Raw genomic sequence first — 230,686 nt, forward strand, 5'->3', positions numbered from 1 at the left:
AACTCTACCTCGGACGGGTGATCAGAAAACACAACCTGCTCCAGGCGCTGACCCGCGTTAACCGTACGTACAACCACTTCCGCTATGGCTACGTGGTGGACTTCGCCGACATCCGCAAGGAATTTGACGCCACCAACAAAGCCTACTTTGAAGAGCTACAGGCCGAACTGGGCGACGAAATGGAGCACTACTCCCGCCTGTTCAAATCGGCGGAAGAAATCCGCGAAGAAATCGAACACATCAAAGACGTTCTGTTTACCTTCGACACGGAAAACGCGGAAATCTTCACTGACCAGATAAACCAGATCCAGGACAGGGAAACCGCGCTGGCGCTGAAAAACGCGCTCGCCGACGCCCGCAGCCTGTACAACCTCATCCGCCTCCAGGGCAACACTGAATTTCTTCAGGCGCTGGACTTCAACAAACTCAACATTCTTTACCGCGAAGCCAGCCGCCGCCTCGACTTACTCAACCTGAAAGCGGATCTGGAACAGGGCGTTGACCTCTCCGGCCTGCTGCACCGGGCGCTGGAAGAGGTGATCTTTGAATTCCATAAAGTGGGTGAAGAAGAGCTGGTACTGGCCGACGAACTGAAAGAAACGCTGCGACGTACCCGCGAGGCGCTGGCCGCAAATTTCGACCAACAGGATCCGCAGTTTGTCAGCCTGAAAGACGAACTGGAGCGCCTGTTCAAGAAAAAGAAGCTCAGCGAAGTCACGCAGGAAGAAATGGTTGCGAATATCGGCACACTCAATAAAATTCATGACCGCATCAAAGAGCTGAACCGCCAGAACAACCTGCTGCGCCAGAAATACCGGGGCGACGTGAAATACGCGCGTACCCACAAACGCCTGCGCGAGCGCGGCGGCCTGAGCGAACCAGAGCGTAAAATCTTCGAAGCACTGCTTGGCGTTAAGCTGGATGCGGATGAAAAAGTGCTGAACAACAGCCAGATACTGAACAATGAAAGCTACTTTGAGCGCCAGATTGTGTCATGTGTACTTGACCATTTTGAACAACAGCAGCACATCACCCTCAGTGCGAAAGCGGCTGGCGACATTAACCGCCTGATTGTGGCGGAATACCTGAACGAATTTAATACCGGAGCACGTACGTGGTAGAACTGGAATTTAGAGACAAAACCAAAACCCTGATCGACAGCCTGAAAAGCATCTGTGCGAACTACGGTCTGGGCAACGACGGTAACGAATTCAAAATCATCACGCAGGCATTCCTGTACAAATTCCTGAACGACAAATTCGCCTTTGAAGCCAAAAAGGTGGATAAAAGCATCGCCAGCGCCGAAAAATGGGAAGTCGTGCTTAATCAGATGGGGGAGGAACAGCGTGACAAGCTGCAGCTGAAGATGAGCGCCGACACCGCCCGTCTGAAACCGCATCACTTCATTCAGTATTTATACAACCGTCAAAATGAGGCTAATTTCTCCACCACCTTTGACGACACCCTGATGGACATCGCCGCCACCAACAACGACGTCTTCGCGGTCAAAACCGACGGCGGCGCGAAAGTGGTGCTGTTTGAACGCCTGAGCCAGTACATCGCCGACGAATCAAAGCGCGACGACTTCTGCCGCGCCATTATCAACAAACTGGCCGATTTCAGCTTTGAACGCATCTTCACGCAGAAATTCGACTTCTACGCCACCATCTTTGAATACCTGATCAAAGACTACAACAGCAACTCCGGCGGCAAATACGCGGAATACTACACTCCCCACGCCGTGGCGCGCATCATGGCGGAAATCCTGGTGCCGAAAGCGCAGCAGGGCGTGGTGCGTAACGTAAGCTGTTACGATCCGTCCGCCGGTTCCGGCACGCTGCTGATGAACGTGGCGCATGCCATCGGAGAAGATCGTTGCAGCATCTTTGCGCAGGATATCTCGCAGAAATCCTCCAGCCTGCTGCGCCTGAACCTGATCCTCAACAATCTGGTGCATTCGATCCCCAACGTTATCCAGGGCAACACCATTCTGCATCCGTTCCACAAGGACGGCAGCGCGCTGAAACGCTTTGACTACATCGTCTCCAACCCGCCGTTCAAGATGGATTTCAGCGATTTCCGCGACGATCTCGACAGCAAAGAAAACCAGCAACGTTTCTTTGCCGGGATACCGAAAATCAAAGCCAAAGCCAGGGACAAAATGGAAATTTATCAGTTGTTCCTGCAACACATCATTTTCTCGCTGAAACCGGGTGGTAAGGCGGCGGTGGTGGTGCCGACCGGGTTTATCACCGCGCAGTCGGGCATTGATAAAGGGATTCGCGAACACCTGGTGAAAAACAGGATGCTGGCGGGCGTGGTTTCCATGCCGTCGAATATCTTCGCCACCACCGGCACCAACGTGTCGATCCTGTTTATTGACGCCAGCAACAAAGAGAAAGTGGTGCTGATCGACGCCTCGAATTTAGGTGAAAAGGTCAAAGACGGTAAAAACCAGAAAACGGTACTGACCGAAGAAGAAGAGAAGCGCATCTGCGAAGTGTTCAACAATAAGTGGAGCGAAGAGGATTTCTCGGTAGTGGTCAGCTATGACGAGATCGCCGGGAAAAATTACTCTTTTAGCGCCGGACAGTATTTTGATGTAAAAATTGAATACACCGATATGACGCCGGAACAGTTTGCCGCAAAGATGAAAGGGTTTACGGAGAATCTGGAGGGTTTGTTTAGCCAGTCGCGCGAGCTGGAAGCGGAGATTAAGAAGCAGATGGCGGGGCTGAAGTATGAAGTATAATCAGTGGCCGAGGGTTAAAATAGCTGAATTATGTGAGCTTATTGTTGATTGTGTTAACAAAACCGCACCTAGTGTTGATTACGAAACTCCTTACAAGATGATTCGCACGCCAAATATTAAAGGTGGCCGAATTAATTTGACGGGATGTCGTTATGTTGAGAAAGAAACGTTTAAAAAATGGACTCGGCGTGCAACTGTTGACAAGGGCGATGTATTGTTAACTCGCGAAGCCCCGATGGGAGAAGTCGGCTATGTTGATTTTACGGACACTGTATTTCTTGGTCAAAGAATAATGCAGTATAGAGCTGATCCCCAAAAATTGGACTCAGCTTTTTTATTGTATTCATTTTTATCTCCGGATTTGCAATACCAATTTCGCAGACATGATAGCACTGGTTCAATTGTCAGTCATATTCGAGTACCTGATTGTTCTGAGTTTGAAATAAGCCTTCCGTCGTTGGATGAACAAAGAAAAATAGCCAGCACTCTCAGGAATATTGACGAAAAAATCGCCCTCAACAGTCACATCAACACCGAACTGGAGGCAATGGCGAAAACGCTGTACGACTACTGGTTTGTACAGTTTAATTTCCCTGATGCCAACGGAAAACCGTATAAAACTTCCGGCGGAAAGATGGAGTATAACACCACGCTGAAAAGGGAAATTCCGGCGGGTTGGAGTGTAACAAATATTGGTTCTATTACCAAAACTGTATTAGGTGGTACACCATCGACAGAAAATGATGATTATTGGAAAAATGCGAATATTCCCTGGCTTAGTTCCGCTGAAACAGCATCTTTTCCTGTTGTATCATCTGAACAGATGATAACTTCATCAGGAATTGAAAACTCTTCTGCAACTTTGTTATCTAAAGGGACAGTAGTTATTTCCATTGTTCGTTATATTCGCCCCTCAATATTAGGTATAGATGCCGCTACCAACCAGTCGGTTGTCGGAATAAGAGAAAGCGACATCTATAAGAGTTCTTTTATTTACCCTTACTTTTGCAGTGAAGTTCCTCGATTAATGAGTTTAAGAACAGGGGCGCAGCAACCTCATATTAATAAAGGTGTTATTGACGAAAGTCCAATAGCTTTACCTCCATCATCTACGCTTGTAGAATACTATAAGTTGGCTAATCCTGTTTTTGATAAAATTATGGCTGTCGCATTTCAAAACCATGAATTAGTTAGACTCCGTGACTGGCTCCTTCCCTTGCTTATGAACGGACAGGTCACAGTTAAATAATTCCCGGTGAGTTTTGCGAGGCACAATGCGGATCTGGATTGCGCCTCGCCCACCTTAACCAAAACCTTACCATCCATTACGGGTAGTGATATCCCTCACATTTACCAGTATTAATTATTACTACACCCAACTACCTATAACCATCATCAAAGATCTTACTTTTCACTATGATTAGACAGTCAATTCGGTTCAGTAAATCGTCAGAATATACATCATTATGAATATTCTGGCGATTTAGAGTATGTTTGTTGCCCTTTGGGGCTGAGTCTTTTTTAACTGAATATTGATGAAGTGGTTCGTTCCAACTTATCTCAATGGATTGTTAATTTTAGCATAGTCAAAGGGAGAGATAACTTCTTGCATATTGGCATCCAGATAATCCGCCCACCACTGCAGCATCAACCTCCTCTCCCCCAGATGCTCCGCCTTATGGATATAAGCCGCACGCACAGAACTACGCTCCTGATGGCTCATCTGCCGCTCCACTCCATCTCTCGACCACAATCCTGATTCAATAAGTGAACTACAGGCCATCGTCCTGAAACCATGCCCACAGACTTCCTTTTTGGTGTCATAGCCCATAACTCGCAAAGCCTTGTTCACCGTATTCTCACTCATCGGCTTATGCGGATCGTGATCGCCCACAAAAATCAGCTCTCGATTTCCATTCATGTTTTTGATCTTTTCCAAAATAGCTAAAGCTTGTCGCGACAAGGGAACAAGATGAGGCGTCCGCATCTTCGAACCACGTTGAGAGTGTTTAACACCTTCCAGAGGTTCACGTTCGCCTGGTATCGTCCACATAGCTTTTTCAAAATCCACTTCTGTCCAGCGTGCAAAACGAAGCTCGCTTGAACGAATGAAAACCAACAAGGTGAGTTCAACCGCCAGTCGAGTTAACGGCCTGCCAGAATAGTGATCGATGCGGTGAAGTAATTCAGGGATACGATTGAGTTCCAGAGCAGCGCGATGCTGTCTTTTCGCTGTAGCAACGGCACCGGCTATCTCTTGTGCGGGGTTGTAGTCGATTAAGCCGCTCTGCACAGCAAAGCGCATAATCGCGGTAGTACGCTGCTGTAAACGAGCAGCGACTTCAAGACGCCCGGAGGACTCGACGGCTTTGATGGGTACAAGCAGATCCCGAGTCTTCAGTTCCGCAATGTTCCGCGTACCAATGGCAGCAAAGAGATTATCTTCGAGACTTTTTAATACACGAGCGCTATGCGATGTCGACCACTTTTGATTGCTGGCATGCCAGTCTCTGGCGACCACTTCAAACGTTATCGCCTCTTGCTCCTGCTCTACCTTAACGGCTTTCTTGTTTTCACTGGGATCGACGCCATTAGCTAACAGCTTACGGGCTTCATCCCGGCGCGCCCTGGCATCTGCCAGCGAAACCTCAGGGTATTTCCCAAGCGCCAGCATCTTCTCTTTACCACCGAAGCGATAACGTAGCCGCCAGTATTTGGAGCCATTAGGGTGAACCAGCAAAACCATACCTTCGCTGTCAGTAAGTTTATAGGCTTTTGCTTCCGGCTTAGCCGAACGAACCTTCACATCACTCAGAGCCATGATGAGTATCCTTTCAAGGGTTCTGTGTGGGTACAAACATTATCGAACCGGGATATACCCGCAGTTGTACCCGCATCAGTAAGTTGATGTAGATTGAATCAGGTTGACTTAGGTTGAGTGAAAAAGCGAGGGAAGCCTTGCGGATACTGGATTTCAGGCACAAAAAAAGACGTCCGTTGACGTCTATTGATGTTCCGATGGTGCCGAAGGCCGGACTCGAACCGGCACGTATTTCTACGGTTGATTTTGAATCAACTGCGTCTACCGATTTCGCCACTCCGGCACAGAAGGGATACGGAAACGTTGTGGATTATACCTGTCGTTGGCTGCCATGCAAGCAACAGCGTATGCCGGCTACGCTAAGTGTCGAAAAAAACAGCGCAACCTGCCTTTTGCCGCGCTAACCCGCGCGCTCCCCTGCTCTCTCAGGCATTTATCTCCGAACCCGCTCGCAAAAACCTGCAAACGCTTCAGGGCGGTTTACATTTCCAGCCATTTGTTATCAGATCCTGTTATTGGTTCGCGTAATAACGCCGATACTTTCCCAATAACAGGGTGCCCGCTATGCGTTTCTATCAGATCGAACCCACGCTGGAGAACTACTGGCGCGGCATTATTCTGTTTGGCAAGAACGTCGCCTCCTATAAGTTCGCGCTGGCCCACGCCCTGTACGACGTCCGCCGCGACGGCAGCGATCTGATCCTGCTCGAAGACCTGGCGCTGCCCTTCAGCCAGCATCTGTGCCGCCATCTGCAGCAGGCGCCGAAACAGATCACCTCCGCCAGAAGCCAGTTCCTTAATACCTGCGACAGCTTTAACCGCCGGGAGATAAGCCAGGATCGGCTCACCGCCGCCACGGTGAAGCTCGGCTTTAGCGTGGTGCTGGATAAGTTTCATAACGTCAATCAGGGCGAAATCGATAAGCGCTTTTTTATCGACGAGCGCAAGACGCACAAGGGCATCCGCCTGACCGACAGCTTTTACCGGCTGACCGAGCGCCAGCAGTACCCGAACCTGCTCCATGAAACCGAGGCCCGCTGGCGGCTGGTCGAGCAGGCGTGGGCGATGAACGTCTCCCGCAGCCTGATCGCCATCGAGTACGATGCGGCCGAACAGCAGCTGTTCAGCGCCAGCAGCGCCCGTCGGGTAGCCATCTCCAGCTGTCGCGACAGCCTCAACGGCTACCAAAAAGGACGATGCTTCTACTGCTACACGCCGGTTAGCCTCGATAGCGGCGACGAGAACCTGGCCGACGTCGACCACTTTATCCCGTGGAGCGCTCGTCATGAGGTGGGCAATATCAACGGCGTCTGGAATCTGGTCCTCGCCTGCCGGAGCTGCAACCGCGGCGAACGGGGCAAGTTTATGCGGGTGCCGTCGCAAAAATTACTCTACCGGTTGCGCGACAGGAACGAATATTTTATTACCAGCCACCTGCCGCTGCGCGAAACGCTCATCCGTCAGACCGGTAGCACGCCGGCGCGCAGGCATGATTTTTTAAACAACGCCTGGAATACCGCGCGTATTACCCTGCTTCATGAATGGGAGCCCCAGGCCGCCGGGCCGGATATCTTCTGATGACCATCAACTATTACCAACACAACGCCGACAGCTTTTTTACCGCCACCGTCGCTGTCGATATGTCCTCCCTGTACGCCCCCTTCGTTGAGGCGCTAACTCCGCCGGAGCTGATCCTCGATGCCGGCTGCGGTTCCGGGCGCGATGCGAAAGCTTTCGCCGAGATGGGCTATCGGGTCGAAGCCTTTGACGCCTCCTCGGAGATGGTGGCGCGGGCGGCGCGCTACAGCGGGCTGCCGGTCCGCCAGCGCAGCTTTACCGACATCAGCGAAACCGCACGCTACGATGGGATCTGGTGCTGCGCATCGCTGCTGCACGTTCCTGAAGATGAGCTTCCCGGCGTGATGCAGCGGCTGGCGACGGCGCTCAAACCCGGCGGCGTCTGGTACGTCTCGTTTAAATACGGTGCCGGCGAGCGCGAAAAGGAGGGACGACGCTTTACCGACCTCGATGAAGCGGGCCTCAAGACGCTGGTCGCCGCTCTGGCGGATATCGACATCACGCGGATGTGGCAAACCCTGGATAAGCGCCCGGACCGCAGCGAAACCTGGCTGAATGCGCTGCTGTTGAAGGCCTGAATCTGGGCTCCGTTCCCCTCGCCGCCGGGGGAACCTTAGCCGCTCTTCGTTTCTCGCCCCTCCCCACACCTCCTTCTGCCAGGCGTCGCCACCCCCAATGCTCTACACTTCCTTCTTATCTATGCCAAAACCAAGGAAACCGTCATGAGCATAATTAAAAGCTACGCCGCCAAAGAAGCGGGCGCCGATCTGTCGCTATGGGAATACGACGCCGGCGAACTCCGGCCGGAAGATGTTGAGGTCCAGGTGGAGTACTGCGGCATCTGCCACTCGGACCTGTCGATGATCGACAACGAATGGGGCATGTCGAGCTACCCGCTGGTTGCCGGCCATGAAATCATTGGTCGCGTAGCGGCGCTGGGCAGCGCGGCGCAGGAGAAAGGGCTGAAGGTTGGTCAGAAGGTCGGCATCGGCTGGACGGCGCGCAGCTGCGGGCACTGCGACGCCTGTATCAGCGGCAACCAGATCAACTGTCTGGAAGGCTCGGTGCCGACCATCATCAACCGCGGCGGCTTTGCCGATAAGCTGCACGCCGACTGGCAGTGGGTGATCCCCCTGCCGGAAAGCATCGATATCGCATCCGCCGGCCCGATGCTCTGCGGCGGCATCACCGTCTTTAAACCGCTGCTGATGCATCGCGTCACCGCCACCAGCCGCGTCGGCGTCATCGGCATCGGCGGCCTCGGCCACATCGCCATCAAGCTGCTGCGCGCGATGGGCGCGGAAGTCACCGCCTTCAGCTCCAACCCGGCGAAAGAGCAGGAAGTGCTGGCGATGGGCGCCGATCGCGTGGTCAACAGCCGCGATCCTGAAGCCTTAAAAGCGCTGGCCGGCCAGTTCGACCTGATCATCAACACCGTGGCGGTGGATCTCGAATGGCAGCCGTACTTCGAAGCTCTCTCCTGGGGCGGCAACTTCCACACCGTCGGCGCGGTGATGAAGCCGTTCCCGGTTCCCGCCTTCACCCTGATTGGCGGCGACCGCAGCATCTCCGGTTCGGCGACCGGCAACCCGTCCGAGCTGCGCAAGCTGATGAAGTTCGCCGGGCGCAGCAAAGTGGCGCCGACCACCGAGCTGTTCCCGATGTCGCAAATCAACGAGGCGCTCAAGCACGTGCGCGAAGGCAAGGCGCGCTATCGGGTGGTGCTGAAAGCCGACTTCTGACGATCTCCGCCGCGCTCAGGCCGCATGCGCGCGGCCTGAGCGCCAATGATTCAATATATCCGCCGGGCGGCCCGTCCGCCCGGCAGCTGCGCCTCCGGTCATTAAATAGTCATCTTCCCGCCATACTTTTGCAGTCAAAGCTTCTCACAATCCGTGCTTCGACAATGCCTGATTGAGACGTCGCCGTTATGAGAAAAAGCTGGCTCCCCTGGCTGATACTGTCACCTTCGCTGCTGTTTTTGCTGCTGTTTACCTGGTTCCCGCTGGGGCGCTCGGTCTACGACAGCCTGTTCGATACCCGGATGGTCAGCGACGGCGCGCAGTTCGTCGGCCTCGATAACTTCACCCGCCTGTTCGCCGACGGCGTCTTCTGGCAATCGCTGGTCAATAACCTGCTCTATATCCTGCTGACGGTGGTGCCGGGCGTGACCCTCGCCCTGCTGCTGGCCGTCGCGCTGAGCGAAAACCATCGCGTCAACCGCTGGCTGCGCACCGCCTTCTTCTTCCCGATGATTATCCCGATGGTCAGCGCCGCCGCGCTGTGGCTGTTTATCTTTATGCCCGGCCTCGGCCTGCTCGACCACTATCTGGCGAAGATCGTCGGCCCGATGAACAACAACTGGCTGGGGCGCAGCAACACCGCCCTGCTGGCGCTGGCGCTGATTGGGGTGTGGAAGTTTGCCGGCTACTACATGCTGTTTTTCCTCGCCGGCCTGCAGAGTATCCCGGCCTCGACCCGCGAAGCGGCGATTATGGAAGGCGCCACCCGCAGCCAGGTGTTCTTTAAGGTCACCCTGCCGCTGCTGCGCCCGACCCTGAGCTTCGTCATCACCACGGCGCTGATCTACTCCATCACTCAAATTGACCACGTGGCGGTGATGACCCGCGGCGGGCCGGACAACGCCACCACCGTGCTGCTCTACTACATCCAGAACCTGGCGTGGGATACCCACGACCTCGGCAAAGCCTCCGCCGCCACCTTCCTGACGCTGGCCGGGCTGTTCGCCTTCTCGCTGCTTAACCTCAAACTGCTGGAAAAAGGAGCCCACCATGAGCGCTGAAATTTCGCCGCTGGCCGTGCGCTCGTCGGGCGCCTCGCGTCCGCTGTGGCTGCGCCTGCGTCGTTCGCAGCCCTTTACCCTCAGCGTGCTGATGTGCTGCCTGGCGCTGCTGTGGGTGAGCCCGTTTATCTGGATGCTGGCGACCTCGTTCAGCGCCACCACCTTCGGCGAAGATATGGCCTCGCTGCTGCCCAGGCTGCCGCTGACCCTCGATAACTTCCGCGACGCCTGGGCCAGCGCCGACTGGCCGAGCCTCTACGCCAACACCATTATCTTCACCTTCGGCACCTTCTGCGTGCAGCTGCTGACCATCACCACCGCCGGCTACGTCTTCGCCTGCCACGAGTTCCGCGGCAAGCAGACCCTGTTCCTGCTGTTCCTGGTGCAGCTGATGATCATGCCGGTGGTGATGATGGTGCCGAACATGCTGACCCTCAAAACTTTCGGCCTGCTCAATACCCTGACCGGGGTGATGATGCCCTACTTCACCTCGGCCTTCGGCGTGTTCCTGATGCGCCAGGCGTTCCTCGCCATCCCCAAAGAGCTGGAGGAAGCCGCTCTGATGGAGGGCTGCCGCTGGTGGCAGGTGCTGTTCCGCGTGCTGCTGCCGATGTCCTGGCCGTCGGTGCTGGCCTTCGCCACCGTCAGCATTACCTACCACTGGAACGAATACCTGTGGCCGCTGATGATGCTCAACGATCCCGATAAGCAGGTGCTGACCGTGGGGCTGGTCTCCTTCGCCATGGGCGCCGAATCCGGCGGCCAGTGGGGCACCATCGGCGCCGGGACGCTGATGGTCTGCCTGCCGCTGATGCTGGCGTTCATTCTTTTCCAGAAACAGTTCCTGCGAAGCTTCGGCTTCTCCGGGATCAAATAAGGAGTTATTGATGCTGTTAGCGCAAATTTCCGATACGCACTTCCGCAGCCACGGCCAGAAGCTGTACGGCTTTATCGACGTTAATGCCGCCAACGCCGACGTGGTCTCCCAGCTCAACGCCCTGCAGGAGCGTCCGGACGCGGTGGTGGTCAGCGGCGATATCGTCAACTGCGGCCGCCCGGAGGAGTACGAGGCGGCCCGCCAGATCCTCGGCGGCCTGAACTACCCGCTGTATCTGATCCCCGGCAACCACGACGATAAAGAGCTGTTTCTGGAATACCTGCATCCGCTGTGCCCGCAGCTCGGCAGCGATCCGCAGAACATGCACTACGCGGTGGACGATTTTGCCACCCGCCTGCTGTTTATCGACTCCAGCCGCGCCGGCACCTCCAGCGGCTGGCTGACGGACGAGACCATTAAATGGCTGGAAGCGCAGCTGTTCGACGGCGGCGATAAGCCCGCCACGGTATTTATGCATCACCCGCCGCTGCCGCTGGGCAACGCCCAGATGGACCCCATCGCCTGTGAAAACGGCTATCGCCTGCTGGCGCTGGTGGAGCGCTTCCCGTCGCTGACGCGCATTTTCTGCGGCCACAACCACAGCCTGACCCTGACCCAGCACCGCCAGGCGATTATCTCCACCGTGCCGGGAACCGTGCATCAGGTGCCCTATTTCCACGAAGATACCCGCCCGTACTACGACATGTCGCCGGCCTCCTGCCTGATGCATCGCCAGGTAGGCGAGCAGTGGGTGAGCTACCAGCACTCGCTGGCACACTATGCCGGGCCGTGGCTGTATGACGAAAACATCAGCTGTCCGACGCAAGAGCGCTAATCGCCATGCTTAGTTTGCAAAATATCAGTAAACGCTTCGACGGCAAGCCGGCCCTCAGCGCCCTGTCGCTGGATATTCACGAAGGCGAGTTCGTGGTGCTGGTCGGCCCCTCCGGCTGCGGTAAAAGCACCCTGCTGCGCCTGCTGGCCGGGCTCGATCGGGTCAGCGACGGTGAAATCTGGCTGCATGAGCAGAACATCACCGATATGTCGCCGCGCGAGCGTAATTTCGCGATGATCTTCCAGAACTACGCCCTGTTCCCCCACCTGTCGGTGCGCGACAACATCACCTTCGGCATGAAGGTGCGCAAAGAGGAGAAGGCCAGCTGGCAGCCGCGGGTGGATAAAGTCGCGCAGATGCTGCAGCTGGACGCCCTGCTGGATCGCAAACCGGCGAAGCTCTCCGGCGGCCAGCGCCAGCGGGTGGCGATGGCCCGCGCCATCGTACGTAATCCGCGGCTGTTCCTGATGGATGAGCCGCTCTCCAACCTCGACGCGCGCCTGCGCAGCGAGGTGCGCGACAGCATTATGGATCTCCACCAGCAGCTGAAAACCAGCACCATCTACGTCACCCACGACCAGACCGAGGCGATGTCGATGGCCGACCGCATCGTGGTGATGAACGCCGGCCACGTGCAGCAGGTCGGGCGCCCGGAGCACCTCTACGCCCACCCGGCCAACCTGTTCGTCGCCGGGTTTATCGGTTCCCCGGCGATGAACCTGCTGTCGCTGCCCTGCGCCGACGGCGAGGTAAGGCTCGGCGAGCTGCGTCATCCGCTGCCGCCGCGCTATCGCGATGAGTCCCGCGTCTGGCTGGGCATCCGCCCGGAACATATCAGCGATCGCGTGGAAGAGGGCCATCTGCGCCTCTGTGCCACCGTGCTGCAACGAGAACTGATGGGGGCCGACTACCTGCTCCACGTCAGCACCCCCATCGGCACCCTGCGCTTTAGCCGCCGCCATCGCGGCGCGGTGCCGGAGAAAGGCGATTCGCTGATCCTCGGCTTTTCGCCCGGGGATATTCATCTTTTTCATGCTGAGAAACAGCATAATTTAGCGCCCGCTCATCAGGCGTAATTGTTGCAGTCAGTTTGGACACGGACAGCGCGCAAGAATCGGAGCGTACACGGAGTACGTGAGGATTCTGAGCACTGCCCAGGGTCAAACTGGCAAATAAAATAGCCTGAGGACCAGGCGCTTACTCCAGGAGATTGACCATGCTTAAGCCCTTAGCGGCCATCACCGTCAGCCTTAGCCTTGCCCTCTGCGGCACGGCGCTGGCGAAAGAGAAGATCGATTTCATGTTCCCGGCGCCGGTAGACGGCAAGCTGACCATGGAGATGACCCGCGTCATCAAAGCCTTTAACGACTCGCAGCAGGACGTGGAAGTGCGCGGGATCTTTACCGGCAACTACGACACCACCAAGATCAAAGCCGAATCGGCGCAGAAGGCCGGGCAGCCGCCGGCGCTGGTGATTATGTCCGCCAACTTCACCACCGACCTGGCGCTCAAGGATGAGATCCTGCCGATGGACGAGCTGTTTAAATATGGCGACCAGAAGGCCGGAGATTTCCTGGTCAACGAGTTCTGGCCGGCGATGCACAAGAACGCCCAGGTCATGGGCACCACCTACGCCATTCCGTTCCATAACTCGACGCCGATCCTCTACTACAACAAAACCCTGTTCGAGCAGGCCGGGATCAAACAGCCGCCGCAGACCTGGGCCGAGCTGCTGGCGGATGCCAAAAAGCTGACCGATGAGAGCAAAGGCCAGTGGGGCATTATGCTACCGTCCACCAACGACGACTACGGCGGCTGGATCTTCTCGGCGCTGGTGCGCGCCAACGGCGGGAAATACTTTAACGAAGACTATCCTGGCGAAGTCTATTACAACGCCCCGACCACCATCGGCGCCCTGCGCTTCTGGCAGAACCTGGTGTATCAGGACAAGGTGATGCCCTCCGGCGTGCTGAACTCGAAGCAGATCAGCGCGTCGTTCTTCTCCGGCAAGGTCGGGATGGCGATGCTGAGCACCGGCGCGCTGGGCTTTATGCGCGAAAACAGCAAAGATTTCGAACTCGGCGTGGCGATGCTGCCGGCCAAAGAGCAGCGCGCGGTGCCGATCGGCGGCGCCAGCCTGGTGAGCTTTAAAGGCATTTCCGACGAGCAGAAAAAGGCGGCCTATCAGTTCCTGACCTGGCTCGTCAGCCCGCAGGTCAACGGCGAGTGGAGCCGCTTTACCGGCTACTTCTCCCCGCGCAAAGCCGCCTACGATACGCCGGAAATGAAGGCCTATCTGCAGCAGGACCCGCGCGCGGCCATCGCCCTGGAGCAGCTGAAATACGCCCATCCGTGGTACTCCACCTGGGAAACCGTCGCCGTACGTAAGGCGATGGAAAACCAGCTGGCGGCGGTAGTCAACGATGCGAAGGTCACCCCGGAAGCGGCGGCCCAGGCCGCGCAGAAAGAGGCCGATGCCCTGATGAAGCCGTACGTAGATAAAACCGCTCTCGCGGAGATAAAGTAAGCCCCCACCTCGTCGCCCCGACGGCCGCACCGCGCTGAGCGGGGCGACGAGGAGTTTTCACCCCAGCCGTTTGATTTTTCAGCCTAAAAAGGGTACTTTTTCACCCTCTCCCCGCGTGAATGGTCGTATATTATGCCTATTATTCAGTCTGTTGAACGTGCTTTGACGATCCTCGATCTGTTTAACGACCAGGCGAAGGAGCTCAAAATCACCGACATCAGCAAGCAAATGGGCCTGAGCAAAAGCACGCTCCATTCGCTGCTCAAAACTCTGCAGCTGCACGGCTATATCGATCAGAACCCGGAAAACGGCAAATACCGCCTCGGCATGAAGCTGGTGGAGCGCGGCCACTTTGTGGTGGGCTCAATGGATATCCGCCAGAAGGCGAAAAGCTGGCTGACGGAGCTATCCCGAAATACCGGGCAAACCACTCATCTCGGTATTCTCGACGGCCACGAAGGCGTCTATATAGAGAAGATCGAAGGCCGGCTTGCCGCCATCGCCTACTCGCGTATTGGCCGCCGCCTGCCGGTGCACGCCACCGCCATCGGCAAGGTGCTGATTGCCTGGCTGGGCGACGCGGAGCTGAATACCCTGCTCGAAGGCTATCAGTACACGCCCTTCACGCCCACGACTATCACCTCCCGCGAGGCGCTGCTGGAGATATTGGCGCAAACCCGCGCCCAGGGCTACGCCCTGGACAGCGAAGAGAACGAACAGGGCGTACGCTGCGTGGCGGTGCCGGTGTGGAATCATGAATCGCGGGTGATTGCCGCCCTGAGCCTCTCCACGCTCACCTCACGGGTGGACGATGACGAGCTCGCCCACTACCGGCTGCAGCTGGAAGAGGCCGGGCGCCAGCTGTCAAAAGCGCTGGGCTACCCGGCCTGATGGCCTACGCCTCTACCGGCAGGTAGCGGAAGTAGTCAAAATCAGCGTAGCAGCCGTCGCCGCTGATATCCTCGCAGTGCAGGCCGACGAACGCCCCGGTAAAGAACCCGCGGCCGCCGATATAGTCGTCCGACAGTTTCCACGCCGCGTAGTCGATTGGCACCCGGTGCCAGTTCTCGCCGTCAAACGAATAGCTATAGCGGTACACCAGATGGTCAACGTCCACCCGCAGCCACACGCTCTGCGCCTCATCCGGCACCGGGATCGGCTGGTCGTGCAGCGGCCAGGACGGGACGTTGTGGTCGAGCTGCAGCACCTTCAGCGTCCTGCCCCGCCCCTCCTCGAAATCGACAAAACAGTAGCTCCAGTTTTTGGTGTTGTAATAGCAGGTTAACCCCGCGCTCTGCTGGAAGTTCTCCGGCGCAAACTCCATCCGCGTTTCGGCACGGAAGGCAAAGTGCTGCCAGCGCCGCGCCACGGTGGACTGGGTAAAGGTGGAGTTAAGCGAATCGTTGCCGTACAGGCGCAGATAGCCCGGCCGGGCGCTGAGGGAGCCGAGCGTCTGGTCAAAGGGAATACGCAGGGTTTGCAGCTCCGGGTCGAGAGTCGCGCCGTCGAACTCATCGCACCACGCCGACTCTGCCGGCGCCTGGCTTTCCGTCATCTGCGGCCCCGGCACCGTCAGCGCCGCGTGTTTACCGCCTTCGATGACCGGCCAGCCGTCGCGCCAGGCGATGGGCGTAATGCCGGTTTCACGCCCCAGCGAGCAGTAGCCGCGCCCGCCGGATGCCAGCAGCGGTACGCCGGGCAGGCGCTGCGGGCGGCCGGTGAGATACGCCATATACCATTCGCCGGTATGCGTCTCCAGCAGCGAACCGTGGCCGCTTTTCTGCAGCGGGTTCTCCGGCAGATGCCAGCTGCTCATCAGCGTCACCTCAGGAGACAGCTCGTAGGGCCCGTCGATATTTTTCGCCCGCAGCACCACTACCGCGTGCTCGTAGCCGGTGCCGCCCTCCGCCACCAGCAGGTAGTACCAGCCCTCTTTGCGGTACAGGTGCGCCCCTTCGGTATAGCGCAGGTCGGTGCCGGTAAACAGGGTTTTACGCTGCGGCGACAGGGTCCGGGTCTGCGGGAAATACTCCTGCAGGACGATGGTACAGTGCGGATCGCTGTGGTGGCGCGGCCCCCACGGGCGGTAGATGTAGTATTTTCGGCCGTCGCTATCGTGAAACAGCGACGGGTCAAACCCGCCGTTGCCCATCGCAATCGGCTCGCTCCACGGGCCTTCGACGGAGGGGGCGGTCACCAGATAGTTGCGGCCGTTTTTCCACGGCGAGTCGACGATTTTCACATCGGTATACAGCAGCCAGAACAGGCCGTCGGCGTAGCTCAGACACGGCGCCCAGATGCCGCCAGAGTCAGGATTGCCTTTCATATCCAGCATCGACACGCGATCCAGCGGCGTACTGACCAGCGACCAGTTTTTCAAATCCCGCGAGTGGTAAATACGCACGCCCGGAAACCACTCAAAGGTGGAGGTCGCGATGTAGTAATCCTCGCCCTGCCGGCATAGCGACGGGTCGGGGTTGAAACCGGTCAAAATCGGGTTAGTAATCGTGTACATATTGCCTCCCTCTTAATTGGATGCTGCGGCCGCTGCGGCGGGAACGTCTTCATTCTGCGCCGCGCGATGCTTACGTAACTGCTGGCTGATGGCCTCAACGCGCTCATCGCTCAGCTTGTAGAGTGAGAGCATGATGAACATGCCGACGTAGAGCATCACCGGCACCACGCAGAACAGGATTTTAATGGTGGTGAGCACCTCAGCCGGCTGCACGCTGCTGCTGGCGGAGTAGTTCACAAAGGCGAGAACCCAGCCCACCACCGCGCCGCCGATCGCCAGGCCGATCTTCAGGCTGAACAGATAGGTGGAGAACACCAGGCCGTCGAGGCGGCGGCCGCTGCGGCTCTCTTCGTAATCCACCACGTCGGAGGCCATCAGCCACTGCAGCGGCGTGGTGGTGTTAAAGATGAACAGGAAAACGATGTTGAGCGCGAAAATTAGCCCAATCTGTTCGGCAGGGATAAAGAACAGCAGCAGGCTTAACAGCGAATAGATGACGATAATTCCTTTGAAGGCCTTCACCCGATCGAAGCGCCCCAGCAGGCGCGACGAGGCCAGCGAGCCGAACATGGTGGCGATGCTGCCGTACAGCAGAAACTGCATCGCCATCTCCGGGTGATCCATCACGTATTTGACGAAGTAGAGCGTCGCCCCGCCGCGCACCACGTTGGAACAGGTCGCCATCATTTTGAAGGCGCACATGATCCGCCACTGGCTATTGCCGAACAGCAGCCGAAGATCTTTCATCACCGAGGCGCCCGGCTGCACCTCGAAGGTGTAGCGCTCTTTGGTGGTAAAAAAGCAGACGTACAGCAGCGCCACGCCGGTCAGCCCCAGCACGCACATCGCGCCAAAGTAGCCCACCTGCTCGTTGCCCTTGCCGATGATCCCCACCAGCGGCAGCGCGATACCGCTGATCGCCAGCGATCCGGCGGCGGCGAGGAAAAAGCGCCACGACTGCAGCGTGTGGCGCTCTTTCGGATCGGCGGTGATCACCCCCGGCATCGCGCAGTAGGGCACGTTGACGAAGGTATACACCAGCGTCAGCAGGATATAGGTGATGCTGGCATAGATGATTTTACCCTGCGCGGAGAAGTCCGGCGTGTAGAAGGTCAGCATGCAGACAAGGCCAAACGGGATCGCTCCCCACAGCAGGAACGGGCGGAACTGACCGTGGCGGGTGCGGGTGCGATCCACCAGCAGCCCCATCAGCGGATCGGTAACGGCATCCAGCACGCGTGAAACTAAAAACAGCGTTCCCATTACGCCGGCGGAGAGCCCAAAGACGTCGGTATAGAAATAGGCCAACAGGAACATCGTCGCCTGCCAGACAAAGCCGCAGGCGGTGTCGCCCAGCCCGTAGCCAATTTTATCTTTCATGGTCAATTGCATATTTATCCCCAACCCCAGAGAGTGGAATGATGCAAACGTCAGGGGCCTGAAGAGGGCAAAAAAATACCCGCTGCGTCGTCAGGAAAACACCCGTGATGCGTGTGCCTAATTCACGTTTTCGTGTTAACAGAGTGTAATTAGGCGAGCGTTTTTACAACAATGACCATTTTTAATTTATGAATTATGTTTTTTTGTTTTTGTGATTACGGTCGGTATAAAGATGAAACTGAAAAAATATTTTTAGCTTTTATTTTTAATAGCTTATTGAATAATAAAATTCTCAAAAAATAGTCTTTTTAAGGAAACGAAAATTCGCCCGCGGAATATTTTCCGCAGGCTAAAATTAACGCTTATTTATTTATAAACCGAGGGCTTTTTTACCGGCGTTAATAACCTCAATAATTTTATCGGTATCATAAATACAGCCTTTCCAGGTGCCGCCGCTCACCGACTGCAGCGCGGCCCAGAGGCGCGTATCGTCCGGTAAAAAATCATGGGCGTGCAAATCCGGATGCGGCGCTCTCGCCGCCAGCTCCGCGGCGCCCTCCTCCACCGTCAGGCGCGCCTCCGCCGTGCCGATAAAGTTCACGCTGCCGGTCAGGGCAAGACGGTCGACCACGATCTCGATAATGTCGTTATCGCGCAGCCTGCCGATGGGCCCGCCCGCCAGCGCCTCGGGCGCCACGTGGCCAAAACAGGCGCCGGTCGAGACGCCGGAGAAGCGGGCATCGGTGATCAGCGAAACCGTTTTTCCCCACGAAACGTGCTTCAGCGCCGAGGTGAGCTGGTAGGTCTCCTCCATGCCGGTACCGGACGGCCCGCCGCCGATCACCACCATAATATCGCCCCGCTCAATCTCGCCGTTTTTAATGGCCCCGATCGCCCGCGCCTCCGAGACAAATACCCGCGCCCGGCCGGTGTGGCGGTACACGCCGTCGTCGTCCACCACCGACGGGTCAATGGCGGTGGCTTTGATCACCGACCCTTCCGGCGCGATGTTGCCCACCGGGAAGGCCACCGTCGAGGTGAGCCCTTTCGCCCTGGCGCGCTCCGGCGGCAGGATCACGTCATCCGGATCGACGCCGTCCTGCTCCAGCAGGCACTGGCGGAATTTCTGCCGACGCTCCGAGGCCTGCCACCAGTCGAGGTTTTCCCCGACCGTCTGGCCCGTGACCGTCATGGCGTCGAGGTGCAACAGGCCGAGATCGCGCAGATGCAGCATCACCTCCGGCACGCCGCCGGCGAGGAACGCGCGCACCGTCGGATGATAGTCCGGGCCGTTGGGCAGCACGCTGACCAGCCGCGGGACCTTACGGTTGATGCGCGTCCAGTGCTCGACGTCGGGAATGGTGCAGCCCGCCGCGTGGGCAACGGCCGGGATATGCAGCAGCAGATTGGTTGAGCCGCCAAACGCGGCGTGGAGCACCATCGCATTTTCGATGGCCTTATCGGTCAGGATCTCGCGGGTGGTAATGCCGCGATTATCCAGCTCGCTCACCGCCCGCGCCGACTGGCGGGAGATCTCCAGCCATACGTCCTGCCCGGACGGGGCCAGCGCCGAGTGTGGCAACGCCATTCCCAGCGCCTCCGCCACCACCTGCGAGGTGCCGGCGGTGCCTAAAAACTGGCAGCCGCCGCCCGGCGACGCGCAGGCCCGGCAGCCTAATTCCGCCGCTTCCTGCAGCGACAGCTCGTGGTTGGCGTAGCGTGCGCCGATGGTCTGTACTTTTCCGGCATCTTCGCCAAAGGTTGGCGGCAGCGTCGCTCCGCCGGGCACGAGGATCGTCGGCAGATTATGCATCGCCGCCAGCGCGATCATGGTCGCGGGCAGCCCCTTGTCGCAGGTGGCGACGCCGATCACCGCGCGTCGGGTAGGCAGAGAGCGGATCAGGCGGCGAAACACGATCGCCGCGTCGTTGCGATACGGCAGGGAGTCGAACATCCCGTGGGTGCCCTGGGAGCGTCCGTCGCACGGATCGCTGACGAAGGCGGCGAAGGGAATGCCGCCGCTGCGGGTGATCTCTTTTGCCGCCGCCTGCATCTGCAGGCCAATCTCCCAGTGCCCGGTATGGTAGCCCAGCGCGATCGGTCGGCCGTCGCCCGCGCGAATCCCGCCCTGGGTGCCGACGATCAGTACCTCTTTTCCCGTCAGCTTATTGGCGTCCCAGCCCATACCGGCGTTTTGCGTCATGCCGAACAGGTTGCCGCTCGGCGACTCCATCAGCATCTGCGGCGTCAGCGGCAGCGCGCCCTGAGGGCCTGCGGCATGGGTGGTGACCGCATAGAATGCATCGTCCTGCGGGGTGAAAATCTTGTCGATGGTCATCGTTTTTTTCCGTTTCAGCAGAGCTTGAGCCGTTGCAGCAGCGCTTTGAGCTGCGCCTTACCCGCGTCATCCAGCGGCGAGGCCGGCGGCAGCACATGCGTGGACAGCGGCCGGCCGCACAGGACCGTCGCCTCTTTAATCACGTTCACGAACGGCGTATCGAGCTGGTAGATCTGCGGAATTTGCAGCAGCGTCTGATGATAGTGCGCCGCCTGCGCCAGGTCGCCGTCGCGGAAGGCCTGCAGCAGCTTCACCGACAGCTGCGGCGCAAAATTAACGCTGGCCGAGATCGCCCCGTCGCCGCCCAGCAGCAGCGTATTGAACAGGTGATCGTCGTAGCCGCAGAGCACCGAGAAGTTCGGGTGCGCCGATTTTACGGTCAGGATCATGCTGCGCAGGTGGGCAACGGAATCGATGGTGTCCTTGATGCCGACGATATTGCTGCGTGAATCCACCAGCGTTTTGACCAGCGCTGGCGTCAGGTCCTGGCCGCTGAGCGCCGGGAAGTTATACAGGATCACCGGCAGCGTGACGCAGTCCGCCACCTGCTGGTAGTAACGAATCAGGTTCTGTTCCGACACTTTCCAGTAGTAAGGGTTAATCACCACAATGCCGTCAGCTCCCGCCGCCTGCGCATGCTGGCTGAGCTCAATGGTCTCACGCGCATTGGTGCCGCCGGTGCCAATCAGAACCGGTACCCGCCGATCGACGTGGCCGATAGCGAATGCCGCGATCGCCTTACGCTCTTCGGCGTTGAGCTGCGAGAACTCCCCGCCGCTGCCGAGAAAGAACAGGCCGTCAACGCCCGCGGCGATCGTATCGTCGATAAGCGCCGCGAAGCCCTGCTTATCAAGCTGGCCGTCGGCGGTAAAGATGGTGGAAACAGGCGGAATAATTCCTGAGAACTGCACGATCTGCTGCATGAGATCCCCTTGTTGATGCATTTGTTCTACATTATAGAACAGTGTTCGTTTATTTAACGATCATACTATGCTGCGAGGAAAGGCAAGGTAAATGGGGTTGCGGGCGCAGGTGCCCGTTTTTCAGGCTGGATCACATAATGCTGCAACGACGCTGATTCATAGCCCCGGTAAGCGCAGCGGAAGCGGGGAGAATACCAGGACGGTGCCGGCCCGGATTCCCGCCGGGCGCAGCGCCAGCAGGGGAAATCCCCGGAAGCGTTGCACAGCGCCAGTCCAGGCAGCAGGGAGGCGGGCCCACATCCCCGCCAGGCGGCGCGGCGCCTGCGGGGATTTTCCGGGGTAACGCTGACTTAGGCCTTATCCGCCTGGGATTCGGCCCACACCTTACGAGCGGCCTTGCGCTCTTCGCTGGTATCAAGCCGGTCCTGCAGATAGTGCTCAATCTGCTCGAGGCTGCGGTTGCGGGTTTCCGGCACGCATTTAATGACGAACAGCGCGCCAAATACGCCAATTCCGGCGAAGATAAAGAACGTCCCGGAGAGGCCAATCCACGACAGGAGGATCGGGAAGAAGAGCGAAATCAGGAAGTTGGCGATCCACATTGAGAACACCGCCCCGCCCATAAAGATCCCGCGCAGGCGGGTGGGGAAAATCTCCGACAGCAGCAGCCAGGTCACCGGCGACAGAGCGCCCTGTTGGAAGCTCAGGAACAGCAGCATTCCCGCCAGCACCATATAGGCACGCAGCGCGTCCGGCTGGCCGTTGACGGTTTCCGGCAGCAAATAGCTCACCGCGCCGATAAACACCAGGCAGGCGGTACAGCCAAACTGGCCGATCATGGTCATCGTCCGGCGGCCAATTTTACCCAGCATCCAGATGCCGACAAAGGTCATCAATACCGACACCACCCCGTTGGCAATGGTGGCAAACAGCGCGGCGTTATCGCTCATCCCCACCGACGTCAGCACCGTTGGCGCGTAGTACATAATGGTGTTTACGCCGGTAAGCTGCTGAATAACGGCAATACCGATGCCAATCATAAACAGCTTAAACAGCCACGGAGTCATAATTTCGCGGAACCGCGGCTTGCCGAGATTGCGCTGCTCGTCGAGGGTTTCGCTAATCTCCATCAGCTCCCATTCGACGTCCTCTTTGCGGCGGGTGCGCTCCAGAACCCGGCGCGCTTCCGCCAGGCGCCCTTTCATCGCGTACCAGCGCGGTGAATCGGGCATAAACATCATGCCAAACCACAGCAGCACGGCGGGCAGCGTGGCGACCGCCAGCATCCAGCGCCAGGTACTCTCCCCGCCCCACACGGCGTGGAACCCGGCGTTCGAGATATAGGCCAGCAGCTGGCCCGAGACAATCATCAGCTCCTGCAGCGTGACCAGCTGTCCGCGTTTATTCGCCGGCGCCATTTCGGCGATATAGACCGGAACGGTTGCCGCCGCGCCGCCTACCGCCACGCCGAGCACCAGGCGAAAGAAAATCATCCAGTTAACGTCGGGCGCCAGAGCGGTACCGATGGCGCCGACGGCGAAGATAACCGCCAGCCAGAGGATGATTTTCTTTCTACCCGCCGCGCTGGCCATATAGCCGGAAAGCAGCGCGCCGAACGCGGCGCCAAACAGCAATGAGCTGGTCACCAGGCCGGTGGTGAACGGGGTGAGATGCAGCTCATTGCCCATAAACAGCAATGCGCCGGAAATAACGCCGGTATCGTAACCGAACAGCAAACCGCCGAGCGTTGCTATCAGCGCGACGATTTTCACAAACGGCGTGGTCGGGGCATCGCTATTCGGCCCCGAGGCCCTGTTGAGGGTGAGATATTGTTCCTTTGACATAAAAGACTCCAGTAACCTGCCTTGTAGGGGGAGATCCGCTCTGGTCTGAATGCAGAGGCGATGGCCTCACTGACGTGTGTGTATCTGATTAGCGCGTAGCGCCTGGAAAAAGCAGGCCACGCTGCCGCATGGCCTGAAAGGGAAACAACGATTAGATTCCTGCCGTTTCGCGAATATATTTCCGCGCTTTCAGCGCATATTCAAAGGGGTTAGCCAGCGCCGGATCCTGCTCGGCTTCCACCACCATCCAGCCCTTGTAGCCAAAATCATCCAGCAGCTTAAATACCGGACGGAAATCGATCGCGCCGTCGCCAGGGACGGTAAAGGTGCCCTTTTTCACGCCGTCGAGGAATGAAAGCCCGTCGCGACGCACCTGCTCAATCACCGCCGGGCGCACGTCCTTCAGGTGCACATGGTTGATCCGCGGCAGATATTTTTTGAGGATCGCCAGCATCGGCTCTTCGCCGCCTTCGGAGTACCAGGCATGGCCGGTGTCGTACAGCAGGAAGACGCCGTCATCCACCAGCGACATAAATTTATCGATCTCTTCCGTCGTTTGAACGCCGGTGCCCATGTGGTGGTGCAGGCAAACCTGCATCCCTTTTTCAGCGGCCAGACGGCCCAAGGTGTTGTAGCCCTCGGCAACCCGCTGCCACTGCTCTTCGCTAAAGCACGGCTTAGCGTCGGCCAGAATCGGCTTGTCCAGCCCCTGAATGCTGCCGCTCTGCTCGGAGCAGCCGATCACCTTCGCCCCCATCGCATGGAGGAAATTCATATGGTTAACGAATTCATCAATGGTTTTTTCGCGCTGCCCGTCGGCAAAAAAGGTGCTAAACCAGGCGTTACAGATCTGGATGCCGCGGATCGCCAGCATCGGCTGCAGCACCGCCGGATCGCGGGGGTATTTACTGCCGACTTCGCTGCCGCTGAAGCCCGCCAGCGCCATTTCGCTGACGATCTGCTGGAAGGTATTTTCGCCGCCCAGCTCCGGCATATCGTCGTTAGTCCAGCCGATCGGAGCGATGGCCAGTTTGATATTATCTTTGTTCATTAGGTTGCTCCTGCCGCCGCGTCTTAACGACGCAGCAATTCACGTTCGATGAGTTCACGGGTTTCCACTGCCTGGTACTTCATCTTTTCCGGGTAGCCGAACAGGGAGGCGGCCACAATCGGCTCGCCGCCGACTTTGAACGTCCGTTCGGCAAATTTCATCTCGCGCAGCGTGCGGAACAGCGCGTTGAAATCAACGTCCCCTTCGCCGACGCCCACGTGCTGGTGCACGGCGGCATCAACGCCCGGCGGGTTGACGATGTAACGGCAGTGCCTGGTATGGTTGCGGGTATCGGCAATCAGTACGTGGGAGAGATCGCCGCCGGCGTAGCGCAGCATCTTCTCCACGTCGCCTTTCCCTTTGTCATAGAAGAAGGTGTGCGGCACGCTGTACACGTACTTCACGTTTTCGCTGCGGAACGACTTCACGATATCGACGGTTTCATTGTTCTCTTCGCAGAAGTCCCACGGATGCGCCTGGATCTCGACGCGAATGCCTTCGCGTTCAAAGATCGGCAGCAGCTCTTCCATCGAGCGATAGAACATCTCTTCGCAGATTTCCGGCTGGTTGGGATCGCCGGAGAACTCGGTGTTGATCACCTGGACGCCCATCTCCACCGCGACTTCGATCAGCCGCTTCCAGTTTTTTACCGCCGCCTGACGACGCGCTTCATCCGGCCCCGACCAGCGATAAACGCAGATGAATGAAGAGAGCTCAACGCCGGTGTCGCGCAGCGCCTGCTTGTACTCGGCAATCACTTCGCGACCGGCGCGCGGGTGCTTATAAAACGGGTTAATCTGCGGGTGCGGCGACTGCTCAATATAGCGGTAGCCCCACTCCGCCACCTGATGCACCATCGCGCTAATCCCGAGGTCTTTAATCACATCCACATCAAAGGCAATTTTCATCGTCGAGTCCTGTTTGCAGAGGTTCCGGAGACGAGGTCCCGCTTAGCGCTGGTAGAACGCCGGGCATTCCGGCAGCGCGACCGCTACCGGCTCAGCGCTTTCCTGCGCCTGCAGGCAGGCGTCGGCCGCGACGGACGCCGCATAGCCATCCCACGCCGACGGGCCCTGCAGCCTGCCGGCCTGAACGTCGTTGATAAAGGCCTGCAGCTCGACGTCGTAGGCTTTGATAAAGCGATCTTTCCAGTCGGTCAGGATCGGGGTCGACAGATTGGCCGCTTTGCGCATCTGCACCGCCGACGGCTCCGGCAGGCGCGCAATCCCGGTTTCACCCACGACTTCACACTGGATGTCGTAGCCGTACTGGCAGTTGACGAAAACCTCGACGTCGATCAGGGTGCCTTTTTTGGTTTCAAACGAGACGATCTGCGGGTCTTTTAGCCGGGCGTGGGTGTGGGAAGTCGCGCGCGGGAAGCGAACCTGCACCGAGCGATAGTCGTCGTTAAGCAGCCAGCGCAGCACGTCCAGCTCGTGGATCAGGGTGTTGGTGATCGCCATATCGGTGGTGTAGTTCTCGCCGACGCTCTGGTTACGGTGCGCGCACTTCAGCATCAGCGGCGCGCCGATGTCGCCGTCATCAATCACTTTTTTCAGCGCCAGATAGCCTTCATCGTACGGGCGCATAAAGCCGACCTGCACCAGCCGACGGCCGGCTTTTATTTCGGCATCGACAATGCGGCGGCAGCCTTCCGCGCTCATCGCCAGCGGCTTTTCGCAGAATACCGGCTTGCCGGCGGCGATCGCCGCGAGGGTATATTCTTCGTGGGTCGGGTCCCAAGACGTCACCAGGATAGCGTCAACGTCGCTGGCGTTAATCACGTCGTGACCGTCGGTGTAGACTTCGGCGTGAACGCCAGGCAACGCAACCGCCGCCCGCGCGTTGTCGGCATTGATGTCCGAAACGGCCACCACCGTGGCCCCCTGTAATACCTGCGTGCAGCGACGAATATGCTCTTTACCAATGGCACCTGCGCCGATAACGCCTAATCTGAGTGACATAATTGTGTTCTCCCGCGGTTCTGTAGGGTTCAGGGTGGGTGTTCTGTTTTAGTAATCCCGCGCCTCGGCGCGTTTTTCATTTATCTGTTCTGCGACTTTGCGGATCCGTTCGGAGAGCGCCGTCTGGGCCACGCCGACGTTCCACCAGCTGCCGTACTTATGCACCATGGTTTTTGGCAGCACTTTAATATCAATCAGCGTACTGACCGTTTCGCGACGCGCGGCGTCCAGCGCCTGGCGCAGTTCATCAAGGGTGGTGACGCGCCAGGTTTTGCAGCCGTAGCCCGCGGCGATGGTCGCGAAATCGACCGGCACCAGGCCGCCCTGCAGCCGCCCGCTCTCCGCCGAGCGGTAGCGGAACTCGGTGCCGAAGCTGTCCATACCGTGCTCGATCTGCAGGTTGTTAATACAGCCGTTGGCCATGTTGTCGAGCAGCACGATGTTGATCTTGGCGCGCTCCTGTAAAGAGGTGACCAGCTCGGAGTGCAGCATCATGAATGAGCCATCGCCCACCAGCGAATAGACCTCGCTCTGCGGCTGCGCCAGCTTCACCCCCAGCGCGGCATTCACCTCGTAGCCCATGCAGGAGTAGCCGTACTCAACGTGGTAGGTGTTGATCGCCCGGTTGCGCCAGACGCGCTGCAGATCGCCGGGCAGGCTGCCCGCCGCCGCCACGATCACCGCGTCGGAGGCCAGCGTTTCATTCAGCACGCCCAGCACGCTGCACTGCGTTAAGGTTGAATCCGTGATCTGGCGGAATTCGCGGTACACCGCATCGCGATCCAGACGATCGTCAATTTCCGGGACGAAAGACTCCTCCTGCCATACCGCCTGATAGACGCGCTGGGTCTCTTTCAGCTGACGGCTCTGAACGCTGTCGATCTGCGCTCCCCATGCCGCCTGCCAGGACTCGCCTGCCAGCGCGCCGTCCAGCGCGGTAAGCGCTTCGCGGGCATCGGCCAGCAGCGGGATCCCGTCGAGCTTCCAGGCGTCAAAGTTGCTAACGTTGACGTTGAGGAAGCGCACGCCGGGGTGCTGGAAAAGCCATTTTGAGGCGGTGGTGAAATCGCTGAAGCGGGTACCGACGCCAATCACTAAATCAGCTTCTTTCGCCAGCAGGTTGGCCGCGAGGCAGCCGGTTTCGCCCACCCCGCCAACGTTCAGCGGATGGGAAGAGACCACCGAGCCTTTCCCGGCCTGCGTTTCCGCAAAGGGGATGCCGTAGCGTTCGGCAAAGCGGGAGAGCGCCTCGCCAGCGCCGGCGTATTTCACCCCGCCGCCGCAGATAATCAGCGGCTTGCGGCTGGCCTTAATCGCCGCCAGCGCATCCGCCAGCTGCGCGGCGCTGGCCGGGCGACGGTCGAGCCGATGCACGCGTCGGGCAAAGAAAGCGGGCGGATAATCCCAGGCTTCGCCCTGAACATCCTGCGGCAGACAGAGGGTGACGGCGCCGGTCTCTGCCGGGTCGGTCAGGACGCGCATCGCGTTAATGCAGGCGCTCATCAGCTGCTCCGGACGCGTAATACGGTCCCAGTATTTACTCACCGCGCGAAACGCGTCGTTGGTGCTGATGCTCAGGTCATAGCTCTGTTCAACCTGCTGCAGAACGGGGTCAGGCTGGCGGGTAGCAAACACGTCGCCGGGCAGCAGCAGGAGAGGAATACGGTTGGCGGTCGCGGTAGCCGCGGCGGTAATCATGTTGGCGGCGCCGGGCCCTACGGAAGAGGTGCAGGCGATGATCTGCCGGCGCAGAGACTGCCTGGCAAAGCCGGTCGCCGCGTGCGCCATCCCCTGCTCGTTACGCCCCTGGAATACCCGCATTTCGCCACTGTCCTGCTCCAGCGCCTGACCCAGCCCCAGCACGTTGCCGTGGCCGAAGATGGCAAAAATACCTTTAACGAATTTATGCTCTTCGCCATCGACTTCCAGATACTGGTTATCAAGGAACTTCACCAGCGCCTGCGCCATTGTCAGTCTCAGTTTGCCCATGTTGCACAATCCTTATTGTTCAGTATTTGTGTGTGGGTTAGCGCTTTAGCCCCTGCGGCAATACCGGAAAAGGTAGAGGGAAATCGTTAACGGCCACTGGAATACTGTTGGATTATAGGCAAACATTTTTTTCATTAAACATAAATACAGAAAAAATATTTCATTTTGCGAGAAGGATCAAACTCTCAGCGCATTTCATCCGTTTCATCGACATCGGCGCGCAATCCGCCTCCCATCTTACGCCATGCAAAATGCAAATATCCTTTTAAAAATCAGGTATAAAGATGTTTATCATTCGCTATTTTTCACGCGGGAGCAGCCAGCGCTGGCGATCCTTTGTATAATGGGGCCCGGCGCCGCAGAGTGGTAGATCCCTCACACTTTTGGTTTTTTAATTTCGATCCAATTTGCAAATGAAATATTTATTTCTCAAACTAAGGGGAATCGTTCACCCTCAGGCTGTTTGTGGAGACCTCGTCGATATCGACCCTTCCGTACAGCAGACATGCAAAAGGAAACCCTAGCTATGAATGCAGCAGTAAAGCGGCTCGACGTCATCTGTATTGGCCGGGTGGCTGTCGACCTCTATGCCCAGCAGATTGGCGCAAGGCTGGAAGACGTCGCCAGTTTCTCTAAATATCTGGGCGGCTCCTCCGGCAACGTGGCCTTTGGCACCGCCATTCAGGGCTTAAAATCGGCGATGCTTGCCCGCGTGGGTGATGAGCACAATGGCCGCTTTTTACGTGAAACGTTAAGCCGTGCCGGGGTCGATACCGAATATCTGATCACCGACCAGCAGCGTCTCACCGCGCTGGTGATGCTGGGGATTAAAGATCAGGAAACCTTTCCGCTGATTTTTTACCGCGACAACTGCGCCGACATGGCGCTGACGCCGGAAGATATTAAGGAAGAGTACATCGCCTCCTCCCGGGCGCTGGCGATCACCGGTACGCACCTTTCACATGCCAATACCCGCGCAGCGGTGCTGAAAGCGCTGGAGTACGCCCGTCGCCACGGCCTGCGGACGGCGTTGGATATCGACTATCGCCCGGTGCTGTGGGGATTAACCTCGCCCGGCGATGGTGAAACGCGTTTCATTGCTTCCGGTTCAGTCACCCGTCAGCTGCAGGAAGTGCTACATCTGTTCGATTTAGTGGTCGGTACAGAAGAAGAGTTTCATATTGCCGGCGGCAGCACCGATACGCTGACGGCGCTGAAAAACGTCCGCCACGCCACCAAAGCCACCCTGGTGTGCAAGCGCGGTCCGATGGGCTGCGTGGTGCTGGAAGGCGAGATCCCCGACGGCTGGGACAGCGTGCCGCTGCAGCAGGGCGTGCGGGTGGAGGTGCTCAACGTGCTGGGCGCCGGCGATGCCTTTATGTCCGGCCTGTTGCGCGGCTGGCTGAACGACGAGGGCTGGGAGCAGGCCTGCCGCTACGCTAACGCCTGCGGGGCGCTGGTTGTCTCACGCCACGGCTGCGCGCCGGCGATGCCGACCAAGGTTGAGCTGGATGACTATCTGCTGCGCGCGGAATCGGTCCCGCGTCCGGATCTCGACGCGCGGCTGAACCATCTGCATCGGGTGACCAGCCGCCGCCAGCAGTGGCCCGAGCTGTGCATTTTCGCCTTTGACCACCGCAAGCAGCTGGCGGAGCTGGTGCAGGAAACCGGCCGCGATGCGGCCTGCATCCCTCAGCTCAAACTGCTGCTGCTGGCCGCCGCCAAAGCCGCGGCGCAGGAGGCGGGGCTCGATCGGCGCAGCGGTATCCTCGCCGATGGCACCTACGGCCAGCGCGCGCTGAACGCCATTACCGGCAAAGGCTGGTGGATCGGGCGGCCAATCGAGCTGCCGGGTTCGCGCCCGCTGCGTCTTGAGCACGGGAATATCGGCTCTCAGCTGATCGACTGGCCGCTGGAACAGGTGGTTAAGTGCCTGGTCTTCTATCATCCGGCCGACCCGGCGGCGCTGCGCGCCGAGCAGGATGCGCTGCTGCTGGAGGTCTGGCAGGCCTGCAATAAGTCCGGGCACGAGCTGCTGCTGGAAGTGATCCTGCCGGAGAGCGGGCCGGATAAGGACGAGCGCCACTATTACGCCATGCTGGAACATTTTTACCAGCTCGGTATCCAGCCCGACTGGTGGAAGCTGCCGCCGCTCTCCAGCGCGAACTGGGAGAAGATCGCCGCGCTGATCGCACGCGAAGATAGCCTGTGCCGCGGGATCCTGATCCTTGGCCTCGACGCATCCCCCGATCGCCTGCGCGCCGGATTCGCCGAAGCCGCGAATCACCCTATCATCAAAGGCTTTGCCGTCGGCCGCACCATCTTTGGTCAGCCTTCGCGCCGCTGGATGCAGGGTGAGCTTAGCGATGAGGCGTTGATCGATGAGGTGAAACGCAACTACCTGGCGCTTATCGGCTACTGGCGCGAAGCCCGCCGCTAATCCTCTTCAGCCCGCACCTTCCCCCTCCGGAGCGGGCTTTTTCGATTTCTTCGTGAAATGAATCGCGTATTTCATCGCAAAAAATGAAAAATTCGCTTCATTTGGTACACTGGAAGTTATATTTCTTTCATTTCATCAGAGCGCAACTTATGGCCAATAATCCAACCCAACTTACCATCCTGCAGGATGAGATCAGGCGTCGCTACGATACGTTAAGCAAACGCTTAAAACAGGTGGCGCGCTATATTCTGGATAACAGCAATAGCGTGGCTTTCGATACCGTCGCGTCTATCGCCCAGCAGGCCGACGTTCCGCCATCAACCCTGATTCGTTTCGCTAATGCTTTTGGCTTCAGCGGCTTTAACGAAATGAAGCAGATGTTCAGACAGCATCTGATGGAAGAGACCGCCAACTATACCGAGCGCGCGCGCCTGTTCCGCCAGACCACCAACGATGAGAGCTCGCCGCCGGAAACGCCGACCGAAATTCTCAATATGTTTACCATGGTCAATACCCAGGCACTGCAGCAGCTTGCCATGCAGACCTCGGGCGACGATCTTGAGCGCGCGGTGGCCCTGCTGGCGGAAGCGGAGAATATCTACGTTATCGGCCTGCGCCGCTCGTTTAGCGTCGCCTCCTATCTGACCTACGCCCTGCGCCATCTCGATCGTAAGGCCTTCCTGATTGACGGGCTCGGCGGCATGTTTACCGAGCAGCTGAGCCTGGTCGGCCCAAAAGATGTGGTGGTGGCGGTCAGCTTCTCGCCTTACGCCCGCGAAGTGGTTGAGCTGGTTGAGCTGGGCGCTCAGCGCAAGGCGCGGCAAATCGCCATCACCGACAGCCAGGTCAGCCCGCTCGCGGCATTTAGCGACGTCTGCTTCGTAGTGCGCGAAGCCCAGGTTGACGGGTTCCGCTCGCAGGTTGCTTCGCTGTGTCTCGCCCAAACGCTGGCGGTTTCGCTGGCCCTCAACAGCAGCAAAGAGCCGCAGGCCCAGCAGGCCTGATGCCCCGCCTCCCCGGAGGCGGCGCCCGCGCCCGTCCGGGCAACAACGACCGATCCTTCTTCCCTCCCCCGGATTGCGGCGTCAGCGCCTTCTCCGGGCTACTGCCGCACGCCTCGTCGCCCCGCTCAGGCAGCGCGACCGGGAAGGCTTCGGCAAGAAAAAAGGCCGGTTAGAAAATCTAACCGGCCCTGCATAGCGTTCATAGCGTATCAGTCGTGGCGAGGATAGTCGGGACTATTGATCCACGCGTGATCCTCTTCCCAGCTAAACAGCCACCGGCGATCCGGCCCGGCCATCACGTTCAGATAATAGCTGTCATAGCCGGCGATCGCCGCCACCGGATGATAGCCGCGCGGCACCATCACCACGTCGTGGTTGTAAGGCGCCATGCAGGCATCCAGGCTGCGATCATCGGTATAGACGCGCTGGAAGGCAAACCCCTGCGGCGGGTCGAAGCGGTGATAGTAGGTCTCTTCCAGCTGGGTCTCCCGACCCGGCAGCGCGGTATCGTGCTTATGCGACGGCCACGAGCTGGTGGCCCCCTCATCGGTGTAGACCTCGACCACCAGCAGGCAGTCAGCCTGCGCGCTATCCGGCAGAATATTATGCACCCGGCGCTGGTTGCGCCCTTTCCCGCGATGCTCAACGCCAACCTCCTGCGGGCGAATCACCCGCGCCGGGAAGCTCCCCTTACCCGGCGCGCTGCATACCGCCAGCTCCAGATCGGAATCGGCGGTGACCTCGACTTTATCCTGCGGCGGTACGTAGACCGACCACGGCGGCGTGCGCTCAAACGGCGACATCCGCTGGCCGAGGTCCGGGAAATCGGCCTTCGTCGTTTTGACCGATGCCAGCCCGGCGACCAGCACCAGGCACAGCTCGCGCTCGCCGCTTTCCAGCGTCACGCTTTGTCCTTTCTTCAGCATCCAGACGTCAAAGCCGATATAGCGCCAGCCGGCGCTTTGCGGCGTAATATGCTGGATCTGCCCCTCTTTTTGCGATTTAGCCAGTAACGACATGGCGCTCTCCTTCGCCGATTAGCCTAAAGTCGGCATGCTGAATTCAGATACGGTTTGCTGCCCTTCCGGCCAGCGGACGGTGGCGGTTTTCATGCGCGTGTAGAAACGAACGCCGTCCGGCCCGTGTACGTTCAGGGCGCCAAAGACGGAGCGCTTCCAGCCGCCAAAGCTGTGGAACGCCATCGGTACCGGCACCGGCACGTTGACCCCGACCATCCCGGCCTGCACGTCGTGCACGAATTCACGCGCGGTGTGACCGCTGCTGGTAAAGACGGCGCTACCGTTGCCAAACTCGTGGCTGTTCACCAGCTCCAGCGCGCTGTGATAGTCGGCGACGCGCACAATTCCCAGCACCGGCCCGAAAATCTCTTCCCGCCAGATGGTCATCTCCGGCGTCACGTTATCAAACAGCGTCCCGCCGACGTAGTAGCCTTCATCATAACCCGCCACCCGCGGCTTACGGCCGTCGACGACCAGCTTCGCGCCTTCGCTGACGCCCTTATCAATATAGCCCAGCACTTTTTTCTGATGGCTGTCGGAAACCACCGGGCCCATTTCGTTCTCTTCTTTACCGCGCATGCAGCCAGGGCCGACCTTCAGCGCCTGCACCAGCGGCTGCAGGCGCGCAATCAGCTTATCCGCCGTTGCATCGCCAACGGCGACCACCACCGGCAGCGCCATGCAGCGTTCACCCGCCGACCCAAACGCGCCGCCCATAATCGCGTTCACCGTGGCATCCAGGTCCGCATCCGGCATCACGATCGCATGGTTTTTCGCCGCGCCGAACGCCTGCACCCGCTTGCCGTGAGCGCTGGCGGTTTTGTAGATGTGCTCCGCCACGCCGGAAGAGCCCACGAAGCTGACCGCCGCAATCCGCGGATCGGTGTAGAGCTGCCCGGCGTCTTCGTTGCTGCAGTGAATCACGTTAAAGACGCCATCCGGCAGGCCCGCTTCTTTTAGCAGTTCAGCAAGGCGCACCGCAGCGGTAGGCGCCAGCGCGGGAGGCTTGAGGATAAAGCTGTTGCCGCAGGCCAGCGCGAGCGGGAACATCCACATCGGCACCATTGCCGGGAAGTTAAACGGCGTAATCCCCGCCACCACGCCCAGCGGCTGCATCAGGGAATAGCTATCCACGCCGGTACCGACGTCGGAGGAATACTCGCCTTTAATCAGGTGCGGGATCCCGCAGGCAAACTCGACCACTTCCAGGCCGCGGGTCAGCTCGCCCAGCGCATCCGACCACACCTTACCGTGCTCGCTAACGATGATCCCCGCCAGCTCATCGGCATGTTGTTCCAGCAGCATTTTAAAGTTGAACAGCACCCGGGCGCGGCGCAGCGGCGTGGTACGCGACCAGCTTTCAAACGCGTCGCGCGCGACCTGAATGGCGTCAGAGACCTCCTGGGCGGTGGAGAGCGTGACTTCGCGCACCACTTTTCCCGTCGCCGGGTCAAACACCGGCATCGTTTCATTGCTGCTGCTGGTAACGGTCTGCCCGCCAATAAAGTTTCCTGTGATCGTCATGTTCTCGCCTCATGGTGTGGAAGGCCAACGCTGCGGCCCATCTCCGATTTTGCTGTGCTATAACCGTAGTAAAATGAAATGTATATTTCAACATGGATATAAAATGAAATTCTAATTTGGTGATGATGGTCGCAATTTTCAGCAATAACGCTTCTGTTCCGGCAACAAAGCGCGATCGCCCGGCAACAGACGCTGCGGCCTTTTGACCGGACGCGCATCGGCTCTTTAGCGCACGCTATTTTGCGAGGCAGCTCAAATAATCACCATTTCACTCATTGCCAATTTTGAAATAAACGTTTTGACTAGTAGGTAATCGAACGAACCTACTTCATCCTGTTCCCGGAGAGTAAAATGGCTATTGCCCAGCACCGCTTCTGTATTAATCGCAAGATCGCCCCTTCGCTGAATATCGAGTCCTTCTTTCGCCTGGTGCATAGCCTCGGGCTGAACAAAGTCGAGCTGCGCAATGATTTACCCGGCGGAAAGGTGACGGACGACCTCAGCGCCCGCCAGGTGCGCGAACTGGCAGAGCGCTACCACATTGAGATTCTGACCATCAATGCGGTTTATCCCTTCAACTGCCGTACGCCGGAGGTGCGCAGCCTGACCGAATCCCTGCTGAAGGAGGCGCAGGCCGTTGGCGCGAAATCGCTGGTACTCTGCCCGCTCAACGACGGCAGCGCGGTGTCCACCGACGAGACGCTGAGCGCGCTTCGCGAGCTGGCGCCGCTGTTCTCTTTTTACGGCATCCAGGGGCTGGTTGAGCCGCTGGGCTTTCCGCAAAGCTCGCTGCGTTCGGCGGCGCAGGCGCAAACGCTTATTCACGATGCCCGCGTGCCGTTTAAGCTGCTGATCGATACGTTCCACCACCATCTCTACCCGCAGGCGGATGAGGAGTTTAGCCAGCTGGAGATCGACGCCATCGGCCTGGTCCATCTCTCCGGCGTCGAGGATAGCCGCCCGCGCGACCAGCTGACCGACGATGAGCGCATCATGCTGACGCCTGGCGACAGGCTGGAAACCTGCGAGCAGGTCAAAAATCTGGAAGCGCGCGGCTATCGGGGGGTTTACGCCTTCGAGCCGTTTGCGCCGGAGCTGGCGAACTGGCGCGAAGACGACATCCGTCGTGAGGTGGAGCAGAGCATCGCGCTGCTTCAGCAGCGCTGCGCCTGAAGAAAACCGACGCCCGCGCCGGGGTAAAGTGTCGATTCCTCTCACCTCTTTGCGACGAGTCTGCCTATAATCGACGCAGGATAAATGGAGGAATCGACCATGAGCTCACCCCTGCTGATTGCGCGTACGCTGGAAAAACAGCTGCATCTACTTCCCGGAATGGCCAACCGTCACGGCCTGATCACCGGGGCCACCGGTACCGGTAAAACCGTCACCCTGCAAAAGCTGGCGGAGTCATTTTCCGAAATCGGCGTACCGGTATTTATGGCCGACGTGAAAGGCGACCTCACCGGTATTGCCGAGGAGGGCCAGAGCAGCGAAAAGCTGCAGGCGCGGCTGGACAAAATCGGCGTCACCGACTGGCAGCCGCACGCTAACCCGGTGGTGGTGTGGGATATTTTCGGCGAGAAGGGCCACCCGCTTCGCGCCACGGTCTCCGACCTCGGGCCGCTGCTGCTGGCGCGCCTGCTGAACCTCAACGAGGTCCAGTCCGGGGTGCTGAATATCATTTTCCGCATTGCCGACGATCGCGGCCTGCTGCTGCTCGACTTTAAAGATCTGCGCGCCATTACCCAGTACATCGGCGATAACGCGAAAACCTTCCAGAACCAGTACGGCAACATCAGCAGCGCCTCGGTGGGAGCGATCCAGCGCGGCCTGCTGACGCTTGAGCAGCAGGGGGCCGAGCACTTCTTCGGCGAGCCGATGCTGGATATCGCGGACTGGATGCGCGTTGATGCCAACGGCAAAGGGGTGATTAATATCCTCAGCGCCGAAAAGCTGTATCAGATGCCGAAGCTGTACGCGGCCAGCCTGCTGTGGATGCTCTCGGAACTCTACGAGCGCCTGCCGGAAGCCGGCGATCTGGACAAACCGAAGCTGGTCTTTTTCTTCGACGAAGCGCACCTGCTGTTTAACGATGCGCCGCAGGTTTTACTCGATAAAATCGAACAGGTTATCCGCCTGATCCGCTCCAAGGCGGTGGGGGTTTACTTCGTTTCGCAAAACCCGGCGGATATCCCCGACGCGGTGCTCGGCCAGCTGGGTAACCGCGTGCAGCACGCCCTGCGCGCCTTCACGCCGAAGGATCAGAAGGCGGTAAAAACGGCGGCGCAAACCATGCGCGCCAATCCGGCGTTCAGTACCGAACAGGCCATTCAGGAGCTGGGCACCGGCGAGGCGCTGGTTTCGTTCCTCGACGAAAAGGGCAGCCCTTCGGTGGTAGAGCGCGCGATGGTTATCGCCCCCTGCTCGCGGATGGGGCCGGTCACGGACGATGAGCGTAACGGGCTGATTAACCACTCCGCGCTGTACGGAAAATATGAGGAGGAGGTCGATCGCGAGTCGGCGTTTGAAATGCTGCAAAAAGGGGTGCAGGCCACCACCGAGCAGCAGGACGCGCCGCCGGCCAAAGGCCAGCAGAGCAGCGACGACGACGGACTGCTCGGCGGCCTGAAGGATATTCTGTTTGGTACCACCGGCCCACGCGGCGGCAAGCGCGACGGTATTGTGCAAACGGCGGCCAAAAGCGCGGTGCGTCAGGTGACGAATCAGATAGTGAGAGGGATGCTGGGAAGCTTACTCGGCGGGCGAAAACGTTAGGTTAATGTCCCCCTCTCCGCACCGGAGAGGGGGAGGCGCGCTAGCTTTTTCTCATCATCAGCCAGAGGCTTATCAGGAAGAAGCTGGCGCTCGGCAGCAGCGCGCCGATGATCGGCGGAATGCCGTAGACCAGGGTCAGCGGGCCAAAAATCTGGTCCAGCACGTAGAAGATAAAGCCGAAGCTGATCCCGGTGACCACCCTCACGCCCATCGCCACGCTACGCAGCGGACCAAAGATAAACGACAGCGCCATCAGCATCATTACCGCCACCGACAGCGGCTGGAAGATCTTGCTCCACATATTGAGCTGGTAGCGGCCAGGGTCCTGACCGCTGGACTTCAGATAGGTGACGTAGTTATGCAGGCCGCTAATCGACAGCGCGTCGGGATCCAGCGCCACCACGCCCAGCTTATCCGGCGTCAGTTTGGTATTCCAGGTGCCGCTGACCATCTGCGAACCGGTGATCTGTTTCGGGTCGGTCAGGTTGGACTCATCGACCTGCGACAGGCGCCAGACCTTATTCTCGCTATCGAATTTCGCCGACGCGGCGTAGCGGACCGACTGCAGGCGCCGCGCATCGTTGAAGGCGTAGATGCTCACGCCGCCCAGCTCATCGTTGCCCTTCACCCGTTCGATATAGACAAAATTGTGGCCGTCTTTCGCCCACAGGCCCTGCTGAGTTGAAAGCAGCGAGCCGCCGTACATCTGCTGAGCGCGGTAGTTACGCGCCATCTGCTCGCCCTGCGGCGCAACCCATTCCCCCATCGCCATCGTCAGCAGAACCAGCGGGATAGCGGTTTTCATCACCGCCAGCGCCACCTGCAAACGAGTGAAGCCGGAGGCCTGCATCACCACCAGCTCGCTGCGCTGCGCCAGCGCGCCGAGGCCAAGCAGCGCCCCGAGCAGCGCCGCCATCGGGAAGAATATCTGCACATCTTTCGGCACGCTGAGAAGGGTATATAGCCCGGCGCCCAGCGCATCGTAGCTGCCCTGCCCGGCTTTTTTCAGCTGATCGACAAACTTGATAATGCCCGACAGCGAAACCAGCATGAACAGCGTCATCATGATGGTGTTGAAAATCGTCTTACCGATGTAACGGTCAAGTACGCCAAACGCCTGCATCACGCCGCTCCTTTGTTAAAACGGGCACGGAAGCGACGCATTGGCACCGTATCCCACAGGTTCAACAGCACCGCCAGCGCGAAATAGAGCAGGTTGATGCCCCACATCCAGATCATCGGGTCCATTTTACCTTTGCCGCCGTTCGACTTAATCGAGGTTTGCAGCAGGAAGAAGACCAGGTAAAGCAGCATTGCCGGCAGCATCGACAGCACGCGGCCCTGGCGCGGGTTGACGACGCTCAGCGGAACCACCATCAGCGCCATGATAAAGACGGTCGCCACCAGCGTGAAGCGCCAGTGCAGCTCGGCGCGAGCGCGATCGGTCTGGGTATGCCACAGCGTGCGCATATCCATCTGTTCGGTGTCATCGGGATCCGACGTCACCGCCTGGTGGCCGACAATCGCCTGATAGTTTTTGAAATCGGTGATGCGGAAATCGCGCAGCATCGCGGTGCCCTCAAAGCGGGTACCCTGATTCATGGTCACCACCTGCGAGCCGTCTTTCTGCTGCGAGAGTTCGCCTGAATCGGCGACCACCACCGACGGACGGGCGTTGCCTTTCGGCCGCAGCTGCGCAAGGAATACGTCCTGGAAACGCTTGCCGTTAACGCTTTCAATAAACAGCACCGCGCTACCGTCGCTGGCCTGCTGGAACTGGCCCTGGGCCAGCGCGGCCATGCCGGGGTTAGCTTTAGCTTCCGACAGCACTTCATCCTGATGACGGGACGACCACGGCCCCGCCCACATCACGTTTACCGCCGCGACTGCGCCGGTGAACAGCGCGAGGATCATCGCCGCCTTCACCAGTACCGCTTTGCTCAGGCCGCAGGCGTGCATCACCGTGATTTCGCTTTCAGTATAGAGTTTGCCCAGCGTCATCAGCAGCCCGAGGAACAGGCTCAGGGGCAGGATCAGCTGCGCCATCTCCGGAATGCCCAGCCCTAACAGCGAGAGCACCAGATTTGTCGGGATTTCGCCATCTACCGCAGCGCCGAGGATCCTGACCAGTTTCTGACAAAAGAAAATGAGTAACAGGATGAATAGGATCGCCAACTGGCTTTTCAGCGTCTCACGAACCAGATATCTTATGATTATCACTATAAATACGCCCGTAAAAACCCGTCTTATTGCAGGAAAATTGCTTGTTTCATGGCTTAAACGTCATTTATTCTCTTTGGTCGTCGAAAACATCGCTAAGATTAAATGACTCATCGGTTCTGCGTATCAGGTTTTTTTCTGACGAACCAAGGCCGTAATAACGTTAAGATTAACACGAAGTCACCACAACAGCGGACATGAGTTACGAAAGCTTTCAATTCTATCCGTAGCCACCGTCGTTGTCTTTAAGATTCAGGAGCGTAGTGCATGGAGTTCAGTGTAAAAAGCGGTAGCCCGGAGAAGCAGCGGAGTGCCTGTATCGTGGTCGGCGTCTTCGAACCGCGTCGCCTCTCCCCCATTGCCGAACAACTCGATAAAATCAGTGACGGCTATATCAGCGCCCTGCTGCGTCGCGGTGAACTGGAAGGTAAGCCAGGCCAGACGCTGCTGCTCCACCATGTGCCAAATATTCTGTCAGAGCGCATTCTGCTGATTGGATGTGGCAAAGAGCGCGAGCTGGATGAGCGCCAGTACAAGCAGGTGATCCAAAAAACCATTAATACCCTGAATGATACCGGGTCGATGGAAGCGGTTTGTTTTCTGACCGAGCTGCATGTCAAAGGACGTAACAACTACTGGAAAGTTCGCCAGGCCGTTGAGACCGCCAAAGAGACGCTGTACAGCTTCGATCAGCTGAAGACCAACAAGAGCGAGCCGCGTCGTCCGCTGCGTAAAATGGTCTTCAACGTGCCAACCCGCCGCGAGCTGACCAGCGGCGAGCGCGCAATCCAGCACGGCCTGGCCATCGCCTCAGGGATCAAAGCGGCAAAAGATCTCGGCAACATGCCGCCGAACATCTGCAACGCGGCCTATCTGGCCTCGCAGGCGCGCCAGCTGGCGGATACTTACAGCAAAAACGTCATCACCCGCGTGATCGGCGAACAGCAGATGCGCGAGCTGGGGATGAACTCTTACCTTGCGGTCGGCAACGGTTCGCAGAACGAATCGCTGATGTCGGTGATTGAGTACAAAGGCAACCCGTCGGAAGACGCGCGACCGATCGTGCTGGTCGGTAAAGGCCTGACGTTCGACTCCGGCGGTATCTCCATCAAGCCTGCCGAAGGCATGGACGAGATGAAGTACGACATGTGCGGCGCGGCGGCGGTGTACGGCGTCATGCGCATGGTGGCCGAGCTGCAGCTGCCGCTGAACGTCATCGGCGTACTGGCGGGCTGTGAAAACATGCCCGGCGGCCGCGCCTATCGCCCAGGCGACGTTCTGACCACGATGTCCGGCCAGACGGTTGAGGTGCTGAATACCGATGCCGAAGGCCGCCTGGTGCTCTGCGACGTCCTGACCTACGTAGAGCGCTTCGAACCGGAAGCGGTCATTGACGTGGCGACGCTGACCGGCGCCTGCGTGATTGCCCTGGGGCACCATATCACCGGCCTGATGTCGAACCACAATCCGCTGGCCCATGAGCTGATTGGCGCATCTGAACTGGCGGGCGACCGCGCGTGGCGTCTGCCGCTGGGCGACGAGTTCCAGGATCAACTGGAGTCTAACTTTGCGGATATGGCCAACATCGGCGGCCGTCCTGGCGGGGCTATTACCGCCGGCTGCTTCCTGTCGCGCTTCACCCGCAAGTACAACTGGGCGCACCTCGATATCGCCGGCACCGCATGGCGTTCGGGTAAAGCCAAAGGCGCGACCGGTCGTCCGGTGGCGCTGCTGTCGCAGTTCCTGCTCAACCGCGCCGGGTTCACTGGCGAAGAGTAATCTTGCGGGCCGGATAGCGCGACGCTTATCCGGCCCGTGAGTTCGAGCAATTAGAATTCTGTACCCTATGGATTTCGAGTTGCATCGCGGCGGCAGAGCGGAGCACACTCCCGCCAGCATAGTTTACTCTGCGGCTGGAGTGCCCAAAGGCAGCCAACCAAGAGGCAACGGGAAAGACAACGGGTAGAGATATGAAGAACGCAACCTTTTATCTTCTGGACAATGACGCGCAGCAGGACGGTTTAAGCGCCGTCGAACAGCTGGTGTGTGAGATTGCCGCAGAACGCTGGCGCAGCGGCAAACGCGTGCTGATCGCCTGTGAAGATGAGCAGCAGGCCATTCGCCTCGACGAAGCGCTGTGGACGCGGCCACCGGAGAGTTTTGTCCCGCACAATCTGGCGGGAGAAGGCCCCAGAGGCGGCGCGCCGGTGGAGGTCGCCTGGCCGCAGAAGCGCAACAGCAGCCCGCGGGACATCCTGATCAGTCTGCGGGTAAACTTTGCAGATTTTGCCACCGCTTTCACAGAAGTGATAGACTTTGTCCCTTACGAAGACTCTCTGAAACAACTGGCGCGCGAACGCTACAAAGCGTACCGCATGGCTGGTTTCAACCTGAACACGGCAACCTGGAAATAATGGAAAAGACATACAACCCACAAGATATCGAACAGCCGCTTTACGAGCACTGGGAAAAGCAGGGCTATTTCAAACCGAATGGTGATGAAAGCCAGGAGAGCTTCTGCATCATGATCCCACCGCCGAACGTCACCGGCAGTTTGCATATGGGTCATGCCTTCCAGCAAACCATCATGGATACCATGATTCGCTACCAGCGTATGCAGGGTAAAAATACTCTGTGGCAGGCCGGTACCGACCACGCGGGTATCGCAACCCAGATGGTGGTTGAACGTAAGATTGCCGCCGAAGAAGGTAAAACCCGCCACGATTACGGTCGCGACGCCTTTATCGATAAAATCTGGCAGTGGAAAGCGGAATCCGGCGGCACCATTACCCGTCAGATGCGCCGCCTGGGCAACTCCGTGGACTGGGAGCGCGAGCGCTTCACCATGGATGAAGGCCTCTCCAACGCCGTGAAGGAAGTCTTTGTCCGCCTGTACAAAGAAGATCTGATCTACCGCGGCAAGCGCCTGGTCAACTGGGACCCGAAGCTGCGCACCGCGATTTCCGACCTCGAAGTGGAAAACCGCGAGTCTAAAGGCTCCATGTGGCACATCCGCTACCCGCTGGCCGACGGCGCGAAAACCGCCGACGGCAAAGATTACCTGGTGGTCGCCACCACTCGTCCGGAAACCGTGCTCGGCGATACCGGCGTGGCGGTTAACCCGGAAGATCCGCGCTATAAAGACCTGATCGGCAAATTCGTTATTCTGCCGCTGGTTGACCGCCGCATTCCAGTCGTGGGCGATGAACACGCCGATATGGAAAAGGGCACCGGTTGCGTGAAGATCACCCCGGCGCACGACTTTAACGACTATGAAGTCGGTAAACGTCACGGCCTGCCGATGATCAATATCCTGACCTTTGACGGCGATATCCGTGAAAGCGCGGAAGTGTACGACAGCAAAGGCAACGAGTCTGACGCCTACCCCAACGAGATCCCGGCTCAGTTCCAGAATCTGGAACGTTTTGCCGCGCGTAAAGCGGTGGTTGCCGCCGTTGACGCGCTGGGCCTGTTAGAAGAGATTAAACCGCACGACCTGACCGTCCCGTACGGCGATCGCGGCGGCGTGGTTATCGAGCCGATGCTGACCGATCAGTGGTACGTTCGTGCCGACGTGCTGGCAAAACCGGCGGTTGAAGCGGTTGAGAACGGCGACATTCAGTTCGTGCCGAAGCAGTACGAAAACATGTATTTCTCCTGGATGCGCGATATTCAGGACTGGTGTATCTCCCGTCAGCTGTGGTGGGGCCACCGCATCCCGGCATGGTACGACAACGAAGGCAACGTCTACGTTGGCCGTAACGAAGACGAAGTGCGCCAGGAAAACAACCTCTCCGCCGACGTGGCGCTGCGCCAGGACGACGACGTTCTCGATACCTGGTTCTCCTCCGCGCTGTGGACGTTCTCCACCCTCGGCTGGCCGGAAAACACCGACGCGCTGCGTCAGTTCCACCCAACCAGCGTGATGGTATCCGGCTTCGACATCATCTTCTTCTGGATTGCCCGCATGATCATGATGACCATGCACTTCATCAAAGATGAAAACGGCAAGCCGCAGGTACCGTTTAAGACCGTCTACATGACCGGCCTGATTCGCGATGACGAAGGCCAGAAGATGTCCAAATCCAAGGGTAACGTCATTGACCCGCTGGATATGGTCGACGGTATTTCCCTGGCTGACCTGCTGGAGAAACGCACCGGCAACATGATGCAGCCGCAGCTGGCGGAAAAAATCGCTAAGCGTACCGAAAAACAGTTCCCGGACGGCATCGAGCCGCACGGTACCGACGCCCTGCGCTTCACCCTGGCGGCGCTGGCCTCTACCGGCCGCGACATCAACTGGGATATGAAGCGCCTGGAAGGTTACCGTAACTTCTGTAACAAGCTGTGGAACGCCAGCCGTTTCGTGCTGATGAATACCGAAGATCAGGATTGCGGCTTCAACGGCGGCGCAATGGAGCTCTCTCTGGCCGACCGCTGGATCCTTGCGGAATTCAACCAGACCATCAAAGCGTACCGCGAAGCGCTGGATAACTTCCGCTTCGATATCGCCGCGGGCATTCTGTACGAGTTCACCTGGAACCAGTTCTGCGACTGGTATCTGGAGCTGACCAAGCCGGTGATGAACGGCGGCACCGAGGCCGAGCTGCGCGGTACCCGCAATACGCTGGTAACCGTGCTGGAAGGCCTGCTGCGCCTGGCGCACCCGATCATTCCGTTTATCACTGAAACCATCTGGCAGCGCGTGAAGGTCATCTGCGGCGTGACGGCCGATACCATCATGCTGCAGCCGTTCCCGCAGTACGATGCATCGCAGGTTGATGAAGCCGCGGCTTCCGATACCGAGTGGCTGAAGCAGGCAATCATCGCCGTGCGTAACATTCGCGCGGAAATGAACATTGCCCCAGGCAAACCGCTGGAGCTTCTGCTGCGCGGCTGTAGCAACGATGCGATTCGTCGCGTAAACGACAACCGCAGCTTCCTGCTGAACCTGGCGCGACTGGAAAGCATCACCGTGCTGGCTGCCGATGATAAAGGCCCGGTTTCGGTCGCCAAGATCATCGACGGCGCCGAGCTGCTGATCCCGATGGCCGGCCTTATCGACAAAGACGCCGAGCTGGCGCGTCTGGCGAAAGAAGTGGCGAAAGTCGAAGCGGAAATCGGCCGTATCGAAAGCAAGCTCTCCAACGAAGGCTTTGTCGCCCGCGCGCCGGAAGCGGTCATTGCTAAAGAGCGTGAAAAGCTGGAAGGTTATGCGGAAGCGAAAACCAAGCTGGTTGAACAGCAGGCCGTGATCGCCGCGCTGTAATCCTCTGCCCCTTGTCCGACCGGGCAAGGGGCACAATCACCGCGGATACCACGCGCTGAAGACCTCAGGTTGCAGCACAAACGCCCGTCGCGTTGAACAGCGCTTGCGCTGCCCCCTTTTCCGATGTTATTAACAACAACATCATCCGCCATTTTTGCTATGAGTAATCGTATGAATACGATCGCGACCATCACGGTGTCGCTGCGCCGGATCACCGCGCAAGACAATGCGGCTATCGCCGGCGTTATTCGCCAGGTTTCAGCCGAATACGGGCTGACCGCCGATAAAGGCTATACGGTAGCCGACCCTAATCTGGATGAGCTTTTCCAGCTCTACAGCCAGCCGGGTTCCGCATACTGGGTGGTGGAGCAGAATGGTCAGGTGGTCGGCGGCGGCGGCGTGGCGCCATTAGCCCACAGCGAGCCCGATATCTGCGAGCTGCAGAAAATGTACTTTATGACTTCGGCCCGCGGACAGGGGCTGGCGAAAAAGCTGGCGCTGCTCGCGCTGGATCATGCCCGCGAGCAGGGTTTCAGGCGCTGCTACCTGGAAACGACCGCCTTCCTGAAGGAAGCGGTGGGTTTATATGAGCACCTTGGCTTCGAGCATATCGACGGGCCGCTAGGCCATACCGGCCACGTTGATTGCGAAGTGCGGATGCTTAAAACGCTGTAATTTACGCCTCCCCGGCCGCGCTGCGCCTACCGGGGACCCGCCCTCATCCCGTTGCTCCGGGAACCCCGCTTCAGGCCGCCACCGGCACTCCGCTATGAAAGCGAATCTCGGCCTCCGGCGCGTTAATCAACGCGGCTTCCGCGGCGCCCAGCTGGCGCACGCGCTCGCTGATATCGTCTCCGGCAATCTGCTGCGCCAGGCGCAGATAATCCTCGAAGTGGCGCGCTTCCGAGCGCAGCAGCGACAGATAGAACTTCTGCAGGTCGTCGTCCAGCCACGGCGCCAGGGCGGCAAAGCGCTCGCAGGAGCGCGCTTCGATATAGGCCCCGCAAATCAGCTTATCGATCAGCATCGCCGGCTCATGGGATCGCACCTCCCGGCGTAATCCGCGGGCGTAGCTGCTGGCGGTGATTTTGACGTAAGGAATGTCGTGCGCCAGCATTATCTCGCGCACCTGCCAAAAGTGATGCAGCTCTTCTTTAATCAGCAGCACCATACTGTCAATCAGCTGGCGCCCCCACGGGTCGTCCGTATGCGGCATCGTGCTTTTATTTATCTGCTTATGCAGCGCGACGAAATCCGGCTCCGGGCCCCAGCGGTAGGTAAAGTCCTCGTACGGCTTCAGGCAGGCCAGCAGCTCATCGGCGCCCTCTTTATCCGCCACATATTTACGCACCAGCAGCATGGCGTTTTGCGCCGCTTTCAGCTCGCAAACCATATGATCGGTGAGCAGCAGCGGCAGGTGTTCCGGCTTACGAGCTTCATCAATCCACGCTTGCGGAGTTGTACAGTGCAGGAAGTTGAGTATGGGGGAGAGTATTTGCGGGTAATCCATCGAGATTCCTTGCTATACGGCGGCAGATACCGCCGTATCCATCAGCGGCTTAGTGACGTACGCCGTCGTCATCTTCATCGACGAAATCTTCGTCATCGTCTTCGTCGCCATCTTCACCGTTAGGGTCTTCGAAGTAGGTGCCCCAACCGTCATACTCCACGCCAAACTTTTCTGCCAGCGTCAGCAGCTGTTCAACCTGGGCGTCAATCAGCTCAACCTTCAGCGCGCTCTCGCTCAGGATGTCGCAGCAAATAACGGTTTCGCCTTCTTCGACTTCCAGCTCTTCCGGCTCGGTCACTTCATAACCCAGCTTGAAGGCTTCTACCGCAACTTTTTCCAGCGTTTCGAAGTCGTCGGCGGAGAGATGATGCTCGATGGTGTACAGCGCGTCCGGATCGCTGCCGTCTTCGAGCAGCTCTTCAATAATCAGACGCGTTTCTTCACGCTGTTCTTCCAGTAGTTCCGGGTTTGCCATGGCTCGTTCCTCTTAATGTGCGGCAGTTACTTCTATTGTCACATACCGCCGTGATTGCCTCCACCTTTGTGCGAAAGATTTGTGTCGCGGGGTTGCAAATGAATATTCATACATATAAAGTGAATTTTAATTCAATAAGTGGTTTAAACCATGCGAGGGAAACATGTCCACGTTTTATCAGAAGCATTTTTTGAAGTTGCTTGATTTTACACCTGCAGAAATCACGGCCCTGCTCAAGCTGGCGACCAGACTCAAAACCGATAAAAAAAACAGTATTGAAATCCAGCATCTCGCCGGCAAAAACATCGCGCTCATCTTCGAAAAAGACTCTACCCGCACACGATGCTCTTTCGAAGTTGCCGCATTCGATCAGGGCGCGCGCGTAACCTACCTCGGGCCAAGCGGCAGCCAGATCGGCCATAAAGAGTCAATTAAAGATACCGCCCGCGTGCTGGGCCGGATGTATGACGGTATTCAGTATCGCGGCCACGGCCAGGAAGTGGTTGAAACCCTCGCCCAATACGCCGGCGTGCCGGTGTGGAACGGCCTGACCAACGAATTTCACCCTACCCAGCTGCTGGCGGATCTGCTGACCATGCAGGAACATCTGCCGGGGAAAGCGTTCAACGAAATGACCCTTGCGTATGCCGGCGACGCGCGTAATAACATGGGCAATTCGATGCTCGAAGCGGCGGCACTTACCGGACTGGATCTGCGTCTCGTCGCGCCGTCGGCCTGCTGGCCGGAAGAGAGCCTGGTGGCCGAGTGCAAAGCGCTGGCGCAAAAGAACGGCGGCAACATCACCCTGACCGAAGATATCGCCGCCGGCGTGAAGGGCGCGGACTTTATCTACACCGACGTTTGGGTATCGATGGGCGAAGCCAAAGAGAAGTGGGCCGAGCGTATCGCCCAGCTGCGTGACTATCAGGTGAACAGCAGCATGATGGCGCTGACCGGCAATCCGCAGGTGAAGTTCCTCCACTGCCTGCCGGCGTTCCACGACGATCAAACCGCGCTTGGCAAGCAGATGGCCGCCGAGTTCGGCCTGCACGGCGGCATGGAGGTCACCGACGAGGTGTTTGAATCTGCGGCGAGCATCGTCTTCGATCAGGCCGAAAACCGCATGCATACCATCAAGGCGGTGATGGTCGCGACCTTGAGTAAATAACCCGGCGGGGATTTCCCGGAGGCGGCGCGCAGCGCCTTATCCGGGCTACCGCACCGGCCCGTCGCCCCGGTAAGTGCAGCACGACCGGGGATTGACGGCGCTTAGCCCATCAGCATCTTCACCACCGCTTTGCGCACTTTGGCGGGCGAGCCCACCGCACACAGCGGCTTATGCACCTCCCCCGGATAAAACACCACAAAATCTCCCGCGCTGAGAATCATGGTTTTCTCCTGCTCGCCGGCGGCGAGGAACGCAATGTCTTTATCCGCCAGCCAGTCGATATCCGGCGTCCCGGCGGGCCGGGTACTGAAGGTCATCCCCTCCTCGCCCTGCAGCACAATCTGGATATCCAGGTAGCGCGCGTGATACTCGGCGCGGCGCTCGCTGAGCGCTTCGGTAGTGTCCTGCGAAATCAGATAAAACAGATTGTTGCCGTCAATATCATGCTTACCGAGCGGCGTCTCCTCGCTGACGTGAGCCTTAACATATTCGATAGCCTGGCGCAGCGGTTCCGGTAGCCAGGCCTGCAGATGATAAATGTTCCCGACGATCATAATAACCCTCAAATATAAAACAGCTTTTCATTTCTGAATTTTATACGCCCCTTGCGACTGCCATACCACCACTTTTTAACGCTTTTTTGCGCTGACGCGGCGTTATCGAAGCAAACGTTTACCTGTTTGTGGACTAATCGCTTGATCCGAAATTTGAGCTGCGTATAATGCCGGTCGATTTGCCGGGAGGAAGCATGGTCTATTGCGTACGACATTCTGTCTTACCGCGTCTGAAAACAGGCGCTGGCGTAGCGTTTTTCTTTCCGTTGCTCAATGAATTCTCGAAGCCCCTTATTTAAGGGGCTTTTTTTTTGCCCAGGCGTCAGGAGATAAACATGGCTAACCCGCTATATCAAAAACATATCATTTCCATAAACGATCTCAGCCGCGAAGACCTTGAACTGGTCCTGGCGACCGCTGCAAAGCTGAAAGCGCGCCCGCAGCCGGAACTGCTGAAGCACAAGGTTATCGCCAGCTGTTTCTTTGAAGCCTCCACCCGCACCCGACTGTCGTTCGAAACCTCAATGCATCGCCTCGGCGCCAGCGTGGTAGGCTTCTCCGACAGCAGCAACACCTCGTTGGGCAAAAAAGGCGAAACCCTCGCCGACACCATTTCGGTCATCAGCACCTACGTTGACGCCATCGTGATGCGTCATCCGCAGGAAGGCGCGTCGCGGCTGGCAACCGAATTCTCCGGCGGAATTCCGGTGCTCAACGCCGGCGACGGCGCCAATCAGCACCCGACGCAAACCCTGCTGGATCTGTTCACCATCCAGGAAACCCAGGGCCGCCTGGAAAACCTTAACGTGGCGATGGTCGGCGACCTTAAATACGGCCGCACAGTGCACTCCCTGACCCAGGCGCTGGCGAAATTTAACGGCAACCGCTTCTACTTTATCGCCCCTGACGCGCTGGCCATGCCGCAGTACATCCTCGATATGCTTGATGAGAAAGGGATTGCCTGGAGCGTACATAGCGCCATTGATGAGGTCATGGAGGAGGTCGATATTCTGTATATGACCCGCGTACAGAAAGAGCGCCTCGACCCATCGGAATATGCCAACGTGAAGGCGCAGTTTGTGCTGCGCGCCGCCGATCTGGAAGGCGCCCGCGACAATATGAAAGTGCTGCACCCGCTGCCGCGCATTGACGAAATCACCACCGATGTTGATAAAACGCCGCACGCCTGGTACTTCCAGCAGGCCGGCAACGGCATCTTCGCACGCCAGGCGTTACTGGCACTGGTACTGACTAGCGAGCTGGCTCTGTAAGGGGAAACGACCATGACACATGATAATAAACTGCAGGTAGAAGCCATTAAGCGTGGCACCGTCATCGACCACATCCCCGCGCAGGTGGGCTTTAAGCTGCTGACGCTGTTCAAGCTGACCGAAACCGACCAGCGCATCACCATTGGCCTGAACCTGCCATCGGGCGAAATGGGCCGCAAGGATCTGATTAAAATCGAGAATACCTTCCTCACCGACGAGCAGGTCAACCAGCTGTCGCTGTACGCCCCGCTTGCGACGGTCAACCGTATCGACGATTACGAAGTGGTCGGCAAGTCGCGGCCTAACCTGCCGGATCGGATTAACAGCGTGCTGGTGTGCCCGAACAGCAACTGTATCAGCCACGCCGAGCCCGTTTCATCCAGTTTTGCGGTGAAAAAACGCGAAAACGACATCGCTCTGAAGTGCAAATATTGTGAAAAAGAGTTTTCACATTATGTGGTTCTGGCCGACTAATTGAGGTTGGTATTGACAACCCGGCTCCCTATAATGGCCGGGTCCTTACGCGCTATCCTTCAAGCTGCTTCCTTGACGGCGACTCGCCCCCTGCCGCGTCGATGCAACCCGAAGGATTTCGCGTCACTTCTTAATTAAGCTGTTATTCAGGAGAACTCATGTCTAAAACTATCGCGACGGAAAATGCACCCGCAGCTATCGGCCCGTACGTTCAGGGTGTTGATCTGGGTAGCATGATCATCACTTCCGGCCAGATCCCGGTTGATCCTAAAACGGGTAGCGTACCGGAAGATGTTGCCGCTCAGGCGCGCCAGTCTCTGGACAACGTAAAGGCTATCGTTGAAGCGGCAGGCCTGAAAGTGGGCGATATCGTTAAAACCACCGTCTTCGTCAAAGACCTGAACGACTTCGCCACCGTGAACGCCGCTTATGAAGCGTTTTTCACCGAACATGATGCGACCTTCCCGGCACGCTCCTGCGTCGAAGTTGCGCGTCTGCCGAAAGACGTGAAGATTGAGATCGAAGCGATCGCGATTCGTCGCTGATTGTTCGGCCCTCTCCGCTGCGGAGAGGGCTATCTTCGGCGATTCATCTCATGACGACGCATTCATCTCGCGCACAAAATCAATAAACGCCTGCAGGGGCACGGGGATCAGGCGACGATCGTTGTAGTAAAGATAGGGCCCGGAGAACGACAGCCACCACGGCTGTAGTATTGCCTCGAGCTGGCCGCTGGCGATAGCGGGCCGCAGCCACTCTTCGAACAGATAGATAACGCCAATACCGGCAATCGCGGACTCGACCGCCAGGTCGACTGCGCTACCGACGCTCACCACCAGCGGGCCATTCACCTGTACGCTGTAGCTCTCTCCCTCACGCTCAAATTCCCACGCCGGCATGACGCCCGTGGCGTAACGGCCGCGTATACATTGATGACGCATCAAATCGCGCGGATGCGTTGGTCTGCCATGCTGGCTTAAATACGCCGGGGCAGCGGCCGTGGCAAAGCGCTGGCGGCGCGGGCCGATAGGAAGGGCAATCACATCCTGTTCGAGCCGCTCGTCATAGCGAATGCCGGCATCGCAGCCGTCACGAAACACATCCTGGACGTTACTTTCGGCGACGATCTCCAGCTGAATATTGGGATAACGGCGGATAAACTCCGGCACCAGAGAGGGCAATACCAGCCGCGCGGCGCTGACCGGCACGTTCAGCCGCAGCGTGCCGCCGGGAGTATTACGATAGCGATTGAGCGAATCCAGCGCGGCGTCCACTTCATTCATGGCCGGAAGCAGGCGCTCAATCAGCGCCCTGCCGGCCTCGGTCAACACCACGGTGCGCGTGGTGCGATGAAACAGCCTGATACCAAGCTGCTCTTCCGCACGACGCACCGCGTCGCTTAGCCGCGACGCGCTGCTACCGGTGATCCTTGCGGCCTCGCGAAATCCCCCGGCCTTCGCCACTTCTACCACCGCATGCAGCAAACCAATATCCATCGACACTGTGCGCCACCTCGTACAGGTTGTTCTTATTTAGCTGGATAGTTGCACAGCGCATTCACCGATACAATCGAAACACACTCATACAGGAGAGCACCATGTCAAAACCCACAATGACTTACCGCCTCGGCGACCGCGAAGTTAACCGTTTAGGCTATGGCGCAATGCAGCTGGCAGGCCCGGGCGTTTTTGGCCCGGTGAAGGATGAAGCGCGGGCAATTCAGGTTCTTCGTGACGCCGTCGCCTCCGGCGTTAACCACATTGATACCAGCGATTTTTACGGCCCGCATGAGACCAACCGGCTGATTAAAAAAGCGCTACATCCCTATTCCGACGACCTGAGCATCGCCACTAAAGTTGGCGCACGGCGGGATGACAAAGGCGGGTGGCTCCCGGCCTTCAGTCCGCAAGAGCTGACCCGCGCGGTAGAAGATAACTTACAGAATCTGGGGCTGGACGCCATGCAGGTGGTGAATCTGCGCAGCATGCATGACGTCCACACGCCGAAGGAAGGCTCGCTGGAAAAAGAGCTGGAAACGCTGATTCAGCTGAAAGAGCGCGGATTAATCCGTCATATTGGCCTGAGTAATGTGACCGCCAAACAGATCGTCGATGCGCAAAAGATGACGCCGATTGTCTGCGTTCAGAATATGTATAACCTTGCCAACCGGCAGGACGACGAGCTGGTCGATAGCCTGTCCGCGCAGGGGATCGCCTACGTGCCGTTCTTCCCGCTCGGTGGTTTCTCGCCGCTACAGTCCGCGCTGCTCGATGACGTCGCCAGCGAATTACAGGCAACGCCCATGCAGGTCGCCCTCGCCTGGCTGCTCAAGCGCTCGCCCAATATTCTGCTGATCCCCGGCACGTCATCGCCGCAGCATTTGCAGGAGAACCTGGCCAGCGCGCAAATTGCACTGTCCGATGAGGTGATGGAAAAGCTGAACGGGATCGTTGGCTAAGCTGCCGGGCTCTACGGAAAGCGTACTCTGCTACCCTGCCGGCCCCGGGGCCGGCATGGTCATATATCACCTACTCGACCTTCGTCGCCCGCAGCAGTTTCTCCAGCGGATAGACCGCCGCAATCACCAGCTCATCCTGCGTTTTCGCCGCCTCATCCAGCTGCGCCTGCACCGACGCATACTCCTTATCATCCAGCGTTCCCTGGCGAGCCACCAGGTCCGTCAGGCGCATCCCCAGCGTCGCCAGCTTATCAACCTGCTGCACCACCGGGCCGATCGCCGCCAGCTGATAGCTGCTTTCAGTTAGCGCCAGCGCATCGGCGGTATTATTTTGCCAGCGGGTAAAGACGTGACGCAGCGCGTCCGCGCTTTCGTTATCTTCCGCATCGCTAATCAGCCTTTCGGCCCAGCGGTTAAGGCTGCGCACGGTGTCGCTCTCCGCCGGCAGCGCGTCGGCCAGGCGGTTCAGCGGCTCGAACTGATGATAGTTGTTGGCCTGGAATTTCAGATGCTGGCGGGTGTAATAGTGCGCCGGCTCGATGGCCTGGGCGAGGATCTGCAGCGCCAGGGTGCTGCCGCCGTTTGCCAGCCGGGTGAACTGCACCAGCTGCTGGCCGTGCTGCTGCAGGCCGACCGAGACCGTTGACCAGCCGTCCATCGCCTGCAGACGCTGGTACATATTGTCGCTGTCTTTGACATCCTGCGCCGACCACAGGCGCTCGGCAACCGCGAAGGTTCGCGGCCACAGCTTAATATCCAGCACCGGCGCCGCCACGTTTTCCGCCCACAGCGCCGCTTCGCCGCCGAGCAGGTTCTTCTGCTGTTCGCCATCGGGAACCACCGGCGGGATCCCCTCCGGCACCTCGTCCAGCCGCTGCCCGCTCACCGGATAGCGGACGTTGCCCAGCAGGAAGTAGCCGCCAAGCTTATCGTCGTTGACGGTCAGCACCGGCCGGGTTTCCCCCATCCAGGTATCGACGCTAAAGGTTATCTGGTTATCATTCAGCCATGCGATATCCTGCACCGCCCGTCGAGATTTTCCTTTAAAATCAATAAACCCGCGCCAGCCGCTCTCCCCTTTTACCAGCGTGAAGCTGCCTTCCACCGCGCTCCCCTTGAGCCGCGGCATCACGAAGCTCCAGCTTTGGGCGCTGTCGTTATCGGTAATGGTATCGACGCCGTTCAGCCCCTGCGGCACGATTTCATTGCGGTAGTGATAGGCGGTGTACTGCGGCTGATCGAGATAAAATCCGGTAGAGAGGATCCCGCGATAGCCGTGCTTCGCCACCTCCCCCAGCGCATCCTGCCCCTGCCACGACTGGATCAAAATGCTTTTCGGCAGATCGGGGTGATAGATTTCGTCCCAGCCCACCATCTGGCGACGATGTTTTTCGAGGATCGCCTCCAGCCTGCGGTTGAAGTACGCCTGCAGCGCGTGGCTGTCCGCCAGCCCCTTATCGCGCATAAATTTCTGGATCGCCGGGTTCGCCTGCCACTGGCTGTCGTCCACCTCATCCCCGCCAATATGCAGATAAGGGTCGGGGAAGATCGCCGCCAGCTCGCCGATCATCGCCTCGGCAAAGGCGTAAGTGGCCTCTTTGGTCGGGTCGAGCACCGGCTTAAGCACGCCCCAGTGGCGCTCCATTTGATAGGGGCCCGGCGCGCTCATCAGCTCCGGATAGGCCACCGCAATGGCCGAGGCGTGTCCCGGCATATCGATTTCCGGCACCACGCGGATGCCGCGATCCGTCGCGTAGCGCACGATCTCTTTCATCTGCGCCTGAGTGTAGAACAGCCCGTCGCTGGCCTGCTGCTGCAGTTTCGGGTAGCGCGTGGAGGCAAAGCGCCAGCCCTGATCGTCGGTCAGGTGCCAGTGGAAGACGTTGAGCTTGGCGGCCGCCATGCCGTCGATCTGCCGCTTAATGGCCTCCAGCGGCATAAAGTGGCGCGCGGAGTCCAGCAGCAGCCCGCGCCACGGGAAGCGCGGCGCATCGTCGATCGTGACGTAAGGAATGGCGGTATTCTCCGCGCCGTTCTGTATCAGCTGGAGCAGGGTTTCCATCCCGCGCAGGGCGCCGAAGCGGGTGTTCGCCTTGAGGGTCACGCCCTCGGCGGTCACCTTCAGTTGGTAGCTTTCATCGCTGTCGGGGCGCGGAATGGCCGGGACCTTTTTGGCAATCACCACCGCAATAGTCGGCGTTTTCGCGGCGGTCATTTGCGGCTGCAGAGTCCAGCCGGTCTGGCGGGCGATGCGCTCGCGCCAGCGGCCGGCGGCATCCCCCAAATCGTCGCCGCTGACGTTTAGCGTCAGCTGATTATTCAGCACCAGCGCGCCCTGCGCCTGCGGGCGCTCGACGTGAGCCGGCCAGGGCATAAGCGGCAGGTCGCCCGCCGGTGCGGCGCAGGCCAGGCCGCTGAGAATTAATCCGCTGGTAAGCAGGCCATAGCGCACGGTGTTAAGCATGAGTTTTCCTTTTGATGACGGGCCAAAAAAAGCAAAACATTTGGTTAACACGCGCGAAAAATAGCGTCAAGGAAATGTAATGACGCGCTTCACAACTTGATGAAGTTTAAGATAAATGCCCTCTCCCTGAGCGGGAGAGGGGCGGAGGAAGTCAGGGTTACTGCCAGCCGTAGCGACGGCTGTAGAAACCTTTGACCATCTGGGTCAGCGTCATGTAGCCCGCCAGAATCGCAATCAGCCACGGGAAGTAGCTCAGCGGCAGCGCCTGCAGCTGCAAATAGCCCGCCAGCGGCGAGAACGGCAGCGCGATGCCGACCACCATCACCACCAGGGTCATCGCAAACAGCGGCCACGCGGCGCGGCTCTGAACAAACGGAATACGGCGGGTACGGATCATATGCACAATCAGCGTTTGCGACAGCAGCCCTTCAATAAACCAGCCAGACTGGAACAGCGTCTGCGCTTCCGGCACGTTGGCGTGGAACACCCACCACATCAGGCAGAAGGTGAGGATATCGAAGATTGAGCTTATCGGGCCGAAGAAGACCATAAAGCGTCCCAGCTCGGCCGGATTCCAGCGCTGCGGTTTACGGATCTGCTCGTCGTCAACGTTATCAAACGGGATCGCCACCTGGGATACATCGTACAGCAGGTTCTGGATCAGCAGATGCAGCGGCAGCATCGGCAGGAACGGCAGAAATGCGCTCGCCACCAGCACGCTGAAGACGTTACCGAAGTTCGAGCTGGCGGTCATCTTGATGTACTTGAGCATGTTGGCAAAAGTACGACGCCCTTCGATCACCCCCTCTTCCAGCACCATCAGGCTCTTTTCAAGCAGGATGATATCCGCCGCCTCGCGGGCGATATCCACCGCTCCGTCAACGGAAATACCGATGTCCGCCGCGCGCAGCGCCGGGGCGTCGTTAATCCCGTCGCCCATAAAGCCCACCACGTGCCCCTCGCGTTTGAGCAGCGTCACGATGCGCTCTTTATGCAGGGGCGCCAGGCGCGCAAAAAGAGTGGTTCGTTTAGCCAGCGCCGCCAGCTCATCATCGCTGAGCGCTTCAATCTGGCTGCCAATAACCACCTCTCCCGCGTCGAGGCCCACCTCATGGCACACCTTCGCCGCCACCAGCTCGCTATCGCCGGTGAGGATTTTGACGGTAATGCCGCTGGCCTTCAGCGCTTTCAGCGCCGGGGCGGTAGTCTCTTTCGGCGGATCGAGAAACGCGATATAGCCTTCGAGGATCAGATCCGACTCATCGGCCCGCTGATAGTCCCCTTCCCGCGCCGGCAGATAGCGGGTAGCCACCGCCACCACGCGCAGCCCCTGGCGATTGAGGGTGTCGGTGACGCGCCGGATACGGCGCAGCATGGTCTCGTCCAGCGGCACGATTTCACCGTTGTAGCGAACCTGGGTCGAGACGTTGAGGATCTCCTGCAGCGCGCCTTTACAGATAAGCTGATGGACGCCTTCCTGCTCGCTCACCACCACCGACATCCGGCGGCGCTCAAAGTCGAACGGGATCTCGTCCACTTTCTGCCAGCGCTCGGCAAGCTGGCGAGCGGCATCCAGCTCCACGCCTTCCAGCACCGCCGTATCCAGCAGATTTTTCAGCCCGGTCTGGTAGTGGCTGTTAAGCCAGGCGGAGTTCAGCACCAGCTCGCTCACCTTACCGGACACGTCGGTATGGTTTTCCAGCACGATTTTATCCTGGGTCAGGGTGCCGGTTTTATCGGTACACAGGATATCCATCGCGCCAAAGTTCTGGATTGCGTCGAGGTGTTTGACGATAACTTTCTGTTTCGACAGCTTCACCGCCCCGCGCGCCAGAGTCGAGGTGACGATCATCGGCAGCATTTCCGGCGTCAGGCCAACCGCCACCGACAGGGCGAACAGCGCCGCTTCCCACCAGTCGCCTTTGGTAAAGCCGTTAATCAGCAGCACCACCGGCGCCATCACCAGCATAAAGCGAATCAGCAGCATGCTGACGCGGCTGATGCCTTTCTGGAAGGCGTTGGGTTCGCTCTCCTGCTCGCTCACCCGCCCGGCCAGCTGGCCGAACCAGGTGCCGCCGCCGGTAGCGAACACGATCGCCTGCGCCGTTCCGCTCACCACGTTGGTCCCCATAAAGCACAGAGTGTCGCACTCCAGCGGGTTGGCCTGCAGCGCATCGCGGGTGCGGGCCACTTTTTCCACCGGCAGCGATTCGCCGGTCAGCGACGCCTGGGCGACAAAAAGATCGCGCGCCTGGAGGATGCGCAGGTCTGCCGGGATCATATCTCCCGCCGAGAGCTTAACGATATCCCCCGGCACCAGCCGATCGATAGGCAGCTCGCACCAGCGGCTTTCGCCCTGCTCGTTGACCACCCGCAGCACCGTGGCGGTGTTGCTGACCATCGCTTTCAGCGCATCCGCCGCTTTGGTGGAGCGGGCTTCCTGAATAAAGTTGAGCAGCGTGGAGATCCCGACCATCAGCGCAATCACGCCCGCGGCGAACAGATCCTCCGTGGAATAGGAGACGACGCCCAGCACGGTCAGCAGCAGGTTGAAGGGGTTGCGATAGCAGGTCCACAGATGTACCCACCACGGCGAAGGCTGCTGGGCGGGGATTTGGTTGTCGCCGTGCGCCGCAATTTTCTGCGCCACCTCGGCGGCGTTGAGCCCTTCCGGGTGGCTGTCGAAGGCGCGCCAGATTTCGTTTTCATCCATTGCCGCCACGTTCAGACAGCGCTTGCCCAACGAGTCCGGGATCGGCGCGCTGGCCAGATTGCGGGCATCGGGCAGCGGATCGCGCTGCACCAGGCGGCGTGGCAAATGGCGGCTAAGCTGCGTAAACAGCTGCCGGGTAAAATTTTTCAGCATAAACAGTCCCTCCGCGCTCGCACAGCGAACGCAGCAAATCGACGGGCACGGTAAAACCATACCTGTCAGGCATTATTTTTTTATGGCAGGGACATCAAGGACGTCACTGCTTTACGCTTCCGGTAAAGCAGTGCTAAGCAGGCTTACCGGAAAGGGGTATAACTCCATCGAGGATGAGGAGTGGGATCGGGGTCCATAAAATCTCCGGTAAGTGAGTAAAAACGGCGCGGATTATACCGCGGCCAGCGATCTATTTGTGGCAATTATGGCTATGGTAACCCCGCGTAACTAAACCAAACGTATACGCGCAGCCGTTCAGGCCTTTTTATCACGCGTTCAGCATCGCGAACGCATTAGCGCCGCAAGCGCATCGCCCAGCGCCTCCGCCATTTCGCCTAAGGCCTGTTTTGTCTCTTCATAATCTCCCGGCAGCTGATCGAACCACGGGCAGGTAATCACCGCATGGGCGTAGCTATCAGGCCCGAAAACGGGCCACGAGGCCGACGTCAGCCCAATAATGCGATCGTGCGGGATTTCAGCAAACCCCTGGGATTTTATGCGCGAGAGCTGCTCGACCATCTCCCCGCGTAACGCCGTATCCAGCGCGTAATGACGGATCAAACGCCAGCTATCCTGGTCGCTGGCGAAGGCCAGAAGCACCAGCGATGAGCTTGAGCGGATGGTATGCAGTAGCGCCCCTTCTCTGGCGCTAATCGCCGGGGTGAAGTCCGGATGACGATGGGCGATAACCACCACCCGATCGTCCCGCAGCCCGGCGAGGTGGCAGGGCTGATTGGTGCGCCAGGTGAAGTCTTTCATCAGCTGCTGGCAGCGTTCCGACTGCGCCAGCTGCTCGATATAGCGATACTGGCCGGTGAGGCTGAGTTTATCGGTCAGATGGTAATAGCGCCGGGCATCCTGTTTGAGGTACCCCTCCTCTTCCAGGCACTGAATAATCCGGAACAGATGGTTAAAGGAGAGGCTGAGCGCCAGGCTAATCTCCCCCATCGTCATAGGGACGCCCGACGCCGACAAATATTCCAGTACGCGTAAACCCCGGCTTAACGCCGGGGCACGATAATCGGTCATAACGCTCCTTTCTGTGGCGCATCGGTAGGGGACAGGGGATCGCGATCGTCGCTGCGCCGGTGCAGATAGCGAATCGTCAATAGCGTCACCACGCAGCCGATGGCCATACATCCGCCTAAATAGTACATCGGAGCGCTGACGCTCCCCGTCAGATCGCGTACCGCCGGAACGGTATTTTGCGCAAAGAAACCGCCGAGGTTAGCCAGCGAGTTTATCGCCGCTAATCCGGCCGCTGCCGCCGAGCCGCCTAAAAATCGCGTCAGAGTCCAGAAGCAGGGCTGAATTGAAAATATAGCCATAATCACCAAGGTTATGCATAAAAAACTCAGCCAGGGCGTGGCGATAAACAATGCGCTGCCGGCAAGGAAAATAGCGGCCACCAGCATCGGCAAGGCAATATTTTTCACCGGATCGGAGGTCCGCTCCGGATTGCGCGTCATCCACCAGAGCAGCAGCATCGCCATCAGCCAGGGGATCATGTTGATCAGCCCGTTGGTCATATCGGATACGCCAAACCCTTTGACAATGGTTGGCATCCAGTAGCTCAGACCATAGGCGCCGAAGGAAATAAAGCCCAGCACCAGCGCCAGCAGCAGCACCCGCGCATCTTTCAACGTTTTCAACACGCCGCTCACCTGGCGATCCCGATCCCGGCTCTGTTCCTGCTGCAGCATCGCCCCAAGCCAGGCTTTTTCCTCCGCGGTCATAAAGCGGGCCTTTTCCGGCGTATCGGGCAGCCAAAAAAGGACCGGAATAATAAACAGCAGCGCCGGCAGCCCGGTGCCAATGAAAATCCACTGCCAGCCTTCAAGATTCAATATGCCGTGAATGCTTAATAGCGCGCCATTAATCGGAGCCCCGATCAGATTCGCCGCCAGGCTGGCCATAATCAGATAGCCCACCACCCGGGGACGGTACGCCAAAGGAAACCAGCGGGTCATGTAATAAAGCAGGCCGGGATACAGCCCCGCCTCGGCGGCGCCGAGGCAAAAGCGTAAAACGTAAAACATGCTGGCGCTGGTGGTAAAAGCCATTAAAACCGTAATCGCGCCCCACGTCAGCATAATCCTGGCAAACCATAAGCGGGCGCCAACTTTATGCAGCATGATATTGCCTGGAACTTCAAATAATAAGTAGCCGATAAAGAATAACGATGCGCCAAGACCATAGGCGGTTTCGCTCAACGACAGGCTTTCCGCCATATGAAGTTTTGCGAAGCCTATATTCTGCCGATCGATATAGGCAATAACGTAGAGCATCACCATGATCGGTATTATTTTCAGTGAAATTTTATTTATCGTCGTTCTTTCAATACGACGGTCTGCAGAACACATAATTGCATCCTTAATTAGTTCATCAAATAATGATGTCGATACATAAGCGTGATGGCAGAATAAAAACCCGGAGAGCAATAGAATAACGCTTACATAATACCGAACTTATCAAAAGCCTCGACGGTACTCATGCCTGTTCTCAGCGCGTGCAGCACTTCATTTTCGCCTTTGGCCTTTTCAAAGGCCCCGTGGAAGGCTTCGTCCACGGCCTCCGCCGGGATCACCAGCACGCCGTCGCGGTCGCCAAAAATCACATCGCCAGGCGCAACGCGCACGCCGTCCAGTTCAACAGGCACGCGCCAGTCGACCACCTTGCCGCGCGGCCCCTGATCCTGCGCGTAGCTGCCAAAGGAGGCCACCGGGAAACCGAGGTCCAAAATTTCATGGCTGTCCCGATGGTAGCCATGAATAACGGCTCCAGCCGCCCCGCACTGCATGGCGCGGGTCGACATTAGCCCGCCCCATTGCGCATAGCGTAGCGAGCCGCCCGCACAAATATAAACTTCATTCTTTTGCAGATCGTCCAGCGCGTGAAACATTAAGCCGAACGGCTTTTCACTGAGCGTATTATGGCCCGAGGCGCTTTGCTGGAAATAATCCGCCTCAAGTACCGGCATCGCCCGGCCAATAATAACCATATTGGCATCAATCGGTTTTAACTGCGGGGATAAAAACTGATGGAGTAATCCCATTGAATCCAGAATATCCCCCACTAATGCAACAAAGAGTTTTTCTTTTGCTAATGCAAATAACGTTTCATCATCGGACCAGGAGTGGCGCATAAAATTTCCTTTGTTCATTATTCAGGATGGGGTTCACGTTTAATTTCGCTACCTGATTTACCCGGTAAAAAGTTCAGATCGGCGCCGGTATGCGCCTGCTGTACCGTCTGGATATAAAGGCTGGCGTAACCGCGGGGATAATCCGGATATGCCTGCGGTCTGTTTTCTTTACGCCTGCTCAGTTCGCTCTCGCTGACGTGCAGCGTCAGCCGGCGCTCGCGGCAGTTCAGCTCAATCATGTCGCCGTTCTCCACCACCGCCAGGGTCCCGCCGATGGTCGATTCCGGGCTGACGTGCAGGACAATCGTGCCAAATGCGGTGCCCGACATGCGCCCGTCCGAGATGCGCACCATATCGCGCACGCCCTGCTGCAGGATCTTCAGCGGCAGGCCAAAGTTGCCGACTTCCGGCATGCCCGGATAGCCCTTTGGCCCCACGCCCTTCAGCACCAGAATATCGTCGGGCCGTACGTCCAGATCCGGGTCATTAATGCGCTGGTTATAATCTTCAATGTTCTCAAAAACGACCGCCCGCGCGGTATGGTTGAGCAGCGCCGGCGTTGCGGCCGAAGGCTTTATCACCGCGCCGTCGGCGCAAAGGTTGCCCTTCAGCACAATCGTTCCGGCGTCATCCAGCAGCGCGTTTTGCCGCGATGCGATAACCCGCTGGTTCAAAATCGCCGCCTCGCGGTAGTTCTCCTCCAGCGTTTTGCCGTTGCACTGCAGCACCTGCGTATGCAGCTTGTCGGTAAGCTGGCCGATAACCGCCGGAACGCCGCCCGCGTAGTAGAAATCCTCCATCAGAAACTCTCCCGATGGTTTCAGATTCGCCAGCAGCGGAACGTTCTGGCTAAACCGATCAAAATCCTCCAGCGTCAGCGGAACTTCGATGCGCCCGGCAAGCGCCAGAAGGTGCAGGATAAAGTTGGTTGAGCCGCCGATTGCCGCATTGACGACGATGGCGTTCTGGAAAGCCTCGCGGGTCAGGATCTGCGACATGCGCAGATCCTCTTTCACCATCTCGACAATACGGCGACCGGACAGACGGGAGACCCGCCTACGCGCGGCATCAACGGCGGGAATGGCGGCAGAACCCGGCAGCGACATGCCCAGCGCCTCAACCATGCAGGAGAGGGTGGACGCGGTGCCCATCGTATTGCAGGCGCCGGGGCTACGCGACATCGCGTTTTCCACCTCGTCAAACTCGGCCTGGCTCATGAGGCCCGCACGCAGGTCCTCGCTAAACTGCCACAAATCGGTGCCGGAACCGATATCCGCCCCGCGATATTTACCATTGAGCATCGGTCCGCCGCTCACCACCAGCGTCGGTAAATCAACGCTGGCCGCTCCCATCAGGCAGGATGGCGTCGTTTTGTCGCAGTTGGTGAGCAGCACCACGCCGTCAATGGGATTCCCACGAATCGACTCTTCAACATCCATGCTGGCAAGGTTGCGGAACAGCATGGTCGTCGGCTTCATTAGCGCTTCGCCGAGCGACATCACCGGGAATTCAAAAGCCACGCCGCCCGCCTCGAGAACGCCCATTTTGACCTGCTCGGCAAGATCGCGCAGATGCGCGTTGCAGGGGGTTAATTCAGACCAGGTATTACAAATCCCGATAACCGGGCGACCATCAAAAATATCATTGGGCAGCCCCTGATTTTTTAACCAGCTTCTGGCAATAAACCCTGATTTATCCTTGCGTCCAAACCACGTCTGGCTACGATATTTTTTCATTACGTTGCGCTCATTTTCCAGAAAAGGTGAGAGTTAGCGGCAGTGTAATTGATGTGGCGATCCCGTCAATTCGCGGCAGGATACGGGCGAAAGCCGCCGTTTGTGAGTGAGTAAATAAAATCTTCGCCCCCGCTCGCCCCACGCTTTTACGGGTAAAAGTCAAAAATCATCCACCGCTATTGATGGCTAAAATATTATTTAATATCAGTGCTATATAGTTAGGTTGCTTTTTCCGGGTTTCATATATAAAAGTTAAATTCCCGCGAATAAATCGCGAAAATGTGATCTGTATCGGAATAGCCGCGGCGGCCTGGCGCCACGCCTGCCGCGATAAGCCGCGCAAACGGTCAGCGGATCGGCCGCCGGACGTAAACCAGACTTTGCTCATTGCGGTTTGGTTGAGTAGCATTAGGCTCAATTTAATCGGACCACCGCGAGAATCCTGCATGCAAAACCGGCTGACCATCAAAGATATCGCGCGCTTAAGCGGCGTCGGGAAATCGACGGTATCGCGCGTGCTCAACAACGAAAGCGGCGTTAACGAGCGCACCCGCGAGCGGGTGGAAGCGGTAATGCAGCAGTACGGTTTCTCCCCCTCCCGCTCCGCGCGCGCGATGCGCGGCCAGAGCGACAAGGTGGTGGCGATTATCGTCACCCGTCTGGACTCGCTTTCAGAAAACCTCGCCGTGCAGACGATGCTGCCCGCTTTTTACGAGCAGGGTTACGATCCGATTATGATGGAAAGCCAGTTCTCCCCGGCGCTGGTTAGCGAGCACCTCAGGATCCTCGCCCGCCGCCACATCGACGGCGTGGTGCTGTTTGGCTTTACCGGCATTACCGAAGAGATGCTCACGCCGTGGCGCGAAACGCTGGTGCTGCTGGCCCGCGACGCGCCGGGCTTTGCCTCGGTCTGCTACGACGACGACGGGGCGGTGAGGATGCTGATGCAGCGTCTCTACGATCGCGGCCATCGTCATATCAGCTTCCTCGGGGTGCCGCACAGCGACGTCACCACCGGCCAGCGCCGTCATCAGGCCTATCTCGATTTCTGCCAGCAGCACCGGCTCTCCCCCACCGCCGCGCTGCCGGGCCTGGCCATGAAGCAGGGTTATGAAAACGTCGCCAGCGTCCTCAACCCCGACAGCAGCGCCCTGCTTTGCGCCACCGATACCCTCGCCCTAGGCGCCAGCAAGTATTTGCAGGAACAGCGCATTGAAGGTCTGCAGATCGCCAGCGTCGGCAGCACGCCGCTGCTGAAGTTCCTGCACCCGGAAATTATCACCGTCGATCCGGGCTACGCCGAGGCCGGACGCCAGGCGGCGCGGCAGCTGATCGAGCAGATCGCCGGCAACGCCAACCCCCGTCAAATCGTCATTCCCGCGGCGCTGATTTAGTCCCGCCGACAGGATTTATGTGATCGTGGCTGCGTTTCGGGAACGTTCCCATTTTGCAAACGAAGCGGAGCGGTTAGGATTCGTCTCAGGTCATTACGCAATCTCTTCCCTCTGTTTTGAGGCCTCACAATGAGTAAAGTAAATCAGCAGGACATCGATAAATTAATCGAACTGGTGGGCGGGCGCGACAACATCGCCACCGTCAGCCACTGTATTACCCGTCTGCGCTTTGTGCTGAATAATCCGGCCATCGCCAAACCGAAAGAAATTGAGCAGCTGCGCATGGTGAAGGGCTGCTTTACCAACGCCGGGCAGTTCCAGGTGGTGATTGGCACGGACGTGGACGATTACTACAAGGCGCTGCTGGCTACCACCGGCCAGGCATCTGCTGATAAAGAGCAGGCCAAACAGGCCGCGCGGCAGAACATGAAGTGGCACGAGCAGCTGATTTCGCACTTTGCCGAGATCTTCTTCCCGCTGCTGCCGGCGCTGATCAGCGGCGGCCTGATCCTCGGCTTCCGTAACGTGATCGGCGATCTGCCGATGAGCAACGGTCAGACGCTGGCGCAAATGCACCCGTCGCTGAAAACGATTTATGACTTTCTGTGGCTGATTGGCGAAGCCATCTTCTTCTATCTGCCGGTCGGCATCTGCTGGTCAGCGGTGAAGAAAATGGGCGGCACGCCGATCCTCGGCATCGTGCTGGGCGTCACGCTGGTTTCTCCCCAGCTGATGAACGCCTATATGCTCGGCCAGCAGGTACCGGAAGTGTGGAACTTCGGCCTGTTTACCATCGCTAAAGTGGGCTATCAGGCGCAGGTGATCCCGGCGCTGCTGGCGGGCCTGGCGCTGGGCTTTATCGAAACGCGCATGAAGCGCATCGTGCCTGACTACCTCTACCTGGTAATAGTGCCGGTGTGCTCCCTGATCCTGGCGGTGTTCCTTGCTCACGCCTTTATCGGCCCGTTCGGCCGCATGATCGGCGATGGCGTGGCCTTTGCGGTGCGCCACCTGATGACCGGTAGCTTCGCGCCGATTGGCGCCGCGCTGTTCGGCTTCCTGTATGCGCCGCTGGTGATCACCGGCGTCCATCAGACCACGCTGGCTATCGATATGCAGATGATTCAGAGCATGGGCGGTACGCCGGTGTGGCCGCTAATTGCGCTCTCCAACATTGCCCAGGCCTCGGCAGTGGTCGGCATCATTATCGCCAGCCGCAAGCAGAATGAGCGTGAAATCTCCGTCCCTGCGGCCATCTCCGCCTATCTTGGCGTCACCGAGCCGGCGATGTACGGGATCAACCTCAAGTACCGCTTCCCGATGCTCTGCGCCATGATCGGCTCCGGCCTCGCCGGGCTGCTGTGCGGCCTGAACGGCGTGATGGCGAACGGGATCGGCGTCGGCGGCCTGCCGGGCATCCTCTCCATCCAGCCGACCTACTGGCAGGTTTACGGCCTGGCAATGGCTATCGCCGTCGTCGTGCCGATTGTTCTCACGACCTTCGTGTACCAGCGCAAATTCCGCCAGGGCACCTTGCAGATTGTCTGACTTTATCTTCCTTCCGGGGCGCGAAAGCGCCCCCTCGTTGTAGCAGGAAAGCACTATGAATACCCTTCCCCTCTGGTGGCAAAACGGCGTTATTTATCAAATCTATCCGAAGAGTTTCCAGGATACGACCGGCAGCGGTACCGGCGATCTGCGTGGGGTCACCGCGCGGCTCGACTACCTGCGCAAGCTCGGCGTGGACGCCATCTGGCTGACCCCGTTCTACGTCTCGCCGCAGGTGGATAACGGTTACGATGTGGCGAACTATACCGCCATCGATCCGGCCTACGGCACGCTGGATGATTTTGACGAACTGGTGGCGCAGGCTAAAGCGCGCGGCATCCGTATCGTGCTGGATATGGTCTTCAACCATACCTCGACCGCCCACGCCTGGTTCCGCGAGTCGTTAAACAGAGAGAGCCCGTACCGCCAGTTTTATATCTGGCGCGACGGCGAGCCCACCACCCCGCCGAACAACTGGCGCTCGAAGTTCGGCGGCAACGCCTGGCAGTGGCACGCCGAAAGCGGCCAGTACTATCTGCACCTGTTCGCCGCCGAGCAGGCGGACCTCAACTGGGAAAACCCGGCCGTGCGCGCGGAGTTAAAAAAGGTCTGCGAATTCTGGGCCGACCGCGGCGTTGACGGCCTGCGCCTCGACGTGGTCAACCTGATCTCCAAAGACCAGACGTTCCCGTCTGACGCCGAGGGCGATGGCCGCCGTTTTTATACCGACGGCCCGCGCGTGCACGAATTCCTGCAGGAGATGAGCCGCGACGTCTTCACGCCGCGCAACCTGATGACGGTCGGGGAAATGTCCTCCACCACCCTGGAACACTGCCAGCAGTACGCGGCGCAGGACGGCCGCGAGCTGTCAATGACCTTTAACTTCCATCACCTGAAGGTTGATTATCCCGGGGGCGAAAAATGGAGCCTCGCGCGTCCTGACTACGTGGCGCTGAAGGCGCTGTTCAGCCACTGGCAGCAGGGGATGCACAATCGGGCGTGGAACGCCCTGTTCTGGTGTAACCACGATCAGCCGCGCATCGTTTCGCGCTTCGGCGACGAGGGCGAATACCGGGTTCCGGCGGCCAAAATGCTGGCGATGGTGCTGCACGGTATGCAGGGCACCCCCTATATCTACCAGGGGGAAGAGATTGGCATGACCAATCCGCACTTCTCGCGTATCAGCGACTATCGCGACGTGGAAAGCCACAACATGTTTATTGAGCGTTCGGCACAGGGGCAGGCGCCCGACGAGCTGCTGGCGATTCTGGCCAGTAAATCCCGCGACAACAGCCGGACGCCGATGCAGTGGAACGGCCGCGAGAACGGTGGCTTCAGCGAGGGCGAACCGTGGATTGCGCTGTGCGATAACTACCGCGACATCAACGCCGAGGCGGCGCTGGCCGATCCTGATTCGGTGTTTTATGCCTATCAGCAGCTGATCGCGTTGCGCAAAACCACGCCGGTGCTGACCTGGGGCGACTATCTCGATCTTTGCGCGGAGCATCCGTCTCTGTGGTGCTATCGCCGGCAGTGGCAGGGGCAAACGCTGGTGGTGGTGGCCAACCTGAGTCGTGAATTCCAGAACTGGCAGCCGGATGAGATGGAGGGCGACTGGCAGGTATTGATGAGCAACTATGCGGAAGCGGCTAATCGCCCGGCGGCCATGACCCTGCGTCCGTTTGAAGCCGTGTGGTGGCTGCAGGCGTAAGAGCGACGCCCGGTCTCGCGCTGCGCTTAGCCGGGCTACGTTACGGTAGCCCGGGCTGGCGCAGCGCGCCGCCTTTGTCGTCAGGCTCTGTCGGCCGTTGACAGCGCGCCGCCGGCCTCCTGGCGCGTCGAGGCGTGCTCCTCTTTCGCCTTCAGGCGATCCCACGCCCGGAAGAACGGATAGTAAACCACCAGCGAAATCGTCAGGTTCACCACCTGCAGAATGGTCCCGGAAATATGCCCGCCCGTTGCCAGATAGCCGCTAATAAAAATCGGCGTGGTAAACGGCAGCGCAATCCCCGCCGGCGGAGCGACCAGCCCGGTCGCCATCGCGGTATAGGAGACAATCACCAGCAGAACCGGCGTCAGAATAAACGGCAGGAAAAAATAAGGGTTCATCACCAGCGGAATACCGAACACCATCGGCTCGCTGATATTAAACAGCGCGCCGGGCGCGGCGATTTTCCCCAGTTGCTTCATCTGCTGGCTACGGCTTCTGAACAACATAAAGAGCACCAGCCCCAGCAGCGCCCCGGTGCCGCCGGGAGCAATCCACAGATCGTAAAACTGCTGCGTAATGATATGCGGGATCGGCTGGCCGTTCTGGAACGCGGTGAGGTTTTCCGACATATTCGACAGCCACACCGGCTGAATAAACACCAGCACGATGGCATCCCCGTGCAGGCCCAGCGTCCACAGAATGCCGATCAGGATAACCGAGAAGATCATCCCCGGCAGCGTACCACCGACGTGGTGCATCGGAATGCCGATAATGGTGGCGATCATGCTGTTAATGTCGCCGAATGGCGAAGCTTCGACGATCAGGCGCAGCGCCAGCACCACCGCCAGCACGCAGAATCCGGGGATCAGCGCGAGGAACGATTTCGCCACCGCCGGCGGTACCCCGTCCGGCATGCGGATCACCAGGTTGCGGCCGGCGACAAAGCGATAAATCTCGGTAGATAACAGCGAAATAACGATGGCGACAAACAGCCCCTGGCTGCCCACCAGCCCGACCGGGATCACCCCTTTGACCACTTCCGCCGCGCCGTGCACCGGCGTAAACAGCGTACTTTGCGGGATCGTCATCACGAACGCGACCAGCGACATGGCCCCGGCGGTCAGCGGATCAAGCGTGCGGTACTTCTCCGCCAGCCGGTAGGCGATGCCGAAGCTCGATATCAGCGCCATAATGTCGTAGGTCGCTTTAACCGGATAAAGCATTTTATCGCGCCAGACGTCGCCGAACAGACCGCTCATCATATCGGCATAGCCGGGAATGGGCAGATAGGCGAAAATCAGGAAAAATGAACCAATCAGCATAAACGGCATGTTCAAAATAATGCCGTCGCGCACCGACAGGACGTGCTTTTGCCCGGCGATTTTCAGCGCCGCGGGCATGACGTAACGTTCAATCCACGTAGTGTTCGACATGAGACGATCCCCAAAGGAAATAACGGTCAGTTAAATTGCGTCAGCCATTGACGGTTGATGGTTAAGACTTCGTCCAGCAGCGCCTGCGCGTCGGTGACGTTGCCCACCAGCGGGTTGGTCACCAGCGCCAGCAGCGCGCTATCGCGACAGCCGTGTACCGCGGCTTCAATGGTCAGCCGCTCAAAGGCCTTCACCTGCTGCGTCAGGCCGTTCATCGCCGGAGGCAGCGCGCCAAAGGTCAGCGGGCGGGCGCCCTGGGCATCAATAATGCTGTTGGTTTCCACCACCGCATCATCGTCCAGGCCGTGAATCGCCCCGTTGTTGCGGGTATTCACCACCATCTCTTTGCCGAGATTGTTATGAATCGCGTTGATTAACTCCACGGCCACTTCCGAGTAGTAAGCGCCGCCGCGGAAGCTGAGCTGCTCCGGCTTCTCATCGAGGGCCGGATTGGCGTACAGCTCGAACAGCTCCTGCTCGACCTTCATCACCTGCTCGGCGCGGGTGCCTTTGGTTTTTGCCGCCGCGATCTCCTCCGCCAGCATCGCCGGCGTCAGCCAGAAGTAGCGGTGATAGGGGCAAGGAATGGCGTTCAGCGCGCGCAGGAACGGCGCCGGCCACGGCAGCTCTTTAATATTGTTCATCGATAGCGCTTTGCCATCGCACAGCATGTCGATCACCTTGCGGGTCACGTCTTCGCGCCCCTGCATCACTTTATGCACCCATACCATATGGTTGAGCCCGGCAAAGCGCAGGTTAACCTCTTCTTCTTTCGCGCCCAGCATGCCGGTAATCATGTGCTGCATATTAATCGGCACGTTGCACAGGCCGATAATCTTCGCCTTGCTGTAGCGGCTCACCGCCTCGGTGACAATCCCGGCCGGGTTGGTGAAGTTGAGGATAAACGCCTGCGGCGCCAGCTGCTCAACCTTGCGCGCCACCTCAAGGATCACCGGGATCGTGCGCAGCGCTTTGGCGAATCCGCCCACGCCGGTGGTTTCCTGGCCCAGCAGGTTATACTTCAGCCCGAGACGCTCGTCGCCGGCCCGCGCCGCCAGCTGCCCGACGCGCAGCTGGGTCAGCACGAAGCTGGCCCCGCGGATCGCCTCGTCCAGCGCAAAATGGACGCTGACTATGACGTGCTCCAGCCCCTTGCGGGTGAGCATCCGGCGCGTCAGCGCGGCGATAATTTCCACCTTCTCCCTGCCTGATTCAACGTCAACCAGCGCCAGCTCCGTTACCGGAAGCTGTTCATAACGAACGATAATTCCTTCAATAAGCTCCGGCGTATAGCTACTGCCGCCGCCAATAACGGCAATTTTTAGTGCTTGCATAGAGACCTCTTTCGGCATGCAGAAAGCCGCGCGCGGTCGACGTGAGCGCGCGTGATGGTTCCGGGATATAAGAGAAAAAATCAGGGATTAAGCAGCGCGAGCGCCTTATCAAGCACCGCCGCGCCGCGCATCATGCCGTAGTCGGCCATATCGATCACCGCGACCGCTTTTCCGTGCGGAGCGGCCAGCGCGCTCAGGCGTCCGGCCTCATATTTCACCTGCGGTCCCAGCAGGATCACGTCGGCGTTGGCCAGCTCGCGCTCAAATTCCGCCACCGCCACCGCGTAGATATCCAGCGAAAGCGCGCGCTGCTGCGCCTCAGCTTTCATCTTCGTCACCAGCATGCTGGTCGACATACCTGCTGCACAGCACAGAACGATTCGTTGCATGACCTCTCCCCCAGATGGATTTATGACCTCGCCCGTTAGGGCCTCAGCGAATATATTGTTAAGATTGTGTGAAAGTGAAGGCTATATGAAAATAATTTTCACCGATGTGATCGAAACGTAATTTTTGATCATTATTGCTCACGCCGTTTGTCCGATTAACGGCGAAACCATAGGAAATACCTTGGGCTGATGCTATAAATAGGCACAGGCGGTAAGTGAAAAATATTTTCAACGTAATATTCTGGAGAAAGGGACGGTCAGGATGGATATCGTAGGTCAGTTGCAGCAAGGGCTGGTGCGTTTTAGCACCCAGGAGTCGCGGGTTGCGGCGTTTATTCTGGAAAATTTGAGCTTTACCGCCAGCGCGTCCATCGATGAACTGGCCGCCAGCGCCGGCGTCAGTCCGGCCACCATCACCCGCTTCGCCCGCTCCGTTGGCTGCGAGGATATTCGCGATCTGCGCAAGCAGCTGGCGCAGGCCAGCGAGCGCCGGACCAGCTGGGTGAGCCCAAACAGCCACGCCCTGCCCGCCGCCTGGCGCGACAGGCTGAGCTATCTTGGCGATACGCTTACCCGACAGCTGGCGCAGACCTCGGAGGCGGCGGTCGAAAAGCTCAAATCTCGCCTGCTGACCGCGCGCGCCGTGCACTGCTTCGCGCTCGGCGCCCAGGATGTCGCGCTGGCCACGCTGCTGCAGCACCAGCTGCTGCCCTCCGGTATCGCCATCAACCTGTGCCAGGACAGCGCCCTGATGCGCATGACGGCCTCGACGCTGAGCGACGATCACCTGCTGCTGGTGCTGGTCACCGCCGGCGCGGACAATATTTTGCAAAGCGCGACGCTACAGGCGCGAACCCAGGGGGTAACCATCATCGCCCTGGCGCCGGAAAACCACGCGCTGGCCAACATGGCCGCCGGGATTATCCCGCTCCCCGATAGCCCGCAGCTGGCCCGCTACGCCCTGCTGCTGCTGGTCGATCTCCTTAACGATACGCTGATTGCCTGAGCCGCGATGCCCGCCGCCTGCGCGGGCGGCATCCGGGCATTTTTATGCTTGTTTTTTAAGCATATAAATTTACATTTAGCGCAAGCGCCCACCATCCGTACTCTCACCTTTTTACTTTGTCCTGCGTCAATAAAATCGCAAACATCTTTGATGCAAATCACTACATGTAGAACTTAAAATGCGTCCCGGCCCTACATATTGTATTAATCGTCTATTATGTCGGCACAGCCCATCGTATTTAGGCGGTGGTGGGATGTGGATAAAAAGGGCCGGAGCCGAAGGAAAACGGCGGCAGCTATAGCGCCTCGCGACCTCGGTATACCTTCCGCCTCTGTGGATAACCTGTTCTATAAAGTATGGAGTGATCATGACACCGCATGTGATGAAACGAGATGGCTGCAAAGTGCCGTTCAAGTCAGAGCGCATTAAAGAAGCAATTCTGCGTGCAGCTAAAGCAGCGGGAGTCGATGACGCAGACTATTGCGCCACCGTCGCAGAAGTCGTTAGCCAGCAAATGCAGAATCGGGCTCAGGTCGATATTAACGAAATCCAGACCGCCGTTGAGAATCAGCTGATGTCAGGCCCGTGGAAGCAGCTGGCTCGCGCCTATATTGAATATCGCCACGATCGCGATATCGAGCGTGAAAAACGCGGCCGCCTGAACCAGGAGATCCGCGGCCTGGTAGAGCAAACCAACTCTTCCCTGCTTAACGAAAACGCAAACAAAGACAGTAAGGTGATCCCCACCCAGCGCGACCTGCTGGCCGGGATTGTGGCCAAACACTACGCTCGCCAGCACCTGCTGCCGCGCGACGTGGTTCAGGCGCACGAACGCGGCGAGATCCACTATCACGATCTCGACTACTCGCCGTTCTTCCCGATGTTTAACTGCATGCTGATTGACCTCAAGGGCATGCTGACCCACGGCTTTAAAATGGGCAACGCCGAGATCGAGCCGCCGAAATCTATCTCTACCGCCACGGCGGTAACGGCGCAGATTATCGCCCAGGTCGCCAGCCATATTTACGGCGGGACCACCATCAACCGGATTGACGAAGTGCTGGCGCCGTTCGTGGCCGAGAGCTGCAAGAAGCATCGTAAAATCGCCGAAGAGTGGCAGATCCCCAACGCCGAAGAGTACGCCCGCTCGCGTACCGAGAAAGAGTGCTACGACGCCTTCCAGTCGCTGGAATACGAAGTGAATACCCTGCACACCGCCAACGGCCAGACGCCGTTCGTCACCTTTGGCTTTGGCCTCGGCACCAGCTGGGAATCGCGTCTGATTCAGCAATCGATTCTGCGCAACCGCATTGCCGGTCTGGGTAAAAACCGCAAAACCGCGGTGTTCCCGAAGCTGGTCTTCGCCATTCGCGACGGCCTGAACCACCGGTTCGGCGACGCCAACTACGACATCAAGCAGCTGGCGCTGGAGTGCGCGAGCAAGCGCATGTATCCGGATATCCTCAACTACGATCAGGTGGTGAAGGTCACCGGCTCGTTTAAAACGCCGATGGGCTGCCGCAGCTTCCTCGGGGTGTGGGAAAACGAGAACGGCGAGCAGGTTCACGATGGCCGCAACAACCTCGGCGTCATCAGCCTTAACCTACCGCGGATCGCGCTGGAAGCCAAAGGCGACGAAGCCGCTTTCTGGACCCTGCTCGATAGCCGCCTGGAGCTGGCGCGTAAGGCCCTGATGACGCGTATTGCGCGCCTCGAAGGGGTGAAGGCCCGCGTCGCGCCGATTCTGTATATGGAAGGCGCCTGCGGCGTACGCCTGAAGGCGGACGACGACGTGGCGGATATCTTTAAAAACGGCCGCGCGTCGATTTCGCTGGGCTATATCGGCATTCACGAAACCATCAACGCGCTCTCCGGCAACCAGCATATGTACGATAGCGACGCGCTGCGTGAGAAAGGCATCGCCATCGTCAAACGCATGCGCGACGCCGTGGAGCAGTGGAAGGAAGAGACCGGCTACGGCTTCAGCCTCTACAGCACGCCGAGTGAAAACCTGTGCGATCGCTTCTGTCGTCTCGATACCGCCGAGTTTGGCGTCATCAACGGCGTGACCGATAAGGGCTACTACACCAACAGTTTCCACCTCGACGTCGAGAAGAAGGTCAACCCTTACGACAAGATCGATTTTGAAGCGCCTTACCCGCCGCTGGCGAACGGCGGCTTCATCTGCTACGGCGAATACCCGAACATTCAGCACAACCTGAAGGCGCTGGAAGACGTCTGGGATTACAGCTACCAGCACGTGCCCTACTACGGAACCAACACGCCAATCGACGAGTGCTACGAGTGCGGCTTTACCGGCGAGTTCGAGTGCACCAGCAAAGGGTTTACCTGCCCGAAATGCGGCAACCACGACGCGGCCCGCGTCTCGGTGACCCGCCGCGTGTGCGGCTATCTCGGCAGCCCGGACGCCCGGCCGTTCAACGCCGGCAAGCAGGAAGAAGTTAAACGCCGCGTTAAGCATTTGGGTAACGGGCAGATCGGTTAATTTCGACAGTATTATTGCCCGGCAATGCGACGCTTTTCGCAAAGCAATTGGCGCCAGGACAAGGCGGCAAGCAAGCGAATCCCGGGGAGCTTACATAAGTAAGTGACCCGGGTAAGCGAGCGCAGCCAACGCAGTAATGGCGTCAATTGAGAAACGAAAATGAATTACCATCAGTACTACCCGGTCGACATCGTCAACGGTCCCGGCACCCGCTGCACCCTGTTCGTCTCAGGCTGCGTCCACGAATGCCCCGGCTGCTATAACAAGAGCACATGGCGGCTCAACTCCGGCCTGCCGTTCACCACCGAGATGGCCGACCGCATCATCGCCGACCTCAACGACGCGCGCATTAAGCGCCAGGGAATCACCCTTTCCGGCGGCGATCCGCTGCACCCGCAGAACGTGTCGGAGATCCTCGCGCTGGTGCAGCGCATTCGCGCCGAGTGTCCCGGGAAGGATATCTGGATGTGGACGGGCTACAGGCTTGAGGAGCTCAACGACGCGCAGATGGCGGTGGTCGACCTGATTAACGTGCTGGTCGACGGCAAGTTCGTGCAGGATTTAAAAGACCCAATGCTTATCTGGCGCGGCAGCAGCAACCAGGTGGTGCATCATCTGCGCTAGCCGCGCTTAAAAGCGGCTGACGCACTCCATTGCCACGGTTTTAAATTCGTCAAAGCTGCCGGTGGCGGCAAGGCGGGTCATCGCGCGTTCGCGCAGGAAAGTCACGAAAATATCGTAGATCGCCATCGCCTCTTCATACTCGCTTTTGCTGATGGCCAGCAGGAAGATGATGTGGGCGGTCTCATCGCCCCAGACTATGCCGTTCGGGGCAATCACGGTGTAGACCACCGTTTTTTTCGCCAGCAGACCAAGGGCGTGCGGCAGCGCAATGCCGTCGCCAAGCATGGTGCTGACGATAGCCTCACGCTCGACAACGGAGTCATAGAACCCGGCGTCGACAAAACCCTCCTCCTGCAGCTGCCGGCACAGTTCGGCAAACAGCGTCTGGCGATCGACGGGGGTATCAATCACCCGGAAATGGGCCTCATCGAAATACTTATCCAGCATCCACGGACGGGTTCTGTCCACCAGCACCAGCTTGCCGATTTGATCCAGCTGATAATCCGTCGGGAACGGCGCGATGGTCACCACCGGCTTATCCTTTTCACCGATGCGCACGGTGGAAATAACAAAATCCTCGGCAACGGCCTCAAGCTGCTCGTACTCGCGCTGCGAAAGGGTGGCGGCAATTTCCAGCTGCGGATATTTACGCTGCAGGGTCGCTTCGATCATCCGCACCATCGCGTTGCTGGTATCGCACACCAGCAGCACGCGCGGCTGGCGCTGGTAGCCGATATTGTAATGACGCTCAAGGCCGACGCCGATGTGCAGCACCAGGAAACCGATCTCGTTTTCACTGATCGCATAGGGGGTGTATTTCCCCCAGCTGGAGACGGCCGCCAGGGTCATATCCCATGCCATCGGGTAGTGCTGCTTGATGTTATCCAGCAGCGGATTGGGGATCATGATCTGATAGCGCACCCGGGTGATCATGGTCTTAATATGGGTCAGCAGATCGGCGTGCAGCTGGGCGTCATCGAGCAGGTTGTAGTTATACTGGGTATTGATATAGCGCAGGATGTAGTTCACCAGCGCTTCGTCGTCATCGGCGCTGATGGTGCCCGGATCAACGTCCTGCACCTGGCGGGCGGCAAGGTGCACGCACAGCCACTCCTCTTCCGCCGCGGAGAGCGCCTTTCCCGCCAGCTGCTGCAGCATCCCGACCAGCTCCCGGGCGGCATCGCGCACGTTCTGGGCCACATCTTCAGCGCTAAATTCTGCCAGCGGGTAGCCCTCGCTGGCGCGGCGCACCACCACCGTGCTGTAGAGGCGGATAAAGCGCTCGCCTTCATCCGTCAGACGGACGTGGTGGCGGGTGAGGATCTCCTGCAGCTCGCGCGCCAGCCGTTCCGACACCTCCGCGCTCAGCCCGCCTTTATCGACCGGCAGAGGCAATCCCCCCTGCTGCGACTGCTCCCACAGGAGATCGGTCAGGCAGGCGCGAATCGACACTTCGCTGCCGAACAGCTTCATGCCGTGACGCGGGCGCGTCTCGAGGGTCAGCTGGTAACGCTGGAAACGTTCGCGCACGTCCACCATATCGCTCTGCAACGTGGCGCGGCTGACGAACCACTCGTCCGCAAGGTCTTCGAGCTTTAGCGAGAAGGCGGAGGTCAAAAAGCGCACCAGCAGAAAGTTAATGCGATCCTGCGCTGTACGCGGAATATGCTGCGCTTTCGGCGCCGTTTCCGCCAGCGTCCGGTAAAGCGCTGGGTCGTCAACGTTGAGCCGATATCCGTTGCCGCGGATAAGCAGAAACTGCGCCCCGTAGGGCAACAGCAGCGCGTTAAGCGCCGTAATATCGGCGCGTACGGTACGGGTAGAAACTGACAGCCGCTGCGCCAGTTCATCCTGCGGCAGCGTTTCGTTTTGCAGCAGGCTAAACAGCTGTGCTAAACGTTGGTTGGGAAATCGCATGTCAGTTCCTTCATCTTTACGGCTCAAGGTTGAGCGGATATCACCATCTGTGACGGGCTGCCTACCGGAGTATAGTCCGGGGCAAACGTCAGCCTGCCGCTCTGAGGCGCCACGCTGAAACGGGTAATATTATCGCTACGCTGGTTCATGACGTACAGCCACTGCCCCTGATTATCCAGCGTGAGCGTTCGTGGGTAGTCCCCGCGCGTCCAGATATCTTCCTGATGGCTCAGGCTACCGTCCGCCATCACGCTAAAGTGCGCGATGCTGTTATGCAGGCGGTTCGCCACGTACAGCTGCCTGCCGTCGGCGCTCAGCGCCAGGCCGGCAGCAAAGCTGGTGCCTTTATACCCCTTCGGCAGCGCGGAAATCGTTTTGCCCTCGCGCAGCAGGCCGCTGGCCTTATCAAGATGATAGAAGGTTAGCGTCGAGGACTCTTCGTTAATCAGCCACAGCCCGTCGCCCTTCGGCGTGAAGACAAAGTGACGCGGCCCGGCACCCGGCGAAGATGCGGAGATAAACGGCGGATCGTTTGGCGTCAGCTTGCCGCTGGCGCTGTCCATCCGGTACTGATAGATCCGATCCAGCCCCAGATCGGTGGAGTAAACGTATTTCCCGCTGGGATCGGCCGAGATCATATGGGCGTGGGGGCCGTTATGGTCGCTAATGGCGAAGCTGCCCTCAACGGCCGCCGCCGGGCGCGCCGCGCCGGCCGGTCCCTGATCCTGATGAACGTCCACCGCCTCGCCCAGGCGACCGTCTTCCTGCACCGGCAGCACGGCAGTCGTGCCGCTAACGTAGTTTGCCACCAGCAGATGGCGACCGTCCGGCGTCAGGGAGAGATAAACCGGCCCGGCCCCGCCGGAAGAGACCTGGTTTAGCTCGGTCAGCTCGCCGTTCGCTGCAACGCGCCACGCCTGCACCACGCCCTTTTCCACTTCGCTGGCGGCGTACAGGGTTTTACCGTCGCGCGAAGCGGTAAGCTGCGCGACGTTGGGCAACGAGCTCACCAGCGTTCTGTTGCTCAACGCGCCGGTTTTCGCCTCGACGGTAAAGCGGTACAGGCCTTCGCCGTTGGGGTTGTAGGTGCCGACCCAGGCGTACTGCGCCTGGGCGCAGGCGCTGGCGGCGAGCAGGGAAAGTGAAGCAACAAGCAGGTGACGAGTGCCGGGCATGGTGACTCCTTGATGGTTCGGTGGGGGACGTTTGTCCCCTTATCCTCCCTTGCGGCGAGGTTCAGGGGACGGCAGAGCAATGACTATTTAACCAGCGCCCTGGTCATCTCCAGCAGCTGGCGCACATCCGCCGGGCGGGTGTTGCCGCTCTCCTTATCAATAATAGAGCTGTAGATGTGAGGGATGATTTTGCTGACGCCGGCATCCAGCGCGATCTGCAGGATCTCGCTGTAGTTTTCCAGATCGATCCCGCCGGTCGGCTCCAGCCAGAAATCGTGACGGGCGCAGGCCTGGGCGACGGCGAGGAACTCATCGCGATGCTTCAGGCCGCCCATCGGGAAGTATTTGATTGAGCTGCCGCCCATATCTTTTAGTAAGGCAATGGCGGTTTCCAGCGGAACGATCCCGTCCGCCGCGCCGCTGCTCAGCGGGCCGGTGGAGATCTTCACCATGCCCGGCGTGCCGGTCGGGGAAACCAGGCCGTTGACGACGGTATCGTTCTGCCCCAGCAGCGCGCGGCTGGCGCCTACGCCGGTAAAGACCTGGTTGACGTGCTGCGGCTGCACCTGACGGGAGATCTCGCTGACCATCGCCGACTGGTTTGGATCGCCCGCGCCGAGGCCCACCGACAGCGCGTTATCGATAAGCCGGGCGTATTCACGCATATCGGCCACCGCGCTCGCCACGTCCGGGTAATTTTTAGAGAGCACGCCGACCAGAACATGACCTTCCGCCGCTTCGTAGATTTCGCGGGCGTTGTCTTTGCTGCCCGCCAGTACGTTCAGGCACACGCGATCGCGGTAAAAATTCGGGGTCAGTTTCATGCTTTCTTCTCCTGGTTCAGAACTTCGCCGATGCGGCGGGAGACGATCTCCAGCTGCTGTGCGTTTACGCTGCGCACATCGGCCTCAATAATGCCTTCGTTGGCCTTATAGCCGCGGAAGTAGATGGCGTATTCGCCCTGCTTCAGCGCCTCAACCAGCTCGCCGGTGGCGATGCCGGTCACGGCTTCAGTAAATTTAATTTCCGCGCGCGCGATATCGCGACCGGCGCTATCCCATACCACCCGGGCGCTCACCCCGGAGAGGGCGTTGAGCTGGTCAATGAACGGCGTCATCTTCGCCACCATCTCATCGCCGCTCTCCTTGCGGGCGGTCAGATAGTGTTCAATCGCGCAGGTCAGGCCAAGAATGCCCTCTTTACCGACCTTCATCGCCCGGCCAATGCCGGCGGACTGGCGTTTAACCCACTCCACGTACTGCGCTTTACCGACCACCAGGCCGCTGGTTGGGCCCTCAATCGCTTTGGCGCCGCTGTAAATCACCAGGTCGGCGCCGGCGCTGTAGTAACACTGCAGATCTTCTTCCGCCGCCGCATCGACGATCAGCGGCAGGTTGTGCTTACGCGCCACCACCACCGCCTGCTCAACGCTGAGCATGCTTTTCTGCACGCAGTGGTGAGATTTGATGTACAGGATCGCCGCGGTGCGCGGAGTGATCGCCGCCGCCAGCTGATCGGCGGAACATTCGTTGGCGTAGCCGGCTTCCACCAGCCTGCCGCCGCCCAGCGCGACCATCGTTCCCACCGGCGCGCCGAAGTTAACGTTATGGCCTTTCGGCAGGACGATTTCGTTGTTTTCGATCGGGGTGACGTGGAGGTTTTCCAGCAGCCAGCTGCTGTCTTTCACCAGCACCGCCGCCACCGACTGGGCGATCCCCGCGGAAGCGCAGGAGACAACCGTAGCCCCTTCCACCTCCAGCAGGTTCGCGATGTACTCACCGGTCTTATTGACCAGGTCTTTCATTTCGAAGTAGTGATTCATGCCGCTCATTACGGCTTCAACCACCTCAGGACGCGGCGTGGATACGCCCAGCGCCGTCATGCGGCCTGATGTATTAATAACTTGTTTTAAATTGTATTTTTCAAAAATCGAAGGCATTTTCCGCGCTCCCTTGTTCGGTCAGATAGCCCTTGCCCGCGCGAATCGCAGCAAGCGGCACCAGAATATTGTCAGCCTGCAGGCTCTCTTTTTCGGCGTCGACCAGTAGCGTCGGCGCATGCTGCAGGGTAAAGAGGGTTAAATCAGCGTCGTAGCCCACGGCCAGACGCCCTTTTTGCGTCAGGCGCAGCCCGTCAGCGGCGCTGGCGGTAACGCACTCCACCACCTGCGGTAGCGACATGCCGATGGCGAGAAACTTCGACATCACCAGCGCCAGCGAACGTACCGGGCCGTCAATACGGTTGCGGCAGTAGATGTCGGAGCTAATGGTCTGCGGCAGAATGCCCATCGCTATCGCCCGGCGCGCCACCTCAAAGCTGAAGCTGGCGGTACCGTGGCCGACGTCAAGGCGCACGCCGCGCTTCAGGGCGCGGGTCACGGAGGCGCGCAGCTCACCGGAAGCGGTCAGAATGCGGTTCGGCTTGCCGTTATAGCAGTGGGTGATGATGTCTCCCGCGCCCAGCAGGTCGGCAATTTCGTCGAGGTTCGGCGGATTATTGCCGATGTGCACCATCAGCGGCAGGTCGCCATTTTCGCGCTGCATCGCCTTCGCCCGTTCCAGGGGGGTAATTCCGTTGTCGCCGACCACGCTGCTGCTCATTCGCGCCTTCAGGCCGACGATAAAATCAGGGTGGCGCTTCACCGCCTGGGTCACCGCTTCGGCATCAACGTTGGCCATATTGGCCAGCTCGTTCTGGGCAATCAGCCCGACGCGGGAGATGTTGAGCAGCGCCAGGACCTCGGTGGCCGCGCTGCGGGTCAGCTGATAAAAATCGTCGATATCGTCCGCCCCGGTGCTGCCCGCATCAATCACCGTGGTGACGCCGGTGGCGATGCCCACTCTGTCCGGCTGGTCGTGATAAATCGGCGAGTTCGGGTAGCAGTGAACGTGGGAATCAATCCAGCCGGCGCTGGCGTAATAGCTGCCGTCCAGCTCAATGGTTTTGCGCGCAGGCGCGCTAATCTCGCCCAGCGCCGCAATTTTCCCGTCCTGAATGGCGATATCGATCAGGGTATCGTCGACGAGGCGCGCACGGCGCAGGAGTAAATCAAACATGGGTCTCTCCTGTTAAAGCGGGCGCTCACGCGCCCGCAGGACTTAACCAATAGCAATCGGGAAAAGGGAACCGAGGATCATCGCGCCAAGGATGGCGCCGCCGGTGATCGGCTTCTGCCAGATGTAAAACAGCAGGGCGCCAACCAGAGAACCAATACCGATAGGAATCGATGCGGTCATCGCGCTGAGGATAATCAGCGGCCCGAGGAAGCGGCCCGAGGCGTTACCTGCTCCCATCATGACGTCGGCACCGTAGGTGGAGTCGCTCTGATTGATGGTGAACTTACGCGCCAGGATAATGATGTAGCCAACGGCCAGGCCCAGCGCCAGGCCGGTAGCCAGCGAGGCGGCAAAGTTGGCCACCGGGAAGACGAAGCCCGCCCCCAGCAGCAGCGCCGGCACGCCGAGGCCGATACCGGTTTGAATCGCGCCGCCGATATCGAGGATCCCCACCAGCGAGCCTTCAATGATGCGCGCAAACAGGAAGCTGGCGCCAAACGCCGCGACCGCCCCGTAGGCACCGGTATCAATGCCCGCTTTCAGCATGGCCACGAAGGCCACTTCGTTAAACGCGCCGATGCCGTAGAGGTAGTACATGTGTGTCCCGGCGAAGACGCCGGAGGAGAGCAGGCCAACAAAGATCGGGAACGACCAGTCGGCATACCAAAAACCTTTATTCTGTTCCATTTAGAGGCTCCTGTTATTTGCCGCTGAGCGAGTTGTGAATCAGATCCAGCCAGTTCGGTACGCCCAGGTGGAAGGATTCCAGGGTCTTAATGTCAAAGCCGCGGAAGAAGGCGCTCAGCACGAACAGTGCAACAATGGCGGACATCATCACTTTAGTGACGCGGTGCCAGCCGCTCTCTTCAACGCCCTTACCGATCAGGATGCCCAGTACCAGACCCGGAACGGCGTTGCCCATAATCAGCTGCGCCGCGCCGCCGAAAATGGTGGCCCAGAAGCCCGATTTTTTCCCGGCATCGATGGCCGCCAGCCAGAAGATAACCGGCATCACCGTGTTAACCAGCAGGTTAGCCGCCGGGACCAGCACCTTAACGGCAGTGACCTGCAGCGCTTCCGGTACGGAAGAGGCGGTCAGGTTAAGGAAGGAGACCACGAACATGCCGATAACGCCGCAGGCAATCGCCATCTTCTTCGGATCGTGCAGCGTCTCGCCGACGTTGCGGTTTTTCAGCATCAGCGCGGCGGCGCCCCAGTTAGGGATAATGCGGTGATCGACGTCCTGGGTGAAGGAGCCTGCTGCGACAGAAGAAGCCCAGGCGTTAAAGAAGAAGCCGAGACCAAAGGAGAAGTGGGACGCCGGATCGCCTTCGCAGGAGTTCAGCTCGCCCAACGTACGAAATGCGCCCATCCCTTGCGTGGTGGGCGCATGAAACATACGTGCCGCTCCGGCGCCCACGCCGACGCCGACCAGGCCGCCGATAATGAGCGATTTTATTAAAATTATCAGGAACATAGTTTAACCCTATGGTGAAGATCAGGTTTGCGTGACGAAATCCACTTTATCGAGATTAATGGCGGTCACGTTGACGGTGACGTTCAGCTCCACGCTGTAGGTCCGTCGTTCACGGCGCAAAAAGAAGAATAAAAACGCTTCTTTGCGCACCGCTTCACGCGCATGAACAACCTCCACATCCTGTGGCTCAATACGCAGTAAAATGTGCGGCGACGTTTTCATCACCGCTGCCTGTACGTGGTTCAGGGCATCGGCGAACGCCCGCGTCTTGCTCTCGCCTTTGCCCGTAACGCTCACCGTGGTGGTGAATTGCTCTTTCATACTCAGGCGCCGTATTTCTTTTTCCAGGCTTCTACCAGGCGCTCGCCCAGCTCTTCTTTATCCATAAAGCCGAAGCCCAGAACGTTGTAGCCTTCGTTGATAGCGGTGACGCCTTCATCAACGGAACGCATGCCGTATTTCGCTTTGTAGCCATGTTTGTTTTGCGCGGTGATGGCGCCTGCGCCGCCGCTGCCGCAGAAGGAGATACCAAAGGTGGCATTCTCTGCTTTCATCACGTCGCCCAGCTTCATATCAGCGGCAACGCCCGGAACCACGACTGCACGAGCTCCGGCTTTTTCCGCGCCAGCGGCAACTTTTTGCCCTTTACCCAGGCGATCGCCAATTACTACGGTGATTTGTTCCATTTTTAGCTCCTTACAGGTTTTCTTTAGCGACTTCGAAGTGGACCGACAGCAGCCAGGACTCTTCCTCTGGCAGGTTGCCGAATTGCGCGACCACTTCGCGAGCCAGCATCATTGAATCTTCTGAAATCTCTTCAAACAGGCTGGCATCCACTTCCGGCAGCGGCTCGCCGCTAATTGACCGGTGGGCCATAGCCCGCACGTGGGAGGTCAGCATCTGCTCCTGGACGGCGTTGGGGATGATGTTACGGCGACCTAGCAGGGTATAAACCTGCTGCAGCATCTTCTCAGCCAGCTGCTCGGTTTGCGTTGCCTGCTCCCCTACGTCGTGTGTTACCGCTCCGTTATTCACTTGTCTTACCCCGTTGATGTCTCTGGGGACAAAACTAACGCCGGGGGGGAGGAGTTTGTAGCGAGTTGTTTTCCACTTCGAAGTGGAAAGGCGGACGGACGATGCGATCCATTGCACAGAATTGGCGTAAATTTGCTATTTTCGGCAAAACGGCGTGATGAGAATCACAAGATTGCGATTTAACTGGCGACCGGAAGCGGCCGAACCGGCGGCGGAGAAGAGAAGTAAACTGTGACAGGGGTTGGGTTTTATGCGCAGACGAAATGCAGGAGGTACCGGCTGATACCTCCTGGAAAAGAACTTAACGGTACTTCTGGTGGTAGGTATTACGGGTGGCTTTGAACTCTTCCGCAGCGGCCTGCGCTTCTTTGACCTTGCCTTCATTGGCCAGCTTCAGAGCGCCGTCAATCTGGCCAATCAGAATATCGAGGCCGTGGCGGTAATCCTTCATCTCCGCGCTGTCCGCTGCTTTGCCTTCCAGCTTCGGCGGGGTCTCTTTCTGCGCATTGACGGCGGCGTCGCGCATCTTCGTCAGCGCCGCTTTTTGCTCACCGGCATCAGAGGTCTTCTGTACCACCTGCAGATTTTGCGCAATGGTGTCCATATCCTCACCGAGATCGGCGGCAAACGCCGACGCTGAACCCATCGCCAGGGCTGAGACAGCCAGCACTGCTAACAGTTTTTTACGCATTGCTCACTTCCTTTTTTATTATTTAAGCATAAGGAAAAGGCGCCACCTGGGCGCCCTTCTATACCCGTTATCCTTCAAGCCGCAGCCTGAACAATCCGGTATAACACGCCGTTATTGCCCGGCGATTTTCATCTCTGGCAGCAGCACGGAACCACACTGGATATTGCTGCGCATTTCGATATCGTCGGCAACGGTCACGATATTACGCCACATATCTTTCAGATTTCCGGCAATGGTGATTTCGCTAACCGGATACTGAATTTCGCCATTCTCAACCCAGAAGCCGGATGCGCCGCGCGAGTAATCGCCGGTAACGCCACTGACACCCTGCCCCATCAGTTCGGTGACGACAAGTCCGGTGCCCATCTCTTTAAGCAACTTTTCAAAACTCAGGCCGCGGCCGTTGATTCGCCAGTTATGAATGCCGCCCGCGTGGCCGGTGCTCTTCATGCCCAGCTTGCGCGCCGAGTAGTTGGTCAGCAGCCACTGCGTCAGAATGCCGTCCTTAATGATATCGCGACGCTCCGTACGCACGCCTTCGCTGTCGAACGGCGTTGACGCCAGCCCTTTCAGCAGATGCGGATGCTCCTCGATGGTCAGCCAGTCCGGCAGGATCCGGGTGCCGAGCGCGTCAAGCAGGAAGGTCGATTTACGGTACACCGCGCCGCCGGCAATCGCCCCGACCAGGTGACCAAACAGCCCGGTCGCCACTTCATTGGCAAAAATCACCGGCGCCTTCATCGTCGAGAGCTTGCGCGGCGCCAGGCGCGAGAGGGTGCGGCGGGCGCACTCGTCGCCCACCCACTCCGGCGACTGCAAATCTTCAATCGCGCGGCCGATGGTATAAGCGTAATCACGCTCCATATCGCCGTTTTCTTCCGCGATAACGCAGCTGGACAGCGAATGGCGGGTTGAGCAGTAGCCCTGCAGCATGCCGTGGCTGTTGCCGAATACCTTGATGCCGTAGTGGCTGTTGAAGCTGCCGCCTTCGGTGTTGGTGATGCGCTTATCGGCCTGCAGCGCCACCTGTTCGGCGCGGGCGGCCAGCTCGATCGCCCGATCCGGGCTCACTTCCGCCGGGTGGAACAGGTCAAGATCCGGGGCGTCAAAGGCCAGCAGCTCTTTATCGGCAACGCCGGCGAACGGGTCCGGCGAGGTATAGCGGGCAATGTCCAGCGCCGCCTGCACCGTGCGGGCAATCGCCTGCGGGCTAAGATCGGTTGAGGAAGCGCTGCCCTTGCGATGCTGATGATAAACGGTGATGCCTAAGGCGCCATCGCTGTTGAATTCTACGTTCTCCACCTCGCCGTAGCGGGTGCTGACGCTGATGCCGGTGGTTTTGCTGACGGAGACTTCCGCACCGTCTGATTTACCTGCCGCCAGTTCCAGCGCCGTGGTCACGGCCTCTTCCAGCGCCTTACGCTGCTGTGCAACTTGAGAGATGACTTTCATCGCTAATGCCATAATGTAGGAAGGAGTTAATTGAAGTCTAACAGAGAACCGTTTTTCAGTGCGCGCCTTAACTGGTAACATTAGCCTCTTTTTTTAAGGAGCCTGAGATGACAAAGCAGCCCGATGACTGGCTCGACGACGTTCCCGGTGATGACGTCGAAGATGAAGACGATGAAATTATCTGGGTCAGTAAAAGTGAAATTAAGCGTGACGCCGAAGAACTGAAGCGTCTTGGCGCAGAACTGGTAGAGCTGGGGAAAAACGCGCTGGATAAGATCCCGCTCGATACCGACCTGCGCGACGCCATTGAACTCGCCCAACGGATCAAGAAAGAGGGCCGTCGCCGCCAGATGCAGCTGATTGGCAAAATGCTGCGCAGCCGCGACGTTGACCCTATTCGCCAGGCGCTGGACAAGCTGAAGAACCGCCACAACCAGCAGGTTGCGCTGTTCCATAAGCTGGAGATGATCCGCGACCGCCTGATTGCCGATGGCGATGACGCGGTGCCGGAAGTGCTGAACCTGTGGCCGGAAGCTGACCGTCAGCAGCTGCGTTCGCTGATCCGTAACGCGCAAAAAGAGAAAGAAGGCAACAAGCCGCCGAAGTCCGCGCGCCTGATCTTCCAGTACCTGCGTGAACTGGCCGAAGGCGAAAGCTAATTCCGCTGCCGCCCGCCTGATTTTCCCGCAGGCGGCGCGCCTGTCCGGGCTACCTGATAACGTTTAACCTGTAGCCCGGCATGCGTACGCTACGCATTGCCGGAAAGGTTATCTTTCCCAACGCCGCGCCCCTGGGCGCTCCCCCTGTTCAGCCTCTGTTCAGCCGCCCTTTGCTCTCGTTTTGCTCTCCTTTTGCTCTCCTTTTGCTCCCCCTTGCGCTTTTATCCGGCTGACGCGCCGTTCTGCTGCTGGTCAGAGGACGCGGTTTTTCCGCCGTGCCTGCTGCCCATAAAAGCTGAATCGTTAAAGCTAACTATGTTTAAATTCACATTTTTTCGGCAATAATAATAAAAACTTGCATTAAAACAGGACTAAAGTCGCAGTTAAAAACAACAAATCGCGCATATTCTCACCAGGTGAGGCACTTCACATTTTCATCAGCCGCTAGCCATTAGATTTCCCTCATTGATAACAATATCGATTCAGCAAAAAGGGACGAAAAATGAAAAAAATAGTAGCGTTGACCGCAGTAGCGATGATGATTTCTGGGCAAGTCGCGGCAAAAACCTGGGTGCTGACAAGCGCTGAAAGCAGCATAGAGAAAGGAAACTGGCAGGTAAGCAGTGACCAGCTGAAGATAAAAGATCGCCATTTCAGCATAGAGCAAAAAGTCCTTCATGGCGGCAAGCAGGAGGGGAGTAAAGTTATCGTTATTCGCAGCCAGGACGGCCTGACTATCGCTCTCAGCCCGACTCGCGGGATGAATTTACTTAAAATCGAAGGTTTCGGCACGCGAATGGGCTGGGACTCACCGGTCAAAGAGGTGGTTAATCCGGCCTTTATTAATCTGGAAAGCCGCAACGGGCTGGGCTGGCTGGAAGGTTTCAATGAGATGATGGTGCGCTGCGGCTACGAATGGACCGGCCACCCGGTCACCGCCGACGGGCAGATTTATACCCTGCACGGCAAAGCCGGGAACACGCCGGCATCGCAGGTCGAGGTTGAGGTTGCCGATAGCGCGCCGTATGAAATTCGCGTTCGCGGGCTGGTGAAGGAAAGCACCTTCAAGAAAGCCGATTTGCAGACCATGACCGAGCTGCGCTACGTGCCCGGCAGCAACAGCTTCAGCCTGCACGATGTCTTAACCAACCACGCCGATTATCCGCATGATTATCAGATAATTTACCACAGCAATTTCGGTACGCCGATTCTCGAAGAAGGCGCGCGTTTTCTCGCGCCGATGGCCAGCATCAGCCCGTTCAACGACTATGCCAAAGCCGGTTTGAAAACGTGGCAAACCTATGCCGGCCCGACCAAAGATTTTGACGAGATGGTATTTAATATTCAGCCGCTGTCCGATGACCATCACCAAACGCTGGCGGCGGTGGTTAACAAGGCTGGCGATAAAGGGGCGTCGATTCAGTTTGATACCCGCCAGCTGCCGGTCCTGACGCTGTGGAAAAACACCGACAGCCAAAAACAGGGCTATGTCACCGGCATTGAGCCAGGCACCAGCTATGCCTATCCGGTCACCGTTGAACGCGAGCAGAAACGCGTGAAGCAGCTGCAGCCGGGAGCCAGCGCGCAGTTTGATCTGACCTATACCCTGCTGCACAACAATAAGCAGGTTGCCGACGTTGAGCAGAGAATTGCGGCAATCCAGGGCGACGCGAAGGTCGCGGAAAACGAAGCGCCGATCGCCAAAGAGTAACCTTACGCCGGCGCTGCTCCCGGGCCTCCGGGAGAGACGGCGCCCGCACCGCACATCACCTTCCCGGCGCCAGCGCCGGGATATCGGCTTAGGCCATCACCACCTGGCGTAGCTGCTGCGCAAAGCGCTGGTACTGCGCTTCGTCAATCGCCTGCGGGTAGCTCAGCACCATCAGCGCATGATCGGCGATGCCGCAATGATAGGTCGGGTGGCTATGCGGCCACGGGTTATCGCTAAAACCCATCGTGACATAAAACTGCAGGCGCCTGCGGGCGATTTCCGTGGTGAGCGGATCGATCTCGAGGATGGTCAGCGGCGCACGCTTAAGTATTTCCGCCAGCAGACGCTTGCCGTAGCCGCGCGAGCGCAGGCTGTCGTCGATCGCCAGATGCTCAATGTAGCCATAGTCCGCAAACTGCCAGCTGCCGCTCAGCCCGATAAACTCCCCCTCATCAAACCACGCCTCCAGCGCGTAGTGCGGATCGCGCAGCGCGCGCTGTTTAGCCAGCGGCTCACGCTGCTCGTGCCACGGAAAGGCCTTGACGTACAGCGCGTCGAGCGCGGGGAAATGCGGCGAATCGGTCGAGGTCAGTTTTTCAGAAGTGAGCATGACAAAATCCAAATAGCAAAAAATCTGCCCTCACGCGGAGGGCAAAGAGACGATCGTCGGGATTATTCTGCCGCAGCCGCCTTACTGGCCAGCTTATCCAGCAGCTTCTGATGAATGCCGCCGAAGCCGCCGTTGCTCATCACCAGAATGTGGTCGCCCGGATGGGCGGTTTTGATAATCATATCCACCAGCACATCGACATCAGCGCTCCAGTGAGCAGGCTGCACGCAGGCTTCAGCCACCTCGGCGACCTGCCACGGAATATGCTGCGGCTGGAGCAGGAACACTTCATCCGCGCGGCCCAGCGACGGCGCCAGATCGTCTTTGCAGACGCCCATTTTCATGGTGTTCGAGCGCGGTTCGAGCACCGCCAGAATGCGGGCGGTGCCGCCAACCTTACCGCGCAGCGCCTGCAGCGTCGCCAGGATCGCCGTCGGGTGATGGGCAAAATCGTCGTACACGGTGACGCCGTTCGCTTCGCCGCGCAGCTCAAGGCGGCGACGGGCGTTGATAAAACCGCCCAGCGCGTTGGCGGCGTCCGCCGGCACCACGCCGACGTGGCGGGCGGCGGCAATCGCCATCAGGCCGTTGTGCATATTATGCTCGCCGACCAGCGCCCACTTCACTTCCCCGACCTTCTCGCCGTCAAGCCAGACTTCCCACTGCGAGGCGTCGGTGTTGAGCTTTTTCGCCTGCCAGTGGCCCTGCTCGCCGACCAGCTCCTGCTCGCTCCAGCAGCCCATCGCCATAGTCTGTTTCAGGTTGATGTCGTTTTCCGGCAGAATAATTTTGCCCTGACCCGGGACAATGCGCACCAGATGATGGAACTGCTTCTGGATAGCCTTCAGGTCATCAAAGATATCCGCGTGATCGAACTCAAGGTTATTGAGGATCAGGGTTCGCGGGCAGTAGTGAACAAATTTCGAACGCTTATCAAAGAAAGCGCAGTCATATTCATCCGCTTCGATAACAAAGAACGGGCTGTCGCCCAGACGCGCGGAGACCTCGAAATTACCCGGCACGCCGCCAATCACAAAGCCGGGCTTATAGCCGCAGGCTTCGAGGATCCAGGTCGCCATGCCGGCGGTCGTCGTTTTGCCGTGGGTGCCCGCCACCGCCACAACCCAGCGATCGCGCAGAACGAAATCATGCAGCCACTGCGGGCCGGACATGTACGGAATGTTGTTTTCCAGCACCGCTTCGACGCACGGATTGCCGCGCGTCATCGCGTTACCGATGATCACCAGATCCGGCCGAGGCTCCAGCTGGCTGGCGTCATATCCTTGAATTAGATCGATACCCTGGCTTTCCAGCAGGGTGCTCATCGGCGGATAGACGTTAGCATCCGACCCCGTTACCTCATGACCGAGGGAACGCGCCAGCATCGCCAGCCCCCCCATAAACGTGCCACAGATACCTAAAATATGAATGCGCATTCGTCACTTCCCTCTTTAATCTGGCGCACATTTTACCCTTATGTTCGGCATCAGAGAAATGCATTTCAGGCGAATCCGTTTTTTGCTGGCGCGATTCACCTGTGCGTATTTTTTTTATTCTTTGTTAAGATTGTTGCGTTCGTTTTACTTCACATAAACATGCAGGGAACGGGTTATGAAAACGTTAGGTGAATTTATTGTCGAAAAGCAGCACGAGTTCTCCCACGCAACCGGCGAGCTAACTGCTTTGTTGTCGGCGATAAAACTAGGCGCCAAGATCATCCACCGCGATATCAACAAGGCCGGTCTGGTCGATATCCTGGGTGCCAGCGGTGCTGAAAACGTCCAGGGCGAGGTGCAGCAAAAACTCGATCTGTTCGCCAATGAAAAATTGAAGGCCGCACTGCGAGCGCGCGATATTGTTGCCGGGATCGCCTCTGAAGAAGAAGACGAAATCGTCGTCTTTGAAGGCTGCGAACACGCAAAATACGTGGTGCTCATGGACCCGCTGGATGGTTCCTCTAACATCGACGTTAACGTCTCTGTCGGGACTATCTTCTCCATCTACCGTCGCATAACCCCGGTCGGAACGCCGGTCACCGTCGAAGATTTCCTGCAGCCGGGCAGTAAACAGGTAGCCGCAGGCTACGTGGTTTACGGCTCCTCCACGATGCTGGTTTATACCACCGGCTGTGGCGTTCATGCCTTCACCTACGATCCTTCTCTTGGCGTATTCTGCCTCTCTCAGGAGCGCATGCGCTTCCCGGAGAAAGGCAATACCTACTCCATCAACGAAGGCAACTACATCAAATTCCCGATGGGCGTGAAGAAGTACATTAAGTTTTGCCAGGAAGAGGATCTCGGGACCCAGCGCCCCTACACCTCGCGCTATATCGGCTCCCTGGTGGCGGATTTCCACCGTAATCTGCTGAAAGGCGGCATTTATCTCTACCCGAGCACCGCCAGCCACCCGGAAGGGAAGCTGCGCCTGCTGTACGAATGCAACCCGATGGCGTTCCTCGCCGAGCAGGCGGGCGGTAAGGCCAGCGACGGTAAAGAGCGTATTCTCGATATCATCCCGGTAAGCCTGCACCAGCGTCGCTCCTTCTTCGTCGGCAACAACCATATGGTTGAAGACGTCGAAAACTTCATTAAAGAGTTCCCGGACGCATAACGCCCCCTGACTTCCCCTCTCGCCCGGCGAGAGGGGATTTTACGCTAGCGATTCGCCGCTCCGCTCACCCGCGATACCGGCGAGTTCTGGCGGTTCTCCCACAGCACCGTCAGCCCGCGCTGCAGCGCAATAAAGATAAACAGCAGAATGCCGATCGCAATTTTCGTCCACCACGAGCTGAGCGTGCCGTCGAAGTTAATATAGGTCTGGATCAGCCCCTGAATCGCGACGCCAAACAGCGTCCCTAATACCGTGCCGACGCCGCCGCTGAGCAGCGTGCCGCCAATCACCACCGACGCAATCGCGTCCAGCTCAACGCCAACCCCGGCCAGCGCGTAACCGGCCTGGGTGTAGATAGAAAAAACGATCCCCGCCAGCGTCGCCAGCCCGGTAGAGAGCATGTAAATGCGAATAGTGGTCCCACGGGTCGAAATGCCCATCAGATTTGCCGAGACGGCGCTGCCGCCAATGGCGTACACCTGGTTGCCAAAGCGGGTGCGGTGGGCCATAAAAATGCCCGCCACCACCACCAGCAGCATCAGCAGCCCCATCGCGCTTAGGCGACCGCCGCCGGGAATAGTCCACGCCAGCCCGGAGAGCGTGTCATACACCGGGTGATCGATAGGAATGGACTCTTCAGAGACCAGATAGCTCACGCCGCGCAGGAAGAACATCCCGGCGAGGGTAATAATAAATGCCGGGATCTTCAGCGTATCGATAAGCCAGCCCATCAGCGCGCCAAACGCGCAGCCCATCGCCAGCACCAGCGGGAACGCCAGCAGCGGCGTGATCCCCCAGACGCCAATCGCTTTCGCGAGGAACACGCCGGTGAAGGCGATCACCGACCCGACCGACAGGTCGATGCCGCCGGAGAGGATCACGAAGGTCATCCCCACGGCAATAATGCCAAGAAAAGCGTTATCGGTGAGGATATTGCAGATCACCCGCGTCGAGGCGAAGCCGGGAAACTGGGTCAGGCAATAGAGGTAGCCCAGCACGAATACGGCAAGGGTAATCATCAACGGCAAGTTACGTTTTATCACGGCCGCGTACTCCTTTCAGTAAGCTGATAAAGCGCGGCGACTGCACGATCAGTACGCACAGCACCACCACCGCTTTCACTACCTGGTTAAGCTCCGGCGGGAAGCCCGACAGCAGGATCCCGGTGTTCATCCCCTGGATAATCAGCGCGCCGACTACCGAGAGCAGAAGGTTAAAGCGCCCGCCCATCAGCGATCCGCCGCCGATCACCACTGCCAGGATGGCGTCCAGCTCCAGCCAGAGTCCGGCGTTGTTGGCATCGGCGCCGCGGATGTCCGCCGCAACGATGATCCCGGCTATCGCCGCGCACACGCCGCTCAGCACGTAGGCCAGCATCACGACGATGCGGGTGTTGACCCCGGCATTTTTCGCCGCCCGAATGTTAATCCCTACCGCTTCAATGAACATTCCCAGCGCGGTTTTGCGGGTGAACAGCCAGAACAGCAGCAGCGTTGCGGCAGCAATAAGCACCGGCGTCGGCAGCAGCAGCAGCGAGCCGCTGCCGAGCCACGCCAGAGGCGGCGAGTCGAAGGTGACAATCTGCCCGGAGGTGATCAGCTGCGCGACGCCGCGCCCGGCCACCATCAGGATCAGCGTGGCCACGAACGGCTGGATCTTCAGCACCGCCACCAGGATACCGTTCCATAGCCCGGCCAGCGCGCCCGCCCCCAGCGATACCAGCAGCACCACCGGCAGGCTGTGCCCGGCAACGGTCATCGAGGCGGCGGTAGCGCCGGCAATCGCCATCACCGCGCCGACCGACAGGTCAATCCCGCCGGTGGCGATAACCAGCGTCATGCCAATCGCCAGCAGCGCGACCGGCGCCGCGCGGTTAAGAATATCAATCGGGCTACCGAACAGACGCCCCTCCTGGAGGACAATCTGGAAAAAGTGCGGCGCCACCAGGCTGTCTACGGCCAGCACCAGCAGCAGCGCAATGATTTGCGGCATACCCTTCGGCCAGCTGAAGCGACGCTTCGTTTGGCCGGTTTGCGGAAGAGATCCTGGCATCATGATTTACTCCTATGCCGCAATTGCGTTCATGATCGCCGGAACGGAGAGCTCCCCGAGCGGGATCTCCGCCACCTGTTTGCGATCGCGCATGATAATGACCCGATCGGCATAGCCCACCAGCTCTTCCAGCTCTGACGAAATGACCAGCAGCGCCAGGCCATCGGCGCACAGGGTTTCAATCAGGCGGATGATCTCGGCATGCGCGCCGACGTCTATCCCGCGGGTCGGCTCATCGAGGATCAGAAACTGAGGTTTGGTCAGCAGCCAGCGGGAAAGCAGTACCTTCTGCTGATTGCCGCCGGAAAGAAATTCGATCGGCTGCTCGGCGCTGGGGGTACGGATCCCCAGCTGGCGGATAAAGCGTTCGGCGATCTCGTTTTGCTCGCGCCGCGAAATTGGGCGCAGCCAGCCGCGCTGCGCCTGCAGGGCCAGCACGATGTTCTCCCGTACCGACGCCGCCGCGATAATGCCGTCGGTTTTTCGGTCTTCCGGGCAAAAGCCGATCCCGAGGCAGGAGGCCTGATGCGGCGAGCGCAGCGTCTGCGGCTTGCCTTTGATCAGCGCCTTGCCGCTATCGGCCGGTTTGATACCAAAAATCACTTCCGCCGTTTCGGTGCGCCCGGAGCCCAGCAGCCCCGCCAGGCCAACAATTTCGCCGGGGCGAACCTGGAGGTCGAACGGCGCGATCGTGCCCTTTTTACCAAAGCCTTCAAAGGCGGCGATCGGCTTATCGCTCAGCAGGGTGCGGCCCGCGCGCTGTAAAGCGTTATGCTCCAGCTCGCGCCCCAGCATCATTTTCACCAGCTCAATCTGCGGCAGTTCGCGTGTTTCCCGGCAGCCGACGAAGCCACCGTTGCGCAGCACGGTAATCCGATCGCTCACGGCGTACACCTGATCGAGAAAGTGGGTAACAAAAATCAGGCTGACGCCGCTGTCGCGCAGCTGGCGCATCAGGGTGAAGAGCATCTCCACCTCCTGGGTATCCAGGCTGGCGGTAGGTTCATCGAGGATCAGCACCTTAGCCGACAGGTCGATGGCGCGGCAGATAGCGACAATCTGCTGCATCGCCACTGAAAAGCGGTTAAGCGGCTCACGGACGTCGAGGGAGAAACCGTAGGAAGCCATCAGCTCGGTGGCGCGCTTTTCCATCTCTTTACGCCGCAGCAGGCCAAAGCGACGGGGCTCGCGGCCGATAAATAAATTGTCCGCCACCGACATATTCGGCAGCAGGTTGACCTCCTGGTAGACGGTACCGATGCCCAGCTGCTGCGCGTGGGCGGTATTTTTCGGCGCTATTGCCTGGCCCTCGAGCCAGATAGTGCCGCGATCGGCGTGATAAACGCCGGTGAGCGCTTTGATCAGGGTCGATTTCCCCGCGCCATTCTCACCCAGCAGGGCCATGATCTCACCGCGCCGCAGGCTGAAATTAACGTTATCCAGCGCCTTTACGCCGGGGAAAAATTTGCTCAGTCCCTCGGTACGAAGGATCTCCTGGTGTACTTCGCCGTTCATGGTTTCCCCTCCCCTAACCCTCTCCCCACCGGGGAGAGGGAACTAAACCGAGCGTCCTGATGGCCTACGCTCACTCAATAGCCCATATTTTTCTTCTTCTCTAACTCTTCTTTCGCCGTATCCGGCAGATAGAGCGTAGATTTGGTGATGGTCAGCTTCTCAGGCAGGGTGCCGTCTTTCTTGAATTTTTCCAGCGCATCGAATGCCGGCCCGGCCATATTTGGCGTCAGCTCGACGCTGGCGTTAGCTTCGCCGGCGATCATCGCTTTGTAGATATCCGGTACGCCGTCAATGGAGCCGGTAAGAATATCTTTACCCGGCTTCAGCCCGGCCTCTTTAATCGCCTGGATGGCGCCGATAACCATGTCATCGTTATGGGCATAAACCATGCAGATGTTCTTGCCGTTATTTTCCGCTTTGATAAAGCTCTCCATAACCTCTTTCCCCTTGCTGCGGGTAAAGTCGCCGGACTGAGAGCGGATAATCTTGATGTTCGATGCCTTAGCGATGGCTTCAGCGAAGCCTTTTTTGCGGTCAATGGCGACGCTGGCCCCGACGGTGCCCTGCAGCTCAACGACGTTGCACGGCTTACCGTCGACGGTTTTCACCAGCCAGTCGCCAATCAGCTGACCTTCCAGCACGTTATTGGCGGTGACGGTGGTCATGTAGAGATCTTTGTCCTTCACATCAATGGAACGGTCGAGCAGGAATACCGGAATTTTGGCCTCTTTGGCCTCTTTCAGCACCGGCTCCCAGCCCGTCGCCACGACCGGGGCGATAAAGATGGCGTCGACCCCCTGCGCAATGAAGGAGCGTACCGCTTTAATCTGGTTTTCCTGCTTTTGCTGACCGTCGGCAATTTTCAGAGTAATACCGCGCTTAGCGGCCTCCTCCTTCGCAACGCTGGTTTCGGCCGCACGCCAGCCGGATTCAGACCCGACCTGCGAAAATCCTACGGTCAGAGGGGCAGCTATTGCCATAGATGACATAGCTGCGGAAACTGCTGTGACAAGAAGTAAGCGCTTCCACATAAGGCGATCCTCGTAGGGTTATTGTTAGTGAAATCGTTATCTGCGGACAAACTATAGACAATCAGAGATGTAACTGAATGCGTTACATCACACTTCGAAAAAGTAAACTAAATGTTAATTCACGCCATTTATGGCAGCTTAGAGCGGATAAGGCTTTCGCCACGTTGTCGCCATCGCCGCTGATGGCGAAATTTTTAGCACTTTGATAAATCAATCACATGCAATGTAAACGGTTACATAAATTTATTCAGGATGTGGCTATGTTTATGGATTTTCAGGTTGTTTTACGATGAAAAATGACGCCATCTTTCCGCCGCCAGAAACAAAAGAAGCGAAGACATTCGATGTGAGTTGGCTATAATACCGGGCACTTGTTTGCTATACATTTTAAAGGAACAGACATGAGCTTACTCAACGTACCTGCGGGTAAAGATCTGCCGGAAGATATCTACGTCGTTATTGAGATCCCGGCGAACGCAGACCCAATCAAATACGAAGTCGACAAAGAGAGCGGTGCACTGTTCGTTGACCGCTTTATGTCCACCGCGATGTTCTATCCGTGCAACTACGGCTACATCAACCACACCTTGTCTCTGGACGGTGACCCGGTAGACGTGCTGGTTCCGACTCCGTATCCGCTGGAGCCAGGCTCAGTGATCCGCTGCCGTCCGGTTGGCGTTCTGAAGATGACCGACGAATCCGGTGAAGATGCCAAGCTGGTTGCGGTACCGCACACCAAGCTGAGCAAAGAGTACGATCACATCAACGATGTGAACGACCTGCCGGAACTGCTGAAAGCACAGATCACTCACTTCTTCGAGCACTACAAAGATCTGGAAAAAGGCAAGTGGGTTAAAGTTGACGGTTGGGACAATGCTGCTGCGGCGAAAGCTGAAATCATTGCTTCCTTCGAGCGCGCGGCGAAGAACTAAGTTCGCCTCTGCGTAAAGCCAGACCCTGAACGCCGGCTGCCGGTTAGTAAGGGTTTTTTTATGTCCGCTGTTCACCTCCCTGCCCGTTTATTCCTCCCCTATCTCCCGACCCGTCGGGCAAACCTGCGGCCATATTTTCGCCTACCAGAATAGGGAGTTGGCCCGTCACATTTACAATTGCGAATGAAATTAAAAATCATTATCATTTTCAGTTCGTAAATAAATGTGAATAAACGTCAATGAACCTCCACAATGTGAAGACTTTAAAGCTCTGTTCCGGCATGGCGCTGACTGCGGCCCTGCTCCTGACCGGCCTGACCGCAGCGGCCGCCGTGCTTCCTGAGAAAGAGTTCCTGACTCGTGAAGTCGGTCATGGCGTCTATGAGCTGGCGGTAGACGCACAGCAGCATGCGCTGTTCGCCGCCTCCGCCCCCTCGTTTGATAAAGACAAAACCACGGGGCAGATTTACAAGCTGGATCTGGAAAGCCTCACCACCGTTGAAGTCATTAAAACCAGCCGGCGGGCGTTTGCCACCGCGCTGGACGACGCGAATCATGTCCTGTACGTCGGCAATACCCTCGAAGGTTCGGTCACGCTGATTGATACCCGCAGCGGTAAGGAGCTGGCGGTGCTGCAGCTCAGCGAGGCGAGCGACCCCAAAGAGATTATCCATACGCGCGAAATGGTCCTCGATAAGCAGAATCACCGCCTGTACGTCTCAGGCGTCGCGGAAAAGGGCGTTGTCTGGGTTGTCGATACCGAAAAGCGGGCCAGGGTTGCGACCATTAGCGATATGGGCGAATACCCAACCGGCATGGCGGTCGATCCGCAAAAAAACCGGCTCTACGTGGTGAACGGCAGAAATGGCCTGATCGCCATCGATACCACCAGCAATAAAATTATCGACCGCTTTACCGTCGCCCCGGATAAAAAACGTTTTTTCCTCAATATCGCCGTGGATGTCAAAAACAGTCGCGCATTTATTACCGACCCGGATTTACCCAATGTATTAGTGGTCGATATTCGTAACGGTAACGTCCTTTCTGAAATTGACGTGATTAACTCCCTGGCCGTTATTTATAACGAAAAGCGCAAGGAAGTTTATATTACCCATCGTAACGCCAAACTGATAACCATCGCCGACAGCGAAACCGGCAAGGTAAAACAGAGTATTCAAACTACCGCCCTTCCCAACAGCCTTGCGCTTTCCGCCGACGCGAACGCGCTGTATGTCAGCATTAAACAGCCCGAAGAGCTGATGGGTAAAAAGCCTGATTACGTGATGAAAATCGACCTGACGCAATACTAATAATCATCACTCGTTATTTTTCACCTTGTGGCGGCGCACCGTCACGAGGTGATGTCGTTATTTTTTCTTTGCAGGTGTCTGATATTATGAAAACGCGTCAACTCATTGCGCTTACGGGGATCGTAGCCTTATCCGGTGGGGTCATTTTGCCCTCTCAGGCGGAAGAACTTAGCGAAACTTCGCGTAGCGGCGAAGAGCAAATGGTGGTCACCGCCACCGGCTTTGCGCAGGAAAAGCGTGAAGCGCCGGCGACCATCTCGACAATCGATCGCCAAACGCTGGATATTCAGCCCGACCGCAACGTCGGCGAGGCGATAAAAAACCTTCCCGGCGTGTCGGTGTCGAGCGGCAGCGAAATATCCTCGGGCAGCATTATGATGCGCGGCATGGACCCGTCCTACACCGCCTTCATGGTTAACAGCGTCAAACAGAATACCGGCGAATCACGCCCCTATGGCCAGGACCTCGGCACCGAAGCCAGCTTCCTGCCGCCGATGGAGGCGATTGAGCGTATTGAGGTTATTCGCGGCCCGATGTCCTCCCTCTACGGCTCAGATGCCATCGGCGGGGTGGTGAACGTTATCACCAAAAAGCCTTACGGCGTGAAGGAGTGGACCGGCGCGATGGCCGCCAACACCTGGCTCCAGGAGCACCATGATTTTGGCAATACCAGCCAGATGAATCTGTTCACCATGGGCCCGCTGATCCCCGACGTCCTCGGCCTCAGCCTCGCGGCAGACTGGCTGGATCGTCGCGATGACGAACGCGAAAACTACTTCGGCAAGCACAACCGCAAGTCCCTCGATATGACGCTCGGCCTGGCCGCCAGCGAGAACAACCTCTTTGACCTGAACGTGGTGACCGGCGAGCAGGAGAAAAATCGGACCCGGCAGCGCGGCACGCCCTGGACATGGCGCTTCGACCGCGACGCGTTAACCCTGACGCACTCCGGCTGGTATGCCGACGATACCGTCGCCACCACCAACTACATTAATTATGAAAAAGGCCGCTCAAAGTACGTCTATGACGGGCAAACGCCGCAATACGTGCAGACGGAAAACTACGTTGCCAACAGCCAGACAACGCTGAGCCTTGATAACCACAAGCTGACCGTGGGCGCGAACTTTACCCGCGAAGAGCTGAATGACCGCTTTGATGTCGCCAACAAAACCCTGCCGGGCTCCACCCCGGTTACCAAAGTTAGCCGCAACGGCTGGGCGCTGTTTGCCGAAGACGGCTGGACCCTCGGCGATTTCATCCTGACCACCTCAGGGCGTCTCGATCGCGATGATAACTTTGGCACCCACGTCACGCCAAAGCTGTACGGCAACTGGGCGTTTAGCGACGCATGGGCGCTGAAGGGCGGGGTTTCAGCAGGCTATAAAAAACCGGAGCTGCGCGCGACCTCCAGCGATTTTATTACGCCGCACGGTTCAACCGTACCCTATCCCTTCCTGACGGTCGGCAACGACGACCTGAAGCCGGAGAAAAGCGTTAACTCCGAGCTCGGCCTGTACTGGACGGGCAGCGCCCTGGCGCTGGACGGCACGGTCTTCTATACCCAGTTCAAAGATAAAATTACCGAGCAAAACATCTGCGAAACCACGGCAACCAACCAGTGTTCCGTCAACGGCTACAAAGCAGATTCGATCGACAAATACTTTAACGTCAGTAAAGCCGACGTCTACGGCGTCGAGCTCAACGCTGACTGGCAGATTAGTGCCGATATCAAGGCTAACGCCAACTACACCTACAACCACAGCGAGCAGAAAAGCGGTGCCGAAAAAGGCTATGCGCTGAACGACTATCCGCGCCATATGGCAAATCTGTCGCTCAGCTGGGCGGCGACGCAGAGTATGGATGTCTGGAGTACGGTGAACTATCGCAGCAGCAACCGCGATAGCGGCAGCCACAATGAGTATGAGGCCTATACGATGGTGGATGTCGGCCTGCGCTATCAGCTGAACAAAAACGCGCAGCTGCTGGCGGGGATCTATAACCTGTTTGATGCGGACCCTAAACGCACCACCTCGTGGGGCGAGTACGGTCAGATAGAGGGCCGACGCTATAATCTCGGCGCCCGCGTCGAGTTCTGATTAACGCCCGCAAAAAACAGCGCCACCCGAGGGTGGCGTTGTCGTTTTTAATACTGGTCTCTGTCTAACCAGTTACCGCTCTCTATCAGCGTAAACCCCTCAACCGGGCGCTGATAGACATACATCCATGCGCCGCCATACGGCGTCTGGATAAGATGGCGCGCGTATTCGCCGCCTTTGGTACGCAGAGCATCCAGTTCGGCCAGCGTCGATGCGTCAATACGATAGACTTCACCATGTACCGTGCCTTCACCGGGCACCGCGCCTGGATAGTGGCCCAGGCTGTACAGCTGATAATCGTTGACACTATGATCGCCCAGCCACTGAGCGTTGGTCATCCAGTGGCTGTTGCCTTGTTTGCGTCGTAAACTGCCGTAAACAAATATTCGCATTGCTAAAACTCAAACTGATAGAGCAAATCGAGAGCCTGGTCTACGCCAGACACCGCTTCCATATATAGCTTAGGCATCAGGCGATAGCGTAATGTCAGCGTCGCCAGGGAGTCGAAGATACCGACCCCGTATTTTACCTGCAGACCCGGCAGCACATAGCCGCTGACTACCACCTGGGAAGAGTCGCCTACCCCCTCGGTATCCAGCGCCAGATTGCTTACGCCAAACGTCTCGCCGATTTTACCCACAACCTGACCACTTTGTGCAACCCCCAGGCCAATAAGCATTGACGTCATTGCGGCACTATCGCTTTGCCCGCTGCTCAATCCCTGGCCGCGCAGCAGATAAGAAAGCGCTTCCTGCTGCGACATTACCGGGTCGGAGAAGATCTCCGCCTTCGGCTGGTCGGCGGAGCCGGTGACGCGAACGCCGGCAATCACGTCGTCTTCTGTGGCATCCGGGTTGCGAATGGCTTCGATATTCAGTGAAGGCTGATCCGGCGGACCGGAGAACAGCAGCTCGCCTTTACGTACGATCAGATCCTGGCCGTAGGCGTGGAAGCGCCCTTCCGGAATATTGATCTGCCCGTTCAGGCCCAGACCTTGTCTATCCTGAGCAACTTTTAAATCGCCGGTCAGGCGCGCCTTCAGACCAAACGCGCTGAGGCGAACGTTATTACCGACATGGATCGTCAGGTTACTGTTGATCGGGATACCGGCGCTCTGCGGCTTAATCGGCTGCAGGGAGTCGTTCAGCATGACCTCATCGGAAGAGACGCCGACCGCGCTCTCCGGCACGTCGTTAACCACAATACGCGCCCACGGAACATCGACGCTACCGTCAAGATTAAACAAGCTCGGCGTCGCGGTAAAGACCACATCCGGCGAAACGTCCAGGCGCACCATCGGCGGCACCGTAATACGCACCCGGCTGCCCTTCGCCGCGATCTGCGCGCGCCAGTTGTCTATCTGGGTCCAGTCGGCGTTGCCGTTAAGGCTAATCTGGCCCTGGCTCGTATTCACCGTACCCTGCAGCGTCGAGCGGGTGCCGTTGAAGTTCATCGCCAGCTGGCTGGGCTGCATATCGAACGGCATAAAGTTACCGTCAATGTCCACGCCGTTCAGCTGCATCTGACCAAACAGCTGCGGATTTTGCACATCGCCGCCGAGGCGCAGGTTGGCGTTCAGCCGGCCCTCCGCCTTTTCCCCTCGGGAGAAGATCGGATTAATCATCGCCAGCGAGAAGTTATTGATGTTGATATTACCGCCGAGATTGCGTCGGCCCTGCGGGTCGGTGACCTGAACCTGTCCGTCAAGCTGACCGTTATTGGTCAGGCGGATCAGCCAGCCGAGCTGCGCGCGGTTGTTGTGCAGATCGGCGGTGAGGTTCAGGGTATCGAAAGCCACCGGCAGCGGCGCATCGTTGACCGTCTGGGTTACCTTCACGTTACGTCCGTTCAGCGTCACCTTGCCCTGCGGCAGCCCCTCTTTGGTGGTGTCCCAGCTCACGTCGGCGTTGCCGCTAAAGACGCCGCTGGCCTGGGTGGCCTCCGGCATAAACGGCTTCAGCATCGCCAGATCGAAACGGTTGAGGTTGACGACCGCCCGGCCGCTCGCGCCCGCATCGATCGCCTGCGGCACGCAGAGCTCGGCGTTCGGGTTGGTCCAACAGTGCGGCCCGATGCTGATTTTCTGCTCGCGGTTACGGTAGTCCAGCGCGATATTGCGCGTCAGCGAAACCGGGCCCACCGGCGTCTGGAAGCGGGTATTGCTCATCGTTCCCCTCCAGCGCTCCTCTTTACGGTCAAAACTCCCCGCCAGAGACAGCTGGCCGGAGACCGGCTCCCCCTGCACTTTAAGCTGCAGGTCATGCTGCTTCTCATTACCTTTCGCATTGAGCTGCACCAGGCTGATATTGACGCCCGGCTGGCTGATACGGTCGATACGCACATCGAGATTGCCGGCAATCTGATCGCTGGATTTAACGTCGCCTTTGACGTTAACCTGGGCAATCGATAGCTCCTGCCAGCGCAGGGCGCGGGCGGTGATATCCGCCAGCAGCTGCGGCGCCTCCACGGTGCCGCGCACTTTCACCAGCCCTTTCGCCGTCCCGCCAAGGCCCGGCAGCGCGTTATCGAGATGCGGCGCATCAATGGTGGCGTCGAGATCCAGATCTTTAACCCCCAGCTCGCCTTTCACGTCGGCGCTGTTGGGGCCTAACGCCAGATGCAGGCCGGGGATTTTCCACTGCATATAGCTATTGCCCTGCAGGGAACCGCTGACATCAACCTTATTCTGCTTCACGTTACCGGTGATTTTCAGCTCCGGGACCGACATCTGCCAGCTGCCGCCGTACAGGCTGCCCTGGGTTTTGATCAGGCCGTTCAGCTTCGAAGGCCAGTCCGGGACCTCTTTGGCCGTATTAATGCCGTCAAGGGTCAGCTCGCCGCGCCAGCTAATCGCCTGCTGCCAGTCAAGCAGCGCCTTCAGCTCGGTTTTCCCTTCCAGCGCGGCGACGGTCAGCTTATCAATATTCACCTGCTGCTCGTTGCCCTTAGCATTGAGGCTGATTTTCGCCGGCGGCAGAGATTGACCCTTCACCGCGGTGCTCAGCGCCAGGGCGTAGTCGGTCATTTTGCCGCTGAATTTCAGCTGCAAATCGTCGGCCTGGAACTGCTTTTCGCCGCTAAACGGCCAGTACAGCTGCTTGCTTTTCAGCTCCATATTGAGCGGCAGCCCGGCTTCAGCCAGCTGCGCATCGGCGCGTAGCGTCATCGCCACCGGGCCGGCTAAATCAACGCCAACCGTCAGCTTTTTGCGCATCTCGCCGCCGACTTTCAGCTGCACCTTCTCGCCCTTGAGCGGGTCAATATTCAGCGTACCGTCGAGGGTAATATCCACCGGCCAGCTATCCTGCAGCTGCGCGCTGCCCGCGGCGGTGACCTTGCCCTGATCGGAATCGATATCCAGCGTATCGAGCTTCATCTGCCCGTCAATGCTGCTGACCTTCAGCAGCAGGCTGTAGATGGTCATATCGGTATCGCCGGTAACCCGCAGCTGCTCGCCGCGGAACTCCTCAATATTGAGGTTGAGCGGCAGATGGACGTCGGCCATTTCCGGGAGCACCGGCTGCGCAAACAGCGCCTTCATCGTCTCGCCGAGCGGTTTTTCCTCCGGCTGAGGATTCTCTATCTTCGGCTCAACGACCTGCTCCTGCGCCACCTTAGCGACTTTCGGCAGTGAGATAAGCAGCCCCTGCAGCGATGTCGGCGTCAGGGTCAGGTTTTTCTCCTGCCAGCGCAGGCCGGTGGAGAAATCCCGCACCGACACGGCGGTATCATCAATTTTGACGTTAACGTTTTGCAGCGCGACGCGGCTCAGGGTGATGGGATATGGGGTTGAGAGATTCAGCGGCCCTGAATCCTCCTCTTCTGGCGGCGCGGAAGGCGGCATTTTTGAGGTATCGATCGCGACGTAGATATCGCGTAGCGAAATGTCGTTGACGCACAGGCTGCTGTCCCACAGGCAGCGTAGCTTCACCGCAAGGTGGAACTGACCGGCGGTAACCGCCACGCCCGGTTGGGCGAACCGCACGTTCTCCAGCGTCAGGTCACGCCAGCCGCCGGTAACCTTGCCGATCTCCAGGCCAGGCACCCAGCGGTCTGCCGCTTTCAGCACCAGATGCAGGCCGCTGGTGGTGCCGACCAGGAAGCCAACCGTGCCCAGCAGCAGGACCAGAAAGAGCACGACCCCGAGGCTTATCTTCTTCCATAAACTCATAATTCAGGCCCCAGACCGATGTAAAACTGTAAACCGTGTTCGTCTTTGTCGCCGACCGGCGCGGCGATATCCAGCTTGATAGGACCGACCGGCGACTGCCAGCGAACGCCAACGCCGGCGCCGGTTTTGAAGTCGCTTTTGCGGATATCGCTTACTGCCTCACCGCCGTCGATAAACATCGCCCCCCACCACTTTCCGCTGACGTTGTACTGGTACTCCAGCGAGCCGGTGGCCAGCTTCGATGCACCGATCAGCTTGCCATCGTCGTCTTTTGGCGAGATAGATTTGTATTTGTAGCCGCGAATGCTGCGGTCGCCCCCGGCGAAGAAACGCAGATCCGGCGGGACCTTGTCAAAATTGTCGGCCTCAATCCAGCCGAGGTTACCGCGCACCACAAAACGGTGGCGATCGTAGAGCGTGCGGATCCACACGTCCTGCGCCTGGGCGACGACGAAGTTAATATCCGAGCCCCACATGGTGTTGGAGTAATCCACCGAATAACGCTGGGAATCGCCCCAGGTCGGCATCAGGCCGCCCCGCGAGCGGGTGCGGTTAACCGATACCCCGGGATAAATCAGCATGGTGGTATTGGTGACGTTAGCCTGGGTAAAGTGATCGAGGCTCCAGCGCAGGTTGATAGCGCGCTGCCAGCCGCTCGACATCTCCCAGTAACGCGATGCCGCGAGGGTGGTGGAGTCGGCTTTGGTATCGTTGAGATCCGTGCGCTTAAAGCCGCCCTGCATCAGGTAATACTGTTCCAGCGGGCTCTTCAGCAGCGGGACCTTATAGCTGAAATCAAGCTGCTGCTCCGGTGCGGAGAGGCTGACGCTGGAGGTCAGGCTGTGGCCATAGGAGTTCATCCACGGCTTTTTCCAGGTCGCCTTCACCCGCGGCCCGACGTCGGTCGAATAGCCGATACCGGTTTCGACGGTATTCTCTTTGCGCGGCGCGACCACGCCCTTCAGAGGCAGCACTTTCGTTTTTCTGGACTTCTCAAACTCCGGCGCGACCACCACCGAGCTGAACCAGCCGGTGGCCGCCAGGCGGCGGTTTAGCTCCGCCAGATCCTCGGAGGTATACTCATCCCCCTGCTTAAACGGCACCAGATTTTGCAGGTACTCGTCGCGGATCTGCGACCCGCTGAAGGTCACGGCGCCGAAGCGATAGCGCTCGCCGCTGTTGTAATCGATATCCCAAAAGGCCTGATGACGATCGAGAGAGACCCCGAGCTGGCTTTTATTGAATTCACTATCAAAGTAGCCTTTGCGCAGCGCTACGCGGGTCAAGGAGCTTTTAAAACCGTCGTAATCGCCGTGATTCAGCACGGTGCCGATTGCCGGACGCGTTTTTAACAAATCCAGATAGTCACGGTCGGTTCGCGCTCCGCCGCGCAGAATGACGTCGGTACCGCCAATACGCACCGGTTCGCCGGGCGTCACTTTGGCAATCAGCACCTGCCGCCCTTTTGCCGGCGGCGGACGTAAATCAAAATCGATCGTCGGTTCGTAGTAACCTAGCGCTTTCAGGCCTTCACGGATGGCATCATCAACGCGCGCGCGAAAGCGTCGATCCGGCGTGACTTCATCACTTTGGATCGTCGATAGCTGGGCACGGACATTTTTTTGCAGTTCCCCGGATAGCCCCTCAACCTGCAAACGCACGCTCGCGGCGCTAGCGACCCCGCTGACCAGCAAAAGGCTGGTGACACATAACTGGCGGATTTGTAGCACGTTTTCTCCTGAATATCCTTGTTTCCCCCCGAAGGAAACGAAAGCGCCGATCCCCGGCTTAACAAAACCCTAACAGCTAAGGGTTGAAAAAATGACGATAACCCAAATAATTCTTATGTTTAACTCTAGACGTACCGATCGTGTTTATTGTGTAAAAAGACACGCATCGTTACAACCTTAACTACGACTTATGTTTTAGAGAGGCCAACCGTGAGTCTATTTGATAAAACGCATCTTGTCGCCCAGGCGGATGCGCTACCCGGACGCAACACCCCTATGCCGGTGGCAACGCTCCACGCCGTCAATGGCCACTCCATGACTAACGTTCCTGCGGGAATGGAAGTTGCGCTGCTGGCGATGGGCTGCTTTTGGGGAGTTGAGCGCCTGTTCTGGCAGCTGCCCGGCGTTTACAGCACCGCCGCAGGCTATACCGGCGGCTACACCCCTAACCCAACCTACCGCGAAGTGTGTTCCGGTGATACCGGCCACGCCGAGGCCGTACGCATCGTGTACGACCCGCAGGTCATCAGCTATGAGCAGCTGCTGCAGGTATTCTGGGAAAACCATGACCCGGCTCAGGGAATGCAGCAGGGCAATGACCACGGCACCCAGTATCGTTCGGCTATCTATCCGCTGACGCCGGAGCAGGATGCGGCCGCTAAAGCCAGCCTGGCACGTTTTCAGGCGGCGATGCGCGACGCCAACGACCCGCGCCAAATCACCACTGAGATAGCAACGGCGAAGCCGTTCTACTATGCTGAAGACGACCACCAGCAGTATCTGCATAAAAATCCGTACGGATACTGCGGTATCGGCGGGATCGGCGTATGCCTGCCGCCGCAGGCGTAGCGTAGTAGTGAATATTTCCGGGGCGCACAATTAACGCTCTGGCGGCTTTACAGTACCTTACGCTATACTAGGCTGTGTTGTAGCCGGTCCAGTGCCTTCGGACCGGTTTTTTATGTATTCCACATTAGAGTTATCAACTTCCCTTCCGAGGATCTGGCCTCAATGGCTAGATAAACTATGTTAAACAGTATTTTAGTAATACTTTGTCTGATTGCCGTCAGCGCATTTTTTTCGATATCAGAAATCTCGCTGGCCGCCTCACGTAAAATCAAACTCAAACTGCTGGCCGATGATGGTCACGTGAACGCTCAGCGCGTTCTCAAAATGCAGGAAAACCCTGGGATGTTCTTCACCGTCGTGCAAATCGGCCTCAACGCGGTGGCGATTCTCGGCGGTATCGTCGGCGATGCCGCATTTTCACCGGCTTTCAACAGCCTGCTAAGCGGCTATATGTCGCCGGAACTCTCCGAGCAGCTCAGCTTTATTATCTCTTTTACTCTGGTCACCAGCCTGTTCATCCTGTTTGCTGACCTGACCCCGAAACGCATCGGTATGATTGCGCCAGAAGCAGTAGCTTTGCGTATCATCAACCCGATGCGCTTCTGCCTGACGGTGTTCCGCCCGCTGGTGTGGCTGTTCAACGGCATGGCCAACAATATTTTTCGGCTGTTCAAATTACCGATGGTGCGTAAAGACGACATCACCTCCGATGATATTTACGCGGTCGTCGAGGCCGGCGCGCTGGCCGGCGTGCTGCGTAAGCAGGAGCATGAGCTGATTGAGAACGTGTTCGAGCTGGAATCACGTACCGTTCCGTCGTCGATGACCTCGCGTGAAAATGTTATCTGGTTCGATCTCCACGAAGATGAGCAGAGCCTGAAGAACAAGGTTGCGGAGCATCCGCACTCCAAATTCCTGGTCTGTAATGAGGATATCGACCATATCATCGGCTACGTGGACTCCAAGGATCTGCTGAACCGCGTGCTGGCGAATCAAAGCCTGGTGCTGACCGGCGGCGTGCAGATCCGCAATACGCTGATTGTCCCTGATACCCTGACGCTGTCAGAAGCGCTGGAGAGCTTTAAAACCGCCGGCGAAGACTTTGCGGTCATCATGAACGAATATGCGCTGGTGGTCGGGATTATTACCCTGAACGACGTAATGACCACCCTGATGGGCGATCTGGTCGGCCAGGGGCTGGAGGAGCAGATCGTCGCCCGCGACGAGAACTCATGGCTGATTGACGGCGGTACGCCGATTGATGACGTGATGCGCGTGCTCGATATCGACGATTTCCCGCAGTCCGGCAACTATGAAACCATCGGCGGCTTCATGATGTTTATGCTGCGCAAGATCCCGAAGCGCACCGACGCGGTGAAATTCTCAGGCTACAAGTTTGAGGTGGTGGACATCGATAACTACCGCATCGATCAGCTGCTGGTCACCCGCATCGACAATAAACCGACGGTGATGGTACCGAAGCAGTCGGAAACGGTGGTAAGCGAAAAAGAGTCGGCATAATCGCCGCCTTCAGAAACACTAACGGCTCCTATCAGGAGCCGTTTTTTTTACCGTACAGCTATACCACTTTTCAGATTAAGCCATCTCTGTTTGCAGACGCAGAACCTGACGATTGACCTCAGACATCACAGAAAAATGCTGCTTATCTTTTACCTTCGGGATAAGGATTTTGCCCTTATCAAACTCAAAAGCGCCAACATCCTTGATGTATAACCGTCCACGGAACAGGATCTTCACGTACTTCGCCACTTGCAGCGGATTGTAGCGTTGGAAAATTTTCATTGTTGTCTCCTGCCAGGGTTACGCTCCTGTGGTGCCACACTTAGCCCACGAATCCAGAGCGCAAATTTTAATGCCCTGAAACTATAGTCCAGAACTTCTGTAATACCCAGCATGCATAAGTTTATTTACCTTTTGATGACACTAATTAAGAATTTTCTTTTCAAACATACGTAGAAGTGAGTATAAGTCACCGATTTTATTCGAATATGTGCGTTAACACGCAATCTGGCACTCTGATTGCGTGTCATGCCGATAAATCGCATTTATGCTTAAGCCAGACCAAGTGGTCGGATCACCTGCACATAATAAGGAAACATCATGACCCTACGTAAAATTCTGGCGGCTTCACTCCTTCTGCTACCGCTGATCGCCTCAGCGCATAATTTTGTCGATGGTCAGCGCGTCGCGCCGGTTGGCATCGCCGACCGGGGAGAATTAATTCTGGATAATGATAAGTTTAGCTATAAAAACTGGAATAGCTCGCAGCTGGCGGGAAAAGTTCGCGTGGTGCAGCACATCGCCGGACGCACGGCGGCAAAAGAGAAAAACGCCACGCTGATAGAGGCTATCAAGGCCGCGAAGCTGCCGCACGATCGCTATCAGACCACCACTATCGTCAATACCGATGACGCGATCCCGGGCTCAGGGATGTTCGTACGCAGCAGCATTGAGAGCAACAAGCAGCTCTATCCGTGGTCGCAGTTTATTGTCGACAGTAACGGTCTGGCACGTAAGGCGTGGCAGCTGCAGGAGGAGAGCTCAGCCATCGTGGTGCTGGATAAAGACGGCCGGGTTCAGTGGGCCAAAGACGGCACGCTGACCCAGGATGAAGTGCAGCAGGTTGTCGCCCTGCTGCACAAGCTGCTCAGTAAATAGAAACCCGGAAGCCGGGGTTGAGGAAGGATTCACGCGGCGTGTAGTCGAGGGTTCTCCCCTGCCAGTCGTGAACGTGCGCCCCGGCGGCAACCGCGACCGCATGGCCGGCAGCGGTGTCCCAGCTGTTGGTCGGCCCGAAGCGCGGATAGAGCTGGGCCTGCCCCTCCGCCACCAGGCAGAACTTCAGCGATGAGCCGATCGAGGTGGTTTGGTGTTCACCAATCTGCTCGAGGTACTCCTCCAGCTCCGGATCGTTGCCGTGGGAGCGGCTGATGACCACCAGCGGAGGTCGGGCGTCGCGGACCTGAATTTGCTTACGCCTGCCGCACTCCTCTTTCCAGGCCTTGCCGTTTTCCGCGCAGTACAGCACCTTCATCACCGGCGCATAGACCACGCCAAGCACCGGTTTGCCTTTCTCAATCAAGGCGATATTGACCGTGAACTCACCGTTGCGCTTGATAAACTCTTTGGTGCCGTCCAGCGGGTCCACCAGCCAGTAGCGCTGCCAGTGCTGGCGCACCTGCCACTCCTGAGGGTCTTCTTCAGACAGGATCGGGATATCGGGCGTCAGCGCCAGCAGGCCGCTCATAATGACTTTGTGCGCAGCAATATCCGCCGCGGTGACCGGAGAATCGTCCTTCTTGCTGGCAACGTCCATCGGCTGATTTCCATCATAGACTTCCATAATGGCATCGCCCGCGATCCGTGCAAGCTGACATACTTGTTCTAACATTCTCCACCTCATCTGGTTGCAGTGGCGTTAACTCGTTGTTTTATTTATATCGCATCGCTGCGAGTTCCGCTATCTGTGATAGCGATGGCGGTTTCAATTATCGTTTTTCTGGCATGATTCACAATTCTGTAAGCAACAAAATGTAAATACATTTTCTTCTGTGCCATTGCTCATAAAAAAGGACGCCTCTGATGATTAAGTTTAGCGCAACGCTCCTGGCCACGCTGGTCGCTGCCAGCGTAAACGCGGCGACGGTCGATTTGCGGATTATGGAAACCACCGATCTGCACAGTAATATGATGGATTTTGATTATTACAAAGACGCCGCTACGGAAAAATTTGGCCTCGTGCGTACCGCCACGCTGATTGAAAAAGCCCGCCAGGAAGTGAAAAACAGCGTGCTGATCGATAACGGCGACGTTATTCAGGGTAGTCCACTGGGCGACTATATGGCGGCGAAAGGTCTCAAAAGCGGCGATATTCACCCGGTTTATAAGGCCATGAACACGCTGGATTATGTCGTGGGCAATCTCGGCAACCACGAGTTCAACTACGGCCTCGATTTCCTGCACAAAGCCCTCTCCGGAGCGACATTCCCCTACGTCAACGCCAACATTATCGACGTAAAAACCGGCCAGCCGATGTTTACCCCGTACCTGATTCAGGATACCAGGGTTGAGGATAGCGACGGCAAAACGCAGACCCTGCGTATCGGCTATATCGGCTTCGTCCCGCCGCAAATCATGACCTGGGATAAAGCCAATCTCGCCGGCAAAGTGACCGTTAACGACATCACCGAAACCGCGCGCAAATTTGTTCCGGAAATGCGCGAGAAAGGCGCGGACGTCGTGGTGGTTATCGCGCATTCGGGCCTCTCCGCCGATCCGTATCAGGCAATGGCGGAAAACTCGGTGTATTACCTCAGCCAGGTTCCCGGCGTTGATGCCATCATGTTCGGCCACGCGCACGCGGTATTCCCGGGGAAAGATTTCGCCGGCATCAAGGGCGCGGATATCAGTAAGGGCACGCTTAACGGTATTCCGGCCGTGATGCCCGGCATGTGGGGCGATCATCTGGGCATCGTCGATCTGGCTCTTAGCCACAATGACGGCAGGTGGCAGGTCACCCAGGCTAAAGCCGAAGCCCGCCCAATCTACGATCCGGTCGCCAGGAAGTCGCTGGCGGCGGAAGATGGCAAAATGGTGGCGGTGCTAAAAGCCGACCACGACGCGACGCGTGAATTTGTCAGCAAGCCGATCGGCCACGCCTCCGACAATATGTACAGCTTCCTTGCGCTGGTGCAGGACGACCCGACCGTGCAGGTGGTCAATATGGCGCAGAAAGCTTACGTCGAGCACTTTATTCAGGGCGATCCGGACCTGGCGAAGCTGCCGGTCCTCTCCGCCGCCGCGCCGTTTAAGGTCGGCGGACGCAAGAACGATCCCGCCAGCTTCGTTGAGGTGGAGAAAGGCCAGCTCACCTTCCGCAACGCCGCCGATCTGTATCTCTATCCGAACACCCTGGTGGTGATGAAGGTGAGCGGCAAGGAGGTCAAAGAGTGGCTGGAGTGCTCTGCCGGGCAGTTCAATCAGATAGACACGACCAGCAGCAGGCCGCAGTCATTAATCAACTGGGACGGCTTTCGCACCTATAACTTCGACGTGATTGACGGAGTTAATTACCAGATTGACGTCAGCCAGCCGGCACGCTACGACGGCGAGTGCCAGATGATTAACCCGCAGGCGCAGCGCATTAAGGATCTGACCTTTAACGGCAAGGTCATCGACCCTGCTGCCACCTTCCTTGTCGCGACGAATAACTACCGCGCCTACGGCGGCAAGTTCGCCGGTACCGGCGATAGCCACGTTGCTTTTGCTTCCCCGGATGAAAATCGCTCGGTGCTGGCGGCGTGGATTAGCGCTGAGTCGAAAAAAGCGGGGGCCATCCACCCGGCGGCGGATAACAACTGGCGCCTGGCGCCGCTCCACGGCAAGGTGCCGCTGGACATCCGCTTTGAAACCGCGCCAACCGGAAAAGCGGCGGCATTTATCAAAGAGCAGGCGCAGTACCCGATGCGACAGGTTGCCACCGACGATATCGGCTTTGCCATCTATCAGCTGGATCTGAGCAAGTAGCTATCTGCTCAGGCAACGGTCTGCTCGTGGTTCGCCAGCACCGCGGGTAGATTCAGCTCAATCCAGTCGGCCAGCGCCGCCACCTTCTCGCTCACCTGCTCACCCAGCGGAGTCAGACTATATTCAACATGCGGCGGGACCACCGGATACGACACCCGGTCGATAAAGCCATCCTGCTCCAGCGCCTGCAGCGACTGGGCCAGCATCTTTTCACTCACGCCCCCCATCTTGCGGCGCAGGTCGCTGAAGCGATGGGTTCCCGCGCGCAGCGCCACGAGGATGAGCACGCCCCAGCGGCTGGTGACATGCTTCAACACATCGCGCGAAGGGCACTGTTCGGCAAACAGGTTGCCGTCGCGCAGCTGTTCACTTAGCGTCAGATTCGCCATTTTATACTTACCTTTTTGTACGTACTTACCAAAAGTTAGCTATGGTGTTAGCTTACCACAACAGCCAATAAACACGAAGGAGAAGACCCATGATCGCAATTACCGGTGCAACCGGCCAGCTAGGCCACCACGTTCTGGAAAACCTGTTAAAAACCGTTCCCGCCAGCCAGATTGTGGCGATTGTCCGTAACCCGGCGAAGGCCGAATCCCTGAGCCAGCAGGGTCTGGTCGTCCGTCAGGCGGATTACACCGACCAGGCGGCGTTCACCGCCGCGCTGCAGGGCGTGGATAAGCTGCTGCTGATCTCATCCAGCGAGGTGGGCCAGCGTGCGTCCCAGCATCGCAACGTCATCCAGGCAGCCAAAGCCGCCGGGGTCAAATTTATCGCCTACACCAGCCTGCTGCATGCGGATAAATCTCCGCTTGGCCTGCACGTTGAGCATGTGGAAACCGAGAAGATGCTGGCCGAGTCCGGTATCGCCTATACCCTTCTGCGCAACGGCTGGTACACCGAAAACTATCTCGCCAGCGCGCCGCCGGCTCTGGAACACGGGGTCTTTATCGGCGCCGCCGGCGACGGGAAAATTGCCTCAGCGACCCGTGCCGACTATGCCGCCGCCGCCGCCCGCGTCGTCGCCGAAGAGGGCCATGCCGGGAAGGTTTACGAGCTGGCGGGCGATGAGGCCTGGACCCTGAGCGCGCTGGCCGCCGAGCTGAGCAAACAGAGCGGTAAGAACGTGGTTTATCAGAATCTTAGCGAAGCCGACTTCGCTGCGGCGCTGAAGGGCGTGGGCCTGCCGGCAGGGCTCGCGGATATGCTCGCGGACTCCGATATCGGCGCCTCTAAGGGCGGCCTGTTTGACGATAGCCATACCCTGAGCAGCCTGATTGGTCGCCCGACCACTACGCTGGCGGAAAGCGTCAAAGGCATCCTGTAACTGTTGCAAACTGGTTAATTTTTGTAGCATCCCCGTAGGTCATCTCCGATAATCAAAGATGGCCTATGGGGAGAAACCAGATGCAGGGCGTACCGGAACAGTTCAGCGATGAGAGAGACAGCGCGCGCTTTCGCCATCTGGCGCAGGTGCCGGGCGTTGAGCTGTATCATGCCCATATCTCCCGCTATGCCTTCGAACCGCATACCCACGAAGCCTTCGGCATTGGAGCGATCGAGCTGGGCGCTGAGCGCTTTCGCTATCGCGGTAGCCAGTACGTCGCTGCGGTGAACTCCATCGTCACCATGAACCCTGACGAACTGCACACCGGCGAAGCGGAAACCGCCGACGGCTGGCGCTATCGGATGGTTTATCTCGATCCCGCGCTGCTGGGAGAGGTGACCGGCGTGCGCCACTGGTGGTTCAGAGAAGTGGTGCGCCAGGACCCGCAGCGTTCGCGACAGCTCTGTCATCTCATATACGGCCTGTGGCACGCCGACGATCCGCTGGCCCAGCAGGGTCTGCTGCTCGACGTTATCGACACCTTTCGCCCGTTCGCCCGTCACGTGCCCGTGCTGACGGAGGCCGCCCATCGTTTCGAACGCGTGCGCGAGTATCTGCACGACAACTACATGCGCGCGGTCACCCTCGATGAGCTGGCGCAGGTTGCCGCCCTCAGTCCCTGGCATTTTCAGCGCCAGTTTAAAGCCCATTTCCACGTCACGCCCCACCAAATGCTGATGGCTATTCGCCTGTGGCGCGCCAAAGCCTTCCTGACGCACGGGATGCCCGCCGCCGAGGTGGCCGCTGCCGCCGGTCTTACCGACCAGTCGCATCTGACCCGCGCCTTTACCCGCCGCTATGGGATTACCCCGGTGCGCTATCAAAAACAGGTCATCCGGCGCTAATGCGCAATCTCATACAATATTCCCGCGCCGGCCTCACCTACACTTTTGCCAACGATAACGATAATGGATGGCGTGATGATTAGCGGCGTGTTGTATGCCCTGCTGGCAGGGTTGATGTGGGGTCTGATTTTTGTCGGCCCTCAGGTGGTGCCGGAATACCCGGCGGTACTACAGTCAATGGGGCGCTATCTGGCGCTGGGGCTCATCGCCCTGCCGCTGGCGTGGCTTGGCCGCGTAAGGCTACGCCAGCTTTCGGCACAGGACTGGTGGGTTGCCTGCGGGCTAACCATGATGGGCAACCTGATCTATTACGTTTGCCTCGCCAGCGCCATCCAGCGTACCGGCGCCCCGGTCGCCACCATGATTATCGGCACCCTGCCGGTGGTGCTGCCGGTGTTTGCTAACCTGCTGTACAGCCAGCGCGACGGTAAGCTGCCGTGGCGGCGCTTATTCCCGGCGCTGGCGTGCATTGCGCTTGGCCTGGCGTGCGTCAATATCGCCGAGCTGCGCCAGGGCGCGGGGGCGTTTAGCTTCTGGCGCTACGCCTCCGGGATCGCGCTGGCGCTGATCTCCGTTGCCTGCTGGGCGTGGTACGCGCTGCGCAACGCCCGCTGGCTGCGCGAGAATCCGGATAAGCATCCGATGATGTGGGCAACGGCCCAGGCGCTGGTGACGCTGCCCCTTTCGCTGGCGGGCTACATCGCCGCCTGCTGGTGGCTACACGGCCAGCAGGTCAGCTTCCCCCTTCCCTTTGGTCCCCGTCCGCTGGTCTTCGTGACGCTGATGCTGGCCATCGCCGTGTTCTGCTCGTGGGTCGGAGCGTTATGCTGGAACATCGCCAGCCAGAAGCTGCCGACGGTGATCCTCGGGCCGCTTATCGTCTTCGAGACGCTTGCGGGCCTGCTGTATACCTTCCTGCTGCGTCAAAGCCTGCCGCCGCTGCTGACGCTCAGCGGTATTCTGCTGCTGGTATCAGGCGTTATCTACGCCGTGCGCGCCAGACCGGAAAAGCCGCGGCTGGTGGCGCAGGTCAGCGTGAACAAAAAATAGCCTGGTATCCGAAAGGGGTATTCCCTTGCCAATAAGATGCATTTAAAATACATCTTATATTCTTGATGACGAGGTAATTGCTATGGCTTTCCGTGACCAACCTTTAGGCGAGCTGGCGCTGACGATCCCACGCGCCTCTGCGCTGTTCCGTAAATACGACATGGACTACTGCTGCGGCGGGAAACAAACGCTGGATCGCGCGGCATCGCGCAAAGAGCTGGACGTCGCGGTCATCGAAGCGGAGCTGATGAAGCTTGCGGAAGAGCCGTCAGAGCGCGACTGGCGCGTAGTGCCCTACGCGGAGATCATCGACCATATTATCGTGCGCTATCATGACCGCCATCGCGAGCAGCTGCCGGAGCTTATTCTGCAGGCCACCAAAGTTGAGCGCGTGCATGCCGATAAGCCCAACGTGCCGAACGGGTTAACCAAATACCTGACGATGCTGCACCAGGAGCTCTCCAGCCACATGATGAAAGAGGAGCAGATCCTGTTCCCGATGATTAAGCAGGGCATGGGGACCCAGGCCGCTGGCCCCATCAGCGTGATGGAAAGCGAGCACGACGAAGCGGGTGAGCTGCTGGAAGTGATCAAGCACATCACCCATAACGTGACGCCGCCGCCGGAAGCCTGCACCACCTGGAAAGCGATGTACAACGGCATTAATGAACTGATCGACGATCTGATGGAACACATCAGCCTGGAAAATAATGTCCTGTTCCCGCGCGCTCTTGCCGGAAAATAAATAAAAAAAGGCGCCCGCGGGCGCCCTCGATACTGTCAGTCTTATTGGCCACTCCGGGTGGCCTTTTTTTATGACGGGCGTCCTGCCCGTCCCCCCACGGGCCGTTGCAGGCAACGTTAAAAATCTCTCCCGAAGATTTTTTATGACGGGCGTCCTGCCCGTCCCCCTACGGGCCGTTGCAAGCAACGTTAAAAATCGCTCCCGGCGATTTTTTATTTCGCCAGACGCTTCTTACCGGCAAAGAACCAGCCGGCCGCCAGCAGAATAAACCACAGCGGCGTGACGATCAGCGCTTCGCGCGTATCGGTTTCAAGGGTCAGCAGCACCAGGACGAAGACGAAGAACGCCATACAAACCCAGCACATCAGCTTGCCCAGCGGCATCTTATATTTGGACTGCTCGTGCAGCTGCGGACGCTTTTTGCGATAGACCAGATACGAACACAGAATAATAGTCCAGACGAACATAAACAGAATGGCCGAAACCGTGGTGATCATGGTGAACGCGGAAATCACGCTCGGATTGACCATCAGCATCACCACCCCGCCCAGCAGGCACATGCAGGAGAAGGTCAGGCCCTTCGCCGGTACCGCGCGTTTCGACAGCCTGGCGAACATCGACGGCGCCTGGCCATCCTGCGCCAGACCAAACAGCATCCGGCTGGTTGAGAACACGCCGCTGTTCGCCGAGGAGGCCGCGGACGTCAGCACCACAAAGTTAATCAGGCTGGCGGCAGCCGGCAGGCCTACCAGCACAAAGAGTTCGACGAACGGGCTCTTTGTCGGTACCACTGAGCTCCACGGCGTCACCGACATAATCACGATCAGCGCGAAGACGTAGAACATAATAATACGCAACGGGATCGAGTTAATCGCGCGCGGCAGGGATTTCTCCGGATCTTTGGTTTCCGCAGCGGTGGTACCCACCAGCTCAATCCCGACAAAGGCGAAGACCGCAATCTGGAAGCCGGCAAAGAATCCGCTGATGCCTTTCGGGAACCAGCCGCCGTCATTCCACAGATGAGCAAAAGAGGCTTCTACGCCGGTCGGTGATTTGAAGTGCATCATCACCATGACCAGGCCGACGACAATCAGCGCCACGATAGCGACGATCTTGATCATCGCAAACCAGAACTCCATTTCACCAAACATTTTCACGGTGGCAAGGTTCAGGCTCAGCAGCAGCAGGATAACCGCCAGCGAGGCAACCCAGTCGGAGAGGCCTGGGAACCAGAACTGGGCGTAGGCGGTAATCGCCACGACGTCCGCCATCCCGGTCACCACCCAGCAGAACCAGTAGGTCCAGCCGGTAAAGTATCCGGCCCACGGCCCCAGAAGATCGGCGGCGAAATCGCTGAACGATTTATATTCCAGATTCGACAGCAGCAGTTCGCCCATCGCACGCATGACGAAAAACAGCATGAAACCAATGATCATATAAACAAAAATGATGGATGGCCCGGCGAGGCTAATTGTTTTACCGGACCCCATAAATAGCCCGGTACCGATAGCGCCGCCGATGGCAATAAGCTGAATATGCCGGTTTGTGAGATTTCGCCGCAGCGATTGTTCCGTCGGAGCCTGCTCTTCAGCAGCGACTTTAATCTGATCTACCATGTGATATTTTCCTGTTGTACCTGTCTGTGTTGTTCGAGCTCTACTGGCCCGTCATTGGTCATTACCCTTGGAAAAGGGCTTATCGATATTAGGTAAGAATCGGAAGGATGAATACTATGATTTAGATATAATGTTAATTTTATGTTTAAAGTGAGTGTTATATCACTCCGGTCACGCGAAACAGCTCACAAAGCTACGCCAAAAAATCATTTAAGCAACATTAAACTCTAACAAATTTCGAACTTAAGATTTTTACGCTATTTTTATTTGCTTCCCCGCCCATTAAGGAGAGGAAGCAACTACTGCTTAGATAATATCCAGCAGCTCTACTTCAAAAATCAGGGTGCTGAACGGAGGAATCGATGCGCCCGCGCCGCGCTCGCCGTAGGCCAGGCTATGCGGAATGGTCAGCTCCCATTTTGAGCCAACCGGCATCAGGGTCAGCGCTTCGATCCAGCCGCCGATCACGCCGGTTACCGGGAATTCCGCCGGCTCGCCGCGCGCAACGGAGCTGTCAAAAACGGTACCGTCGATCAGTTTACCGGTGTAGTGCACGCGAACGTGGTCGGTACGCGCCGGGATAGCGCCTTCGCCCTGGGTCAGAACGCGGAACTGCAGACCGGATTCGGTGCTGTTCACGCCTTCGCGCTCGCGGTTTTCATCAAGGTATTTCTGACCATCTGCCGCCAGCTCCTGGAAACGTTCGCGACGTACCGCATCGGCACGTTCGTGAATTTCACGCAGCGCGCGGTGAACGGCTTCAACCGGCACCTGCGGCTGATTGCCTTCCAGCGCATCAGCAATACCGGCTACCAGCGCCTCAGGCAGCAGCCCCTGCAGGCCAGATTCGCTCAGCTGTTGTCCAACCTGCAAGCCGATACCGTAACTTGCCTGCGCTTCGATAGTGTCAAAAGTCGGGGTTGCCATCTTTGTTCCTTTTTTGGGGGGAAAATTCATACTCTATAAACTTCGGCCTGCGGGAAGGCGGCTGGTTCCTGAACTCCGGCTCCAGCGGCATAAATAGCGCCATAGCGGAGTGACCGGCACTGCCAGCGCACCGACAACCCGAAAGACGACGAGTATAAAGTGGTGGGCAGCATATCAGCCACAGCACGATGGGTAAAACTTTGTCGCTGGATGATGACAAATCTGAGGGAAACAGAAACAATAGGCAATATCAGGCTAACCTCACGAAACATATCTTTGTCTCGTCCATCAGGAAGTTAGCCATCTATACTCTACGGAGCAGCATAAAAATATGCGGAGCAGGAGGAAAGCCATGCCCGGGCGCTTTGAAATGACACCTACCCTGGCGAAGATCTGGCACGCCCCGGATCACATTCGCATTATGGATCCGCTGCCGCCAATGCACCGTCGGGGCATTATCGCCGGAGCCCTGCTGGTGGTTATCGGCATACTGCTCCCCTCCGAGGACAGCAGCACGTCCGCCCAGGTCAGCCGCGACGCCAGCCTCGACATGCAATCGCAGTCCCAGCCGCAATCGTCGTCACAGCAGGCTATCCCGCTGCCGCCAATTACCTCAACGCCTACGGTGAACGATGCCGATCAGATGGCGCCGGTGGCTCCGGAGCCCGTTCAGGATGAGCAGCCGACCGAGCAGCAGAATCAGACCTACTCTCCGCCTCAGCAGCAACAGCAGCAATCTGCGCCGGGCATCGAGCAGCAGTGGCGCACCTATCGCATCGAGTCAGGGAAAACCCTGGCCCAGCTGTTCCGCGACCATAATCTGCCGCCAACCGACGTTTACGCGATGGCTCAGGTCGAAGGTTCGGGAAAACCGCTCAGCTCGCTGCAAACCGGGCAAACGGTACAGATTAGGCAGAATGCGAATGGGGTGGTAACCGGCCTGACTATCGATATCGGCGGTGGGCAGCAGGTGCTGTTTACCCGTCAGGCAAACGGCAGCTTTATTCGTGCGCGATAGTCTATCGCGAATAGATTAGCGTGGGGGAAGGCAGAAAAGCAAAACGCCGGCACAAGGCCGGCGTCTCGACGCGAGCAGAGTAAAAATTACTCAGCTACAACGTTAACAACCAGTTTAGCGAAGACTTCGCTATGAACCTGGAAGTCCACTTCGTGCTCACCGGTGGTGCGCAGAACGCCGTTCGGCAGACGAACTTCGCTCTTAGCGACGGCAACGCCAGCTGCAGTTACAGCGTCAGCGATGTCGCGGGTACCGATGGAACCGAACAGTTTACCTTCGTCGCCTGATTTAGACGCGATGGTAACGTTGCCCAGCGCATTGATTGCTTCAGCACGTGCGTTAGCAGCTGCCAGAACGTCAGCCAGTTTGGCTTCCAGTTCAGCGCGACGCGCTTCGAAGAATTCAACGTTTTTCTTGGTAGCTGGAACAGCTTTACCCTGTGGAACCAGGAAGTTACGAGCGTAGCCCGCTTTAACATTAACCTGATCACCCAGGCTGCCCAGGTTTGCTACTTTATCAAGCAGAATAACTTGCATTACCTTATCCTCTTAAAGTCGTTAATAGACAGCGGCCGATTACTGATGACGATCGGTATATGGCAGCAGGGACAGGTAGCGAGCGCGCTTGATGCAGCGAGCCAGCTGACGCTGGTATTTTGCGCGAGTACCGGTAATACGGCTCGGGACAATTTTACCGCTTTCGGTAATGTAGTTTTTCAGCGTAGCGATGTCTTTGTAATCAATCTCTACAACGCCTTCCGCGGTGAAACGGCAGAACTTGCGACGACGGAAATAACGTGCCATTTGGCTAGTCTCCAGAATCTATCAATTCAATCTGCTCGGCATGCAGAACCATTTTGCTCAGGCCGTTCTTTGCCTTGTGGCAAGAAATGAACCCCCGAACGATTACTGCACTACCGACCGTTATACTGTGAGTAATGGCCTGGTTTTGGTGTCCGCTAATGATAACGGGCATTTGGCACCATGCCTGCCGGTGAAAACCGGCTTCCTCCTGCACTGAACGATGCTCAAGCACGAACTGGCAGTGTGGAATTCCTGACGGGCTGACCTTACGAATTGGCGTCCTGCAGATAATGCCGGACAGCTCCAGACGGTTGGTCATCAGGATTACTCTTCAGAATCCCCAGCTTCGGAATCATCGGTGGTTTCATTTGCGAAATCTTCGCGACGCTCACGGCGCTCGTCTTTCGCTTTAACCATCGGAGATGCTTCGGTAACAGCGTGCTTAGTACGCATTACCATGCTGCGGATAACGGCGTCGTTGAAGCGGAAGTTTGTTTCCAGCTCATCGATCGCTTCCTGCGGGGCTTCAACGTTCAGCAGAACGTAGTGAGCTTTGTGCAGTTTGTTGATCGGGTAAGCCAGCTGACGGCGGCCCCAGTCTTCCAGACGGTGGATCGTACCTTCTGCTGCAGTGATTGCACCAGTGTAACGTTCGATCATACCCGGAACCTGTTCGCTCTGGTCAGGATGGACCATAAAAACGATTTCGTAATGACGCATCGAATTGCTCCTTACGGATTATTCAGCCTCCTGTCTGGGTCAGCCGCGGCCCATGGAGGCAAGGAACGTGGTTAAAGGGCGGCTGAAAAATTGACGCGTCATTCTACGTTCGGAGCCCCAGGAAGACAAGCGAATTGCACAAATAATTCGCACTAACGGCAAAGCCGCGCTAAGTCAGTGATTTAAAATTAATCAACGGCGGCTGCGACACTTTTTTGAACAACTTCATCAGAAATGGTCGCGATGCACCCGGCAGGGAGTGATTACACTTATATCAAGAGTAATCCATAGCCCAAGGGAGTCCGGGTTAACGTCAGGACAGTTATAAGGAGCGTTGATTATGAAATACATCCTCATTGCCGTAATGGCTGCGCTTTTGTTGAGCGCCAACGCGCTGGCAGCCATCAAAATCGATGGACGCCAGGCGCGTAACATGGACGATGTACAGAGCCTGGGCGTTATCTATATCAACCACAATATGGCCACTGAGCAGGAGGCCGACAAGGCCCTTAACCAGCTGAGCGACGCGCAGGGAGCGAAATACTTCCAGCCGATCCTGATCCATGAGCCGGAAAGCAACGGCGCGATCCACGCCAGCGCCGCAATCTATCGCTAACCTCCGGTTTTTTACCCCTTCGCCTCCGCTACGGAGACGAAGGGTTCAGCCCGTCACCGCGCTTAAAGCGTACGCTTAAAGAACCCGACCGTTTCATCCAGCGCCTCTGGCGTAATGCGATGGCGAACGCCCTGCTGCCAGACGCAGGTCAGGTTGCCGGCCAGGCCGCTTTGCTGCAGGGCCTGCTGCAGACGGAAGGTTTCGCCCGGCGGCACCACGTCGTCCTCATCGCCGTGCCAAAGCAGCAGCGGCCTGCTGGCGAGCGTCGCCAGCTGATGGCTGACGTCCCACTCGCTCAGCCGCTCCGCGTCCAGGGAGGGTGAAGGGAATAAGCCTGGCGCCAGGCTGCTGAAATAGCCGGAGCCCATCAGACAGGCGACGCTTTTCAGCTCCGGATGATGGGTCATAATGCCCAGCGCCGTCATTCCGCCCATCGATGCGCCGGCGACCGCCAGCCTGTCGTCCGCAATCCATCCCTGCGCGGCGATCTCATCGCGCAGCGCGGCGAATTCGGCGAAGTTCTGCAGCAGAATGGGCCAGAAGCGCTGCATTCGCCCTTTTTCATCACCGCGGTAGCGCGCGCCATGCTCCGCAGCATCGGGCATAATGACCCGAAATCCCGCTTCCGCCAGCGCCACGGCAAAGTAGCTATAGACCAGCTTCGAAGAGGTAAACCCGTGATAAAAAACGATACACGGCAGAGGCCGGTCTGACGCATTCCGGGGACAGGCATGAAGCACCTCACCGCCCGCGAAATTACGCACTTCCAGTACAATCATTTATCGTCTCCAGTCTCTAGAGTAGCGGTGTGCCTTGGGCTAACATATAGCCCAAGGCGTGGGTTCAGCCGCGATTTATAATGTTGAGAACTGGGTTACGCTTTCACAACATTTTCATTCGAAAATCGCGTCAGAGATAACAATTCGGGAACATTCCCCGGAAATGTCATTCAGGCTACCACTACACTGTGACTAACAGGAAACGAGATATGGTTATGCGTAGGTTAACACCGTGGTTACTGGCGATCGTTCTGAGCGGCTGTAGCGCCCTGCAGGGAACGCCAGAAGCCCCGCCACCTGCGACCAGTCATCCGCAAGAGATACACCGTAACCAGACCAGCGGGCTACAAAAAATGGCGACGGTGAGCGTGCTGATGTACGGTTCGCCGATGGATGTTGAAGCTGCGCTGAAGGTCAAAGCAGAAGCGGCTAAAGCGGATTACTACGTCATCATAATGATTGATGACACCCTGGTTCCCGGCCAGTGGTATTCGCAGGCAATTCTGTACCGTAAATAACGGTGCAACGTCTTTAACCCCGCTTTACATTGCTTTGCATCCATTCACGTTCTCCTGTGCATAATAACGTTCAGCCAGTCAACCTGGCAGGACGTTAGCAACGGACTGCCCTCGGGCCACGCAAAATGGAGCTGACGATGAAACGATCATTTACCCTACCCAGCCTGCTGTTTAACGCTACAACGGCGCATACTGCAGCACAGTCCGCAGAATTTGCCAGCGCGGACTGCGTCACTGGCCTGAATGAAATCGGCCTGATTTCCGTCAACAATATTGCCGGCAGCCAGCAGGACGTCGAGCATGCCATCGCCGTTAAGGCCGATGAGCAGGGCGCCTCCTGGTATCGCATCGTCCAGATGTACGAGGAACAGCAGCCGGATAGCTGGCGGGTACAGGCCATTCTCTACGCCTGAGGCGCCTGGCGCCCGCGTCCGGTGCCGCGCAGCAGCAGGTCATCCAGCGTTTGTGCGTCCAGCCGCATGCCGCCGCGCGGGTCGAGCATCATTCGACACCAGGCCTGAGCCAGCGGCGGCGAGGCGTAACGCAGCATTTGCGCTCCCGCGCCGAGCCGGTACACCAGCCGGGTTATCTCCCGGCCCTGCTCTTCCGCCGGCCGCCTCAGCAGCTGCTGCAGCTGACGCCATGCGCGATCGAAATGGCGATTCTGCCCTTTGACTTCCGCACACTCCGCCGCCAGCAGCTCAAGCGCCGCCGGCTGCTTGCTCAGCACCCGCATGACGTCGAGACACATAATATTCCCGGAGCCTTCCCAGATACTGTTCACCGGCATTTCCCGGTACAGGCGCGGCAGCTCGCTCTCCTCGCAGTAGCCGATACCGCCCAGCACCTCCATCGCTTCGGCAACAAACGAGATCCCGGATTTGCAGATAGCAAACTTCGCCGCCGGGGTAAACAGGCGGGCCCACAGCGCCTCCTGCCCATCGTCGCGCCTGTCCCACGCGCGCGCCAGGCGGAATAAAAAGGCGGTTTGCCCCTCAAGCAGCAGCGCCATCTGACCCAGCACCTGGCGCATCATCGGCTGCTCGACCAGGCTTTTCCCGAACGCCTGGCGCTGAAAGGCGTGATAGAAGGCGACCGACCAGGCGCGACGCATTAAGGCATGGCTGCCCAGCGCGCAGTCGAAGCGGGTCAGGCCACCCATTTTGAGAATTTGCCGTACGCCGTCCCCCTCTTCTCCCACCAGCCAGCCGCAGGCGTCATAGAACTCCACCTCGCTGCTGGCGTTAGAACGGTTGCCGAGCTTATCCTTGAGCCTTTCGAGGTGCAGCGCATTGCGCTGGCCGTCCGGCAGAAGGCGCGGCACAAAGAAACAGGAGAGCCCGCCGGGCGCCTGTGCCAGCACCAGGTGCGCGTCGCTTTGCGGTACCGAGAAAAACCATTTGTGTCCCACCAGACGATAAAACCCGTCTGCGCTCTTCTCTGCGCGGGTGGTATTGCTCAGCACATCCGATCCCCCCTGCTTTTCCGTCATCCCCATGCCGATCAGCAGCCCGCGCTTCTGATTGCCCGGCGCCAGATGCGGATCGTAGCGATCGCTCAGCAGCGGCGACAGCCAGTCGCTAAACGGCCTGGGGAGCGACTGCTGCAGCAGAGGCGTGGCGGCGAACGTCATGGTTATCGGGCATAGCGTCCCGGCCTCCACCTGCGCATGCAGCATAAAGCGGGCCGCCCGGGCCACAAAAGCGCCGGCGCGCGCGTCGTCCTGCCAGGCGAGATTATGCACCCGGTTAGCGCACAGCCCCTGCATCAGCAGATGCCAGGCGGGATGAAAGCGTACATCGTCAAGCCGCGTGCCGGTCGCGTCATAGCGCAGCAGCTCCGGCGGATTAACGTTCGCCAGCCTCCCCAGCTCCAGCGACTCTGCCGCTCCCAGCTGCTGGCCGATGCTGGCCAGCAGATCGCCGTCCCAGGCGGCGCCTTCGCGGGCTACCGCCTCGCGCAGCGCGCTGTCGGACAAGAATAAGTTGCTGTTCAGCAGCGGCGTCGGCTGATTAAACACGGTATGAGTTGGCCAGTGCATAGTGCTTCCCTCCGTCAATGGCGTTGTACTCAGTATGGTCAGCCTGGCCCGGGAGCGCCCGCGAGCCTGGTCACAAAAAAACCATCCGCTCCTTCGTGAGGCTCATCACAGGCATAAGAATTTAAAATTTCATAAAGTTAAAGTTGTGGAATAATTTATTCACTTGCTGTTTTTTTGTTGAAATCAGGATGGCCTATGCAGACCGCGACACGCCCTGCGGGCGCGCACAAGCGCGCGCTGATCGCCGGATCTATCGGCAACTTTATTGAATGGTATGAGTTTGCGGTCTATGGCTTTCTGGCGACGGTTATCGCCCGGAATTTCTTTCAGCTGGCCGGCGAAGCGCCGCTGACGGGCCTGATCCTGACCTACGCCTCCTTCGCCATCGCCTTTTTCTTCCGCCCGCTAGGCGCCATTATTTTTGGCCGTATCGGCGATCGAATCGGCCGCAAGCCGACGCTGATCGTCGTCCTGGTGATGATGACGCTCGCCACCACGGCAATTGGCCTGGTGCCGGCGTATGCCAGCATCGGGGTGGCGGCCCCTCTGATCTTGACCGGGCTGCGCATTCTGCAGGGGCTGTTTGCCGGCGGGGAGTATGGCGGCGCCGTCTCGCTGATGACCGAGTTTGCGCCCCGCGGCAGGCGCGGTCTGTATGGCGCATGGCAATCCTTCACCGTCGCCCTCGGCCTGCTGGCCGGGGCCGGGATCGTGGCCCTGATCTCCGCAGTGCTGAGCCCGGAAGAGCTCCATGCCTGGGGCTGGCGAATTCCATTCTTCCTCGCCATCCCGCTGGGGATCGTCGCGCTCTGGCTGCGGGTAAAAATGGAGGAAACGCCGGGCTTTCTCCGCCAGCAGCAGCAACCGCAGCATCCGCAGCATCCGCAGGCCAGCGCCGACCTGATCCATACCCTGAAAGCGATTGTCACCGGCATCGGTCGCCTGATGGTCTGGTCCGCCGCAGGCTATACCTACCTGGTGATTATGCCCGCCTACCTGCAGTCGTCGCTGCATACCGGCTTTAACCAGGCGCTGCTGATCGCGGTGATCTCCAATATTGGCTTTGCGCTCACCATTCTTCCTGCCGGGATACTCAGCGATAAGTGGGGTCGTCGCAAAGTGATGGTGCTGGCCGCGGCGCTGCTGCTGATACTGGCGCTGCCGTTGCTGAAAATTCTCCAGGCAGAATCCAGCACTCTGCTGATAAAAGGCGCGGTGGTATTCATTGCCGGAGGTCTGGTGGGAGTACTGGCAGGGCCGGGACCGGCGATGCTGGCAGAAATGTTCCCGACAAGGGTGCGCTATACCGGCCTTGGTCTGGCCTATTCGCTCTCTAATGCGGTGTTTTCCGGCTGCGCCGGGCTGATTATTACCGGCCTGATTAAACAGACCGGTAATCTTGATATTCCGGCTTACTACGTCATGGCGACGGCGGTAGTCAGCATCGTTGCGCTAATGACCCTCAATAAGAACGATCACCTGCGCTCGCTGGACGAGTAGCCGCCGGGCAGCGTGCGCCCGGCGTTAATCAGCTGCGCTGGCGCACGGCCTCAAACAGGCAAATACCGGTCGCGACGGAGACGTTCAGCGAGGAGACGCTGCCGGCCATCGGAATGCTGATCAGCTCATCGCAGTGTTCGCGCGTCAGGCGACGCATCCCTTCACCTTCGGCCCCCATCACCAACGCCATCGGGCCGGTCATCTTGCTCTGGAAGAGAGTATGGTCCGCTTCGCCGGCGGTGCCGACGATCCAGACGTTCTCTTCCTGCAGCAGACGCATGGTGCGCGCAAGGTTAGTCACGCGGATCAGCGGGACGTTTTCCGCCGCGCCGCAGGCCACTTTTTTCGCCGTCGCGTTCAGCTGCGCCGAACGGTCCCGCGGCACGATCACCGCGTGCACGCCGGCGGCGTCAGCGCTGCGCAGACAGGCGCCAAGGTTATGCGGATCGGTGACGCCGTCGAGAATCAGCAGCAGCGGCTGATCGATAGAGGCGAGCAGTTCAGGCAGGTCGTTCTCCTGGTACTGACGCCCCGGCTTCACGCGGGCAATAATTCCCTGATGCACGGCGCCTTCGCTTTTCTCGTCGAGAAACTGGCGGTTAGCGACCTGAATCACCACGCCCTGAGCTTCCAGCGCATGGATCAGCGGCAGCAGGCGTTTATCCTCGCGGCCTTTCAGAATATAGACTTCCTGAAAACGCTCGGGAGCGCGCTCCAGCAGGGCCTGCACCGCGTGGATGCCGTAAATCATTTCACTCATTGATGTACTCGTTGCTTGTTAATATTGCCGTTTCGGCTTTACAGGCCGGATGTCCCGGCCTGTAAGATTGATGCCCGCTTACTCAGCGGTTTTCTTTTTCGCCGCGCGCTTCGCTTTGGTTGCGGCAGCTATTTTCTGCGTTTTAGCCGACGGCTTCTTCGCTTTTTTCTCGCCTTTAGGCTGAGCGGCGTTGGGCTGAGACTTGCCTTTCTCTTTACGGAAGGCGCTGTCCGGCTCGAAGTTTACCTGCTTCCCGGCCTGGCGACGGCGCCCGGAAGGTTTGCCGGCGTTCGACTTTTTCGCCTTCTCACGCTCGGTCTTGCCGACGTTGCGCGGGGCGCGTTCGCTGGAGATCAGCGAGAAGTCGATTTTGCGCTCGTCCATGTTGACCGCTTCCACGCGGACTTCCACGCGATCGCCCAGCCGGTAGGTCTGACCGCCGGATTCGCCGATCAGACGCTGCCCGACCTGGTCGAAGCGGTAGTAGTCGTTATCCAGCGATGAAACGTGCACCAGGCCGTCGATAAACAGCTCGTCCAGACGGACGAAGAAGCCAAAGCCGGTGACGCTTGCAATCACGCCCTTAAAGACGTTGCCCACCTGATCCAGCATAAAGTCACACTTCAGCCAGTCAGAGACTTCGCGGGTCGCTTCGTCGGCACGACGTTCGGTCATCGAACAGTGCGCGCCCAGCTGCAGCATCTCTTCCATGCTGTAGTGCCAGCCGCCGGTTTCAGTGCTGTTGCCTTTGTGCCCCTGCTCTTTCGCCAGCAGATACTTAATGGCGCGGTGCAGCGACAGGTCCGGGTAACGACGGATCGGCGAGGTGAAGTGCGCGTAGGACTGCAGCGCCAGGCCAAAGTGGCCGCGGTTTTCCGGATCGTAGACCGCCTGCTTCATCGAGCGTAGCAGCATGGTTTGCAGCATCTCATGGTCAGGACGATCGGCGATGGAGGTCAGCAGCTCGGCGTAGTCGCGCGGCTCCGGCTTGTTGCCGCCGGGCAGCTCCAGACCGAGCTCCGCCAGTACCGTGCGGAAAGCGGTGATCGCTTCAGTAGTCGGCTTATCGTGGATACGGAACAGGGCCGGCTCCAGCGCCTTCTCGACGAAGCGAGCGGCGGAGATATTCGCCAGAATCATGCACTCTTCAATCAGCTTATGCGCGTCGTTGCGCTGGGTCTGCTCAATGCGTTCGATGCGGCGTTCGGCGTTAAAGATGAACTTCGCTTCTTCACTTTCAAAGGAGATGCCGCCGCGCTCTTCACGAGCGCTATCCAGAACTTTGTACAGGGTGTGCAGCTCTTCGATATGCTTCACCAGCGGCGCGTACTGCTCACGCAGCTCGCTATCGCCCTGCAGCATATGCCATACCTTGGTATAGGTCAGGCGCGCGTGCGAGCTCATTACCGCTTCATAGAATTTGTAGCCGGTCAGGCGACCTTTTGACGAAATCGTCATTTCGCAAACCATGCACAGGCGATCGACCTGCGGGTTCAGCGAGCACAGGCCGTTAGAGAGCACTTCCGGCAGCATCGGCACCACCTGCGACGGGAAGTAGACCGAAGTACCGCGGCTGCGCGCTTCGCCGTCCAGCGGGGTACCGGGACGCACGTAGTAGCTTACGTCGGCAATGGCGACCCACAGGCGCCAGCCGCCGCCGCGTTTCTTCTCGCAGTAAACCGCATCGTCAAAGTCGCGGGCGTCCTCACCATCGATGGTGACCAGCGGCAGATCGCGCAAATCAACGCGGCCAACCTTGGCCTCTTCAGGCACCTGCTCTTTCAGCACGGAGACCTGTTTTTCCACCGCCGGTGGCCAGGTATAAGGGATTTCATGGGTGCGCAGCGCCATATCGACCGCCATGCTGGTGCCCATGTTATCGCCCAGCACTTCAACAATTTTGCCCACCGCTTTAGTACGACGGGTCGGGCGCTGGGTCAGTTCAACCACCACCACAAAGCCCATCCGCGCGCCCATGACTTCTTCCGGCGGGATCAGGATATCAAAGCTCAGACGGCTGTCGTCAGGCACCACGAAGCCCACGCCGGCGTCGGTGAAATAGCGGCCGACGATCTGGCTGGTTTTTGGCACCAGGACGCGCACGATACGCGCTTCGCGGCGGCCTTTACGGTCCGCGCCCAGCGGCTGCGCCAGCACCTGATCGCCATGAATACAGGTTTTCATCTGCTCAGACGACAGGTACAGGTCGTCTTTACGCCCCTCAACGCGCAGGAAGCCAAAGCCGTCGCGATGGCCGATAACCACGCCTTTGAGCAGGTCAAGACGCTCCGGCAGCGCGTAGCACTGACGGCGGGTAAACACCAGCTGCCCGTCGCGCTCCATAGCACGCAGGCGGCGGCGTAGCCCTTCCAGCTGCTCTTCGCCTTCGATATTCAGTTCGATCGCCAGCTCGTCTCGGCTGGCCGGTTTTTCACGTTTTGCTAAATGATCGAGGATAAATTCCCGGCTAGGGATTGGATTCGCATACTTTTCTGCTTCGCGGTCCAGGAAAGGATCTTGTGACATGTCGGTTCCTCCGTTGTCATCTCTGATGAGAGTTTACGTCACTCCACCAGTAATAATTTATAAAGTGGTTGATTCTCTTCAACCAAATCAGCCAGCGTGTAGTTATCTAGTTCCTTAAGAAAACTTTGCGCCGCTTCTGCAAGCGCCTGCTTCAGGCGACAGGCGGGTGTAATGTGGCAGAATTCGCTGCTGCAATTGACCAACGATAGCGGCTCAAGATCGCGAACCACATCACCAACACGAATCGTTTTTGCCGGCTTACCGAGGCGAATCCCCCCGTTCTTTCCCCGCACCGCCATAACGTAACCAGAGCGACTCAGCTGATTGATTATTTTTACCATATGATTACGCGACACGCCGTAGACCTCCGTCACTTCGGAGATACTCGTCATTCGGCCATCCGGTAGCGACGCCATATAGATAAGCGCTCGTAATCCGTAATCAGTGAAACTCGTTAACTGCACAGCAACCTCAGGGTAAGGGGCAAGCGGTGAATCCGCAGGGTATGACTATATTGATGATAAACCAGCCGACGCTCAGGCCGTTAATTTATTTGAAATGGGGCGGGTGGACAGCAAAAACAAGGGGCGCCCAATCGGCGCCCCTGGAGATAATTATGCGTCGAACGGGTCGCGCAGAATCATCGTCTCGGTACGGTCAGGACCGGTAGAGATAATATCAACCGGTACGCCGGTCAGCTCTTCAATACGAGCGATGTAGTTCAGCGCCGCCTGCGGCAGGCCGCTACGCTCTTTCACACCGAAGGTGGTTTCGGACCAGCCCGGCATGACTTCATAAATCGGCTCAATGCCTTCCCAGTTGTCGGCTGCCAGCGGAGTGGTGGTCACTTCGCGGCCGTCCGGCAGACGGTAAGCTACGCAGAGTTTAACTTCTTTCAGGCCGTCCAGTACGTCCAGCTTGGTCAGGCAGAAGCCGGACAGGGAGTTGATCTGCACCGCGCGACGAATCGCAACGATATCCAGCCAGCCGGTACGACGGCGGCGGCCGGTAGTGGCGCCGAATTCGTTACCCTGCTTGCACAGGAACTCGCCGACGTCATCAAACAGCTCGGTCGGGAACGGACCTGCCCCTACGCGGGTAGAGTAAGCTTTGATGATACCCAGTACGTAATCCACATAACGCGGACCCAGGCCGGAGCCGGTTGCCACGCCACCTGCGGTGGTGTTGGAGGAGGTTACGTACGGATAGGTACCGTGGTCGATATCCAGCAGAGTGCCCTGCGCGCCTTCGAACATCACGAAGTCGCCGCGCTGACGTGCCTGATCCAGCAGATCGGAAACGTCTACAACCATCGCCGTCAGGATGTCGGCAATTGCCATAACGTCATCAAGGACTTTTTGATAATCAACCGCTTCCGCTTTGTAGAAGTTCACCAGCTGGAAGTTGTGATATTCCATCACTTCTTTCAGTTTGTCAGCGAAGGTGGCTTTATCAAACAGGTCACCAACGCGCAGACCGCGGCGAGCGACTTTATCTTCGTAAGCAGGACCGATGCCGCGACCGGTAGTACCGATAGCTTTCGCACCGCGCGCTTTTTCACGCGCAACGTCCAGCGCAACGTGATAATCAAGGATAAGCGGACAGGCTTCGGACAGCAGCAGACGCTCGCGGACAGGGATACCACGGTCTTCCAGTCCTTTCATTTCTTTCATCAGCGCAGCCGGAGACAGCACAACACCGTTACCGATGATGCTGGTGACATTTTCGCGGAGAATACCTGATGGAATAAGATGCAGGACGGTTTTTTCACCGTTGATTACGAGAGTATGGCCTGCGTTGTGACCACCCTGGTAGCGCACAACATATTTAGCCCGTTCAGTCAGGAGATCGACGATCTTCCCTTTACCTTCGTCACCCCATTGGGTGCCCAGTACGACGACGTTGTTGCCCATTTTTCAAAATCACCGTTTGCTTAAAAATGGATTCTACCATCGCTTTTTCAGAGTTACAGCACTTTTTGCACTCAATATCAGCCAGGTCTGGCCACTTTTTGATCAGCTCAGTGATTTCGTCAACATGTAGTAGATGACTATCCCGGCAACCACAAGGCCACCGCCAAAACGGCGTAATATATTATCCGGCAGCTGGCTCATTGTGGCGATCATCCGACGCCAGGCGCGCGGATAAAGCAACGGCCCCAGTCCTTCAAGTACTAAAACCAGCGCCAGTGCCAGCCAGATTGTTGAGTTCATGATTAACCCTTAGAGAGAAACGAAACCACCGCCGCCGCAGAGCGTCAGGGCTTGAGCCATGATGTTTTTTACCCGTGTCGCCTATTGTCCGGCATTTCGCGTTGATTATGCACTTTTTTTGCGAATAAAACGCATAACCCGTTGTGTTAAAAGTTATTTCCTGATTTAAAAATATAAAAAAGGCGCCTTTCTCAAGGCGCCCTTTGGCTGACTAAATCGCTTATTTGCGAGCGGAGTCAGGTGACTTCATGTAGCGGAAGAAATCGCTGTCAGGACTGAGAACCATCACATCCTGGTTACCCTGGAAGCTGTTCTCATAGGCGCGCAGGCTACGGATAAAGGCGTAGAAGCCCGGATCCTGGCTAAACGCATCGGCAAACAGCTTCGCCGACTCTGCGTCGCCTTCACCGCGCATGATGCGGCCCTGGCGCTCGGCTTCAGCCAGCGTCTTGGTCACTTCATAGTCCGCGGTAGCGCGCAGCTTCTCAGCCTCTTCCTGGCCCTGTGAACGGTGGCGACGGGCAACCGCTTCACGCTCGGCGCGCATACGGTTATAAATCGCTTCAGACACTTCGGCCGGCAGGTTGATCTGCTTGATGCGTACGTCGACGACTTCAATACCCAGCGCCGCCATACTGTTCGGGTTAACGACCGGAACCTTGCCGTTAGTTTCTGCCGATACGCGCTCCGCCGCTTTGGCGATAGCATCGTCAGCGGCCGGCGTGCTGACTTCATCTTCGGTACCTGCAGAGCCGGAGTTCAGCGCATCGCGCACTTCCAGAGTCAGGCGACCGCGGGAATCGGTCACGATATCCTTCACGTCCAGACGACCAATCTCAGAACGCAGACGGTCAGAGAATTTACGCTTCAGCAGCACCTCGGCCTGGGAGACGTCGCCGCCGCCGGTTGCCAGATAGTAACGGCTGAAGTCGCTGATACGCCACTTGATGTATGAGTCGACGATCAGGTCTTTCTTCTCTTTGGTAACAAAGCGATCGGCCTGGTTATCCATAGTCTGAATACGCGCATCGAGCGTTTTCACTGATTCAATGAACGGGATCTTGAAGTGCAGACCCGGCGAATACACCAGCGGTTTATTTTCGCTATCGCGCAGTACCTTACCAAAACGCAGCGTAATACCGCGCTCGCCCTCTTTAACCACAAAGATAGACATGTAAAGCACTACCAGCACGATGGCAATAATCGCAATTACAGGTTTACGCATCGTTATTCCCCCTGACGCTGGTAGTCGTTACGCTGCGCGTTGGCGCGACGTTGGTCCATAATGTTGCCATCCGTAGTGGTCGACGTGGTGCTGGCGCTGCTTGAGCCGGAGGCAGGCGGCAGGCGCAGCAGATCGTTCGCACCGCTGCTATTGCCCTTTGCTGCTGGCGTACCGGCGCCTTTCAGCATCTGGTCCAGAGGCAGAACCATCAGATTGCCGCCCTTATCGTTAACCAGCACTTTGCGGGTGTGGCTCAGCACTTTTTCCATGCTTTCGATATACAGACGCTCGCGGGTAATCTCCGGCGCGGCTTTGTACTCAGGCAGGATCTTCGCAAAGCGCGCGACCTCACCCTGAGCTTCAAGAACGGTCTGAGTCTTGTACGCACGCGCCTCTTCGAGGATACGCTGCGCTGCACCGTTAGCTCGCGGCTGCACTTCGTTGGTGTAAGCTTCAGCTTCGCGGATGTACTGCTGCTCGTTCTCACGCGCGGCAATCGCATCGTCAAACGCGGCCTTCACCTCTTCCGGCGGACGCGCCGTCTGGAAGTTGACGTCCAGCAGGGTAATACCCATATCGTACGGACGAATCGTCTCTTCCAGCTCGCGCTGGGTATCGCTACGAATAACGGTACGCCCTTCGGTCAGGATACGGTCCATGGTGTACTTGCCGATAACGCCACGCAGGGCGCTGTCGGTTGCCTGACGCAGGCTATCGTCGGCGCTGGCAACGCTAAACAGGTAGCGTTCTGGATCGGTCACCCGATACTGCACGTTCATCTCAACGCGCACGACGTTTTCGTCAGACGTCAGCATGACGCCAGAAGCCGCCAGTTCACGTACCGATTCAACGTTGACGGCCTGGACGTTATCGATAAAGGTTGGCTTCCAGTTAAGACCCGGCTCAACCAGATGGCTGAATTTACCAAAGCGAGTCACCACACCACGTTCCGCTTCCTTGATGGTATAGAAACCGCTGGCTGCCCAGATAATAACTGCGGCAGCGGCAACGATGCCGACAATACGTCCGCCCATCGGGCCACGAGATCCCTGAGAGCCGCTAGCGCCTCCCTGTCCCCCTTTGCCGCCACCGAGACCGCCAAGTTTTTTACTTAACTTGCGGAAGATATCATCCAGATCGGGCGGCCCCTGCTCGCGACCACCTTTATTGCCATTTCCCCCGGAGTTGCCGCCTTGGTTATTGCTGCTCCCCCACGGGTCGCGGTCCTGTCCGTTATTACCGGGCTGATTCCACGCCATGTATATGCTCCATATTTGTTTTTGATATCCCCACAGGGGTTAATATCTTCAGGCAAGCTGCAAGGTCAAATCACGTAATCAACCAGCGCTGGCTCTTGTTTACAGAGGCGACGCCAGTCAACGATCGGCATGCGCACCTGCAGACTCACGCTGCCGTCATCCTCCAGCCACTCTTTTTCTATCGACTGAAGCTGATAGAACCGACTTCTCAGCCGCCCTTCCTGCGGCGGTAAGCGCAGCGTGTGCTGGGCCACTTCACCGGAAAGTCGTTCCGTCAAAGCCTCAAAAAGCAGCGGTACCCCAATTCCGGTCTGCGCAGAGAGCCAGACCCGAATCGGTTTATTCTCTTCATCCCGGTCGATACGTGGTTCAAAATCGTCAAGCATGTCGATTTTGTTCATCACCAGCAGTACCGGGATCTCATCGGCCTCGATTTCGGCGAGAACCGTATTTACGGCATCAATATTTTCCTGCAGACGGACATCGGCTGCGTCAATCACGTGCAGCAGCAGCGTCGCCTGACGCGTCTCCTGCAGCGTGGCTTTAAACGCGGCGACCAAATCGTGCGGCAGGTGGCGAATAAAGCCCACGGTGTCCGCCAGCACAGTTTCACCAACGTCCGTGACGTCGATGCGGCGTAGCGTCGGGTCCAGAGTCGCGAACAGCTGGTCCGCCGCGTACACCTCAGCTTCGGTTATCTGGTTAAACAGCGTTGATTTCCCGGCGTTGGTGTACCCCACCAGCGACACGGTTGGGATATCGGCTTTGGCTCGTGACCGCCGTCCCTGTTCACGCTGCTTCGATACTTTTTCCAGCCGCCCGAGGATCTGCATAATGCGGTTACGCAGCAATCGACGGTCAGTCTCGAGCTGGGTTTCACCCGGGCCACGCAAACCAATCCCGCCCTTTTGCCTTTCAAGGTGGGTCCAGCCGCGTACCAGGCGCGTCGCCATATGGCGCAGCTGCGCCAGCTCAACCTGCAGTTTCCCTTCGTGGGTGCGCGCTCGCTGGGCGAAAATATCTAAAATAAGTCCTGTGCGATCGATAACCCGGCATTCGCACAGGCGCTCCAGGTTACGTTCCTGGGCTGGACTCAGGGCATGATCGAACAGCACGACCGACGCGCCGGTCGCTTTTACGGCTTCCGCAATTTCGACAGCCTTACCTTCACCAACAAAATATTTTGGGTGCGGTGCTTTACGGCTACCGGTAATCACCTGCATTGCTTCGACACCGGCAGAGGAGACCAGGGATTCAAACTCCTGAAGGTCTTCCATATCTTTGTCTTGCGAAAAATAGATGTGTACCAGCACCGCCTGCTCACCGGCATCATAACGGTCAAACAAGCGTAAACCCCTTCTAAAATACCAGCGGGGAACAGGGTCACTCGTGGTCTTTCTGGTTGCGTGAGTATTGGCTTTACTCGTTTACCCCAGCCATTTACTGCTGTAAACGCCTGGGGATTCACTACATGCCGACTTCCTGCAACCAAAAACTCATAGAGTAAAACCAGGCTCCCCGGCTTGGAAAAACAGCATTAACCTTATTCGGCGTCTTCGCTGTCTTGCTGCGGCGCAGAAGAACCCTGCGCGCTACCACCGTGGTGATAGTTGCTTGTACCGCCGCCAGCATTATTGCTGTGATGAGACACCGGGCGAGACGGAACAACGGTGGAAATTGCGTGCTTGTAGACCATCTGGCTGACCGTGTTCTTCAACAGGATCACGAACTGATCGAAAGACTCAATTTGCCCTTGCAGCTTAATACCATTCACCAAATAAATAGAAACCGGAACGCGTTCCCGACGCAAAGCGTTCAGGAACGGATCTTGTAAAGATTGCCCCTTAGCCATTCTCTCTTTTCCTTATATGTATGCTTGTTTTGTACTCAGAACCTTACGATTCTTAAAAAAAATTACGCACGATACCGTTTAATTGTACACGTTCAGTCCTGGCTCGCACCAACTACCTGTAATACTTTGTTGAGCGCCTGTTCAGGTTGTTCACTGTCTAACCAGTGAATATCTTCCCAGCCGCGCAACCAGGTTATCTGACGCTTGGCTAACTGTCTCGTGGCGCAAACACCTCGATAAACCATTTCATCATACGGGATCTCGCCATCAAGGTATGACCACATCTGGCGATATCCTACACAACGAATGGAAGGCATATCCGTATGCAAATCTCCGCGGGCAAATAGCGCCCGTACTTCTGCTTCAAAACCTGAAGCCAACATCTGATGAAAACGCTGTTCTATGCGTTGATGGAGCAGTTCACGGCTCGCCGGGGCGATGGCGAACTGATGCACCTTGTACGGCAGAGCGTCTCCCGACGTTTGCGTCAGTTCCGTTAAAGTTTTACCCGAAATGAAAAAAACTTCCAGTGCTCGGGAAAGTCTTTGCGGATCATTTGGATGAATACGCGCGGCGGCAACGGGATCGATCTCCTGTAGCTGCCGGTGCAGTGCGTGCCACCCCTGCTCTGCTGCATGTTGCTCAATTTTTGCCCTGACCTGCGGATCTGCCGACGGTAACGGCGACAGCCCTTCCAGCAACGCTTTGAAATACAACATTGTTCCGCCAACCAGCAGCGGAATGCGCCCGGCAGCGACGATATCCGCCATTTCTGCCAACGCATCGCGACGAAAGTCCGCCGCGGAGTAAGCCTCTGCCGGGTCGAGAATATCCAGCAGTCGATGCGGCGCTGCGCTCAGCTCTGCCGCATCCGGCTTGGCCGTACCAATGTCCATTCCTCGATAGATAAGGGCGGAATCGACACTAATCAACTCTACCGGTAAAATTTTACGCAATGCAATGGCCAGCGCCGTTTTACCAGAGGCCGTTGGGCCCATTAAAAATATTGCCTTAGGCAGGCTCGCCTCAGTTACATCACTCATCTTTCAGGGCATTCATCGCCGAATCCAGGTCAACGGGTTGTAACAGACCACCCGGCGGAGCTTTTACCAGCTGCGGACATAAACGCTCTACGTCCGCCAGCACGCTAATCGCCTGCGCCATATTCCACTGCGCGTGTTCGCTCGCCAGGTTGCGCGCGATCCACTGCGCGATGTCACCGACGTCAAATGCCTTTCGCTGCGCCAGGTAGCCTATCAGTTCAGGAATCAAGATTTGTAAATTTTGTTGTCTTAAGGGTAAAGGCACCGCGCGAACCGTCAAATGATGCGCATCGGACTGCAGATCGATCCCCAAAGTCACCAGCGCCGCCTGCGCTTTCGCCAGCGCGTCCTTTTCCGCGCCCGATACTTTTAGCCGCAGCGGGATCAGCAGCGGCTGCCCGCAAACCGGCTCCCCGGCGGGCGTCAGCTGCGCCTGACGCAGCCAGCGTTCGGCCACCGGCAGCGCCAGAAGCGCCAGCCTGCCGTCACGTTCCAGCAGCGCGCAATCGCCATCAACGATGGTCAGCACGCGGCCAAAGCTTTGGCTGTGGCCGGATAAACCCTCCGCAGCAGGCGCCGGGGCGCTGCTTTTACGCTCGACAGCCGGCGTTTCCAGCAGCTGACGATACAGCGCCCCCTGCTGCTTTTGGTATCCCGGCTGCGCATGCGGCCAGCCGCCGCCTCCAGCCGAACTGGAAGGCTCGCGCGGCGTTTCGCGGCCGTAGCGCGCTGCGGCCGGCTCACGCGCAGGGACGGGCTGAGCAAAATGGTTAGCCCCCGCCGCGACCCGGTTCTCCGGTACCTGAAGGCGCGCCGGCTGCCCCGCATCCTCTTCCGCCAGCGGCGCGCTGAGCTGCTGCTGGAGGACGCTAAGCACCCCTTGATAGATAAAATCATGGACCAGCCGAGACTGGTGAAAACGCACCTCGTGCTTAGCCGGATGGACATTCACATCTACCTGGTGCGGGTCAATCTCAAGGTACAGGACAAAAGCGGGCTGCTGGTCGGCCCCGAGCTTATCTTCACAGGCCTGGCGAATGGCGTGGTTGATCAGCCGGTCGCGCATCATACGGCCGTTGACGTAGCAATACTGAATCTCCGCCAGCGCCGGATTGGTATGCAGAGGATCTGCCACCCAGCCGCTGAGGGTCAGATCGCCGTGCTGCCATTCAATCGCCAGCGCCTGCTCGAGGAACGGCGTGCCGCAGATAGCGCCCAGCCGCCGCTCGCGCTGTCCGCCCGCGGGTACGGCGCGATACTGGCGCATCGCCTTGCCGTTATGGCTGAGATTAATCGTGACGTCGAAACGCGCCAGCGCGATGCGGCGGACAATTTCATCGATATGGTTAAATTCCGTCTTTTCGGTACGCATAAATTTGCGGCGGGCCGGGGTGTTATAGAACAGATCCAGCACTTCCAGCGTGGTGCCGACCGGATGCGCCGCCGGCTTGACGGTCACGTCCTGATCGCGCCCTTCGGCGTAGGCCTGCCAGGCCTCCTGCTGCTCCGCCGTGCGCGAGGTCAGGGTCAGCCGCGCCACCGAGCTGATACTGGCCAGCGCTTCCCCGCGAAAGCCGAGGCTGATGATAGCTTCCAGATCGTCAAGGGAGGCAATTTTACTGGTGGCGTGGCGAGCCAGCGCCAGCGCCAGCTCGTCCTTTTTGATGCCGCAGCCGTTGTCACGAATGCGGATAAGCTTCGCGCCGCCGCGTTCGATATCAATATCAATTCGGGTCGCGCCGGCATCAAGGCTGTTTTCTACCAGCTCCTTAACCACCGACGCCGGACGTTCCACCACCTCACCTGCGGCAATCTGGTTGGCGAGCTGCGGCGGTAGAACCTGAATCGGCATGACTGACTCCTTAATTTATCAACGTCCTGCCAGGCGACGCGGCGCTGGCCGTTTGTGCGGGCTCGCCGCGCGGGGCTGATTGCAGCGGGTGCTGCATAAAGTAATTACGCAGACCGTTATAAATCGCTTCGGCAAGCTGCTGCTGATAATTGTCGCTGGCCAACAGCCGCTCTTCGCCGGTATTGCTGATAAAACCGGTTTCGACGAGGATAGACGGAATATCCGGTGAACGCAGCACGCCGAGGCTGGCGTGTTCCGGGCGGCGCTTGTGGAGATCGCCGACCCGCTGCAGCTGGCTCAATACGTTAGTCGCCACATCATACCCGACGCGCTGGGAATGGCCGAACTGTAAATCCAGCACCGCCTGGCTCAGGTAGGGATCCGACTGACTGTTCGCCAGCACGTCGCCGGCGCCGCCGAGCAGCTCGGACTGCTTCTCATGCTGCTCAAGCCAGCCTGCCATTTCGCTATTGGCGCGACGGTTGGACAGCACCCATACCGAAGCGCCGGTAGCGTCACGATTCGGCGCCGCATCGGCGTGAATCGACACCAGGAAGTTGGCATTTTGCTTACGGGCGACGTCCGAACGGCCCATCACCGAAATAAAGTAGTCGCCGTCGCGGGTCAGCACCGGCTTGAACAGCGGATCGGCGTTCAGCAACGCACGCAGCTTGCGGGCAATGGCGATCGTCACGTTCTTCTCTTTGGTGCCGTCCGGGCCGATCGCGCCCGGGTCCTGGCCGCCGTGGCCAGCATCGATCGCAATAATCACCTTATCGTCCGTCGCCGCGGCGCGAGCGGCCGGACGCGTCACGGCGTGGCTCTCGGTCATGGCCGTTTGCCGTTCATTACCGGATGACTTAAACGGGTTGCGCGCGGGCTCAACCGGAACCGGACGCGGGGCAATCGCCGGCCTTTCCACTCGCTTCACGATCGCCGGAGGCGGCGGAGGTGGAGGCGGGACGTCGGCGTTAATAGTGAACACAACGGTATAATTAGAGCCGTTTTGCTGCTTCACCGCGCGGGTTTTGCCGTCTTCCGTCAGGTCCACCAGCAGGCGCAGAGACTGCGTATCCGGCGCCGTGCCCGAGCGAATGCTTTTCACCAGGTTGCTGCCGCTAAACAGCAGCGGTAATCCCTGCAGGGTGCCGGTCTGCTTTATATCCAGCGCCACGGTGCGTTTGCCCTGAGGGCTGAAGGAGTATTCGGGATCGCCAATAAAGCTTATGGTAATACGGGCCTGCCGATCTCCGTTAGAGACCTGGATATCGGATAAACTTGCCGCAAAGGTCTGCATGCTAAACAGCATCAGCGCAGCGGCCAGCCAAGAGGTTATGCGATATTTCATCCCGCGATCCTTCAGGCTAAACGCGCCAGTAAAGACTCACCCAATGAGGAGACTGCCGTTACGCGCGCCTCACGCCCTTGTGCCTGATACTCAAGATGAATTTCAACATCAGGCTCGGGCAGCACGCCCGCGCCCTGCTGCGGCCATTCAACCAGGCAGATAGCATCGTCAGTAAAATAGTCACGGATCCCCATAAACTCGAGCTCTTCGGGGTCCGCCAGGCGGTAAAGATCGAAGTGATACACCGTCAAATTTTCGAGGGTGTACGGCTCCACCAGCGTGTAGGTAGGGCTTTTGACATTCCCGCGGTGGCCGAGTGCGTGTAAAAAGCCGCGGCTGAAGGTAGTTTTACCCGCGCCTAAATCGCCATACAGATAGATGACCGTGGCCCCCGTACAGAGCTGCGCAATGCGGTTGCCAAGGTCCAGGGTTGCCTGCTCGTCGGGTAAAGGAATCACTCGGTTAATCATGGTCTACGTCAATCACATCCGGGTTAACAACACGCCTGAGCGTGGAAAAGAGATCGGTCGCCAGCATCCCACGGACGCCATCTCTGGCAGCCAGTCGGTCTGCGGCTTCGCCATGCGCCACGCAACCGGCGCAGGCAGCATCATACGGCGTTAGCTTTTGCCCTAACAGAGCGGCAATAATACCGGTGAGCACATCGCCCATTCCGCCGCTGGCCATACCGGCATTGCCGGCATCGATAATACCCATCTCACCTGCTTCACTGGCCACCACCGTCCCCGCGCCTTTCAGCACGACCACGCCACCATAACGTTTTACCAGACGTTGAGCAGAATGTAAGCGATCGCTTTCAATTTCTGCCACGCTGCAGTTAAGCAAACGGGCGGCTTCGCCGGGGTGTGGCGTCAGCACGCGATTGTGACGTTTATCGGCATTGATTGCCAGCAGGTTCAACGCATCCGCATCCCACACCATCGGTTTAGCAAAGCTCTCCACCTGGCGTAGCGCCCGCGTCGCCCATTCGCTTTGGCCGAGGCCCGGACCGATCGCCACCACATCAGCCCACTGCAGGCTTTCATCGAGGCTCTGCGCCGTAAGCTCATGCACCATCAGCTCCGGCCTGGCGGTAATAATCGGGGCAATATTTTCCAGATGGGTCAACACCCGGACTAAACCGGCTCCCGCCCGCAGTGCCGCTTCTCCGGTCATCCTGATGGCGCCCGCGGTGCCGCGATCGCCGCCAACGATCGCCAGCCTGCCGTGATCGCCTTTATGGGAGGTTGCGCGGCGCGGCGGCAGCCAGCCCGCCAGCTGCGAGGCATCAAAGCGCGCCAGCGGGAACCTTTGTCCGGCAAGCCAGCTATCGAGGCCCAGAGAGTGATAGTGCAGCCGGCCAACCACGTCGCGGGCTTTACCGGTCAGCAGCCCCGGCTTGGGGGCGATAAACGTTATCGTGTGGGCCGCATGGATGACCGCCCCAGGCGTGGTTCCGGTCTGCGCATTGAGCCCGGAGGGGATATCCAACGCCACTATCGGCGCCGGATGCGCATTCGCGCGCGCGATCAGCGTCGCGACAGGCTTGCGCGGAGCGCTGCGCAGGCCGGTGCCCAGCAGTCCGTCAATAATCAGCGAGATCTCTTCCGGCCAGGCAATATCCGCCGCGTGGATCGTTCCGCCGGCGTTGAGCCACTCTTCGCGTGCGGCGTGCGCTTCCTCCGGCAGCGGCTTCTCGCTCTCCAGCGCCAGCAGCGTTACCTCAATCCCTTGAGCCTGCGCCAGGCGCGCAACGACGTAGCCGTCGCCGCCGTTGTTGCCGTGGCCGCAAAGAATCAGCCAGCGCTGGCCGGCAGGATACTGGCTTCGCGCCAGCTGGAAAGCCGCTTCTCCCGCCCGGCGCATCAGCTCAAACAGGGTCAGCCCGAGGCTGTCCGCAGCCTCTTTTTCCGCGCGTCGTAGCGCCTCTGCAGGCCAGATGAAGTGTGGTATACTGACGGAGTATTTCGTCATTGTATGGTCCATCATGTTACAGCCCCTCGATCTCAATAAGTTAGCGCAGCAAATCAAGCAATGGGGCACTGAATTAGGGTTCCAGCAGGTGGGTATCACCGATACCGATCTCAGCGTCAACGAACCCAAACTGCAGGCATGGCTGGACAAACAATACCACGGAGAGATGGAATGGATGGCGCGCCACGGCATGATGCGCGCGCGCCCTCATGAGCTTCTTCCCGGTACGTTACGCGTCATCAGCGTACGGATGAACTACCTGCCAGCGAATGCCGCTTTTGCCCGCACCCTGAAAGATCCCGCGCTGGGTTACGTCAGCCGTTATGCCCTTGGGCGTGATTATCATAAGCTGCTACGTAACCGCCTGAAAAAACTTGGTGAGATGATTCAGGAACAGTGTGCTTCGCTCAATTTTAGACCGTTTGTCGATTCCGCGCCTGTTCTGGAGCGTCCTTTGGCGGAAAAAGCGGGTCTTGGCTGGACGGGCAAGCACTCGCTTATTATTAACCGCGATGCCGGCTCGTTCTTTTTCCTCGGCGAGCTGCTGGTTGATATCCCCCTGCCCGTCGATCGGCCGGTCGCCGAAGAGTGCGGGCGCTGCGTGGCCTGCATGACGATCTGTCCGACCGGCGCGATCGTCGAGCCCTATACCGTCGACGCCCGCCGCTGCATCTCCTATTTGACCATTGAGCTGGAAGGCGCGATACCCGCCGAGTTCCGCCCGCTGATCGGCAACCGCATTTACGGCTGCGACGACTGCCAGCTGATTTGCCCGTGGAACCGCTTTTCCCAGCTCACGGATGAAGAGGATTTCAGCCCGCGAAAAGCGCTGCACGCGCCGCCGCTGGTAGAGCTGTTTGCCTGGAGTGAGAGTCATTTTCTGAAGGTGACCGAAGGATCGGCAATTCGCCGTATTGGCCATCTGCGCTGGTTACGCAACATTGCCGTTGCGCTGGGAAATGCTCCGTGGGATGAAGCGAATCTCAAGGCGCTTGAGAGCCGTCGGGGCGAGCATCCGCTTCTCGATGAGCATATCGAGTGGGCGATAGAGCAGCAAATTGCCAGGCGCAATGCCGGCGCGGTTGAGGTGCAGCTGCCGAAGAAACAGCGGCTGGTCAGGGTGATTGAAAAAGGGCTGCCGAGAGACGCCTGATTCATTCACAGGCTGTGAATAAAAACAAAAACACATTGCGTTTCAACATGCAGACGAACGTCAAGTGATCGTATTAACACTTTGAAATGAAATTTTATTGTTAAATTTCAATGAGATGAATTGATATTATTCAAAAGTCGAAGTTTTTCAGCAACGCGTCGTTTGCATTTAACCTGTGGATAACTCTGTTTACAGTATTTTCCCGTATTCAACGGAAGGCATCCCCGGCGCGATTTGCACTGTGGATAAATTGAGTATGAGGAAGAAATTTTGGAGCGGGAAACGAGACTCGAACTCGCGACCCCGACCTTGGCAAGGTCGTGCTCTACCAACTGAGCTATTCCCGCTTGGGTGTGGTAACTATCAAATTTGGAGCGGGAAACGAGACTCGAACTCGCGACCCCGACCTTGGCAAGGTCGTGCTCTACCAACTGAGCTATTCCCGCTTAATCTTCGTCTTTCAACCTGCCGCTACCTGAGTAGCTTTACCGCAAGCCGAAATCCTGTGATTAGGATAGTGCCTTTCAAATTTTGGAGCGGGAAACGAGACTCGAACTCGCGACCCCGACCTTGGCAAGGTCGTGCTCTACCAACTGAGCTATTCCCGCGTACTTCTTGCCATATTTCTATGGCGTCGTGATTTGCATTTCTGCTTCGTCACGGGAGGCGCATTATACGAGAATTCGATTTAGCTGCAACCCCCCAGCGAGCACTTTTTTTCTATTTTTATCTGAATGGACATTTTATCGCCAGATAGCGTCCTGAATTGTATAAATAAGCAGCGCGTAAGGCAAAATAACTTTTTCACACCTTGTTAAAGGCGCAAAATCGCCCCGGTCTGCGGGTACGATCTCCCCATAGACGGTCAACAACAATGACAAACAGGGAAATTAAGATGAAAAATACGCTCTCCTTCCTGCTGCTGATCGCGCTAGCTATGGGAACGGCATCGGCAACGACGCTGCATTTTGGTACCACGACGGCCAATCCGCCCTTCGAAACCGTCAACGCCAAAAACCAGCCTGCCGGTTTTGATATCGATCTCGCCAGGGCGCTCTGTAAACAGATGCAGGCTGAGTGCACATTTACGCCCCAGAGCTTCGATACCCTGATCCCGGCGCTGCGCTTTAAGAAATTCGACGCCATCATCGCCGGGATCGAGATCGTCCCGATGCGCGAAAGGCGGGTAGCCTTCACTCAGCCCTATCGCCAGCAGCTGTCCGGCGTGGTTGTCACCGCGAAGAATAGCGCCCACGGTTTTGCTGACCTGAAAGGCCAAAAGCTCGGCGTCGCGAAAGGCAGCATTCACCAGCGCTATCTGCACGATAAGCAAAAAGAGGTGAACGTCGTCTCTTACGATAGCAACGACGCCGCGTTCAGCGCGCTGAAAGAGGGGAGCATTATCGGGGTGATGAGCGATCGCGCCAGCGCCGAGACATGGCTGCAGGACAATCCGGATTACGCCATCATCGACGAGCAGGCAACCGATGCCAAATATTATGGCAAGCAGCTGGCGATCGCGGTGCGTCAGGATGACCCTGAACTGCTCAATGCGCTGAATGCCGCGCTGGAGGTCGTCAAGGCCTCCCCTGAATTCGGGCAAATGGAGCAAAAGTGGTTTAAATAGTTCTGGCCTGTCGCCGGGGCCGTCCGACCCCGGCAGCACGGTTACAGCTTGATAAAGTGCTCGCGGTAGTAGGCCAGCTCCGCCACCGATTCGCGAATATCGTCCATCGCCTGATGGGTGCCCTGCTTTTTAAAGCCATCGAGGATTTCCGGCTTCCAGCGGCGCGCCAGCTCTTTCAGGGTGCTGACGTCAAGGTAGCGGTAGTGAAAGTACTCTTCCAGCTCTGGCATATATTTAAAGAGAAAGCGGCGGTCCTGGCCAATGCTGTTGCCGCAAATCGGCGATTTACCCGCAGGCACCCACTGCTTGAGGAATTCGATAGTCGCCAGCTCCGCTTCGCGATCGCCCACGGTGCTGGCCTTGACGCGCTCCACCAGCCCGCTGCCGGTATGCGTGCGCACGTTCCACTCGTCCATCAGCGCCAGCTGCGCATCAGACTGGTGTACCGCAATCGTCGGCCCTTCCGCCAGAATGTTGAGGTTTGCATCGGTCACCAGGGTGGCGATTTCGATAATGCGATCGCGCTCCGGATCCAGCCCCGTCATTTCAAGATCGATCCAAATCAGGTTGTTTTCATCTGCACTCATGCTATTTTCCACCCTTCTTGCGTGACTATATTCATCTAAAATAGCGTGTATCATAGAGGTTTTGCCCCTACAGGGCGACCAGGAGCCAGTTCGATTGAGTAAAAATAAACTCTCCAAAGGCCAACAGCGCCGCGTCAAGGCCAACCACCAGCGCCGCCTGAAAACGACTTCGGAGAAGGCCGACTACGATGACAATCTGTTTGGCGAGACCTCCGAAGGCATCGTCATCAGCCGCTTCGGCATGCATGCCGACGTTGAATCCGTTGACGGTGGCGTCCACCGCTGCAACATTCGCCGGACGATCCGTTCGCTGGTAACCGGCGATCGCGTAGTCTGGCGCCCAGGCAAAGACGCCGCTGACGGCGTTAGAGTAAAAGGTATCGTTGAGGCCGTGCACGAGCGGACCTCGGTCCTGACGCGTCCGGATTTCTATGATGGCGTTAAGCCCATCGCCGCCAACATCGATCAGATCGTCATCGTTTCCGCGATTTTACCCGAGCTGTCGTTAAACATTATTGACCGCTATCTGGTGGCGAGCGAAGCCCTGGACGTCGAGCCGCTGATTGTGCTCAACAAGATCGACCTGCTGGATGAGGACGCCTTAGCGTTCGTCAATGAGCAGATGGATATCTACCGCAAAATTGGCTATCCCGTGCTGATGGTATCAAGCCGGACCCAGGACGGCCTGAAGCCGCTTGAAGAGGCCCTCACCGGCCGCATCAGCATCTTTGCCGGGCAGTCCGGGGTGGGTAAATCCAGCCTGCTGAACGCGCTGCTGGGCCTGAACGACGATCGGATCCTGACCAACGACGTCTCTGACAACTCGGGCCTTGGCCAGCACACCACCACCGCCGCGCGCCTCTATCACTTCCCGCAGGGCGGCGACGTGATTGACTCCCCTGGCGTGCGCGAATTTGGCCTCTGGCATCTTGATGCGGAACAAATCACCAACGGTTTTGTCGAATTTCACGATTATTTAGGCCGTTGCAAATATCGCGACTGCAAGCATGATACCGATCCGGGCTGCGCGATTCGCGAAGCGGTTGAAAATGGCAGCATCAATGAGCGCCGTTTTGAAAACTACCACCGCATTCTGGAAAGCATGAACGAAGTGCAGGTAAAAACGCGTAAAAGCTTTTCATCATCCGATGACTGACATTTAAGCTGAGCGTCGCTATACGTTTCATCCTTCAGGCTGCTCTGCGTTGGCTGCGCGTATTCCCCCCGCCCACATAGCTCTCTATGCTGCCGGGGATTCGCAGACCTGCAGCCTTGATGCAACCCGGATGCGTTTACGTATAGAATCGACCCCTTTTTCAGGTCCCCGACGCTTTGCGGGGTCAGGAACGACAAATAATGGCCTGGAGGCTACCTTGTTAAACGATCTTAAACTTTCGCTGCAATACATTCTGCCTAAACTGTGGCTTACCCGCCTCGCAGGCTGGGGTGCGAGCAAACGAGCGGGCTGGCTGACGAAACTGGTCATCGACCTGTTCGTGAAGTGCTACAAGGTCGATATGAAAGAGGCGCAGAAGCCCGATACCGCCAGCTACCGCACCTTTAACGATTTCTTTGTTCGACCGCTGCGTGATGAAGCACGTCCGCTGAACACCGATCCGAACGTGCTGGTCATGCCTGCCGATGGCGCAATTAGCCAGCTGGGAGCTATCGAAGACGATAAAATTCTGCAGGCCAAAGGCCACAACTACACGCTGGAAGCGCTGCTGGCCGGTAATTACCAGATGGCCGAGCTGTTCCGCAACGGTAACTTCGCAACCACCTATCTGTCGCCGCGTGACTACCACCGCGTCCACATGCCGTGTAACGGTATTCTGCGCGAAATGATCTACGTCCCGGGCGATCTGTTCTCCGTTAACCACCTGACCGCGCAGAACGTACCGAATCTGTTCGCCCGCAACGAGCGCGTCATCTGCCTGTTCGATACTGAATTTGGTCCGATGGCGCAAATTCTGGTCGGTGCGACCATCGTTGGCAGCATTGAAACCGTGTGGTCCGGTACCGTTACCCCGCCGCGTGAAGGCGTCATTAAGCGCTGGACCTGGCCTGCGGGCGACAGCGAAGGCTCCATTGCCCTGCTGAAAGGCCAGGAGATGGGTCGCTTCAAACTCGGTTCGACGGTGATCAACCTGTTTGCCCCGGGCAAGGTAAAACTGCTCGAACAGCTGCAGAACCTCTCGGTCACTAAGCTTGGTCAACCGCTGGCAACCGCCGTTGAGACCATGTCCACGACCGAAGGCGACGCCAGCATTCTGAGCGACGATACGCAAGACGAAGGTTAATAGCTGACAAAAAGGGTTATGCCGTGCGCCTGATATATATTTTCCTGCTGGCCTGGAGCCTCAGTCTGGGGGCGTACGCAGCGACAGCCCCGGACGCGAAACAGATAGCTCAGGAACTGGAACAGGCGAAGGCGGCAAAACCCGCCCAGCCTGGTACCGTAGAAGCGCTACAGTCCGCTCTGAACGCGCTTGAGGAGCGTAGCGCTTCCCTCGAGCGTACGCGTCAGTATCAGCAGGTTATCGATAACTTCCCCAAGCTATTCCAGACCCTGCGTTCGCAGATCAACAACCTGGCCGATGAACCGCGCCAGGTATCAACGACGCTCTCCACCGATGCCCTGAATCAGGAAATCCTGCAGGTCAGCAGCCAGCTGCTCGAAGCCAGCCGTCAGGCCCAGCAGGAGCAGGAGCGCGCCCGCGATATCGCCGATTCGCTCAACCAGCTTCCGCAGCAGCAAACCGACGCCCGCCGTCAGCTGAACGACGTTGAGCGCCGCGTCGGCGCGCAGACCAGCAATACGCCGCTGGCACAGGCACAAAATCTGAGCCTGCAGGCGGAATCCGCGCGCCTGAAAGCGCTGGTCAACGAGCTGGACCTGGCGCAGCTCTCCGCCAACAATCGCCAGGAGCTGTCGCGCATGCGCGCCGATCTGGCGCAAAAGCAAAGCAAGCTGCTCGACGGCTACCTGCAGGGCTTGCGTAATCAGCTCAACAGCCAGCGCCAGCGCGAAGCCGAAAAGGCGCTGGAAAGCACCGAGCTGCTGGCGGAGAACAGCGAAAACCTGCCGCCGGAGCTGGTGGCCCAGTTTAAAGTTAACCGCGAGCTGTCGCAGGCGTTAAACCAGCAGGCTCAGCGCATGGACCTGGTTGCTTCACAGCAGCGTCAGGCCTCCAGCCAGACGCTCCAGGTTCGCCAGGCGCTCAATACGCTGCGCGAGCAGTCGCAGTGGCTGGGCGCCTCCAGCCTGCTGGGCGAAGCGCTACGCGCCCAGGTCGCCCGTCTGCCGGAGACGCCAAAACCCCAGCAGCTGGATACCGAAATGGCCCAGCTGCGGGTGCAGCGGCTGCGCTTTGAGGACCTCCTCGGCAGCCAGACGCAGCTCCGTCAGCTGCGCCAGGCCGACGGTCAGGCGCTGACCAGCGAGCAGAATCGTATTCTTGAAGCGCAGCTGCGCACGCAAAGCGAGCTGCTCAACTCGCTGCTGCAGGGCGGCGATACGCTGATTCTGGAGCTGACCAAGCTCAAAGTGGCTAACGGCCAGCTTGAAGACGCCCTGAAAGAGATGAACGAAGCGACCCACCGCTATCTGTTCTGGACCTCGGACGTCAGCCCAATCGGTTTTTCATGGCCGCTGGAAATTGCTCACGATCTGCGTCGCCTGGTCTCTCTCGATACCGTCAGCCAGCTAGGCAAAGCCAGCGCGATGATGTTAACCAGCAAGGAGACGCTGCTGCCGCTGTTTGGCGCGCTGATTCTGGTTGGTTTCAGCATCAGCTCGCGTCGCCACTTCACCCGCTTCCTTGAGCGTTCCAGCGCCCGCGTTGGCAAAGTGACCCAGGACCATTTCTGGCTCACCCTGCGCACCGTGTTCTGGTCGATTCTGGTGGCCTCGCCGCTCCCGGTGCTGTGGATGACCCTGGGCTATGGTCTGCAATCCGCCTGGCCCTTCCCGCTGGCGGTGGCCATCGGCGAAAGCGTCACCGCCACGGTACCGCTGCTGTGGGTAGTGATGATTTGCGCCACCTTTGCGCGTCCGAACGGCCTGTTTATCGCCCACTTCGGCTGGCCGCGTAGCCGGGTCACCAAGGCCATGCGCTACTACCTGATGAGCATCGGGCTGATCGTCCCGCTGATCATTGCGCTGATTATGTTCGATAACCTCAACGACCGTGAGTTCTCGGCCTCCCTCGGCCGCCTGTGCTTCCTGTTGATTTGCGGGGCGCTGGCGCTGGTCACGCTGAGCCTCAAGCATGCCGGTATTCCGCTGTATCTCGATAAATCAGGGAGCGGCGATAATATGGTTAACCGCATGCTGTGGAACCTACTGCTGGGCGCGCCGCTCATTGCCATGCTGGCGGCGGCCATCGGCTACCTGGCGACCGCCCAGGCGCTGCTGGCCAGGCTGGAAACGTCGGTGGCGATCTGGTTCTTACTGCTCGTGGTCTATCACATCATCCGCCGCTGGATGCTGATTCAGCGCCGCCGGCTGGCCTTCGATCGCGCCAAGCATCGGCGGGCGGAAATTCTTGCCCAACGCGCGCGGGGCGAAGATGAGATCGCGCACTCCAGCAGCCCTGAAGGGTCCGCGGAGATCGACGTCAGTGAAATCGATCTCGATGCGATCAGTACCCGGTCGCTGCGGCTGGTGCGCTCGCTGCTGATGCTGGTAGCCCTGGTCTCGGTGATCGTGTTGTGGTCAGAAATCCATTCGGCGTTTGGCTTCCTCGAGAATATCTCGCTGTGGGATGCGACCTCTACGGTGCAGGGCGTTGAAAGCCTCGAGCCGATTACGCTTGGGGCGGTGCTGATCGCGATTCTGGTGCTGATTATCACCACCCAGCTGGTACGCAACCTCCCTGCGCTGCTGGAGCTGGCGATTCTGCAGCACCTGGACCTCACGCCGGGCACCGGCTACGCGATCACCACCATTACCAAATACCTGCTGATGCTGATTGGCGGCCTGATGGGCTTCTCGATGATCGGTATTGAGTGGGCGAAGCTGCAGTGGCTGGTAGCGGCGCTCGGCGTCGGCCTCGGTTTTGGCCTGCAGGAGATCTTCGCCAACTTTATCTCAGGCCTGATTATTCTGTTTGAAAAGCCGATACGTATTGGCGATACGGTGACCATCCGCGATCTGACCGGCAGCATCACCCGCATCAATACCCGCGCCACCACCATCAGCGACTGGGACCGGAAAGAGATTATCGTGCCGAATAAGGCGTTCATCACCGAGCAGTTTATCAACTGGTCGCTGTCTGACTCCGTCACCCGCGTGGTGCTGACGGTGCCGGCCCCGGCGGATGCGAATACCGAAGAGGTCACGCAGATTCTGATTAACGCCGCCCACCGCTGCTCGCTGGTTATCGATACGCCGGCGCCCGAGGCCTTCCTCGTCGATCTGCAGCAGGGGATTCAGATTTTCGAGCTGCGTATCTACGCCGCCGAGATGGGCCACCGTATGCCGCTGCGCCACGAGATCCATAAGCTGATTCTGGCAGGCTATCGCGAGCACGGTATCGACATGCCGTTCCCGCCGTTCCAGATGCGTCTGGAAAGCATTGACGGCAGGAAGAGCAGCAGAGCCATGACCTCAGCGGGGAAATCCAGCCGCACGGCGGGCAGCCTGTAAGTTAGACCCTACCCGGCGGCTCGTGCGCCGGGTAGGGTCTGCCCCCTGGCCTTGCGCGGCCAGAGAGAGATATTCGGCCAGGTCAGGCGCGATCGACGGTAAAGGCGATCACTTCGCCGATGCTTTCAGCCCCCAGCGCCAGCATCACCACGCGATCGACCCCCAGCGCCACGCCGGAGCAGTCCGGGAGGCCCGCTTTCAGGGCTTCCAGCAGATTGCCGTCAATCGGCTGCTGCGGCAGGCCGCGGGCCGCACGCTTGCGGTTATCCTGCTCGAAACGCTGCTGCTGTTCGCGGGCGTCGGTCAGCTCGTGGAAGCCGTTCGCCAGCTCAATTCCCTTGTAATAGACCTCAAAGCGCTCCGCGACGCGGTGATCTTCAGTGCTGATCTGCGCCAGCGACGCCTGGCTTGCCGGGAAGTGATAGATAAAGGTCGGACGGTCCTTGCCGATATGCGGCTCGACGCCCATGGTAAACAGCAGCTGCAGCAGCGTATCCCTATCTTCTTCCGTATCGGCGATATTGCTCAGGTCGAGCTTCGCCGCCGCTTCGCGCAGCTGCGTCTTATCGGCCGACAGCGGATCGAGCTCAAGATGGCGCAGGAACGCCTGCTGATAGGAGAGGCTTTCCGCCGGCTGGCACTCCAGCACCTGCTGCAGTAAATCATCGACCTCATTAATCAGACGATACATGTCATAGCACGGACGATACCACTCCAGCATGGTGAATTCCGGGTTGTGGTGACGCCCCATCTCTTCATTGCGGAAGCTGCGGCACAGCTGGAAGACCGGACCGCAGCCCGCTGCCAGCAGGCGCTTCATATGGTATTCCGGGCTGGTCATCAGATACAGATCCATCCCCTGCGAATAGCCGGGGCCGACGAAACGGGTCTGGAACGGAAACAGGTGAATATCCGTTACCGTTGCCTGACTCATGCAGGGCGTCTCCACCTCCAGCACGCCGCGGTCGGTAAAGAAACGACGAATTTCCGCCATCACAGCCGCGCGTTTTAACAGGTTTGGAATAGACGCGCTCGGCTGCCAGGTTGCCGTCTCGCTCATGGTACTTTCTCCGATTTCAGACAAGGGCACGAAGTCTACTCGTAACCGGCGGGTGAGACAAATTTTGTGCCGACGGCGCCTTAAAGAATTCAGAAAATTTATAAATCACCAGGAAGCATCAATCGTGCTGATAAATCACCGCACATATCGATAAAAAAATCGAACACGTCAATTTTCCCTACCGACCCTAAGGCTATACTTCTTTACCTATAAAGGAGCAGTGACACATTTTCGCCAGCCCGGCGGCGAAATAAACAAAAACTGGAGGAATGTCGTGCAAACTTTTCAAGCCGATCTTGCCGTAATTGGCGCTGGCGGAGCAGGTCTTCGCGCTGCAATCGCCGCAGCGCAGGCTAATCCAAATGCCAAAATCGCACTGATTTCAAAAGTCTACCCCATGCGCAGCCACACCGTTGCGGCTGAAGGCGGCTCCGCCGCCGTGACCCAGGATCATGACAGCTTTGAGTACCATTTTCACGACACCGTAGCCGGCGGCGACTGGCTTTGTGAGCAGGATGTCGTCGACTACTTCGTCCATCATTGCCCGACGGAAATGACCCAGCTCGAACAGTGGGGATGCCCGTGGAGCCGCCGTCCTGACGGTAGCGTCAACGTCCGCCGCTTCGGCGGGATGAAAATCGAACGCACGTGGTTCGCGGCCGATAAAACCGGCTTCCATATGCTGCATACCCTGTTCCAGACCTCCCTTCAGTTCCCGCAGATCCAGCGTTTCGACGAGCATTTCGTCCTCGATATTCTGGTCGACGATGGCCAGGCCCGTGGCCTGGTGGCGATGAATATGATGGAAGGCTCGCTGGTGCAAATCCGCGCTAACGCGGTGGTGATGGCCACCGGCGGCGCAGGACGCGTCTATCGCTACAACACCAACGGCGGCATCGTCACCGGCGACGGGATGGGCATCGCGCTGAGCCACGGCGTTCCTCTGCGCGATATGGAGTTCGTGCAGTATCACCCGACCGGCCTTCCTGGCTCCGGTATTCTGATGACGGAAGGCTGCCGCGGCGAAGGCGGCATTCTGGTCAACAAGGACGGCTATCGCTACCTGCAGGATTACGGCATGGGTCCGGAAACGCCGCTCGGCGAGCCGAAAAACAAATATATGGAGCTCGGCCCGCGCGACAAAGTCTCCCAGGCCTTCTGGCACGAATGGCGTAAAGGCAACACCATTCCGACGCCGCGCGGCGACGTGGTTTATCTCGACCTGCGCCATTTAGGTGAGAAAAAGCTGCTGGAGCGCCTGCCCTTTATCTGCGAACTGGCGAAGGCCTACGTGGGCGTCGACCCGGTTAAAGAGCCGATTCCTGTACGCCCAACCGCGCACTATACCATGGGCGGTATCGAAACCGACCAGAACTGTGAAAGCCGCATCAAGGGGCTGTTCGCCGTGGGCGAATGCTCGTCGGTCGGCCTTCACGGCGCCAACCGCCTTGGCTCCAACTCGCTGGCAGAGCTGGTGGTCTTTGGCCGCCTCGCCGGCGAGCAGGCCATCAGGCGAGCGGCTGAGGCCAAAGAAGCCAACGTGAGCGCGCTGGATGCGCAGACCGCCGACGTAGAAAAGCGGCTGAAAGATCTTATCAATCAGGAAGGTGACGAGAACTGGGCGAAGATTCGCGACGAGATGGGCCTGTCAATGGAAGAAGGCTGCGGGATCTACCGTACGCCGGAGCTGATGCAGAAAACCGTCGATAAGCTGGCGGAGTTGCAGGAGCGCTTCAGGCGCGTACGCATTACCGACAGCTCCAGCGTGTTCAATACCGACCTGCTGTATACCATCGAGCTGGGTCACGGGCTGAACGTGGCGGAATGTATGGCCCACTCTGCCCTTGCGCGTAAAGAGTCCCGCGGCGCGCATCAGCGTCTGGATGAAGGCTGCACCGAGCGCGACGACGTCAATTTCCTCAAGCATACGCTCGCATTCCGCGATGCCGATGGCACCACGCGCCTCGAGTATGGCGATGTGAAGATCACCACTCTGCCGCCGGCAAAACGCGTATATGGCGCAGAAGCGGAAGCAGCCGAGAAGAAGGAGACGAGCAATGGCTGAGATGAAGAACCTGAAAATCGAGGTGGTGCGCTACAACCCGGAAGTGGACACCGCGCCGCACAGCGCGTTCTATGAGGTTCCTTATGACGAGCAAACCTCACTGCTCGACGCGCTAGGCTATATCAAAGACAACCTCGCGGCGGATCTCAGCTACCGCTGGTCCTGCCGGATGGCGATTTGCGGCTCCTGCGGGATGATGGTCAACAAGGTGCCGAAGCTGGCATGTAAAACCTTCCTGCGTGAATACACCAAGGGCATTAAGGTCGAAGCGCTGGCTAACTTCCCGATCGAGCGCGATCTGGTGGTCGATATGACCCACTTTATCGAGAGCCTGGAGGCGATTAAGCCCTATATTATCGGCAACCCGCGTACCCCGGATCAGGGGCCAAACAAACAGACTCCGGCGCAGATGGCGAAGTACCATCAGTTCTCCGGCTGCATCAACTGCGGCCTGTGCTACGCCGCCTGCCCACAGTTTGGCCTTAACCCGGAGTTTATCGGCCCGGCGGCCATCACCCTCGCCCATCGTTACAACGAGGACAGCCGCGACCACGGGAAAAAGGAACGTATGGCGCAGCTTAACGGTCAGAACGGCGTCTGGACCTGTACCTTCGTGGGCTACTGCTCGGAAGTCTGCCCGAAGCACGTCGACCCGGCGGCCGCCATTCAGCAGGGCAAGGTAGAAAGCTCGAAAGACTTTCTTATCGCCACCCTGAAACCACGCTAAGGAGTGCATTATGACGACTAAACGCAAGCCCTACGTGCGGCCGATGACGTCCACCTGGTGGAAAAAGCTGCCGTTTTATCGCTTCTACATGCTGCGTGAAGGAACGGCGGTACCGGCCGTCTGGTTCAGCATCATCCTGATTTACGGACTGTTTGCCCTGAAGCACGGGGCGGAAAGCTGGGCGGGATACGTTGGCTTCCTGCAAAATCCGCTGGTGGTGATCCTGAACCTGATCGCCCTGGGCGCAGCGCTGCTGCATAGCAAAACCTGGTTCGAACTGGCGCCGAAAGCCGCCAATATCATTGTCAAAGGCGAGAAAATGGGGCCAGAGCCGGTTATTAAAGGGCTTTGGGTGGTGACTGCGGTAGCAACAGCGGCGATCCTGCTTATCGCCCTGTTCTGGTAAGGAGGCTGGAATGATCAATCCCAACCCAAAACGTTCCGATGAACCGGTATTCTGGGGGCTGTTTGGCGCCGGCGGCATGTGGAGCGCCATTATTACTCCGGTGATGATACTGCTGGTCGGTATTCTGCTGCCGCTAGGCCTGGCGCCCGCTGACGCCTTCAGCTACGAACGCGTGCTCGGCTTTGCCCAGAGCTTTATTGGCCGGGCATTTATCTTCCTGATGATCGTCCTGCCGCTGTGGTGCGGGCTCCACCGCATTCATCACGCCATGCATGACCTGAAAATTCACGTCCCTAACGGGAAGTGGGTGTTCTACGGACTGGCCGCCATTCTGAGCGTGGTAACGCTGGTCGGCGTATTGTTTATCTAAACGTCCTGATGCCCGGTGGCGTAATGTTACCGGGCTCTCTTTTGCTGAATATTTTCCCGTCTTTCCCTCGCCAGAATCTACACTTAGCTAAAAACCAGCAAGGAAAATAGTATGCGTCTGCTGCCAATGATTGCCGCTGTTGCCGCCTCGTTTCTGGTTGTTGCCTGTAGCACCCCGACGCCTCCGCAGGGCGTGACGGTGGTCAGCCCGTTTGATACCCAGCGCTATCTCGGCACCTGGTATGAAATCGCCCGCTTCGACCATAGCTTTGAGCGCGGCCTGGAGAAGGTCACAGCAACCTACAGCCTGCGCGACGACGGCGGGCTGAACGTCGTCAATAAAGGCTATAACCCCGATCGCGGCGTATGGCAAAAAACGGATGGCGTAGCCTACTTCACCGGCGAGACCAATCGGGCGGCGCTAAAAGTCTCCTTTTTTGGCCCCTTCTACGGCGGCTACAACGTCATTGCGCTCGACAAAGATTATCGCTACGCGCTGGTGTGCGGACCGGATCGGGATTATCTCTGGCTGCTGGCGCGCACGCCGAAAATCGAGCCGGAGGTGAAACAGCAGATGCTGGATATCGCCTCCCGGCAGGGCTTCGACGTGAGCAAGCTGATCTGGGTAAACCAGCGCTATTAATGGGCGCTGAGCTTGAGGCCGATAATACCGATGACGATGCACGCCAGGCTGGCAATACGCATCGGGCTGGCGGACTCGCCCAGTAACACGATACCGGCAATCGCCGCGCCGACGGCGCCAATGCCCGTCCACACCGCGTAAGCGGTGCCTACCGGCAGCGTTTTCATCGCCCATGACAGCAGCGCCATGCTGACCACCATTGCCACGATGGTGATGGCGCTGGGTATCAGGCGGCTAAAACCGTGGGTGTACTTCAGACCAACCGCCCAGACCACTTCCAGCAGGCCGGCGATAAACAAAATTAACCAGGACATAAGGCTCCCTAGATGGGGCCGTCCCCGGATGCGGTACGCTTACGGGTCGTCCCGCAAGGTGAGTGAAAAAGCGCGGATATTATAAACAACGGCGCAGGAGATGAAAAGAACGGTACGGCCGGCGACCGTACCGTCAGGTCTATTGCTGGGCTTTCGTCGCCGCGCCGGAAATGGCGCTGCCGCCTTCTGAAATATCCTGACCGACACCACGCGTTGTATTACATGCGGTCAGCACAGAGGAGAGCGCCAAAACCGTAAAGAACGCTGCAATCGCTTTTTTCACCATAATGTCATCCTTATTTACCAGTTTTAGTTATCGTGCCCTATAAGCATAGACAAACTGACCCGGGATGAAGGGATCTCAGCGTTTTTTAAGACAAAAAGCGATGCGGTACGCCGGGAGGCGCGAATTCAGAAGAAGAGGAGAGAAAATCGGTGCTTAGCTGGCAGCGTGAGAGATGGCGTGCCCCAGGCTGCGGATATCTTCGCCAACGCCGTGGACCGTATGACAGCCGGCCAGCAGAGCGCCGCTGAGAAGCAGCAATGCCATAAGCTTTAAGGTGTTGTTCATCGTCCTTGCCTGCTATCGATAGCTTGCGCGCCATAGAGGGCGCAGCGTCGCGCTGCGCCAACCATCAGAGACGTGAATTACTTCACGCGAGATACGTATTCGCCAGAGCGGGTATCCACTTTAATCACTTCGCCAATCTGCACAAACAGCGGAACTTTAACCACTGCGCCAGTGGTCAGGGTAGCCGGTTTACCGCCGGTACCTGCGGTATCGCCTTTCAGACCCGGATCGGTTTCAACGATTTCCAGCTCAACGAAGTTCGGCGGGGTCACGGAGATAGGCTGACCGTTCCACAGGGTCACGATGCACTCAGCCTGATCCAGCAGCCATTTAGCGCTTTCACCAACGGCTTTCGCATCGGCAGCCAGCTGCTCGAAAGTGGAGTTGTTCATGAAGTGATAGAACTCACCGTCGTTGTACAGGTAAGTCAGGTTCATATCCACAACGTCTGCGCCTTCAGCGGAGTCGGTAGACTTGAAGGTTTTTTCTACGCGGGTGCCGGTCAGCAGGCGACGCAGCTTAACGCGGGCGAAAGCCTGGCCTTTTCCCGGTTTTACGAATTCACTCGCTTCAACGGCATAAGGTTCGCCGTCCATCATGATTTTAAGACCGGCACGAAAATCGTTGCTATAGTAAGTCGCCATAAGGCCCTCTGAAATTGTTAATTGGTAGCTAAGCCACAAAATGGCGCATATTGTAACCCTAAATACCCCATCCAGAGAAGATTGGTTAACGCAACTTGCCGATGTTGTGACCAGTCCTGATGAACTGCTGCATCTTTTAAATGTAGACGCTGATGCAAACTTATTGGCAGGGCGCGATGCGAAGCGCCTCTTTGCGCTGCGCGTTCCCCGGGCTTTCATCGCCCGTATGGAGCGAGGAAACCCCAACGATCCTCTTTTGCGTCAAGTACTTACTTCGCAGGAAGAGTTCATCGCCTCCCCCGGTTTCTCCACCGATCCGCTGGAGGAGCAGCACAGCGTCGTGCCCGGCCTGCTGCACAAATACGCCAACCGCGCGCTGCTGCTGGTTAAGGGCGGCTGTGCGGTAAATTGTCGTTATTGTTTCCGCAGACACTTCCCGTATGCCGATAACCAGGGCAATAAGCGCAACTGGCAGGCCGCGATGGACTATATTTCGGCCCATCCGCAGCTCGATGAGATTATTTTTTCCGGCGGCGACCCGCTGATGGCGAAAGATCATGAGCTCGACTGGCTGCTCACCCAGCTGGAGGCGATCCCGCACGTTAAACGTCTGCGCATTCACAGCCGGCTGCCCATCGTGATCCCGGCGCGCATCACCGGGACGCTGGCCGCGCGTTTCGCCCGCTCTTCGCTGCAGATACTGCTGGTGAACCATATCAACCACGCCAATGAAATCGACGCTGAGTTTCGCGCGGCGATGGCGCGTTTACGCCAGGCTGGCGTTACGCTGCTCAATCAAAGCGTACTGCTGCGGGGGGTCAACGATAGCGCGCAGACGCTGGCTAACCTGAGCAATGCGCTATTTGATGCGGGGGTGATGCCGTATTACCTGCACGTGCTGGATAAGGTCCAGGGCGCGGCCCACTTTATGGTCGAAGATGAAGAAGCCCGGGCCATCATGCGCGAGCTGCTGACGCTGGTATCCGGTTATATGGTACCGAAGCTGGCACGAGAAATCGGCGGAGAGCCGAGCAAGACGCCGCTGGATTTGCAGCTACGACAGAGCTAGCATTCTTTCCCCTCTCCCCAATGGAGAGAGGGGAAAGCGATCAGTTCGGGCACTTATAGACCTGACCGTTCATTTCGCTATCGGTCGGCACAAAGCTCGACAGCAGATTCTGCGTCGGGCTGCTGACGCCGTAAATCACGTTGCCGCCCATTGCCGCAGCCTGGTTACGCAGCGCATTAGCCGCGCCGCGCATGGAGCCACCCTCGCCGCCGTTCTGCCCGGAGAGCCAGTTGCTCTGCTTCCCGCTCGCGGTCCCCAACAGCTGGCAATCCGCCCCCGGCTTATCTTCAACAAAGCGTACGCTCTGCCCGCCTGAGCTCAGTTCGTTGCTGGAACTGCAACCCGCTAACAGTAACGCTGCGCCGACAATCCCTGCTAAATATCTTACCTGCATGTTATTCCCCATGATCAATGAGCTGGACGCGCTGGCCCGGATGTACACCTTATACTAAAAAGACGGAAAAAAGAAAAACCCCCGAGCATTTCTGCCCGGGGGTTTCTTTGTTTCTAAGGGGTAGAGCACATGATTACATCATGCCGCCCATACCACCCATACCGCCCATGCCGCCAGCAGCGCCTAAATCAGCCGCATCGCTTTTCGGCAGATCGGTAACCATGCACTCGGTAGTGATCATCAGACCAGCAACGGAGGCCGCGTACTGCAGAGCAGAACGGGTCACTTTAGTTGGGTCGAGGATACCGAAGTCGATCATGTTGCCGTATTCTTCAGTCGCAGCGTTGTAACCGTAGTTACCTTCGCCCGCTTTCACGTTGTTAGTGACCACAGACGGCTCTTCACCGGCGTTGGACACGATCTGACGCAGCGGAGCTTCCATTGCGCGCAGCGCAACTTTGATACCGACGTTCTGATCTTCGTTCTGAGCAGTCAGGCCAGCCAGTTTAGCCGCAACGCGCACCAGCGCGACGCCACCACCGGCAACCACGCCTTCTTCTACCGCAGCACGGGTCGCGTGCAGGGCATCGTCAACGCGCGCTTTCTTCTCTTTCATTTCAACTTCGGTAGCTGCACCGACTTTGATAACCGCAACGCCGCCTGCCAGTTTAGCAACGCGTTCCTGCAGTTTTTCACGGTCATAATCAGAAGTGGCTTCTTCGATCTGCTTACGGATCTGAGTCACGCGGCCCTGGATAGCGCCTTCTTCACCCACGCCATCGATGATGGTGGTGGTGTCTTTGTTGATCACAACGCGTTTTGCCTGACCCAGGTCTTCCAGAGTCGCTTTTTCCAGCTCCATACCGATCTCTTCAGAGATAACGGTACCGCCGGTCAGAGTCGCGATGTCCTGCAGCATAGCTTTACGACGGTCGCCGAAGCCAGGTGCTTTAACCGCAGCCACTTTAACGATGCCGCGCATGGTGTTAACCACCAGCGTAGCCAGGGCTTCGCCTTCAACGTCTTCAGCGATGATAACCAGCGGTTTGCCGGCTTTCGCTACGGCTTCCAGAACCGGCAGCATTTCGCGGATATTGGAAACTTTTTTGTCAGCCAGCAGGATGAACGGGCTTTCCAGCTCAACGGCACCGGTTTCCGGCTTGTTGATGAAGTACGGGGACAGGTAGCCGCGGTCGAACTGCATACCTTCAACCACGTCCAGTTCGTCTTCCAGACCGGTACCGTCTTCAACGGTGATAACGCCTTCTTTACCGACTTTATCCATCGCTTCAGCGATCAGTTTACCTACGGTTTCGTCGGAGTTAGCGGAGATGGTACCAACCTGAGCAATAGCTTTAGAGTCGGAGCACGGTACGGACAGCGCTTTCAGTTCTTCAACAGCGGCAACGACGGCTTTGTCGATACCACGTTTCAGATCCATCGGGTTCATGCCCGCAGCAACGGCTTTCAGGCCTTCAGCGATGATCGCCTGAGCCAGTACGGTTGCGGTGGTGGTACCGTCGCCTGCAGCGTCGTTCGCTTTAGAAGCAACTTCTTTCACCATCTGTGCGCCCATGTTCTCGAACTTGTCTTCCAGCTCGATTTCACGCGCTACGGAAACGCCGTCTTTAGTGATGGTCGGCGCACCGAAGGATTTGTCCAGGACAACGTTACGGCCTTTCGGGCCCAGTGTCACTTTAACTGCATCTGCCAGTACGTTTACGCCGCGCAGCATTTTCACACGAGCGTCGTTACCGAATTTTACGTCTTTAGCTGCCATTTTAATCTTTCCCTTAAATTCGTATGTTCAGTGTCGTTCGCAGATTAGGCTTCAACAATTGCCAGGATGTCGCTTTCGGACATGATCAACACTTCTTCATTGTCGATCTTTTCAGATTTCACGCCGTAGCCGTCGTTGAAAATGACGATATCGCCAACTTTCACGTCCAGCGGCTGCACGGTTCCGTTTTCCAGGATGCGGCCCTTACCGACAGCGATGATTTCGCCACGAGTTGATTTGGCTGCCGCAGAACCGGTCAGAACGATGCCGCCAGCAGATTTGGTTTCAACTTCTTTACGTTTGACGATCACACGATCATGTAACGGACGAATACTCATTGATAGCTCTCCTTTGAGAAAGTCATTATCAGTTATGGATGACACCGGCCCGTATACGGTTTTCCGGCTAGTGACCTGAGAGATGGGGATGGAGTTTTACCGATTCAAGGGGCGAGTCAAAAAAAAGTTTTTTCGCGTGCCCGGGCGCACACTAACAACGCGTCGCTCAGGCATCATAAGCAAAAACGATTGTGATACCATTCGGGTTTTGCCGGGGACAGGGTTGAATCATGAGTGGTTTGAAACAGGAGTTAGGGCTGGCTCAGGGTGTGGGCCTACTCTCCACATCATTACTGGGCACCGGCGTCTTCGCCGTTCCCGCTCTGGCCGCGCTGGTTGCGGGTGATAACAGCCTGTGGGCGTGGCCGGCGCTGATTTTACTGGTCTTCCCGATAGCCATCGTCTTTGCCGTACTCGGCCGTCACTATCCCAGCGCCGGCGGCGTGGCGCATTTCGTCAATATGGCGTTCGGCCCCCGCATGGAGCGCGTCACCGGCTGGCTATTTTTGTCGGTCATCCCGGTGGGATTACCCGCCGCGTTGCATATCGCCACCGGCTTCAGCCAGGCTCTGTTTGGCTGGCACGACGGCCAGCTGCTGTTCGCGGAACTGGGGACGCTGGCCATCATCTGGTGGGTGGGTTCGCGCGGAGCCAGCTCCAGCGCCAACCTGCAAACGCTGGTGGCGATACTGATTGTTGCCCTGATTGTCGCGATCTGGTGGCGCGGCGGTATCCATCCGGCGCAAATCCCCTTCCCGGCGCCGCAAGATATCGACCAGCCGCAGCTTTTTGCCGCGCTTTCGGTCATGTTCTGGTGCTTTGTCGGCCTGGAAGCCTTTGCCCACCTGGCTTCCGAATTTAAATCCCCGGAGCGCGATTTTCCGCGGGCACTGATGATTGGCCTGCTGCTGGCCGGTACGGTCTACTGGGCCTGTACCGTGCTGGTGCTTCATTTTCACGCCTTCGGCGAGGGAATGGCCGCCGCCGCGTCGTTGCCGGATATCGTGGTGCGCCTGTTCGGCGTACAGGCGCTGTGGGTCGCCTGCGTTATTGGCTACCTCGCCTGCTTCGCCAGCCTCAATATCTATATCCAGAGCTTCGCCCGCCTGGTCTGGTCGCAGGCGCAGTACAAGCCGGAGAGCCGACTCGCCCGCCTGTCGGCCCGGCAAATCCCGCGCAATGCGCTCAATGCGGTGCTGGCCTGCTGCGTTATCAGCACGCTGTGCATTTACTGGCTCGATATCAATCTCGACGCGCTGATCGTCTACGCCAACGGCATTTTTATTATGATCTATCTGCTGTGTATGCTGGCGGGCTGCCGGCTGCTGCGGGGGCGCTATCGGGTGCTGGCGGCGATCGGTAGCGTTCTGTGCCTGCTGCTGCTGGCGATGGTCGGCTGGAAAAGCCTGTACGCGCTGATTGTGCTGGTGGCGCTGTGGCTGCTTTTACCCCGGCGCCGGTCGCTGAGCGAAACCCCGGGCGTTCGCCAATAAAAAAGCCGGATCGCGCTGCGCGTATCCGGCTTGTCACTCCACGCGCCCGGCGGCTGCCGGGTTTGCTGGATTAGCGGTCGTCTTTGTGGTCCAGACGGTCGCGCTCATCATCTTTACGCTGATATTCCCCGTCAAAGGTCTCACCGCCTCCGGTTCCGGCGCTAAATCCGCCGCCCGGCATCCGGCTAAAGCGCAGATGCGGCATCAGCTTCAGGGTCAGGTGTTTTTGCACCGGCGGCAGCAGGAGCAGCAGGCCGAGGAAATCGGTAAAGAAACCCGGCAACAGCAGCAGCAGACCGGCAATAATCAGCGACACGCTTTTGATCATTTCCGCCGCCGGGCTTTCGCCGGCAGCCATTTTTTGCTGCATCAGCATAAAGTTTTTGAAGCCCTGGTTCCGCACCAGCGACATCCCGACCACCGAACTAAAGATCACCAGAATCAGCGTCAGCAGCACGCCCAGGACATGGGAAACCTGGATAAAGATCGAGATTTCAATATAAACGTATAAAAAAAAGGCAAAAAACGGAATCCAACGCACCGGCGTCTCCTTCATTAGCGTGCGCCGCTCTCGGCACCCGCAGTTATAGATGTGCTATTCGCATCCCATCAATATTGGGCTAACGCGACACATTTCAATCAGCAGAAACGCTTATTTTTTTCAAGAACTGCAAAGCGGTGACTCATTTCACAGATTAATAATTCTTATAGCCCCCGCTACATAATAAGTGATCAAGATTACTGATATTCGCTATCATCAGCATATGATCGTGGGCACCAGGCCGATTAAGGAAATAATCTTCGGCGAGAAAATGCGCTAAACCCTATAAATTCTGCGTATTTGGTGAATTCATTGGCAGCTTGAAAAAGAAGGTTCACATGTTAAACAACATTCGTATCGAAGAAGATCTGTTGGGTACCAGGGAAGTTCCAGCTGACGCCTACTACGGCGTTCATACTCTGAGAGCGATTGAAAACTTCTACATCAGCAATAGCAAAATCAGCGATATTCCCGAGTTTGTACGCGGTATGGTGATGGTGAAAAAGGCCGCTGCCATGGCCAACAAAGAGCTGCAAACCATTCCTAAAGGCGTCGCGAATACCATTATTGCCGCATGTGATGAAGTGCTGAATAACGGCAAGTGCATGGATCAGTTCCCGGTTGATGTGTTCCAGGGCGGCGCGGGTACATCCGTCAACATGAACACCAACGAAGTGCTGGCGAATATCGGCCTTGAGCTGATGGGCCACCAGAAAGGCGAATACCAGTACCTGAACCCGAACGACCACGTTAACAAATGCCAGTCCACTAACGATGCCTACCCGACCGGTTTCCGCATCGCGGTTTATGCCTCCCTGCTGAAATTAACCGATGCCATTCACCAGCTGGGCGAAGGCTTCCAGAGTAAAGCCGTTGAGTTCCAGGACGTCCTGAAAATGGGTCGTACCCAGCTGCAGGATGCGGTACCGATGACCCTCGGTCAGGAATTCCACGCCTTCAACGTGCTGCTGAACGAAGAAACAAAATGCATTCTGCGTACCGCAGAGCTGCTGCTGGAAGTGAACCTCGGCGCCACCGCCATCGGTACGCGCCTGAATACCCCGGACGGCTATCAGCAGCTGGCGGTACAAAAACTTGCGGAAGTCAGCAACCTGCCGGTTATTCCGGCGGAAGACCTGATTGAAGCCACCTCCGACTGCGGCGCCTACGTTATGGTGCATAGCTCGCTGAAGCGCCTGGCGGTGAAGCTGTCTAAAATCTGTAACGACCTGCGCCTGCTCTCTTCCGGCCCGCGCGCTGGCCTGAACGAAATCAACCTGCCGGAGCTGCAGGCGGGTTCGTCCATCATGCCGGCCAAGGTTAACCCGGTGGTGCCGGAAGTCGTCAACCAGGTGTGCTTCAAGGTGATCGGCAACGACACCACGGTCACGATGGCCTCCGAAGCCGGCCAGCTGCAGCTGAACGTGATGGAACCGGTGATCGGCCAGGCAATGTTCGAGTCCATTCATATCCTGACCAACGCCTGCTATAACCTGCTGGAAAAATGCGTAAACGGCATTACCGCCAACAAAGCGGTGTGCGAAAGCTATGTTTACAACTCCATCGGCATCGTCACCTACCTCAACCCCTTTATCGGCCACCACAATGGCGATATCGTCGGCAAGATTTGCGCCGAAACCGGTAAGAGCGTGCGGGAAGTCGTGCTGGAACGAGGCTTGCTCACCGAAACGGAGCTGGACGATATTTTCTCTCCGCAAAACCTGATGCACCCGGCCTATAAAGCAAAGCGTTTTACCGATGAAAGCGAACAGTAAGCTTTCAGGTTAAACTCAACGAAGGCATGTCAGCAATGACATGCCTTTTTGCTTTTCTGGGTTTACGAAATCACAACAATTCAATATCAACTTGTTAAAAAACAAGGAAGGAACATATGTTTGGTGCAGAGCTCGTCATTGTCCTGCTGGCTATCTACCTGGGAGCCAGGCTGGGTGGCATCGGTATCGGATTTGCCGGTGGTTTGGGCGTCCTCGTCCTGACCTTAATATTTCAAATTAAACCCGGCGCGATCCCCTTCGACGTCATTGAGATCATCATGGCGGTCATCGCCGCGATTGCCGCCATGCAGGTTGCCGGCGGCATGGACTACCTGGTCAGCCTTGCTGAGCGTTTGCTGCGCCGTCATCCGAAGTACATCACCTTTCTCGCCCCGCTGGTCACCTGGTTTATGACGGTCCTCGCGGGAACCGGTCATACCGCCTTCTCAACCCTGCCGGTGATTACCGAAGTCGCGAAAGAACAGGGCATTCGCCCCTCCCGCCCGCTGTCGATTGCCGTAGTGGCCTCGCAGATTGCGATTACCGCCTCGCCAATTTCCGCCGCGGTGGTGTTTTTCGCCGGCATTCTGGAGCCGCTGGGCGTCAGCTACCTGACGCTGCTGGCGATCTGTATTCCGGTCACGCTGATTGCCGTAATGATCACCGCCGTGGTGTGTAACTTCCTCGGCTGCGAGCTGAAAGATGACCCGGTTTACCAGGAGCGCCTGGCAAAAGGGGAAGTCAAACTGCGCGGAAGCCAGGTGTTCCAGCTGAAGCCGCACGCCAAACGTTCGGTGCTGCTGTTCCTGATCGGTATCGTCGCGGTCATGTTCTACGCCACCGCCATCAGCGATACCGTCGGGCTGATTCAGAACCCGGTGCTGCCGCGTAACGAAGCGATCGTGGTCTTCATGCTGACCATTGCCACGCTGATTAGCATCACCTGTAAGATTGATACCAGCGAAGTGCTGAACGCCAGCACCTTTAAATCCGGGATGAGCGCCTGCGTCTGCGTGCTGGGCGTCGCCTGGCTGGGCGATACCTTCGTGAAGGCGCATATCTCTGATATCCAGGCCGTGGCGGGCGATCTGCTGAACAACTACCCGTGGCTGCTGGCGGTGGTGCTGTTCTTCGCCGCAACCCTGCTCTACTCCCAGGCCGCCACCACCAAAGCGCTGATGCCTGCGGCGCTGCTGCTTGGCGTGAGCCCGCTGACCGCTATTGCCTCTTTTGCCGCGGTCTCCGCGCTGTTCGTCCTGCCGACCTACCCGACGCTGCTGGCGGCGGTCGAAATGGATGACACCGGATCTACCCGCATCGGCAAGTACGTCTTCAACCACGCCTTCCTGATCCCCGGGGTGATCGCCATTACCCTGTGCGTTATTTTGGGGTTCATCATCGGCGGCATCGTGCTGTAAATCTGCTTAAATTCGGGCCACATCGTGGCCCGTTTCATTAATCCCCCCGCATCTTGCGTGCTATAGTGCCTCTTTTCGCTGATACGAGGTTCACGATGACTACGCCTGATGCCGTTGTTGTACTCTGTACCGCGCCGGATGAAGCGACCGCCCAGGATTTAGCGGCCAAAGTGCTGGCAGAAAAACTGGCCGCCTGCGCCACTCTCCTGCCGGGCGCGACCTCCCTCTACTACTGGGAAGGCAAGCTGGAGCAGGAGTATGAAGTGCAGATGCTGCTCAAAACCGACCGCGCCCATCAGCAGGCGCTGCTGGAGTGCCTGAAGTCCCATCACCCGTATCAAACCCCCGAATTACTGGTTTTGCCCGTCACTCACGGAGACACTGATTACCTCTCATGGCTCAACGCATCATTACGCTGATTCTGCTGCTATGCAGTACATCGGCATTCGCCGGGCTCTTTGATACTCCCGGCCGCTCAAATTTTGTGCCTGCTGACCAGGCTTTTGCCTTTGATTTTCAGCAGAGCCAGCACGAGATAAACCTGACCTGGCAAATCAAGGAGGGTTACTATCTCTACCGCAAACAGATCAAGCTCAGCGCCGCTGACGCCGCTTTCCTTGAGCCATCGCTGCCGTCCGGCGAATGGCACGACGATGAGTTTTACGGCAAAAGTGAGATTTATCGCCAGCAGCTAACCGTGCCGGTTACGCTCACCCAGGCCGCCAAAGGGGCCACGCTGACCGTGACCTGGCAGGGCTGCGCCGACGCCGGTTTTTGCTATCCGCCGGAAAGCAAAGTGGTGCCGCTCAGCGCGGCGCTGGCGCTCTCCGGCAACGAACCGGCTCCCGCTCGCCCGGCCCTTCCCGGCGTCGGAGAGCCGAAGCTTAACCCGCCCCTCCCGGTAGAACCGCGTCCGGCGCTGGCGCTCACGGAGCCGCCGTCGGTTGAAACGGCCGAGCCTTCTGCGCCAGGCCAATCCGTCGCCAGGAGCGATAGCGGCCAGCTTCCGTTTTCCGCCCTCTGGGCGCTATTGATTGGTATCGGTATCGCGTTTACACCCTGCGTCCTGCCGATGTATCCGCTGATCTCTGGTATTGTGCTGGGTGGTGAACGCCGGCTTTCCACCGCCCGCGCTCTGCTGCTGGCGTTTATCTATGTCCAGGGGATGGCGCTAACCTATACCGCGCTGGGTATGGTGGTTGCCGCAGCGGGCCTGCAGTTCCAGGCGGCGCTGCAGCATCCATACGTACTGATCGGCCTGTCGGCGGTCTTTATTCTGCTGGCGCTGTCGATGTTTGGCCTGTTTACCCTGCAGCTGCCGTCATCGTTGCAGACGCGTTTGACGCTGATGAGCAACGCCCGACGGGGCGGTTCAGCCGGCGGCGTGTTTGCCATGGGCGCCATCGCCGGGCTTATCTGCTCGCCCTGTACGACGGCGCCGCTGAGCGCGATTCTGCTGTACATCGCGCAAAGCGGTAACCTGTGGCTGGGCGGCGGCACGCTATATCTCTACGCGCTCGGCATGGGGCTGCCGCTGATTCTGGTCACCGTGTTTGGCAACCGTCTGCTGCCGAAGAGCGGCCCGTGGATGGCCCATGTGAAGACCGCGTTCGGTTTTGTCATCCTGGCGCTGCCGGTCTTTTTACTGGAGCGTATTGTGGGTGAGCTATGGGGGCTGCGCCTGTGGTCGCTGCTGGCGGTGGCCTTCTTTAGCTGGGCATTTATCACCTCCCTCGGCGCCACGCGTCCGTGGCAGCGCATCATGCAGATCGTGTTGCTGGCTGCCGCGCTGGTGAGCGTTCGCCCGCTGCAGGACTGGGCGTTCGGCGCGCCGGCGGCGGCGGCGCAGCAGGCGCACCTGGAGTTTACCCGCGTCAGCACCGTCGATGAGCTCGACCGGGCGCTGGCGCAGGCTAAAGGCCGGCCGGTCATGCTCGATTTGTACGCTGACTGGTGCGTTGCCTGCAAAGAGTTCGAAAAATACACCTTTAGCACACCGGAAGTGCAACAGGCCCTGAAAGATACCGTTCTGTTGCAGGTAGATGTGACGAAGAACAGCGCGCAGGACGTAGCCCTGCTGAAGCATCTGCGGGTGCTCGGCCTGCCGACGATCCTGTTCTTTAATGCGCAGGGAGAGGAACGGCCCGCGCAGCGCGTAACCGGCTTTATGGATGCCGCGGCATTCAGCGCCCATTTGCGCGATCGGCAACCGTGAACGACACTTTAGGAGGTAAAATGGAGGAGAAAATCGTGCAACGTGAAGATGTTCTGGGTGAGGCCATACAAATTCTTGAAATCGAAGGTATTGCTAACACCACGCTGGAGATGGTCGCCGAGCGCGTTGCTTATCCGATCGATGACCTCAAGCGTTTCTGGCCAGACCGCGAAGCGCTCCTGTATGACGCCCTCCGCTATCTCAGCCATCAGGTTGATGCATGGCGTCGCCAGCTGCTGCTGGACGAGACGCTAACGGCGGAGCAGAAGCTGCTGGCGCGCTATGCGGCGCTGACCCGCTGCGTGAGCAATCACCGCTATCCCGGCTGTCTGTTTATTGCTGCCTGCACCTTTTATCCGGATGCCCAGCATCCGATTCATCAGCTGGCTGAACAGCAGAAGCAGGCTTCGCTCGCCTATACGCACGAGCTGCTGACCCAGCTGGAAGTGGACGATCCGGCGATGGTCGCCAAACAGATGGAGCTTATCATCGAAGGCTGTCTGAGCCGCCTGCTGGTGAAGCGCAGCCAGGCCGACGTCGACACCGCCCAGCGCCTGGCGGAAGACATCCTGCGCTTTGCCCAATGTCGAATGGGCGGCGCGCTAACCTGATTCCGATATCTTAACCCATCCTTCGCGCATATAATTTCCCTCTCACCGATATGTTGACAGGGTTTTATATGCGTTCTCTCCTTTGGGTTGCCATCATCGGGCTATGTCCGATATCGCTGCTGGCGGCTCCCGTACAGGGTTTTTCTTTCGCATATAAAGACTGGGAAGTGGCCTGTGATAATACCGGCACCTGCCGGGCCGCGGGTTACGGCATCAACGTCGGTGAGGTCAGCGTCCTGCTGACCCGCGGCGCAGGCCCGGATCAGCGCGTAACCGGCCAGGTGACTTTTGCCCAGACCGATCGTGACATCCCCCCTGACGCCACCGTTCGTCTGCTGATCGACAATCAGGATCGCGGTACGCTGGATGCCAAAGACGACAGCCATTTCCGTTTCGACAGCACGCAAACGGCCGCGCTGATTCAGGCCCTGGAACACGACGGTCACATCGAGATTTCGCTCAACGGAGAGCGCAAGTCGCTCTCGAGCGCGGGCAGCAGCGCGGTGTTTCTCAAGATCGACGAATTTCAGCAGCGCCAGGGTACTGCGGATGCGCTGCTGCGCAAAGGGGATGCCGACGATAGCAATACGTTGAACGCGCTGCCCGCCCCGGAGATTATCGCCGCCCCCACGCTCGCCAACGCGCAGCCGGAACCGCTGACCGCCAAACAGCGTCAGCGCTTCCTCCCGGAGCTGATCCCGCTGCTGAATAGCCGCTGTGACGACTGGCAAAACAAAGATATTCCCGCGCAGGAGCGGCAAATCACCGCCACCGTTCTCGATAAAAGTCACTGGCTTCTCCAGGCGCTGTGCTGGCGAGCCGCCTATAACGACGGTTACGCCATGTGGGTGGTGGATAGCGCGTCGCAGGCTAAACCTCAGCCGATCTCCACCGATGCCTCCAGCTATGCCGATGGCGTCATCGCGTTCTTCAGCAAAGGCCGCGGTATCGCCGACTGCGTGAGCGGAGAGGAGCGGGTCTGGAACGGCAAAGCGTTTGTCCAGAGCCTGAAATATACCACCGGCATGTGTCGTGAAATCACGCCCGGCGGGACCTGGATGCTGCCAACCTTCGTCAGCCAGGTGCGTCCTAAGCAGCAGAAAGACGCCGATAATAGCGCGCTCAAAGCGCTGTATAGCGCCGTGCTGAAAGAGCAAAAGGCCAATCCGGAGCTGGAGCTAAATAAAATCGCCGAGCAGTTCCCGCTCACCGGGCACGTCACCAACTTTACGTTGACCTACGCCGACGATACCTTAGTGTCAACAAACAAGCCTTCCGCCGATATTAGCGACGATGAATGGCAGGCGTTTCTTCATTCTGATATCAGCGCTGACTCGGAAAACGGCAAGGTTAGCTTCACGCTTATCGACCTCGATAACGACGGCAGGCGCGATTTAATTATCGACAGCTACGTCGGCGGAACCGGCTTATTCAGCTATACCGGGGTCTTAAAACGCGGTGATGACACCTTCGATAGCGTCAACGGCAGCGATAGCGATGACGACGATGATTTTGACGCCGGCGTGCCCGGCGCGCTGTACTCCCTCAACGGGCGCGGTGCCAACCAGTGGAGTCGGTGGGTCAGAATTAACGGCCAGGTATATGCGCTTTGGTACAACGGCCAGTTTGGCGAGGATAATCTGTATCTGCTGCGTCCGTTCAGCCCGACGGACAGGACCCCTGCGGTGACGATTCGCTACCGCTATACGCTGGATACCATCAGCTCGCCGGAGAAAAACCAGCCGTTAACGCCGGCGCTGAATGCCAGGGATAAGGCGGATTTACTTAAGTCGCTGGAGATCATGCAGGGCAGCCTGCTGAAGGATAAACCGCAAACCGATAGCGACGCGCCGATTTGCCCCATTCCTCCCGGCACCTCCTCCGACGACGCGGATAACTACTACAGCGGCATCCCCTCAAACTATATCTATGAAACGGTGGCCTATATTCCCGTCTGGCTGAATGATAAGTGCTTCATAGGCACGATTTTTAGCCACCACGGAACCTACCGCCACGGCGTCGATGCGGAGATTACCATCAGCTCTCCGCGCGAAGATGAAGAGGTGATCGGCGACTATACCCTTTCCGGCTTACGCCACGTCATCTCTGCGGTTAGCGGCTGGAAAATCCGTCAGGGCGACAACGGTATGATGTGAATTATGGCCAAAACGCGGCTTCCGATGCAAAACTGCCGTAAAGTTAAGCAATCGGCAGGAAAATCAAGAAATGTGGTTGACGCGCGAAGTGTATTACGGTTTAATTCGCCCCGTTGCCCGGATAGCTCAGTCGGTAGAGCAGGGGATTGAAAATCCCCGTGTCCTTGGTTCGATTCCGAGTCCGGGCACCACTATTCAGAGAACCCAGCCTATGGCTGGGTTTTTGCATTTCTGCGGCCGGACTCTCCATCGAACTGCGTTCGATTATTCGCCGCCAGCGGCTCACCCCTTCGGGGCCGGCGCGACAGGCGCGCCGTTCAACGCCTTCAGCGTTAGTCCGAGCCGGGCTCCACTATTCAGAGAACCCAGCCTATGGCTGGGTTTTTGCTTTTCTGCAGCCGGACTCTCCATCGAACTACGTTCGATTATTCGCCGCCAGCGGCTCACCCCTGCGGGGCCGGCGCGGCAGGCGCGCCGTTCAACGCCTTCGGCGTTAGTCCGAGCCGGGCTCCACTATTCAGAGAACCCAGCCTATGGCTGGGTTTTTGCGTTTCTGCGACCGGACTCTCCATCGAACTACGTTCGATTATTCGCCGCCAGCGGCTCACCCCTTCGGGGCCGGCGCGACAGGCGCGCCGTTCAACGCCTTCGGCGTTAGTCCGAGCCGGGCTCCACTATTCAGAGAACCCAGCCTATGGCTGGGTTTTTGCATTTCTGCGGCCGGACTCTCCATCGAACTACGAAGGATTTCGTCTGCGCCAGCACTTCCACTCCGGCACGATGGTTAACCCCGTGACAGTAATGCCAGCCCTGCATCAGCCCCGTTGCCACACAGGAGATCCACAACCTGCGGCGACGGGAGTGATAAAGCCACTGGCCGTTTTCACTTGCCAGGTTAGGCTCTAAAAACAGAACGTCACGAAACCCGTTGTGTTTTATCCAGTGACTGGAACATCGCATTTTTAGCGCAGGGGTATTTCCCATAAACGTCCGAGTCGTGAAAGCTTGTCCGGGTTGCGTACAATAAATATCTGCGCAAGATGGCCATCGATATCAAGAGCAAAACTGACTGCCGCTGCGATATGGTTTTGGTCAAAGAGCAAAACGCCTTGCAGGCCGTTGATGCGCGCGGGTCGCCATTCATAGGTTCGCCAAAACGCAGACAGTTTACCGCCGATGAACTCAAGAACGTCGATTTTGCCGATAATCGGTGTCAGATTGGCGGAAACTTTGCCGCCGCCATCAGCTCTGAGCGCAATATCTTCTGACAGCAGAGCAGAAAGCGGTTTGATATTCCCGGTTTCCACCGCGGCTTTGAAAGAGGCAAGCAACGCTTCCTGCCGTTCCTCTGGAATAACGCTACATACCTGCGGGTGGCCAACCTTTTCCCGCGCACGTGACACCAGTTTACGACAGGTTGCCTCTTCTGCGTCCAGAGTTATGGCAAGATCTGCATAGGGGAAGTCAAAGATATCATGAAGCAAATACGCCGCGCGTTCGCGGGGCGTAAGCCTTTCGAGCAGTAGCATAAAGGCCATTGATAGCGATGATGAAAGGTCCAGCATTTGCTGCTCGGATGTTTCAACGGCCATTGTCTGAAGAGGTTCCGGAAGCCAAACGCCGATATAGTCAGTGCGAGCCTGCTGCGCGCCGCGCAGCAGATCAAGGCAGCGACGAGTACAGACCGTAGTCAGCCAGGCAGCTGGATTCAGGATGGGCGGGCGATCCACATGCAGCCACTTAATAAAGGTGTCTTGCACAGCATCTTCCGCATCGGCCAAAGAGCCTAAAATGCGATAGGCGAGGCCGTTCAGAAACGGCCTTCTGGATTCGAACAGATCTGCGTACTTTTCGTCTTACATATTAATGGCCGGAAATATGGATTCTATTCCAAAGATTTATCATAGTGATATTGGCGGTCAGCGCACTAATTTCCTCCTCAGAAAAGTGCTCACGCAACTCCGCGCGCAGAGGGCCATAATCGGTGTGACGTTCAAGCCGCGTTAGCGCCTCCGTCCAGGCTAACGCCGCCCGTTCGCGAGGCGTGAAATCATCGACATGCCTCCATACTATCAAGCTGTCCAGACGAGCATCGGTTTCACCGTCCTCGCGTGCCTCTTTAGTATGCATTTTGACACAGTAGCCACAGCCGTTGATTTGCGAAGCACACAACGAGATGGTAGATCTTACGTTCCAGACCGTGCGAGTCGATACCGCCATGCACTTTCAGCAGGGCGGAGAAAACATTGGCAATAGTTTGCGAGTGATTTACCGGGGCGGTATTCATTAAAGGTGTCGACATTTCAATTCCTCATTTATGTAGTTAGCACATAAAGATGACGAATGAGAGAGGTGAGTTGTGACCGTCCGGACAATAAAATTTATTAGCTCAGACCTGATCTGACAGTTACCGATTATTTATACAGGTGCCTTTTCCAGCTCTCAGGAATGAAATCCCGTGAAGCTGACGGGGAATCTTTCGTAGCTTCTTACAATACATCTCACGGATAGTATCGAGGACGTCATTAAGAGGTAAGGCGGCCGGAGTGCCCCTCAGTTACAGGGCCGAACCGGCAGCAACTGGCCAGTATCCTGCAGCAGCTGGCATCCACAATGTGATATCCAGCGCGTGGCCGTTCAGAAGTCAGAAGGTCATGTAAAACCACATCCATACATTGATAAGGAACGGTGCGGATTTAATAAAACGACCGTGGCGGTCGCTAACAAAAACGCGAGAATAATCTGGTCGATGCTGAAAAATGAGACCGAGTATCAGGCAGTGGGAAGTTACTACCCGGCCAGAAAAGTTGCAGCGTACTGAGAAATGGCGACAGGTTGCACCTGCACAATCGGAACCTGATTTTTATACTGGCCTTTGAGGCCGTCCAGTTGTTGAAGCGATTGCGTACGGATTACCCATTTGGGCACAGATTTTCCTGATGCCGGATAGATGTAAGTAACAACCCAAAACCAGATTCAGTACTTGCAAAACAGAAGTAGTCCATGGATGTAAAATGTTGTCTCGGAAATCCCCATCTTTCTGCAGACTTCCCCGACGCGGGTGCCGGTTTCAGCGCAAATGCAATCTGTTCTTCGGTATAGCGGATCTTTTTCATGGCAATAAGCCTCTCTGTGAGCAGGAATAAAGACCGGACACTTCAGTTTAGACTGGCACTGTTTTCAGGGAGGAGATCAAGTCCGAAAATGACTCTGAGGTGGCTGTTAAACCCGTGGCGATTCAAAAGAATCGCCGATATAAGTGAGAATAATTATCGTTTCCTCTTGTTCGTTATATCTCTTTGGTCTGATAATACTTCACCATCGTTTCCTGATTTCCTGTGACGAACATGACCAATCATCACGCCGCCACGCCGTCGGCGCAATCATTCTTAGTTGAAGACTTCTTAGATTTTGGCGAACGTTATGGAATCGACTATCGTTTTCCGGCGCTTTCGTCGCGCTACAGTAGCGATAAAGATCGGCGCATTGTCGTACGGGGGAGCGTTGAAGAGATGCTGCTGCCATCCGGCATTCGGCTCACCCATTCCCACGTGCAGGTTATGCAGCCGTATGAATCCACTTCGCTGCGTAGTTCACCGATGTACACGCTAATTATTCTGGAGGGCTGCTTACGCATTCGTCTGGGAGAACGGTATTTTATCGTGCGTCCGGGGATGGCGCTAACCACCCGATTAGGCGAGCAATGGGTGATGAATGTCAGTCATCTGGCGGATACGCAGTTGAAGACGATAGTGCTGGGATTCTCTCCTGAGACCCTGCAGCTATTGCCGGCAATGACTGAGCTGCTATTCGAATGGGGGCAGATGAAATGTCCTTGTTATCTGTGGTCTGTGCCGGAGTACTTACTGGCCGGCATCCATGCCGCTCTGGCGTCCAACTCCCCGCTCATAACACGCCAGTTAATGTTGAACGGAGTGGCGATGCAGGTTCTGGGGCATGCAATGACGGCGGAATGTCCGGTATCGCCCCTGTTCTCTCCCGGCGAGTGGGGACGGCTTGAAAGCGTACGCCAGCGACTGGAACAGCAGCCACAACAGGAGCATACGCTGTGTGAGCTGGCGCGCAACGCGGCAATGAGCCCCAGCAGTCTGAGCGCCAAGTTTCGTCAGGCGTATGGCGACTCGGTGTTCGATTACCTACGTGACTGTAGACTGGCGCTGGCGTATCACCATCTGCAACAGGGTTACAGCGTCCAGCAGGCGGCCTGGATGTCCGGCTATCAACACGCCACGAATTTTGCCACTGCTTTTCGCCGCCGCTACGGTATCGCACCAAGCGCGGTACGCAATAGTTAACCCTCTTTTGTTGTTGCTCATACATAACTCATCGCCGCGCATAGCCTGAAAACGGCACGATGCAGTGATAATGACGTTTCCTGCGCTTTAAATAATGAGGATTTGATAATGGGGATCGCCTTTACGCTGAAACGTTCTGTTTTTTTGTGTGGTCTGGCAGCCACAGTTCCCTCCTGCGGCTTTGCCGAAGATAGCATGACGGTTATTGGCTCTGCAGTGGACTCTGCGGATGCACCAACCAGCGGCTACACGGTTACCAGCAGTAAAGGAGCGACCAAAACAGACAAACCGTTGATCACCACCGGGCAGTCGATTTCAGTCATTACCCGTCAACAGATGGAAGATCAAGGCGCTTTAACTGTCAATGAAGCGCTGAACTACACCGCCGGAGCTTTCACCAACTTTGCCGGCGCGGCAACGCGCTATGACACGGTGTCTCTGCGAGGGTTCCACGGTAGCGACGTTGACAACGTTTTCCTCGATGGTCTGCGGCTGATGAGTGATGCCGGTAGTTATAACGTGTTACAAGTCGACCCCTGGTTCCTGGAACGTATTGACGTGATTAAAGGGCCGTCCTCCGCACTGTATGGCCAGACTGTCCCTGGAGGTCTGGTGATGGAGACCTCAAAAAATCCGCTGTTCACAGAACAGGGTCATATACGCCTGCTTGGCGGCAGCAATAACACCAAAGGGGCCGCTTTTGATTACACCAACGCGATTAACGATCAGCTGGCGTTTCGCCTGACTGGCCTGACGCGTTCCAGCGATACACAGTACCAGCACACGCGTGAAGAAAAATACGCCATTTCTCCGTCGCTGCTCTGGCAACCCGGTGAAGATACCTCGCTACTACTGCGAGCCTATCTGGAAAAAGCGCCTTCCGGGGGTTACCACAGCGCTGTACCGGGCGAAGGCAGCATTACCGAACATAACGGCTATAAACTGAGTAATGGTTTCTATGATGGCGACAGTAGCCTCGATCAGTTTAAACGCCGCCAGCAGATCTATAGTCTGGCGTTTGCGCATCGCTTCAACGAAACCTGGGCGTTCCGCACTAATGCCAGTTATTCCCACTCTAATGTCGATCTCGATCAGGTGTATCAGATAGGCTGGGACTCCAGCAATTCGGACTTGTTGAATCGCTACTATTCCGGCTCGCGGTCATCCCTGGACGCCTGGGCGATCGATAACCAGTTGGAAGCGGACTTCAACACCGGTGATCTCCAGCATAAAGTCGTGCTCGGCGCGGAATACCATCAGTACAAAAACGATCTCAGAGACGCGAGTGGCTACGCTAATCAGTTGAACGCCCGTACAGGGGAAGCCGTAGGAGCCCGTTATAATTACGACTTCTATGGCAGTCAGCGGCGTTACTATCAGACGGGGATATATCTGCAGGATGAGGCGGTGTGGAACCGTTGGCATTTGGATCTTTCTGGCCGCTATGACCGCATTGTGTCGCAGACGGATACCTACTCAACCGGTGTAAAACACCGCCGTCAGGACGACAATGTCGGCGGCCGAGCTTCATTGCTTTATGCTTTCGACCACGGTATTTCACCTTACGTCAGCTATAGTCAGGCTATTACGCCACAGTCGCTGTCCGGGCAGGACGGCAGTATCCTGAAACCCACCACCGCAGAGCAGTATGAAGTCGGGGTGAAATACCAGCCGGTCGGTACCAGGGATCTCTACAGCATTGCGATATACGATCTGACCCAGAAAGACGTGGGGAATCGCATCGTACGTGAGGCTTACTACGAGCCGGTAGGGAAAGTGCATTCGCAAGGGATCGAGCTGGAAGCGCATAACCAGCTGACGTCGAATTTGAGCATCATCGCCAGTTATACCTTAAGCCGGGTGCGCTTTAAGGACGCGGTTGACGGCAACGATGGCCACACACCGTACCTGTCCCCCAACTCTATGGCTTCCGCCTGGGGGCGCTACCAGTTTGATTACGGTTTGTCCGCGGGCGCAGGCGTGCGCTACATCGGTAAACAGTGGGCTGATAACGAAAACAGTACCCGTTTAGCGTCTGTCACGCTGATGGATGCTTCCGTACGCGCGGATCTCGGAGCCTGGAACAGCAGTCTGAAAGGAGCCTGGCTACAGGTGAACGCTAATAACTTGACCGATCGTAAATATGTGGCCGCCTGCTACGGTACCGGCTATTGCTACTGGGGAGCGGAACGCGCCATCGTTGCCACCGTGGGTTACGATTTCTGATCTTTAGCGCCTTGAGCCCTTCGATAACCAGGGTATCCATACCTGTAGCTGGAAGGGTCGTTAAGCAGCAAACTGTAACGGTGTGACTGCTCCTCGCTGTTTATGGCGGGAAGCAGTCGCTGTTCAGATATCTTCGCAACTCATCAATAAATGTTCGAACACGCGCTGGTAGATGTCTGCGGCTGGGATATATGACATGGACGGCGAGCTCTGCCGCACTTATTCCCGGCAAAACTTCTACCAGCTTGCCTTCGCTCAGTCCCCGTTTCACAACAAAGGGGGGGCAAGAGTCCGATCCCATTCCTTACGTCGCTGCGGCCCGGATGGGGGGGAATTCACCAGCGGGGAGTACATGCAGATGACCGCCGCTCAAAACGTGGCGATGAGTTACGGGCGTTAACCCCCCGATGTGGGCTGATATTTATCGTAGCCCGGAGGTAGGACATTTCGGCGTTGAGAGCCGCCTCAACGCCGATTTTCTTCAGGAGGAGAGCGAACTGGCTGAGATCTTCAGGGATTTTGAGATTTTTGGCCAGTTCGTTAGCCAGAGCCTGCAACTGTTTTTTTGTCCATAACACAACCTGTTTTTGATGGTGGATTGAACCTATCAAAATCAGGCAATGACACAATCTTATGTACAGGCTCACAAGGCCGGCTTTTCCACGCTATTTCAGTTCCCCCAGTCCGAAACCTCAGACGGTAAAAACTCAGTTACTGACAGGGATCACCGCGCCTTTATACTTAGTGCGGATCCAATCCTGAATCTCTTTTGAGTGCAGCACGGCCACCAGTGCCTTAATATCCGGCTTATTCTCATCACCGCGGTGCACGGTAATAATATTAGCATACGGGTTATTCTCACCGCTCTCTACCGCGATAGGATCTTTAACTGGGTTAAGGCCCGCATCAATCGCATAGTTGGCGTTAATCACCACCGCATCGCCTTCATCATTGTTATACATCTGCGGCAGCAACGCGCCCTCAACGTTAGGCAGGAACTTCAGGTGCTTCGGGTTTTCAACGATGTCGGTAATGCGCGCATCGATCTTGCTCACGCCTGGCTTCAGCTTAATCACGCCCTCTTTCTCAAAGATAGACAGAATCCGCCCCTCTTCCGCCACCGCATCACGCATAATCACTTTGCCGTTCTCCGGCAGGTCTTTCAGTGACTTAAACTTCCTGGAATAGATACCGATTGGCTCGATATGAATTGCGCCCGCGCTGACAAAATCATAGGTCTTATCGCCCGCGTGATCTTTCAGTACGCTGTTCAGATACGGAATATGCTGGAAATAGTTAGCATCTATATCATGGCTCGCCAACGCAGTGTTCGGCAGGATGTAATCCTGGAACGGTTTGATCTCCAGATCGATACCCTGCTTCGCCAGAATTGGCTTCGCTTGCTCCAGAATTTCAGCGTGCGGTACGTTGGATGCGCCAACGGTCAACGTGTCCGCCCATGCGCTGAGGCTCATGGCACCCAGGGTTGCTGCAGCCAGCAGCGTCAGTGTTTTTTTCATTTAGATTTTCCTAAAAGTTAACGTTTATCGAGCCATGTGGTCAGAACATCACCTAAAAACTGGATGACAAAAACAATCACCAGAATCATTACCGTCGCTACCAGAGTTACATCACCGTGGTTACGTTGAAAACCCTCAAGATATGCCAGATTACCCAGGCCACCTGCGCCAATGACGCCTGCCATCGCGCTGTAGCTCACCAGAGCAATCAGCGTCACGGTAATACCGGAAACCAGGGCGGGCGAAGACTCCGGCAACAGCACGCGGAAAATCAGCGTACTCAACCGCGCGCCCATTGAGCGCGACGCTTCAATCACGCCTTTATCCACTTCGCGCAGGCCAATCTCCACCAGACGGGCATAGAACGGTGCCGCACCTACAATCAGCGCGGGCAGCGCTGCGTTTGCGCCGAGAATGGTGCCAATCAGCGTTTTGGTAAACGGGATCAGCAAAACGATCAAAATAATGAAAGGAATGGAGCGGAACACATTTACCAGAATGGAAATCACGCCGTAGATGGCGCGGTTCTGGAACAGGCCACCGCGCGCAGTCAGAAACAGCGCCAGTCCAAACAGGATGCCAAGCACAAAGGTCGCCAACCCGGAAAGTGCAGTCATATACAGCGTTTCACCGGTGGCTGCCCACAGCTGGTCAACTTTCAAATGTGGGAACAGAGACTCAAACATGTTTTACCACCTCGGTTGAAATTTCATGGGCGTGCAGATCGGCCAGAATGCTTTCCAGCTGCGTGCCAGAGGCAGGAACCTGCAGCCACAGCTCACCAAAGGTGCCGTTGGCAGTTTGCATCATCTTTCCGTGCAAAATATTAAATGGCAGGGCGTACTTCAGTATCAACTCACCGACGATCGGCTGCTGAGTGTTCTGCCCAACGAAGGTCAGTTTCAGCACAGATCCCGCCCTAGCATCCACCAGGTCAGCATTAAACGGAGTATCGGCGCTGCTGTATACGGCGGTCTGTTTCACGAACTGGCGGGTGATTGGCTGCTGCGGGTGGGTAAAGACTGACAATACCTCGCCCTCTTCCACAATGCGGCCCGCTTCCATCACCGCCACGCGATGACAGATTTTGCGTACCACATGCATCTCGTGAGTGATCAGCACAATGGTCAGCTTCAACTTGCGGTTGATATCCAGCAGCAGATCGAGGATCGCGTCGGTAGTCTGAGGGTCAAGCGCCGAGGTAGCCTCATCGCACAGCAGTACATCCGGGCTGTTGGCCAGCGCACGGGCAATCCCCACTCGCTGCTTCTGACCGCCGCTCAACTGGGAGGGATAAGCACGTTCTTTACCGCTCAGGCCGACCAGCTCAATTAGCTCCCGCACCCGGCGCTGGATCATCGCCTTTGGTGCCCCGGCAATTTGCAACGAGAAGGCGATGTTTTCACTGACGGTACGCGACCAAAGCAAATTAAAATGCTGGAACACCATGCTGATTTTCAGCCGTGCCCGGCGCAGCACTTCGCCGCTGGCCTGAGCAATATCCTGGCCGCTAATCATCACACAGCCGGAAGTGGGTTTTTCCAGGCCGTTCAACAGGCGAATTAGGGTACTTTTCCCCGCACCGCTGTAGCCGATAATCCCGTAAATCTGGCCCTGTTCAACCTGCATACTGACGTTGTCAACGGCGGTAACCTGACCGGAACGGACATTAAATATTTTAGAAACGTTGCGTAAAACTATCATCCATCTCCAGCCTGTTTTCTGCCGTCACATCAGCAAATATATTGATTAATTAAACTGATTATTATATGTGAATTATTGATAGAACTAATTCCCAAATGATATTAAGCAGGAAGGAAACTATTGGAAATGACTGAAATGATATGAATTATATCTATAAAGAATATAAACGTAGCTATTGAACCTCTGGCGTTCTGAAAACAGGGGATTTTGGGACAGGGCTGCAACGAAATGATTGCACCACTGGACGGTGGCGCTGAATGTGGTATCAGACCGGCATTTGCACTTCTATGAACTCCTATTTTTTTGATTCAACAGGCTGGCGTAAAAAGTCTTTCCGATCGACAACTGGAATAACCCTCAGATGTTAACTGACAGCAAGATCCGCTCAGCAAAACCTCTCGTAAAATTATACAAACTCCCCGACTCACAAGGCTTCAGTACCTACCAGCGGCACTAAGCTATAGTATTTCCGCTATAGCCTCAGGGATAAAGAACGCCGTCTGGGCTTTGGCCTCGACCCTCAAACCATGCTGGCAGAAACCCACGCAGATAAAACTCTCAGCTGCCTGAAACGCCTATCTGGAGTACTTATTTAGCGAGGAGAGAATCAACAGAGCTTGCTTTGCAATTTTCGTTATAAGAAAGAATGAATTTCTATTTCATCCCTCATCCTTATGCTGCTAGCTTCGCTGGTTTGTATATACAAGTAAATTCATGCTTTTTTTTCGGAGATACCGGGGATGAACATAAAAAACAAACTGGCAGCATCCTGGCTGGCGCTGGGTCTGATTACCGTGCAGGCGCAGGCAGCAGATTTCGTTGTTGGCAGTAAAAACTTTACCGAACAATATATCCTGGCGGAAATTTATGCCCGTGCGCTGGAGCAGTCGGGCCTCTCCGTTGAGCGTAAAACAAACCTGGGCGGAACCTTAATCGCCCACGCGGCTCTGCTGAAAGGCGAAATTGATATGTATCCGGAATATACCGGTACGGCGCTCAGCGCGGTGGTGAAAGGCACTCCCTCCTCCGACGCCGCACAGGTATTTAAACAGGTCAGCGACGCCTACCAGCAGCAATACCATCTTACCTGGCTACAGCCTGCCCGCGTGAACAACGGCTACGCGCTGCTGGTTAGCAAACAGACGGCAGAAAAATACCACCTGAAAACGCTCTCCGATCTCGCTAAAGCCGCTCCGCAACTGACTATTGGGGCAGGCGCAGAGTTTGGCGATCGCCAGGACGGTCTGAAAGGGCTGGAGCAAACCTATGGCATTAAATTTAAAGCCTTCCGCCAGTTTGCCAAAGTCGGCCTGCGTTACGACGCCCTTGCTGCCGGGCAAATCGACGTAGCAAACGGCTTTGCCACCGACTGGCAAATCGCTGAAAACCAGTACGTTGCGCTTGACGATGACAAACACCTCTTCCCTCCTTACGAAGTTGCGCCGGTTGTGCGCGACGCGGCGCTGCAGGCGCATCCCCAGGTTCGCGACATTTTAAATAACGTCAGCCAACTGCTTGATAACGCCACCATGCAAAAACTGAATGCGGAAGTGGAAAAGAATAAAGAAGAACCGAGCGATGTGGCGGAAGACTTTTTGCGCAAAAAGGGCCTAATCAAATAGGGTACGATCGTGACAACGACACTTATGCTGGGTGATGCACCGCTCACGCTTGAAGACGTGCGGGCGGTCGCCGACTGCGGCCAGACTGTCGCGCTGGGAACGCAGGCGCAGCAGGCCATTGGCGCATCTTTTGATTTTCTGATGCGCAGCATCAGCGCCGGAAAGCGTATCTATGGAGTCACCACCGGACTCGGCGCAAATGTCGATACCACGGTACTGCACGCGCAGGGCGGCCGCCACGATGAGGATCTGCTACAGGCAATTCAGCGGCGAATCCCGCTGGCGCGGGCAGTGGGCGTAGGGCCGCAGGCAACGCCTGCACAGGTCCGCGCGATAATGCTGGCGCGTCTTGCGGGCCTGGCACAGGGCGCATCGGGCATTTCTTTGCCCGTGGTGCAGACGTTGCTGGCCTTTCTCAACGAAGGTATTCATCCCCGAGTTCCGCTTATCGGTTCGATCGGCGAAGCGGATCTCGCGCCGCTGGCGCATATCGGCCGTGCGCTCGTTGCCGATGGCGAGGCCGAATATCGGGGCTCGGTGGAATCGGTCTCCACATTGCTGAACCAGACTAGAGTGGCGCCTGCACCGCTGCGCGGAAAAGACGGGCTGGCGCTTGTCTCATCCAATGCCGCAAGCGTCGGCCTCGGTGCGCTGCTTCTGCTGGATATAGCCCGGTTAATAAACGCTCACGCGGGTGCCATAGCGCTCTCGTTTGAATCGTTTCGCGCCAACGTTACGCCGCTAACGCCCTGGGCGGCGCGAATGCGCCCTGCGCCGCAGCAGGCAGAAACCGCCGCCTGGCTGCTGTCGCTTCTGGATGGCAGCCCGCTGCTCCAGCCCGACGGCGCACGCGCCTTGCAGGATCCGCTCAGCTTCCGCTGCGTCGCACCGGTGCTGGCCTGCGTGCGCCACGCCTGGCTAAATGCGCGCGCGGCGGTCGAACTGGAACTCAACAGCGCCGACGACAACCCCGGCCTGCTGGCAGAGCCGGAACTGGTGCTGGCAAATGCCAATTTTGACGTCACGCATCTGGCGCTGGCGCTGGAAAGCCTCGGGCTGGCCCTCGCCCGCCATGCCGCGTGCAGCGGTGAACGCATCATGAAACTGATGTCGCCCGCCGCCAGCGGCCTGCCGCGTTTTCTCACCCGCCACACCGGGCAGACAGGTTTCGCCACGCTGCAAAAAACGGTTTCCGCACTGGTCAGCGATATCGCGCACCATGCCCAGCCGCTCTCCCCACTGACAATACCGGTGGCCGATCGGGTTGAAGATTACGCCTCGCAGGCAATGGGCATCGTAGCCAAAACCACGCGACTCATGGAAAGCCTACGCTATCTGGTAGCAATTGAACTTTTGGTGGCTGCGCAGGCGCTGGATCTTCAGGAGGCCCCGCAGCCCGGGCGCTATGCAGCGGCGCTACATGACAAAATCCGCGCCCGGGTGGCGCCGCTGGATGAAGACCGCGCCAGCGCTGGCGACATTTCCATTCTGGCCGACGCGATAATGCAGCCGGAATGGCTTGCAGGCCAGGCCGTATTGCTGGAGACCTCCTGATGCGCTGGGCGACACGACACTATGACGACATTCTACTGGCGCTCTGGCAGCACCTGGTACTGGTCGGCGCCGCGATGCTGATGGCGTTCGTTATTTCGCTGTTTCTCGGCATTACCACCGCCCGCCGCCCGCGGCTGTACGCGCTGGTGATGACGGTAACCGGCATGATTTTTTCCATTCCTGGGCTGGCACTATTCGCCCTGCTCATTCCGTGGCTCGGCATCGGCATGCTGCCGGCTATCGTCGGATTGACGGCCTATGCGCTGATGATCCTCACCCGCAATATTGCTGCCGGTTTTCACGCTGTTCCGCTGGACGTCCGCGAAGCGGCGCGGGGAATGGGGTACGGCACCTGGCGCAATCTGCGCGAAGTGGAGCTGCCGCTGGCGCTACCGTTCATCATCACCGGCCTGCGCATTGCCACCACCACGCTTATCGGCATCGCTACGGTCGCGGCATATATCAACGCCGGTGGGCTTGGCTCGATTATTCTCGCCGGGCTGGATCAGCGCTATCCGGAGAAAATATTTATCGGCGGCGGATTAACGTCACTGCTGGCGATCGGCGCGGATCTGTTTTTTGTCCGGCTCCAGCGGCGTATTTCACAAGGGAGAAGCCAATGATAACGCAGGCATGGCAATGGGTGCTGGATAACCAGCCGCTGTTCTGGCAGGCGGTGTGGCAGCATCTGACGATGTGTGGGCTTGCGCTCAGCATCGCCCTGATTATTGCGATCCCGACGGGTGTGCTGATCGCAAACCTCCCTCGCCTCGCCTTTATCATCACCAGCGGCACCAGCACGCTGCGGACGATCCCAAGCCTTGCGATCCTTGCGGCAGTTATGCCGTTTCTCGGCATTGGCCTGCTGCCCTCGGTCGTCGCGCTGGTGGTGCTGGCCGTGCCGCCGATTTTGCTCAACACGTGCACCAGCATTCAGTCCGTTAACCCGGATACGCTCTCAGCGGCGCACGGCATGGGGCTCACCCCCTGGCAGGTAACAGGCAGAATCGTGCTGCCTTTGGCGGCCCCCGGTATCCTCGCCGGCTGTCGTACCGCCGCCGTACAGGTGGTCGGCGGAGCGGCACTGGCGTCATTTATCGGCGGCGGCGGTCTGGGTGATTTTGTCACCACCGGCATTGCCATCATGGACATGTCGCGCCTGTTAGTAGGCGCGGTGCCAATTATTCTGCTCGCTGTGGGTATCGAAGCGCTTTTCGCCCTGCTAGAGCGTCTGTGTTATCGACCTGGTTAAAGGGCTAATCTAATGATTAAACTGGAAAATATTAGCAAAATTTATCCCGGTTCGCCGCGTAAAGCGCTTGACGATCTCTCCATGACGTTTGAAGAGGGAACCACCACGGCCCTGATTGGCCCTTCCGGCTGCGGCAAAACCACCACCATGCGCCTAATTAACCGCCTGGAACAGCCCACCTCCGGGCGTGTCTGGGTAAACGGGCACGATGTCGCAGCGGAAGATCCGGTGATGCTGCGTCGGCATATCGGCTACGTCATTCAGAACGTCGGGCTGTTTCCGCATATGACCGTCGCGGACAACATTGCCACGGTGCCGCGTCTGCTGGGCTGGAGCACCGCGCGCATTCAGACACGGGTGGAAACGTTGCTTGAGCTGGTAGGACTGGATGCCCGGCAATACGCCAGCCGCTTTCCTGCGGCGCTTTCCGGCGGTCAGCGACAACGGGTAGGCGTTGCCCGCGCGCTGGCAGCGGACCCGCCCGTCATGCTGATGGATGAACCGTTCGGCGCCATCGACCCCTTGGTTCGCGGGCGATTACAGACCGAGTTTAAGCAGATTCTGCAGCGCGTGAAAAAGACGGTGATTATCGTCACTCACGATCTTGATGAGGCCATCAAAATGGGCGATCGCATCGCCATTATGCGCGAAGGGCGACTGTGCCAATACGCCCCTCCCGCCGAAGTGCTCTCAGCTCCGGCAGATGAGTTCGTCGCGGCTTTCGTCGGCAGCGATGCAGCGCTGAAACTTCTGGCTATTACCCCGGTGGCCCAGGCGATGGAAACGTCTCTGACCGCTAATCATCCGCAGCGGCTTGACGTGAACGCCACCCTGAAAGACGCGCTGGCGCTGATGCTTTCCCGGCACGCCGACAGCATCACCGTCACCGAATACGGCTCGCCCGTCGGCGTATTAACCCGCCAGCGGCTTTTCACCCACGTGCGGCCCGATGCGGACCATACGACCTATGAGAGAAATTTATGACTCAAAGCATACACTTAACCTGGCTAAACGGCCCTGATGTTGACCAACTGCAGCTCACGGACGCGGAAATCCTCGCGGCGGTGGAGAACGGGCTGCGGGCGCAGGGGCAGAAAAAAACCGTCATTGAACCGCGCGTGCATTTAATTCCCGATAAAGCGTTTAACGGCCACTTTAACGTACTGCGCGGTTATATCGAGCCGCTGGGGCTCGCGGGGGTAAAAATCGTCGGCGATTATGTCAATAACTATACGCTCGGGCTGCCCTCGGAAATGGCTCTGCTGAACCTTTTCGATCCGCGCACCGGCATGCCGGTTGCCATTCTGGATGCGTCGGCGATTACCGATATGCGCACCGGCGCGCTTACCGCGCTTGGCGCGCGCCACCTCGCCCGCCGCGACAGTAAGGTGCTGGGGCATATCGGCGCACGGGGCACCGCTTACTGGAACGTTCGTCTGCTCAACAGCATTTATGATTTTGATGAAATCCGCATTCATTCCCGTCGCCCGGAAAGCCGTGACGCTTTTGCACGCCGTCTGGAGCAGGATCTCGGCAAAAAAGTCATCGTCACCGACGACTGGGAAAGCTGCGTGCGTGACGCGGATATTGTGGTCGAAGCCTCGCGTCTTGATGCGCCGACGCCGCTGTTAAAAACAGAGTGGATAAAACCCGGCGCCTTTGTCGTGCCCTACGGCACCATGAGCGCCGTGGAGCTGTCGCTTACCGACATTATGGATAAGCTGGTGGTGGACGATTGGGGACAGTGCAAAGGAGGCATGTTTGGATCGCTACGGGCCCATGTAGAGGCCGGAAAATTAAGCGAGCATACCCTGCATGCCGAGCTGGGCGAAATTGTCGCCGGGGCGAAACCCGGTCGTGAAAACGATGGCGAAACCATCCTCTTCTGGCATCGCGGGCTGTCGCTAAGCGATATTGCACTGGGGCATGCGATGCTGGAGAAAGCTCGCGCGCTGGGTGTTGGTCAGGAGCTACGCTACCGGTGATCGTTAACGCGCGAATGTACTCGGTCACCCCGACGGCCGCAGAGGGGTGGAAAAGGCTCCTGCTCGAAGCAGTACGCCGCGCCGGGCTGAAGGCAGAGATTTTTGACTACCCTGCCCCAGCCAGGCTGGAAGGGCTGTGGACTCGTTCCGATCTGCTGGCGGTATTCATGTGTGGCTGGCCCTTCGCGCAGCGGCGCTTTCCGGTACGCCCCGTGGCCGTGCCGATTACGGAAGACGCCGCCGGAGAAGGAATACCAGGGCACTACCGTACCCTGTTTATGGTACCGAAGTCGTCTACCGCCGAAAGGCTGGAAGAGACCTTCGGCGGGCGGCTGGCGTATACCAACCCTGAGTCGCACTCCGGCTATAACGCGGTGCGCTATCATCTGTCGGCGTACCTTAGGGAATCGCGAAAAACGCTTTATAGCACCCTTGTCGGGCCGCTGGTGACCCCGCGACGCGTGCTGGAAACGCTGGCGGCGGGCGAAGCGGATGTCGGCCCGCTGGATAGCTATGCCTGGTCGCTGCTGCGCCGGTATGAACAGGAATTAACGCGCCATGTGCGTATCCTGGCGCGCAGCGCGCCCGCACCGATGCCTTTACTGGTGGCAAGCGATATGGTTGACCAGCAGGTCATTATGGCGCTGCAAACGGCGTTGCTGACGCTGAATACAGAACAAGATGCCACGCTATTATGGCCTCTGGGGCTTCGGGGATTTATCGCCCCCTCCGCCGACGCCTGGCAAGTGCTTTGCGACCGGGAAGAAGTTGCGTTCTCCAGAGGCTATGACATGCTGCGCTGAAAACGGCGTTTCATGCTGTCGCTCCATTATTCGCGCCGTATGCTATTACATCGTTACATGATAGCCGCGTCTTGAACCGCTCGATAATAGTTTGCCACCCTTACGCACGCACAAACAGTAGTCTCGACCACCATCTATTGGCAGTTCAAAAATATTCACCAGACAGGCCCTTATCCAGATATGGCATAATGAATAGGTACCGGGCAGAAGCGCTGTCAGTGATAATTCATTGTATCATGGGGGTACTTTAGCGTTCTTCGGTAATAGCGTAATTGCATGGCTGAATATTACCTACATTATCATAGCGCACGGCCCTTCCACTATTGCCTCGGCCGATCGGACCATCACATTATTATTAATAACCGAGAGATAGCCACTGACGCTTTAAAGCGTCTGCGGCTATTCACCCAACAAATACACAGGAAAAACTGGAACTCATAGCAAACAGAATGTTAATCGTGGATATGATTCCGGGTCCAGCACCACTCCACGCCAGCGTAATAAACGAAGCCGCGCGTCCGGCGCGGAACATCCTCGCTACTGCAGCTGCCACACGCCTTTCATAAAACCACCTCGAAAGCCCCCTCTTCTCACCCGATCGCATTGCCTACTTTTTTTCTCTTACAATAAATGTTACGTTATAACATAACATTTAATAATTTGATGCCGATCGATGAAAATTAAGCCCTCTTTGCTAGCTCTCGCAGTCGCAGTAAACATCTCACCTCTGACTTATGCAGCAGATGAAACCCTGGTGGTCACCGGCAGCGGCGCGTCCGACGATGCCGTCCTGTCCGATTCTGCGCTTCTGTCATCCGGTTCGGCCTCGCGCCTCGGTCTGAGCGATAAACAGACGCCGCGCCATACGGAAACCCTCAGCGCCAGAACTATCAAGGCGCAGGGGAAACGGACCCTCACCGAAGTCGTCGAGAGCGCGCCGGGGATGTCCGGCACCAGCTCGCCAACGCTCGCCAACAGCGTTTCGCTGCGCGGCTTCTCGAGCGTCTCCTGGCTGCTAAACGGCGTGGCGGTACCCGGCAGCAAGATTCAAATTGCCGATCCGGTGCATTACGAAAACGTCGATATCCTGTACGGCACCGGCTCGGTTCTGAATGGCCTGAGCTCTGCCGGCGGGAGCGTCAACCTGACCTCGCGTAAAGCCACCTTCGGTCGCCAGCCGGTGGAGGCCGACTATAGCTGGTCAAGCTATAACAGCCATCGCGCCCACATCGGCGCGGGAGGCACGCTGGTTGAGGGTATAGCCGCCGGCCGCGTGGATGTCAGCGCCGCCAGTAACGGCACCCAGGTTGAGAAAGAGCGCAGCCGTCCGGAACGCGTCAGCGCGCAGCTCCTGCTGACGCCGACCGCTAACACCCAGATAACCTTTGATATCGATCGTAGCTTAACGGACATGCGCAATCCCTATTTCGGCACGCCGGTGATCAATGGCAAAGTCGATCGCGATTTACGTCATGTGAACTACAACAACCTTCAGGATGCGCATATCCGCAGCCAGGCGACCTCGTTCCAGTCAACCCAGTCCTGGTATGCAACGCCTGATTTGACCTTTGAAAACCAGTTCTACTATTACAAAGGCTTCCGCGAATGGCAGAACGTTGAGCGTTACTACCCGGCGCAGAAAGCAGGCTACGTAACCCGCGATTCTTATGGCGATCTTGCGCATGATGACAAGCTGACGGGCAACCGGACCATGACCGTCTGGGATCGCCCGATTGCGTCATTCGCCAACCGCGTGACCGCCGGCGTCGATTTTTCAAAACGTGAGTTCCAGTACTATTCCAACGGCTTTCCGGGCGGGGAAGATGTTCTCCTGACCCACCCTGCCGCCGGTGATTTTCGCACCGGCGCCGGCGGCAAGATGCGCTCTCCCGTCCGCCACATCACCCAGAATCAGTATGCGCTGCTGCTGGAAGATAACCTCAATATCACCGACGCCGTCGCCCTGTTAAGCCAGGCGCGCTACACCAACCTGGACATGCACTGGCACTATCAGCAGGATAATCAAACCATCAATCGGAGCTATAGCTTCATAAGCGTCGGCGTGGGGCCGAGCTGGGCCATTAACGATAGCTGGACGCTGTATGCCAGCTACTCAACGGGTAAAGAACCCGGCAGCGATATCTTCTTTATCAGCCCCGCGCAAACGTCGCTCCCGCTTACCGCCGTTCAGCAATATGAAGCGGGTGTAAAAGGAACGTTCGAGCGCGGCGCAATGAAGCTCGCCGTTTACGATCTGCAGAAAAAGAATCTTTACCAGCAGTCGGCAACCCAGGCGGAGGTCTGGAATGCGGTTGGTAAACAGACCTCTCGCGGCATCGAATTGAGCGGGTCGATTAAGCCGCTGGATAGCGTCACGCTGACAGGTAATGCCGCCTATACCCACGCGCGCTTTGACGATTTCAAACAGGGTACGCAGGACCTTTCCGGCAACCGGCCGCGCTACATTCCGGAGTGGACAGCGAACCTTGCCGGGCGCTATATGCCGACCGACAAACTGGGTCTCGGCGCGCAGCTCCACTATGTGGGCAGCAGCTATAACGATGACGCCAACACCAACAAAATGGGTGATTACACCACTCTCGACCTGAATGCCGATTATGCCGTGCTGAAGGACGTTATCGTGGGCACCCGCGTGCGTAACCTGACGGATCGTTTCTACACCTGGCAGCGAACCTATGCCGGGCAGGAGATGATTGCGCCAGGTCGCACGTATGAAGCCTATATCAACATGCGTTTCTGATGAAACGCCTTGCCGCCCTCGCCCTGCTGGCAGCCTCTGCCAGCTTTGCGCATCCCGTGACCTTGCAAAACTGTGGGCACTCCTGGACGTTTGCGCGTGTCCCACAGCGGACCATTGTCTATATGCCGACCGCGATGGAAAACATGCTCGCGCTGCGTCTGGGCGATGCCATTATCAGCGCCGTCGGCTATCGGCCGGATGAAGATACCGCGCCGTCTCCCTGGTACAAACCGCTAACGGCCCGTCTCGATGATGCTCCCTGGTCGGCGGAAGCCCTGCTGGCCTCGCGGCCAGATTTTATCTATTCCGGCAGCTACTACTGGTTTAACAGCCCGGAAACCGCCGGTCGCGAAAGGATGGCCGAATGGGGCATCGCCAGCTGGCTGATTGAAGGGATGTGCAATGGCCTGCAAAGCGCTTCCCCTGCGTCCGCCACCTTCGCCAGCATCTATGCCGAGCTGCGCAATATTGCGCGTATTTATGCCGTAGAGCCGCGCGCCGAGGCGCTGATTGCCGAGCTAAAGCGGCGGGTTGCCGCCGACAAGCGCATAACGCTGCCGCCGAGAACGCTGATGTGGTGGTATTCCGGGACGGCGACCCCTTACGTGGCGGGCGGTCATGGCGCGGCGGAGCTGCTAACCCAAACCATCGGCAGCAGAAATATCTTTTCTGATAGCAAGGAACTGTGGCCCGCCATGAGCTGGGAGGCGATCGCCGAACGAGATCCCGACTACCTGATTCTGGGAGACCTGCGCCGGGGCGGAGCCGGCGACAGCGCCCGCAGCAAAATCGATTTTCTTGAACATTACCCGCTCACCGCCGGCATGAAGGCGGTGAAAGCAAAGCATTACATCATCTTACCCGGCTATGACATGGACGCCTCCGCGCGTTCGGTTCTGGCCCTGCACCGGCTTGTCACACAAATACACGCTAAGGAACAACAATGACCTTTCCCGCCCGCGAATTACTGAAGAACTGGGATGAACAACAAAGCGCCTACATCGCCCACCGCGAAGCGCGCTATAACGCCGCGCTGGATGTGCTGGCGATGAGCTATGGAGAAGCCTTCCACGTGGTGGATCTGGCCTGCGGCCCGGGCTCGTTCAGCCTGCGTCTTTTGCAACGTTTTCCGGCCGCAACCGTAACGGCTATTGACCTCGATCCGCTGCTGATGGCGCTGGCTAAAGAAGCGCTGGCGGAATACCGGGACCGCATTCAGTTCTTCAGCGGCGATATGGCATCAGCAGATTGCTTCACCGTCATCGCCAGTAAGCCCCAGGCCGTGGTTTCCAGCACCGCCATCCACTGGCTGCTGCCGGAGCAGCAGGTGGCGCTGTATCGCAACGTTTTTAACCTGCTGGATGAAGGAGGGATGTTCATCAACGCCGACCACCAGCGCTTTGACCAGCGTAGCCCGCGTCAGACGCTGCTTGCCCGGACTCATGACGAAAGCACCCAGGAAAAGGCCTGGGCCGCCGGCGTGCAGGACTGGGACAGCTGGTTTGCAGCGGCCACCCGTTATCCCGAGCTGGCCGATGTAATCGATGCGCGCGCCGCCATCTTTGCCGACCGCCCGACGCCGCTGGCCACCACGGTAGAATTCCAGCTTGCCGCCCTGCGCCAGGCCGGTTTTACGGAAACGGGTACGCTGTGGCAATTCCTCGATGACTATATCGTCGCCGGCTGGAAATAATCATGCTGCGTTCCCCTGTTTTTCGCCTCGCCATGCTGCTTCCGGCGCTGCTGCTGGCCCTGTGCATTGCCGTAATGTATGGCCCGGTGACCTTCTCCATGCAGGAGGTGGCACACGCCATCCTGGCAGGCTACTGGCATAGCGATACGGCGGGAACGCTTCATCAGCGGATCGTCTGGTCCCTGCGCATTCCGCGCTCCCTGCTTGCGGCCCTCGCCGGCGCCGCGCTGGCGCTGGCCGGGACGGTACTCCAGTCGCTGACCCGCAATCCCCTTGCCGACCCCTGGGTGCTGGGCATTTCATCCGGCGCGGGCCTCGGGGCGGTGCTGGTCATCGCGCTCGGCCTCAGCGTGGGCTGGGCCGCGGTGCCTGCCGGCGCTTTCTGCGGCGCAATGCTGGCTTTTTCTTTGGTGCTGCTGATGGCGCGTAAATCGCTTTCCGGCCAGTCCAGCCGCTTTGTGCTGACCGGCGTCGCGGTAACGCAGCTGCTCTCTGCGGCCACATCATTGATTACGCTCTGGAAAACGGATGCCGATACCACACGAGGCGTGATGTTCTGGCTGCTGGGGAGCTTCGCTCAGGCATCCTGGCTACAGGTAGCGCTCTGCGCGGCGGCGCTGCTGCCGATATTTCTGATCTGCTGGTGGCGGGCAACAGAGCTGGATGTCCTGACGTTCGGCAGCGCGACGGCGGCGTCGCTCGGCGTGGAGGTCGGCACTATCAAGCTGGCCATGTACTGCCTGCTGACCCTGTTAACGGCGGTGGTTGTCGCCTGCTGTGGGGCTATCGGTTTTATTGGGCTGACCGTGCCCCATATCGCCCGCATGCTCATTGGATACCGCCATCGCTCGCTGCTGCCGGCATCCATGCTGTGCGGGGCTATCTTTACCGTTCTGGCCGATACCCTCGCCCGCACACTGTTTACGCCGCGTGAACTCCCCGTCGGTATCCTGACGGCGATGCTCGGGGTCCCGATATTTCTTTTTCTGATCGCCCGCACGTCACGATAGCCGGCGAAGCTGAGCAGCCGCGCAATGAGCGCCCCGGATTTTTTGTAACATTCAAAATGCGAATGAGATACACTCAATCAAATTACTCTGACATCTGGCTGCATTTTGCACGAACGCACACGAACCTATCCCATAGCTGCATGGCTGGCGCTGCTTGCCATCGCTATGTTGTTCGTTGCTCCCGTCGTCTCGAAGTCCATTGCCCGCCAGGCAGCCTGCCAGCACTTCTCCGCCGTCTCGTCGATGCCCATGCCGGGTATGCACCATGACATGCCGATGGCGGCGCACTGCGCTGAGAGCGTCGCTATGGATCATCAGATGATGTCCGGTCAGGCGATGTCGCCAATGGAAGAGATCGCCTGCGGCTACTGTCAGCTGCTGGTCCATCTGCCGTTTGTCCAGCTACTGCTGGCGATGCTGCTCTGGCTGCTGCTGCTTTTTATTGTCCGTCATCCGTTAATTCCGATCGTTTGCGCGCCGATTTTCCGCGCCTGGACGCCTCAGCGCGCCCGCGCGCCTCCTGCTGTTTTTCTCTCTTCGTTTAACGACTAATAACCGATATTGCGTAGCTTTTGCCCATCGCCTGATGAGCAGGATATTGCTATGCCAGAAAAACAGCAGGCCATGTAATGAAAAAACTCACTCTCGGGCGCACTCCGCTCGCCTCTCTGATCCTGATGACGCTGCTTGCAAACGCGGCGTCCGCGGATGAACAGCACCATCAGGATACGATGCAAGATGACGCCGTCATGATCGTCACGGCGCCGGTTTCCTCTCCGCTGGAGATCGTCACCTCGCCCAAAACGCCGCGTCAGCCGGTCCCCGCCAGCGATGGCTCCGATTACCTGAAAACGATCCCCGGCTTTTCGCAGATTCGTAACGGCGGGACCAACGGCGATCCCGTTTTCCGCGGCATGTTCGGATCGCGCCTGCGCATCCTGACCAATAATGGCGAAATGCTGGGCGCCTGCCCGGCGCGCATGGACGCGCCCAGCTCCTATATTTCCCCGGAAAGCTATGATCTCCTGACGCTGATTAAAGGGCCGGAAACCGTACTGTGGGGACCGGGAAATTCAGCCGGTACCCTGCGCTTTGACCGCGAGCCGCCGCGTTTCGACAAGCCCGGCATTCAGGGCACTGCCAGCCTGCTGGCCGGTTCAAATAACCGCTGGGATGAGAATGCGGACCTCAGCCTGGGGAGCGAGCTGGGCTACCTGCGCCTGACGGGGAATAAATCGCGCGCCGATGACTACAAGGACGGGAATGGCGATCGCGTACCGGCAAAATGGGATAAGTGGAACGGCGATATGGCGCTCGGCTGGACGCCGGACAAAGATACCTTAGTCGAGCTCTCGGCAGGAAAAGGGGATGGCGAAGCCCGCTACGCCGGGCGCAGCATGGATGGCTCCCGCTTCAAACGCGAAAGCCTCGGCATGCGCGTCGAAAAGTCCAATATTGGCGAGGTCTTCGATAAATTCGAAGCCAATATCTATTACAACTACGCCGATCATGTCATGGACAACTACTCCCTGCGCTCGCCTGGGGGCGGAATGTCGGGGATGGATATGTCCGCCGGAATGGGCGACATGGGGGGCGGGATGGATTCCGGCTCCTCGATGAACATGAGTATGCCGATGGCGATGGAGCTGGACCGCAGAACCGTAGGCGGCCGGATGATGGGAACCTGGCTGTGGTCTGACTTTGAGCTACGCAGCGGCGCCGATACGCAGCTCAATACCCACCGCAGCAAAGGCGACGATGGCTGGGCGAAAGATGCCCGCTTCCATGATTACGGTCTGTTCAGCGAGCTGACGTGGCATGCCACGGAGCTGAGTAAAGTGGTCAGCGGCGCGCGGCTGGATCGGGTGCTGGTCGACAATTTCAGCGACGCGGGATCCGCTGAGCGAACCGATACGCTGCCCGCCGGTTTTGTCCGCATCGAACACAACCTGGTCGGGACGCCGGTCATGTTTTATGCCGGTATCGGCTATACCGAGCGCTTCCCTGATTACTGGGAGCTGTTCTCGCCGACCTACGGCCCGGATGGCTCCACCGACGCCTTTGATAAAGTCAAAACGGAAAAAACGACGCAGATCGATATCGGGGCGCAGTACAAAGGGGAGCGGCTTAACGGCTGGGTGTCGGCCTATGTTGGACGGGTGAACGATTTTATTCTCTTCCGCTACGACCCCAGCAACGCCTATATCAGCCAGGTCGATAACGTGAATGCCACCATTATGGGCGGCGAAGCCGGCGCCAGCTACCAGCTCAGCGACGCCTGGAAAGCCGACGCCAGTCTGGCCTATTCATGGGGCCAAAATACCGCTGACCATCAGCCGCTACCGCAAATCCCGCCGCTGGAGGCGCGACTGGGGCTCACCTGGGAACGCGGCGACTGGAGCAGCACCGGGCTGCTGCGCATGGTCAGCAGTCAGCATCGCGTCGCCATCAACGAAGGCAACGTCGTCGGCAAGGATTTTGACAACAGCGCCGGTTTTGCGGTCTTTTCGGCGAACGCGGCTTATCGGGTCAACAAGTCGGTTAAGCTGAGCGCAGGCGTGGATAACCTGTTCGACAAGGCTTACAGCGAGCATTTAAATCTGGCCGGGAACAGCAGCTTTGGCTATTCCGCAAATACGTCGGTTAACGAACCAGGAAGAACCTTCTGGGGCAAGCTGAACGTCACATTCTGACAGGCTCCCGGCCCGTACGGGCCGGGAATACCGTTCAGCAGCCGTTGTCCAGCCGGCCTGTTCTCAGCGCCAGTAAGCCCCGGTCACCCGGGGTTTATCAACCTCATCCGCGCGCCGCTCTTGACGCCGATGGCGATCAGTTACCGCCGGCTTTTTTGATTGCCGCATCCAGGGAGTCTTTATCGGCAAGACCCGGGAAGACGGTAATATTCGCCTCCGTGGCGCCGGTCGTCGGCATCACAATAACGCCCGGCGTTCCGCTTAAGCCGATCTCCTGCGCCAGCTGGTTAGTCGCCTCAAGCGCTGGCTCAACGTCCGCGGCCTTCTTCGCGTCGAAATTGACCTTCTTCACCTGCTGCTGAATATCCGCCGCCGTCAGCTTGCCCTCGTTATGCCCGGTGGCATAAATCCCGTTATGGTAGGTCAGGTAGGCTTCCGCCCCCTTCTGCTGATAAATTTGCAGGCCGGTTTTCGCCGCGGTCAGCGACGTTTCCCAGCGGCTGCCGAAAATAGGCCACTCTTTAAACGCGAAGCGGGTCTGCGGATTTTCCTTAATCACCTGAGCCATCACCGGCGCCAGACGGCTACAGTAAATGCACTGGTAATCAAAGAATTCGATAACGGTAACCTTGCCATCCGCCGGTCCGTAGGTCGGCGTATTTTTATCCTGAGTCAGCGCGGCCTGATTTTTAATTACCGCCTGGGTCGCGGCGCTGGCCTGCTGCTCCTGCTGAATCTGCTGTAGCTTCTGGCTTGCCTGCAGCAGAACCTCCGGATGGGCGACTAAATAATCCGCCGCAATCTTGCCGATACGGGCCTCCTGCTCCGGCGTAAAGGTGGCAGCAGGGGCATCAGCGGCCATAGCCAGGGCCGGAAGCAGCGTGGCGCCAATCAAGGCGATGGTCACTATTTTTTTAGAGCCGGACATGAGGATGATCCTTGCGATAGATAAACGGCAGGTGAGTCTGATAAGACAAAGTAGCATCCTTTGCCGGCGAATAATCATCAGGCGATGCATTGATTCGTAACTTTATTTTTCAATACCGGGCAGACGTCGCGCCGCTCATATTCACCCGAACGGTAGGCAACACGATCGAACGGCGCTACGCTTGCCCCTCATTTTCCCCTTGAGAAGGGCGTTTTTCCGGTTAGATGAGTCAGGCATGAACCAGCTAGTTATTCAGTGGGATTTTACCGTCAGGAAGGGCTGCGTCGAAATTAGCGTAAAAATTCAGGCCAACGGGCCAGCCGCCGCATCCTCTTTCGCCGTCGACCCCGACGGCGTCAAGTTTCAGGCACATTCCTCTCACAGGCGTTCTCATTTGCCCTAAGCTTAATGGGGAAAGTTGTTACCACCCCATTCAGTGAAAATGAGATAACGATATGGAATTAAAGGATTATTATGCCATTTTAGGGGTTAAGCCAACGGACGATCTAAAAACCATTAAGACCGCCTACCGTCGCCTGGCTCGTAAATATCACCCCGACGTCAGCAAAGAAAGCGATGCTGAAGCCCAATTTAAAGATCTTGCCGAGGCCTGGGAGGTGCTGAAAGATGAGCAGCGCCGTGCGGAATACGACGAGCTCTGGCAGCATCGCAACGATCCGCACTTTGGTCAGCAGCAGGCCCCCCACGAGCAGAACTACAGCCAGCAGGATTTCGACGATATCTTCTCCTCGATGTTTGGCCAGCAGGCACACCACGCCCGGCGCCAGAAGGCCGCACGCGGCCACGATTTAGAAATTGAAGTCGCGGTATTCCTCGAAGAGACGCTCGCCGAGCAGACCCGCACCATCAGCTACAGGCTGCCGGTGTACAACATTTTCGGGATGGTCGAGAGCGAAACGCCTAAAACGCTGAACGTGAAAATTCCCGCAGGCGTCAGCGACGGCCAGCGCATCCGCCTGAAAGGCCAGGGTACGCCGGGAGAAAACGGCGGCCCGAATGGCGACCTGTGGCTGGTTATCCATATAGCCCCGCATCCGCTGTTCGATATCGTGGGCCATAACCTGGAAATCGTTCTGCCGCTGGCCCCGTGGGAAGCCGCGCTGGGCGCCAGGGTGACAGTCCCCACCCTCAAAGAGAGCATTCTGCTGACGATCCCCCCGGGCAGCCAGCCGGGTCAACGCCTGCGGATCAAAGGCAAGGGGCTGGCGAGCAAAACCGCCACCGGCGACCTGTTTGCGGTGATCAAAATCGTTATGCCGCCGAAGCCAAACGAAAAAGCCAGCGCGCTCTGGCAGCAGCTCGCGGATGCAGAGGCGAGCTTCGAGCCGCGTAAGACATGGGGGAAAGCATAATGGCTAAGATGACAGTGACGTTCTCAATCACCGAGTTTTGTCTGCATACCGGCATTTCTGAAGACGAGCTTAGCGAAATTGTCGGCCTCGGGATGATTGAACCGCGTCAGCCGCAAACCGAGGTCTGGCTGTTTGATGACAGCGCGGTAACGATAATGCACCGCGCGGTGCGCCTGCGCCGCGAGCTGGAGCTGGACTGGCCCGGTATCGCCGTGGCGCTGACGCTGCTGGATGAGAACGCGCGCCTGACCCGCGAGAACCGGCTGCTGCACCAGCAGCTGGCGCGCTTTCTGACCCACAGCTAATCCACCAGCCCGGCAGGCGCAGCGCCTGGCCGGGTTTGGTTTGAGTTAACGCCGGACCCATTCGGGTAGCCACTCGCCGTGGCTGGCAATCAGATCGTCCACCAGCGCATAGATCTCCTCGATCCCCAGCACCGCCGCGGTGTGCGGATCCATCATCGTCGCGTAATAGACGTAATCGCGGTTCTCGGTGAGGATCGCCTCGGTCAGCAGGGTCTGGACGTTGATGTTGGTTTGCATCATGGCCGCCAGGTGAGCAGGCAGCTTGCCTGCTTTAGTCGGCTGAATACCGTTGGCATCAACCAGGCAGGCGACCTCTACGCAGCATCCTTGCGGCAGGTTATCGATCAGCCCGTCGTTGCGCACGTTGCCGTACACCACGCTCGGCTCGCCGGTCCAGATCGCGTTCATAATCGTGCTGGCGTACTCGCGCGAGGGCTTAATATCGATGCGATCGCTGGTTTTATACATCTCCAGCTCTTTATGCCAGTTCGCCACCTGCTCTACGCAGCGTTTCGGATATTCATCCAGCGGCACCTGATAGCGGGCGAGCAGGTCTTCACGCCCCGGTTTGATAAACCACGGGGTATATTCTGCGAAGTGCTCCGACGACTCCGTCACGAAGTAGCCCAGCTTTTTGAACATCTCATAGCGAACGATATTCTGACAGCGCGAGTTCTCGCGGTGCTTCGGCGCGCGCCCTTCGGCAAAGGCCTGCAGCATATCCGGATAAATGCTGACGTAGCTGCCGTCGCCCGTCTTTTTCTCCAGTGACAGGTAGAACGCCATATGGTTGATACCCGCGCAGCGGTAGCGCAAATCCGCCGGGTCGAGGTCAAGGTCATGCGCCAGCTCTTCCGCCGTTCCCTGCACGGAATGGCACAGGCCAACCTGCTTGATATGCGGATAGCGCGCGTACATCGCCCAGGTATTCATCGCCATCGGGTTGACGTAGTTCAGCATCGTCGCGTTCGGGCAGACCTCGGTCATATCGTCACAGATGCGCCACAGGTGCGGAATCGTCCGCAGCGCCCGCATGATCCCGCCCGGCCCGAGCGTATCGGCGATGGTCTGCTCCAGCCCGTGCAGCTTGCAGACCTCAAAATCGGTTACCGTACACGGCTGGTAGCCGCCAATCTGGAAAGCGACCACCACAAAATCCGCGTCCATCAGCGCGGTTCTCTGGTCGCGATGGCAGCTAATTTCGCCGTGAGCGCCGACGGAATCCATCAGCTTTTGCACCACGATATACGACTCTTCCAGACGGGTCGCGTCGATATCCATTAGCGCGATATGCGCCGATTTCAGCGCCGGGCGCTGAAAAACGTCGCCGAGAATATTTTTAACGAAAACCGTTGAGCCAGCGCCGATAAAGGTAATTTTTGGGGCAGACATAGTGCTCTCTCCGTAAAGTCATTGAACACCCGCAGCGTGACACGCCGGACGCGCCGCGCGCTGCCCTCTTCCCGACGGAGCATTCCCAAAAGCTCAGATCGAGCGCTGCCCGACATAAAATCTGAGTTTTCGGGAACAATATGGCGGAAAAGGAGAGAAAACGGGCCGTTTAATCCGCTAAGATAGGCGCATATCGGTGCAAAAAAACAGCAACTATGACGATTCAGGAATCCGAAGCCTCATGGAAAAAACCCTTACGCCGCAGCCTCCCGACCCGCATATGAGCAGCAGTGACGAGAAAAATACCCGCAGCCCGCTGGCGCTCTATTCGGAGTATCAGCGCATGGATATCGAGCTGCGCACCCCGCACGCCATGACTACCAGCCACTGGCACGGTCAGGTAGAGGTTAACGTCCCCTTCGACGGCGACGTGGAGTATCTGATCAACAATGAGGTGGTGAGCATTAAGCAGGGCTATATCACCCTGTTCTGGGCCTGTACGCCGCATCAGCTCACCCGCCCCGGCAGCTGCCGGCAAATGGCCATCTTCAACCTGCCGATGCATCTGTTTTTGTCCTGGCCGCTGGACCGGGAGCTGATCAACAACGTGACCCACGGGATGGTCATTAAATCCCTCGCGGCGCAGCAGCTCAGCGTCTTTGAAATCCAGCGCTGGCAGCAGGAGCTCGCCAGCGACAACGAGCAGATCCGCCAGCTGGCGATCGAAGAGATCGCCCTGATGCTCAAGCGCTTTAGCCTCTCAGGCTGGCAGCCGATTCTGGTTAACAAAACCTCGCGAACGCATAAGCACAGCGTCTCGCGGCACGCGCAGTTTTACGTCAGCCAGATGCTCGAATTTATCGCCGCACACTACGATCGGGCGCTGACCGTCGATGCGGTTGCCGAACACGTTAAGCTCAACCCCAACTATGCGATGGGCATTTTTCAACGGGTGATGCAGCAAACCATGAAGCAGTACATCACCGCCATGCGAATTAACCACGTACGCGCCCTGCTCAGCGACACCGACAAAACCATCCTTGATATCGCCCTCACCGCCGGCTTTCGTTCCAGCAGCCGCTTCTACAGCACCTTTAGCAAGTACGTCGGCATGCCGCCGCAGCAGTACCGCAGGCTCAGCCAGCAGCGTCGGCAAAGCCTGCCGCCGAATGAGGCCTAAGCGCGCATAAAAAATGCCGCCGGGGGAGGCCCGCGGCGGCATTGTTCACACTCCTGGCGAATTAATTAGTCGTTAATTCGCGGGTGCTGCTGCACCAGTCGGGAGCGTTTTTCCTGCAAATCGGCGATTTCCTGATCGAGATCTTCGATTTTGTTTTCAATGTTATCGTAGTGCTCGCCGAGGATTTCTTTCGCTTCCTGAATATCCGAAGCCGCCGGCGTCGCCCCTTTCAGCGGACGGTTCGCCGTCTCCTTCATCGTCAGGCCGGTCATCAAACCAATCGCCGCAATCACCATCAGATAGTAGGCCGGCATCATCAGGTTCTGCGTGGTTTCCACCAGCCAGGCCGCCAGAGTTGGCGTCAGACCGGCAATCAGCACCGAGATATTAAAGGCGCTGGCCAACGCGCTGAAGCGGATATGGGTCGGGAACATCGCGGGCAGTGAAGAAGCCATCACCCCGATAAAGCAGTTAAGCACCACCGCCAGCAGCAGCAGACCGCCGAAAATCAGGCCGATAACGTCGCTGTTAATCATGATAAAGGCCGGAATCGACAGCGAGAACAGCGCCACGCTGCCGATCAGGATAAACGGACGACGGCCGAAGCGGTCGCTGAGCATCCCGATAACCGGCTGTACAAAGAGCATCCCGACCATAATCGCGATGATAATCAGCACCCCGTGATCTTCCGAGTAGTGCAGGTTATGCGACAGGTAGCTCGGCATATAGGTCAGCAGCATGTAGTAGGTCACGTTGGTGGAAATCACCAGACCGATACAGGTCAGCAGGCTACGCCAGTGCTTGGTCGCAATCTCTCTGAACGATACCTTCGGCCCTTCCTGCAGCCCTTCGCGATCGCCCTGCTCCAGGGTGTCAACGTGCTGCTGGAACGCCGGAGTCTCTTCCAGAGCGTGACGCAGATAGAGGCCGATAAGCCCTAACGGCAGCGCGAGGAAGAACGGCAGGCGCCAGCCCCAGCTGAGGAAGTTTTCCTCGCCGACCACGCTTGAAATCAGCACCACCACGCCCGCGCCGAGGACAAACCCGGCGATGGAGCCGAAGTCCAGCCAGCTGCCCATAAAGCCGCGTTTACGGTCAGGCGAGTATTCGGCGACGAAGATCGAGGCGCCGGTATACTCTCCGCCCACCGAGAAGCCCTGCGCCATCTTACACAGCAGCAGCAGAATCGGTGCCCAGATACCAATCGACGCGTACGATGGAATAAGACCAATACAGAAGGTACTGATCGACATGATAACGATGGTTATCGCCAGAATCTTTTGTCGACCGTATTTATCGCCCAGCATGCCAAAGAACAGGCCGCCTAGCGGACGAATCAGGAACGGAACTGAGAATGTCCCTAGCGCGGCGATCATCTGCACGCTGGGATCGGCATCGGGGAAGAAGACCTTACCTAAGGCGTACGCTACGAAGCCGTACACGCCGAAATCGAACCACTCCATCGCATTGCCTAGCGATGCTGCGGTGATAGCTTTTTTCAGCTTGCCATCGTCAATGATGGTCACATCCCGCAGAGTGATTGGCTTTACTTTTTTCCTTTTAAGCATATTTTTCCTCTAAAGCTTCGCCGTGAGCGCACGGATCTCCGCCAAACGGCAATACCGTTTGCGTCGTGCGTTGGGAGCGGCGAATTGCCGTGCTCCTCTTCTCAAGCGTAGCAGGTTTGCCTGCACTGTCTGCTGACAGTCCGTACAACCGAACCTGTTGACGCCTGCTCTGGCGTAAATGAATCAATAAATAGAGCTACGAATAAACCTGATGAATTTACGAACTCGCCTTTTTACCCTAACAGCGTTTAAATTTGGGATCAACTTCACGAAAAATTGTTCGCCATATTACAGAGCCGAGCGGCATTAATAAGTTCAATGAATATGCACAGGCAGTGATTTATTTTTGGATATTCCCCGTCCGGCAGCACATCAAATATCGCTGATTTTTGATCGCAAAATAGAATATTCCCGCAGCGGTACTATTTGAAAAAGTGGCCGACAAATGGCCGACGGTGCGCTATAATAGCAATCACTTTCGGCTATCAGCCGCCTTTTAATGGGCCAACGGCCTGTTTTATACAGTAATCATGAGGAACGTCATGCAACTCCCACAGTGTCCTAAATGCCATTCTGAGTACACCTATGAAGACAACGGCATGTTTATCTGCCCGGAATGCGCCCACGAATGGAACAATTCCGAGCCGGCTGAAGATAATGATGCATTGACGGTGAAAGATGCCAACGGCAATTTACTCGTCGACGGCGACAGCGTCACCGTGATTAAAGATCTGAAGGTTAAAGGTAGCTCTTCGATGCTGAAAATCGGCACTAAAGTGAAGAATATCCGCCTGGTAGAAGGCGATCATAACATCGACTGCAAAATTGATGGTTTTGGTCAGATGAAGCTCAAATCCGAGTTCGTCAAAAAGAACTAACGCTATTTCCTCCTCGCAGGATCGTTATTTTCCCGGCAATACCTCACCGGCCGGGAAAATGAACGAATATACCCCCGCGCCACCGCCCCATTATTTCCCGCCTCATCTGCGATGACAGCTGGCCGCATCGCGCTTAGCGCACTGCCGGTATTTTCGCCGTTCCGCCGCCTGACCTCGCCGCCTGGCTTAAATCGCCAACCACCCTCTACGCTTAATGAGTCATTCGTTATCTGAGGTCATGATTATGTCTTTAAGCCCCCATATCGCCTTTAGCGGTAACTGTGCTGCGGCCATCGCGTTCTACCAGCAGGCGCTGGGCGCGGAGCTTGTCCACCAAATCACCTACGGCGAGATGCCGCAGAACGGGCAGGATGCCGAGGACGGCTGCCCTTCCGGCCAGCATCTCGCCGCCGACTGTATCGCCCACGCCAGCCTGCGCGTGGCGGGTAGCGAGCTGATGCTGTGCGACAGCCCCACCAGCGACAGCGAACGCTATGCCGGCTTCACCCTGGTGCTGGATACTCAGGACCTGGATGAGGGTAAACGCTGGTTTGACGGCCTCGCCGCTGAAGGACGTATCGAAATGGCCTGGCAGGAAACCTTCTGGGCCCACGGCTTCGGCAAAGTTTTCGATCGCTTCGGCATCCCGTGGATGGTGAACGTCGTCAAGCAGCCTTAATGCTTTTCCCTGCGGGCGGGCTCTCCCGCCCTGTCATCGCCCTGGCGCTAACTCTTCATCCTGCGGTCATTATGTTTTAACCGGAATGTAACAAAAACAGGTCAGGATCGGGCCACTCTCAGAGGGAAATCCCTTCTTCTGCTTAGTGAGGCTCGACTGACATGTACTTATCCAGACATCCGACCAGTTATCCTACCCGGTATCAGGAAATTGCCGCCAGGCTTGAGCAAGAGCTTCGTCATAACTACCGTTGCGGCGACTATCTTCCTGCGGAACAGCAGCTGGCCACGCGCTTTGAGGTCAACCGCCATACCCTGCGCCGGGCGATAGACCAGCTGGTTGAACGCGGCTGGGTACAGCGCCGTCAGGGCGTCGGCGTGCTGGTGCTGATGCGGCCGATCGACTATCCGCTGAACGCCCAGGCGCGCTTCAGCCAGAACTTACTCGAGCAGGGAAGCCATCCGACCAGCGAAAAGCTGCTGTCGGTGCTGCGCCCGGCCAGCAGCCACGTCGCCGAGGCCTTTGCTATCAACGAAGGCGATAACGTCATTCATCTGCGCACCCTGCGCCGGGTGAACGGCGTCGCGCTGTGCCTGATCGACCACTACTTCACCGACCTGCGTTTCTGGCCCGCGCTGCAAACCTTCAGCCAGGGCTCACTGCACGATTTTCTGCGCCAGCAGCTGGACGTCGAGCTCACCCGCACGCGCACCAAAATCAGCGCCCGCCGCGCGCAGGCCAAAGAGAGCAACATTCTGGGGATCCCCAACATGGCGCCGCTGCTGTGCGTAAGAACCCTGAACCACCGTCCTGGCGAGCAAAACGCGACGGAGTATTCCGTCAGCCTGACCCGGGCGGACATGATCGAATTCACCATGGAGCACTGAATGCACTTTGATACCGCAACCCGCCAGCGCTGGATGTCCGTGCTGGCCCACAGTGAACCGCAAGAGCTTCAGGCGCGGATGCAGACCCTGCAGCTGGCGCCGCAGTACGAATCCATTCGCGCCCCGGAAACCGGCCTGGTGCAGCTGCAGGCGCGCATGGGGGGCATCGGCGATCGTTTCTTCGCCGGGGACGCCACCCTGACCCGGGCGGCGATCCGTCTCGCCGACGGCACGCTCGGCTACAGCTGGATACTGGGGCGCGATCGCCTCCATGCCGAACGCTGCGCGGCCATCGATGCGCTGATGCAGTCGCCGCACCACTTTCATTCCTTAATGGAAACCCTGATTACCCCGCTGGAAGAACTACGAAGCGCGCGCATTGAAGCCCGACGCGCCGAAGTCAACGCCAGCCGGGTAGATTTCTTTACTCTGGTTCGCGGAGATAACGCATGACCTTACAAACCGCCTTTACCCTACCGGCGCAGGATGCCCAACACAGTTTTCGTCGCCTGCTGAAGGCCATGAGCGAGCCGGGCGTTATCGTCTCCCTGCAGCAGCTTCAGCACGGCTGGCAGCCGCTGAACGTCGCCTCTACCAGCCTCCTGCTGACCCTCGCCGATCGCGACACGCCGGTATGGTTTACCGCAGCGCTGCATAACGATCTTGTCGGCCAGAACCTGCGTTTTCATACCGGCGCGCCGCTGGTTGAACAGCCGCAGCAGGCGGTATTCGCCGTCACCAACGAGCGTATCAGCGCGGAACAGCTGAACGAGCTCTCCGCCGGCACCGTTGTCGCTCCGGAAACCGGCGTAACGCTGATCGTCCAGCTCCCCAGCCTTAGCGGCGGGCGCATGCTGCGTCTCACCGGCGCCGGAATTGCCGAAGAGCGGATGATCGCCCCGCAGCTGCCGGACTGCATCATTGATGAACTGACCGAGCGCCCGCACCCGTTCCCCTTAGGCATTGACCTGATCCTGACCTGTGGAGAACGTCTGCTGGCCATCCCGCGCACCACCCACGTGGAGGTTTGCTAATGTACGTTGCCGTCAAAGGCGGTGAGAAGGCGATAGTCGCCGCTCACGCCCTTCAGGAACACAAACGACGAGGCGATGGACGGCTTCCTGAAATTAGCGTGGAACAGATTACCCAGCAGCTGAACCTGGCGGTTGACCGGGTGATGACCGAAGGCGGCATCGCCGATCGCGAGCTGGCGGCGCTGGCGCTCAAGCAGGCCAGCGGCGATAGCGTCGAAGCCATTTTTTTACTCCGCGCCTACCGCACCACCCTGCAGCGGCTGGCGGTGAGCGAGCCGGTAAATACCGCCGAAATGCGTCTGGAGCGCCGCATTTCGGCGGTCTATAAGGATATTCCCGGCGGCCAGATGCTCGGCCCGACCTATGACTACACCCACCGCCTGCTCGATTTTACCCTGCTGGCCAACGGCGAGACGCCGGCGCTGAAAACCGCCGGGCAGCCGCCGGAAGCCACTCCGCACGTCTTTAACCTGCTGGTACAGCAGGGGCTGGCGAAAGCGGAACGGCAGACCCTCGCCGAGCCTGACGATATTACCCGCAGCCCGCCGGTTTACCCCTGCTCGCGCTCATCGCGCCTGCAGCAGCTGGTGCGCGGCGACGAAGGCTATCTGCTGGCGCTGGCCTATTCGACCCAGCGCGGCTACGGCCGCAACCACCCGTTTGCCGGCGAAATACGCAGCGGCTACGTGGCGGTGGAGATCGTCCCGGAGGAACTGGGCTTTGCGGTCAATATTGGCGAGCTGCTGATGACCGAATGCGAAATGGTCAACGGGTTTGTCGCCCCGGAAGACGAGCCCCCGCACTTCACCCGCGGCTACGGCCTGACCTTCGGCATGAGCGAGCGCAAAGCGATGGCGATGGCGCTGGTTGACCGCGCGCTTCAGGCGCCGGACTACGGCGAAGAGGCGGCCGGCCCGGCGCAGGACGAAGAGTTTGTGCTGGCCCATGCCGATAACGTCGAGGCCGCGGGCTTCGTCTCGCACCTTAAGCTGCCCCACTATGTCGATTTCCAGGCCGAACTGGCGCTGCTGAAACGCCTGCAACGGGAGAACGAACGTGGCTAACACCCTCTCCGGCTATAACTTCGCCTATCTTGATGAGCAAACCAAGCGCATGATCCGCCGCGCCATTCTTAAAGCCGTCGCCATCCCCGGCTATCAGGTCCCGTTCGGCGGCCGCGAAATGCCGATGCCCTACGGCTGGGGGACCGGCGGCATCCAGCTGACCGCCAGCCTGATTGGCGAGAACGACGTGCTGAAGGTGATTGACCAAGGTGCCGATGACACCACCAACGCGGTATCGATTCGCCAGTTCTTCACCCGCGTGACCGGCGTCGCCACCACCGAGCGCACCGAAGACGCGACGCTGATCCAGACCCGCCACCGGATCCCGGAAACGCCGTTGACGGAAGATCAGATCCTGATCTTCCAGGTGCCGATCCCGGAGCCGCTGCGCTTTATCGAGCCGCGCGAAACCGAAACCCGCACCATGCACGCGCTGGAAGAGTACGGCGTGATGCAGGTAAAACTGTATGAAGATATTGCCCGCTTCGGCCACATTGCGACCACCTACGCCTACCCGGTGAAGGTCAACGGCCGCTACGTGATGGACCCATCGCCAATCCCGAAATTCGATAACCCGAAAATGCACATGATGCCGGCGCTGCAGCTGTTCGGCGCCGGGCGCGAAAAGCGCATCTACGCGGTGCCGCCGTTTACGCCGGTGGAAAGCCTCGATTTTGACGATCATCCGTTCACCGTGCAGGAGTGGGATGAGCCCTGCGCCATCTGCGGCTCGCGCCACAGCTATCTTGATGAAGTGGTGCTGGATGACAGCGGCAAGCGCATGTTTGTCTGCTCCGATACCGACTACTGCCGCCAACAGAGCGAGGCGCAACAAAAATGAGCCAACCGTTACTTGCGGTCAATAATCTGACCCACCTCTATGCGCCGGGCAAAGGCTTCAGCGACGTCTCTTTTGAACTCTTTCCGGGGGAAGTGCTGGGCATCGTCGGCGAATCCGGCTCCGGCAAAACGACCCTGCTGAAGGCCATCTCCGCACGCCTGGCGCCGCAGCAGGGCGAGGTGATGTACCACAACCGCTCGCTGTACGCGATGAGCGAAGCGGATCGCCGCCGCCTGCTGCGCACCGAGTGGGGCGTGGTGCATCAGCACCCGATGGACGGCCTGCGGCGCCAGGTTTCAGCGGGCGGCAATATCGGCGAACGCCTGATGGCCACCGGCGCACGCCACTACGGCAATATTCGCGCCACCGCCGGGCGCTGGCTGGAAGAGGTGGAGATCCCGGCATCGCGCATCGACGACCTGCCGACCACCTTTTCCGGCGGCATGCAGCAGCGCCTGCAGATCGCCCGCAATCTCGTCACCCAGCCGAAGCTGGTGTTTATGGATGAACCCACCGGCGGACTGGACGTGTCGGTGCAGGCTCGCCTGCTCGACCTGCTGCGCGGCCTGGTGGTGGAGCTGAACCTCGCGGTGGTTATTGTCACCCACGATCTCGGCGTTGCGCGCCTGCTGGCTCACCGCCTGCTGGTGATGAAGCAGGGTCAGGTGGTGGAAAGTGGTTTAACCGACCGGGTGCTCGACGATCCGCACCATCCCTATACCCAGCTGCTGGTGTCGTCGGTCTTGCAGAACTAGCCCACTAACAATCCGCTGGGTCAGGTAGCCCGGACGGGCGCATCGCGCCGCCTCCGGGGAAACTCAGGCACTATGAGGCAACAAATGAACGCTATCCGCGTTGAAAACGTACATAAAACCTTTGTCCTGCATCAGCAAAACGGCATTCGCCTGCCGGTGCTCGCCGACGCTTCGCTAACGGTTAACGCCGGAGAGTGCGTGGTGCTGCACGGCCATTCCGGCAGCGGTAAATCAACCCTGCTGCGCTCGCTTTACGCCAACTACCTGCCGGATACCGGGCATATTCACATCCGCCACGGCGACGAGTGGGTTGACCTGGTGAACGCCTCGGCGCGCAAGGTGCTGGAAGTCCGTAAAACCACCATCGGCTGGGTCAGCCAGTTCCTGCGGGTCATCCCGCGGATTTCAGCGCTGGAGGTGGTGATGCAGCCGCTGCTGGATCTCGGCATCCCGCGCGAAGAGTGCGCCGCTAAGGCCGCGCGCCTGCTGACGCGCCTGAACGTCCCGGAGCGCCTGTGGCACCTTGCCCCGTCCACCTTCTCCGGCGGCGAGCAGCAGCGGGTCAACATCGCCCGCGGCTTCGCCGTTGACTATCCGATCCTCTTACTCGACGAGCCTACCGCCTCCCTGGACGCCAAAAACAGCGCCGCGGTGGTGGAGCTGATTAACGAAGCCAAAGCGCGCGGCGCGGCTATTGTCGGCATTTTCCATGATGAAACGATACGCAACCTGGTCGCCGACCGGCTGCATCCGATGGGAATAACAGCATGATTATCAACAACGTAAAACTGGTTCTCGAAGATGAAGTGGTGAACGGTTCGCTGGAGGTGCAGGAGGGCATGATTTACGCGTTTGCCGAAAGCCAAAGCCAGCTGCCGCAGGCTATCGACGGCGAGGGCGGCTGGCTGCTGCCGGGGCTCATCGAGCTGCATACCGATAATCTGGACAAGTTTTTTACCCCGCGCCCGAAGGTTGACTGGCCCGCCCACTCGGCGATGAGCAGCCACGATGCGCTGATGATCGCCAGCGGGATCACCACCGTGCTGGATGCGGTGGCCATTGGCGACGTCCGCGACGGCGGCGACCGGCTGGAAAATCTGGAAAAGATGATCAACGCCATCGAAGAGACGCAAAAGCGCGGCGTTAACCGCGCCGAGCACCGCCTGCACCTGCGCTGCGAGCTGCCGCACCACACCACCCTGCCGCTGTTTGAGAAGCTGGTTGGCCGCGAGCCGGTGAGCATGGTCTCCCTGATGGACCACTCTCCAGGGCAGCGCCAGTACGCCGACCGCAGCAAGTACCGCGATTACTATCAGGGAAAATATCATCTGACCAACGAAGAGATGGACCGCTTCGAGGAGGAGCAGATGGCGCTGGCGGCGACCTGGTCGCAACCGAACCGCGAGACCATCGCCGCCATCTGCCGCGAGCGTAAGATCGCCCTCGCCAGCCACGATGACGCCACCCGTGAACATGTCGTCGAATCGCACCAGCTTGGCAGCGTGATCGCCGAATTTCCTACCACCTTAGCCGCCGCAGAGGCCTCGCGTCAGCACGGCATGAACGTGCTGATGGGGGCGCCGAATATCGTGCGCGGCGGCTCGCACTCCGGCAACGTCGCCGCCCATCAGCTGGCGGCCGATAATCTGCTGGATATTCTGTCATCCGACTACTATCCCGCCAGCCTGCTGGATGCCGCCTTCCGCATCGCCGATGACGATAGCAACCGCTTCACGCTGCCGCAGGCGATTCGCCTGGTGAGCAAAAATCCGGCGCAGGCGCTGGGGTTAGGCGACCGCGGAGCCATTGCCGAAGGTAAACGTGCCGACCTCGTGCTGGCCCATCGCCGCGGGGAGCATGTGCATATCGACCACGTCTGGCGTCAAGGAAAGAGGGTTTTCTAATGTCCGGGAAACTGATTTGGCTGGTGGGGCCTTCCGGCTCTGGAAAAGATAGTCTGCTGGCGGCGCTCCGCCAGCGCGAGCACTCGCAGCTGCTGGTTGCGCATCGCTATATTACGCGCCCCTTTAACGCCGGGAGCGAGAATCATATCGCCCTCAGCAAGCCGGAGTTTTTCAGCCGCGCCGAGCGCCAGCTTTTTGCTCTCAGCTGGCACGCCAATAACAATTACTACGGGATTGGCATCGAAATTGACCTCTGGCTGCACGCCGGTTTCGACGTGGTGGCCAACGGCTCCCGCGCGCATCTGCCGCAGGCCCGGGCGCGCTACGCCGACGCTCTGCTGCCCATCTGCCTGCAGGTTACGCCGGAAGTGCTGCGCCAGCGTCTGCAGCAGCGCGGCCGGGAGAACGAAACGGAGATCGCCCAGCGGCTTGAGCGCGCCGCGCGCTACGCGCCAACGGACTGCCTGACGCTCAATAACGACGGCACCCTCGGGGAATCGGTCGAGCAATTCTTCACGCTGCTGCGCCGCCGCTACGCCCGACAAGAGAATCAGCATGCCTGACCGCAAGCGACGCGAAGTCGTCGTTTTAAAAAAGCGCTGTGAGGAGGGGGTATGAGCCTGACTATTCGCTTAAGCGGAACCGGCGGTGCCCAGCTGGTGCCGGTCTTCGGCTGCGACTGCGCCGCCTGTCGCCGCGCCCGTATTAATGAGTCCCACCGCCGCCGTCCCTGCAGCGCGGCGGTGAAGTTCAACCACGCCGTGACGCTGCTGGACGCCGGTCTCCCGGACCTGATGGAGCGCTGGCCCGCCGGAACTTTTCAGCAGTTTTTGCTCACCCACTACCATATGGATCATGTGCAGGGCCTGTTCCCGCTGCGCTGGGGCGTGGGCGCGCAGATCCCGGTTTTTGGTCCGCCGGATGAAGAGGGCTGCGACGATCTCTTTAAGCATCCCGGGCTGCTGGATTTTAGCCATACCGTCGCACCCTTCGTGGTTTTTGAGCTGCAGGGGCTCAGGGTGACCCCGCTGCCGCTGAACCATTCAAAGCTGACGTTCGGCTATCTGCTGGAGTCGGCGCACAGCCGCGTGGCGTGGCTGTCGGATACCGCCGGGCTGCCGGAAAAGACGCTGAAGTTCCTGCTCAATAACCAGCCGCAGGTGATTATTATCGACTGCAGCCACGAGCCGCGTCCGCAAACTCCGCGCAACCACTGCGATTTAAATACGGTGCGGGCAATCAACCTGATCGTTGGCTGCCCGCGCGTCATTCTCACCCATATCAGCCATCAGTTTGATGCCTGGATGATGGAAAACGCGCTGCCGCCGGGGTTTGAGGCGGGCTACGACGGTATGGAGATCGTGCTGGATTAGTAGTCGTCATCCAGCCGCCGGCGATCGTTCTCTAACTGCCGACGGTCCTGATCCAGCTGGCGCTGGCGATCGTCAAGCTCTCGGCGGCGATCGTCCAGCTGACGCTGCCGATCGTCGTACTGCCGCTGGCGATCGCTGCTTTGCTGACGGCTCTCCTGATAGCGGCCATCGTTATACCGATCGTCGTCGTCGGAGCGGCTATCGCCGGGACGCCAGGCGTCATTAATCGCCTGCTGAATATTACCGATGGCGTCGTCAATAAGATCGGCGCGCGCAAGCTGGCTGCTCAGCGACAGGGTGCAGAGGATCAAAGCGGTCAAATAGCGTTTCATAGGGCCAGTCTCTTCGGGGGGCTGGCCCTACGGTAATCAACGGCCGCCGCGGCGAGTAGCGGAGGAATCTCAAATCCGCTGCTGCTCAATCGCCGCTATCGCGTCAATTCGCGCCTGATGCCGACCGCCTTCAAATTCACTATCCAGCCAGGCGTCTACGATCATTTTTGCCAGCTCCAGGCCTATGACGCGCGCGCCGAATGCCAGCACGTTAGTATTGTTATGCTGGCGTGAAAGCTGGGCTGAATAGGGTTCGCTGCACACGACCGCACGAATGCCGGGATGCTTATTGGCGGTAATCGAGATCCCAACGCCGGTGCCGCAGATCAGGAGCCCGCCATCAGCTTCACCAGTCACAATGGCCTGGGCGACGGCGCTGGCGTAGCGGGGATAGTCCGTCCGCTCGGACGACCACGTCCCCTTATCCACAGTCTCGATACCCCGCTGCTGCAGGTGCGCAAGGATCTCGTCCTTCAGGATAAACCCCACGTGATCGCAGCCAATGGCAATCCTTTTCATACTTAGCCTCGCCTGTTGTTAACTTTACAAACATGGTTGATATTGTGATTTAAGCCGTGAATAACGGCGAGAAAGCGATCAAAAAACCGCCTTTAAGCGTCTTTCTACACGGCAATTTTTCACAAATCAAGCGCATTAAACGAGCTATCCACGGCATACGCTAGCGACAAACGAAGACGTAAATCACACAATCAATTGTTTTATATTTAATTTTATAAAAAAGCACATCTCCAGACTCCGCCAAACTTCACAGAACACACAACTTTATAAAATTAATATTTTTGTGAAGTAGATTGTATATTTTCTGTTTGGAGTGTGGTGATATAGTGTCGTCTTCATTTTATGGACAAGAGAAAGCGATGAGCCAGTCAGAATCCAGTTCGCTCCCCAACGGTATCGGTCTCGCCCCCTGGTTGCGTATGAAGCAAGAAGGGATGACCGAAAATGAAAGCCGGATCGTCGAGTGGTTGCTTAAACCCGGCAACCTAAGCGATGCCCCCGCCATTAAAGATGTGGCGGAAGCGCTATCGGTATCCGAAGCGATGATCGTCAAGGTTTCCAAACTGCTGGGTTTCAGCGGTTTTCGTAACCTGCGCAGCGCCCTGGTGGAGTATTTCTCTCAATCTGAACAGGTACTCCCTGCCGAACTCTCCTTTGATGAAGCGCCGCAGGACGTGGTGAATAAGGTGTTTAACATCACCTTGCGTACCATTATGGAAGGCCAGTCGATCGTGAACGTCGATGAGATCCATCGCGCGGCGCGCTTTTTCGCCCAGGCCAACCAGCGCGATCTGTACGGGGCGGGCGGCTCGAACGCCATCTGTGCCGACGTCCAGCACAAGTTTCTGCGCATCGGCATGCGCTGCCAGACCTATCCGGATGCACATATCATGATGATGTCCGCCTCGTTATTGAAAAAAGGCGATGTCGTGCTGGTCGTCACCCACTCCGGGCGCACCAGCGATATTAAATCCGCAGTGGAACTGGCGAAAAAGAACGGGGCTAAAATTATCTGTATTACACACAGCTACCATTCGCCGATCGCCAAATTAGCTGATTTTATTATTTGTTCGCCAGCACCAGAAACGCCATTATTAGGCAGAAACGCCTCTGCGCGTATATTACAACTGACATTATTAGATGCTTTTTTTGTTTCCGTTGCCCAACAGAATATTGAACAGGCTACTTTAAATATGCAAAAAACCGGCGCTATTGTTGATTTCTTTTCACCAGGTGCGCTGAAGTAAATACTCGTCATATTTCAAGCCGCAGTTGCGTTGGCTACGCTCGTTCGCCCCAGTCAGATAGTTTTATGCTGCTGGGGACTGACCCGCTTGCCGCCCTTCTGTAACCTGAATTATTCCGAGGATTAATAATCTGCTCCTGCCCAAGGAGCAATATCCTACACCGAGAATACTGCTATGAATAAATATCTGAAAATCTTCAGCGGCGTGGCTATGGGCGTAATGTTATCCACCAGCGCTTTCGCCGCCGCCGATTATGCTGTGGTATTAAAAACATTATCGAACCCGTTTTGGGTTGATATGAAAAAAGGTATTGAAGACGAGGCCAAAACCCTGGGCGTCAGCGTCGATGTTTTTGCCTCCCCCTCGGAAGGCGATTTTCAGTCACAGCTGCAGCTGTTTGAAGATTTAAGCAACAAGAACTACAAAGGTATCGCTTTCGCCCCGCTCTCCTCGGTAAACCTGGTCATGCCGGTAGCCAAAGCCTGGAAGAAAGGTATTTTTCTGGTCAACCTCGATGAAAAGATCGATATGGATAACCTGAAGAAGGCCGGCGGTAACGTTGAGGGATTCGTCACCACTGACAACGTCGCGGTCGGTGCGAAAGGGGCCGACTTTATTATCGGCAAGCTGGGCGCTGAGGGAGGCGAAGTTGCCATCATCGAAGGTAAAGCCGGCAATGCCTCAGGGGAAGCTCGCCGCAACGGTGCGACGGAGACCTTCAAAAAAGCCAGCCAGATCAAGCTGGTCTCCAGCCAGCCTGCCGACTGGGATCGCATTAAAGCGCTGGATGTCGCCACCAATGTTCTGCAGCGTAACCCCAACCTGAAAGCCTTTTACTGCGCTAACGATACGATGGCAATGGGCGTTGCCCAAGCCGTGGCCAACGCCGGTAAAAGCAAAACGGTACTGGTCGTCGGCACCGACGGTATTCCCGAGGCGCGCAAAATGGTCGCCGCCGGACAGATGACCGCCACCATCGCCCAGAACCCAACGAATATCGGCGCAACGGGCCTGAAAATGATGGTCGATGCCGCGAAGACCGGTAAGGTCATTCCCCTGGATAAAACGCCAGAATTTAGGCTGGTGGATTCTATTCTGGTCACGAAGTAATTTTCCTGCGGGTGATTTAATGCCCCTTACCCTTATGCTCACCAGCGGGTAAGAATGAATAAGGAGTGATTATGGTCACGCCATATATTTCAATGGCGGGGATCGGCAAATCCTTTGGTCCGGTTCACGCATTAAAATCGGTCGATTTAACCGTTTACCCGCATGAAATACACGCATTGCTCGGGGAAAACGGTGCGGGTAAATCAACGCTAATGAAAGTTTTGTCGGGGATCCATGAGCCGACCAAAGGTACCATTACGATTAATAACGTTAATTATGACAAGCTCGATCATAAATTAGCTGCCCGGCTTGGCATCGGCATTATTTATCAAGAGCTCAGCGTGATCGATGAATTAACGGTGCTGGAAAATTTATATATTGGCCGACATCTGACGAAAAAAGTCTGCGGCGTCAATATCATCGACTGGAAGGAGATGCGCTTACGGGCGGCAATGATGCTGTTGCGCATCGGATTAAAAGTCGATTTAGACCAGAAGGTGGCGAACCTCTCGATCAGCCACAAGCAGATGCTGGAAATCGCCAAAACGCTGATGCTGGATGCCAAAGTGCTGATTATGGACGAACCGACCTCCTCTCTGACCAACAAAGAGGTCGACTACCTGTTCCTGATCATGAACCAGCTGCGCAAAGAGGGCACCGCCATCGTCTATATCTCGCACAAGCTGGCGGAAATCCGCCGCATCTGCGACCGCTACACGGTGATGAAGGACGGCAGCAGCGTCTGCAGCGGAATGGTCAGCGAGGTCAACAACGAAGACATCGTCCGCCTGATGGTCGGCCGCGAGCTGCAAAACCGTTTTAACGCGATGAAAGAGAGCGCCGGAAATGTCGCAAGCGAAACGGTTTTCGAGGTCAAAAACGTCACCAGCCGGGACAAGAAAAAGGTCCGCGATATCTCCTTTAGCGTTAGCCGCGGCGAAATCCTCGGCTTCGCCGGCCTGGTGGGCTCCGGACGCACGGAGCTGATGGACTGCCTGTTCGGCGTGGACAGGCGTAGCGGCGGTGAAATCCTCCTCAACGGCAAAGCGATCACCCCGCGCTCGCCGCTGGACGCCTTGAAGAAAGGCATGGGCTACATCACCGAGAGCCGCCGCGACAACGGCTTCTTCGGCAATTTCTCCATCGCCCAGAACATGGCGGTCAGCCGGAGCCTGAAGCATGGCGGCTATAAGGGGGCGATGGGGCTGTTTCGCGAAGGGGACGAGCGCAAGACGGCGGAAGAGCAGCGCCGGCTGCTGGCGCTGAAGTGCCATTCGGTCGATCAGAACATTGGCGAGCTTTCCGGCGGAAACCAACAAAAGGTCCTCATTTCCAAATGGCTATGCTGCAACCCCGAAGTCCTCATTTTTGATGAGCCGACGCGCGGTATCGATGTCGGCGCAAAAGCCGAAATTTATAAAGTGATGCGCCAGCTGGCCGATGACGGAAAAGTCATTCTGATGGTGTCATCCGAACTTCCTGAAATTATCACCGTCTGCGACCGCATTGCCGTGTTCTGCGAAGGGCGACTGACGCAAATTCTGACCAATCGCGACGACATGAGCGAAGAGGAGATTATGGTATGGGCACTGCCGCAAGAGTAAAAGACGAGACCGACGGCAAAAAGCCGTTCAACTTCGCGCTGTTCTGGGATAAATACGGCACCTTTTTTATCCTCGCGATTATCGTCGCAATTTTCGGCACGCTGTCGCCGGAATACTTTCTGACCACCAACAACATCACGCAAATATTTGTCCAGAGCTCGGTAACGGTGCTTATCGGCATGGGCGAGTTCTTCGCGATCCTGGTGGCCGGCATCGACCTCTCCGTCGGCGCCATTCTGGCGCTTTCCGGCATGGTCACCGCCAAGCTGATGCTGGCAGGGGTCGATCCGTTCCTCGCGGCGCTGATTGGCGGCGTGCTGGTCGGCGGCGCGCTGGGAGCGATTAACGGCTGCCTGGTCAACTGGACAGGCCTGCACCCGTTCATTATTACCCTCGGCACCAACGCCATCTTCCGCGGCATCACCCTGGTTATCTCCGATGCCAACTCGGTATACGGCTTCTCTTTTGATTTCGTTAACTTCTTTGCCGCCAGCGTGCTGGGGATCCCGGTGCCGGTCATCTTCTCGCTCATCGTGGCCGTCATTTTATGGTTCCTGACCACCCGCATGCGGCTGGGCCGCAACATCTACGCCCTCGGCGGCAATAAAAACTCCGCCTTCTATTCCGGCATCGACGTCAAGTTCCACATGCTGCTGGTGTTCATTATTTCCGGCGTCTGCGCCGGGCTGGCGGGGGTGGTCTCAACGGCGCGCCTCGGGGCAGCAGAGCCTCTGGCCGGAATGGGTTTTGAAACCTACGCCATCGCCAGCGCCATTATCGGCGGCACCAGCTTCTTCGGGGGAAAGGGACGTATTTTCTCGGTGGTGATCGGCGGTCTGATCATCGGCACCATCAACAACGGACTGAACATTCTCCAGGTACAAACCTACTACCAGCTGGTGGTGATGGGTGGATTAATTATCGCGGCTGTCGCCCTCGACCGTCTTATCAGTAAGTAAGGAATTTATGATGAAAATTGCCCCCTCTTTAATGTGTATGGATCTGCTGAAATTCAAAGAACAGATTGAGTTTATCGACCAGCATGCAGATTACTTTCACATCGACATTATGGATGGCCACTTTGTCCCTAACCTGACGCTATCGCCGTTCTTCGTCAGCCAGGTGAAGAAGCTGGCCAGCAAACCGCTCGATTGTCATCTGATGGTCACCCGGCCGCAGGATTACATCAGCCAGCTGGCGCAGGCGGGTGCGGACTTTATCACCCTGCATCCGGAGACCATTAACGGTCAGGCCTTCCGCCTGATAGAAGAGATCCGCCGCCACGGTATGAAGGTTGGGCTGATTCTCAACCCGGAAACGCCGGTCGAGGCCATGAAGTATTACATCCACAAAGCCGACAAAATCACGGTGATGACCGTCGATCCGGGCTTCGCGGGACAGCCGTTTATCCCGGAGATGCTGGCTAAAATCAGTGAGCTGAAGGCCTGGCGCGAACGCGAAGGGCTGGATTACGAAATTGAGATCGACGGCTCATGCAATAAAGCGACCTATGAAAGCCTCATGACGGCAGGCGCGGACGTCTTTATCGTCGGCACCTCCGGGCTGTTTAACCATGCAGATAACATTCACGAAGCGTGGCAGGTCATGGCTGAGCAAATTCTGGCGGCAAAAAACGAGGTATTCCCTCATGCAAAAACGGCTTAACGTCGTCACGGGCGTGGATATGGGGGCAACCCATATCCGCTTTTGCCTGCAGACGGCACAGGGCGAGGCGCTACACTGCGAGAAGCTTCGCACCGCCGATGTGCTAACGGCGGGCGGCCTGGTCAGCGGCATCACCCTGCTGATTCAGCCGCTGCTCGATCGCTATCAGGCACATTGCTGTGGTCTGGTGATGGGCTTACCGGCGCTGGTCGGCAAGGATAAACGGACGATTATCTCCACCCCTAACCTGCCGTTACCGCCAGAAATAGTGCGGACGCTAGCCGATGAGCTGGAACATTCGCTGGCCTGCCCGGTCGAATTCTCCCGCGATGTCAATCTGCAGCTCTCTTTCGACGTGCAGGAAAACGGTCTGCAGGCGCAGCAGGTCTTAGCCGCGTATCTCGGCACCGGCATGGGCTTCGCCATCTGGCTGAACGGCGGGCCGTGGACCGGCGCCCACGGTGTAGCGGGAGAGCTGGGGCATATTCCGCAGGGCGACGCCGCGCTCATCTGCGGTTGCGGTAATTCCGGCTGCCTGGAAACCGTCTGTTCAGGTATCGCGCTCAAGCGCTGGTATGAGCAGCAGCCGCGCGGCTATGAGCTTGGCGAGCTGTTTGTTCACGCCGCAGAGGAACCCTTTGTCCAGGCCCTTCTGCACCATGCCGCCCGCGCCATCGCCACCAGCATCAACCTCTTCGACCCCGATGCGGTGATCCTCGGCGGCGGCGTGATAGATATGCCCGACTTTCCGCGCGAGACGCTGATAGCCATGATAAAAACGCATATTCGCCGTCCGCTGCCTTACCAGGCGGTGCGGTTTATCGCGGCATCGTCCTCGGCGTTTAACGGTGCCCAGGGGGCGGCGGCTCTGGCTCGCTACCATTATTTACCGCAACCTGTCGCAGCGCCTGCTGCAGCTGTGCGCGGGTGAAGGGTTTACGCAGCAGCTCGACGTCCGGCAGCGCGGGATTATGCGCCGGGCGCAGATCCTGGCCGCTGATTAACAGCAGCGCCACCGTCGGGAAGCGACGCTGCGTTTCGTTAATGACCTCCGCGCCGCTCAGCCTTCCCGGCAGCATCAGATCGCTGATAAGCAGCGCAATATCCGGCGAGGCCTCCAGCATCTGCAGCGCCTGCTCGCCGCTGGCGGTTTCCAGCGTCAGCCAGCCAAGCTGATGCAGCTGCTCGCACAGGGTCTGGCGCACGTCCGCCTCATCCTCAAGCACCAGCGCCAGCCGCTCGGCGCCGATCTCCTGCTCCGCCTCAGGCAGCAGCCCGCTGGCCGTCGCCTGTACCGCCGCGCGCGGCAGCTGCAGGCGCACCGTGGTCCCCTGACCCGGCGCGCTTTCAATCGTCACCCTTCCCCCCGACTGGCGCACAAAGCCATACACCATCGATAGCCCCAGGCCGCTGCCGCTGCCGGTTTGTTTGGTGGTAAAGAACGGTTCAAACACCTGCGCTTTCACCTCCAGCGACATCCCACAGCCGTGATCGACCACCTCCAGCGCCACCATATCCTGCCGCCGCCCATCGCTGCGCGCCACGCGCTGATTCCAGCTGCGTATTCTTATCACGCCGGGCCGCCCTTCCATCGCATCCCGCGCGTTCATCACCAGGTTGATAATGGCGTTTTCCAGCTGGCCGACGTCAATCCACGCCGGCCAGGCGGGGGACTGCGCCTCAATCTCGAGGCTCAGCGCCGCCGGCAGAGAGTGGCGCATCAGTTCGCCGAGGTTCTCCAGCAGCGGCTTCATCTCAACGGCGTGCGGGTGCAGCGACTGCTTGCGCGAGAAGGCCAGCAGCCGCTGGGTCAGCAGCGCGCCGCGTTCGGCGGCCTTGCGCGCTCGCGAGATGCGCGCCGCGTCGCCCTCATGGGGCTGAACCAGCTCAAGGCTGCCGATAATCACCGCCAGCAGATTATTAAAATCATGCGCCAGGCCGCCGGTCAGCTGGCCGACCGCTTTCATTTTCTGACTATGGAGCAGCGCCTGCTCCAGCCCCTTGCGCTCGGTGCGATCGAGCACCACGTTGACCAGACCGCGCCCCGGCACCGGGCTGAAGCGCAGCTCAATCGTCCGGTCGTTCGCCAGCTGCAGCTCCTGCGGTTTCGGCAGCGGTGAAGCGAGGTTGGCCCGCACGTGCTCCGCGAGGGTCGCCGCCCGGCTCAGCAGCAGCTGGTAGTGCATGCCGCGCTGCAGATCGTTTGCCGCCAGCCCGAGCAGCAGCGGATACTGCGGATTCCACACCACCAGTTGCCCCTGATTATCAAACAGGGCAAAGCCGTCGCGCATCGCGTGAAAGGTGGTCTCAAGCAGGGTGCTTTTCTCTTTCAGCAGCAGGGAAGTGTGGGCCAGCGAGGCGGTATTGCGGGCGAAGACGTTGAAAGCGCGCGCCAGCTCGCCCAGCTCATCGCGCCGCTGCAGCGCGGGCACCGAGACGTGGTTCTCACCGTGAGCCAGCCGCGACATGGCGCGAGAAATGGCGGTCAGGTTGGAGCCAAGATTGCGGTAGATATACCAGCCGGCGCAGCCGGTGATCGCCAGCGCCAGCAGCGCCGACAGCAGAATAAACATGCTGATGGAGCGCAGCTCCTGATGGCTTTGCGCCGCCCGCAGCTCCGACGCCTGCGCCACCCTGGCGACATACTGATTAATATCGCTATTCAGCAGCGCCACCAGCGCCTTGATATGGAACATATACCAGCCGATCGCCAGATCGCTCTCCTCCAGCTGGGCCGACAGCGGCTCCAGCCGGGCAAGCTCGATCTTAAAATCCGCGAGGATCAGGGCCTGCGTCGGGTCGGCGCTGGTTTGCGGCAGAAAGCCCATCACCTCATCCAGCTGCTGCACGATCGAACGCGGCGTCGAGGTGTGGATGGCGGCGGTAATCAGCCGATCCATCTCCTCCAGCCGGCGCGGATCGATCGCCGGCGCGCCGGGCCGATCGCTAAGATCCTGCAGATGGCGCAGATAGCTCTGGTTCTGATACAGCGAGCTGAGCAGCTCATTGCGCTGCAAATGGCGACGCTGGCCGCGCTCCAGCATTCCGCCTACGCTCTGCTGCAGCTCGTTGCTGCGGCGAATAATGCTGGCGACCAGCGCCAGCTCCTGCTGCGCCAGCGGCGCGGCGGCAAGCTGGGACAACGAGTGCTTCAGCGCCTGCTGGGTCTCCAGCAGACGCTCGGCCTCGCTTTTATACTCCAGCGCCCCCACTACCTGCGAAAGCCGAACCGCCGCGGTGGCGACGTTGGCGGTATCGCGCGCGAGGTTCATGCTGCCGGTCATATCGTCCAGCGTCTGGCGCTGCACCTGCTCCTGCAGCAGGCTGGCGTGGCGAAAACCCAGCACCGCCACCCCGGCGACCATCAGCGTCACCGCCACCATCAGCAGGTTAAACGAAAGCAGGCGTCCGCGGGCGCTGGTGAAAAACGGATAACGATGGGATGACATGGTCGGCTCCGCGCTATTTTTATTTATCCTGGCGGCTGGCGGCAGCGACGGGGAGAGTAACGTTGCGTAATTGTGATCAAGATTAACTATTCATCAATATGACAAATATGAACGGCTTCTGACATTTTGCATTTATCAGCCTGTGGTGCACTGCCGCTATCGACCGCTCTCGCAGGAGACCCCTTATGCCAGCAACGCCGGTACTATCCATGCGCAATATTGCCAAAGCCTTTGGCAAATTTTATGCGCTGAAAGGCGTCGATCTGACGGTCTGGCCCGGCGAGATCCACGCCCTGATGGGCGAAAACGGCGCCGGGAAAAGCACGCTAATGAAGATCCTCGCCGGCGCCTATACCGCGACCAGCGGTGAGATCCTGATCGACGGTAAACCGCACACCATCAAAGGGCCAAAAGACGCGCTTGCGGCGGGCATCACGCTGATTTATCAGGAGATGCAGCTGGCGCCCAACCTCACCGTCGCCGAAAATATTTTTCTCGGCAGCGAGCTGGCGCGCGGCGGAATGGTGCAGCGCAAAGAGATGCAAAGCCAGGCCCAGGCGGTGATTGATCGTCTTGGCGCCCAGTTTAAGGCCAGCGATCGGGTGATGAAGCTGACCATTGCCGAACAGCAGCAGGTGGAGATCGCCCGCGCCCTGCACCGCAACAGCCGAATTCTGGTGATGGATGAGCCTACCGCCGCCCTCTCTTCGCGTGAAACCCAGCGCCTGTTTGAGCTGATTCTGCGCCTGCGCGATGAGGGCATGGCGATTATCTATATCAGCCACCGCATGGCGGAGGTCTATGAGCTGTCCGATCGCGTCAGCGTCCTGCGCGACGGTCAGTACGTCGGCAGCCTGACCCGCGACAGGCTCAACGCCTCCGAACTGGTGCGCATGATGGTGGGCCGTCCGCTCAGCGACCTGTTCAACAAAGAACGCGATATCCCGCTCGGCCAGCCGCGCCTGCGGGTACAGGATTTGACCGACGGCAGCAAGGTGAAGCCGAGCAGCCTGGTGGTGCACGCCGGAGAAATCGTCGGCCTCGCCGGGCTGGTCGGCGCGGGCCGCTCCGAGCTGGCGCAGCTGATTTTCGGCGTGCGCAAGGCGAGCGGCGGCATGATTGAAATCGACGGCGAACCGGTGGTGATCCACTCGCCGCGCGAGGCTATCGATCTCGGCATCGGTTTTCTTACCGAGAACCGCAAGGAACAGGGGCTGTTCCTCGAACTGGCGGCGCAGGAAAACATCACTATGGCGACGCTGGAGCGCGACGCCAGCTGGGGCATGCTCAACCGTAAAAAGGCGCAGACCATCTCCGATGACGCCATCTCTTTGCTCAATATTCGCGTCCCGCATTCGCAGGTGCGGGCGGGCGGCCTTTCCGGCGGCAACCAGCAAAAGCTGCTGATCTCCCGCTGGGTGGCTATCGGCCCGCGGCTCCTGATCCTCGATGAGCCCACGCGCGGCGTCGACATCGGCGCCAAAAGCGAAATTTACCGCATCATGAACCAGATGGCGCGTCAGGGCGTGGCCATTTTAATGATCTCCAGCGAATTACCGGAAGTGGTCGGTATGAGCGACCGGGTATACGTGATGCGCGAAGGCGCTATCGTCGGCGAACTGCAGGCCGACGAGATCGGCCAGGAAAGCATCATGACGCTGGCCACCGGCGTTAACGACTCTCACCTTAAGGCGGAACAACCATGACAACGCAAAAAGAGACCGCCGCCCGGCCGGTGGCAAAATCAGCATCGGCGAAAAAAATGCTGATGGGCGATTTGATGCAAACGGTCGGCATCCTGCCGATTTTAATCCTGATCGTCGCGGTATTTGGCTTTATTGCCCCGAACTTCTTTACCGAAAGCAACCTGCTGAACATTACCCGCCAGGCGTCCATCAACATCGTGCTCGCGGCGGGCATGACCTTTATTATTTTGACCGGCGGGATCGACCTGTCGGTCGGCTCTATTCTCGGCACCACCGCGGTGGCGGCGATGGTGGTCTCCCTGATGCCGGAGCTCTCCCTGCTCTCCATTCCGGCGGCGCTGATGCTCGGCCTGCTGCTGGGCCTGTTTAACGGCGCGCTGGTCGCCTTCGCCGGGCTGCCGCCGTTTATCGTTACGCTAGGCACCTATACCGCGCTGCGCGGGGCCGCCTATCTGCTGGCCGACGGCACCACGGTGATCAACTCCGATATCAGCTTTGAATGGATCGGCAACGATTATCTCGGGCCGGTGCCGTGGCTGGTGGTGATCGCCCTGGCGGTGATTGCGGTGTGCTGGTTCATTCTGCGCCGCACCACGCTCGGCGTGCATATCTACGCGGTGGGCGGCAATATGCAGGCCGCAAGGCTGACCGGCATCAAGGTGTGGCTGGTGCTGCTGTTCGTCTACGGCATGAGCGGACTGCTCTCCGGGCTGGGCGGGGTGATGAGCGCCTCGCGGCTGTACAGCGCCAACGGCAACCTCGGCGTGGGCTATGAGCTGGACGCCATCGCCGCGGTTATCCTCGGCGGCACCAGCTTCGTCGGCGGTATCGGCACCATCACCGGTACCCTGGTGGGGGCGCTGATTATCGCCACCCTCAATAACGGCATGACGCTGATGGGCGTCTCCTATTTCTGGCAACTGGTGATCAAAGGGGCGGTGATCATCATTGCGGTACTGATCGACAAATACCGTACCCGACACCATCAAAGTGCATAACAACAATACCAATACCCTACGAGTGAGGAAGACAATATGCGTTTGAAACCGTTAGCGATCGCGCTCTGTGCCGGCACGCTGCTGGCCGCAGCGCCGTTCACCCAGGCTAAAGAACTCAAATCCATCGGCGTGACGGTCGGCGATCTGGCCAACCCGTTCTTCGTCCAGATCACCAAAGGCGCCGAGCTGGAAGCCCGCAAGCTGGCCGGGGATGGCGTCAAAGTGACGCTGGTTTCCAGCGGCTACGATCTCGGTCAGCAGGTCGCGCAGATCGATAACTTTATCGCCGCGAAGGTCGACATGATTATCCTTAACGCCGCCGACTCCAAGGGCATCGGCCCGGCGGTGAAACGGGCGAAAGACGCCGGCATCGTGGTGGTGGCGGTGGACGTGGCCGCCGAAGGGGCGGACGCCACGATTACCTCCGACAACACCCAGGCGGGCGAAATGGCCTGTAAATACATCACCGACCGCCTGAAAGGGAAAGGCAACGTGGTGATTATCAACGGGCCGCCGGTTTCTGCGGTGCAGAACCGCGTCGAGGGCTGCCAGACGGAGTTCAAGCGCCACCCGGATATCAAAGTGCTGTCGTATAACCAGAACGCCAAGGGCAGCCGCGAAGGCGGCCTGGAAATTATGACCTCGCTGCTGGCCGCCAATCCGAAAATCGACGGCGTATTTGCGATTAACGACCCTACCGCCATCGGCGCGGACCTGGCGGCAAAACAGGCCCAGCGCCGTGAGTTCTTTATCGTCGGCGTCGACGGCAGTCCGGACGGGGAAGAAGCGTTGAAGCGTAAGAATTCTCTGTTTGTCGCCACCCCGGCCCAGGACCCGCAGGTGATGGCGGCGAAGGCGGTAGAGATTGGCTACGACATCCTGCAGGGCAAACCGGCGCCAACGGCTCCGGTGCTGATCCCGGTGACGATGATCGATAAAAACAACATTGGTACTTATAAAGGCTGGACCGTGAAGTAAGCGGAATCGGCCAGGCAATGCCCCGGGAAGCGCCCGGGGTTAGCCCCTTCGCGGCTACGCCGCCTTATCGCCGTGGATAACGTCTGCGGCGAACACATAGCCCAGGCCGCGCATGGTTTTGATCAGCGCCGGCTGATGCGGATTAAGCTCAATTTTGCGCCGCAGGCGCATGATCAGCACGTCAATCGTGCGATCAAACACCTCGATGCTCTCGCTATGGGTCAACGTCAGCAGCTGTTCGCGGTTCAGCACCCGCCGGGCGTTCTGCGCCAGCGCCAGCAGCAGGCCGTACTCGCCCTGGGTCAGCGGCACCGGCTGCTGCTGGGGGTTAAACAGCTCGCAGCGTCCGGTGTCCAGCCGCCAGCCGTTAAAAATCAGCCCCGCACCGCCGCCGCTGCCGCTCTCCGCCGCCAGCGCGCCGCTGCGCCTGAGCACCGCTTTCACTCGCGCCACCACCACCCGGGAGTTAAACGGCTTGCCGATATAGTCGTCGGCGCCCATCTCCAGCCCCACCACGACGTCGGCTTCGCTCCCGAGACCGGTCAGCATCACCACCGGCAGATCGGGTCTGCTGCGCTGCAGCTGCTGCAGCACCAGCAGGCCGTTGGTATCAGGCAAAATCATGTCCAGCAGGACGAGGGAAACATCCGCCCGCTGCGCCGCCACCGCCAGCGCTTCGCCGCCGGTTTGGCGCACCAGCACGTCAAAAACGTGCGCGCTGAGCACGTCGCACAGCAGTTCGCAGATTGCGCTGTCGTCATCAACAACCAAAATGACCGGTTTCATAGCTTGCCTCTGCCCGCCGGGAGGATGTCTGTATGATTAATTCAGCAAACCAACTCCGACAAATCCATTGCCGGATAGCGTTTCTTCAACCCATGTCACAACTCCGCCCGCTTCGACACGTCAAAACTGACGACGCCCTGCTTTTCGTCAGCACTTCGCCCAAAAATCCGGCGTATCATCAGGAAATACCCACAATGAAAACATGGCATAGAAGATGCATAGTGACGGCGTGATAGCGCGTATGCGTCAACTGATTAACGGGAGCAAGACCGATGAAAAAAGTCGTCACGGTTTGTCCGTATTGCGCATCAGGTTGCAAAATCAACCTGGTGGTAGATAACGGCAAAATCGTCCGGGCTGAGGCGGCCCAGGGGAAAACCAACCAGGGAACCCTGTGCCTGAAGGGCTACTACGGCTGGGACTTTATTAACGATACCCAAATTCTCACTCCGCGCCTGAAAACCCCGATGATCCGCCGCCAGCGCGGCGGCAGGCTGGAATCCGTCTCCTGGGACGAGGCCCTCGACTACGTCGCCACCCGCCTCAGCGCGATTAAAGAGAAGTACGGCCCGGATGCCATCCAGACCACCGGCTCCTCCCGCGGAACCGGGAATGAAACCAACTATGTGATGCAAAAATTCGCCCGCGCCGTTATTGGTACCAATAACGTCGACTGCTGCGCTCGCGTCTGACACGGCCCTTCGGTTGCAGGTCTGCACCAGTCGGTCGGTAACGGCGCTATGAGCAATGCCATCACCGAGATTGATAACACCGATCTCGTCTTTATCTTCGGCTACAACCCGGCCGACTCACACCCCATCGTGGCGAATCACGTGATTAACGCCAAACGCAACGGGGCGAAGATTATTGTCTGCGATCCGCGCAAGATTGAAACCGCGCGCATTGCCGATATGCATATTGCCTTGAAAAACGGCTCCAACATCGCGCTGCTCAACGCCATCGGCCACGTCATTATCGAAGAGGATCTCTACGATAAATCCTTCGTCGCCAGCCGTACCGAGGGCTTCGAGGAGTACCGTAAAATCGTTGAAGGCTATACGCCGGAGTCGGTGGAAGAGATAACCGGCGTCAGCGCCCGGGAGATCCGCGCCTGCGCCCGGATGTACGCCGGCGCCAAATCCGCCGCCATTCTGTGGGGCATGGGCGTCACCCAGTTCTATCAGGGCGTGGAAACCGTGCGCTCGCTGACCAGCCTGGCGATCATGACCGGCAACCTCGGCAGGCCGGGCGTCGGAGTGAACCCGGTGCGCGGGCAGAACAACGTCCAGGGCGCCTGCGATATGGGCGCCCTGCCGGATACCTATCCGGGCTATCAGTACGTTAAGTTCCCGGAAAACCGGGAGAAGTTCGCCAAAGCCTGGGGCGTGGAGAGCCTGCCGGCGCACACCGGCTACCGCATCAGCGAGCTGCCGCACCGGGCGGCCCACGGCGAAGTGCGGGCGGCCTATATTATGGGCGAAGATCCGCTGCAGACCGATGCCGAACTCTCGGCGGTGCGTAAAGCCTTTGCAGAGCTTGAGCTGGTTATCGTGCAGGATATTTTCATGACCAAAACCGCGGCGGCGGCGGACGTCATCCTGCCGTCCACCTCGTGGGGCGAGCATGAAGGCGTTTATACCGCCGCGGACCGCGGCTTCCAGCGCTTCTTTAAGGCGGTGGAGCCGAAGTGGGATCTGAAAACCGACTGGCAGATTATCAGCGAGATCGCCACCCGGATGGGCTACCCGATGCGCTACCGCAACACCCAGGAGATCTGGGACGAGCTGCGCCATCTGTGTCCGGATTTTTACGGCGCCACCTACGAGAAGATGGGCGAGCTGGGCTACATCATGTGGCCGTGCCGCGACGAATCCGCCGCCGACCAGGGGACCTCTTATCTGTTTAAAGAGCGGTTCGATACCCCCAACGGGCTGGCGCAGTTCTACACCTGCGACTGGGTCGCGCCGATCGACAAGCTCACCGAGGAGTACCCGATGGTGCTCTCCACGGTGCGCGAAGTCGGCCACTACTCGTGCCGTTCGATGACCGGTAACTGTGCGGCGCTGGCCGCGCTGGCGGACGAGCCGGGCTACGCGCAAATCAATACCGCCGACGCCGCGCGTCTGGGCATCGAGGATCAGGCGCTGGTGTGGGTGAACTCGCGTAAGGGGCGCATCATCACCCGCGCGCAGGTCAGCGAGCGGCCGAATAAAGGGGCGGTGTATATGACCTACCAGTGGTGGATTGGCGCCTGCAACGAGCTGGTGACCGAGAACCTGAGCCCGATAACCAAAACGCCGGAGTACAAGTACTGCGCGGTTAACGTTGAGCGTATTGCCGACCAGCGGGCCGCCGAGCAGTACGTGATCGATGAGTACAGCAGGCTAAAAGCCCGCCTGCGCGAAAGCGCGATGGGTTAAGTCAGACCGTTTTCCCGGAGGCGCGCGCAGCGCCTTTCCGGGATGCGGATCGGTCCTTCCGGCGGCGCGATGCTTACCGGAAGGACAAATTTATCGCCCTGCTTTCATCATGCCTGCTTCGTGCCTGTCATTTTCTTCTCCTGCTCCTC

At 58.0% G+C, this 230,686-nt stretch carries 208 protein-coding genes, 5 tRNA genes and 2 pseudogenes (1 of these 215 running past the window's edge); 112 read left to right on the top strand and 103 right to left on the bottom strand.

Annotated elements, in window-relative coordinates:
- The 3 genes in view from QFI97_RS02200 to QFI97_RS02210 are tightly spaced (each overlapping or abutting the next) and all read left to right on the top strand, a layout consistent with a single transcriptional unit that may run on beyond the window.
- Positions 1-1,121, top strand: the 3' end of a protein-coding gene (locus QFI97_RS02200) for a type I restriction endonuclease subunit R (protein ID WP_346430502.1). Its footprint begins 1,978 nt before the window's first position; the window shows 1,121 of its 3,099 coding nt (coding positions 1,979-3,099); the start codon falls outside the window, past its left edge; the stop codon is at positions 1,119-1,121.
- Positions 1,115-2,752, top strand: a complete 1,638-nt coding sequence (locus QFI97_RS02205; protein ID WP_346430503.1) for an HsdM family class I SAM-dependent methyltransferase — start codon at positions 1,115-1,117, stop codon at positions 2,750-2,752. Before QFI97_RS02200 ends, QFI97_RS02205 begins: the two co-directional genes overlap by 7 nt.
- The gene (locus tag QFI97_RS02210; protein ID WP_346430504.1) at positions 2,742-4,001 is read left to right on the top strand and encodes a restriction endonuclease subunit S; all 1,260 of its coding nucleotides are present in this window, start codon (positions 2,742-2,744) and stop codon (positions 3,999-4,001) included. The genes QFI97_RS02205 and QFI97_RS02210 overlap by 11 nt, the downstream gene beginning before the upstream one ends.
- A gap of 306 nt (positions 4,002-4,307) precedes the next feature.
- Here the strand turns inward: QFI97_RS02210 and QFI97_RS02215 are convergent, their stop codons facing one another.
- Positions 4,308-5,573 carry a tyrosine-type recombinase/integrase gene (locus QFI97_RS02215; protein ID WP_346430505.1) on the bottom strand — a complete coding sequence of 422 codons (1,266 nt, stop codon included), beginning with the start codon at positions 5,571-5,573 and terminating at the stop codon, positions 4,308-4,310.
- 198 nt (positions 5,574-5,771) lie between these two features.
- Positions 5,772-5,856: transfer RNA gene (locus QFI97_RS02220), tRNA-Leu, on the bottom strand.
- 281 nt (positions 5,857-6,137) lie between these two features.
- On the opposite strand from QFI97_RS02220, the gene QFI97_RS02225 reads away from it, so the two are divergent.
- The 9 genes from QFI97_RS02225 to QFI97_RS02265 all read left to right on the top strand — a co-directional run bounded on the left by QFI97_RS02225 (position 6,138) and on the right by QFI97_RS02265 (position 15,084).
- Entirely contained in the window at positions 6,138-7,151 is a 1,014-nt protein-coding gene (locus QFI97_RS02225) for an HNH endonuclease (protein WP_346430506.1), read from the top strand.
- Positions 7,151-7,729: a class I SAM-dependent methyltransferase gene (locus QFI97_RS02230; RefSeq protein WP_095104226.1), complete on the top strand. Its 579-nt coding sequence runs from the start codon at positions 7,151-7,153 to the stop codon at positions 7,727-7,729. Before QFI97_RS02225 ends, QFI97_RS02230 begins: the two co-directional genes overlap by 1 nt.
- Positions 7,730-7,873: 144 nt before the next feature.
- Positions 7,874-8,893 (top strand): NADPH-dependent aldehyde reductase Ahr, encoded by a 1,020-nt coding sequence (gene ahr, locus QFI97_RS02235; protein WP_346430507.1) that lies wholly within the window; start codon positions 7,874-7,876, stop codon positions 8,891-8,893.
- Positions 8,894-9,081: 188 nt separating this feature from the next.
- Complete coding sequence (locus tag QFI97_RS02240) at positions 9,082-9,954, top strand: carbohydrate ABC transporter permease (protein WP_095104229.1); 873 nt, start codon at positions 9,082-9,084, stop codon at positions 9,952-9,954.
- Entirely contained in the window at positions 9,944-10,831 is an 888-nt protein-coding gene (locus tag QFI97_RS02245; protein ID WP_095104230.1) for a carbohydrate ABC transporter permease, read from the top strand. The genes QFI97_RS02240 and QFI97_RS02245 overlap by 11 nt, the downstream gene beginning before the upstream one ends.
- Before the next feature lie 10 nt (positions 10,832-10,841).
- On the top strand, positions 10,842-11,666 hold the full coding sequence (gpdQ, locus tag QFI97_RS02250) for a glycerophosphodiester phosphodiesterase GpdQ (RefSeq protein WP_346430508.1): 825 nt from the start codon (positions 10,842-10,844) through the stop codon (positions 11,664-11,666).
- A gap of 5 nt (positions 11,667-11,671) precedes the next feature.
- On the top strand, positions 11,672-12,742 hold the full coding sequence (locus QFI97_RS02255; protein ID WP_346430509.1) for an ABC transporter ATP-binding protein: 1,071 nt from the start codon (positions 11,672-11,674) through the stop codon (positions 12,740-12,742).
- A gap of 140 nt (positions 12,743-12,882) precedes the next feature.
- Complete coding sequence (locus QFI97_RS02260; RefSeq protein WP_346430510.1) at positions 12,883-14,193, top strand: ABC transporter substrate-binding protein; 1,311 nt, start codon at positions 12,883-12,885, stop codon at positions 14,191-14,193.
- Between the two features lie 132 nt (positions 14,194-14,325).
- Positions 14,326-15,084, top strand: coding sequence for an IclR family transcriptional regulator (locus QFI97_RS02265; RefSeq protein ID WP_346430511.1), 759 nt, complete (start codon positions 14,326-14,328; stop codon positions 15,082-15,084).
- 4 nt (positions 15,085-15,088) lie between these two features.
- Here QFI97_RS02265 and QFI97_RS02270 read toward each other — a convergent pair whose 3' ends face one another.
- The 9 genes from QFI97_RS02270 to iolD form a co-directional block, all read right to left on the bottom strand.
- Complete coding sequence (locus QFI97_RS02270) at positions 15,089-16,708, bottom strand: glycoside hydrolase family 43 protein (protein WP_346430512.1); 1,620 nt, start codon at positions 16,706-16,708, stop codon at positions 15,089-15,091.
- 12 nt (positions 16,709-16,720) lie between these two features.
- Positions 16,721-18,100, bottom strand: coding sequence for a glycoside-pentoside-hexuronide (GPH):cation symporter (locus QFI97_RS02275; protein ID WP_346430513.1), 1,380 nt, complete (start codon positions 18,098-18,100; stop codon positions 16,721-16,723).
- Between the two features lie 358 nt (positions 18,101-18,458).
- Complete coding sequence (locus QFI97_RS02280) at positions 18,459-20,426, bottom strand: YjhG/YagF family D-xylonate dehydratase (RefSeq protein WP_346430514.1); 1,968 nt, start codon at positions 20,424-20,426, stop codon at positions 18,459-18,461.
- A gap of 14 nt (positions 20,427-20,440) precedes the next feature.
- Positions 20,441-21,349: a dihydrodipicolinate synthase family protein gene (locus QFI97_RS02285; protein ID WP_346430515.1), complete on the bottom strand. Its 909-nt coding sequence runs from the start codon at positions 21,347-21,349 to the stop codon at positions 20,441-20,443.
- Positions 21,350-21,699: 350 nt separating this feature from the next.
- The gene (locus tag QFI97_RS02290) at positions 21,700-23,193 is read right to left on the bottom strand and encodes a sugar porter family MFS transporter (protein ID WP_346430516.1); all 1,494 of its coding nucleotides are present in this window, start codon (positions 23,191-23,193) and stop codon (positions 21,700-21,702) included.
- 151 nt (positions 23,194-23,344) lie between these two features.
- Positions 23,345-24,244 carry a myo-inosose-2 dehydratase gene (gene iolE / locus QFI97_RS02295; protein ID WP_095104249.1) on the bottom strand — a complete coding sequence of 300 codons (900 nt, stop codon included), beginning with the start codon at positions 24,242-24,244 and terminating at the stop codon, positions 23,345-23,347.
- A 23-nt stretch (positions 24,245-24,267) separates the two neighbouring features.
- On the bottom strand, positions 24,268-25,152 hold the full coding sequence (locus QFI97_RS02300) for a sugar phosphate isomerase/epimerase family protein (protein ID WP_095104251.1): 885 nt from the start codon (positions 25,150-25,152) through the stop codon (positions 24,268-24,270).
- A gap of 42 nt (positions 25,153-25,194) precedes the next feature.
- On the bottom strand, positions 25,195-26,208 hold the full coding sequence (gene iolG, locus QFI97_RS02305; protein ID WP_346430517.1) for a bifunctional inositol 2-dehydrogenase/D-chiro-inositol 1-dehydrogenase: 1,014 nt from the start codon (positions 26,206-26,208) through the stop codon (positions 25,195-25,197).
- Between the two features lie 48 nt (positions 26,209-26,256).
- Positions 26,257-28,197 (bottom strand): 3D-(3,5/4)-trihydroxycyclohexane-1,2-dione acylhydrolase (decyclizing), encoded by a 1,941-nt coding sequence (iolD, locus tag QFI97_RS02310; RefSeq protein WP_095104255.1) that lies wholly within the window; start codon positions 28,195-28,197, stop codon positions 26,257-26,259.
- A 526-nt stretch (positions 28,198-28,723) separates the two neighbouring features.
- Between iolD and QFI97_RS02315 the strand changes: the two genes are divergently transcribed.
- Complete coding sequence (locus QFI97_RS02315; protein WP_346430518.1) at positions 28,724-30,637, top strand: bifunctional 5-dehydro-2-deoxygluconokinase/5-dehydro-2-deoxyphosphogluconate aldolase; 1,914 nt, start codon at positions 28,724-28,726, stop codon at positions 30,635-30,637.
- 149 nt (positions 30,638-30,786) lie between these two features.
- Entirely contained in the window at positions 30,787-31,641 is an 855-nt protein-coding gene (locus tag QFI97_RS02320; RefSeq protein WP_095104259.1) for a MurR/RpiR family transcriptional regulator, read from the top strand.
- A 209-nt stretch (positions 31,642-31,850) separates the two neighbouring features.
- On the opposite strand, the gene iolB is transcribed toward QFI97_RS02320, so the two are convergent.
- Both iolB and QFI97_RS02330 read right to left on the bottom strand, forming a co-directional pair.
- A complete protein-coding gene (gene iolB, locus QFI97_RS02325; protein WP_159237536.1) occupies positions 31,851-32,660 on the bottom strand; it encodes a 5-deoxy-glucuronate isomerase in 810 nt (269 codons plus the stop codon).
- An 18-nt stretch (positions 32,661-32,678) separates the two neighbouring features.
- On the bottom strand, positions 32,679-34,184 hold the full coding sequence (locus QFI97_RS02330) for a CoA-acylating methylmalonate-semialdehyde dehydrogenase (protein WP_095104263.1): 1,506 nt from the start codon (positions 34,182-34,184) through the stop codon (positions 32,679-32,681).
- A 351-nt stretch (positions 34,185-34,535) separates the two neighbouring features.
- Here QFI97_RS02330 and QFI97_RS02335 point away from each other — a divergent pair, with 351 nt between their 5' ends.
- Positions 34,536-35,357 carry a TIM barrel protein gene (locus QFI97_RS02335; RefSeq protein WP_095104265.1) on the top strand — a complete coding sequence of 274 codons (822 nt, stop codon included), beginning with the start codon at positions 34,536-34,538 and terminating at the stop codon, positions 35,355-35,357.
- Between the two features lie 99 nt (positions 35,358-35,456).
- On the top strand, positions 35,457-36,959 hold the full coding sequence (locus QFI97_RS02340) for a helicase HerA-like C-terminal domain-containing protein (protein WP_346430519.1): 1,503 nt from the start codon (positions 35,457-35,459) through the stop codon (positions 36,957-36,959).
- 40 nt (positions 36,960-36,999) lie between these two features.
- Here QFI97_RS02340 and lptG read toward each other — a convergent pair whose 3' ends face one another.
- A complete protein-coding gene (gene lptG, locus QFI97_RS02345; RefSeq protein WP_095104269.1) occupies positions 37,000-38,082 on the bottom strand; it encodes an LPS export ABC transporter permease LptG in 1,083 nt (360 codons plus the stop codon).
- The gene (gene lptF, locus QFI97_RS02350) at positions 38,082-39,179 is read right to left on the bottom strand and encodes an LPS export ABC transporter permease LptF (RefSeq protein ID WP_095104271.1); all 1,098 of its coding nucleotides are present in this window, start codon (positions 39,177-39,179) and stop codon (positions 38,082-38,084) included. Before lptF ends, lptG begins: the two co-directional genes overlap by 1 nt.
- A gap of 267 nt (positions 39,180-39,446) precedes the next feature.
- Between lptF and pepA the strand changes: the two genes are divergently transcribed.
- The 4 genes from pepA (at position 39,447) to QFI97_RS02370 (ending at position 45,123) form a co-directional block, all read left to right on the top strand.
- Entirely contained in the window at positions 39,447-40,958 is a 1,512-nt protein-coding gene (gene pepA / locus QFI97_RS02355; RefSeq protein WP_095104273.1) for a leucyl aminopeptidase, read from the top strand.
- A 191-nt stretch (positions 40,959-41,149) separates the two neighbouring features.
- A complete protein-coding gene (gene holC / locus QFI97_RS02360; protein ID WP_095104275.1) occupies positions 41,150-41,593 on the top strand; it encodes a DNA polymerase III subunit chi in 444 nt (147 codons plus the stop codon).
- The gene (locus QFI97_RS02365) at positions 41,593-44,448 is read left to right on the top strand and encodes a valine--tRNA ligase (protein WP_095104277.1); all 2,856 of its coding nucleotides are present in this window, start codon (positions 41,593-41,595) and stop codon (positions 44,446-44,448) included. The genes holC and QFI97_RS02365 overlap by 1 nt, the downstream gene beginning before the upstream one ends.
- Positions 44,449-44,619: 171 nt before the next feature.
- Positions 44,620-45,123: a GNAT family N-acetyltransferase gene (locus QFI97_RS02370; RefSeq protein ID WP_133601045.1), complete on the top strand. Its 504-nt coding sequence runs from the start codon at positions 44,620-44,622 to the stop codon at positions 45,121-45,123.
- Positions 45,124-45,193: 70 nt separating this feature from the next.
- Here the strand turns inward: QFI97_RS02370 and miaE are convergent, their stop codons facing one another.
- Entirely contained in the window at positions 45,194-45,958 is a 765-nt protein-coding gene (miaE, locus tag QFI97_RS02375; RefSeq protein ID WP_095104281.1) for a tRNA isopentenyl-2-thiomethyl-A-37 hydroxylase MiaE, read from the bottom strand.
- A gap of 49 nt (positions 45,959-46,007) precedes the next feature.
- Positions 46,008-46,433, bottom strand: coding sequence for a ribonuclease E inhibitor RraB (gene rraB, locus QFI97_RS02380; RefSeq protein ID WP_095104283.1), 426 nt, complete (start codon positions 46,431-46,433; stop codon positions 46,008-46,010).
- Between the two features lie 98 nt (positions 46,434-46,531).
- On the opposite strand from rraB, the gene argL reads away from it, so the two are divergent.
- Entirely contained in the window at positions 46,532-46,627 is a 96-nt protein-coding gene (argL, locus tag QFI97_RS23490; protein WP_223261819.1) for a putative translational regulatory protein ArgL, read from the top strand.
- On the top strand, positions 46,597-47,601 hold the full coding sequence (argF, locus tag QFI97_RS02385) for an ornithine carbamoyltransferase (RefSeq protein WP_095104285.1): 1,005 nt from the start codon (positions 46,597-46,599) through the stop codon (positions 47,599-47,601). The genes argL and argF overlap by 31 nt, the downstream gene beginning before the upstream one ends.
- A gap of 101 nt (positions 47,602-47,702) precedes the next feature.
- Here the strand turns inward: argF and QFI97_RS02390 are convergent, their stop codons facing one another.
- A complete protein-coding gene (locus QFI97_RS02390; RefSeq protein ID WP_095104287.1) occupies positions 47,703-48,155 on the bottom strand; it encodes a NanQ anomerase/TabA/YiaL family protein in 453 nt (150 codons plus the stop codon).
- A 194-nt stretch (positions 48,156-48,349) separates the two neighbouring features.
- Between QFI97_RS02390 and QFI97_RS02395 the strand changes: the two genes are divergently transcribed.
- The 5 genes from QFI97_RS02395 (at position 48,350) to ridA (ending at position 50,445) form a co-directional block, all read left to right on the top strand.
- On the top strand, positions 48,350-48,454 hold the full coding sequence (locus QFI97_RS02395; RefSeq protein ID WP_080773194.1) for a pyrBI operon leader peptide: 105 nt from the start codon (positions 48,350-48,352) through the stop codon (positions 48,452-48,454).
- Positions 48,429-48,488, top strand: coding sequence for a pyrBI operon leader peptide (locus QFI97_RS02400; protein ID WP_112150686.1), 60 nt, complete (start codon positions 48,429-48,431; stop codon positions 48,486-48,488). The genes QFI97_RS02395 and QFI97_RS02400 overlap by 26 nt, the downstream gene beginning before the upstream one ends.
- A 2-nt stretch (positions 48,489-48,490) precedes the next feature.
- Positions 48,491-49,426 (top strand): aspartate carbamoyltransferase, encoded by a 936-nt coding sequence (pyrB, locus tag QFI97_RS02405; RefSeq protein ID WP_095104289.1) that lies wholly within the window; start codon positions 48,491-48,493, stop codon positions 49,424-49,426.
- 12 nt (positions 49,427-49,438) lie between these two features.
- Entirely contained in the window at positions 49,439-49,900 is a 462-nt protein-coding gene (pyrI, locus tag QFI97_RS02410) for an aspartate carbamoyltransferase regulatory subunit (RefSeq protein WP_346430520.1), read from the top strand.
- Between the two features lie 158 nt (positions 49,901-50,058).
- A complete protein-coding gene (gene ridA, locus QFI97_RS02415; RefSeq protein WP_076946998.1) occupies positions 50,059-50,445 on the top strand; it encodes a 2-iminobutanoate/2-iminopropanoate deaminase in 387 nt (128 codons plus the stop codon).
- Positions 50,446-50,493: 48 nt separating this feature from the next.
- Here the strand turns inward: ridA and QFI97_RS02420 are convergent, their stop codons facing one another.
- Positions 50,494-51,402, bottom strand: coding sequence for a LysR substrate-binding domain-containing protein (locus QFI97_RS02420; protein ID WP_095104293.1), 909 nt, complete (start codon positions 51,400-51,402; stop codon positions 50,494-50,496).
- A gap of 95 nt (positions 51,403-51,497) precedes the next feature.
- On the opposite strand from QFI97_RS02420, the gene QFI97_RS02425 reads away from it, so the two are divergent.
- Entirely contained in the window at positions 51,498-52,358 is an 861-nt protein-coding gene (locus QFI97_RS02425; protein WP_346430521.1) for an aldo/keto reductase family oxidoreductase, read from the top strand.
- Between the two features lie 70 nt (positions 52,359-52,428).
- Here the strand turns inward: QFI97_RS02425 and QFI97_RS02430 are convergent, their stop codons facing one another.
- The 7 genes from QFI97_RS02430 to QFI97_RS02455 form a co-directional block, all read right to left on the bottom strand.
- Complete coding sequence (locus QFI97_RS02430) at positions 52,429-54,822, bottom strand: beta-N-acetylhexosaminidase (RefSeq protein WP_346430522.1); 2,394 nt, start codon at positions 54,820-54,822, stop codon at positions 52,429-52,431.
- A gap of 157 nt (positions 54,823-54,979) precedes the next feature.
- Positions 54,980-57,688, bottom strand: a complete 2,709-nt coding sequence (gene mgtA, locus QFI97_RS02435) for a magnesium-translocating P-type ATPase (RefSeq protein ID WP_095104297.1) — start codon at positions 57,686-57,688, stop codon at positions 54,980-54,982.
- A 143-nt stretch (positions 57,689-57,831) separates the two neighbouring features.
- A complete protein-coding gene (gene mgtL / locus QFI97_RS23425) occupies positions 57,832-57,885 on the bottom strand; it encodes a mgtA regulatory leader peptide MgtL (protein WP_220432789.1) in 54 nt (17 codons plus the stop codon).
- Between the two features lie 139 nt (positions 57,886-58,024).
- Entirely contained in the window at positions 58,025-58,777 is a 753-nt protein-coding gene (locus QFI97_RS02440; RefSeq protein ID WP_095104299.1) for an IclR family transcriptional regulator, read from the bottom strand.
- A complete protein-coding gene (locus tag QFI97_RS02445) occupies positions 58,774-60,111 on the bottom strand; it encodes an MFS transporter (protein WP_095104300.1) in 1,338 nt (445 codons plus the stop codon). The genes QFI97_RS02440 and QFI97_RS02445 overlap by 4 nt, the downstream gene beginning before the upstream one ends.
- Before the next feature lie 89 nt (positions 60,112-60,200).
- The gene (locus QFI97_RS02450) at positions 60,201-60,893 is read right to left on the bottom strand and encodes an RraA family protein (protein ID WP_346430523.1); all 693 of its coding nucleotides are present in this window, start codon (positions 60,891-60,893) and stop codon (positions 60,201-60,203) included.
- A 17-nt stretch (positions 60,894-60,910) separates the two neighbouring features.
- Complete coding sequence (locus QFI97_RS02455) at positions 60,911-62,629, bottom strand: IlvD/Edd family dehydratase (RefSeq protein ID WP_346430524.1); 1,719 nt, start codon at positions 62,627-62,629, stop codon at positions 60,911-60,913.
- 446 nt (positions 62,630-63,075) lie between these two features.
- Here QFI97_RS02455 and treR point away from each other — a divergent pair, with 446 nt between their 5' ends.
- From treR to treC, 3 genes are all read left to right on the top strand, one after another.
- Positions 63,076-64,023, top strand: a complete 948-nt coding sequence (gene treR / locus QFI97_RS02460; RefSeq protein ID WP_095104305.1) for a trehalose operon repressor TreR — start codon at positions 63,076-63,078, stop codon at positions 64,021-64,023.
- A gap of 129 nt (positions 64,024-64,152) precedes the next feature.
- On the top strand, positions 64,153-65,571 hold the full coding sequence (gene treB, locus QFI97_RS02465; RefSeq protein WP_095104306.1) for a PTS trehalose transporter subunit IIBC: 1,419 nt from the start codon (positions 64,153-64,155) through the stop codon (positions 65,569-65,571).
- A gap of 55 nt (positions 65,572-65,626) precedes the next feature.
- Positions 65,627-67,282: an alpha,alpha-phosphotrehalase gene (treC, locus tag QFI97_RS02470; protein WP_346430525.1), complete on the top strand. Its 1,656-nt coding sequence runs from the start codon at positions 65,627-65,629 to the stop codon at positions 67,280-67,282.
- Between the two features lie 80 nt (positions 67,283-67,362).
- Here treC and celB read toward each other — a convergent pair whose 3' ends face one another.
- The 3 genes from celB to QFI97_RS02485 all read right to left on the bottom strand — a co-directional run bounded on the left by celB (position 67,363) and on the right by QFI97_RS02485 (position 70,438).
- Positions 67,363-68,715, bottom strand: coding sequence for a PTS cellobiose transporter subunit IIC (celB, locus tag QFI97_RS02475; RefSeq protein WP_346430526.1), 1,353 nt, complete (start codon positions 68,713-68,715; stop codon positions 67,363-67,365).
- 26 nt (positions 68,716-68,741) lie between these two features.
- Complete coding sequence (locus QFI97_RS02480) at positions 68,742-70,049, bottom strand: 6-phospho-beta-glucosidase (RefSeq protein WP_346430527.1); 1,308 nt, start codon at positions 70,047-70,049, stop codon at positions 68,742-68,744.
- An 80-nt stretch (positions 70,050-70,129) separates the two neighbouring features.
- On the bottom strand, positions 70,130-70,438 hold the full coding sequence (locus tag QFI97_RS02485; RefSeq protein ID WP_095104313.1) for a PTS sugar transporter subunit IIB: 309 nt from the start codon (positions 70,436-70,438) through the stop codon (positions 70,130-70,132).
- Positions 70,439-70,700: 262 nt separating this feature from the next.
- Here QFI97_RS02485 and QFI97_RS02490 point away from each other — a divergent pair, with 262 nt between their 5' ends.
- The 3 genes from QFI97_RS02490 to nrdG all read left to right on the top strand — a co-directional run bounded on the left by QFI97_RS02490 (position 70,701) and on the right by nrdG (position 74,574).
- Positions 70,701-71,444, top strand: coding sequence for a MurR/RpiR family transcriptional regulator (locus tag QFI97_RS02490; RefSeq protein ID WP_041143770.1), 744 nt, complete (start codon positions 70,701-70,703; stop codon positions 71,442-71,444).
- 367 nt (positions 71,445-71,811) lie between these two features.
- On the top strand, positions 71,812-73,950 hold the full coding sequence (gene nrdD / locus QFI97_RS02495) for an anaerobic ribonucleoside-triphosphate reductase (protein WP_095104316.1): 2,139 nt from the start codon (positions 71,812-71,814) through the stop codon (positions 73,948-73,950).
- 159 nt (positions 73,951-74,109) lie between these two features.
- Entirely contained in the window at positions 74,110-74,574 is a 465-nt protein-coding gene (nrdG, locus tag QFI97_RS02500) for an anaerobic ribonucleoside-triphosphate reductase-activating protein (protein WP_095104317.1), read from the top strand.
- Positions 74,575-74,580: 6 nt separating this feature from the next.
- On the opposite strand, the gene QFI97_RS02505 is transcribed toward nrdG, so the two are convergent.
- The 12 genes from QFI97_RS02505 to pmbA all read right to left on the bottom strand — a co-directional run bounded on the left by QFI97_RS02505 (position 74,581) and on the right by pmbA (position 85,389).
- Positions 74,581-76,491, bottom strand: a complete 1,911-nt coding sequence (locus QFI97_RS02505; RefSeq protein ID WP_346430528.1) for a BglG family transcription antiterminator — start codon at positions 76,489-76,491, stop codon at positions 74,581-74,583.
- A 23-nt stretch (positions 76,492-76,514) separates the two neighbouring features.
- The gene (locus QFI97_RS02510; protein WP_346430529.1) at positions 76,515-77,666 is read right to left on the bottom strand and encodes a lactonase family protein; all 1,152 of its coding nucleotides are present in this window, start codon (positions 77,664-77,666) and stop codon (positions 76,515-76,517) included.
- A gap of 83 nt (positions 77,667-77,749) precedes the next feature.
- On the bottom strand, positions 77,750-78,490 hold the full coding sequence (gene dagF, locus QFI97_RS02515; RefSeq protein WP_346430530.1) for a 2-dehydro-3-deoxy-phosphogluconate aldolase: 741 nt from the start codon (positions 78,488-78,490) through the stop codon (positions 77,750-77,752).
- On the bottom strand, positions 78,487-79,605 hold the full coding sequence (locus tag QFI97_RS02520; protein WP_346430531.1) for a DgaE family pyridoxal phosphate-dependent ammonia lyase: 1,119 nt from the start codon (positions 79,603-79,605) through the stop codon (positions 78,487-78,489). Before QFI97_RS02520 ends, dagF begins: the two co-directional genes overlap by 4 nt.
- Positions 79,589-80,722, bottom strand: a complete 1,134-nt coding sequence (locus QFI97_RS02525) for an amidohydrolase/deacetylase family metallohydrolase (RefSeq protein ID WP_346430532.1) — start codon at positions 80,720-80,722, stop codon at positions 79,589-79,591. The genes QFI97_RS02520 and QFI97_RS02525 overlap by 17 nt, the downstream gene beginning before the upstream one ends.
- Positions 80,723-80,764: 42 nt before the next feature.
- The gene (locus tag QFI97_RS02530; RefSeq protein ID WP_032689791.1) at positions 80,765-81,409 is read right to left on the bottom strand and encodes a DUF4310 family protein; all 645 of its coding nucleotides are present in this window, start codon (positions 81,407-81,409) and stop codon (positions 80,765-80,767) included.
- 13 nt (positions 81,410-81,422) lie between these two features.
- Positions 81,423-82,199, bottom strand: coding sequence for a DUF4311 domain-containing protein (locus QFI97_RS02535; RefSeq protein ID WP_041143762.1), 777 nt, complete (start codon positions 82,197-82,199; stop codon positions 81,423-81,425).
- Between the two features lie 21 nt (positions 82,200-82,220).
- Positions 82,221-82,520 (bottom strand): DUF4312 family protein, encoded by a 300-nt coding sequence (locus QFI97_RS02540; RefSeq protein ID WP_041143761.1) that lies wholly within the window; start codon positions 82,518-82,520, stop codon positions 82,221-82,223.
- 2 nt (positions 82,521-82,522) lie between these two features.
- A complete protein-coding gene (locus QFI97_RS02545; protein ID WP_045853321.1) occupies positions 82,523-82,885 on the bottom strand; it encodes an SFCGS family glycine-rich protein in 363 nt (120 codons plus the stop codon).
- Between the two features lie 10 nt (positions 82,886-82,895).
- Entirely contained in the window at positions 82,896-83,234 is a 339-nt protein-coding gene (locus QFI97_RS02550) for a glycine dehydrogenase (RefSeq protein WP_095104325.1), read from the bottom strand.
- 301 nt (positions 83,235-83,535) lie between these two features.
- Positions 83,536-83,925, bottom strand: a complete 390-nt coding sequence (gene cybC / locus QFI97_RS02555; protein WP_095104327.1) for a cytochrome b562 — start codon at positions 83,923-83,925, stop codon at positions 83,536-83,538.
- Positions 83,926-84,036: 111 nt separating this feature from the next.
- Positions 84,037-85,389: a metalloprotease PmbA gene (gene pmbA / locus QFI97_RS02560; RefSeq protein WP_095104329.1), complete on the bottom strand. Its 1,353-nt coding sequence runs from the start codon at positions 85,387-85,389 to the stop codon at positions 84,037-84,039.
- Between the two features lie 95 nt (positions 85,390-85,484).
- Between pmbA and yjgA the strand changes: the two genes are divergently transcribed.
- Entirely contained in the window at positions 85,485-86,036 is a 552-nt protein-coding gene (gene yjgA, locus QFI97_RS02565) for a ribosome biogenesis factor YjgA (protein WP_041143756.1), read from the top strand.
- 502 nt (positions 86,037-86,538) lie between these two features.
- Positions 86,539-87,747 (top strand): aldose 1-epimerase family protein, encoded by a 1,209-nt coding sequence (locus QFI97_RS02570; RefSeq protein ID WP_346430533.1) that lies wholly within the window; start codon positions 86,539-86,541, stop codon positions 87,745-87,747.
- An 88-nt stretch (positions 87,748-87,835) separates the two neighbouring features.
- Here QFI97_RS02570 and QFI97_RS02575 read toward each other — a convergent pair whose 3' ends face one another.
- Both QFI97_RS02575 and mpl read right to left on the bottom strand, forming a co-directional pair.
- Positions 87,836-88,357, bottom strand: a complete 522-nt coding sequence (locus QFI97_RS02575; RefSeq protein ID WP_095104333.1) for a GNAT family N-acetyltransferase — start codon at positions 88,355-88,357, stop codon at positions 87,836-87,838.
- 62 nt (positions 88,358-88,419) lie between these two features.
- Positions 88,420-89,793: a UDP-N-acetylmuramate:L-alanyl-gamma-D-glutamyl-meso-diaminopimelate ligase gene (gene mpl, locus QFI97_RS02580; RefSeq protein WP_095104335.1), complete on the bottom strand. Its 1,374-nt coding sequence runs from the start codon at positions 89,791-89,793 to the stop codon at positions 88,420-88,422.
- Between the two features lie 175 nt (positions 89,794-89,968).
- On the opposite strand from mpl, the gene fbp reads away from it, so the two are divergent.
- On the top strand, positions 89,969-90,967 hold the full coding sequence (fbp, locus tag QFI97_RS02585) for a class 1 fructose-bisphosphatase (protein WP_095104337.1): 999 nt from the start codon (positions 89,969-89,971) through the stop codon (positions 90,965-90,967).
- Between the two features lie 44 nt (positions 90,968-91,011).
- On the opposite strand, the gene yjfF is transcribed toward fbp, so the two are convergent.
- From yjfF to ytfQ, 4 genes are all read right to left on the bottom strand, one after another.
- Positions 91,012-92,010 carry a galactofuranose ABC transporter, permease protein YjfF gene (gene yjfF / locus QFI97_RS02590; protein WP_159237516.1) on the bottom strand — a complete coding sequence of 333 codons (999 nt, stop codon included), beginning with the start codon at positions 92,008-92,010 and terminating at the stop codon, positions 91,012-91,014.
- The gene (gene ytfT, locus QFI97_RS02595; protein ID WP_095104341.1) at positions 91,997-93,022 is read right to left on the bottom strand and encodes a galactofuranose ABC transporter, ATP-binding protein YtfT; all 1,026 of its coding nucleotides are present in this window, start codon (positions 93,020-93,022) and stop codon (positions 91,997-91,999) included. Before ytfT ends, yjfF begins: the two co-directional genes overlap by 14 nt.
- Positions 93,023-93,031: 9 nt before the next feature.
- Positions 93,032-94,534, bottom strand: coding sequence for a galactofuranose ABC transporter, ATP-binding protein YtfR (ytfR, locus tag QFI97_RS02600; protein WP_346430534.1), 1,503 nt, complete (start codon positions 94,532-94,534; stop codon positions 93,032-93,034).
- Positions 94,535-94,608: 74 nt separating this feature from the next.
- Positions 94,609-95,565, bottom strand: coding sequence for a galactofuranose ABC transporter, galactofuranose-binding protein YtfQ (ytfQ, locus tag QFI97_RS02605; protein WP_076947019.1), 957 nt, complete (start codon positions 95,563-95,565; stop codon positions 94,609-94,611).
- A 401-nt stretch (positions 95,566-95,966) separates the two neighbouring features.
- Between ytfQ and ppa the strand changes: the two genes are divergently transcribed.
- The 3 genes from ppa (at position 95,967) to QFI97_RS02620 (ending at position 99,903) form a co-directional block, all read left to right on the top strand.
- Positions 95,967-96,497: an inorganic diphosphatase gene (gene ppa, locus QFI97_RS02610; protein WP_041143747.1), complete on the top strand. Its 531-nt coding sequence runs from the start codon at positions 95,967-95,969 to the stop codon at positions 96,495-96,497.
- 239 nt (positions 96,498-96,736) lie between these two features.
- Positions 96,737-97,807, top strand: coding sequence for a 7-bladed beta-propeller protein YncE (gene yncE / locus QFI97_RS02615; RefSeq protein ID WP_346430535.1), 1,071 nt, complete (start codon positions 96,737-96,739; stop codon positions 97,805-97,807).
- Between the two features lie 86 nt (positions 97,808-97,893).
- Positions 97,894-99,903: a TonB-dependent receptor domain-containing protein gene (locus QFI97_RS02620; RefSeq protein ID WP_346430536.1), complete on the top strand. Its 2,010-nt coding sequence runs from the start codon at positions 97,894-97,896 to the stop codon at positions 99,901-99,903.
- 47 nt (positions 99,904-99,950) lie between these two features.
- Here QFI97_RS02620 and QFI97_RS02625 read toward each other — a convergent pair whose 3' ends face one another.
- From QFI97_RS02625 to tamA, 3 genes are read right to left on the bottom strand one after another with little or no spacing between them, the layout of a single operon-like run.
- Complete coding sequence (locus QFI97_RS02625) at positions 99,951-100,295, bottom strand: gamma-glutamylcyclotransferase family protein (RefSeq protein ID WP_095104349.1); 345 nt, start codon at positions 100,293-100,295, stop codon at positions 99,951-99,953.
- 2 nt (positions 100,296-100,297) lie between these two features.
- Entirely contained in the window at positions 100,298-104,074 is a 3,777-nt protein-coding gene (gene tamB / locus QFI97_RS02630; RefSeq protein WP_346430537.1) for an autotransporter assembly complex protein TamB, read from the bottom strand.
- Positions 104,071-105,804: an autotransporter assembly complex protein TamA gene (gene tamA / locus QFI97_RS02635; protein ID WP_095104353.1), complete on the bottom strand. Its 1,734-nt coding sequence runs from the start codon at positions 105,802-105,804 to the stop codon at positions 104,071-104,073. The genes tamB and tamA overlap by 4 nt, the downstream gene beginning before the upstream one ends.
- 210 nt (positions 105,805-106,014) lie before the next feature.
- Between tamA and msrA the strand changes: the two genes are divergently transcribed.
- A complete protein-coding gene (gene msrA / locus QFI97_RS02640; protein WP_346430538.1) occupies positions 106,015-106,653 on the top strand; it encodes a peptide-methionine (S)-S-oxide reductase MsrA in 639 nt (212 codons plus the stop codon).
- A gap of 177 nt (positions 106,654-106,830) precedes the next feature.
- Complete coding sequence (gene paeA / locus QFI97_RS02645; protein WP_095104358.1) at positions 106,831-108,174, top strand: polyamine export protein PaeA; 1,344 nt, start codon at positions 106,831-106,833, stop codon at positions 108,172-108,174.
- 75 nt (positions 108,175-108,249) lie between these two features.
- Here paeA and QFI97_RS02650 read toward each other — a convergent pair whose 3' ends face one another.
- A complete protein-coding gene (locus QFI97_RS02650; protein ID WP_041143739.1) occupies positions 108,250-108,456 on the bottom strand; it encodes a DUF1107 domain-containing protein in 207 nt (68 codons plus the stop codon).
- Positions 108,457-108,774: 318 nt separating this feature from the next.
- Here QFI97_RS02650 and QFI97_RS02655 point away from each other — a divergent pair, with 318 nt between their 5' ends.
- Entirely contained in the window at positions 108,775-109,332 is a 558-nt protein-coding gene (locus QFI97_RS02655; RefSeq protein ID WP_346430539.1) for a YtfJ family protein, read from the top strand.
- On the opposite strand, the gene cysQ is transcribed toward QFI97_RS02655, so the two are convergent.
- Entirely contained in the window at positions 109,322-110,065 is a 744-nt protein-coding gene (gene cysQ / locus QFI97_RS02660) for a 3'(2'),5'-bisphosphate nucleotidase CysQ (protein WP_045853338.1), read from the bottom strand. The genes QFI97_RS02655 and cysQ overlap by 11 nt on opposite strands.
- Positions 110,066-110,256: 191 nt before the next feature.
- Between cysQ and QFI97_RS02665 the strand changes: the two genes are divergently transcribed.
- Complete coding sequence (locus QFI97_RS02665; RefSeq protein ID WP_346430540.1) at positions 110,257-112,200, top strand: bifunctional 2',3'-cyclic-nucleotide 2'-phosphodiesterase/3'-nucleotidase; 1,944 nt, start codon at positions 110,257-110,259, stop codon at positions 112,198-112,200.
- An 8-nt stretch (positions 112,201-112,208) separates the two neighbouring features.
- Here QFI97_RS02665 and QFI97_RS02670 read toward each other — a convergent pair whose 3' ends face one another.
- Positions 112,209-112,589, bottom strand: a complete 381-nt coding sequence (locus QFI97_RS02670) for a winged helix-turn-helix transcriptional regulator (RefSeq protein WP_045853340.1) — start codon at positions 112,587-112,589, stop codon at positions 112,209-112,211.
- Positions 112,590-112,678: 89 nt separating this feature from the next.
- Here QFI97_RS02670 and QFI97_RS02675 point away from each other — a divergent pair, with 89 nt between their 5' ends.
- The 4 genes from QFI97_RS02675 to ytfE all read left to right on the top strand — a co-directional run bounded on the left by QFI97_RS02675 (position 112,679) and on the right by ytfE (position 116,227).
- On the top strand, positions 112,679-113,527 hold the full coding sequence (locus QFI97_RS02675; RefSeq protein ID WP_095104366.1) for an SDR family oxidoreductase: 849 nt from the start codon (positions 112,679-112,681) through the stop codon (positions 113,525-113,527).
- A gap of 80 nt (positions 113,528-113,607) precedes the next feature.
- Positions 113,608-114,432: an AraC family transcriptional regulator gene (locus QFI97_RS02680; protein ID WP_346430541.1), complete on the top strand. Its 825-nt coding sequence runs from the start codon at positions 113,608-113,610 to the stop codon at positions 114,430-114,432.
- A gap of 75 nt (positions 114,433-114,507) precedes the next feature.
- Positions 114,508-115,482: a DMT family transporter gene (locus QFI97_RS02685; RefSeq protein ID WP_346430595.1), complete on the top strand. Its 975-nt coding sequence runs from the start codon at positions 114,508-114,510 to the stop codon at positions 115,480-115,482.
- Between the two features lie 82 nt (positions 115,483-115,564).
- Positions 115,565-116,227 (top strand): iron-sulfur cluster repair protein YtfE, encoded by a 663-nt coding sequence (gene ytfE, locus QFI97_RS02690; protein WP_346430542.1) that lies wholly within the window; start codon positions 115,565-115,567, stop codon positions 116,225-116,227.
- Between the two features lie 212 nt (positions 116,228-116,439).
- Here the strand turns inward: ytfE and cycA are convergent, their stop codons facing one another.
- Positions 116,440-117,843 carry a D-serine/D-alanine/glycine transporter gene (cycA, locus tag QFI97_RS02695; protein WP_095104374.1) on the bottom strand — a complete coding sequence of 468 codons (1,404 nt, stop codon included), beginning with the start codon at positions 117,841-117,843 and terminating at the stop codon, positions 116,440-116,442.
- A 306-nt stretch (positions 117,844-118,149) separates the two neighbouring features.
- Positions 118,150-118,770 (bottom strand): BamJ family beta-barrel-assembly machinery protein, encoded by a 621-nt coding sequence (gene bamJ, locus QFI97_RS02700; protein WP_095104376.1) that lies wholly within the window; start codon positions 118,768-118,770, stop codon positions 118,150-118,152.
- Between the two features lie 352 nt (positions 118,771-119,122).
- Between bamJ and QFI97_RS02705 the strand changes: the two genes are divergently transcribed.
- The gene (locus QFI97_RS02705) at positions 119,123-119,788 is read left to right on the top strand and encodes a LysM-like peptidoglycan-binding domain-containing protein (protein WP_095104378.1); all 666 of its coding nucleotides are present in this window, start codon (positions 119,123-119,125) and stop codon (positions 119,786-119,788) included.
- Positions 119,789-119,874: 86 nt separating this feature from the next.
- Here the strand turns inward: QFI97_RS02705 and rplI are convergent, their stop codons facing one another.
- The 4 genes from rplI to rpsF are packed head-to-tail and all read right to left on the bottom strand — an operon-like array spanning position 119,875 to position 121,311.
- On the bottom strand, positions 119,875-120,324 hold the full coding sequence (rplI, locus tag QFI97_RS02710) for a 50S ribosomal protein L9 (protein ID WP_041143727.1): 450 nt from the start codon (positions 120,322-120,324) through the stop codon (positions 119,875-119,877).
- Positions 120,325-120,363: 39 nt separating this feature from the next.
- On the bottom strand, positions 120,364-120,591 hold the full coding sequence (gene rpsR, locus QFI97_RS02715; protein WP_002210155.1) for a 30S ribosomal protein S18: 228 nt from the start codon (positions 120,589-120,591) through the stop codon (positions 120,364-120,366).
- Between the two features lie 4 nt (positions 120,592-120,595).
- Positions 120,596-120,910 carry a primosomal replication protein N gene (priB, locus tag QFI97_RS02720; RefSeq protein ID WP_041143726.1) on the bottom strand — a complete coding sequence of 105 codons (315 nt, stop codon included), beginning with the start codon at positions 120,908-120,910 and terminating at the stop codon, positions 120,596-120,598.
- 5 nt (positions 120,911-120,915) lie between these two features.
- On the bottom strand, positions 120,916-121,311 hold the full coding sequence (gene rpsF / locus QFI97_RS02725; RefSeq protein ID WP_095104382.1) for a 30S ribosomal protein S6: 396 nt from the start codon (positions 121,309-121,311) through the stop codon (positions 120,916-120,918).
- 340 nt (positions 121,312-121,651) lie between these two features.
- On the opposite strand from rpsF, the gene QFI97_RS02730 reads away from it, so the two are divergent.
- Positions 121,652-121,927 (top strand): YdgH/BhsA/McbA family protein, encoded by a 276-nt coding sequence (locus tag QFI97_RS02730; protein ID WP_095104384.1) that lies wholly within the window; start codon positions 121,652-121,654, stop codon positions 121,925-121,927.
- Between the two features lie 62 nt (positions 121,928-121,989).
- Here the strand turns inward: QFI97_RS02730 and yjfP are convergent, their stop codons facing one another.
- Positions 121,990-122,706 carry an esterase gene (yjfP, locus tag QFI97_RS02735; protein ID WP_095104386.1) on the bottom strand — a complete coding sequence of 239 codons (717 nt, stop codon included), beginning with the start codon at positions 122,704-122,706 and terminating at the stop codon, positions 121,990-121,992.
- Positions 122,707-122,915: 209 nt separating this feature from the next.
- On the opposite strand from yjfP, the gene bsmA reads away from it, so the two are divergent.
- Positions 122,916-123,224: a biofilm peroxide resistance protein BsmA gene (gene bsmA / locus QFI97_RS02740; protein WP_095104388.1), complete on the top strand. Its 309-nt coding sequence runs from the start codon at positions 122,916-122,918 to the stop codon at positions 123,222-123,224.
- Positions 123,225-123,361: 137 nt separating this feature from the next.
- The gene (gene yjfN / locus QFI97_RS02745) at positions 123,362-123,637 is read left to right on the top strand and encodes a DUF1471 family protease activator YjfN (RefSeq protein WP_041147507.1); all 276 of its coding nucleotides are present in this window, start codon (positions 123,362-123,364) and stop codon (positions 123,635-123,637) included.
- On the opposite strand, the gene QFI97_RS02750 is transcribed toward yjfN, so the two are convergent.
- Positions 123,628-125,265, bottom strand: coding sequence for an isovaleryl-CoA dehydrogenase (locus tag QFI97_RS02750; protein ID WP_346430543.1), 1,638 nt, complete (start codon positions 125,263-125,265; stop codon positions 123,628-123,630). The genes yjfN and QFI97_RS02750 overlap by 10 nt on opposite strands.
- 195 nt (positions 125,266-125,460) lie before the next feature.
- On the opposite strand from QFI97_RS02750, the gene QFI97_RS02755 reads away from it, so the two are divergent.
- Positions 125,461-126,765 carry an MFS transporter gene (locus tag QFI97_RS02755; RefSeq protein ID WP_346430544.1) on the top strand — a complete coding sequence of 435 codons (1,305 nt, stop codon included), beginning with the start codon at positions 125,461-125,463 and terminating at the stop codon, positions 126,763-126,765.
- Between the two features lie 28 nt (positions 126,766-126,793).
- Here the strand turns inward: QFI97_RS02755 and rlmB are convergent, their stop codons facing one another.
- The 14 genes from rlmB to nnr form a co-directional block, all read right to left on the bottom strand.
- Positions 126,794-127,525: a 23S rRNA (guanosine(2251)-2'-O)-methyltransferase RlmB gene (gene rlmB / locus QFI97_RS02760; RefSeq protein WP_095104396.1), complete on the bottom strand. Its 732-nt coding sequence runs from the start codon at positions 127,523-127,525 to the stop codon at positions 126,794-126,796.
- A gap of 78 nt (positions 127,526-127,603) precedes the next feature.
- Positions 127,604-130,051, bottom strand: coding sequence for a ribonuclease R (gene rnr, locus QFI97_RS02765; RefSeq protein WP_346430545.1), 2,448 nt, complete (start codon positions 130,049-130,051; stop codon positions 127,604-127,606).
- A 38-nt stretch (positions 130,052-130,089) separates the two neighbouring features.
- Positions 130,090-130,515, bottom strand: a complete 426-nt coding sequence (nsrR, locus tag QFI97_RS02770; protein WP_041143718.1) for a nitric oxide-sensing transcriptional repressor NsrR — start codon at positions 130,513-130,515, stop codon at positions 130,090-130,092.
- Positions 130,516-130,665: 150 nt separating this feature from the next.
- Positions 130,666-131,964 (bottom strand): adenylosuccinate synthase, encoded by a 1,299-nt coding sequence (purA, locus tag QFI97_RS02775; protein ID WP_095104400.1) that lies wholly within the window; start codon positions 131,962-131,964, stop codon positions 130,666-130,668.
- Between the two features lie 102 nt (positions 131,965-132,066).
- On the bottom strand, positions 132,067-132,264 hold the full coding sequence (locus QFI97_RS02780; RefSeq protein WP_095104402.1) for a DUF2065 domain-containing protein: 198 nt from the start codon (positions 132,262-132,264) through the stop codon (positions 132,067-132,069).
- A 220-nt stretch (positions 132,265-132,484) separates the two neighbouring features.
- Positions 132,485-133,489, bottom strand: a complete 1,005-nt coding sequence (gene hflC, locus QFI97_RS02785; RefSeq protein ID WP_041143715.1) for a protease modulator HflC — start codon at positions 133,487-133,489, stop codon at positions 132,485-132,487.
- Positions 133,490-133,491: 2 nt separating this feature from the next.
- A complete protein-coding gene (gene hflK / locus QFI97_RS02790; protein WP_346430546.1) occupies positions 133,492-134,748 on the bottom strand; it encodes an FtsH protease activity modulator HflK in 1,257 nt (418 codons plus the stop codon).
- A gap of 65 nt (positions 134,749-134,813) precedes the next feature.
- Entirely contained in the window at positions 134,814-136,094 is a 1,281-nt protein-coding gene (gene hflX, locus QFI97_RS02795) for a ribosome rescue GTPase HflX (protein ID WP_095104406.1), read from the bottom strand.
- A gap of 197 nt (positions 136,095-136,291) precedes the next feature.
- A complete protein-coding gene (gene hfq, locus QFI97_RS02800; protein ID WP_041143712.1) occupies positions 136,292-136,600 on the bottom strand; it encodes an RNA chaperone Hfq in 309 nt (102 codons plus the stop codon).
- 92 nt (positions 136,601-136,692) lie between these two features.
- Positions 136,693-137,643, bottom strand: coding sequence for a tRNA (adenosine(37)-N6)-dimethylallyltransferase MiaA (gene miaA / locus QFI97_RS02805; RefSeq protein WP_346430547.1), 951 nt, complete (start codon positions 137,641-137,643; stop codon positions 136,693-136,695).
- Positions 137,636-139,495: a DNA mismatch repair endonuclease MutL gene (mutL, locus tag QFI97_RS02810; RefSeq protein WP_346430548.1), complete on the bottom strand. Its 1,860-nt coding sequence runs from the start codon at positions 139,493-139,495 to the stop codon at positions 137,636-137,638. The genes miaA and mutL overlap by 8 nt, the downstream gene beginning before the upstream one ends.
- Before the next feature lie 10 nt (positions 139,496-139,505).
- A complete protein-coding gene (gene amiB, locus QFI97_RS02815; RefSeq protein WP_346430549.1) occupies positions 139,506-140,843 on the bottom strand; it encodes an N-acetylmuramoyl-L-alanine amidase AmiB in 1,338 nt (445 codons plus the stop codon).
- An 11-nt stretch (positions 140,844-140,854) separates the two neighbouring features.
- Positions 140,855-141,313, bottom strand: coding sequence for a tRNA (adenosine(37)-N6)-threonylcarbamoyltransferase complex ATPase subunit type 1 TsaE (gene tsaE, locus QFI97_RS02820; protein ID WP_095104414.1), 459 nt, complete (start codon positions 141,311-141,313; stop codon positions 140,855-140,857).
- On the bottom strand, positions 141,306-142,817 hold the full coding sequence (gene nnr, locus QFI97_RS02825; RefSeq protein WP_346430596.1) for a bifunctional ADP-dependent NAD(P)H-hydrate dehydratase/NAD(P)H-hydrate epimerase: 1,512 nt from the start codon (positions 142,815-142,817) through the stop codon (positions 141,306-141,308). The genes tsaE and nnr overlap by 8 nt, the downstream gene beginning before the upstream one ends.
- 13 nt (positions 142,818-142,830) lie before the next feature.
- On the opposite strand from nnr, the gene queG reads away from it, so the two are divergent.
- Positions 142,831-143,970 carry a tRNA epoxyqueuosine(34) reductase QueG gene (gene queG / locus QFI97_RS02830; RefSeq protein ID WP_346430550.1) on the top strand — a complete coding sequence of 380 codons (1,140 nt, stop codon included), beginning with the start codon at positions 142,831-142,833 and terminating at the stop codon, positions 143,968-143,970.
- 271 nt (positions 143,971-144,241) lie between these two features.
- On the opposite strand, the gene QFI97_RS02835 is transcribed toward queG, so the two are convergent.
- The 3 genes from QFI97_RS02835 to QFI97_RS02845 form a co-directional block, all read right to left on the bottom strand.
- Positions 144,242-144,317, bottom strand: a tRNA-Gly gene (locus QFI97_RS02835).
- A gap of 23 nt (positions 144,318-144,340) precedes the next feature.
- Positions 144,341-144,416, bottom strand: a tRNA-Gly gene (locus QFI97_RS02840).
- A gap of 86 nt (positions 144,417-144,502) precedes the next feature.
- Positions 144,503-144,578: transfer RNA gene (locus QFI97_RS02845), tRNA-Gly, on the bottom strand.
- Positions 144,579-144,865: 287 nt separating this feature from the next.
- Here QFI97_RS02845 and QFI97_RS02850 point away from each other — a divergent pair.
- Entirely contained in the window at positions 144,866-145,597 is a 732-nt protein-coding gene (locus QFI97_RS02850) for a transporter substrate-binding domain-containing protein (RefSeq protein ID WP_346430551.1), read from the top strand.
- A 41-nt stretch (positions 145,598-145,638) separates the two neighbouring features.
- Here the strand turns inward: QFI97_RS02850 and orn are convergent, their stop codons facing one another.
- A complete protein-coding gene (gene orn, locus QFI97_RS02855) occupies positions 145,639-146,184 on the bottom strand; it encodes an oligoribonuclease (RefSeq protein WP_346430552.1) in 546 nt (181 codons plus the stop codon).
- A gap of 94 nt (positions 146,185-146,278) precedes the next feature.
- Here orn and rsgA point away from each other — a divergent pair, with 94 nt between their 5' ends.
- From rsgA to mscM, 3 genes are all read left to right on the top strand, one after another.
- Complete coding sequence (gene rsgA, locus QFI97_RS02860) at positions 146,279-147,340, top strand: small ribosomal subunit biogenesis GTPase RsgA (RefSeq protein ID WP_095104424.1); 1,062 nt, start codon at positions 146,279-146,281, stop codon at positions 147,338-147,340.
- Positions 147,341-147,557: 217 nt separating this feature from the next.
- The gene (asd, locus tag QFI97_RS02865; protein WP_095104426.1) at positions 147,558-148,484 is read left to right on the top strand and encodes an archaetidylserine decarboxylase; all 927 of its coding nucleotides are present in this window, start codon (positions 147,558-147,560) and stop codon (positions 148,482-148,484) included.
- A 23-nt stretch (positions 148,485-148,507) separates the two neighbouring features.
- Entirely contained in the window at positions 148,508-151,834 is a 3,327-nt protein-coding gene (gene mscM, locus QFI97_RS02870) for a miniconductance mechanosensitive channel MscM (RefSeq protein WP_095104428.1), read from the top strand.
- 82 nt (positions 151,835-151,916) lie between these two features.
- Here mscM and epmA read toward each other — a convergent pair whose 3' ends face one another.
- The gene (gene epmA, locus QFI97_RS02875; protein ID WP_095104430.1) at positions 151,917-152,894 is read right to left on the bottom strand and encodes an elongation factor P--(R)-beta-lysine ligase; all 978 of its coding nucleotides are present in this window, start codon (positions 152,892-152,894) and stop codon (positions 151,917-151,919) included.
- A gap of 274 nt (positions 152,895-153,168) precedes the next feature.
- On the opposite strand from epmA, the gene frdA reads away from it, so the two are divergent.
- From frdA to QFI97_RS02900, 5 genes are all read left to right on the top strand, one after another.
- Complete coding sequence (gene frdA / locus QFI97_RS02880) at positions 153,169-154,959, top strand: fumarate reductase (quinol) flavoprotein subunit (RefSeq protein ID WP_095104432.1); 1,791 nt, start codon at positions 153,169-153,171, stop codon at positions 154,957-154,959.
- The gene (gene frdB, locus QFI97_RS02885; protein WP_095104434.1) at positions 154,952-155,686 is read left to right on the top strand and encodes a fumarate reductase iron-sulfur protein; all 735 of its coding nucleotides are present in this window, start codon (positions 154,952-154,954) and stop codon (positions 155,684-155,686) included. The genes frdA and frdB overlap by 8 nt, the downstream gene beginning before the upstream one ends.
- 10 nt (positions 155,687-155,696) lie before the next feature.
- Positions 155,697-156,092, top strand: coding sequence for a fumarate reductase subunit FrdC (gene frdC, locus QFI97_RS02890; RefSeq protein WP_346430553.1), 396 nt, complete (start codon positions 155,697-155,699; stop codon positions 156,090-156,092).
- 10 nt (positions 156,093-156,102) lie between these two features.
- Entirely contained in the window at positions 156,103-156,462 is a 360-nt protein-coding gene (gene frdD / locus QFI97_RS02895) for a fumarate reductase subunit FrdD (RefSeq protein ID WP_095104438.1), read from the top strand.
- A 111-nt stretch (positions 156,463-156,573) separates the two neighbouring features.
- Positions 156,574-157,104 carry a lipocalin family protein gene (locus QFI97_RS02900; protein WP_346430554.1) on the top strand — a complete coding sequence of 177 codons (531 nt, stop codon included), beginning with the start codon at positions 156,574-156,576 and terminating at the stop codon, positions 157,102-157,104.
- On the opposite strand, the gene sugE is transcribed toward QFI97_RS02900, so the two are convergent.
- The 4 genes from sugE to efp all read right to left on the bottom strand — a co-directional run bounded on the left by sugE (position 157,101) and on the right by efp (position 158,633).
- Complete coding sequence (gene sugE / locus QFI97_RS02905) at positions 157,101-157,418, bottom strand: quaternary ammonium compound efflux SMR transporter SugE (protein ID WP_095104442.1); 318 nt, start codon at positions 157,416-157,418, stop codon at positions 157,101-157,103. The genes QFI97_RS02900 and sugE overlap by 4 nt on opposite strands.
- Positions 157,419-157,557: 139 nt before the next feature.
- Entirely contained in the window at positions 157,558-157,704 is a 147-nt protein-coding gene (gene ecnB, locus QFI97_RS02910) for a lipoprotein toxin entericidin B (RefSeq protein ID WP_004097935.1), read from the bottom strand.
- Between the two features lie 153 nt (positions 157,705-157,857).
- On the bottom strand, positions 157,858-157,989 hold the full coding sequence (locus tag QFI97_RS02915; RefSeq protein WP_095104444.1) for an entericidin A/B family lipoprotein: 132 nt from the start codon (positions 157,987-157,989) through the stop codon (positions 157,858-157,860).
- Positions 157,990-158,066: 77 nt separating this feature from the next.
- A complete protein-coding gene (efp, locus tag QFI97_RS02920) occupies positions 158,067-158,633 on the bottom strand; it encodes an elongation factor P (RefSeq protein ID WP_095104446.1) in 567 nt (188 codons plus the stop codon).
- 40 nt (positions 158,634-158,673) lie between these two features.
- Between efp and epmB the strand changes: the two genes are divergently transcribed.
- On the top strand, positions 158,674-159,702 hold the full coding sequence (gene epmB / locus QFI97_RS02925) for an EF-P beta-lysylation protein EpmB (RefSeq protein ID WP_095104448.1): 1,029 nt from the start codon (positions 158,674-158,676) through the stop codon (positions 159,700-159,702).
- Between the two features lie 40 nt (positions 159,703-159,742).
- Here the strand turns inward: epmB and QFI97_RS02930 are convergent, their stop codons facing one another.
- From QFI97_RS02930 to QFI97_RS02940, 3 genes are all read right to left on the bottom strand, one after another.
- Positions 159,743-160,096, bottom strand: a complete 354-nt coding sequence (locus tag QFI97_RS02930; protein ID WP_041143690.1) for a DUF4156 domain-containing protein — start codon at positions 160,094-160,096, stop codon at positions 159,743-159,745.
- 133 nt (positions 160,097-160,229) lie between these two features.
- A complete protein-coding gene (groL, locus tag QFI97_RS02935) occupies positions 160,230-161,876 on the bottom strand; it encodes a chaperonin GroEL (protein WP_095104450.1) in 1,647 nt (548 codons plus the stop codon).
- 44 nt (positions 161,877-161,920) lie between these two features.
- Positions 161,921-162,214, bottom strand: a complete 294-nt coding sequence (locus QFI97_RS02940; protein WP_003855929.1) for a co-chaperone GroES — start codon at positions 162,212-162,214, stop codon at positions 161,921-161,923.
- A 230-nt stretch (positions 162,215-162,444) separates the two neighbouring features.
- Here QFI97_RS02940 and yjeH point away from each other — a divergent pair, with 230 nt between their 5' ends.
- Positions 162,445-163,707 carry an L-methionine/branched-chain amino acid transporter gene (gene yjeH / locus QFI97_RS02945; protein ID WP_346430555.1) on the top strand — a complete coding sequence of 421 codons (1,263 nt, stop codon included), beginning with the start codon at positions 162,445-162,447 and terminating at the stop codon, positions 163,705-163,707.
- A gap of 70 nt (positions 163,708-163,777) precedes the next feature.
- On the opposite strand, the gene QFI97_RS02950 is transcribed toward yjeH, so the two are convergent.
- Positions 163,778-164,248: an FxsA family protein gene (locus QFI97_RS02950; protein ID WP_076947089.1), complete on the bottom strand. Its 471-nt coding sequence runs from the start codon at positions 164,246-164,248 to the stop codon at positions 163,778-163,780.
- A gap of 338 nt (positions 164,249-164,586) precedes the next feature.
- On the opposite strand from QFI97_RS02950, the gene aspA reads away from it, so the two are divergent.
- The 7 genes from aspA (at position 164,587) to QFI97_RS02985 (ending at position 172,614) form a co-directional block, all read left to right on the top strand.
- Positions 164,587-166,023, top strand: a complete 1,437-nt coding sequence (gene aspA / locus QFI97_RS02955; RefSeq protein ID WP_346430556.1) for an aspartate ammonia-lyase — start codon at positions 164,587-164,589, stop codon at positions 166,021-166,023.
- Positions 166,024-166,139: 116 nt separating this feature from the next.
- Positions 166,140-167,441, top strand: coding sequence for an anaerobic C4-dicarboxylate transporter (locus QFI97_RS02960; RefSeq protein WP_095104455.1), 1,302 nt, complete (start codon positions 166,140-166,142; stop codon positions 167,439-167,441).
- A gap of 95 nt (positions 167,442-167,536) precedes the next feature.
- Complete coding sequence (gene cutA / locus QFI97_RS02965; protein WP_041143683.1) at positions 167,537-167,860, top strand: divalent cation tolerance protein CutA; 324 nt, start codon at positions 167,537-167,539, stop codon at positions 167,858-167,860.
- The gene (locus QFI97_RS02970; protein WP_346430557.1) at positions 167,836-169,656 is read left to right on the top strand and encodes a protein-disulfide reductase DsbD; all 1,821 of its coding nucleotides are present in this window, start codon (positions 167,836-167,838) and stop codon (positions 169,654-169,656) included. Before cutA ends, QFI97_RS02970 begins: the two co-directional genes overlap by 25 nt.
- A 35-nt stretch (positions 169,657-169,691) precedes the next feature.
- A complete protein-coding gene (locus QFI97_RS02975) occupies positions 169,692-170,267 on the top strand; it encodes a transcriptional regulator (protein ID WP_095104556.1) in 576 nt (191 codons plus the stop codon).
- 68 nt (positions 170,268-170,335) lie between these two features.
- Entirely contained in the window at positions 170,336-172,423 is a 2,088-nt protein-coding gene (locus QFI97_RS02980) for a DUF1176 domain-containing protein (RefSeq protein ID WP_346430558.1), read from the top strand.
- A 115-nt stretch (positions 172,424-172,538) separates the two neighbouring features.
- A tRNA-Phe gene (locus tag QFI97_RS02985) sits at positions 172,539-172,614 on the top strand.
- 771 nt (positions 172,615-173,385) lie between these two features.
- Here the strand turns inward: QFI97_RS02985 and sigJ are convergent.
- The 3 genes and pseudogenes from sigJ to QFI97_RS03000 form a co-directional block, all read right to left on the bottom strand.
- Positions 173,386-174,261 carry an RNA polymerase sigma factor SigJ gene (gene sigJ / locus QFI97_RS02990; RefSeq protein ID WP_346430597.1) on the bottom strand — a complete coding sequence of 292 codons (876 nt, stop codon included), beginning with the start codon at positions 174,259-174,261 and terminating at the stop codon, positions 173,386-173,388.
- Positions 174,262-174,286: 25 nt separating this feature from the next.
- Entirely contained in the window at positions 174,287-174,553 is a 267-nt protein-coding gene (locus QFI97_RS02995) for a carboxymuconolactone decarboxylase family protein (RefSeq protein WP_346430559.1), read from the bottom strand.
- Between the two features lie 879 nt (positions 174,554-175,432).
- Positions 175,433-175,539: pseudogene (locus QFI97_RS03000) on the bottom strand (transposase); the annotation flags it as partial.
- A gap of 231 nt (positions 175,540-175,770) precedes the next feature.
- Between QFI97_RS03000 and QFI97_RS03005 the strand changes: the two are divergent.
- Entirely contained in the window at positions 175,771-176,739 is a 969-nt protein-coding gene (locus QFI97_RS03005; protein ID WP_095104462.1) for a helix-turn-helix transcriptional regulator, read from the top strand.
- Between the two features lie 108 nt (positions 176,740-176,847).
- Entirely contained in the window at positions 176,848-178,965 is a 2,118-nt protein-coding gene (locus QFI97_RS03010) for a TonB-dependent siderophore receptor (RefSeq protein WP_095104463.1), read from the top strand.
- A 100-nt stretch (positions 178,966-179,065) separates the two neighbouring features.
- Here QFI97_RS03010 and QFI97_RS23430 read toward each other — a convergent pair whose 3' ends face one another.
- The 5 genes and pseudogenes from QFI97_RS23430 to QFI97_RS03030 all read right to left on the bottom strand — a co-directional run bounded on the left by QFI97_RS23430 (position 179,066) and on the right by QFI97_RS03030 (position 182,189).
- Positions 179,066-179,266 carry a LysR substrate-binding domain-containing protein gene (locus QFI97_RS23430; protein WP_095104465.1) on the bottom strand — a complete coding sequence of 67 codons (201 nt, stop codon included), beginning with the start codon at positions 179,264-179,266 and terminating at the stop codon, positions 179,066-179,068.
- Positions 179,267-179,351: 85 nt separating this feature from the next.
- Positions 179,352-179,543, bottom strand: a pseudogene (locus QFI97_RS03015) (hypothetical protein); the annotation flags it as partial.
- A 129-nt stretch (positions 179,544-179,672) separates the two neighbouring features.
- Positions 179,673-180,485 carry a MetQ/NlpA family ABC transporter substrate-binding protein gene (locus QFI97_RS03020; RefSeq protein ID WP_095104466.1) on the bottom strand — a complete coding sequence of 271 codons (813 nt, stop codon included), beginning with the start codon at positions 180,483-180,485 and terminating at the stop codon, positions 179,673-179,675.
- Between the two features lie 17 nt (positions 180,486-180,502).
- Entirely contained in the window at positions 180,503-181,171 is a 669-nt protein-coding gene (locus QFI97_RS03025; RefSeq protein WP_045856968.1) for a methionine ABC transporter permease, read from the bottom strand.
- Entirely contained in the window at positions 181,164-182,189 is a 1,026-nt protein-coding gene (locus QFI97_RS03030; RefSeq protein ID WP_346430560.1) for a methionine ABC transporter ATP-binding protein, read from the bottom strand. Before QFI97_RS03030 ends, QFI97_RS03025 begins: the two co-directional genes overlap by 8 nt.
- 740 nt (positions 182,190-182,929) lie before the next feature.
- Between QFI97_RS03030 and QFI97_RS03040 the strand changes: the two genes are divergently transcribed.
- The 13 genes from QFI97_RS03040 (at position 182,930) to QFI97_RS03100 (ending at position 197,562) form a co-directional block, all read left to right on the top strand.
- Positions 182,930-183,811: a glycine betaine ABC transporter substrate-binding protein gene (locus QFI97_RS03040; RefSeq protein ID WP_095104471.1), complete on the top strand. Its 882-nt coding sequence runs from the start codon at positions 182,930-182,932 to the stop codon at positions 183,809-183,811.
- Positions 183,812-183,820: 9 nt separating this feature from the next.
- On the top strand, positions 183,821-185,365 hold the full coding sequence (locus QFI97_RS03045) for an HAL/PAL/TAL family ammonia-lyase (protein WP_095104473.1): 1,545 nt from the start codon (positions 183,821-183,823) through the stop codon (positions 185,363-185,365).
- A complete protein-coding gene (locus tag QFI97_RS03050; protein ID WP_045856957.1) occupies positions 185,365-185,988 on the top strand; it encodes an ABC transporter permease in 624 nt (207 codons plus the stop codon). Before QFI97_RS03045 ends, QFI97_RS03050 begins: the two co-directional genes overlap by 1 nt.
- Positions 185,985-186,617, top strand: coding sequence for an ABC transporter permease (locus QFI97_RS03055; protein WP_095104477.1), 633 nt, complete (start codon positions 185,985-185,987; stop codon positions 186,615-186,617). The genes QFI97_RS03050 and QFI97_RS03055 overlap by 4 nt, the downstream gene beginning before the upstream one ends.
- Before the next feature lie 12 nt (positions 186,618-186,629).
- Positions 186,630-187,601 (top strand): ABC transporter ATP-binding protein, encoded by a 972-nt coding sequence (locus QFI97_RS03060; protein ID WP_095104479.1) that lies wholly within the window; start codon positions 186,630-186,632, stop codon positions 187,599-187,601.
- The gene (locus tag QFI97_RS03065) at positions 187,598-188,602 is read left to right on the top strand and encodes an ornithine cyclodeaminase family protein (RefSeq protein WP_331833678.1); all 1,005 of its coding nucleotides are present in this window, start codon (positions 187,598-187,600) and stop codon (positions 188,600-188,602) included. Before QFI97_RS03060 ends, QFI97_RS03065 begins: the two co-directional genes overlap by 4 nt.
- Positions 188,599-189,405, top strand: a complete 807-nt coding sequence (locus QFI97_RS03070; RefSeq protein ID WP_143350197.1) for a phosphate/phosphite/phosphonate ABC transporter substrate-binding protein — start codon at positions 188,599-188,601, stop codon at positions 189,403-189,405. The genes QFI97_RS03065 and QFI97_RS03070 overlap by 4 nt, the downstream gene beginning before the upstream one ends.
- A gap of 691 nt (positions 189,406-190,096) precedes the next feature.
- On the top strand, positions 190,097-192,166 hold the full coding sequence (locus QFI97_RS03075) for a TonB-dependent receptor (protein ID WP_346430561.1): 2,070 nt from the start codon (positions 190,097-190,099) through the stop codon (positions 192,164-192,166).
- A complete protein-coding gene (locus tag QFI97_RS03080) occupies positions 192,166-193,113 on the top strand; it encodes an ABC transporter substrate-binding protein (RefSeq protein WP_346430562.1) in 948 nt (315 codons plus the stop codon). Before QFI97_RS03075 ends, QFI97_RS03080 begins: the two co-directional genes overlap by 1 nt.
- Positions 193,110-193,859 carry a class I SAM-dependent methyltransferase gene (locus QFI97_RS03085; RefSeq protein WP_095104487.1) on the top strand — a complete coding sequence of 250 codons (750 nt, stop codon included), beginning with the start codon at positions 193,110-193,112 and terminating at the stop codon, positions 193,857-193,859. Before QFI97_RS03080 ends, QFI97_RS03085 begins: the two co-directional genes overlap by 4 nt.
- Positions 193,860-193,861: 2 nt before the next feature.
- Complete coding sequence (locus tag QFI97_RS03090) at positions 193,862-194,869, top strand: FecCD family ABC transporter permease (RefSeq protein WP_331850315.1); 1,008 nt, start codon at positions 193,862-193,864, stop codon at positions 194,867-194,869.
- Positions 194,870-194,974: 105 nt separating this feature from the next.
- On the top strand, positions 194,975-195,421 hold the full coding sequence (locus QFI97_RS03095; RefSeq protein ID WP_346430563.1) for a DUF2946 family protein: 447 nt from the start codon (positions 194,975-194,977) through the stop codon (positions 195,419-195,421).
- Between the two features lie 77 nt (positions 195,422-195,498).
- Positions 195,499-197,562 (top strand): TonB-dependent copper receptor, encoded by a 2,064-nt coding sequence (locus QFI97_RS03100; protein WP_346430564.1) that lies wholly within the window; start codon positions 195,499-195,501, stop codon positions 197,560-197,562.
- 136 nt (positions 197,563-197,698) lie between these two features.
- Here QFI97_RS03100 and QFI97_RS03105 read toward each other — a convergent pair whose 3' ends face one another.
- Positions 197,699-198,490, bottom strand: a complete 792-nt coding sequence (locus QFI97_RS03105) for a DsbA family protein (RefSeq protein ID WP_095104493.1) — start codon at positions 198,488-198,490, stop codon at positions 197,699-197,701.
- Between the two features lie 455 nt (positions 198,491-198,945).
- Here QFI97_RS03105 and cbpA point away from each other — a divergent pair, with 455 nt between their 5' ends.
- Together cbpA and cbpM are read left to right on the top strand one after the other, a co-directional pair.
- Positions 198,946-199,863: a curved DNA-binding protein gene (cbpA, locus tag QFI97_RS03110; RefSeq protein WP_095104495.1), complete on the top strand. Its 918-nt coding sequence runs from the start codon at positions 198,946-198,948 to the stop codon at positions 199,861-199,863.
- On the top strand, positions 199,863-200,168 hold the full coding sequence (gene cbpM / locus QFI97_RS03115; protein ID WP_041143674.1) for a chaperone modulator CbpM: 306 nt from the start codon (positions 199,863-199,865) through the stop codon (positions 200,166-200,168). Before cbpA ends, cbpM begins: the two co-directional genes overlap by 1 nt.
- A gap of 45 nt (positions 200,169-200,213) precedes the next feature.
- Here the strand turns inward: cbpM and QFI97_RS03120 are convergent, their stop codons facing one another.
- A complete protein-coding gene (locus tag QFI97_RS03120) occupies positions 200,214-201,560 on the bottom strand; it encodes an alpha-glucosidase/alpha-galactosidase (RefSeq protein WP_331833671.1) in 1,347 nt (448 codons plus the stop codon).
- Between the two features lie 241 nt (positions 201,561-201,801).
- Here QFI97_RS03120 and melR point away from each other — a divergent pair, with 241 nt between their 5' ends.
- Entirely contained in the window at positions 201,802-202,740 is a 939-nt protein-coding gene (gene melR / locus QFI97_RS03125; RefSeq protein WP_331833670.1) for a transcriptional regulator MelR, read from the top strand.
- Positions 202,741-202,805: 65 nt separating this feature from the next.
- On the opposite strand, the gene proP is transcribed toward melR, so the two are convergent.
- The gene (gene proP, locus QFI97_RS03130) at positions 202,806-204,308 is read right to left on the bottom strand and encodes a glycine betaine/L-proline transporter ProP (protein ID WP_095104501.1); all 1,503 of its coding nucleotides are present in this window, start codon (positions 204,306-204,308) and stop codon (positions 202,806-202,808) included.
- A 542-nt stretch (positions 204,309-204,850) separates the two neighbouring features.
- Here proP and QFI97_RS03135 point away from each other — a divergent pair.
- From QFI97_RS03135 to phnP, 12 genes are all read left to right on the top strand, one after another.
- On the top strand, positions 204,851-205,186 hold the full coding sequence (locus QFI97_RS03135) for a zinc ribbon domain-containing protein YjdM (RefSeq protein ID WP_095104503.1): 336 nt from the start codon (positions 204,851-204,853) through the stop codon (positions 205,184-205,186).
- A gap of 244 nt (positions 205,187-205,430) precedes the next feature.
- Entirely contained in the window at positions 205,431-205,865 is a 435-nt protein-coding gene (gene yjdN / locus QFI97_RS03140) for a VOC family metalloprotein YjdN (protein ID WP_095104561.1), read from the top strand.
- 161 nt (positions 205,866-206,026) lie between these two features.
- Entirely contained in the window at positions 206,027-206,752 is a 726-nt protein-coding gene (gene phnF / locus QFI97_RS03145; RefSeq protein WP_331833668.1) for a phosphonate metabolism transcriptional regulator PhnF, read from the top strand.
- On the top strand, positions 206,753-207,205 hold the full coding sequence (phnG, locus tag QFI97_RS03150; protein ID WP_095104507.1) for a phosphonate C-P lyase system protein PhnG: 453 nt from the start codon (positions 206,753-206,755) through the stop codon (positions 207,203-207,205). It begins immediately after the preceding gene.
- Positions 207,202-207,786 (top strand): phosphonate C-P lyase system protein PhnH, encoded by a 585-nt coding sequence (gene phnH / locus QFI97_RS03155; RefSeq protein ID WP_041143665.1) that lies wholly within the window; start codon positions 207,202-207,204, stop codon positions 207,784-207,786. The genes phnG and phnH overlap by 4 nt, the downstream gene beginning before the upstream one ends.
- Positions 207,786-208,850, top strand: a complete 1,065-nt coding sequence (locus QFI97_RS03160; RefSeq protein ID WP_346430565.1) for a carbon-phosphorus lyase complex subunit — start codon at positions 207,786-207,788, stop codon at positions 208,848-208,850. Before phnH ends, QFI97_RS03160 begins: the two co-directional genes overlap by 1 nt.
- Positions 208,843-209,691, top strand: a complete 849-nt coding sequence (locus QFI97_RS03165) for an alpha-D-ribose 1-methylphosphonate 5-phosphate C-P-lyase PhnJ (protein WP_095104511.1) — start codon at positions 208,843-208,845, stop codon at positions 209,689-209,691. Before QFI97_RS03160 ends, QFI97_RS03165 begins: the two co-directional genes overlap by 8 nt.
- Positions 209,688-210,446 (top strand): phosphonate C-P lyase system protein PhnK, encoded by a 759-nt coding sequence (gene phnK / locus QFI97_RS03170; protein ID WP_331833666.1) that lies wholly within the window; start codon positions 209,688-209,690, stop codon positions 210,444-210,446. Before QFI97_RS03165 ends, phnK begins: the two co-directional genes overlap by 4 nt.
- 84 nt (positions 210,447-210,530) lie before the next feature.
- Complete coding sequence (phnL, locus tag QFI97_RS03175; RefSeq protein WP_346430566.1) at positions 210,531-211,217, top strand: phosphonate C-P lyase system protein PhnL; 687 nt, start codon at positions 210,531-210,533, stop codon at positions 211,215-211,217.
- A complete protein-coding gene (gene phnM / locus QFI97_RS03180) occupies positions 211,214-212,350 on the top strand; it encodes an alpha-D-ribose 1-methylphosphonate 5-triphosphate diphosphatase (RefSeq protein ID WP_095104517.1) in 1,137 nt (378 codons plus the stop codon). Before phnL ends, phnM begins: the two co-directional genes overlap by 4 nt.
- Positions 212,350-212,913, top strand: a complete 564-nt coding sequence (gene phnN, locus QFI97_RS03185) for a ribose 1,5-bisphosphokinase (protein ID WP_346430567.1) — start codon at positions 212,350-212,352, stop codon at positions 212,911-212,913. The genes phnM and phnN overlap by 1 nt, the downstream gene beginning before the upstream one ends.
- Positions 212,914-212,964: 51 nt before the next feature.
- Positions 212,965-213,723, top strand: coding sequence for a phosphonate metabolism protein PhnP (gene phnP / locus QFI97_RS03190; RefSeq protein WP_346430568.1), 759 nt, complete (start codon positions 212,965-212,967; stop codon positions 213,721-213,723).
- Here the strand turns inward: phnP and yjdP are convergent.
- Both yjdP and rpiB read right to left on the bottom strand, forming a co-directional pair.
- Positions 213,720-214,055 carry a DDRRRQL repeat protein YjdP gene (yjdP, locus tag QFI97_RS03195; protein WP_095104523.1) on the bottom strand — a complete coding sequence of 112 codons (336 nt, stop codon included), beginning with the start codon at positions 214,053-214,055 and terminating at the stop codon, positions 213,720-213,722. The genes phnP and yjdP overlap by 4 nt on opposite strands.
- 69 nt (positions 214,056-214,124) lie before the next feature.
- Entirely contained in the window at positions 214,125-214,574 is a 450-nt protein-coding gene (gene rpiB, locus QFI97_RS03200; RefSeq protein WP_095104525.1) for a bifunctional allose-6-phosphate isomerase/ribose-5-phosphate isomerase RpiB, read from the bottom strand.
- Between the two features lie 359 nt (positions 214,575-214,933).
- Here rpiB and QFI97_RS03205 point away from each other — a divergent pair, with 359 nt between their 5' ends.
- The 6 genes from QFI97_RS03205 (at position 214,934) to alsK (ending at position 221,131) form a co-directional block, all read left to right on the top strand.
- Entirely contained in the window at positions 214,934-215,821 is an 888-nt protein-coding gene (locus tag QFI97_RS03205; protein WP_095104527.1) for a MurR/RpiR family transcriptional regulator, read from the top strand.
- 174 nt (positions 215,822-215,995) lie between these two features.
- Positions 215,996-216,931: a D-allose transporter substrate-binding protein gene (gene alsB, locus QFI97_RS03210; protein WP_095104529.1), complete on the top strand. Its 936-nt coding sequence runs from the start codon at positions 215,996-215,998 to the stop codon at positions 216,929-216,931.
- Between the two features lie 71 nt (positions 216,932-217,002).
- On the top strand, positions 217,003-218,535 hold the full coding sequence (gene alsA, locus QFI97_RS03215) for a D-allose ABC transporter ATP-binding protein AlsA (RefSeq protein WP_095104531.1): 1,533 nt from the start codon (positions 217,003-217,005) through the stop codon (positions 218,533-218,535).
- Positions 218,514-219,494, top strand: coding sequence for a D-allose ABC transporter permease (gene alsC, locus QFI97_RS03220; protein ID WP_095104535.1), 981 nt, complete (start codon positions 218,514-218,516; stop codon positions 219,492-219,494). The genes alsA and alsC overlap by 22 nt, the downstream gene beginning before the upstream one ends.
- 10 nt (positions 219,495-219,504) lie before the next feature.
- Positions 219,505-220,200, top strand: coding sequence for a D-allulose 6-phosphate 3-epimerase (gene alsE, locus QFI97_RS03225; protein ID WP_095104537.1), 696 nt, complete (start codon positions 219,505-219,507; stop codon positions 220,198-220,200).
- The gene (alsK, locus tag QFI97_RS03230; RefSeq protein ID WP_346430569.1) at positions 220,184-221,131 is read left to right on the top strand and encodes an allose kinase; all 948 of its coding nucleotides are present in this window, start codon (positions 220,184-220,186) and stop codon (positions 221,129-221,131) included. The genes alsE and alsK overlap by 17 nt, the downstream gene beginning before the upstream one ends.
- On the opposite strand, the gene QFI97_RS03235 is transcribed toward alsK, so the two are convergent.
- Positions 221,043-223,649 carry an ATP-binding protein gene (locus tag QFI97_RS03235; protein ID WP_346430570.1) on the bottom strand — a complete coding sequence of 869 codons (2,607 nt, stop codon included), beginning with the start codon at positions 223,647-223,649 and terminating at the stop codon, positions 221,043-221,045. The two genes, alsK and QFI97_RS03235, sit on opposite strands and share 89 nt — an antisense overlap.
- Positions 223,650-223,834: 185 nt before the next feature.
- On the opposite strand from QFI97_RS03235, the gene QFI97_RS03240 reads away from it, so the two are divergent.
- From QFI97_RS03240 to QFI97_RS03250, 3 genes are read left to right on the top strand one after another with little or no spacing between them, the layout of a single operon-like run.
- Positions 223,835-225,355, top strand: a complete 1,521-nt coding sequence (locus tag QFI97_RS03240; protein WP_346430571.1) for a sugar ABC transporter ATP-binding protein — start codon at positions 223,835-223,837, stop codon at positions 225,353-225,355.
- Complete coding sequence (locus QFI97_RS03245; RefSeq protein ID WP_041143647.1) at positions 225,352-226,353, top strand: ABC transporter permease subunit; 1,002 nt, start codon at positions 225,352-225,354, stop codon at positions 226,351-226,353. Before QFI97_RS03240 ends, QFI97_RS03245 begins: the two co-directional genes overlap by 4 nt.
- Before the next feature lie 36 nt (positions 226,354-226,389).
- Positions 226,390-227,331 carry an ABC transporter substrate-binding protein gene (locus tag QFI97_RS03250; RefSeq protein WP_095104546.1) on the top strand — a complete coding sequence of 314 codons (942 nt, stop codon included), beginning with the start codon at positions 226,390-226,392 and terminating at the stop codon, positions 227,329-227,331.
- 54 nt (positions 227,332-227,385) lie between these two features.
- Here QFI97_RS03250 and QFI97_RS03255 read toward each other — a convergent pair whose 3' ends face one another.
- The gene (locus tag QFI97_RS03255) at positions 227,386-228,117 is read right to left on the bottom strand and encodes a response regulator (protein ID WP_346430572.1); all 732 of its coding nucleotides are present in this window, start codon (positions 228,115-228,117) and stop codon (positions 227,386-227,388) included.
- Positions 228,118-228,389: 272 nt separating this feature from the next.
- Here QFI97_RS03255 and fdhF point away from each other — a divergent pair, with 272 nt between their 5' ends.
- Positions 228,390-230,537: a formate dehydrogenase subunit alpha gene (gene fdhF / locus QFI97_RS03260; RefSeq protein WP_346430573.1), complete on the top strand. Its 2,148-nt coding sequence runs from the start codon at positions 228,390-228,392 to the stop codon at positions 230,535-230,537.
- Positions 230,538-230,686: the final 149 nt, after the last annotated feature.

This window comes from Klebsiella scottii, assembly GCF_036561945.1.
GTDB lineage: Bacteria > Pseudomonadota > Gammaproteobacteria > Enterobacterales > Enterobacteriaceae > Klebsiella > Klebsiella scottii.

What these genes read in the sequence shown, in the direction of transcription:
- QFI97_RS02210 (WP_346430504.1), top strand. Translation starts at nt 2,742, where the DNA reads ATGAAGTATAATCAGTGGCCGAGGGTTAAAATAGCTGAATTATGTGAG.
- QFI97_RS02215 (WP_346430505.1), bottom strand. Translation starts at nt 5,573, where the DNA reads ATGGCTCTGAGTGATGTGAAGGTTCGTTCGGCTAAGCCGGAAGCAAAA.
- QFI97_RS02225 (WP_346430506.1), top strand. Translation starts at nt 6,138, where the DNA reads ATGCGTTTCTATCAGATCGAACCCACGCTGGAGAACTACTGGCGCGGC.
- QFI97_RS02230 (WP_095104226.1), top strand. Translation starts at nt 7,151, where the DNA reads ATGACCATCAACTATTACCAACACAACGCCGACAGCTTTTTTACCGCC.
- ahr (WP_346430507.1), top strand. Translation starts at nt 7,874, where the DNA reads ATGAGCATAATTAAAAGCTACGCCGCCAAAGAAGCGGGCGCCGATCTG.
- QFI97_RS02240 (WP_095104229.1), top strand. Translation starts at nt 9,082, where the DNA reads ATGAGAAAAAGCTGGCTCCCCTGGCTGATACTGTCACCTTCGCTGCTG.
- QFI97_RS02245 (WP_095104230.1), top strand. Translation starts at nt 9,944, where the DNA reads ATGAGCGCTGAAATTTCGCCGCTGGCCGTGCGCTCGTCGGGCGCCTCG.
- gpdQ (WP_346430508.1), top strand. Translation starts at nt 10,842, where the DNA reads ATGCTGTTAGCGCAAATTTCCGATACGCACTTCCGCAGCCACGGCCAG.
- QFI97_RS02255 (WP_346430509.1), top strand. Translation starts at nt 11,672, where the DNA reads ATGCTTAGTTTGCAAAATATCAGTAAACGCTTCGACGGCAAGCCGGCC.
- QFI97_RS02260 (WP_346430510.1), top strand. Translation starts at nt 12,883, where the DNA reads ATGCTTAAGCCCTTAGCGGCCATCACCGTCAGCCTTAGCCTTGCCCTC.
- QFI97_RS02265 (WP_346430511.1), top strand. Translation starts at nt 14,326, where the DNA reads ATGCCTATTATTCAGTCTGTTGAACGTGCTTTGACGATCCTCGATCTG.
- QFI97_RS02270 (WP_346430512.1), bottom strand. Translation starts at nt 16,708, where the DNA reads ATGTACACGATTACTAACCCGATTTTGACCGGTTTCAACCCCGACCCG.
- QFI97_RS02275 (WP_346430513.1), bottom strand. Translation starts at nt 18,100, where the DNA reads ATGCAATTGACCATGAAAGATAAAATTGGCTACGGGCTGGGCGACACC.
- QFI97_RS02280 (WP_346430514.1), bottom strand. Translation starts at nt 20,426, where the DNA reads ATGACCATCGACAAGATTTTCACCCCGCAGGACGATGCATTCTATGCG.
- QFI97_RS02285 (WP_346430515.1), bottom strand. Translation starts at nt 21,349, where the DNA reads ATGCAGCAGATCGTGCAGTTCTCAGGAATTATTCCGCCTGTTTCCACC.
- QFI97_RS02290 (WP_346430516.1), bottom strand. Translation starts at nt 23,193, where the DNA reads ATGTCAAAGGAACAATATCTCACCCTCAACAGGGCCTCGGGGCCGAAT.
- iolE (WP_095104249.1), bottom strand. Translation starts at nt 24,244, where the DNA reads ATGAACAAAGATAATATCAAACTGGCCATCGCTCCGATCGGCTGGACT.
- QFI97_RS02300 (WP_095104251.1), bottom strand. Translation starts at nt 25,152, where the DNA reads ATGAAAATTGCCTTTGATGTGGATGTGATTAAAGACCTCGGGATTAGC.
- iolG (WP_346430517.1), bottom strand. Translation starts at nt 26,208, where the DNA reads ATGTCACTCAGATTAGGCGTTATCGGCGCAGGTGCCATTGGTAAAGAG.
- iolD (WP_095104255.1), bottom strand. Translation starts at nt 28,197, where the DNA reads ATGGGCAAACTGAGACTGACAATGGCGCAGGCGCTGGTGAAGTTCCTT.
- QFI97_RS02315 (WP_346430518.1), top strand. Translation starts at nt 28,724, where the DNA reads ATGAATGCAGCAGTAAAGCGGCTCGACGTCATCTGTATTGGCCGGGTG.
- QFI97_RS02320 (WP_095104259.1), top strand. Translation starts at nt 30,787, where the DNA reads ATGGCCAATAATCCAACCCAACTTACCATCCTGCAGGATGAGATCAGG.
- iolB (WP_159237536.1), bottom strand. Translation starts at nt 32,660, where the DNA reads ATGTCGTTACTGGCTAAATCGCAAAAAGAGGGGCAGATCCAGCATATT.
- QFI97_RS02330 (WP_095104263.1), bottom strand. Translation starts at nt 34,184, where the DNA reads ATGACGATCACAGGAAACTTTATTGGCGGGCAGACCGTTACCAGCAGC.
- QFI97_RS02335 (WP_095104265.1), top strand. Translation starts at nt 34,536, where the DNA reads ATGGCTATTGCCCAGCACCGCTTCTGTATTAATCGCAAGATCGCCCCT.
- QFI97_RS02340 (WP_346430519.1), top strand. Translation starts at nt 35,457, where the DNA reads ATGAGCTCACCCCTGCTGATTGCGCGTACGCTGGAAAAACAGCTGCAT.
- lptG (WP_095104269.1), bottom strand. Translation starts at nt 38,082, where the DNA reads ATGCAGGCGTTTGGCGTACTTGACCGTTACATCGGTAAGACGATTTTC.
- pepA (WP_095104273.1), top strand. Translation starts at nt 39,447, where the DNA reads ATGGAGTTCAGTGTAAAAAGCGGTAGCCCGGAGAAGCAGCGGAGTGCC.
- holC (WP_095104275.1), top strand. Translation starts at nt 41,150, where the DNA reads ATGAAGAACGCAACCTTTTATCTTCTGGACAATGACGCGCAGCAGGAC.
- QFI97_RS02365 (WP_095104277.1), top strand. Translation starts at nt 41,593, where the DNA reads ATGGAAAAGACATACAACCCACAAGATATCGAACAGCCGCTTTACGAG.
- QFI97_RS02370 (WP_133601045.1), top strand. Translation starts at nt 44,620, where the DNA reads ATGAATACGATCGCGACCATCACGGTGTCGCTGCGCCGGATCACCGCG.
- miaE (WP_095104281.1), bottom strand. Translation starts at nt 45,958, where the DNA reads ATGGATTACCCGCAAATACTCTCCCCCATACTCAACTTCCTGCACTGT.
- rraB (WP_095104283.1), bottom strand. Translation starts at nt 46,433, where the DNA reads ATGGCAAACCCGGAACTACTGGAAGAACAGCGTGAAGAAACGCGTCTG.
- argL (WP_223261819.1), top strand. Translation starts at nt 46,532, where the DNA reads ATGAATATTCATACATATAAAGTGAATTTTAATTCAATAAGTGGTTTA.
- argF (WP_095104285.1), top strand. Translation starts at nt 46,597, where the DNA reads ATGTCCACGTTTTATCAGAAGCATTTTTTGAAGTTGCTTGATTTTACA.
- QFI97_RS02390 (WP_095104287.1), bottom strand. Translation starts at nt 48,155, where the DNA reads ATGATCGTCGGGAACATTTATCATCTGCAGGCCTGGCTACCGGAACCG.
- QFI97_RS02395 (WP_080773194.1), top strand. Translation starts at nt 48,350, where the DNA reads ATGGTCTATTGCGTACGACATTCTGTCTTACCGCGTCTGAAAACAGGC.
- pyrB (WP_095104289.1), top strand. Translation starts at nt 48,491, where the DNA reads ATGGCTAACCCGCTATATCAAAAACATATCATTTCCATAAACGATCTC.
- pyrI (WP_346430520.1), top strand. Translation starts at nt 49,439, where the DNA reads ATGACACATGATAATAAACTGCAGGTAGAAGCCATTAAGCGTGGCACC.
- ridA (WP_076946998.1), top strand. Translation starts at nt 50,059, where the DNA reads ATGTCTAAAACTATCGCGACGGAAAATGCACCCGCAGCTATCGGCCCG.
- QFI97_RS02425 (WP_346430521.1), top strand. Translation starts at nt 51,498, where the DNA reads ATGTCAAAACCCACAATGACTTACCGCCTCGGCGACCGCGAAGTTAAC.
- QFI97_RS02430 (WP_346430522.1), bottom strand. Translation starts at nt 54,822, where the DNA reads ATGCTTAACACCGTGCGCTATGGCCTGCTTACCAGCGGATTAATTCTC.
- mgtA (WP_095104297.1), bottom strand. Translation starts at nt 57,688, where the DNA reads ATGCTGAAAAATTTTACCCGGCAGCTGTTTACGCAGCTTAGCCGCCAT.
- QFI97_RS02440 (WP_095104299.1), bottom strand. Translation starts at nt 58,777, where the DNA reads ATGACCGATTATCGTGCCCCGGCGTTAAGCCGGGGTTTACGCGTACTG.
- QFI97_RS02445 (WP_095104300.1), bottom strand. Translation starts at nt 60,111, where the DNA reads ATGTGTTCTGCAGACCGTCGTATTGAAAGAACGACGATAAATAAAATT.
- QFI97_RS02450 (WP_346430523.1), bottom strand. Translation starts at nt 60,893, where the DNA reads ATGCGCCACTCCTGGTCCGATGATGAAACGTTATTTGCATTAGCAAAA.
- QFI97_RS02455 (WP_346430524.1), bottom strand. Translation starts at nt 62,629, where the DNA reads ATGAAAAAATATCGTAGCCAGACGTGGTTTGGACGCAAGGATAAATCA.
- treR (WP_095104305.1), top strand. Translation starts at nt 63,076, where the DNA reads ATGCAAAACCGGCTGACCATCAAAGATATCGCGCGCTTAAGCGGCGTC.
- treB (WP_095104306.1), top strand. Translation starts at nt 64,153, where the DNA reads ATGAGTAAAGTAAATCAGCAGGACATCGATAAATTAATCGAACTGGTG.
- treC (WP_346430525.1), top strand. Translation starts at nt 65,627, where the DNA reads ATGAATACCCTTCCCCTCTGGTGGCAAAACGGCGTTATTTATCAAATC.
- celB (WP_346430526.1), bottom strand. Translation starts at nt 68,715, where the DNA reads ATGTCGAACACTACGTGGATTGAACGTTACGTCATGCCCGCGGCGCTG.
- QFI97_RS02480 (WP_346430527.1), bottom strand. Translation starts at nt 70,049, where the DNA reads ATGCAAGCACTAAAAATTGCCGTTATTGGCGGCGGCAGTAGCTATACG.
- QFI97_RS02485 (WP_095104313.1), bottom strand. Translation starts at nt 70,438, where the DNA reads ATGCAACGAATCGTTCTGTGCTGTGCAGCAGGTATGTCGACCAGCATG.
- QFI97_RS02490 (WP_041143770.1), top strand. Translation starts at nt 70,701, where the DNA reads ATGGATATCGTAGGTCAGTTGCAGCAAGGGCTGGTGCGTTTTAGCACC.
- nrdD (WP_095104316.1), top strand. Translation starts at nt 71,812, where the DNA reads ATGACACCGCATGTGATGAAACGAGATGGCTGCAAAGTGCCGTTCAAG.
- nrdG (WP_095104317.1), top strand. Translation starts at nt 74,110, where the DNA reads ATGAATTACCATCAGTACTACCCGGTCGACATCGTCAACGGTCCCGGC.
- QFI97_RS02505 (WP_346430528.1), bottom strand. Translation starts at nt 76,491, where the DNA reads ATGCGATTTCCCAACCAACGTTTAGCACAGCTGTTTAGCCTGCTGCAA.
- QFI97_RS02510 (WP_346430529.1), bottom strand. Translation starts at nt 77,666, where the DNA reads ATGCCCGGCACTCGTCACCTGCTTGTTGCTTCACTTTCCCTGCTCGCC.
- dagF (WP_346430530.1), bottom strand. Translation starts at nt 78,490, where the DNA reads ATGAAACTGACCCCGAATTTTTACCGCGATCGCGTGTGCCTGAACGTA.
- QFI97_RS02520 (WP_346430531.1), bottom strand. Translation starts at nt 79,605, where the DNA reads ATGCCTTCGATTTTTGAAAAATACAATTTAAAACAAGTTATTAATACA.
- QFI97_RS02525 (WP_346430532.1), bottom strand. Translation starts at nt 80,722, where the DNA reads ATGTTTGATTTACTCCTGCGCCGTGCGCGCCTCGTCGACGATACCCTG.
- QFI97_RS02530 (WP_032689791.1), bottom strand. Translation starts at nt 81,409, where the DNA reads ATGGAACAGAATAAAGGTTTTTGGTATGCCGACTGGTCGTTCCCGATC.
- QFI97_RS02535 (WP_041143762.1), bottom strand. Translation starts at nt 82,199, where the DNA reads ATGTTCCTGATAATTTTAATAAAATCGCTCATTATCGGCGGCCTGGTC.
- QFI97_RS02540 (WP_041143761.1), bottom strand. Translation starts at nt 82,520, where the DNA reads ATGAAAGAGCAATTCACCACCACGGTGAGCGTTACGGGCAAAGGCGAG.
- QFI97_RS02545 (WP_045853321.1), bottom strand. Translation starts at nt 82,885, where the DNA reads ATGGAACAAATCACCGTAGTAATTGGCGATCGCCTGGGTAAAGGGCAA.
- cybC (WP_095104327.1), bottom strand. Translation starts at nt 83,925, where the DNA reads ATGCGTAAAAAACTGTTAGCAGTGCTGGCTGTCTCAGCCCTGGCGATG.
- pmbA (WP_095104329.1), bottom strand. Translation starts at nt 85,389, where the DNA reads ATGGCATTAGCGATGAAAGTCATCTCTCAAGTTGCACAGCAGCGTAAG.
- yjgA (WP_041143756.1), top strand. Translation starts at nt 85,485, where the DNA reads ATGACAAAGCAGCCCGATGACTGGCTCGACGACGTTCCCGGTGATGAC.
- QFI97_RS02570 (WP_346430533.1), top strand. Translation starts at nt 86,539, where the DNA reads ATGAAAAAAATAGTAGCGTTGACCGCAGTAGCGATGATGATTTCTGGG.
- QFI97_RS02575 (WP_095104333.1), bottom strand. Translation starts at nt 88,357, where the DNA reads ATGCTCACTTCTGAAAAACTGACCTCGACCGATTCGCCGCATTTCCCC.
- mpl (WP_095104335.1), bottom strand. Translation starts at nt 89,793, where the DNA reads ATGCGCATTCATATTTTAGGTATCTGTGGCACGTTTATGGGGGGGCTG.
- fbp (WP_095104337.1), top strand. Translation starts at nt 89,969, where the DNA reads ATGAAAACGTTAGGTGAATTTATTGTCGAAAAGCAGCACGAGTTCTCC.
- ytfT (WP_095104341.1), bottom strand. Translation starts at nt 93,022, where the DNA reads ATGATGCCAGGATCTCTTCCGCAAACCGGCCAAACGAAGCGTCGCTTC.
- ytfR (WP_346430534.1), bottom strand. Translation starts at nt 94,534, where the DNA reads ATGAACGGCGAAGTACACCAGGAGATCCTTCGTACCGAGGGACTGAGC.
- ytfQ (WP_076947019.1), bottom strand. Translation starts at nt 95,565, where the DNA reads ATGTGGAAGCGCTTACTTCTTGTCACAGCAGTTTCCGCAGCTATGTCA.
- ppa (WP_041143747.1), top strand. Translation starts at nt 95,967, where the DNA reads ATGAGCTTACTCAACGTACCTGCGGGTAAAGATCTGCCGGAAGATATC.
- yncE (WP_346430535.1), top strand. Translation starts at nt 96,737, where the DNA reads ATGAACCTCCACAATGTGAAGACTTTAAAGCTCTGTTCCGGCATGGCG.
- QFI97_RS02620 (WP_346430536.1), top strand. Translation starts at nt 97,894, where the DNA reads ATGAAAACGCGTCAACTCATTGCGCTTACGGGGATCGTAGCCTTATCC.
- QFI97_RS02625 (WP_095104349.1), bottom strand. Translation starts at nt 100,295, where the DNA reads ATGCGAATATTTGTTTACGGCAGTTTACGACGCAAACAAGGCAACAGC.
- tamB (WP_346430537.1), bottom strand. Translation starts at nt 104,074, where the DNA reads ATGAGTTTATGGAAGAAGATAAGCCTCGGGGTCGTGCTCTTTCTGGTC.
- paeA (WP_095104358.1), top strand. Translation starts at nt 106,831, where the DNA reads ATGTTAAACAGTATTTTAGTAATACTTTGTCTGATTGCCGTCAGCGCA.
- QFI97_RS02650 (WP_041143739.1), bottom strand. Translation starts at nt 108,456, where the DNA reads ATGAAAATTTTCCAACGCTACAATCCGCTGCAAGTGGCGAAGTACGTG.
- QFI97_RS02655 (WP_346430539.1), top strand. Translation starts at nt 108,775, where the DNA reads ATGACCCTACGTAAAATTCTGGCGGCTTCACTCCTTCTGCTACCGCTG.
- cysQ (WP_045853338.1), bottom strand. Translation starts at nt 110,065, where the DNA reads ATGTTAGAACAAGTATGTCAGCTTGCACGGATCGCGGGCGATGCCATT.
- QFI97_RS02665 (WP_346430540.1), top strand. Translation starts at nt 110,257, where the DNA reads ATGATTAAGTTTAGCGCAACGCTCCTGGCCACGCTGGTCGCTGCCAGC.
- QFI97_RS02670 (WP_045853340.1), bottom strand. Translation starts at nt 112,589, where the DNA reads ATGGCGAATCTGACGCTAAGTGAACAGCTGCGCGACGGCAACCTGTTT.
- QFI97_RS02675 (WP_095104366.1), top strand. Translation starts at nt 112,679, where the DNA reads ATGATCGCAATTACCGGTGCAACCGGCCAGCTAGGCCACCACGTTCTG.
- QFI97_RS02680 (WP_346430541.1), top strand. Translation starts at nt 113,608, where the DNA reads ATGCAGGGCGTACCGGAACAGTTCAGCGATGAGAGAGACAGCGCGCGC.
- QFI97_RS02685 (WP_346430595.1), top strand. Translation starts at nt 114,508, where the DNA reads ATGATTAGCGGCGTGTTGTATGCCCTGCTGGCAGGGTTGATGTGGGGT.
- ytfE (WP_346430542.1), top strand. Translation starts at nt 115,565, where the DNA reads ATGGCTTTCCGTGACCAACCTTTAGGCGAGCTGGCGCTGACGATCCCA.
- cycA (WP_095104374.1), bottom strand. Translation starts at nt 117,843, where the DNA reads ATGGTAGATCAGATTAAAGTCGCTGCTGAAGAGCAGGCTCCGACGGAA.
- bamJ (WP_095104376.1), bottom strand. Translation starts at nt 118,770, where the DNA reads ATGGCAACCCCGACTTTTGACACTATCGAAGCGCAGGCAAGTTACGGT.
- QFI97_RS02705 (WP_095104378.1), top strand. Translation starts at nt 119,123, where the DNA reads ATGCCCGGGCGCTTTGAAATGACACCTACCCTGGCGAAGATCTGGCAC.
- rplI (WP_041143727.1), bottom strand. Translation starts at nt 120,324, where the DNA reads ATGCAAGTTATTCTGCTTGATAAAGTAGCAAACCTGGGCAGCCTGGGT.
- rpsR (WP_002210155.1), bottom strand. Translation starts at nt 120,591, where the DNA reads ATGGCACGTTATTTCCGTCGTCGCAAGTTCTGCCGTTTCACCGCGGAA.
- priB (WP_041143726.1), bottom strand. Translation starts at nt 120,910, where the DNA reads ATGACCAACCGTCTGGAGCTGTCCGGCATTATCTGCAGGACGCCAATT.
- rpsF (WP_095104382.1), bottom strand. Translation starts at nt 121,311, where the DNA reads ATGCGTCATTACGAAATCGTTTTTATGGTCCATCCTGACCAGAGCGAA.
- QFI97_RS02730 (WP_095104384.1), top strand. Translation starts at nt 121,652, where the DNA reads ATGAAATACATCCTCATTGCCGTAATGGCTGCGCTTTTGTTGAGCGCC.
- yjfP (WP_095104386.1), bottom strand. Translation starts at nt 122,706, where the DNA reads ATGATTGTACTGGAAGTGCGTAATTTCGCGGGCGGTGAGGTGCTTCAT.
- bsmA (WP_095104388.1), top strand. Translation starts at nt 122,916, where the DNA reads ATGGTTATGCGTAGGTTAACACCGTGGTTACTGGCGATCGTTCTGAGC.
- yjfN (WP_041147507.1), top strand. Translation starts at nt 123,362, where the DNA reads ATGAAACGATCATTTACCCTACCCAGCCTGCTGTTTAACGCTACAACG.
- QFI97_RS02750 (WP_346430543.1), bottom strand. Translation starts at nt 125,265, where the DNA reads ATGCACTGGCCAACTCATACCGTGTTTAATCAGCCGACGCCGCTGCTG.
- QFI97_RS02755 (WP_346430544.1), top strand. Translation starts at nt 125,461, where the DNA reads ATGCAGACCGCGACACGCCCTGCGGGCGCGCACAAGCGCGCGCTGATC.
- rlmB (WP_095104396.1), bottom strand. Translation starts at nt 127,525, where the DNA reads ATGAGTGAAATGATTTACGGCATCCACGCGGTGCAGGCCCTGCTGGAG.
- rnr (WP_346430545.1), bottom strand. Translation starts at nt 130,051, where the DNA reads ATGTCACAAGATCCTTTCCTGGACCGCGAAGCAGAAAAGTATGCGAAT.
- purA (WP_095104400.1), bottom strand. Translation starts at nt 131,964, where the DNA reads ATGGGCAACAACGTCGTCGTACTGGGCACCCAATGGGGTGACGAAGGT.
- QFI97_RS02780 (WP_095104402.1), bottom strand. Translation starts at nt 132,264, where the DNA reads ATGAACTCAACAATCTGGCTGGCACTGGCGCTGGTTTTAGTACTTGAA.
- hflC (WP_041143715.1), bottom strand. Translation starts at nt 133,489, where the DNA reads ATGCGTAAACCTGTAATTGCGATTATTGCCATCGTGCTGGTAGTGCTT.
- hflK (WP_346430546.1), bottom strand. Translation starts at nt 134,748, where the DNA reads ATGGCGTGGAATCAGCCCGGTAATAACGGACAGGACCGCGACCCGTGG.
- hfq (WP_041143712.1), bottom strand. Translation starts at nt 136,600, where the DNA reads ATGGCTAAGGGGCAATCTTTACAAGATCCGTTCCTGAACGCTTTGCGT.
- miaA (WP_346430547.1), bottom strand. Translation starts at nt 137,643, where the DNA reads ATGAGTGATGTAACTGAGGCGAGCCTGCCTAAGGCAATATTTTTAATG.
- mutL (WP_346430548.1), bottom strand. Translation starts at nt 139,495, where the DNA reads ATGCCGATTCAGGTTCTACCGCCGCAGCTCGCCAACCAGATTGCCGCA.
- amiB (WP_346430549.1), bottom strand. Translation starts at nt 140,843, where the DNA reads ATGAAATATCGCATAACCTCTTGGCTGGCCGCTGCGCTGATGCTGTTT.
- tsaE (WP_095104414.1), bottom strand. Translation starts at nt 141,313, where the DNA reads ATGATTAACCGAGTGATTCCTTTACCCGACGAGCAGGCAACCCTGGAC.
- nnr (WP_346430596.1), bottom strand. Translation starts at nt 142,817, where the DNA reads ATGACGAAATACTCCGTCAGTATACCACACTTCATCTGGCCTGCAGAG.
- queG (WP_346430550.1), top strand. Translation starts at nt 142,831, where the DNA reads ATGTTACAGCCCCTCGATCTCAATAAGTTAGCGCAGCAAATCAAGCAA.
- QFI97_RS02850 (WP_346430551.1), top strand. Translation starts at nt 144,866, where the DNA reads ATGAAAAATACGCTCTCCTTCCTGCTGCTGATCGCGCTAGCTATGGGA.
- orn (WP_346430552.1), bottom strand. Translation starts at nt 146,184, where the DNA reads ATGAGTGCAGATGAAAACAACCTGATTTGGATCGATCTTGAAATGACG.
- epmA (WP_095104430.1), bottom strand. Translation starts at nt 152,894, where the DNA reads ATGAGCGAGACGGCAACCTGGCAGCCGAGCGCGTCTATTCCAAACCTG.
- frdB (WP_095104434.1), top strand. Translation starts at nt 154,952, where the DNA reads ATGGCTGAGATGAAGAACCTGAAAATCGAGGTGGTGCGCTACAACCCG.
- frdC (WP_346430553.1), top strand. Translation starts at nt 155,697, where the DNA reads ATGACGACTAAACGCAAGCCCTACGTGCGGCCGATGACGTCCACCTGG.
- frdD (WP_095104438.1), top strand. Translation starts at nt 156,103, where the DNA reads ATGATCAATCCCAACCCAAAACGTTCCGATGAACCGGTATTCTGGGGG.
- QFI97_RS02900 (WP_346430554.1), top strand. Translation starts at nt 156,574, where the DNA reads ATGCGTCTGCTGCCAATGATTGCCGCTGTTGCCGCCTCGTTTCTGGTT.
- sugE (WP_095104442.1), bottom strand. Translation starts at nt 157,418, where the DNA reads ATGTCCTGGTTAATTTTGTTTATCGCCGGCCTGCTGGAAGTGGTCTGG.
- ecnB (WP_004097935.1), bottom strand. Translation starts at nt 157,704, where the DNA reads ATGGTGAAAAAAGCGATTGCAGCGTTCTTTACGGTTTTGGCGCTCTCC.
- QFI97_RS02915 (WP_095104444.1), bottom strand. Translation starts at nt 157,989, where the DNA reads ATGAACAACACCTTAAAGCTTATGGCATTGCTGCTTCTCAGCGGCGCT.
- efp (WP_095104446.1), bottom strand. Translation starts at nt 158,633, where the DNA reads ATGGCGACTTACTATAGCAACGATTTTCGTGCCGGTCTTAAAATCATG.
- epmB (WP_095104448.1), top strand. Translation starts at nt 158,674, where the DNA reads ATGGCGCATATTGTAACCCTAAATACCCCATCCAGAGAAGATTGGTTA.
- QFI97_RS02930 (WP_041143690.1), bottom strand. Translation starts at nt 160,096, where the DNA reads ATGCAGGTAAGATATTTAGCAGGGATTGTCGGCGCAGCGTTACTGTTA.
- groL (WP_095104450.1), bottom strand. Translation starts at nt 161,876, where the DNA reads ATGGCAGCTAAAGACGTAAAATTCGGTAACGACGCTCGTGTGAAAATG.
- QFI97_RS02940 (WP_003855929.1), bottom strand. Translation starts at nt 162,214, where the DNA reads ATGAGTATTCGTCCGTTACATGATCGTGTGATCGTCAAACGTAAAGAA.
- yjeH (WP_346430555.1), top strand. Translation starts at nt 162,445, where the DNA reads ATGAGTGGTTTGAAACAGGAGTTAGGGCTGGCTCAGGGTGTGGGCCTA.
- aspA (WP_346430556.1), top strand. Translation starts at nt 164,587, where the DNA reads ATGTTAAACAACATTCGTATCGAAGAAGATCTGTTGGGTACCAGGGAA.
- QFI97_RS02960 (WP_095104455.1), top strand. Translation starts at nt 166,140, where the DNA reads ATGTTTGGTGCAGAGCTCGTCATTGTCCTGCTGGCTATCTACCTGGGA.
- cutA (WP_041143683.1), top strand. Translation starts at nt 167,537, where the DNA reads ATGACTACGCCTGATGCCGTTGTTGTACTCTGTACCGCGCCGGATGAA.
- QFI97_RS02970 (WP_346430557.1), top strand. Translation starts at nt 167,836, where the DNA reads ATGGCTCAACGCATCATTACGCTGATTCTGCTGCTATGCAGTACATCG.
- QFI97_RS02980 (WP_346430558.1), top strand. Translation starts at nt 170,336, where the DNA reads ATGCGTTCTCTCCTTTGGGTTGCCATCATCGGGCTATGTCCGATATCG.
- QFI97_RS02995 (WP_346430559.1), bottom strand. Translation starts at nt 174,553, where the DNA reads ATGCATACTAAAGAGGCACGCGAGGACGGTGAAACCGATGCTCGTCTG.
- QFI97_RS03005 (WP_095104462.1), top strand. Translation starts at nt 175,771, where the DNA reads ATGACCAATCATCACGCCGCCACGCCGTCGGCGCAATCATTCTTAGTT.
- QFI97_RS03010 (WP_095104463.1), top strand. Translation starts at nt 176,848, where the DNA reads ATGGGGATCGCCTTTACGCTGAAACGTTCTGTTTTTTTGTGTGGTCTG.
- QFI97_RS23430 (WP_095104465.1), bottom strand. Translation starts at nt 179,266, where the DNA reads ATGGGATCGGACTCTTGCCCCCCCTTTGTTGTGAAACGGGGACTGAGC.
- QFI97_RS03020 (WP_095104466.1), bottom strand. Translation starts at nt 180,485, where the DNA reads ATGAAAAAAACACTGACGCTGCTGGCTGCAGCAACCCTGGGTGCCATG.
- QFI97_RS03025 (WP_045856968.1), bottom strand. Translation starts at nt 181,171, where the DNA reads ATGTTTGAGTCTCTGTTCCCACATTTGAAAGTTGACCAGCTGTGGGCA.
- QFI97_RS03030 (WP_346430560.1), bottom strand. Translation starts at nt 182,189, where the DNA reads ATGATAGTTTTACGCAACGTTTCTAAAATATTTAATGTCCGTTCCGGT.
- QFI97_RS03040 (WP_095104471.1), top strand. Translation starts at nt 182,930, where the DNA reads ATGAACATAAAAAACAAACTGGCAGCATCCTGGCTGGCGCTGGGTCTG.
- QFI97_RS03050 (WP_045856957.1), top strand. Translation starts at nt 185,365, where the DNA reads ATGCGCTGGGCGACACGACACTATGACGACATTCTACTGGCGCTCTGG.
- QFI97_RS03055 (WP_095104477.1), top strand. Translation starts at nt 185,985, where the DNA reads ATGATAACGCAGGCATGGCAATGGGTGCTGGATAACCAGCCGCTGTTC.
- QFI97_RS03060 (WP_095104479.1), top strand. Translation starts at nt 186,630, where the DNA reads ATGATTAAACTGGAAAATATTAGCAAAATTTATCCCGGTTCGCCGCGT.
- QFI97_RS03065 (WP_331833678.1), top strand. Translation starts at nt 187,598, where the DNA reads ATGACTCAAAGCATACACTTAACCTGGCTAAACGGCCCTGATGTTGAC.
- QFI97_RS03080 (WP_346430562.1), top strand. Translation starts at nt 192,166, where the DNA reads ATGAAACGCCTTGCCGCCCTCGCCCTGCTGGCAGCCTCTGCCAGCTTT.
- QFI97_RS03085 (WP_095104487.1), top strand. Translation starts at nt 193,110, where the DNA reads ATGACCTTTCCCGCCCGCGAATTACTGAAGAACTGGGATGAACAACAA.
- QFI97_RS03090 (WP_331850315.1), top strand. Translation starts at nt 193,862, where the DNA reads ATGCTGCGTTCCCCTGTTTTTCGCCTCGCCATGCTGCTTCCGGCGCTG.
- QFI97_RS03100 (WP_346430564.1), top strand. Translation starts at nt 195,499, where the DNA reads ATGAAAAAACTCACTCTCGGGCGCACTCCGCTCGCCTCTCTGATCCTG.
- QFI97_RS03105 (WP_095104493.1), bottom strand. Translation starts at nt 198,490, where the DNA reads ATGTCCGGCTCTAAAAAAATAGTGACCATCGCCTTGATTGGCGCCACG.
- cbpA (WP_095104495.1), top strand. Translation starts at nt 198,946, where the DNA reads ATGGAATTAAAGGATTATTATGCCATTTTAGGGGTTAAGCCAACGGAC.
- cbpM (WP_041143674.1), top strand. Translation starts at nt 199,863, where the DNA reads ATGGCTAAGATGACAGTGACGTTCTCAATCACCGAGTTTTGTCTGCAT.
- QFI97_RS03120 (WP_331833671.1), bottom strand. Translation starts at nt 201,560, where the DNA reads ATGTCTGCCCCAAAAATTACCTTTATCGGCGCTGGCTCAACGGTTTTC.
- melR (WP_331833670.1), top strand. Translation starts at nt 201,802, where the DNA reads ATGGAAAAAACCCTTACGCCGCAGCCTCCCGACCCGCATATGAGCAGC.
- proP (WP_095104501.1), bottom strand. Translation starts at nt 204,308, where the DNA reads ATGCTTAAAAGGAAAAAAGTAAAGCCAATCACTCTGCGGGATGTGACC.
- QFI97_RS03135 (WP_095104503.1), top strand. Translation starts at nt 204,851, where the DNA reads ATGCAACTCCCACAGTGTCCTAAATGCCATTCTGAGTACACCTATGAA.
- yjdN (WP_095104561.1), top strand. Translation starts at nt 205,431, where the DNA reads ATGTCTTTAAGCCCCCATATCGCCTTTAGCGGTAACTGTGCTGCGGCC.
- phnF (WP_331833668.1), top strand. Translation starts at nt 206,027, where the DNA reads ATGTACTTATCCAGACATCCGACCAGTTATCCTACCCGGTATCAGGAA.
- phnG (WP_095104507.1), top strand. Translation starts at nt 206,753, where the DNA reads ATGCACTTTGATACCGCAACCCGCCAGCGCTGGATGTCCGTGCTGGCC.
- phnH (WP_041143665.1), top strand. Translation starts at nt 207,202, where the DNA reads ATGACCTTACAAACCGCCTTTACCCTACCGGCGCAGGATGCCCAACAC.
- QFI97_RS03160 (WP_346430565.1), top strand. Translation starts at nt 207,786, where the DNA reads ATGTACGTTGCCGTCAAAGGCGGTGAGAAGGCGATAGTCGCCGCTCAC.
- phnK (WP_331833666.1), top strand. Translation starts at nt 209,688, where the DNA reads ATGAGCCAACCGTTACTTGCGGTCAATAATCTGACCCACCTCTATGCG.
- phnL (WP_346430566.1), top strand. Translation starts at nt 210,531, where the DNA reads ATGAACGCTATCCGCGTTGAAAACGTACATAAAACCTTTGTCCTGCAT.
- phnM (WP_095104517.1), top strand. Translation starts at nt 211,214, where the DNA reads ATGATTATCAACAACGTAAAACTGGTTCTCGAAGATGAAGTGGTGAAC.
- phnN (WP_346430567.1), top strand. Translation starts at nt 212,350, where the DNA reads ATGTCCGGGAAACTGATTTGGCTGGTGGGGCCTTCCGGCTCTGGAAAA.
- phnP (WP_346430568.1), top strand. Translation starts at nt 212,965, where the DNA reads ATGAGCCTGACTATTCGCTTAAGCGGAACCGGCGGTGCCCAGCTGGTG.
- yjdP (WP_095104523.1), bottom strand. Translation starts at nt 214,055, where the DNA reads ATGAAACGCTATTTGACCGCTTTGATCCTCTGCACCCTGTCGCTGAGC.
- rpiB (WP_095104525.1), bottom strand. Translation starts at nt 214,574, where the DNA reads ATGAAAAGGATTGCCATTGGCTGCGATCACGTGGGGTTTATCCTGAAG.
- QFI97_RS03205 (WP_095104527.1), top strand. Translation starts at nt 214,934, where the DNA reads ATGAGCCAGTCAGAATCCAGTTCGCTCCCCAACGGTATCGGTCTCGCC.
- alsB (WP_095104529.1), top strand. Translation starts at nt 215,996, where the DNA reads ATGAATAAATATCTGAAAATCTTCAGCGGCGTGGCTATGGGCGTAATG.
- alsA (WP_095104531.1), top strand. Translation starts at nt 217,003, where the DNA reads ATGGTCACGCCATATATTTCAATGGCGGGGATCGGCAAATCCTTTGGT.
- alsC (WP_095104535.1), top strand. Translation starts at nt 218,514, where the DNA reads ATGGGCACTGCCGCAAGAGTAAAAGACGAGACCGACGGCAAAAAGCCG.
- alsE (WP_095104537.1), top strand. Translation starts at nt 219,505, where the DNA reads ATGAAAATTGCCCCCTCTTTAATGTGTATGGATCTGCTGAAATTCAAA.
- alsK (WP_346430569.1), top strand. Translation starts at nt 220,184, where the DNA reads ATGCAAAAACGGCTTAACGTCGTCACGGGCGTGGATATGGGGGCAACC.
- QFI97_RS03235 (WP_346430570.1), bottom strand. Translation starts at nt 223,649, where the DNA reads ATGTCATCCCATCGTTATCCGTTTTTCACCAGCGCCCGCGGACGCCTG.
- QFI97_RS03240 (WP_346430571.1), top strand. Translation starts at nt 223,835, where the DNA reads ATGCCAGCAACGCCGGTACTATCCATGCGCAATATTGCCAAAGCCTTT.
- QFI97_RS03245 (WP_041143647.1), top strand. Translation starts at nt 225,352, where the DNA reads ATGACAACGCAAAAAGAGACCGCCGCCCGGCCGGTGGCAAAATCAGCA.
- QFI97_RS03250 (WP_095104546.1), top strand. Translation starts at nt 226,390, where the DNA reads ATGCGTTTGAAACCGTTAGCGATCGCGCTCTGTGCCGGCACGCTGCTG.
- QFI97_RS03255 (WP_346430572.1), bottom strand. Translation starts at nt 228,117, where the DNA reads ATGAAACCGGTCATTTTGGTTGTTGATGACGACAGCGCAATCTGCGAA.